The sequence below is a fragment of the Actinoallomurus purpureus genome (assembly GCF_024055795.1).
Classification (GTDB): domain Bacteria; phylum Actinomycetota; class Actinomycetes; order Streptosporangiales; family Streptosporangiaceae; genus Actinoallomurus; species Actinoallomurus purpureus.
In genome coordinates, this window is sequence record NZ_JAMXMY010000019.1 from 1 (window position 1) to 215,210 (window position 215,210).

Below are 215,210 nucleotides of genomic sequence, written 5' to 3' on the forward strand. Positions count from 1 at the left end.
GAACACCACCACACCGTCCGCTACCGCCTCCTCGAAACCATCCGCCAATACGGCCGCGAACGCCTCACCGCCTCCGGCACCCAAACCCGAACCCAACACCGCCACCGCGACTACTACCGGGACCTCGCCGCGGACGCCCGGCGGCGGCTCTTCGGACCCGACCAGGTCGCCCTGTTCAGCCGGCTACGGATCGAACACCCCAACCTGCGCGTGGCCCTGGAGTACTCCTTCAGCCGGCCGGAAGAGTGCACGGCCGGCCTGGAGATGGCCTCCGACCTGCTCTATCACTGGATCACCAGCTACTACCTCGCCGAGGGCCGCCGCTGGCTCGATCGCGGGCTGGCCGCCGCCGAGGAGCCCGACGCGACGCGGGCCACCGCCCTGTGGACCAACGCCTGGCTGGCCATCATCCAGGCCGAGCCCGACCCGGCCCTGCGCATGCTCGAGGAGGCCAAGGGCATCGGGACACGCCTGAGGCTGGAGTCCGTCCACGCATACGTCGCGCTGTTCTGCGGAATGGTCGCGATGTACGAAGGGGACTCCGACTCGGCGATCCAGTACTACGAGAAGGCGGTGGCCGGCCACCGGGAGATCGGGGATCCGGTGGGCCTGGCGCTGGGCCTGGTCCGGCTCTCCCTGGCCTATTCCTTCCGGGGGGACTCCGCGTCCGCCATCGCGTACGGGGAGGAGGGCCTGGCCGTCTGCGACGCCCACGGCGAGCGCTGGCACAAGGCGTACACGACGATGGCGCTCGGCGTGGAGGTCTGGCGGCAGGGTGATGCGCGACGCGCGGCCCAGTTGGAGGAGGAGAGCCTGCGGTTCAACCGGGAGCTCGACGACCAGCTGGGGATCGGCGTCAATCTCGAGGCCCTCGCCTGGATCGCCGCCACCGAGGAGCAGTACCCGCGGGCGGCCCGGTTGCTCGGCATCCTGCAGACGATCTGGCGGATGATCGGTGCCCCGCTCTCGGGATACGGACATCTGGCGCACTACCACGAGGAATGCGAGGCCCGCACACGGGCGGCCATGGGCGAGCAGGCCTTCGTGGCGGCCTGTGCCGAGGGTGCCGCGATGCCGTTCGACCAGGCGCTCGCCTACGCACTGGGCGAGCACCGGCCTTCGGCCGCCGATCCCGACCGGTCGCCGCTCACCCGCCGTGAGATGGAGATCGCCCACCTCGTCGCGGAGGGCATGAGCAACAAGGAGATCGCGGCGACGCTCGTGATCGCCCAGCGGACCGCCGAGGGCCACGTCGAGCACATCCTCAACAAACTGGGCTTCAACTCCCGTGCGCAGATCGCGGCATGGATCGGGGAGCAGAAACGGAACGCCCGTGGAGACGCCGGGACGGGTGATGATCACCATGGTGCATGAACCGCTTGCGGGGAACGCGTCCCGCGCCGACGAGTCGCCCTTCGTCGGGCGTCGGCACGAGCTCGCCGAGATCAGGCGACTCCTGACGCGGACCCGGCTGCTGACGCTGACCGGCGCGGGCGGTGTCGGCAAGTCACGGCTGGCGCGGCAGGCCGCCGAGACCCTGCGGGCGGGCTACCCCGACGGGGCGGAGGTGGTCGAGCTGGCCGGTCTGGAGGACGCCGACCTGCTCGAATCCGCGGTCGCCGGAGCCCTCGGACTCCGGGAGACGCTCCGTCCCACCGGTCCCGTACTGCTGGATCATCTGAGGGACAAACGGATGCTCCTCGTGCTGGACAACTGCGAGCACCTGCTGACGGCGAGCGCCACTCTGATCGACCGGCTGCTGCGGGGCACGTCGCGGCTGCGGATCCTCACCACCAGCCGGCAGACGATCGGGGTCTACGGCGAGCAGCTGCTGCGAGTGCCGTCCCTGACGATCCCCGCCTCCGACGAGCCGCCACGGAAGATCGCGCGGCGGGAGGCGGTGCGGCTGTTCGCCGACCGGGCCGCCACCGTACGCCCCGGATTCTCCATCACCGCCGACAACGCCACCACCATCGCCCGCATCTCCCAACGCCTCGACGGCATCCCCCTCGCCATCGAACTCGCCGCCGCCCGCCTCCGCACCACCCCCACCGACCAACTCCTCCGCGAACTCGACGACCGCTTCACCACCCTCACAGGCGGCAACACCACCGCACCACCCCGCCACCAAACCCTCCGCGCCACCATGGACTGGAGCCACAGCCTCTGCTCCCCCGCCGAACAACACCTCTGGGCCCGCCTCGCCACCTTCCCCGGCGGCGTCGACCTCGACACCGCCGAAAAAATCTGCACCGGCAACGGCATCGAACGCGACGACATCATCGACCTCATCGCCGGACTCGTCGACAAGTCGATCCTCACCACCCACCAAACCGGCCCCACCACCCGATACCGCATGCTCGAGAGCATCCGCGCCTACGGCCGCGACCACCTCTCGCCCTCGGAGGAGACCACACTCCGCTGCGCGTACTGCGCCCACTACAGGTCGCTGGCCGAGGCCAACCGCATCGACCAGATCGTGCCCGACCAGGTGGGCCGGTTCTGGACGCTGCAGGCCGAGATCGCCAACCTCCGGGTCGCCCTCGATTCATGCTTCACCCTCATGCACGACCCCACGGCCGGTCTGGAGATCGCCTCCGCGATGTGGTCGTACTGGGTGATCACCGGCACTCTCACCGAGGGGCGGCACTGGCTGGACCACGGTCTCGCCATCGCCTCCGGCAGCGATCCGGCGCGGCTCCACGCCCTGTGGGTCAACGCCCTACTCGCCCTCTACCAGGGTGATCCCACGAGCGCCCGGACGGCGATCAAGGAGTGCCGCGCACTCGCGGAGCGGGCGGGCGACGAGTCAGCCCTGGCGTTCGCCCTGCAGATCGCCGGAGTGGCCGAGTGCGACGCCGGTGACCCCACGAAGGGGTACGCGCTGCTGGAAGAGGCGCGGAGCCACCACCGCACCCTCGGCGACGTCGACGCCGTGGGCCTCAACCTCTACCTCGCCTCGGTGTACTACTCGGCCACGATCCCCGACAAGGCGGCCGTCCTGGGCGAGGAGCTCATCGCCCTGTGCAATGCCCGCAACGCCCCGCTGTTCCGGGCGTACGCGCAGTTCGGCGTGGCCATCGCGGCCTGGGTCCAGGGGGACTGGCGCTGGACCGAGGCGATGATGCGTCAGGTGGCCATCCCGTGGGCGGTCATCGACGACCGCTGGGGGCTGGCGCAGTTCCTGGAGGTGATGGCGTGGACCGCCGACGCGCGCGGCGACGATGTGCGCGCCGCCCGCCTGCTCGGCGCCGCCGACGCGGTGTGGCGGGCCATCCACGCCTCCCCGATCACGGTGCGCTACAGCGAGGAGTCTCATCGACGCTGTGCCGCGCACAGCCGCCGGATGCTGGGCAACCGGGCGTACAACGAGGCCTTCCGGTACGGTGCGCGGCTGGGACTCGACCGCGCGATCGCCGTCGCGCTGGAGGACGAGCGGGCCCTCGCGGCGACGGCCCACTGAGCGTCCGCGAGCGGATGACGTCGCGTCGTCACTCCGAGACGCCGAGACCGGCATACGGGCGAGATGCCGGTCTCGGCGTCCCTGGGAGGGGACTTTGCGGGAGCCTCGGTCCGGCTCTCCGGGGGGCATCGGGGGGAAGATCGTGTGTTCGGCGTCGAGGGGGGCGGGTCCGGGGGCGGGTAGCGTCCTGGCGAGGGGGCCCGCCTCCGGCCCCCGGACCCTTTGCGAGGCATCAAACGGGTATCGCTCTCGGTTGTGTGTGCTCACCTCCCTCACGTTGTGGTTTCGTTGTCCTGAGGCGGCCTGCGCGTCTGGAGTTCGAACCAGACGATCTTTCCGGTCGCCGTGGGGGTGACTCCCCAGCGGCTGGACAGCAGGCCTACCAGGTGTAGTCCGCGGCCACCCTCGTCGTTGTCGCCGGCCGGTCGGATCTTGGGGACCGACCCGGGAGCCTCGTCATCGACCTCGAATCGAAGCCTGTCGTCCTGCGCGCACATGGTCAGATGGATCTGACCGTCGCCGTGGCGCACGGCGTTGGTGACGAGCTCACTGACGAGAAGTTCGGCGGTGTCACGATGATGGCCGAAGCCCCAGTGCTCCAGCTGTTCGCCGGCGAGCCGGCGGGCCGGTCGCACCGAGGAGGTCAATGGGGGGAGCGGCCAGGAGGCGGTGTCCTGACCACTCCCCGCCCCAGTGGGAGAGGTGGCGAGCTCGCCGGAGCGGACGGCGGCATTATGCCCGTGCCGTGAACGCACGATGCCACTCCCAGGGGCTAGCGCGACCGCGGACGCCGGGGGCTTCCGACGCCGCTGCGCGCTCATGGAGGTGCTGGTGTAGAGCCGATTCACGCCGTCCACGGCTTGCGGAGCGGTCCCCACCGGGTGGGGGCTCACGAGGCAGGTCGCGTCGTGGTCCGCGGGCGGACACGTGGGCTGGTGCTGACACATCGTCTCGTACCTTCGGTCGTCGCCGTGGTTCGAAATCGGCTTACGACCACGAGCATGCCGCCGGAGACCCCTCCTTGGGGACGGGGAAAATCCCCGTTTAAGTACGTATTCCGCCTAGGTAGTCGATACGTAGGTATGACCGGCGGGCGGCCGGCGCGTGATGCCGGCGCGGCGGGCCGTCGCGAGGATTCCGGTGACATCGGCGTCCGGGCGGCCGATCCGGTCCGCGAACCCGCGGACGACCTCGGCGGTCACCGTGCGGCGTTCGGCGTGCACCAGGAGGCGCTCGCAGGCGGCGTGGGCCGGCCGGTCGACGTGCAGCCGATGCTCCATCTCCAGGGCGGCGGCCGTGCGGATGAGGAAGCCGCCGATCGCGGCGGTGAGGCCGTCGTCGAGGTCGCCGGGGTACGGCGTCCGATGCCAGTTCGTGTTCTCGTACCAGTAGACGAAGCCGAGCTCGCCGCCCTCGAGGTGGTCCTCCAACTGCTCGTACGGCAGCCAGTCCGGCGCACCGGCGAGCGCGTCGATCGGCGGCTCGTACCACTTCGCCGCGCCGGCCTTGTCGTCACCGAACAGCACGGCCCGCCCCTCGCCGGCCCAGGCCATCGCCGCCCATGAGTCACCGGGCGTACCGAGGTGGAGGCCGTCGTCGTCCAGCCACACCCCGGACGACGACAGTGGGGAGAGCACGGCGGCCAGCGCCGCCCACCGGGCCCAGATCACCTCCGCGGGCGGGAGATCTTCTGGACGTCCCCTGTGTACGGCCATCCCGGCTCCTCGGCTCGGCGGCGTTCTCTGTGGACCGAGTTGGACGCCGCGCCCCGTTGATCAGTTCCGCGTCCGGGCGGCCTCCTCTCAGCGGGACGGCCGGGGTAGCCGGAGACGACCCGCGCGGTCTCCGAATCCAAGAGCGGGTAAACGGTGGTCGACCGATCGACGAGGGCGGCTCGTCGGTCATCGAAGCCGAACCACCGTCTGTGGTGTCAATGGCGGGATGTCATCGCTCACTCTCCCGCGGCGCCGAGGGATCCTCAGCGCCGTCACGGGCGCGCTGTTCCCGCTGGCGGTCCTCACGCCCCCGTTCGGGGTCGCTCCGGCCGCGAACGCCGCCACGGCCGGAGCCGATCCGAGGTTCTCGGCGCCGGTCGTCCGCGCGTGCGGGAGCCCCTCCACCGACCGCCGCGTGACGTGCCTGGCGCTCGTACGCACCGATGTGGCCCCGCAGCGCGGCCTGCTCAGCTCCGCCCCGCCCGGCCTCGGCCCCGCCGACCTGCAGCGCGCGTACGCGCTGCCCGCGACGGCAGGAGGGACCGGGCAGACGGTGGCCGTCGTCGACGCGTACGACAACCCCCGCGCGGAGGCGGACCTCGCCACGTACCGGGCCCAGTACCGGTTGCCGCCCTGCACGATCGCGAACGGCTGCCTGCGGAAGGTCGACGAGAACGGCGGGGCCCGGCTGCCGCCCCCCGACGCCGGCTGGGGTCAGGAAGAGGCCCTGGACCTGGACATGATCTCCGCGGCCTGCCCGAACTGCCGGATCCTCCTCGTGGAGGCGAGCCGGCCGACCATCGAGGCGCTGGGCGCCGGCGTGAACACGGCCGTACGTCTGGGCGCCCGCTACGTCTCCAACAGCTACGGCGGCCCGGAGGACTCCTCGGCCGCTCGCTCCGACGCGTCCTACTTCACGCACCCCGGCGTGGCGATCACCGTGGCCTCGGGGGACAGCGGGTACGGCACCCTGTATCCGGCGACCTCACGGCAGGTGACCACGGTCGGCGGGACGGCCCTGCGCCCGTCGGGCGGCTCGCGCGGGTGGACCGAGTACGCCTGGAGCGGCGCGGGTTCGGGCTGTTCGGCGTTGACCGCGAAGCCGCGCTGGCAGCGCGACACCGGCTGCGCGCGGCGGACCATCGCCGACGTGTCCGCGGTCGCCGACCCGGCCACGGGCGTGGCGGTCTACGACACGTACGGCGTCGGCGGCTGGCTCGTCGTGGGCGGCACGAGCGCGTCGGCGCCGATGATCGCCGCGGCGTACGCGCTGGCCGGTACGCCTCCGGCGGGCAGTCTCCCGGCGTCCTTCCCGTACGCGCACGCCGACGCGCTCCACGACGTGACGTCCGGGAGCAACGGCTCGTGCGCCCCTGCGTACCTGTGCACCGCCGGCAGCGGCTACGACGGTCCGACCGGGCTGGGCACCCCGAACGGCGTTACCGCCTTCCGGGCCGACTGACCGAGGGCCGCCGACCGGGTCGGCGGCCCCAGGTCTCACCGGCGTGGTCTCACCGGCGCGTGCTCTCCTCAGTCACCGACGTTCCCGCTGCCCTCGATCGTGCTGCCGGACACGCCGCCGGTCGCGCGCTCGCTGCCGGTGATGTTGCCGACGCCGCCGACGCTCGACACGCGGCCCTCGCCGCGGGAGCGCTCCACCGCGCCGCGTCGGACGTTGCCGCTGCCGATCACTTCACTGCCCGTGACGCCGCCCCGGGCGCGCTCACTGCCGGTGATGTTGCCGACACCGCCGACGCTCGTGACGTTCGTGTTGCGGTTGCTGATGTTGGAGCCGCCCCGCCCGGTCCGCGCCAAGGGCTCACCCCGACCGTGGTGGCGGCCGTGGTGCCGGACGTGGTGCCGGTGGTGCCGGACGTGGTGCCGGAGGTGGTGACGATGGTGCCGGACGTGGTGGCGGCGATGGTGGTCGGACGCGAGCACGTTGCCGACGTTGCCCTGAGCCATGGCCACGATCTGGCTGTGGGCGGATGCCACTGTGGCGCTCTGCGCCGTCGCCGGGGACGACAGCATGAGCGCGCTCGCCGTAGCGGCGGTGGCGAGGCCGGAAGCGACCCAAGCTTTCCTCAACACGTTGAGCCTCCTTTTTACCAAAGCGCATGACGTTGATGCTCTTGGTCGCATCGCGGGAGGCCTACACGTGCCATTATTGCTGGATAAGCCGGAGATAACACAATAATCATGTAAGGTGATTCTAAACGATGCGAATGCCGAGGGCGCAGGCATGGCCTGCGCCCTCGGATCCAGTGCGCCGGAGGCCTCCGTCGGCCTCCGACGATCACTCACTCCTCGACGTTTCCACTGCTCTCGATCCTGCTGCCGGACACGCCGCCGGTCGCGCCTTCACTGCCGGTGACGTTGCCGACGCCACCCACGCTCGACACGCCGCTCTCGCCGCGGGAGCGCTCCATCGCGCCGCCTCGGACGTTGCCGCTGCCGATCACTTCGCTGCCCGTCACGCCGCCCCGGGCGCGCTCACTGCCGGTGATGTTGCCGACACCGCCGACACTGCTGATCTCCCCCCGCTCGCGGGGGAAGGTCCGGGTGCGCTGCTCCATCCGCGGGTACAGCGGCTGTTCCATCCTCCCGCGCCGCGCTCGAGTGACGTTGCCGCTTTCCCTGACGGTGCTCTCCCGCACGCCGCCACGGGCGCGCTCGCTGCCGGTGATGTTGCCGACGCCGCCGACGCTGCTGATCTCCCCCCGCTCGAGACGACGGACGCGCTGCTCCAACCCGGGGCGCATACGCTCCCTCGTCCCGCGCTCCCTGACGTTGCCGCTGCCGATCACTTCGCTGCCCCTCACGCCGCCACGGGCGCGCTCGCTGCCGGTGATGTTGCCGACGCCACCGACGCTGCTCACGCGCCCGCGACGGCGCCGGTCGCCGTCGGAGGCGGCCAGGGAGCCGATGTTCCCCGCGGCGCCGGCAAGGATCTGGCCGGCGGGCGGTGTCGTGGTCCGGGTCTGGGCGTGTACAGGCGAGGCCAGGAGGAGACCGCTCGCCACTGCCGCGGCCGCGAGGCCGCAAACGGACGCTTTCCTCACCACAGCTGAGCCTCCTTTGTATCGGAATGGCATAGAGCCCTGAACATGGCAGCCCTGAATTCGTTGCATCGGGGTCACCAATGGCCATCATCCCTCGCCAATCCGCTTACAACACTACAAAAGAGGTAATACATGGCAAAACTAGGCGGCTATAGGATCGTTCTATCAGACGGCTCGGGGAACCACGCGACCTCCGGAAAACCCCGCCCTGACCGGGGCTGTGACGCCCACCCCCGAAAACCGCCAATGGGCAAAATTCTCGGATCAGGAGAAGGAAGATGTCGATCGGCGGGAGCTAACCGAGCTGGATCGAGCGCTTGGCCATCCCGAGCCAGAAGCCGTCGATGACGCTGCGTTGGGTGTCCAGCTCGGCCTCCCCGGCGCCGAGGGTGACGAACAGGGGTGCGAAGTGCTCCGTCCGGGGGTGGGCGACCCGGCCGGCCGGTGCCCGGTGCTCGAAGTCCAGCAGCGCGTCGAGGTCACCGGCGGCGAGCGTCTCCCGCCCCCAGTGGTCGAACTCTTTGGACCAGCCGGGCGCGCTGTCGGTGTCCGGGTTCATGGTGAGACCGCTCAGGTTGTGGGTGAAGAAGCCGCTGCCGACGATCAGCACGCCCTCGTCGCGCAGCGGCGCGAGGCGGCGACCCAGGGCCAGCAGCCGCTCCGGGTCCAGGGTCGGCATGGAGATCTGCAGGACCGGGATGTCGGCGTCGGGGTACATCTCGACCAGCGGCACGTACGCCCCGTGGTCCAGGCCGCGCTCGGGGTCGTCGTGGACCGTGCCGCCCACGAGCTTGCGGACCTTGTCCGCGAGCTGTGGCGCGCCCGGTGCCGGGTAGGTGACCTGGTAGTAGTGCTCGGGGAAGCCCCAGAAGTCGTACGTCAGCGGGACCGTGCGGGTGGCGCCGATGGCGAGCGGGGACGCCTCCCAGTGGGCCGAGACGACGAGGACGGCCTCCGGGCGGGGCAGGCCGGCCGACCAGGCGGCGAGCTGGCCGGGCCAGATCGCGTCGTCCGCCAGGGGCGGTGCCCCGTGGCTGAGGTAGATCACCGGCATCCGTCCGGCCATGGCGACCCTCCAGGTGGTTGAATGCTCAACTTACCGCCTCAGACTACGCCATTTATTTGAACTCTCAAATACCTTTGTCCAAGTGATGGTGAAGAACCCGACAGGGACGGAGCCGCTTCGTCACCCGGTCGGCAGACTTCGCTACCGTCGCGTCATGCGAGTCTTGGTGATCGGTGCCGGAGTCGTGGGCGCCGCCGTCGCCGCCGGGCTGACCCGCCGTGGCGCGCGGGTGACCGTTCTGGAAGAGCGCTTCCCCGGCGCCGGCACGACCGGCACCTCCTTCGCGTGGGTCAACGCCAACGACAAGGATCCCGGAGAGTACTTCGCGCTGAACCACACGGCCGTGCACGCGTACCACGCGCTCGGCGGTGACGGCTTCGTCCCCACCGGGCACATCGAGTGGGCGAACGGCGAGACGCGCCGCGTCGAGCTCAGCGCCCGCGTGGAGCGCCTGCGGGACCGCGAGTACGCCGTCGAGCGGCTCACCGCCGGCCGGGCCGCCGAGCTCGAACCCGACCTGGCCGCCCAGCCCGACGGCACCGACTACGTCCTCTTCCCGGAGGAAGGCCACGTGATCCCGGCGGTGCTCCTCGCCCGGCTCCTCGGCGAGGCGCGGGACCGTGGCGCCCGCGTGGAGACCGGCGCGGCCGTACGGGAGATCAAGTCAGGAGGCGGCAGCGTGAGCGTGACGCTCGCCGACGGCGGCGTCCGCGCCGCCGACGTCCTGGTGAGCTGCGCCGGCCGGTGGACGGGCGGGCTCGTCGACGTCCCCGTCCTCGATCCGCGCGTGTCGGGGACGGTCACCAACGGCTTCCTCGTCACGACCACCCCGGTCCCCGCCCGGCTCGCGCGCGTCCTGACCGGCGACCGCCTGAACGTACGCCCCGACGGCGGCGGCCGCCTCATGCTCCAGGCGCTCGACCTCGACGACGCCGCCGACCCCGAGACGCCGCCGCCGGACGACGTCGGGGCCGAGATGCTCGCCCGGCTGCCCGAGGTCCTGTCCGCCACCGACGGCGCACGGGTCGAACGCACCCGCGTCGGGCAGCGGGCCATGCCCGCCGACCGCCTCACCGTCGCCGGCTTCACCGACCCGGCGGCACGCGTCTACGCGGTCGTGACGCACAGCGGGATCACGCTCGCGCCTCTCCTCGGCGACCTGGTCGCCGGCGAGGTGTACGGCAAGGAGTCGGCGCTGCTCCGGCCGTTCCGCCCCACACGGTTCGCCGAAGCGCCGGCCGCCCCGGCTCCGGCGGCCGAATGCCCGCCGCGAGAGCGGGGATAGCAGGACGTATGGGGCAGGCCCTCCTCGACTTCGCGACCGAGCTGCGCTTCTTCCTCCCCGTCGCCGCCCGGAACGGCGCGGTGCCCGCCCGGCTCGACGGGACGTCCACGCTCGGGCACATCGTCGAGTCCCTCGGCGTTCCGCTGCCCGAGGTGGGCGAGCTCGTCACCGGCGGCCGGGCGGTCACGCCGTCATACCGCCCGGAGGACGGCGACCGGATTCGCGTGCTCGCCGTACGACGCCCGCAGCCCGTGCCCGTCGCCCCGCCCCGCTTCACGCTCGACGTGCACCTCGGGACGCTGGCCCGGCGGTTGCGGCTCGTGGGCGTCGACACGGACTACCACAACGACATCGACGACGACGCGCTGATCGAACTGGCCAACGACGGCGGGCGGGTCCTGCTGACGCAGGACCGCGGCCTGCTCCGCCGCCGGAGCCTGTGGTTCGGCGCGTACGTCCGCGGCGCGCGCCCGGAGGAACAGTTCCGCGACGTCCTCGACCGGTTCGCGCCGCCGCTCGCCCCGTGGACCCGGTGCACGGCCTGCAACGGCGTGCTGGCCCCGGTCGGCAAGGAGACGATCGAGCACCTGCTCCAGCCCGGCACCCGCCGCAGCTACGACAGCTACGCCCGGTGCGGGAGCTGCGGCCGGCTCTACTGGAAGGGCGCCCACCACCGCCGGTTGCAGGGCCTCGTGGACGCCGCCCTCGGGGCGTAGGGGCCGGAGCCACGCTGTCCGGCGGCGCGGCGCCCAGACCACCGCTCAGCCGATGTCGCGGCGGCGGAAGCCGGCGAGGCCCACGGCGGCGACCGCGACGGCGACGGCGGTCAGCGCCGCGATGGGCGTGACGGTCAGGTCGGCGCCGGGCAGCTTGGGCACGTGCGTGAACGGCGACAGGTCCATCACCGCCTGGCTCAGCTTCAGCACCGGGCCGAGCTGCCCCAGCAGCAGGAAGGCGCCCAGCACTCCCCAGGCCGCCGGCGCGAGCCGGGGCACGACGCCGAACAGCAGCAGCGCGACCGCCGCCGTCACCCACGCCGCGGGCGCCTGCACCAGCGCGGCTCCGAGGAGGCGGGGTACCTGCGTGCCCAGGTCGTGGACCCGCAGCCCGTGGGCCACCCCCGCCGCCACGCCGGCGGCACCGAGCAGCACGACCGGCCCGGCCGCCGCGAACAGCAGGTGCCCGATCGACCACCGCACCCGGCGGACCCGTGTCGCCAGGAGCGGTTCGAGACGCTGTGCCGTCTCCTCGGTGCGCAGCCGCAGCACCACCTGAACGGCGTACACCGCGGCGATCAATCCGAGCACGCCCATGACGGTGCCGACGTAGGAGTCCTCCAGGCTCCGCTGGCCGCCCATCCTGCTGAGCAGGTCCCGCGTGCTGGAGCTGCCCTTGACGAGATCTCCGATGCCCTTGAGCACGCCGCCGATCGCCGCGCCGTACACGGCGAAGCCGGACAGCCAGGCCAGCAGCGCGCCCCGCTGCAGCCGCCACGCCAGGGCGAGCGGGCTGCGCAGGGACGGCGCCGCCTCCGCCGGACCCGGGCGTACGGGCAGCAGGCCCGCGCCGAGGTCCCTGCGCTCGACCAGCGCGTACGCCGCGCCGGTCAGGGCGACCGCGACGACCACCCCGAGCCCGACGACCCACCAACGCTCCGCGCCGTACGCCCGGACCTGCTGGGACCAGCCGATCGGCGAGAGCCAGGGCAGCCAGGAGACGCGGGCGGCGTCCCCGGCCGCGCGCAGCAGGTAGGCGACGCCGACGACGGCGAGCGCGATGCCGCGGGCCGCCTGTGCCGTCTCGGCGAGCTGCGCCGTGACGCCCGCGACCGCGGTGAAGCAGAGGCCCGGGATCGCCCACGCCAGTCCGACCGCGAGCGAGCCCACCGCCGGCAGGCCACAGGCGATCAGCACGATCATGGTCACGAGCGCGAGCGCGAGGTTGGCGACGACCCCGACGAGCAGGCCGGCGGTCAGCGGCGCCCGGCGGCCGACGACGCCCGCGCCGACCAGCTCCAGACGGCCCGCCTCCTCGTCGCCCCGCGTATGCCGGATCACCAGCAGGATGCTCATCACGGCGACGAGCACACCGCCGATGGCGCCCAGCCGCCAGGCCGTGACGCCGCCGACCGAGCCGGGGACGAGGATGCGGCCGTACAGGGCGACCGTCGCGCCGTTCCCGTTGATGCCGGAGACGAAGTCGTGCAGCGACTCCTGCGAGTCATACAGTTTCGTGAAGCCGTACCCGGTGCTCGCCGCGTACGCCGCGAGCGCGTACACCCAGACCGCGAGCATGATGCGGCTGCGCCGCAGCCCGAGTTTGAGGAGTTGCCCGGTACCGGCGAGGACGCTCATCGTGGCATCCCCGCCGGGGCCTCGTCCTCGTAGTGGCGGAGGAAGAGCTCCTCCAGCGTGGGCGGGGTGCTCGTCAGGCTCCGGACGCCGGCCTGGGTGAGATGCTTCAGCACCTCGTCGAGCTTGTCGGTGTCGACCTCCAGCTTGACGCGGGTGCCCTGGACGTCGGGGTCGTGCACGCCGGGCAGGCTCATCAGCCCGTCGGGCGGGCTCGCCAGCTCGGCCGTGATCGAGGTGCGGGTCAGGTGCCGCAGCTCGGAGAGCGTGCCGGTCTCCACGGTGCGGCCCTTGCGGATGATGCTCACCCGGTCGCAGAGCGCCTCGACCTCGGACAGGATGTGGCTGGACAGCAGCACCGTGCGACCGCGCTCGCGCTCCTCCTCGACGCACCGCTGGAAGACCTCCTCCATGAGCGGGTCGAGGCCGGAGGTCGGCTCGTCGAGGATGAGCAGCTCGACGTCCGAGGCGAACGCCGCGACCAGGGCGACCTTCTGCCGGTTGCCCTTGGAGTACGCCCGGCCCTTCTTCTTCGGGTCCAGCTCGAACCGTTCGAGCAGTTCGGCCTTGCGCCCCGGATCGTGGCCGCCGCGCAGCCGGCCGAGCAGGTCGATGACCTCGCCGCCGGTGAGGTTCGGCCACAGGACGACGTCGCCCGGGACGTACGCGAGGCGCCGGTGCAGGGTGGTGACGTCGCGCCACGGGTCACCGCCCAGCAGCCGCGCCGTCCCCGCGTCGGCCCGCAGCAGGCCGAGCAGGATGCGGATGGTCGTGGACTTCCCGGCGCCGTTGGGGCCCAGGAAGCCGTGGACCTCACCGGATCGGACGGTCAGGTCCAGACCGTCGAGCGCACGCGTACGGCCGAACGTCTTCACCAGGCCGGACACGGATATCGCGTCTGTCATGCTTCTGAAGCTACATTAGTTTCACAAGTTCGTGAAGACAGTGAACTTCGATACGCTGGTTCCGGACAAGGAGTGTGATCGCGTGGCCGAGCGGGACCCGGAGGCCGTACGACGGTTCGTCGAGCGGTTCGCCTCGGACATGGTCGAGGCGGGGATGCCGCGCATGCCCTCCCGAGCCTTCGCCGCGCTGATCGGCTCCGACACCGGCCACCTCACCGCCGCGGAGCTGTCGGAGCTCCTTCAAGCGAGCCCCGCGGCGATCTCCGGCGCGGTGCGCTACCTCACCCACGTGCACATGGTCCGGCGGGAGCGCGAGCCGGGCTCCCGCCGCGACCACTACGTCGTCGACAGTGACATCTGGTACGAGACGCTGCTCGACCGCGACCGGATCGTCGGACGCTGGCAGCAGAGCCTCCGCGAGGGCATCGAGGCGGTCGGCCTCGACACCCCGGCGGGCGAGCGCCTGGCCCTCACCCTCGCGTTCTTCGACTTCGTCGGCGAGGAGATGGAGGGGTTCCGCGCCCGGTGGCGGGAGCGCAAGGCCGAGCTGATCGCCGCCCGCCGGAGCTGAGCCCGGCTCAGCAGTTCGGATGTTCAGCCGCCCACACGGACGGCTCCGGCGTAGTCGCCGCCCAGGCGGACCGGGGCCACCCGCACGTGCGTGCCGGACTGGAAGGCCTCCACCATCTGGCCGGCCCCTAGGTAGAGGGCGACGTGGTGAATGTGCCCGCGCCCCCAGAACAGCAGGTCGCCGGGGAGCAGGGGCCCGGTGCCCTGCGCCGGAGAGAATCGCGCGACGGCCTGTCCCGTATGGAATTGATTGCCGGAGGTGCCGTTGATAATATCGCGGCCGGTCGCCCGATAATAGGCGTATCGCACCAACCCGGAACAGTCGAATCCCAGCCGTTGCCCGTCGTTCTTGCTAGCCGGATCCTGACCGTCGTAATGGCCGTACGTCGGGCCGGGAACGGGCCCGTGGCCCCCGCCCCAGCTGTACCACATTCCGAGCTTCTCGCACGCCGCCCGTACCGCCTGCTGCGCCACCGGGGACGCGCCCGGCTGCAGCACGCCGCACCCGGCGACGGCGGCACGGGCGGGCGTACCGGCCGCCTGCCCGGCGGTCGCCGCCGTGGCCGCTCCGACGACGAGTCCCGCCGCACCGACAAGACCGGCGATATTCCGAACGGACATGAATGCCCCCGCTTTCCCGTCACTGATCCCACGGATCTCCCGGTCGCGCTCATTCCCCCGAATTCGGGGACCGAATCCCGGCCGGCGAAACGCCATCGCCGGATATGAAACGCGATGAGCCGGCGGGGCCGGTGATGACCCCCGAATGAATCGCCCATTTGGGAGGCACACCCATGTATTGGGCGCCGACGGCACGCCACTGCGTCAGCCGCCGTCCGCTGAGACGATAATTTTCCCGCCTGAGTAGAAACCGTGGAAAGACATGGGTGCCCCCCCACGGCAACGGCGTAGTGGACTTCCGCCGGCCTCCTCCCGCCTGAAAGTGCCACCGATTGGACGTTGAAGATCGGGGCGGCGCTTCTCGGCGGATTTCACGGTGTCTAGCCGCTGGCCGCGGCGGCGTGCTTCTGCCGTACGGCCTTCTCCAGGGCGCGGGCGACCGGCCAGACCGTGTCGGACAGTTCCTCGATCCTGCGTGCGTGCTCGCGGCGCCCGCGGCGGTTCAGCACCGTCGGCAGCTCGCCGCGGGCGGCCAGCACGAGCGCGGCCTCGGTGCGGGGATCGGCGTCCGCGGCGGGCCGGAGGGCGGCCTTGACCTCTGTCGCGTACCGCTTCACCTGGCGGCGCTCGCGAAGGGTGACCCGGTCGGGGAGGATCCTGCGCGGCTTCACTTCGATCCACCGGTCCTGCTCCAGCTGATCGCGGACCTCGCGGACGATGCGGCGGTCGTCGGCGTTCACCCAGCGCCGCCAGGACCGGGGCTTGGCCTCGGCGATCCGGCGTAGCACGGCGTCGAGGACCGGGTCGCCGGTCGGCTTCGCGGCGATGACCTTGACCTTGCCGTCGTCGTCGGTCAGCCGCTGGTCGAGGTAGAGGTCGGCCAGCGCGGCGGCGCGCAGGACCAGGCCGAGCTGCGTGCGCGCGGTGAGGCGCTCCTTCTCTACGTCGTAGGCCAGCAGGTAGAGCCGCGCCGGGAGCGATCGGGGCAGGTTCATTCGGGATCCTCCTTCGGAGGTCGTCCGGGGTCCTCTCGTGGAGGCCGTCCGGGTCTGCGCATGCGGGAGGCCTCGCGCGGCATCCGCCCCGCGTCGGCCAGCGCGCGGCGCAGCAGGAACTCGATCTGCGCGTTGGTGCTGCGCAGCTCGTCGGCCGCCCATCGGGCCAGGGCCTCGTGGACGGCCGGATCGAGCCGCAACAGGACCTTCTTGCGCTCCGTCACTGGTACAGGGAGCCCGTGTTGACGACGGGCTGGGCGTCGCGGTCGCCGCAGAGGACGACGAGCAGGTTGCTGACCATCGCGGCCTTGCGCTCCTCGTCGAGGTCGACGACGTCGTGCTCGGCCAGCTGGGTCAGGGCGGCCTCGACCATGCCGACCGCGCCGTCGACGATGCGCTGCCGGGCGGCGACGATGGCTCCGGCCTGCTGGCGGCGCAGCATCGCCTGGGCGATCTCGGGGGCGTACGACAGGCGGGTGATGCGCGACTCGATGACCTTGACGCCCGCCGACGCGACCCGCGCCGCGATCTCCTCGGACAACCTGCCGGTGATCTCGTCGGCGCTCTCGCGGAGGGAGAGCCGCTCGTCGCCGTGCGCGTCGTACGGGTAGATCCCGGCGATGTGCCGGACGGCGGTCTCGGTCTGGATGGCGACGAACTCGACGAAGTCGTCCACCTCGAACACGGCCTTGGCGGTGTCCTCGACCTGCCAGACGACGACGGCGGAGATCTCGATCGGGTTGCCCTCCGCGTCGTTGACCTTGGTGCGCTCGGTCTCGTGGTTGCGGATCCGGGTGGAGATCTTGCGCCGGGTCGTCAGCGGGTTGACCCAGCGCAGCCCGTCCGTGCGGATCGTCCCGACGTACCGGCCGAGCAGCTGGACCACGCGCGCCTCGCCCGGCGCCACGGCGGTCAGCCCGATGGCCACGACGGCGGCGCCGACGATGAGGAGGATCGCGAGAACGATGAGCGCGGCCTCTCTCGTGAAGAACAGGGCGACGCCGGCGGCCAGTGCCACGACGATCGCCGCCAGCATCGGCCAGCCGGACACCCCGGCGGCGGTCCGCTCGCCGACCTTGGGCGTCGGCATCTCGATCTCGGCCACGACTCCTCCTAGATGCTTATCGCGTGCCATCAAAGTGATATCACTTTAAGTCGGCGATGCCCCCGGGCGCAAGGCGCGGTCACGTGATTTGGCGGCGGCGGGCAGTATTGACTCGTGCGCCTCATCGATCGTCTGCCCAAGGGATCCGACCCCGACGCCGTGTTCGAAGCCTTCAGCGAGTGGGTCACCGAGCGCGGGATCACGCTCTACCCCGCTCAGGAGGAGGCGCTCATCGAGATCGTCTCGGGCGCGAACGTCATCCTCAACACGCCGACCGGCTCGGGCAAGAGCCTGGTCGCGGCCGGGGCGCACTTCGCCGCGCTCGCCCGCGACGAGGTCACGTTCTACACCGCGCCGATCAAGGCCCTGGTGTCGGAGAAGTTCTTCGACCTGATCGAGATGTTCGGCAGCGAGAACGTCGGGATGATGACGGGCGACGCGAGCGTCAACGCCGACGCCCCCATCGTCTGCTGCACGGCCGAGGTGCTGGCCAGCATCGCGCTGCGCGACGGCGCCGGCGCCGACATCGGCCAGGTCGTCATGGACGAGTTCCACTTCTACGCCGAGCCGGACCGCGGCTGGGCGTGGCAGGTGCCGCTGCTGGAGCTGCCGCAGGCGCAGTTCCTGCTGATGTCGGCGACGCTCGGCGACGTCACGCGGTTCGAGGAGGACCTCATCCGGCGCACCGGCCGCCCCACGGCCGTCGTCTCCTCCGCCGAACGGCCCGTGCCGCTCAAGTACGAGTACCGCCTGACGCCGCTGCACGAGACGATCGAGGAGCTCCTGGAGGACCAGAAGGCACCGGTCTACGTCGTGCACTTCACCCAGGCCGCCGCCGCCGAGCGCGCCCAGGCGCTGATGAGCATCAACGTCTCCACCAAGTCCGAGAAGGAGGAGATCGCCAAGCTGATCGGCGACTTCCGCTTCACGACGAAGTTCGGCCAGACGCTCTCGCGGCTCGTACGCCACGGGATCGGCATCCACCACGCCGGGATGCTGCCGAAGTACCGCCGCCTGGTCGAGCGCCTGGCGCAGGCCGGCCTGCTCAAGGTCATCTGCGGCACCGACACGCTCGGCGTCGGGGTGAACGTCCCGATCCGCACGGTCCTGTTCACGGCGCTGAGCAAGTACGACGGCAGCCGCGTGCGGCGGCTGCGCGCGCGGGAGTTCCACCAGATCGCCGGCCGGGCCGGCCGCGCCGGGTTCGACGTCGTCGGCTACGTCGTCGCCCAGGCCCCCGAGCACGTCGTGGAGAACGAGAAGGCCCTCGCCAAGGCCGGCGACGACCCGAAGAAACGCCGCAAGGTCGTGCGCAAGAAGGCGCCCGAGGGCTTCGTCGGCTGGGACGAGGAGGTCTTCAACAAGCTCATCGCCGCCGACCCGGAGCCGCTGCAGTCGCGGTTCCAGGTCAGCCACGCGATGCTGCTGAGCGTCATCGGCCGGCCCGGCAACGCGTTCCAGGCGATGAAGAAGCTGCTCACCGACAACCACGAGGACCGCGCGCGGCAGCGCCGCCACATCTCGAAGGCGATCGCGATCTACCGCAGCCTGCTGGCCGGCGGCGTCGTCGAGCAGTTGGCGGAGCCGGACGAGGAGGGCCGCTACGCCCGCCTCACCGTCGACCTGCAGGAGGACTTCGCCCTCAACCAGCCGCTGTCGACGTTCGCGCTGGCCGCGATGGAGCTGCTCGACCCGTCCTCGCCGTCGTACGCCCTCGACGTGCTCTCGGTGATCGAGTCGGTCCTGGAGGACCCACGCCAGATCCTCGCCGCCCAGGAGAACAAGGCGAAGGGCGTGGCCGTCGCGCAGATGAAGGCGGACGGCGTCGAGTACGAGGAGCGTATGGAGCTCCTCCAGGACATCACCTATCCGAAGCCCCTGGAGGAGACGCTGGGCGGAGCGTACGAGATCTACCGGCGCGGGCACCCGTGGGTGGCCGACTACCCCGTCCAGCCCAAGTCGATCGTGCGCGACATGTACGAGCAGGCGATGACGTTCACCGAGTACGTCGCGTACTACCAGCTCGCCCGCGTCGAGGGCATCGTGCTGCGCTACCTCGCGAGCGCGTACAAGGCCCTCCAGCAGACCGTGCCGGACTCGGTGAAGACCGAGGACCTGCAGGACCTGATCGAGTGGCTCGGCGAGCTGGTCCGGCAGGTCGACTCCAGCCTCCTCGACGAGTGGGAGCAGCTGCAGCACCCCGAGACGGCCGAACAGCACACCGCGATCGAGGAGAAGCCGGCCGTCGTCACCGCGAACGAGCGGGCGTTCCGGGTGCTGGTCCGCAACGCGATGTTCCGCCGCGTCGAGCTGGCCGCCCTGGAGCGGTACCACGAGCTCGGCACACTGGACGCGGAGGACGGCTGGGATGCCGACCGCTGGGCCGACGCTCTGGACTCCTATTTCGAGGAGCACGACGAGATCCGGACCGGGCCGGACTCGCGGGGACCCAAGCTGCTGCAGATCGAGCGGGAGACGGACCTGTGGCGGGTCCGGCAGGTCTTCGACGACCCGGCCGGCCACCACGACTGGGGCATCAGGGCCGAGGTCGACCTGCGCGCCTCCGACGAGGCCGGCCGCGCCGTCGTCCACGTCACCGCCGTCGACCGCCTCTGAGCGAACGCCACGGCTGTGGCAGAGTGATCAGGTGTTCGAACAGATATGTGAAGACCTGGCGGGTGCCGCGCTCGCCGGTGACCAGCAGACTTTCGGCCCTCTCCTCCCCGCGGTGCAGGAGCAGGCCGCCGGCCTGCCGGCGGACCGGCTGACCGCCGGGGCGCGGGCGATGGCGCGGGCGGTCGCGGAGGCGCCGCCGCACCTGGGCGGCTGGGTGGCCGTGCTGACGGGCGCCCTGGTGGAGAACGGCAGCGACGCCGGGGCGGCCGGTCCGGCGGTCGTCGACCGGCTGGTCGAGGTGGCGGCCGCGGCCCTGGCCTTCGGCGACGCGTGGGAGAAGGCGACCGGCGGCGCGCCGCCGGACCCGATGGAGCACCAGCCCTCCCGCGAGGCGTGGGAGACGGTGAGCCCGGCGCTCGGCGACGGCGCGGGCGTCGCGATGGAGTCCTGGTGGGCCCTGCCGCAGTTCGCGATGGCGGCCTCCACCACGCTGGCGCGAGGCCAGGCCGTACGCGCCTCCGTGGCCGAACGCGACCTGAAGATCTCGGTCGTGGAGCAGGCCGCCCGTCACTGCGGGCAGCTGGAGTACGTCCGCGACCTGCTGAAGGTCCTCGACGGCGAGCGCCTGCTCGTGCTGGACCGGGCGACCGGTCGCGGCTGGACCGTCGTGATCGGCGGCATCGGCGACAACTTCCAGCTGCACACGCTCCTCGCGCACGCGCTGATCCGGCCGGGCGGCATACCCGGGCAGGCGCCCGACCCGCGCTGGGTGGCATCGTCGACGGACCAGGACGTGGAGCCGGGGACTCCCGCGGTCGCCGGAGCGTGGAACCTCGTCGACGCGCACGGGGCGTGGATCTGGAACGAGGGCGTCCCCGCCGACATCCCGGCGGTCGGTGGCACGCGGATCGTGGTGCTCGACCCGCCGGCGTACGAGCGGACGTGGAGCCCGGGACGCCGGTTCCCGCTCATGCCCGGCTCGCTGACGGTCGAGGGCGTGCACGAGCCCGGCGAGCTGCGGGACTGGTGGCAGCACGTCAAACCCGCCGTGCCCCCGGCGAGCGGCTGACGCCCGGGGGGACGCGTCGGCCAGATTGATCCTCTGGTCCCTGGCCGTCGGCGATCAAGATCACCATACTGGCGCGTACGTTCCCCGCAGAGGAGTCAGGTTGAATCTCGCACAGCGCATGATCACCGGCACGGTCGCGTCCGCGGCGGTGCTCGGCACCGTGGCGGCGATCGCCCCGGCCGCCGGCGCCGCCACCACGGCCGCGCTGAAGTGCCGGACCGAGACCAAGACGGTTCCGGTGCCCAAGTACAAGGACCCCACGTGGGACGTCAAGGTCTGCCTGGGCACGGTGAAGAACACGCAGACGAAGAAGACGGACGTCGTCGCCTGGATCAAGCCGACGATGCACGCGAACGGCACGAGCACGAAGGGGTTCGACTTCAAGTACCCCACGAACCACGCCGTCATCAAGATCACGCTTAAGCTCAACGGCAAGACCCAGGTCGTCGAGCACCGGGGCGTCGGCCAGTACGTCAAGCGGTACCTGTGGACCGCCGGCCCCAAGCAGCCGCTCCAGCTCGTCGGGATCCCGGCCTACGCCGCCAAGAAGGCCGGCACCTGGCAGGCGGTCGCCGAGCTCGACTACGACGTGTCGAACGACAAGCGCGGCGCCTACGCGTACACGGTGAAGTCCGGCACCCTCAAGTAGCACCGCGGAGGCCGTGCCCGCCGGTCAGCCGGTGGGCACCGCCTCGTCGGCGGGCCGCTCCGGCGCGTACGGGCCCTCCAGGGCCTGCAGGAAGTCGCGGGCCCAGCGGTCGACGTCGTGCTCGATGACCCGCTTGCGCAGCGACCGCATCCGGCGGTTCTGGTCGGCCGGATCGGCCTGCATCGCCCGCAGCATCATCTGCTTCATGCCGTCGATGTCGTACGGGTTGACGAGGAAGGCGCGCTTCAGCTCCTCCGCCGCGCCGGCGAACTCGCTGAGCAGCAGGCTGCCGCGCAGGTCCGCCCGGCAGGCGACGTACTCCTTGGCGACGAGGTTCATCCCGTCCCGCAGCGGCGTCACCACCATCACGTCGGCGGCGAGGAAGAGCGCGGCCAGTTCGTCGCGCGTGTACGAGGTGTGCAGGTAGTTGATGAGCGGTGCGCCGAGCTCGGAGTACATCCCGTTGGCCCGGCCGACCTGCAGCTCGATGTCGTCGCGCAGGATCCGGTACTGCTCGACGCGTTCGCGGCTCGGCGTGGCGATCTGCACGAACACCGCGTCGCCGCTCTTGAGCATGCCGTCGCGGAACAGCTCACTGAACGCCTGCAGCCGCTGGCTGATGCCCTTGGTGTAGTCGAGGCGGTCGACGCCGAGCAGGATCGTTGCCGGGTTGCCGAGGTCCTCGCGGATCTGCGCGGCCCGCTGCCGGACGTCGGGCCGGCCGATGAGGTCGATCAGCTCCTTGACGTCCACCGAGATCGGGAACGCCTCCGCCCGAACGATCCGGTCCTCGACGAGCACCTCGCCCCGCTGGGTCTTCACGCCGACCAGGCGGCGGCAGAGCCGTACGAAGTTCGCCGCGGCGTCGGCGCTCTGGAACCCGACCAGATCCGCGCCGAGCAGGCCCTCGAGGATCTGCGTCCGCCACGGCAGCTGGGCGAACAGCTCCATCGGGGGGAACGGGATGTGCAGGAAGAAGCCGATGCGCAGGTCGGGGCGGAGCTCACGGAGCATCTTCGGGACGAGCTGGAGCTGGTAGTCCTGCACCCAGACGACCGCGCCCTCGGCGGCCACCTCGGCGGCCGCCTCCGCGAACCGCCGGTTGACCCGGACGTACGCCTCCCAGAGCGTCCGCTTGTACACCGGCGGGACGATCACGTCGTGGTACAGCGGCCAGAGAGTGGCGTTGGAGAACCCTTCGTAGTACCGCTCGACGTCCTGCGCGGACAGGCGGATGGGGACGAGGTCCATGCCCTCGGTCGTGAAGGGCTCCAGGTCCTCGTCCGGCGCGCCGACCCAGCCGACCCACGCACCGGCACGGCGCTGCATGACCGGAACGATCGCGGTGACCAACCCGCCCGGACTTCGCCGCCAGGACGCTTCGCCGTCCTCATCGACCGCACGGTCGACCGGCAGCCGGTTGGCGACGACAACGAACTCACTCTTAGTAGACGCTCCCACACCCTCTTCCTCCCCAAATCTAATTATTTGATCCCACTTGGGGGACTTTCGCGATCATCGTCACATCGGCGGGTGATCTCCCGAGGGTCCGCTCCACCTTCCGATGGAGCCAGAATCAGCCTCCGGTGTGAGGACGACGGGCCGTACTCCGGTGATGATTACGGCAAGGGTCACGCGAGACTCCCGAATCGGGATCCCCCTCCACGAGGAAATGGTGTGAGCATCGCCACCGGTCTTCTCCCCGGCCACCCCGCCGGGCGCCTTCGGCCTGCCTGGATCATGGGCATCCTGGCGGAGGCGCACCGGCTGACCTCCGAACCGCTGGCCCGCCTGCGGCGCGGCCGGCTGCCCCTGGCGTTCGGCTCGTCCGCCGCCGTGCTCATCCTGTGGTCGCTGCACTTCTCCTCGCTGGGCACCTACGTCGTCCGCCTGATCAGCGACGTCTCGGCCTCGACCCCGTTCTTCCTCGCCGTGGTCCGGCTGCCCGCGTCGATGTACGCGCCGGCGCCGAACCTCCCGGTGTGGGGCTCACTGCTGCAGGTGTTCGTCGTGTTCGGCATCGCCGAGGCGTGCATCGGCTGGCGCCGCACGCTCACGGTCGCGCTGACGGCGACCTTCCTGTGCACGCTCAGCGGCCGGATCATGTGCAGCCTCGGGCCGGGCTCGGTGATCGGCCTGCCGTGGATCTCCCGGTACGTCTCCGACACCGGCCCGTCGGCGGCCGTGGTCGCGCTCGTGGCGTACCTGTGCTGCGTGCGCCGCGCGCCGCGGACGTTGACTGTCCTGCTCACCGCGATGGTCCTCGAGGTCACCCTGCTGCCCAACCTGGCGGGCCGTGAACACGTCGTCGCGATCGCCCTCGGCGTCCTGGCCGCCCTGATGGTCCCCGCCGTCGGCCGCCTCCGCCGGGCGTCGCGGAACGCCCTGTCGACGGACGCCGGGGCTCGTCACGGTTGATCACGCTGCCCTACGATGAGGCGCGGTTCGGCGTCCGTTATGGGGGGTTTGTGTGCGTGTCCACCACTTGAACTGCGGCACGATGCGGCCCTTCGGCGGACGCCTCCTGAACGAGAGCGGTGACCGCCGCGCGTCGGCGCGGCTGGTCTGCCACTGCCTGCTGATCGAGACCGACGAGGGCCTGATCCTGGTCGACACGGGGATCGGCACGCAGGCCGTCGCCCGGCCGAAGGACATCCTGGGCCGCTCCTTCGTCGCCCTGACCCGGCCGCGGCTCGACCTGGGCGAGACCGCCGTCCGCCAGATCGCGGCGCTGGGCCACACGGCCGACGACGTACGCCACATCGTGCTCACCCACCTCGATGTCGACCACGCCGGCGGCCTGACCGACTTCCCCGAGGCCCAGGTGCACGTGCACGTCACCGAACTCGAGGCCGCCCGGCGGCCCGTGACGCTCACCGAGCGGGAGCGCTACCGCACGGCGGTGTGGTCGCACCGCCCGCGCTGGGTCGAGCACCACGCCGGCGGCGAGCGCTGGCACGGCTTCGAGGCCGTGCGCGGCCTTCCCGGCGGGCTGCTGCTCGTCCCGCTGGCCGGGCACACCCGCGGCCACGCCGGGGTCGCGGTGGACACCGGCGACGGCTGGCTCCTGCACGCCGGGGACGCCTACTACCACCACCGCCAGGTCGAGTCGGGCGGCTGCCCGGTGGCCCTGTGCGCCTTCCAGTCCGTCATGCAGGCCGACCGCACGACCCGGCTGCACAACGTCGACCGGCTCCGGGAACTGGCCCGGGCCGACGACGTCACGGTGTTCTCCGCGCACGACCCGGTGGAGCTCGAACGACGGAGGACGACGGTTCAGGAGCCGTCGCGCAGATCCAGCAGGCGCCTCGGCTCATAGGCGATGGCGTCGAAGGTCGCGGTGCAGCCGTCCCCGGTGGGCGACTGCGCCGCGAAACCGTACGACGCGGTCTCCGAGGCGTAGAGCGCGAAGTGGCGGATGAGCCGCCAGTACACCCCGTCGGTCGAGGCGTGGAAGGCGTACGCCGTGCCGATCCGCGCCACCCGCAGCCAGACCCGGCCGCCGTCCACGACGAAGGCGTTGCAGTCGTCGGACGTGCCGCGCGTCACCACGGACACCACCATGGGCTCGCGCTGCGGGGACAGCTCGAAGGCGAGCTTGGCCCAGGCGCGGTCGCCCAGCCACACGAGCAGCGCGCCCGCGTCGAACGTGGACCGGAAGTCCACCTGGACCCGCGCGCTGAGCAGGAAGTCGCCCTCCGCGCAGGCGAGCAGGTGCGGCGCGTTCAACGTCACGGCCGTACGCCCCGGGTCGATGAACAGGTCCGTGCCCGGACCGGCGGAGATCTCGAAACCGTCCTCTGTCATCCCGTACGAACTCGCCGGCTCTCCATCCCACCGCAACGACACGGGGATGCGGGGGATGCCTAGCTGCCCGACTGCACGCGCCACACCGTCTCCTTCAGGCTCGAGAACCCTGTTTTGGAGCGCTCCCAAAGAGAAGGTAGGCCGCGCCCAGCGGGTTCGTACAGAGTGCGCCGGGCGCTCATTTCTTCAGCGTGTACCGGCACTGGGCGACCTCGCCGGTCTTCTTGACGACGACCGACCCGTCGACCGTGATGCTGCAGGTCACCTTCTGCTGCGACGGCGCGCTGGCGAGCACGGCCAGCAGCCGGCCGCTCGGCACCTGATCGGTCTTCTTCCACGGCAGCTTGACGTTCGTGGCGCTGCCGTTGCTCTTGGCGTTGTAGAAGATTCCGGGCAGTTCCCCGGAGCCGAGCACCTCCAGGACGACCTTGTGAGCCCCGCCGGCGGGCTTGGACTTCGATCCTCCGGACTTCTTCGCGGTGCCGCCGGACCCGGCCTTCTCGCTCGGGGAGGCGCTCTCGCCCTTCGCGTCGTCCTTGGGACCACCGCCTCCGCAGGCGGTGGCCGACGCGAGCATCCCGGCAACGGTGCAGATCATCAGTATTCGCCGCATCCGCCGAAGATTAGTGGCAGCGGCGAGTTAAAAGATCTTTACCCGCAGGCGTCGGCCGCCCGCGACCGGGGGGCCTTCGCAGCGTTCTCGGTCAGGACGTTGAAGCGTGACAGCATCGTGGCCAGGACGCGGACGTCCTCTTGCGGCCAGGCGGCGAGCAACTGGTGGAAGCGCTGCTGGCGGGCGGCGCTGACGGCGTCCATCCGGCAGCGCCCCTCGGTGGTGAGGTCGAACCGGTGGGCGCGCCGGTCGTCCGGGTCGGGGCGCCGCTCGATCAGGCCGAGCCCTTCGAGCACCTTCAGCTGACGGCTCATGGTGGCCTTGCCGACCCCGAAGTACTCCGCGAGATCGCTGGGGCGGGCCGGAGCGCACCCGTGCAGCCCGACGAGCAGCCCGTACGCGCCGGGGTCCAGGTCGGGATGCACCTCGCGCATCATCCCGGTGGACAGCGCCCGCGCGCGGCGCAGCAGGACGCCGAGCTCGTGTTCGAGGGCGTGGTACGCCTCGTCCTTACCGGCGCCGGTCAAGACTGGTGCTTCGGCCATCGCTCGCTTCCCTTGTGCCCTGAGCCGAGGATCCACCCGCGTGTACCCGCTCATCGAGCCCTCTCCTCCAGGGTGACACCGATCGGCGGACTCCGCCCAGGACACGGCCCGGCCCGTCATGGGCCGGGCCGAGCCTGGGCGACCGGGCCGGGGCGGGCCGGCCCGGTCGTACCGGTCACTCCGTGGAGTGGCCGAGCCATACGTCGTGCGCGTCCTCGTCCTTCTCGGTCAGGCTGACCGCGCTCGCCACGGGCGGATACCCGGTGGCGGTGACGGTGTACTGCCCGCCGGTCAGGTCGGCGAAGGAGTACCGCCCGTCCGGGCCGGTGAGGGTGGCGCCGGCGACGTTCCCGGCCGCGTCCAGCAGCGTGACGCGCGCGTCGGGGAGCGGGCCGTGCCCGTGCGCCCGGACCGTTCCGGCGACGCGGATGCCGGGCCGCAGCTCGATGTCCTGCCGGGTCATCCCGGCGCCTCGCGCGGCGCTCTCGTCGCCGACCTCGACCGGCAGGGCGGCCGGGCGGTGCCCGTCGGCGCTGACCGCGATCGTGTACGTTCCGGCGACCACCTGGGTGAAGATGTAGCGGCCCTGGGCGTCGGTCAGCCCACTGGCGACGACCTCGCCGCGCACATCGGTCACGACGATCACGGCGCTCCCGACGGGTGCGCCGTGCGTGTCGCGCACCGTTCCGGTCAGCCCGCCGTTGCCGGTGAGGGTCAGGTCGAAGTCGAGCGGCCGGTCGCCGGTCACGAGGGTCGCGGCCTGCGGGTCGTGGTCACCGGCCGCCGCGATCAGGACGTACGTCCCGCTGCCCGGCGTCGCGACCTCGTAGCCGCCGTCCGGCCGCGTCGTCGCACGCCCGATCTGGCGACCGCGAACGTCGATCAGCGTGATCGCCGCGTGCGGCACGGGGATCCCGTCGGCACCGCGGATGAAGCCGCGGATCACGCCGCCGTACCGGCCCTCCGGGGCGGGAGCCGATTCCGGGCCGGCGGTCCGTACGGGCGAGGTGGTGGACCGGGCCATGACGTCCGGCAGGGTATGGGCGGCGACGGCGACGAGTTCCGGCTCGGCGCGCCGGGCGTGCTGGCCGTGGGGCGATGCCTCGGCCGGTACGGCCTGCTGCTCGAGGTTGGCGGTGCGCAGCGGCACCTCCTTGAGGAAGACGACCGCGATCAGCGCGAGGAGCGCGCACGGCGCCGCGTACATGAACACGTCACCGATGCCGTGGCCGAACGCGTCCTCGACGACCGCGCGCACGGGGGCGGGCAGCGCCGACAGCTTGGGGATCGAGTCGCCGCCACCGGCGCCGTGTACGCCGAGGCGCGCGAGGCCGTCCGCGGTGTAGTGGGTGACCCGGTTGGCCAGGACCGCGCCGAGCGCCGAGACGCCCAACGCCCCGCCGAGCGTACGGAAGAAGGCCACGGACGAGCTGGCCGCTCCCAACTCGTGCGTCTGCACCTGGTTCTGCACGGCCAGCACGAGGTTCTGCAGGGTCATGCCGAGCCCCGCCCCGATCGCGAGCATGAAGATCGAAGCCTGCCAGTACGCGGTGTCGTGGCGCAGCACGCTCATCATGCCGTAGCCGGCGGTGAGGAGCAGACCACCGATGACCAGGAATGCCTTCCAGCGGCCGGTGCGGGTGATGATCCGGCCGACGACGGTCGACGACAGGGCCAGCCCGGCGATCATCGGCAGCGTCATGATGCCGGCCTTCGTCGGCGAGTCGCCGCGGGCGAGCTGGAAGTACTGGCTGAGGAAGGTGGTCGCGCCGAACAGCGCGACGCCGACGAAGAGGCTCGCCACCACGGCCAGGGCCATGGTCCGGTTGCGGAACAGGCGAAGCGGCACGATCGGCTCGGCGGCCTGGGTCTCGACGACCACGAACACCACGGCGAGGAGGAGCGCGCCGCCGATCATCACGGCGGTCTGCCAGGACAGCCAGTCGTACCTCTGACCGGCGAACGAGACCCAGACCAGCAGCAGGGACACCGCCGCGGTGATCAGCGTGGCGCCGATCCAGTCGATCTTGACCTTCCGCCGGCGGACCGGCAGGTGCAGGGTCCTCTGCAGGACCAGCAGCGCGATCAGGGCGAACGGCACGCCGACGTAGAAGCACCAGCGCCAGCCGAGCCAGGAGGTGTCGACGATGACACCGCCGATCAGCGGGCCGCCGATGGTGGCCAGCGCGAAGACCGCGCCGATGTAGCCGGAGTACCGGCCGCGCTCACGCGGCGAGATCATCACCGCCATGATCACCTGGACGAGGGCGGTGAGCCCGCCGGCGCCCAGACCCTGGATCACCCGGGCGGAGATGAGCATCGCGGGGTTCTGCGCGACGCCGGCGAAGGCCGAGCCGGCGACGTAGATGATCAGGCCCAGCTGGACGAGGAGCTTCTTGCTCACCAGATCCGCGAGCTTGCCCCAGATGGGCGTGGAGACCGTGGTCGCGAGGAGGGTGGCGGTGATCACCCAGGTATAGGTCGTCTGGCTCGCGTGCAGGTCGGCGATGATCGTGGGCAGGGCGTTCGACACGACGGTCGACGACAGGATCGCCACGAACAGGCCCAGCAACAGGCCGGACAGTGCTTCCAGGATCTGCCGGTGCGACATCGGGGCGTCCGTGCCGTGGTCGGTCGCCCGTACCTCGGCCGGTGCTGCGGTCGTCATCTATCTCCTTTCGCTCCCATGGACGCACGGGAGGGCCGTCACGCGCTCTCCGCGGTGCGGGCCGGTGGGAGCCGGACGAGGGCCGGGAACAGGGCCACGCCTCGCCGGTCGGGGGACGCTCGGCGTGGCCGTGACCGGGCCACGCCGATGATTACTTGCCTAAAGCAACTGTACGGCCGTTGGTTGCCCTAAGCAACTTGATCTCCCGCGCGACGCTCCGGCGGCGAATCCATGGGGAAAGAAGAAGGGCCGACCGGGCGTACGCCCGGTCGACCCGTTCTGGTCGTGAACCTGGAGGTCAGCCGCAGGTCGGCGTGGAGGTGTAGCTGAACGCGCCGTACGTGCCGCTGTAGACCATGCAGGCACCCTGCGGGTCGGCCTTCAGCGGCCCGGCGTAGTACTTGAAGGCCGCGGGACCATCGACCTGGGTGGACCCGCCCGTGATCTTCAGCCCAGCCGAGATCTTGACGGAGTTCCCGACGTACGCGCCCTGCTTGAGCGTCACGATGCAGTTGGTGGGACCGTTGTTGAGGAAGTAGACCCGCGCCTCACCGGCGTTGCCCAGCGGCTGCGACTCCACCACCTGGAAGCCGGATCCACAGATCTGCTCCGGGGTGTAGGAGATGCTCGCCTGCGCCGCACCCGCCGTGAGCACCGACGCCGTCAGCGCCACTCCCGCACCCAGCGCCGCCGCCGCGATCCTCTTCGTCCTGTCCATGCCTCTACCGCCTCATCATTATCGGAGGGCCGGATTCCCCGACCCAATGTGATCAACGATAGGCGTTATGGATCATGATGCGCGAGGGCCGGACCGCCCCTGGCGGGCAGTCTCCGGCGACCCGTCGCCGCGCCCGCGGAGCCGTCCGGGAGATCGGTGACGTCAGAGGGGCTCGCCGGTGAGGCCGGCGTGGGAGAGCCGCTGGGTGAGCCAGAGATGGAAGGACCCGGCCAGGCCGAGCCAGACGGTCGTCGACGCGGCGAACTGCTCGCGGGTCACGCCACCGTCGATGCGCATCATCGCCTCACTGACGACGAGGACGCTGCCGTCGTCGTCGGTGGCGGTGTAGCCCTTCAACCCGGTGGTGTCGCGGTTCCACTCGTCGAGGACCGTGCAGAGCACCGGCTTGTCGTCCACGCTGAAGCAGTGGTCATAGATCGTACGGGCCGAGAAGACCTCCTCTTCGTCGCTGAGGGTGAAGAAGAGGCTGAAGCAGGGCCAGCGTGTGCCGAGGCGGCCGCGCGAATCCCGGAACGAGCTGATCTCCAGCTGGTCGAGCACCTGTTCCAGGAGCTCGAGGTCGGGCCTGACCACACAGGGGTGGGAACCGCTGGAGGACGGGGTACTCGGAGGTTCGGCTTCCATGCGTGACTTCCTTCTCGCGGACAGTAATCAGATTGTGCCTCACCAACGCCATTGGGGACGCGTTACCGGAACTTTCCCTTGGAACCCTCGCCGTCTCCTGACCGAAGAAACACTTCGACCGCCGACGAAGAGCCGGCCGAGGGTGTTCAGTGCCGGCTCGGAGTTGCCTAAGGTCGGGATCATGGCCAGTGCTCAGTCCCCCATGTCCGGTGACCGCCGCCGCGCCGAGTTGCGGGAGTTCCTGCGCAGCCGTCGGGCGGGGATCTCGCCCGCCGATGTCGGCATCCCGGACGGTGGTCGCCGTCGCACGCCGGGGTTGCGGCGCGAGGAGGTCGCGGTGCTGGCCGGAGTCGGGGTGTCCTGGTACACGTGGCTGGAGCAGGGGCGCGACATCAAGGTCTCCGAACAGGTCCTCGACGCGCTCGCCCGTGTGCTGTCGCTGGATACCGCCGAGCGCGCGCACCTGTACCGGCTGGCCGGGCTCAACCCGCCGCAGGCCCGGTCCACGCCTTCCGTGCCCGCCTCGCCGGAGGTGCAACGGCTGCTGGACGCCTGGTCGCCGCGGCCCGGCTACATCCGCGACCGCCACTGGAATTTCACCGCCATCAACGACGCCGCGCGGGTGGTGTTCGGCTACGGCGAGACCGATCACAACTGCCTGGTCTCCTTCTTCACCAACGTCCGCTATCGGGTGCTGCACCGGCAATGGGCCGAGACCGCGCTTGACGTGGCCGCCGGTTTCCGCGCCGACGCGGCGCGCTACCCGGATGATCCGGAGTTCGACCGCATCGCCACCGATCTCGCCGCGGTCAGTCAGGAGTTCGCCGAACTGTGGGCGCGCCACGACGTGGCCGAGCACACCAGCGCGGTGAAAGCGGTCGATCACCCCGAGGCCGGGACGCTGACATTCGACGCCACACTGCTGCCCCTGCCCGAGCACCCCGGACACCACCTGATCCTCCACAACCCCCGTCCAGGCACCGACACCCAGGAGCGGCTGGAGAAGCTGATGCGGGACCGCAGCCTGGTGGTGGCACACCCAGGATGAGCTGACACTGCCGGCGCGCGTGCCACCGCAGCAGGATCATCGCCATGAACAGCAGCAACGCGCAGATGAAGGCAGTGACCATTCCCGAGTTCGGCGACGCCGAGGTCCTCCGCGTCGACACCATGCCGATCCCCGAGCCCGGGCCGGGCCAGGTCACCATCGACGTGGCCTACGCGGGCGCCAACTTCGCCGAGGTCCTGTACCGGCGCGGCGTGGTCGACGTGCCGCTCCCCTTCGTACCCGGCATCGAGGTCGCGGGCCGGATCCGTGCCGTCGGTGCGGGCGTCGAGGACCTGACGGCCGGTCAGCCGGTGGCCGCGCTCACCATCGTCGACAGCGGCGGCTACGCCGAGGTCGCGGTCACCTCCGCGGATCTGGTCGCCCCGCTGGACGGCCTCGGCATCGAGATGGGCGTGGCCGCGGCGCTGCCGTCCAACAGCACCACCGCATTCCTCGTGCTCGATCGGGTGGCCCGCATCGAGCCCGGGGAGAGCGTCCTGGTCCATGCCGCGGCCGGCGGGGTGGGCAGCCAGTTGGGCCAGGCCGCCCGGCTGCTGGGTGCGGGCCGGGTGGTCGGCACAGTCGGCAGCGAAGCCAAGATCGAGACCGCCAAGAGGTTCGGCTACGACGAGGTGATCGTGCGTGACCGGCTCGCCGATGCGGGTGAGTTCGACATCGTCGTCGACATGGTCGGCGGCCCCGCTCGGCGTGCCGGCCTGGACCGGCTGGGCCCGATGGGACGCCTGGTCGTGATGGGCAACGCATCGGGCGCCGAAGACGTCGCCATCCCGGCCAACGAACTGTGGTTCACCAACAAGACGGTCTCCGGCTTCAACCTGGCCGCCTTCTCCGCCGCCTTCCCGAAGGCGGCGGGCCGTACGCTACGCCGCGCGGTGGAGGCCGCGGCGAAGGGGGACCTGCGCGTGCAGGTCGAGACGCTGCCGCTGGAGCAGGCCGCCCAGGCCCACCGCCGCATCGAGGCGGGGGCGACCACCGGCAAGCTGGTGCTCGACGTCGCGTCGTGACGTGGGTCCGCCCCATACCTTGCTCCTGGGGCCGTCGTCCCGGAGAGGACAGCCCCAGCCCCACGGGGACCGGCCGCTGCTCAAGCCCCGAATCAGGCCCGGGGTCCCGGCGGGGACACTCGTTTCGCGCCGAGCACCGAAAGCCCCGGCCCAGGCGCGTTCAGCATGATCTAGCGAGGAACCCCTTCACTTCAGTTCAGCTTCAGGGGTGGGAGGAATCGCTCTACGGCACACCCGGCTGTGAACCGGCGTCGCGGCATCCTTGGCGGAAACCCTGAATTCCGGGCGAATCGCGCGAGGGAGGCGTGGGTGTCTTCTCTGAGGTTTCTACTGAGGCGAGATATTTATCGCCTCAGTAGAAACGCCGGAACGAGACGGCCGAGGCGTGGCTGTGATGGGCCGCACCGGCTCCCATTGGTACCCAAAGCACCGCCTACCGACACCGAGAATCCCTTGGAATCAATCGGATTAGACCGGTCGTTTCTGGTTTTCGGTGTAGTCGTTGATGACCTTGAGGGGAACTCCTGGCGCAGACGGATGGCGGGCACGCCCTTACGCGAGGGAACTGGTAGGGGCAAGCGCATTGGGATGAACGTAGGACCGCGTCTTATGGCCACCTCGGCGGAGCCGGGTGACCGCAGACGCATGTCCCAATAGCGGCGGTTCTAGCGGAGCTGGCGAGTTCGACCGCCGCTTAGTTAGTGCTGGTTCGGCGCGAGGCAGAGGACGTAGCCGTCGTCGCCGTCCTCTTTTCCGCGCCAGTAGCGCACGGTCGCCGAGGGGTAGGGGCTGCAGACGCCCTTGCCGCCGGGGAGGGTCTCGTTGATGCTGACGCTGATCCGCGAGACGTGCTCCACCTTGCCGACGACCTTGTAGCCGGCCGTCGCGTCCGTGCAGGCGACGACCTTCATGTTGTCGCCGCTGATCCGCCTGCCGCTGTCGGTCGTCTTGGCGGTCGACCTCTTGACGCAGTCACCGACGGCCGCCTCGTCCTTACCGGACGAGGCCCGGTTCGTTACGACGACGAAGACGATCATGGCGATGAGCGCGAGCGGCAGGATGATCAGCAGGCGCTTCCGGCGCTGGGCGGGCGTCAGTCGCCCGGGCAGCATCGGCGGAGGCGGGCCCCCGGGACCGTACGGTCCGGGCGGCATGCCGGGGCCGGGAGGCATGCCGGCACCAGGCGCGCCGGGAGGCGGCGGCTGCATCCCGTACGGCACGCCCGGGGCCGGTGGCCCGGAGGGCGGCATCGGGTTGGGCTGCTGCCAGTTGGGCGGCTGCCCGTCGGGCAAGGGCTGCGGGCCGTACGGCGCGGACATCGATGCTCCCGGTCGATGGGGCGGAGAGGGGCGGGTCGCCTCCCCGAGGGGGACGTCCCGGCCGCCCGTACCGGATCGATCGGAAAAGCCGGGACCGTCCGGATTCTCGCACGGCCCTGCCCGGCTCCGCTTGCTCACCGCCGCGACGCTCACGCGCCGTCGCCCGTATCGAACAGAGGCTCGGGCCTCCACCCGGCCGGCTCGACGAACGACCCTCGGAATCTCCGTCTCCGGCTGGGTCACCGCCGACCGCGCCGTCGGCGGTAACCCCCGTGAGACGGTGGGCTACTTCTTGTAGCGGACCACGACGTTGCCGCCGCCGATGTACTGGAGGTCGGCGACGAACCCGCCTTCAGCGCGGAACTTCGTCTTGTTCGCGAGGTGCGCGGCCGGGGTCGACACCGACTTCGTCGTTGTCTTGTCGTTTGACACGAGCTTCGGCTTGCCCGTCTTCCGGTCGGTCCACTCGATGTCGACCCCGGTCTCCAGCTTCCTCTTGGTGTACGCGGGACTCTTCTTGACCACCGTGGCCCACACGGTCTTGCAGGCGTCCGAACGGTAGACGTCGAGGTGACCGCCGACCTTGACCGGCTTGCCGGTGTTCTCGGCGCGACCCCAGATGGTGAAACTCTTCGTCAGCTTGCCGTGATACTTGCCGGCCGCCTTGGCGCACTTCACCGCGGTCTTCGAGTTCGTCTCGGCGAAGGCGCTCCCGGCCGTGGCGGCGGCGAGGCCGCCGGCGAGCGCGGTGGCGGCGAGCAGCGCCGGGACCCTACGGCTGAGGTTCAGGTTCATCGTCTCCCCTTCTTCGGACGGCCGCCCTCGCGGCGCGTCCGTGGGGTTGAGACATCGGGCGTACGCGATCGGTTCGCCGACCAAGATCACGAAACGATCACGCGGCCACTCGGTGATCGGTGGCTGTGCGAGAGGCCGTCGATGTCCTGCGCGTAGGTGAGACGTACGGCGACGAAAGCGGACCGGTGACCCTGAACGAATTGGCCAAACCTGGTCAGAGTTTGATTTACCCGGATTATCAGAATCTAAGATGATCACGGCAGATGACCGAGCCAACGTCAACGGGGGTCCGATGGTACGTCATCGTTTGTTGCATGCTGCCGCCACACCGATCCTGGGAATTGCACTTATCGGCCCACCGGCGGCCGCCGCCGCCGAACCGGTCTCCCATTCTACCGAAACGACGGCCGACCCGGTATGTAAGCCGTTTCCGAGCCTGTGGACGTATCCGATCGACGGCGCCGGAAGAAGGGCGGCCCGCGCCACGAAGTCCACCGGAACGGTACGCGTATTCGGCAGCGAGGACGCACCGATGAAGGTGACCGTCCCGCCCCATGGTTTCGACCCTCGAACGGCGACCGACAAACAGCTTCGCCTGTACGGTTTTCCTCCGCGACCGGCGTCCGGTCCCGCTCGCAGAGCGTGGGAGCAACGGTACCCTCCGGCGATATCGACTACGTGGTCCCGACGATGTGCTCCATGGAAGGTGTCCAGCACCTCCCATCACAGCCGCTGACGACATCCACCGCGAAAGCCGGTGTGAGCTACGGCCACAACTGGTCCGGAGGCCTCGTCCAGAAGACTTCGAATGAGCCGAGCTTCACCGCCGCCCATGTGACCTGGGTCGAGCCGAAGTTCACCGCGAGCTGCGCAGGCAAGTCTGGTTACAGCATCTGGTCGGGGATCGGCGGCTACAACACCGGCGCCCGGAAGAAGTGGGGCCTCCTCCAGGCGGGCGTTGATAACTTCGGCGGCAAGGGACCGAACCAGGACTACGTGTTCTGGGAGGCGCTGAACCAGAGCAAGTCGGCGACCTTCGGCGAAATGAAGGTCAGCAACATGAAGGTGACCGCGGGCGACAAGACCACCGCGACGACCTACTACAACACCGCGGACAAGACGGTCGCCTTCCAGATCAACAACCTGACCCGCAAGAAGGTCGTCACCCTCGGCCCTTGGATCAAACTGAAGAAGAATCCCGGATGGTACCACAAGGTCTCGGGCTACTACGACGGCCTCTATGCGGAGGCGGTCGCCGAACGCCCGACGTACGACAAGAAGTATGTCAACCTGAGGAAGCCCGTGACGGGCTCATCGATATTCACCGCTGCAGCGTTCTCCAACAGCAATGATGGCGGCGACTTCCCGGGCTATCAGTACAAGGGCTGGACGAAGCTGATAATGAACAACGACAACAGCATCCCGCTGTCGACACCGGCCAAGTTCCCGGAGAGCAAGAAGGCCAAGTCGACCGGCTGGACCAATTCCTGGAAGCGCTGTTCCTAACCTGTCACGGTCACCGTGAGCGTACGACAGATCGGCTCGTTCGCTGCGGGAGATCCCGGTGCCGTCGGGCTGAGCGACGGCACCGGGAGCGACGCCCCATCGGCGCAGGCGCGCGTGGTGATGTTGAGGCTGGTCGTTCCCGTGCCCACCGCCGTGAAGACCCGCCGGCGACCGACTCCCGTCCCGTCTGGCCGGAGCACTGCGGCGTTCCCGCTCACCGGCAACCGCACATCGGACACCGAGAACGCACGGGGGATCTTCGCGGTGATCCGGTCCCCCAGCTTGACCTTGACCGGGCCCAGATCGGCGTACTGGCCCGCGCAGTCCTGCTCTGTGAGCGTCCGGCCATGAACGGTGAACAGCAAGAACGGCCCTGAGCAGCTCGAAGCATGCTGCGACTCGCACGCGGCGACCAGCGCCCCCGGCGACGCGACCGCGACACTCACCGCGATCAGGCGGAACGCGGCGGCTCTGGTGGCGGAACGGCGCGGCGCGGAACGAACACCACTCCTGTCGCCCACGGACTCACGCCCCTCCCGCACTGATCGAGATCCCACGCTAACCGCTCGATCAGGGGGCTGCCAGCCCCGATCTCAACCTCGAACGGATCGACGCGACCCTGGAGCCGTACGGCGGGCGCTTCCTGATCCACGGCGCCAAGGCCGACGTGCGGGAGGGCACCTGGTCGGGCGACCTGATCGCCATCGAGTTCCCCGACCTCGACACGGCGCGGGCCTGGTCCGGCTCCCCCGCCTACCGCGAGATCATCCCGCTGCGCGCGGACCACTCCCGTGGCGCCATCCTGCTCACCGACGGAGCGGGCGACGACCATCGCGCCACCGACGTCCTGGCCTGAGCGCGTGCCCGAGATGACCTTTCGCGCCCGGCCCGTGCGGGGAGCTCCCCGGGCCGGGCGCGGGGTCAGGCTCCGACGCGTCGCGCCCGGTGCAGCAGGTACGCCGCCGATGCGAGGGAGCCGACGAGGGCGACCAGGGTGAACGTCGCGGCGGCGCCGGCCGAGGTGCCGGTCGACTCGCAGTCGGCCGGCCCGCTGCAGACACTGCTCGCGCTCCAGAAGAAGAGGTAGTAGGCCGGGATGGCCAGCCCGCCGGGGAACACGAGTGTGCCGATGAGCTTGTCGCGGAGCGTCCAGCGACCAGACGCCCAGAGCAGCACCGCCCCGACGATCCAGCCGATCACGGGCAGGACGACGCCCCCGATCAGCAGCAGGATCACCGCCGCGATCTCCAGGGCGCCCACCCGCGCTCGCGGTGGCGCCTGCTCGGGCGTCGCCGCCCACTCACGCGCGGGTGACGCCTCCGGCAGGCCGACGCCGGCCTCATGGACGATCTCGTCCGGGCTGCCGAGACGGTCGAGAACCGTCCGTACGGTGGCCTCGTCCCGGTCGGCACTCTGGGCCAGGACGGTATCGATGTGCTCCCTGATCTCCGCGAGCAGCTCCGCCCGGCGATCCGGTGGCAGGGCCCGTGCCGCCGTCTCCAGGCGGCCGAGGTACTCCTCGATCAGCGTATCCGTCACCGTCATCGCCCTCACGTCCCTTTCCCGATGAAATGCTCGACCGCGCCGCTGAACCGCTCCCACTCCGTGGTGAAGGCCTCCAGCGCCTGGTGCCCGGCAGAGGTGAGCCGGTAGTAGCGGCGCGGCGGGCCGGCGGTGGACTCCTGCCACACCGTCTCGACCAGCCCCTGGCGCCGCAGCCGGGACAGCAGGGGGTAGATGGTCCCCTCACTGATGACCATGCCGTCGACCTCGCCCAGCAATCGCACGATCTCGACGCCGTAGCGCTGCTCGTGACGCAGCAGCGCCAGCACGCAGTACGGCAGCGCCCCCCTCCGCATCTGCGTCAGAAGGTTCGATGCGTCACCCGGTTCCATGCGTCGCATAGTACCTACCGCGACATGACCTGTCGAGGAGACCGGACGCGCCTTCGGACTCCAAACCGTTCCGAGATGGTCAGGAAGAGGCTCGGGTGTCGATCTTCGCCTTGGCAACCCGCCTGGCCACCGCGACACCCGCTGCACCCAGCAGCGCTCCCGCCACGACCGCGTAAAACGTTCGCCTTTCGGGCGCTATCTCCACCGCAGACGCGTTTCCTATTTCTTCCCTCGGCGGCGGCACGGGCGCCTTGCGATACTCCTCGTCGAGGATTTGGTTGAACCTACGTTCACGTTTACTGCCGGCGCTGGCCATTCGGAGCCCTCACCCACCGCGCCGCGATCCGGCGCGCCATGACCCGTACCGTCGAGGTCGCGGACCCGTCCACCCACTTCACCGGCGACAGCCGACCGGTGACCACCTCGGACCGGCACGGCGGCGATCTCACCGCCGTCGTCGGCCAGCGCATCCCGACCGCCGACGGCAAGGGCCAGCTGGTCTTCTTCTGGCACGGAACGACGTTCATCGGCTGGGACGCCGTCACGGAGACCGACTCCATCCGCCGCATCACCGCCGGTCCCGGCTACTTCACGGTGACGTACACGCACTACGCGGCCAAGGACCCGATGTGCTGCGCCTCCCTGCCGCCCGTGACCATCACGTACGCCTGGCAGGACAGCGGACGCTTCGTCCCGTCCGGCGAAATCCCCCACCACGGCGACCCGATCCGCGTGAAGCTCCTGTCCTGATCAGACCACGCGCCGAGAACCGAAAGATCATCAATGGCATGGTCTGGTCCGTGCGGATCGGCTGCCATCGTCCGCGCCCGCAGAGCGCGGAACGCTGACGGTCACGTGGCCCGTTGCCCCTATTGCCGGCGTCCAGTGACTCCTGGGCACCGTCCATCCGAAAGGACCTTCACCCCTCAAGCCATGCCCATGGCGACTGGCCAAGCGACGGTGCCTCGGCAAAGATGCGGACATGCATGAGTTGTCGGCCGCAGAGTTCGCTCGCGACCAGACGACCCGTGTCCGTGATGATCCGGCTGCGCGCCTTGCTCTCATGCTCCGGCTCTATGAGGAGCCGAACGGGAAGCGGAGCCGGCACCTTCCTTACCGGCGAGCTGCCAAGACGTTCATGGACTGGCAGATCCGCCGAGGTCTGCTGGGCTCACCCGAGGGCGGTTCTCCCGGTAGTCCGTGGTGGCGCGCAGTCAACGAACGACTGCTGCGCGATGGCTGGGAGGCACGAGGTCTGACCACCGGCAGGGCCGGATCCGCGACCTCGCCGAGTGTGGCCGCCACCGTCACCTTCATCCGCCGCCCCAGCGCCCGTAACTGGTATCGAGCGCACAATCTCAGCATCGTGTCCGCCTACCTGGAACACACCGACCTCGCACAGGCCGAGAGCCGGACCGAGCGGTTCTTCATGAACCTCGTCCTGGTGCGGGTGCTGTACACGCATGCCCTCGTTTCCTTTCCGCGCCTTGCCCTTGGCCGCCTGGCTCCGCTGGCTCCGCTGCTCGGCGATCCCCGCTTGGGCATGACCGGCGTCTTCTTGTCCCTTCCGCGGATCCTGCCGAACCGCTATCCGCTAGGCGACAACGTGGAGACGTACGTCAATAACGAGCACAACTTCGGCCGCATCATCGATCGGGGCGTCATCGCGCCACGGCTCAGCTGTTTGTACTCCTGGTCCGCCGAGCTGCTTGAGGAACCCGGCCTGAAAGGCCTTCTCACCGCCGGTGTGCCGACGTACGCCTGGTCCAGTCACGATGCGGCCCCCTGGCAGTCTCCGCCGTCCCCTCTGGTCCATGCGGTCAGAAGGTGGCTGCCTCCCCCACGGTGGCACCGCGACGATGCGGCCGCAGCACTGTGCGGGTGCGCTCAGCCCGGATACGGTGGACGTTGAGCTCCATACGGGGAGCTGTTCGAGCAGGTCGCCACTGAAGTGGCCGACGGCGATCTTCTCCGGCGGGGATTCCGATTGACGCCGTAGCGCGCGGTGCGCTTGTCTGTGCCGGTGTCCGACCTTCGCATCGAACGGGTGGACGGCGACGCCGGCCTCGAAGACTGGCAGTACGCCCACAACCTGATCATCCCCACGCACACGCTGTCTCTCGACGATGTCCGTGAGCGGTCCCAGCGCAACCTGCTGGAGGTCGCGTACGCCGACGACGTTCTCGTGGGCTGCACGACGGTACGCCCTCCGACGAGCGACAACGGATCGACGGCCACGGTGAACGCCCGGGTCCTCCCCGAGCACCGTCGCCAGGGGTACGGGGAGGCGCTGTACGAGCGAGGGCTGGCACAGGCACGAGAGCTCAACGCCGAGGTGATCGAAACGGTCGTCTGGGCATCGAACGTCGACGGCGTACGGTTCGCGGAGAAACACGGCTTCGTCGAGTTCGATCGGTACCTGCTGCCAGGCGACGACGTCTACTGGATCGACTTGCGGCTGACCTGAGCCTCCCGGCGAGCGCCTAGGCGATCATCTCCCGACCGCATCCGTAGCGAACGACAGCAACGCTGGGGCCGCCCACCGACCCAAAGCCGCGTGATCAAACCCGGCGAACGTTCGTGATCACCGCGCTGGGGCGTCCGCTAGTGCATTTCTTTGCAGCTCTAAAAGATCGTTTTGGCTCGGCCTCGGGCACATCCGTGACCGCACGACCTCGTAGATCGTTCGTGCGTCACGCGCCAGTTGGCCGGAAGGCCGACCGGACCGGCGAGAGCTTTGGCGTGCCCCCGGCCGGCGGCGCACCCCGATGCCGGCCTTCATGAAAGGAAGCCCATGGCGACAAGAGGTCTCACAGGCGCCATCCGCAGGCTCACCTCACCACCCCGACTGGCACGCACCCTGGCTCTGGCCTGTGCGACCAGTGTCCTGATCGGCGTGGCCGGGTCCGCGAGCGCGAGCGCGGCCACGCCGCCCGTACCACTGGGTGCTGCCGCCAACTTCGCGGTTCTCGCCGGGTCGACGGTCACCAACACCGGCCCCACCACGATCAATGGCGATCTCGGGCTGAGCCCGGGCACCTCGGTGACCGGCTTTCCTCCCGGGCAGGTGAGCGGAGCCCAACACGTGGCCGATGCTGTCGCGTTGCAGGCCAAGAACGACCTTGCCACCGCATACGATGACGCCGCGGCACGCCCGACCACCGCCACCGTCCCCGTAGAACTCGGCGGCACCACCAAGACACCCGGCGTGTACGACTCTCCTGCGGGCACGTTCGGGATCACCGGAACGCTGACCCTCGACGCCCAGGGCGACCCGAACGCCGTTTTCATCTTCAAAGCCGCATCCACGCTAATCACGGCGTCGGCGAGCAGCGTGAACCTCGTCAATGGTGCTCAGGCATGCAACGTGTTCTGGCTGGTCGGCAGCTCCGCGACGCTCGGAACCAATTCCACCCTGCGAGGGAACATCATGGCGCAGGCCTCGATCACCGTCACGACGGGCGTCATCGTGGACGGCCGGGCGCTGGCACGCAGCGCCGCGGTCACACTGGACACCGACACGATCACCCGCCCGAGCTGTGGCGCATCGGCCACCAGCACCACTACAACGCTGACACCTTCGGCAAACCCCACACCGGTGGGCCAACGCGTCAGTTTCATCGCCACAGTGAAAGCCACCACTGGTACCGACATCCCGACGGGCCTGGTGGTGTTCACGGACGGCCGAAGGATCATCCTCGGCGCCGTCGCTCTCGACAGCACGGGGCACGCGGTATTCACCACCCCCGCGCTTCTAGCCGGGATCCATCGGATCAGAGCCGTCTATATCGGCACAACCGCGTTCGCCGGCAGCACTTCACCGGAAATCGTGGAGTACGTCCTACCCAGCTGACCCTGATGACCTCCCACGCCGGCGAATCCTTCCCGGCGTGGGATCGCCTCTACAAGCTGGTCGCCGCACTGTCCCGTGACTGATCGGTCCGACGGCGAGACCAGGACGTTCCTCACCAGGCGAGGAGGCCCCAGTAGACCGCCCACGGGATGAAGATCGCTCCTGCCGCCACCACCGCGGCGACGCGGACGCGACCGCCGGTCGCCGGCGTACGCCGGTTCCGCCAGGCGGAGGTCGCGGTCACGACCGTGGCGACGGCGACGATGACGGCGAGGAACTGGAGGATCAGCCACGAGAGCGGGCGACCGGCGACGACCGGGTCGCCCAGCCGCCCGCCTGCCGCGAAGACCGCGACCGTGGACAGCAGCGTTCCGGCGACGGCCGCCGACGAGGTGGTCCTTCCCCACGTCGAGCGCCAACTCGCTGAACCACTCACCACGAAAGCGCCCTGACCTGTGAGCATTCACGCTGTCCCGTCCGTGCTGTTCGTCTGCGTGCACAACGCCGGCCGATCGCAGATGGCCGTCGCTGGCCCTCCGGCAGGACGCTGCGGCGTCCGCTGGATCGGCATCGTCAAATGGCCGCTGATGCTCCTGGCGGTCAGCTTGGCACCGATCCGGATCAGCGCCGGGTCACGCTCCTCCGGGTGATCGATCGTCATGCATGCCTTAGCTCGCCCGCGTACACCACCCCACTACGCAGGGTTTCACCCCGAACGGCCGGGTAGGGCCGGGTTTAGCAGTGGATCCGTCCGGATCGGACCTCATGACGGCGACCCGCTGCGGTCGCCCGGTCAGCGCTGGAACGGTTCCGTTGGCCTTGGACGGGGGAATTGATCATGAACGGCATCGTCATCGGCGTGGCCGTTGGTGTGGGTTATCTCCTGGGCCGGACGCGGAAGTTGAAGCTGGTGATGACCCTGGCCGCTGCCAGAGCGTCCGGCCGGCTCGGCAAGAACCCCGCCGGGCTGGTGAAGCAGGGCACCAAACTGCTCGGCTCCTCACCCGAACTCAAGACGCTCACCGACACCGTACGCGGACGGCTCCTTGAGGCGGGCAAGACGGCGGCGGTGGCGGCGGCCAGCAGCCAGATCGATGCGTTGAGCGACCGGCTCCAGGAACGCACCCGGTCGCTGAGCCGGCCGTCCATGCCCACCAGAGACGCGGACCAAGGGGACGAAGGAGCCGAAGAGGGCCGCTCAGGTCGGGTCGAGGCCGACGACGAGGAAGAAGGCTATGACGAGGAGCCGGTGGAGGGTGAGCGGGAGGAACGGCCGAGGCGGCGTCCGGCGTCCGCGCGCGAGCGGCCGCGCCCGCAGCACCGTGGGCAAGAGACCGAACCCGAAGACGAAGAAGGAGCGGAGCGGCCCCGGCGGACCAGGCCGGCGGGCGGGCCGCCCGTACGACGGACCCGGAGGTGAGACCTGTGACCGACCGACTCCAAGACACCGCCCACAGCGTCGCGGGCAAGGCACCAGGCGGGAACCTCATGCAGGACCTGCACACCGACCGTCTGACCGGCGAACTGCAGAAACTCCTGACGGCCGTGGCGATGCGGGGTACCACCTCACTGCTCGGCAAGGTCGAGGGCACCGCCGGACGGCTCACCGACTACTCCGAAAAGGGCGGCTCAGGGCTGTTTTCGGCGCTGACCGGAAACCCCGGGGGCGCAGGCCTGCTGTCGGCGCTCACCGGCGGGGGAGGCGACGGCGGTTCGTCGCTGAAGGACCGGCTGGCACCGGGCTTCAACGCGCTCAAGGCGTACGCCAAGACGAAACTCCAGCAGAAGCTGGGCAAGGGAGGCGGCGGTAAGGGCAAGAAGTTCAAGGTCATCAACATCGTCGAGACCCTCGACGTCGGCGTTCCGTTGCGCCTGGCCTATAACCAGTGGACCCAGTTCGAAGATTTCCCCAGCTTTATGAAGAAGGTGGAGAGCGTCGAGCAGGCGGCCGACGAGAAGCTCAACTGGAAAGCGCAGGTTTTTTGGTCGCACCGGACCTGGGAGTCGACCATCCTCGAGCAGGTCCCCGACAAGCGCATCGTGTGGCGCTCCAAGGGACCCAAAGGCTCGGTGGACGGCGCCGTCACCTTCCACGAGCTCGCGCCGGAGCTCACCCGCATCGCGCTGGTCCTCGAATACCACCCGCAGGGGCTCTTTGAGAAGACCGGCAACCTCTGGCGCGCTCAGGGCCGCCGGGCCCGGCTGGAGTTCAAGCACTTCCGCCGCCACGTCATGACACAGGCGATTCTGCGCCCGGACGAGATCGAGGGCTGGCGCGGTGAGATTCGCGACAGCCAGGTCGTCAAGGACCACCAGACCGCCCTGCGCGAGGAGAAGGCATCACCTGAAGAGCTCGAAGGACGCGAAGAGCCCGAAGGGTACGGCGAGTACGAGGGTGAGGGCGAACAGGTCGAGGAGCCGGAATACGCGGGCGAACAAGGCGAGGAGCACCAGGGCGAGGAGGAAGAAGATCGCGAACCCAAAGGCGCCGGCAAAGAAGAAGCGGTGCGAGCGCGGCGGGGAGGATGAGCCGCACCGATCGATGAGGGAGCCACACGCGACGGCCGTGCACCCGGCGCGCGGGCTTGGCAGGCCTCGCCCCCGGGCGGCGGGGCTCGCCGACGTCATCGACACGGCCCTGGGCCTGATTACCGCTGGCCCGACGCTGACATCGAGCGAATCCGCATGGCCTCCTCGACGCCTTGATTCACTACGTTCCGGATCTGACAGGGAGCGCCGAGCAGGTAACGGCTGAGGGTGGCCGGCTGCTGCCCGCGCCCCGCACGATGAGCGGCAGGTTGTCCCGGTTCGTCAGCTGGCCACGGGAAAAGGGCCAGCGTGCCGGGGTGGGTCGTGGTCGCGATGCCGGGTACCACGCCCTTATGGGGGCGGGTCCGATCGACGGGTGGGACCGGGCGGTGGACGTCCTGGTCGCGGAGGCTTCGCATGGCCGTTTTTGGGCGGCATCCGGCGCCGCGGTCGAGTCGGCTGTCCTCGGGGGCCTGGTGGGTGCCGTGCGGTGGCTGACCACGCCGCTATTTCCGGAGGACTATCTCTCGCTGGTGAACCCGCTTTGGTGCGGCCGGGAGCTGCGCGGCCGGATCGAGGCGATACACGCGGAGACCGCCGACGCGGCGACGCTGGTCATCCGTCCCGGCCGCGGCTGGATTCCACACAAGCCAGGGCAATGGGTGCGAATCGGTGTCGATATCGAGGGGGCACGTCACTGGCGGACCTATTCGCTGTCCGGCCCGCCGGGACGCCCGGACGGATGTATCACGATCACCGTCAAGGCGGTCCCGGACGGGCTGGTCTCGCGCCATCTGGTACGGCAGGCAGCGCCTGGCACGATCGTTGAGCTGGCCGGGCCGGACGGGAGTTTCGTCCTCCCGGAGCCGCCACCGCGGCGTCTGCTGTTCCTGACGGCCGGCAGCGGCATCACACCCGTTCGGGCGATGCTGCACGGCCTCTTGACCCCCGCGGCCGCGAGGGGCGGCGCGAAGCCCAGAGTCGCCGATGTGGTCTTGCTGCACTCGGCGCCCACGTCGGCAGATGTCATCTTCGGCGCGGAGCTGCGGGCCTTGACCGCGCGGTTTCCGAATCTGCGGCTGTATGAGCGGCACACGCGAACCGAGGGGCGGCTCAGGCCGGGCGACCTGCCGGACCTGTGCCCGGACTGGGCCGAACGCACGGCGTGGGTCTGCGGGCCGGCCGGAATGCTCCAAGAGGCCGAGGAGCACTGGGCCGGATCGCTTGATCGGCTACATGTCGAGCACTTCCGCCCGGTGCTGCCGAGGGCCGGGGGCGAGGGCGGCCGGGTCCGGTTCACCAAGAGCGGCCGGGAGACCGACGCCGAGGGCGGTACGCCGCTGCTGATCGCCGGGGAGGACGCGGGTGTCCTCATGCCGAGCGGCTGCCGGATGGGGATCTGCCACAGCTGCGTGGGGCGGCTCACCTCGGGGCAGGTACGTGACCTGCGCACCGGTCAGATCCACGGCGAGGCCGGCGACCTTGTCCAGACCTGTGTGTCGGCCGCCGTCGGCCCGGTCGAGATAGAGCTTTGACAAAGGAGGATCATGGCGACCACGGCCCGTCTCAGCCACGCTGACGTCGAGGAGTTCGGACGTGAGCTGGACAGAATCCGCGACGAGATCCTCGCAAGCCTCGGAAAGAAGGACGCACAGTACATCCGCGGCGTCATCGCGGCTCAGCGCAAGCTGGAGCTGGGCGGCCGCGTCCTACTGTTCGCCTCATGGCTGCCGCCCGCCTGGGTGGCCGGGACCGCGGCGCTGGCCACCGCGAAGATCTTGGAGAACATGGAGATCGGCCACAACGTCCTGCACGGGCAGTGGGACTGGATGCGCGACCCGAAGATCCACTCCACGACATGGGAGTCGGACATCGTGTCCCCGTCCGCCCAGTGGAAGCACTCCCATAACGTCGTCCACCACACCTGGACGAATGTGCTCGGCAAGGACCGCGACCTCGGCTACACGCTCTTGCGGGTCAGCCCGGGGCAACGCTGGCATCCGGTCTACCTGCTCCAGCCGATCTACAACGTGCTCCTCGCGCTGGTCTTCGAGTACGGCATCGCGCTGTATGACCTGGAGGTCGAACGCATACCGGCCGGGGACAAGAGCCTGAAAGAGACCTCGACCCAGCTGCGCGCCATCGCGGGCAAAGTACGGCGTCAGATCGTCAAGGACTATCTCGCGTTCCCGCTGCTGGCCGGCCCCGGCTTCGTGCCCGTCCTGCTCGCCAACCTCACGGCGAACCTGACCCGCAACGTATGGGCGCACACCATCATCTTCTGCGGCCACTTCCCCGAAGGCGCCGAAGTCTTCACCGAAGAACAGCTCGAAGGCGAGACACGCGGCGAGTGGTACGTCCGCCAGCTGCTCGGCTCCTGCAACATCGACGGCGGCCGCCTCCTCCACCTCATGAGCGGCAATCTGAGCCACCAGATCGAACACCACCTGTTCCCCGACATGCCGAGCAACCGGTACGCCGAGATCGCGCCACGAATCCGTGCCCTGTGCGAACGATTCGGACTCTCGTACACCTCCGGCTCACTGGCCCGGCAGACAGGCTCGGTCTACAAGCGCATCCTGCGACTCGCCTTCCCAGGACCCCGGCAGCACGCCGAACCGGCAGCGCCACCAGCCCCAGATCTCCAGGCGGTCATCTGAAGCACACCCATGCCATGCATCCTGGCCTGACCGGCTTCGGCGTACGTCACCAACATCGGCCACATGTGGGGCATCGCCGGCTCCGGCCACCCTCAGTGGCTCGTTCATGCTGCTCCGATCGCGTAGTTCGGCGCCACCGGGCGAGCGCGGCCAGCCCGAGTTTGATCTTCTGCGGCGCGGCCCCGTCCCGGGTCTTCAACAGGGCTCGGCCACGCCGGTCACCTCGGCGATCCGGCGGACAAGCGGCTGCATCGTGCCCTGTAGCCGTACCGATCCGCCGCGGGCTTCGGCGTAGACGCTGGCCGCCCGGACGGTGGCCAGCCCGGCGCAGTCGATGAAATCCAGCGCGGTGATGTCAATGAGCACCTCAGTGCGGCCATCACCGAGGTGAGCGAAGAGCGCGGTGCGCAGCCGGCCGGCGTTGGACGCGTCGACCTCACCGGTGAGGCTGATGATCACCTGATCGCCGGTGGCGGTGCTGGTGATCACCACGGTGGTGCGGTTGCAGCCCCCGCTCAGCGGGGACCGAGGCTCAGGGTGCTCCGACACATCCTGAGCATGGGCGCGCCCACCATAATTGTCAAAGCTTTCATGAAACAATATTCTGTAATCAGATATCAGACGACGCCGGTCGGGGCACCGGGCGGCACCGCCGGCGAATGAGGAGAGCATGTGAGCCATGCCGGCGGCACACCCGATGGCAAGCCCTGGACGTTCTTGACCAACCACGCCCGGGTGCTGACCAACATCACCCGTAACCCCAGCACGCGGCTGCGTGACATCGCCGCTGCGATCGGCATCACCGAGCGCGCCGCCCAGACGATCGTCAACGACCTGGAAGAGGCCGGCTACATCACCCGAACCAAGGTCGGGCGCCGCAACCACTACAGCGTCGATCCCAGCCGTCCGTTCCGGCACCCGGCCGACGCCGACCACCGCATCGAAGGACTCCTGGCCCTGTTCACCGATCACGACCACGACACGGCTACGGCGTCCCCCGCGCCACAGGACACCGAGTAGGAGGGGCAGTGGTGAGTATCCCGCCGCGACCCGGACATGCTGCTGTGCGAGATCGCCGCCGAACTTGGCATCACCGAGCGCGCCGCCCAAGGCATCTTCACCGACCTGGAAACCGGCGGCTACCTCACCCGCACCCGTACCCGCATCGGCCGCCGCAACCACTACATCCTCAACCCGCACGCCCCGCCGGCGACCGCATCGCCGAAGGACTCCTCACCCTGTTCGCCGGCCGAGAGAGGGGAGGGAACTGAGGCAGTCTGAAGGTCTGGAGAGAAGCACTGCCCCAGGGTCACTCCACCGTCGTAGGCGGCGACCACCTCACGTGCCGCCTCGACAACCTCGGCCCACCGGCGCGGCGTCAGCTACGACCTTGTACTTGGGTGCGGCTTCCGCTTAGCGACTGAGCCGCAGGTCAGCGCGCCACGATCACCGCTCGGGCCGCCCTGGGGGCCCCGGACTTGTAGCAACCGCCGAAAGTCCAACGACCTTCTCCGGCACCGCCACCACCCAGGCCGAGGCACTCCCACCAGACATCCTCGCCGATCTCGTACGCACCGCGATCGAGGCCCACCGCGACCCCGTCCTCCATCAACAGATGCTCGCCCGCGAAGACGCCGAGCGCCACGCGTTTCACGACCAGCTAAGCCGATGGGCGAACCACGGCTGGCCGCCCGCCGAGTGAGTACGTCCGCTGACCGGCCCGATCACAAGCCGCTGCTTGACTGATTCCTTCACCCGCTTATCATCACGGTATGGCGATTGATTCTGATTTTGGAATGAATTCGTTGGATGGGCTGGCGCCGGCGGCGGCGCTGTTCCACTCCCTCGCCGACCCGGTGCGATTGTCGATCGTGCAGCGGCTGGCGCGCGGCGAGGCCCGGGTGGTGGACCTGACCCGGGAGCTGGGGCTGGCCCAGTCGACGGTGTCAAAGCATCTGGGATGCCTGCGCGGGTGCAAGCTGGTGGACTACCGGGCCGAAGGCCGCCAGTCGTTCTACTTCATCGCCACGCCGGAACTGCTGGATCTGCTGCGCGCGGCCGAGCACCTGCTGAGTGCGACCGACCGGTCCGTCGCACTGTGCCCCACCTACGGCACCACCGCCACCGAGACGACCGGGGCGGTGAGACCGTGACCGCACTGACGCTCGGCCCGTCCCCGCAGCGCCGCGACGTGCTGGCCCGGCAGGTGCGCCTGCTGGTGGCCGCCACCATCACCTACAACGTCGTCGAGGCGATCGTCGCAATCACCGCCGGGACGTTGGCCTCATCCGGAGCGCTGCTGGCGTTCGGCCTGGACTCGGTCATCGAGGTCGCCTCGGCCGCCGCGGTCGCGTGGCAGTTCTCCGCCCGCGACCACCAGGCCGTCGAGCGGCGGGAAAGGACCGCACTGCGCATCACCGCCGTCTCCTTCTTCGCCCTGGCCGTCTACGTCACCGTCGACGCGGTCCGCGCCCTGCTCGGCGGCGGTGAGGCCCACCACTCGGTACCCGGGCTGGTCCTGGCCGCCCTCAGCCTGGTGATCATGCCGGGCCTGTCCTACGCCCAGCGCCGCGCCGGCCGAGAGCTCGGTTCGGCCAGCGCGGTCGCCGACTCCAAGCAGACCCTGCTGTGCACCTACCTGTCCGCGGTGCTCCTGGCGGGCCTAGCCCTCAACGCCGCGTTCGGATGGGCGTGGGCCGACCCCATCGCCGCCCTGGTCATCGCCGCGGTCGCGGTCAAGGAAGGCCGCGAAGCATGGCGCGGGGACGACTGCTGCGCCCTGCCCACCGCCGTCACCACCGCACCAGCCGAGGCCGGCGCGCCCGCCGGGTGCGCCGATGACTGCTGCGGCCACCAGACCGACAAGGAGGAATGATGATCGGCTTTCTCACCGCACCGATGCCGATCCCTGCAGACCCGGCGTGCTGGCGCTGGCCGCGCCCGCCGCGCACGCCGCGGAGTGGCACCGGGTCAGCACCTCCCAGACCTTGGCCGGCTGCAATCTGACCTTCATCGCCCTGGGCTACGGCGGCTGGCCCACCGACCGGCTCAAGTGCGAACTCGACGGGCCCTGGTCCCCGTGGCAGACCTACGGCGGCTACGTCTACTACTGATCCGCCCGCCCCGGCGGCGCATGACCGGGCGGCGGCCCAGATGAGCAGGTGCGGCCACCGCCCACGCCCCGGACGCGCTCGCCCTCCGGACACCACCACGCGCAGCCACATGGCTGCTGGGGCCGCGTAGCGGCCTCCCGCCGAGCGACCGGCCATCCCTTGGGGCCCCCGGTAGTACCGGCGGGCGAAATTTCCAACGGATACAGCTCCGAGCTGCGAAGACCTGGAGTGATGCCTATTCGCACACATTGTCAACACTGAGTAATGTAACTTACACTCTCGGTAATCATGCCGGCCGACAGACCCCGCAAGGAGCCCCCCATGCGTCGTGCCACCATCCCCATCGCCACCGCCCTGGCCATCAGCGGAGCCACCGCCTGCTGGCTCACTCCGCTCGCAACGGCCGCGACCAGCGCACCGGACCCCTCTGGTGGGATCCCCGCACCGGGCACCGAGGTCAGGCTCACCGAGAAGGCCACCGGCGTGGACCTGGTCTGCGCAGGCGCACATCACACCGTCGACCTGACGGGCCGCGCCAAGGTCCTGATCGGCTCCACGCACACCGCCAAAGGCCATCCGGTAGTCGAGGTAAAGACCGAAAGCGAGGACCTGACCGGCTCAAGCCCGCATCTGGGCGCCGTCACCGTCACCGAGACCGTCCCCGCCGAGGGCGCCATCATCGAGCACAGCGCCGCCCATCCCTTCCCCGCCACCGAGATTCTGGCGCTCCAGCTGAAGATCACCCTCGGCAAGAACCCGTGCGCCTCCCCGACCGGCCGCGTTGCCTACGAACCACTGATCCTCACGACCAGGGACCCGGCCAAGCTGATCGGAACCCTCACCCAGTTCCCACCCAAGGGCGACCTCTACCAGCTCCAAAACCCCGTCGACCTCATCGACCTGGAAAACCCCGACACCACCGTCGCCACGATCCAGAAGTTCCCGGTCAAGGTCGGCGGACTGTGACCAGGGGCGATCAGCCCGGTCTGAGGTAGCCGTCCCGCATGACAGACCGGCCCGGTGCCCCCTGCCTCCCGCAGGGGGCACCAGTCGCCGGCGACCGGCGAAACCGCCAACTTCGCCGCCGACATCATCGCCTGGAACGCCCGCCGCCCCGACCACGACGAGTCCCAAAGCCAAGCGACTCCCCTGATGACCTCCCACGCCGGCGAGTCCTTCCCGGCGTGGGGTCGCCTCTACAAGCTGGTCGCCGCACTGTCCCGCGACTGATCGGTCCGACGGCGCGACCAGGACGTTCTTCACCAGGCGAGGAGGCCCCAGTAGACCGCCCACGGGATGAAGATCGCTCCTGCCGCCACCACTGCGGCGACGCGGACGCGACCGCCGGTCGCCGGCGTACGCCGGTTCCGCCAGGTGGAGGTCGCGGTCACGACCGTGGCGACGGTGACGATGACGGCGAGGAGCTGGAGGATCAGCCACGAGAGCGGGCGACCGGCGACGACCGGGTCGCCCAGCCGCCCGCCTGCCGCAAAGACCGCGACCGTGGACAGCAGTGTTCCGGCGACGGTCACCAGACCCGTCGCCGCAAGCAGGCGGGCCGGGCGGCGGGCCGGGGCCGCTTCGGAGCGCCCGATGATCCGGCGCACGATCCCGGTGACCGGGTATCCGGCGAACACCAGCAAAAAGAACGCGATCGCCGCCCACTGAAGGCCGTTGGCCTCGTACCAGGCGCCGTTCGACGCGGCACGGCTGGTGAGCGCCTGCCGTGGGGGTGCGGCGGCGCTGGACAGCGGCGGATGGCCGGCGGCGACCTGGTGGATCCACGACGTCATCGTGTCCGCATAGCCGGGGGCGAGGGCACCCAGCGGATGACCGCCCAGCAGCGGACCGCCGAGATTGTCGAACCCGTCGGTCGTACGGTGGCCGTTGTGGCCTGCGCCGGCGACGAACCGAATGGTCACGTGGTCGTTCCCCGCGCGGGCGAGGACGCGTTCGAAGATCTGCGCGCTCTCTCGCGGCGGCACCTGGGTGTCGTGCTCGCCCCACAACGCGAGAACCGGCTGCCGCAGGCGCTGGAGTACGGGCACCGGGTCGTACCCGGCCTCTGGGAACAGACCCGCGCCGTCGACGAGGTGCGCCGCCGGGCCCATGATCGTGTCGAGAAGTGATCCGGAGACGTGCTCATGCCGTAGATGCACGGCAAGGTTCCAGGTCTGCGTGCGCAGCGGCGTACGGCCGGGGCCGCCAAGCGTGATCACGAACGCGACGTCCGAGGACCGCGACGCGGCCAGCGGCGCGACCCAGCCACCCTCGCTGAAACCCCACAACCCGACCTTCGCAGGGTCGACGCCGGGACGGGCCCGGAGGGTCCGCACGCCGGCGAGCGCGTCGGCGGCCAGGAGGGAGAAGTCGCGGTGCATCTTCGAGTAGCCGGTGGTCCGCTTGTCGTAGACCAGCGTGGCGATCCCGCCACGGGCGAACGCCTCGGCTTCCTGCGTGTATTCCTGCCGGGGCCCCGGACCCGAGCCGCCCACCAGAACGATGCCCGGAACGCGGCCCGTGATCCTGCTCGGTGCGACGACGATCCCGTGCAGGATCACGCCGTCGCCTCCGCGGAAGGAGACATCGGTACGGTTCAGGCCATCGCGGACAGAACGCGGACCGGCGGCGGCGTACGCGGCGCGAGTCGCCGTCACCGGTGACAGCAGGAGCATCAGAAGCGGCGACACCAGCAGGCCGATCGCCCACCTGACCGCGCGGACGCGGCGGGATTTGAACGAGAGCAGCACGACGTGCTCTCCTTTCTCTGGGATTCGTGTACGCGAAGACACGCCGCATGGGCGTGGTGACACGGACTCCGCTCACCGGGTCGCCGAGTGCCAGCTCGGCGACCCGGGTCATTCCTCGGAGTCCGCCGCGGGTTCGGAGGCGGCCGCCTCGGGGATGCCGAGCAGCCGGACATGCATCCGGCGTGCGCCGGGAGGCGTCTCCTCCGTCGATCGTGAGAAGCGGTAGATCAGCGCGATGTACTCCTCGAAGAACTCCTTCGTCTCATCGAGCGTGAGACGAAGGGTGGCGCGGGAGAACAAGAACGCGTCCGCCCACTCACCCAGCGCCTCAGGACTCGCCGCGAAGCGAGAGAAGAGCTCGAAGAGTTCGGCGAAGTTGTGCTGGACCATCTCCGAGAGCGCCTCGCGCACCTCCGGCGTCTGACGGCTGTAGGGCGGGAACCGCCGATCGCCGGGCACGGCGCGCCACCAGCGTTCCCGTCCCTTGGACAGCTCTGGAACCTCCTCGACGAAGCCGTACTTGGCGAGCTGCCTCAGGTGGTAGCTCGTCGACCCGGTGCTCTCGCCGAGCACCCGAGCGAGGGTCGCGGAGTTGACCGGCCCGTCGCGCAGACACTCCTCGATCTTGCGCCGTAGTGGGTGCACGAGCAGCCGGAGCGCCGCAACGTCGGTGATCTCCTTAGCCGGAGGGCGATCTGCCACTCGCAGATCATAAGCCCTTGCAAAGAGTCTTTGCAAAGACTCTTTGCAACTCCACAAGCGGCCGGCTCTGCCTCCGTTGCCGCCGTAGCTGCTCTCCCGCGACTGCCCCGCCTGAGCGGCCGCGGCGTACCGCGTCACGCGGTCGGAGCTCGATCGTCTCCGGTGATGCGGGTGCCGATGTCCTCCCCTTTGCAAATCGCGCTCATCGCGCCCACCGCAGCGACGTCGAAGACATGCATGAGCAGGCCCTGCTCATTGGCGAGGACGAAGGCACTCTCGTCCATGACCTTGACCCCGACGGTCAGCGCCTCCCGGTATGTGAGGTGGGTGAAGCGCCTGGCGTCGGGATCGATGTTCGGGTCGCGGTCATAAACCCCATCGACCCCCCGCTTGGCCACCAGGAGCGCGTCTGCCTCCAACTCCAACGCTCGCTGGACCGCCGGGTAGTCGGTGGTGACATACGGTTGCCCGATCCCGCCCGCCAGCAGCACGATCAGGCCCCGGCGCAGATGCCGGTCCGCGCGCAGCCGGATGAAAGGCTCGGCCACGCTCTGCATGGGGACCGCCGTCATCACCCGCACGTCCTCCTCGGACCGCGCCGTCAGCACCCCACGCAGCATCAGCGCGTTCATCACCGTGCCGAGCATCCCGATGTTGTCGGCCTCGGCCCGGCCGATGCCCCACCCATCGGCCATCCGACCCCGAAAGTAGTTGCCACCCCCGATGACCACGGCGAGCTCGATCCCGAGCTCATGCACCGATAGCAGCTCATCGGCCAACTGCGTCAGACTCGCCGGATCCGTTCCCCACCCCGACGGTCCCGCCAGAGCCTCACCGCTGAGCTTGACCACCACACGCGAATAGCGACGCACGACCAACGCCCTCTCCCAACGGGCCGCACGATCGGCGACCCGGCCCAGCCTACGAGAGCCGGGCCCTTTTCCACGGCGCCGCGCTGGCCTCCGCCACCCTCACCGACACCTGGACCGGCAAGAAAGTCACCGACCGCATGCGGCCGCATCTTCGTCCACCGGGTCGAAGCCGGACTGATCGCCCTTCGACCGTCCGGGCGACGCGACGCGCTCATCGCCGTTGCCATTCGTTGTTGTAGACAGCTCCGTTGCGCCCTGCTTGTCTTGTTTCCGACATGGTCAGGTTTTCGGTCAAGACAGCGACACCAGCGCCCGGGGATGGCGACGTGACGACCAGCGAGGCGACGGATGGCCATTGACCGCGTCAGCACCGGTTCTGACGCAGGGGCCGAGAAAATCGAGGAGAACCCTCCGACCGCACGGCGCCTGCCCCCACCCGATCGCCCTGGTCAGGAACCCGAAGGCGTGCCGTCCCGTCTGGAATCCCGCAGGGCGGTGGCCGCCCTGAACGAGCAGGCGGCCGAGAGACCGTCCGAAACCACCGACGCGGACGTGCCCGAGGCGACGAGTGAGCAGGGCTCCGCGGTCGCCGATCGGAACCCAGAATCACCTGTCACGCCGCAGTCGGCCGAAACGAGCGAGACCAAGGACAAGAGCCCTTCGGCCTCCGGACCATACGATGCGGATCGCGACCAGCCCCGCGTTGCGGATCCATCCTCGGCAGCCGACACGAGCGTCGACCAACACACGCCCGACGGAGCGGTTCCCACACGCGAGGTGGACGACGGCTCCGCGTCACAGGCCACGGACAAGTTCGTATCCCCACCAGAGGAAGCTCCCGGCGAGCGTAGGGGCGGTGTTCACGACGATCCCATTGGCGCGAGCGCCGAAGACGAGACAGAAGAGGACGACCGTCGAACAGCCAGTACGCCGGACGCCGCAGCTGAACAGCAACCCCTTGAGCGCACCGACAAACCGCATGAGGTGAAGCCTCCGGAGATCGTCGGCGACTACTACACGAACATCCCGCCGACCGCACAAGATCGATACCTTGTCCGCGACCAGGCCAACCCGGTGCCTGTCTTCGACGGCTCCCCGACTCGCGACCAAGCCGCCCAGGGCACGGTCGGCGACTGCGGCATTGTCGCCACCCTTGGCGCGGTGGCCGAGCACCGCCCCGACGCGATCAAGGACGCCATCAAGCAGGTCGGCGACGGTGAATACGAAATCGCCCTGCATGACATCACCGAAGCCACCCCCGCCGCCCCAGTCGCCCGGCCCACCGGAGATATAACGACTTATCGGTTGAATGACGAACTCCCCGTCAGGACTGACACCCCAACGCAGCCACCTGCCGGCATTCAGGCGGAATCATGCGGATGGCCTGCCCTCATCGAGAAGGCGATCGCCGCTGAGGATCAGACCTGGGATGCAGCCACGAAAGCCGGCTGGGAGCAAGCATGGACCACCTGGCACAAACCCGCAGTCGATCAAGACCGTGCGAACGCCGGGCTTGGGGCCTCCCCCGACGACCCGCCGATGGGCTACAACCGTCTCGACCTCGGTTCCACCGCGTACCAGCGGGCCGACCTACTCGCCAAGCTGACCGGCGAAGAGGCAGAGGTACGTCGCATCCCCGGCGAGCGGCAGGGCGAACAAGCGCTACTCGACGGCTTCCGAGACCAACTAAGCGCGGGCAAACCTGTGCTCGTCGGTACCCGCGGCCTCCGGGTGACCAATGAGCGACTCCCGGATGGGATTTATGCTGGGCATGCGTACGAAGTGACGAAGGTAGAAAACGACAAGATCCATATCCGCAACCCGTGGGGATATGATCATCCGGACCCAATGGATGCAAAGACCTTCTGGGAGTACTACCGCCGGTACAACCAGGACGGCACCCGCGGCGGCTACTACACAACGCTGAAGTGAGGCATGATGACTAGCGACCTCCCGGGCACGATCGAGCTGCACCAGAGCATCCCGCACCCTCTCGAGGGCGGAACAGTTATTGGCGGGAGCAGCTACCTTGATGATCAGGGTCGCTTGGAGGTCCGCCTGGCCATCAAGGACGACGCCGGCGAGCGCAGGATCCGGCACCACGAAGGGGATACCTTCGAATTCGCGGGTGCTACCTGGCGGGTGACCAAGGTGTTCGAGGCATATCCGGGTGGGCGGCCACGTGTCGCAACCCTCTCGAAGATCGAGTAGCCATCTTTGAGGCGCTAACCCTCACCTCGGTGTCCTATGAGGACGCTCGGTCATTATCCGCGACCGTCGGGGTCAGTCTCGCCACCTCGACACAGTTGCCTCCTTGCCCGCTCCGTATGCTCCGGCGCCAGGCGACGGAGACCTCAACGCAGTTACCCCCGTGACCGCTACGACGGCTCTTGCGCCAGACGTCGTAGGCAAGGCCCAGCCTCGTCATCACACGGGTCCTCTCTGGTCAGCTCACCTGCCTGCGCACCTCTTCGATCAGCGCCGCGGAGTCGCCAGTGTTCAAGGCCGACGTACGGAGGTGATCGAATACCACGCTACCTCGCGCCGTCTCGCCCGGCTTCTCCAAATACACGCAGCCCATGAGGTGCTCGATGTAGAGCACCTCCGGGTAGCCGTCGAACGCGAGAAGTACGAAAGGCCCATCGATCGCAGCGTGTACTCCCGCTCGATAGGGCAGGACCTGGATGCTTACGTTCGCGAGCCGACCGAGTTCGACGAGCCGGCCGAGTTGCTCGTGCATGATCTTGCTGCTGCCGACGATCCGCCGAAGGGCCGACTCCTCGACAATGGCCCATACATGCAGCGGCCGCGTCGACGTGGCGAGACGCTCTTGCCTGGCCAGACGCGCCTCCACTCCACGCTCGATGTCCTCCTCGTTGGATGACCAGGTACGGAAGATCGCACGCGCGTATTCCTCTGTCTGGAACAGACCGGGTACGAGCTGCGCCTCGTAGCCTCGGTAGGTGGCGGCTTCGGCCTCGAAGGCCAGGTAGTCGATGAACCCCTTCTTGACGTAGTCGCCGTACTCGTGCCACCAGCCCTTCTTACGGGCCTCCCTTGCCAGCTGGATGAGTTGGGTGCGCTTCTCGCCGGTGATGCCGTACGCCTCGCAAATCTCCATCACCTCGCCCGCGGTGATCCGCATCTTGGCGTTCTCCGTCCGACTGACCTTCGACTGTTCCCAGGCCAGCGCCCGAGCCGCCTGCTCTCCGGTCATCTTGGCCTCTTCCCGCAGGCGACGGAGCTCTCGAGCCAGCTGGCGACCACCGATCGTGGGCGTGTACGACATCTCGTCCTCACATATTGTTCCGAAGCGCTTGCGCTCAGTCATGATCTGGGTCACTGTAACCATACGACTACGGAGCGCTTCGTAGGACGGCTTCGAGGGAATCGCCGGCCGAACAAGCGCACCGGTCGTGCCGTGTGGCGGCGCGCTTGGACCAGCGCCGATTGCACAGCGGCGGAGCGGGCACCCAGGACCGCCCCGCCAAGCCGCGGCCCTGGGTTCGCGTGGGGCGAGGGACACCCCAGGGCCGCGGTCTCATCCGTCGCGAACAGGAGGGCTCGCCATGGACGTCTACCCCAACGGCCACGAACTGGTCTGGCGACGGGCATTCCCGGGCCTGGCCGAGTACGCCCACTCGGCCCGCGAGTTCGTCGCCTTCCTCCTCGCCGACCTGCCCGCCCTGAACGACGCAGTCCTCGTGACCGGCGAGTTGGTCGCGAACGCCCTGCGCCATACAGCCTCAGCCGAACCAGGCGGTCAGTTCGTCGTAGAGGTACGCCGTCACCTTAGCGGAGCGACCATCGCGTTAATTGATCAGGGCAGCCCCAAGGATCCCACAATCCCCGACGTCGACGACATGTCCGAGTGCGGCCGCGGCCTCTATATAGCCCAGGCGCTCGCGAGCGAACTGACATGGTCCGGGAGCCAGGCTGGCCATATATTCACTGCCACCTTCGAGAATTTCCACGATCGTCAGCCCTGGACCGACGCATCCGCGCAGAACCGCTGACCTCGCCTAAAGGCTTAAAACTCCTCCAGGAAACCCTCTGACGGGGTTGTCCTGATCAGCTGACGGATGGACGGCGGCTGATCAGGTAGCACGGTGCATATGCCAGTGTTTGGTTAGCCAGTTGATGTGCTCACCTGTAGCAGTGACCGCAAGGGACTTGCCGTGAAGCTGGGCGTACAAGGGATAGGCGGCAAGGCCGGGCGCGACGTCGATGGTCTTCGTGGTGGGGTTAAAGGCGATCAGACCAAGGTCGAACAGGCGGTGGACATCGCGGCGCAACAGGAGGCCAGCGCCTTTGTGGTGCTTGCCTGTCGCGGCGTAACTGTACAAGTGGGCGGCTTCTAGGGCTTGGACGGGCGTGGGTCCAGTGAAGGCGCAGACCTCGCCGAAGGTCGCGAGCATGGCTTCGCGGAAGGCAGGCTGCCCCACGCGCACGCGCACTGCGGCCTTCCGATGTCCGCCAGCGATGACCTCGCGGGTTCTGTCCAGGATGTCGAGCGGCATGTGGTTCTTGCCCGTCTCAATCCGTTTTCTGAAGGCGTCCCAACGCAGCCGACGCAAGCTCAACTGCGAGCTGGGCTTCTCACACAGCTGGCGTAGTTCGGCGCCGGAGACGCTGCCGTGCAGGTCAATCCAACCGGCTTCATGACGACTGCGATACGTCTTGACCGGAACCCGCCGCGTAGCCGGCTGGTCGAACTCGGTCCCACACTTCCAACACTTGTACTCGGGCGTCATCGTCTTACGTGAGGCGACGTCGGCCCTGCCGCAGGACGGGCAGGCTCGCAACTCCTTCTCTCCTGCGCCAACCTCGATCGCCTCGATGACCGACAGGCCGAGGAGGGTCTTGGTGTCCCACAAGGCGATCACATCACCGACGGCAACCGCAGCAGCGTTCGCCACGCGCTCGTCCCAGCTGTAGTGGCGGGAAGGATCGTCGTCGTACCCGTCACCCGCGCGCTTCCGATCCTCCACCGCGATCATCAACCAGGCCGCCACGCCCCGCCTCTCCCTGCAGATGACACTGCCTTACGATCAAGGTAGTCGAAGCCTCACGATTCATCAGAACCAGGGCTTACACGATGTCCTAGGTATATCACCTATAACGGACACGGTCATGCATGATGCGGGAGAGTTACGGTTTAGGTCAGCCGATTAATGTCGAGGCGCGGATGTGTAGCGATTTCATTCGCTGGCTCAGATCAGCCATGGCGGCTACGACGACACCAACTACACGCCGTTAGTCATCCTCGACGCGTCCACCGACGTCCAGGGGCACCGGGACAGCTGGATGCCAGCGCGCCAGCGTGCTGTATTTCGATGCCGTACGGAAGTTGGCAGCATCTGAAGCGAGCTCCGCGCTTTCAAGACAAGCCGATCCGGAGTACAGGGGCCGAACACAGCCCGCAAGCCTTGGCCTCAGTGCGACGCCGCTAACTCGCGGCCATGGGGGGACGACAGGATCGTCCTGCGCCGTTTGGATGACGCTGTCAATAACCTGATCAGTGGTCGCACGCTGTAGCGACGAGGTACGCCGAGCCGCGCTTTCGCCGGACGGCGTTCTCGATTCGAGTCGCTGCCTGAGCGAGGTCGTCATGCTCCCAAACGCGGATGACTGTCCAGCCAGCCGCCGCCAGCGTGTCGTTGGTCTCCGTGTCCCTTGCCCTGTTGTCGTCGATCTTATCCCGCCAGAAGTCCGCGTTCTTCGTGGCAGGCCGGTAGTGGTCCGGGCAGCCGTGCCAGAAGCAGCCGTCCACGAATACCGCGATGCGGGCGCCAGGGAAGACAAGGTCGGCTCTCCACCGGACATCGGCGATTGGCCGGGTGTCGACCCGGTAGCGCATGCCGCGGCGATGCAGCAGGCTGCGGAGCAGCAGTTCCGGTCTGGTGTTCTTGCCACGATTGCCGCGCATCGAGGCCCGCACCTCGAGCGACGACGCGGTCGACTCGGGTGGCAGCGTTTCTTCCGCCAGGAAACCCTTCGCTCGTGCCTGTCGCCATGCCTCAGCTAGATTTTGCCTGCGTGAGTCGAACTCGGCCTCGCAGACGTACTTCTCCTGGGTCTTGCCATCCTGCGACCAGCGCAGATAGGCGCGGATCCGCCGGGTGCGCCGGTACAAGCGGAGCGTGATCGAGGCGCGTGCGAGGCACCCATTGCCCAGGTCGACGCTGCGCCGACCGCGGCCGCCAGCGGCACGGTCTTGCTCCACTGCTGGCGCAACCGCGCCAGCTCGCCGCTTGTACGCGCGCTCGGGGGGCATCCGCTCTTTCCAGTGTCCCTGAGCCCCTATCTGCGGCATGGCTCTAGTGTCCCTCCGCAGCTAGGGCGTCGGCGACCGCCCTAGCGAAGAACTCACCGAGGACGACCGGAACCGCGTTGCCCAACTGTCGCATCTGCTCGCCGCGGGGGCCCGAACCGAGCCATTCGTCCGGGAAAGTCATCACGCGTGCGGTCTCTCGCACAGTCATGTAGCGGTGCAGATAGGTCCAGCCTTCCCGCGACGAGGCATCGCGGATCCGTTCGTCCAGCAGCATTACGGACTCGCCGCCCGGCACGCCGTGAACGCCCGCCTTGACCGTCTTCGCTGGACGGTCCAATTCGTTGGGGGTATGTCCCTTGTAGATTCGCGCTCCAGGCCATCCGATGTGATCGACGACGCCGATCTTTCGGCCGAAGTCGAATTTCTCGTGGAGGCGGTTCAGATCGACAGAGGGTAGCGCTGGGAGCTCCACGTCTGTGCCATAGCCCTGGATGGCGTCGCGAAGCGTGCGCCACGGCCGGCAGTCGTCTTCCTTGATCACCTTGGGAATACGCGCCCGTACTCGGTCACGAACGTGGTCGGGCACGTCCCAGTGACGCTGCCAGTAGGGTCCATCCTCGTCCCGCATGGATCGGAGCAGGGCCGACTCGGAGAACCTCCCTGTCCTGACGTACTTCTCGAAGGCTTCGACGTCCACGCCGAGGTCGGCCCGGAACGCCACGATAACGATGCGGTTACGTACTTGTGGGACGCCATAGTCGGCGGCGTTGACGGGGACCATCACGACTTTGTAGTGGTCTGGATCTCTGTCTTCATCAGACAACCGCGTGAGGATGCCCGTCAGGTGGGCATTGTGGTCCTGCCACCGGACCTCATCGTCGCGCTTCTCAAATGGAAGGCGCAACTCGTTCTGGATGTATTGGAAGTACTCGGCGAACGACGGCCGCAGTAGCCCTCTGACGTTTTCACAGATGACCACCTTGGGTCGCATCTCTCGCACGGCCTTGAACATGGCCGGGAACATGTTGCGCTTGTCCTCGTCGCCCTTCGCGACCCCACCGGCGCTGAACGGCTGGCACGGAGGGCCTCCGGCGAGGACGTCCACTTTACCCTTGAAGGCGCTCAGGCGCAGGTCACGTACGTCACCGGGGAAGAGGGGAGCTGGCTGCCCCGGCTGCGGCGGCTTCGGCCTCTCCTCCTCGCTGCGCTGCAGACCGTCGACGCCAAGGGTCTTCCGCGCGCTCGCGATGAGTGTCTCGCAGGCGCGGTTGTTGAACTCGTTGAACAGCAGCGGGCGGAAGCCCGCCTGGTGGACCGCCATGGCAAGGCCGCCGCCACCCGCGAACAGTTCAACGCTGGTCCGCGGCTTCTTTGCTTCTTCAGGCAGGTCAACCATGCGGAAACCATACCGCGGAGTTGGTGATCACGGCGAGCTTTCACTCGAATGAGTCGCCTATAAGTGAGCAAGACCATAGGGTTCGTGGTGATCAACGCGGCAGAAGGAGTCCAAGAGAATGGCGCAGGCGGCCAGGTCGGTCGGCCGTGGCACCTACCACGATGATTTCCGGCTGAGCATCACCAAGGCCCTTGGTGACCAGCTGGCCCAGGCGCTGACGCACCTCGGTCGCGCCCCGCTCGCCGAGCAGTACCTCGCCAGTCTCGCCGAGCGGCCCGGCGTCTACCAGCTCTACCTTCACGGTGACTTCGTCTACGTGGGCAAGGCTGATGAGTCCCTGCCCGGTCGACTGGCAGACCACCTACAGAAGCTCGCAGGCCGGCGCAACATCGACCTCCGCGACGTTACGTTCTCCTGCTTGTACGTCGATGAGGACTTCTCGGCCCTGGCGCCCGAGCGGCTACTCATAAGCCACCACAAGGAAATAGGCAACATACCGTGGAACAACAACGGCTTCGGCAATAAGGACCCAGGGCGTCAGCGCGACAGCACGGTCCTTAAGAAAAATCACTTCGACGTCGTCTACCCGATCGACCTGGACCGTCCCGTCGAGGACCTAAAGCCCGGACAGATCGCGCTGAGCGCCATCCTCAAGGCGCTCAAGAACGGACTCCCCTACAACTTCCGGTACGCCGAGCCGCCGCGCTCGAAGTCGACCTTCTTGACTGTGCCGCAGGCCGGTCTGTCTGCCGACGAGGCGTTTCAATTGGTATCCGAGACGCTTCCAGAGACATGGCAGATCGCCGCCCTCATGGGGTACGTGATCATGTACCCGGACTCTCCGAACGAGTACAAGAGCGCCTGGCGGTACTACCGGTCTGGCAGAGTGGCCGAGACCGAGCCCGAGGCGTCGCCCGGGGAGATCACCCAAGATGATCTCTTCGATGCTGGTGAGTGACCAGAAAACGCAGTAGTCGAACATAGCCCGCCCCGCGAGACCTCCCCGCAGACGGGTCGATCACCGATCAGGGAGCCATGCCCACCGAGTAGACTCCCGCGTCGTTCGACCCTCCCCTTCTGCTGCCGCTCTCGGAAGCTGACCTGGTACGTCCCGCCGTGGACAGTGAGCAGCGGCCTCGGCAGCCTGCGCTTCTTCGACACCGTGATCTCGCCATGGCGAGCGAGGGCGTGCTCAGCGAGGAGCCGGAGCAGCGAGAGGATCCGGGGGAGGACCTCCTCCGAGACCTCGAAGGCGCTGTGGTCCGCGGTGACGACGCCGCGTCAGACGTTCACCGTCGGCGGCGCAACGGGCCACGCTCGCCGCGCCGGGCAGGTGTCCGGCGCGCAGCCGTGGCCGACGCGCGCGGTGTCGTCGTCGAGGCGGAGGAGGACCGCGAGCACGCAGCCGTTGACGACCTCGAGTTCGAGCGCGTGGCGACGCAGGCTGGAGAACTGGGCGCTGCTGGTGCCGCGGCGGACGACGAGCGGCGAGTGGTCGCCGGGCGTCGTGAATGTGCGGCTCATCGGGGCCCGGCGCAGCTCGAGCCGCCAGGTCAGCCAGGTGTGCACGTTGACGCTGCTGCCGCGCAGGATGTCCCGGTTCACGGGGATCCGTACGCCGAGGACCTCGCCTTCAACGGCCATCGCGTCCGGCCGGACCGGTTCCTCCTCTTCGAAGGGGCGGGCGCCGCGGGAGACAAGGTCGACAAGGCCCTCGGGGGTCTCGCCGAGCTGGTCACTGAGCAGGCATTGCTTCAGACGCCACGGGGTGACCGGGTACAGCTCCGTCACCCTAGCGAAGAGCCGCGCCCGGGATAGGGGGCCCGACTCGGTGACCACCGCGACCATCGCCTCCACGGCGGTGGCGTACGTGGACGCACGAAGGTGCGTCCACTCGGCCAGGGCCCAGGTGCCCTCTGGGCGGATCTGCCGGAACCGGTCGTCGCGGCGCAGTGCCTCCCGCACGGCCGCGACGGTCGTCGCGGCCATCGGGGCGAGCAGCTCGTTGGCCCGGCATGGGCGCCCGGACTCCAGCAGCCACAGGTACGCGGCGTCGCGCCCCCGCGCCTTGCGGCGGACCCAGTGCCCGTCTGGGCTCAGGGCGAGCCGTGACTCGGAGTGGCTCAGGAGCGAGGCCAGAGGGAGACCCGAGGGCAGTCCGGCCTCGGAGGCCGCTCGGCTGAGGTCGTCGCCGCAGAAGGGCGCGGCGTCGACGAGACGGCGCAGGACGCCGCCCAGTGCACCGGGGTCGGCACTCCACCAGCCGCGGAGGGGTCCCGCCCACGTCCGCGGCGCGTCCAGTCCCGTTTCGGTCAGGAGCTCCTCCAGTGCCACGTGGTCGACGATCCCGAGCGCGGCGGCAAAGGCTTCTCGCGGGGCGGCCGGGCCCGCGCCTGCGGCGCGGGCCGTCTCCCGCCAGCCGTCCTGGACGATGTCCGCCATCTCCACGAGCCGTTTCCGCGCCCGATTCTGGATCTGGCGCGCGCGCTCGCGGCTCAGCCCGAGCGCCGCCCCGACTTCGTCCAACGTCCGACCCTCGGCCCGGCCCGTGACGACGGCACGCTCACGCTCGTCGAGGACCCCGGTCTCCCACGCCCTGGCCAGCCACTCGCCCATCGACCACTCGTCCTCCATCGGTTCCCTACATCTCGTTGAAATAGACGACCCGCACGCCGAGGAACTCGGCCAGGCGCCGGTGCTCCTCTTTCTTCTCGGGCGACACGGGGGCACGGAACGGGTCGACGACGCAGATCATCCAGGGCCAGGTCTCCCCGGTGGACCGGTCGAGGATGGCCGGCCACACGAGGTGCTTGAGGTTCGCCGCCGTGCCGGCCACGAAGTGTTGCTCCTCGTCCTCAGTCCCGACCTCGCGGATTCTCGCGCGCATCGGCTTCTGCTGGGTGGTCTCCGGGATGACCTCCCAGTCGGTGCCGAGCGTCGCCGCGACCATCTGCTCGAGCGTCGCGGCCGGCCGCGTCACGTACTTGGCGTACTTGCCCTCCCCTCGCCGTGCCCGCTCGTACTCCTTCATGGGGCAGTCCTTCAGCCACGGGCGGATGTTCGCCCGCTGCTCCACGAAACCGAGGAGGCGGCCGCCGATCTCTGGGTCCTCCGTCCACTCCCGGTACAGGCGGGTGCGGTCCGCGTCCTGGAGGTGCGGCCACTGGGCCTCGTCGGCCTGGGCGTAGATCCGCGTGACCACGGCCTTCTCGATGGCGGGCGGGATCTTGTAGTCGGTCACAGGATTCCTTTCGGCAGGGGGAACTGGAGGCGGACCTCGTCCGCCGCAGTCTCGAGGTCGGCGGCGTCCTGGATCCACATGTCCATCAGGGAGCCGACCGTCTCGTCCTGGAACTCGATCCGGGAGACGTGCGGGAGTTCCAGGTGCTCGGTCTCCTCGGCCTCGAGCGTCCGGCGCAGGTTCAGCACCGCCGCGGCGCGACGGATGTCGGTCACGAAGTCGAGGACCTTCAGAGCCTTCTTGCCGGGGCTCAGACGCAGCCCCCGGCCGAGCTGCTGCACGAAGATCCTTCGGCTGTGGGTGACACGCAGGAAGGCGATCAGGTTCACGTCGGGCACGTCGACACCTTCGTTAAACACGTCAACGCAGGTAATCACCGGGACACGGCCGAGACGGAACTCGTTGAGCAGGACGTCACGGTGACGCTTCGGCAGACCGCTGTGCAGGTGGGAGGCGTTGGCCCACGCCGGGTCCGAGACGGCGAGGAGGTCCGCCATATGCTCGGCGTGCTCGATGGTCTGGCAGAACACGATGGCACGGGGCTCGGAGGTCTCCCGCCAGGCCGTCCGCAGGTGCTCGACGATCTCCTCGTCCCGCTGGGGGAGGAACAGGCGCCGGTTCAGATCTTTGATGGAGTAGCCGTGACGGCTGATGTCCTGGACGGCGTCCCAGTCGACGCCGTCCGCGTAAAGCCTGTAGTCAACGGCCGACAGGTAGCCCGCCGCCATGCCCTCGGCGATGCCCATCTTGAAGCTGGGGTGGCCGAAGCGAACCGTGATATCGAACTTGTCGCCACGCCAAGGGGTGGCGGTGACTCCGAATCGTCCCGCAGTCCCACACAGATCGAGGAGTTCCGCAAACCTGCCGGTCTCGGCCACGTGATGGGTCTCGTCAATCATGACGAGGTCGGGTTCGTAACCCGCGCGCACGGCGGACAACGCCGACTCGACCGTCGCGACGACGACGCCGTCGAGGGCCCGGGGCTTACTCTCGCCGGTCAGGAGGCGGGTGGGCGCGCTCTTCGGGAGGTGCCGCCACAGCGCCTTCTCCAGCTGTCCAACCAAGTCGCGCATGTGGGCGACGACCAGGACGCGCGCGTCCGGCCGCGACGCCAGCAGGTTCCCGATGACCTCGCCGCCGACAACCGTCTTTCCCAGCCCTGTCGCCAGGATCAGCAACGCCGTCCCCTCGGTGTCGAGGTCTCGCTCGATCGCGGCCACGGCCTGTTCCTGGTACGGCCGCAGGGAGTAGCGGGCGGGCACGCGATCGGGCATCCTCTGACCGATCGCCTCCAGGGTTGCCCCATGCCACAGGGCGATGTCGACGCCGATCCCGGCCAGCGCTTGGCGCCGCGCCTCGGCCGTCGCGGTGATGTCCGTGTTGGTCACCAGCACGGCCTTGTCGGCCCGGTAGTGGGTGCGCGCGCGTTCGAGGTCATCGACGCCCGCGTGGTCGGCCGTGCCGTGCGCCTTCCACTTGCTCTGGAACACCCACTGCTCGCGGGCGCGGATCGCGAGCAGGTCGGCGCCGTGGTCGTGAGCGCCGTCGATGACGCGGACGTCCTGGAACCCCAGGTGCCACAGGGTCCGTTCGAGCGCCTTGGTCAGTCCCTCCGGGCCGCCGTCGCACAGTTCGGCGGCCCTCAGGAATACGGCGCTCACCCCTCGCCAGCCAGCTCGTCGCGCAGCAAGGCGATACTCAGGCGGGCTCGCCGCAGCTGCTGGGTGGTCGCCCCACCCACGAACGTGCCGAGTGTCGCCACGTCCGCGAGGCAACCCGTGACCCGGGCAAGGCTCAGCGCCTTCCCGGACGGCGACGACACCCCGGCGTACGGGCCACGAAAGACGCCACCGTCCATGAACGACTTCGGCATCGCCTGGACGAGCCGGACCAGGGCCAGTGCGGGCATGTGGTGGACGAAACCGGCGTCCTGGCCGAGGCTGCCGACGAGGCCGACACGTCCGGCGGCGATCATCGCCTCCTCGGTCGCGATCTTCTCCTCGTCGGAGAGGTGACCGTAGGCGGTGGTGCAGCCGCCGCTCCGGTCGAGGACCTCGGCCACACGCTCGCGGATCTCCGCGAGGAGGTCGCGGGCCTCCGCGCCGACGGTGGTGCCGTCGAGCACGCTGTCCTGCAGGGACTCGGCGTGGATCGCGGCAACGAGCTGGGACGGGCTCCAGTCGGAGCGCGCCCGGACCTTTAGGACGGCGGCCAGTTCGACCAAGAGGAGATCAGCGTAGTCCGCGCCGAACCGTCGGAACGCGGAGTGCTCGGGGTCGACGAGGGCGGTGACCTCGTTGCCGGACCGCTGGTCGAGGAGGACTGGGACGGGTAGTCCGTGGTCGTCGAGGAGCGGCTCGCCCGGCTTCAGCAGCAGGGTCCGGACCTTCACGTGGCCGAGTTCGGGGTGGCCGAACGGCCGACTCAGGTAGGCGTGCGGCGTCGCCGCACTCTCATAACGGGCCAGGCGCTCGCTGCGGGTCTCCTTCTTCTCCTTCACCGCCACGGCGGCCGGGGCGGAGGCGGTTGACGCGCCCTCCGGCCGGGTCGTGCCGGAGGTAAGCATGTCGATCGGGAAGTCAAGCGCGTCCTTGACGGCCTGCTCGTCGGGCTGGGCCGGCACACTGGCCGCCGTCTTGGCCTCCTTGCCCCGCTTCTTGATTTCCTCGTGCCGCAGGACCGCCTGCCACCAGTGCTCGTCGGTCTGGAACTCGGCGTCGCCAGCCTGAAACTTCCGGCCCCAAGCCCGGCTGTCCGCGTGGACGGGCTTATGGCCATCGCCGGGGACCAGATAGCGCAGGCCCGCGTCGTTGCGACGGAACCCCTTGAACAGCAGTGCCAGCGGGCTGTCGTTCTCGGGGTAGTTGAGCTTGCTGGCACGCTGAGGCAGGAGGGGTGCCACGCCGCGCAGCAGCTCCACGGCGCTGAGCCAGCTGCGGTCCCCGTACTCGAAGGCGTCCTTCTGATAGGTGACGGGGACGTGGTCGAGGTGGATCTCGCCGATGAGGCGGCCGCCCTGGTGGGCGAGCTCGACCGGGTACTCGGGCTCCTCGTTCCCCGCGATCCCGTCGGGGTTGATCCAGGTGAAGAGCTGCTTATCCCAGCGCAGGATCTTCCGGCCATTGCGCAGGAAGTCGATCCCGTACTCGGTCTTGTCGAGGTAGCGCTGGACGCCGAGCCAGCCGTGGATCCGGCGCTCGCGCACAGCCAGGTTCCCGCCGCTGCAGACGGAGCAGACCTTCCCCGAACCGATCTGCCACTCCCCGCAGTCCCCGCAGGCGATCCCGTCCTGGAGCTTTTCGTCGATCCGGATGTAGGCGGGGATCTGCTCGTTGCCGTTGTAGAGCACGTAGCGGTCGTCGCCCCAGCGGCAGTGGCGGACCGGCTTGACCCGGGTCCCACCGACGTAGAGGTCGAAGGGGTGCTCGGTGAGGATCCACGAGTACACCGAGCCGAGGGTGTTGCGGAGCGCCGAACCGTTGCGGCGCAGCCACTCGGCACGCGTCCGGTGCAGGCGGTCGACGATGATCCGCGTGCCGTGCTGGGACTGGTCGCTCTTCGGCTCGGTGATGTCCTTCGCCTCGAAATCGTCCTTGATCTGGTCAAGGTCGATTTCGACGCCGAGCCACTCCGTGTCGCCCACGCGGGTCGTCAGGACGCGGGTGCGCCGACCGAGGCGGGCGGTCGAGATGTTGAAGCCCATGCCGAACAGGCCAAGCTTGTCGTGCATGTCGTTCCCGGACCAGCCGGCCCGCACCGCGCGCGCCAGCCGGTCGTACGACATGCCCTGCCCGGTGTCGCGGACCTCCAGGACTCCCTGCGGGGACGACGGCAGGGTCACGCTGACCGTGAAGCCGTCGGGCCACTCCGTTCCCGAACGGAGGGTGTCGAGGAAGTCGTCGAAGGGGTTGTCGACGAGTTCGGCCACGCACTGCCACTCGTCGAAATCGATCTCGCCCAGCATGCTCAGCACGCGGGCGGAAGGGGTGATCTTCACTCCTGCGGAACCCTCCTGGCGGATCGTGACGCTGTCACGGCGGCCGCGGCGTGCGTGGACACGGCGAAGCCGCCCAACTCTCATGAGCCGAGCATTCGATCCCGAGGGTAGAGGGGACCGCCGACAATCCGGCCGGAGTTTGCGAAACCCCGGCGAATCGTGTGGCTACGAGGACGGGGACGAATATGTTGAATCCTCGCGAACAGGGATGATCTGGTCACGGATGGTGAGGGGAGCGGGTGACCACGCCCACGATCCGGCTGGCAGCGGTCGCTCTTCCACGGCCCCTAACACTGGTCCGCGGCTTCTTCATTTCTTCAGGCAGGTCAACCATGCGGGAGCCATACTGCGGAGTCGATGGTCACGGCGGTCTTTCGCTCGAAGGGGTCGCCCGTAAGTGAGCAAGACCATAGGGTTCGTGGTGGTCAACGCGGTAGAAGGAGCCCGAGGGAATGGCGCAAACGGCCAGGTCAGATGGCTGTCGCACGAAGTCAATCGTCCTTGACGGTGCTGCGGGCTGGGCTGTCGGCCAACGAAGCGTTCCATTTGGCGCCCGAAGCGCTTCCCAAGGCCTGGCCGATCACCGCGCCCTCATGGGTACGCGATCATGTACCCGGCCTCCCGGACGAGTGCAGAGTGCCTGGCGGTACCACTCGGTCCGGGAAGGTAATCGAAGCAGAACCTGAGTAGATCACCCCAGGATGATCTACTCGACACTGATGAGTGACCAGGAAACGCAGTAGTCGAACATAGCCCATCCCCAGCCGGACCTCCCCCTGCGGGCAGGCCGGTGAACGAGCAGGAAGCCATGACCGCCGAGTACACCCCCGCATCGTTCGACCCTCTGTCGACCGTGCAGATCGCAAACACCATCTGTGAGACCTTTGAGCGGCAACCCCTGGTCTCCATGGCCTACGAAATCCCAAGATTCGAGGGCTCCGGCCTTTACGCCTTGTACTACCGCGGCCATAGCGTGGACTTGTACCTGCCGCTCGCCAGTCTTCAAATTCCGGTATACGCGGGGCAGGCCCTTTCCAGTAACAGCGCCACTGGGGAGAGAGTTCGGGAGCGCTACCCCCTCCATAGCAGGCTCAAGCAACACCGTCTGTCGATCTTGGAAGGCGGCCTGCCGATCACCGAGTTTCGGTTCCGGGCTCTTCTTCTGCCTGACGTGCACGCCGATCTGGGTGAGAACGCGCTACGCGTCGGGTACCAGCCGGTCTGGAACAGCAAACTTAAGGGCTTCGGCAGCAAAGAGCAGGGGTCAACGACCCGTCAGAGCAAGAAGAGCAAGTGGGACACGGTGCATGACGGGCGCCGGCGGACTCACGGTGGCGTCATCCATGACGTTGAGAAGCTGAAGGAGCAAGTCAGGGCTCACATCGCGCAGCAAGTCAGCGACTACGACGAACGTGCATGGCCGCACCCCAGCGCCGACAAGTACCTGGACCTTGACGTCCCGTGAGCCTGCCGATCACGCCGGCCGGCCGGCGTGATGCCGGTGCCCGACGGCTCGGGCTCCGGCTGCGTACTGGTGCGCCGCCCAGCAGAGCGTGGAATCGATGTTGACCGGCCAACAGATCGACCGAGACCGACACGAGCAGTCAGGTCGCCGAGACCGTCGTACGCCCATCGGACATCCCACCCGGCCACGTAAGCGCGGGCAGGCCCACGAGGGCACGCCTGGTCGGCATCTCCATCATCAGGCCGTCACCGAAGAAGATGAGCCGCTGGACGCGGTGGTCGACAAGAACGCTTCCATGGGCGAAGACGTCGCTCAGCCACGCGTCTTCCGCGCACCGGCGCTGAGCGGTGATGAACCGGGTCGCTGCCTCAGGGCCGGCGATCAGCGCCGAGCAGATCTGGTTGGCGGCCCAGTGGCTGTAATACAGCTGCCAGCCGGCGTCGTCGACCAGGACGAAGTTCGCGGGGCCCCAAACGCCTTGATCCTCTCGCTCAGCGCTGGGATGTCTGGCTTGCAACGCGGGCGGGATTCCCGCGAGACGGTAGTCAGTTACTGGATGTTCAGCCGGATCGGGTGAGAGAGATCCGTCGGGCAGGTGAAGATGCGGAGTTCGCCGAAGCGGCCGACGACGATGTCCGGGCCGTCGTTGCTGCTCTCCATGGTCAGGAACAGCCGCATGCGCGCGCCGCAGGAGCAGTCGATGGGGATCAAGTCGGTGAGGTGCCAGCTGGGCCAGCCTCCGACTTTCCAGCCAGAGCGGCAAGCCAGGGCGCGGTGGTACTCGATGCCGCGTGCGTCCGCCCAGCGGCAGCCCTCGTCGTAGAGATCTTCGGGCAGTTCGTCCCTCTCCGGTAGATCGACGATCTCCACCGGGTCGACGGCACAAGGTTGAGGGAGGTAGCCCTCGTCGGCTCGGTCCGGCCGGGGAGGGTTCAACACCGTCTCCACCGCGGACGATGACCGATACCGCAGTTCGACTGTGGGTCCGGAGTAGTACGGCTGGCCCGGGAGTTCGCTGTGGTCGTTCGGGCACCACAGCACCTGCAGAACATCCATCCCGGCCGGCCAGTGCTCTCCCGGTACGTTCCGGGAGTACAGCTGGACAACGGGGACCATCGGCACGCCTGGGCCCGAAGTGTCCCCCACCCAGCGACACCTCTCCCAGGTGATCTTGTCGAGCATCGACGCGCCCGCCATGATCTGGTGTTGAATCCGGGCCTCCTCAGCCGTGACCTCGTACCCCCGGCCCGGATTCCGGCGGTGCCGCTCCTCCATGTCGCTGTCGATCCGCTGCCAGGTTTCGCGCTCCTCGTCCGAGAGCTTCTCGCGTACCTCCATCAGGTGCGGCGCGCGGCATACCGGCCACGGCTCGTCCGCCGGCCACAGCAGTGGCCCGCCGATGGAGCTGTCCCGGACACCGGGTGTGCTCGCCGTCGGCCTCAGCAGGGTCGCCGGGCGGGCGTGGGGTGCGAACGCGGGAATGTCGGCGATCAGGGACTCAGCGGATGCCGACAAGATCGCAAACCTCTCGATGGATTCCAGGCGGGTCCTGATCATGGCAGATGGCACAAGGACCGGGGACCAGGAGGTCTCCACGGCACCCGCGCGGTCAGGTCGGCCGGGGGACCTGGTTGAGCAGCGGCTCTCCGGCGGCGAACCTGCGCAGCTGCTCGGCGATCAGCCGTTCGGCGCGCGGATAGAACGTCGCGGAGCCGCCGCCCACGTGCGGGGTGATCAGTACGTTCGGCGCCGACCACAGGGGGTGGCCGGGCGGCGGCGGTTCGGGGTCCATGACGTCGAGGGCGGCGCGGAGCCGGCCCGACCCGGTCTCGGCCAGTAGGGCGGCCGTGTCGATGGTGCCGCCGCGGCCGACGTTCACCACGAGTGCGTCGTCGGGCAGGGTGGCGAGCAGGCGGGCGTCGAGGAGTCCGGCGGTCGCGGCGGTCAGCGGCAGGGTGGACACGACGATGTCCGCGTGCGGGAGCAGGTCCGGCAGCTCGTCGACGCCGTGCACCGACTCGGCCGGGCGGGCGCGGCGGGCCACGCGCCGTATCTCCGTCTCGAAGGGGAGCAGCCGGGCCTCGACGGCGGCGGCGATCGAGCCGTACCCGAGCAGGAGCACCCGTGAGCCGGCGAGCGAGCGGGTGAAGTGCGGCTGCCAGCGCTCCTCGTCCTGGTCACGGACCCAGCGGGGCAGTTCGCGCTGGGCGGCCAGGATCAGGCCGAGCACGTGCTCGGCGACGCTGGCGTCGTGCAGACCCCGGCCGTTGCACAAGGTGACGCCCGGCGGTACGTGCGGCAGCAGGTTGTCGACGCCGGCGCTGAGGCTCTGTACGGCCTCCAGTTTCGGCATGCGGCCCAGCGGTTCGAACGTCGCGGGCCCCTTCGCGTAGGGCACCACGTAGAACCGCACTTCGGACAGGTCCGCCCGGGCCGGGCCTGTACCGTCGTAGATCTCGACGGTCAGGGAGTCCGGCCAGCCGCCCATCAGGTCGGCGACGTGCGGCCAGGGTACGAGCGCGTCGGGCGGGACACTCACGCGGTCACCTCCCGGCCGGGCGTGGCACGGACCGTAGCGTCATGCGGCCAGCCTACGACGTACGTCCTGGCGAACCCGCCCACCGGCGCAACGGCCGGTGGACCGGTTCGTACTTCGCGCGCTCAGCGGACCGTCCACGGTCGGATGGTGGCGTGGTGACCATTTCCCTCCGTGTACTGGCGGGCGGCAGCCGACAAACCGGACAGGAAAGGTTGATCTGGCGCGGCCGAAAGTGGGGCAAATGGGGTTTGGATAATCGGCCGTCGGACCATTTCGGGATGGCGTAGCGTGCGGGGTGGAGGTGGGTGCGGTGGGCGAATCGGTGTCCTCAGTGGGGGTCTCGATCGATCTTCGGAACGTTGACGACGAGGGGACGCTCCGGGAGTTCTACCAGGCGCTGCTGGAGCCCAATTTCGCGCCGGACGAGCTGTACTCGGTCGACGAGCTGCTCGACGGCGTCCGTCGCGGGAGCGTGCGCGTCCTCGCCGGCGTGACAGGTGACGGCGATCTGGTGGCCGGGGCCGTCGGTGAGTGGTTCGCGGGCAGCCGCGTGCAGTTGCTCTCGTACCTCGTCGTCAGCCCCGAGGCACGCGGCCTGGGAGCCGGGTCTCGGGTGTTGCGGGCGGCGCTCGAGCAGTGGACGGCCGAGCTGCGGCCGCTGCTGGTCGTCGGTGAGGTCGAGGATCCGCGCTACTTCGAGGACGTCGGTCTCGGCGATCCGCACGCTCGGGTGCGGCTGTACGAGCGGCTGGGGGTCCGGTCGTTGCCCGTGCCGTACGCGCAGCCGGCGTTGAGCGCCGATTCCAAGCGCGTTCCGCATCTCATCCTCATGGTCTTCGCGGCGGACGAGGCGGCGCGGGTCACCGAGGGGACGGTCGACGGCGCGATCGTCGAGCGGTTCCTCGTCGAGTACTTCGAGTCCGCCGAGGGCCCGCTGCGCGCCGACGACGCGGAGGTGCGGGCCATGCTCGCCTCCTGCAGGACACCGAATGGTATTCCATTGCTTCACGCCCACGAGCTGCCGGAATACTGATCAATTACAGTAATTGATCATCGATCAATGACAGAATTCACACACGACCCCCTGTTCCTCGTTCTACGCTGACCTGAACGAAAGGGGCGGGAGCGTAGATGTCATCGCGAATTGCCAAGTACCAGCTCGATGATTCCACGGTCGTGTACTACGAGATCGATCCGCCGGACGGATTCCAGCCCGCCCGCGCCGACATGGTGATCGGCAAGGTGAAAGACGCGGTTCGGCCGGCTTTCGAGGCGGCGAAGGTCGTGGTCGAGAAGGCTCGGGAGTGCGGGCCCGACGAGGTCGAGGTGACCTTCGGCGTCAAGGTGAGCGGCACGGTGGACTGGCTGATCGCCAAATCGGCCGGGGAGTCCAATTTCCAGATCAAGATGACCTGGAGCCGGGGCAAGGACGCGCGACCTGACGAGGGCACTTCGCCATGACCGACGGCGGCGGCCGGTATCCCCCTCGGCAGACCTGGATCGCCGCGGTCCTCGACTCCGATCGCGACGGTCGAGACGATCGAGACGATCGCGCCGTCCTGGGTTCGGCGGTTCTCATCGACGAGCGGCGGCTGCTCACCTGCGCCCATGTCGTCGCGGAGGACGCCGGCGGGCTGTGGGTGGAGTTTCCGAAGGCCGCCGGCGTGCCCAGGCGCCGGGTGGCCGAGGTCCGGCGGTCCGCCGCGACGTACGACCTGGCCGTCCTGTCGCTCGACGAGCCTGTGCCGCCCGAGGTGATGGCGGCGCCGCTGGACTTCACCGAGCCGGACGGGTTGTACGGGAAGAGCTGGGGGGCGTTCGGGTTCTCCGACGGCGATCCGCTCGGCGACTACGCCGACGGGATGATCGGGGCCGCGCTGGGGTTCGGCTTCGTCAGGCTGGACGCGGAGTCGCGCTACCGGCTGCGGCCCGGCTTCAGCGGCGGGGGGCTGTGGTCCGCCGAGCGCGACGCCGTGGTGGCGATCATCGTCAAGGCCTCGCGCGACGGTGACGGGCAGGCGGTCACGCTGCACCAGGCGGACCTGTGCCTTCCCGGGGAAAAGCTCCGTGCGCTCGCCGGCGACGCCCCCGTGTCCGCCGCGGGGTGGAGCCTCGGGGACGATCCCGAGAGCACCGCGCACTGGCGGCCCCGCGGTCGCGGGGTCATGGTCGACGACGACCGCGCCCACCGGTTCCGGGGCCGTACGGCGGCGCTGCGGGAGATCGTCGCCTGGCTGGACCGCGACCGTACGGACCACCGGGTGCTGGTGGTCACCGGGACGCCGGGGGTGGGGAAGTCCGCCGTGCTCGGCCGGATCGTCACCACGGCGGACCCGGCGGCGCGGGCGCTGCTGCCCGCGGGTGACGGCGCGGTGCGGGCCACGGTGGGGTCGGTCGCGTGCGCCGTGCACGCCAAGGGCAAGACCGCGCTGGAGGTGGCCGTCGAGATCGCCCAGGCGGCGTCGGCGGAGCCGCCCGGGCAGGTGCACGACCTGGTTCCCGCGATCCGCGAGGCGCGGGCCGGTGAGCGCGCCGGTCGCTTCAACGTGATCCTCGACGCGGTCGATGAGGCGACCAGCCCGGTGGAGGCCAAGGCGATCATTCAGCAGATCGTGCTGCCGCTGCTGCGGCACTGCGCGGGGTCGGGCGTCCAGGTGATCCTCGGCTCGCGCCGCCGGGTCGGCGACGTGGACCTGCCGTACCTGCTCGGCGACGCGGTGACCCTGATCGACCTGGACGACGCGGCGTACTTCGCGCCGGAGGACCTGGAGGAGTACGCCCTCGCGACGCTGCGGCTGCTGGGCTCCGACGACCGCCCGGACAACCCGTACCGCGACGAGCGGGTGGCCCGCCCGGTCGCCGCCCGCATCGCCGAGCTGTCCGGGCAAAACTTCCTCATCGCCGGCATGACGGCCGTCAGCCACGGGCTGTACGACCGGTCCCCCGTCGACCCGGCGGCGCTGACCTACACCCGTACGGTCGCCGAGGCGCTGCACGCCTATCTGGAGCCGCTGCCGGGGGCGGGCGGGGCGACGGCCGCGCAGATTCTGACGGCGCTGGCGTTCGCGGAGAGCCCCGGTCTTCCCCTGGACCTGTGGAGCGTGGCCGTGGAGGTGCTGTTCGGCGTACGGCCGACGGTGCGGGAGCTGGCCGGGTTCGTCGCGCGGTCCGCCGCCGACTTCCTGATCGAGTCCGGGGACCAGGACTCCGGGCGCGTCTTCCAGCTCTTCCACGAGGCGCTCAACAACGCCTTACAAGAGGAACGGTCGCAGGCCGTCCCGGGCGTCGAGGACCAGCGGGAGCTGACGCGGGCGTTCCTCGCGCACGGGCGCCGGATCGGCTGGGCCTCGGCGCCGCCGTACCTGCTGCGTTCGCTGTCCCACCACGCGGAGCAGGCGAGGATGGCCGACGCGCTGCTCACCGACGACGAGTATCTGCTGCACGCGGATCTGCGGCGGCTGACGCCGCTCGCCGACCAGGTCCGTACACCGGCCGGGCGGGGCCGCGCGCGGCTGCTGGCCCGCACGCCGTACGCGACGTCCGCCCCTGCGCCCGTCCGTACGGCGATGTTCAGCGTCACGGAGGCGCTGGAGAAGCTCGGCCACGGCTACCGTTCCGGCCCGGCACCGTATCTCGCCCGGTGGGCGTCCACGCTCACCCATCGGGAACGGGCCGCTCGCGAGGGGCACACCGGCGGGGTCTGGGCGGTGCACGTCCTGACCCTGGCCGGCCGGACCCTGCTGGCCTCGGCCGGCGAGGACGAGGTGATCCGGATCTGGGACCCCGCCCACGGCCGGCAGGTCCGGGTGCTGGACGGCCATCCCGGATGCGTCTTCGGGCTGTCGATGTTCACGGCGGCGGACGGCCGGACCCTGCTGGCCTCGGGCGGGGCCGACGCGATGGTGCGCATATGGGACCCGGCCACCGGCCGTCAGGAGCTCATCCTCGAAGGACACGCGGGCCCGGTGTACGAGGTGTGCGCGTACGCAGGGGAGGACGGCCGGACCCTGCTGGCCTCCGCCGGGGCCGACGCGACGGTACGCGTCTGGGACCCCGCGACCGGCGACCAGGAGCGCGTCCTGGAAGGGCACACCGGGCCGGTCCATGACGTCTGCGCGTACACGATCGCGGGCCGGACCCTGCTCGCCTCCTGTGGCCCGGACGGCCTCCGGACCTGGGAACCCGCCACCGGACGGTCCCACCTCGCCATGGACGACGACGCGGTGGACGGCTGGTCGGTGACCGCCTTCACCGGAGCCGACGGCCGTACGATGCTCGCCGCCACGGGCGAGAACGCGATCCGGCTCTGGGACGCCGACAGCGGACGCCTGCTGCGCGTGCTGGAGGGACACGTCGGAGTCATGTGGTCGTCGTGCGTCTTCACCACCGCCGACGGCTCCACCCTGCTGGTGTCCTCGGGCGACGATGAGACCATACGGATCTGGGACCCGGAGACCGGGCGCCAGCTCCGGGTGGTCGACGGCGACAACGGCGGCGGCTACACCGTCTGCGCCTTCACCCTCGGCGGCCGGACCCTGCTCGCCTGCGCGGGCGCCGCCGCGCTGCAGGTGCTCGACCCCGCCACCGGAGAGCCGCAGCCGGCCCTGCCCGTCGGCACCAACACCGCGTGGTCGATGAGCACGTTCACCGCCCCCGACGGCCGTACGCTGCTGGCCTCCTCCGGAGGGGCCGGGGCCATGACCGAGGTCTGGGACCCGCTGACCGGCAACCGGCTGCGGACGCTCGAGACGCGCACCGGGCCGGTGTGGTCGGTCTGCGCGTTCACCGCCGAGGACGGGCGCGCGCTCCTGGCCTCCGCCGGGGCGCGGGCGAGCGTGCAGATCTGGGACCCGGCCACCGGAGAGCGGATCCGCGAGCTGCGGAGCGGCACGGGCACGCTCTGGGCGACGTGCGCGCTGACCGTCGACGGACACGCGGTGCTCGCCGTCGGCGGGAACGACGGGATGATCCGGCTCTGGGACGCGGAGACGGGATCGCCGCTCCGCTCCCTGCACGGCCACAGGAGCACGGTGTGGTGGCTGTGCGGGTTCACGCGGGACGACCGGACGATGCTGGCCTCGGCGAGCAACGACGGGTCGCTCATGCTGTGGGATCCCCGCACCGGGGACCGTGACCGGGTGCTGCCTGGGCACCGGGGCGGCGCCTGGTCGGTGTGCGCCCTCCACGTGAACGGCCGTCCGGTGGTGGTGTCCGGCGGCGCGGACGCCGCGGTCCGCCTCTGGGATCCGGCGACCGGCGCGGTGGTCCGGACTCTGTTCGGTCACACCGGCGGGGTCTGGTCGGTGCGTGAGTTCGCCTCCCCCGGCGGAACTCCTCTGCTCGTGTCGTCTGGTGACGACGCGATGATCCGGGTGTGGGACCCGGCGACCGGGGAGCCGATCCACGTGATCCCGGTGCACCAGCTGCCCATCGTCGTCACGGAGGCCGCCGGGGTGCTGGTGGCGGGTCTGTCCGCCGGGCTGCTCGCCATCGACCTCGCCGGGTCGCTCGACGGGGAGGTCGGGGTCAGGACCGGCCGCCGATGACCCGACCGTCATGTCCGCCCAACGCCGGCCCCTCGGCGCCCACCCTGCGCGTCCACCGCACGACCTGATCCAGTTCGCCGCGCACGTCGACGGCGAGATCGCCATCAACCACCAGCAGGCTCGCGTCAACCGATCTGTTCAGCCAGGGCGACGATGATGCCCGCGGGGCCGCGGAGGTAGCAGAGCCGGAAGATGCTCTCGTACTGCGCCACCTCGCCGAGGAGTTCGGCGCCGTGGGGGCGCAGGCGGGCGACGGTGTCGTCGATGTCGTCGACGGCAAACATGACGCGATGCAGGCCCAGCGTGTTCGGCGGCGGGTTCTCCGGCTCGGCGCCGACCGCCGCGGGGGTGTGGTACTTCGTCAGCTCCAGCTTGCTGTGGCCGTCCGGGGTCCGCATCATCGCGATGTCGCTCCGGACGCCGTCGAGTCCGACGGTACGGTCCGCAAAAAGGCCTTCGATCTGCCCCTTGCCTTCCAGCTCCATGCCGAGTTCGGTGAAGAACGCGACAGCCGCGTCCAGGTCGTCGACGACGACGGCGACGTTGTCCATCCGCTGAATGGTCATGTTCCCGAGCATAAACAGCGGCGAGCCGCCGGTCTGGCCATGACGGTTCGAGTTGGGTTCTCACGCCCGTCGGGCTATCGGGATAAGGCCTACGGCTCAGCTCCAGCCGGTCCCGGACCGGGAGCGAGACCCGGCATAACGCCTGAATGTCGCCGATGGGCGACAGCCCTTGTTCTGCGGTTTCCCCTCAGGCGGGAAAATTCCTGTGTGGCGGGACAGCGCAGAACGAGGGCCCTCGCCCCGGATGGAAAAGAGTCCTGTAATCCGCTCCGGTGAGGCCTTCGAGGTCCGCCCCACCAACCAGCCTCCGAGAACGCGCTCGGAAGCAGCGATCTTGGACGCGGCACTAGCCCCATCAAGTTGATCATTGCCGTCGGCGACGAGTTCGCGGACGATCTGCCACATGGAGCGGCGGCTGCCCGCCCAGGGCGCAGAACGAGTCGATCGGCGCGACGGCCGCTTGACGCAAGATCGTTTCCTGCGCTTGGCTGCCTCGTCCCCCCTCCACTGGAAGAGGTAGCAGTGAAGAAGACGCACATCGTTCTCGGCGCCGCCGGTCTGCTGGCGCTGTCGGCCTGTGGGGCGAGCCCGGCGGCGGGCAGGACCGCGCAGGCGGCTCCGGTCGCGCGGACCGTCCAGGTCACGGCGGGCGACACGTACCGGAACTACGCCGACCTGGCGCGGCATGAGAAGGAGGGCCGGGACTACACGCGCGTGCAGCGGGCGCCGCGCGGCGCGAAGGTGGCGCAGATCGCGATCCACGGCGGCCTGATCGAGCCGCCGACCTCGCAGCTCGCCGACTACGCCGCGAGCTACGGGCACGACGCCTACTACTCGTTCATGGGCCTCAAGAAGTCCGGCAACCAGAAGCTGCACATCACCTCGACCCACTTCGACGAGCCACGGGCGCTCAAGCTCGTGAAGGCGGCGAAGTACACCGTCTCCTGGCACGCCGCCAAGGGAGACCGGGCGGTGACGTACGTGGGCGGCCGGGACACCGCGCTGGTCAAGAAGATCATCAAGGCGCTGAACGCCAAGGGGTTCAAGACGGCGGTGCCGGCGTCGAAGATCGAGGGCCAGGACCCGAAGAACATCTGCAACCGGAACCAGCGCGGCAAGGGCGTGCAGCTGGAGATCAGCACGGCGCAGCGGAAGGCGTTCTTCGCGGGCGGGCGGCTGGACCGGGACTGGATCGCGAACCCCGCCCACCGGACGAAGGCGTTCTACGCCTACGCCAAGGCGGTCGACAGCGTCCTGGCCGGGCTCTGACCGTAACGGAGACCACTGTTCTGTCAGCCCCTCAGACCAGGATCGGCTGCATGGGCTTCTTCGATGATCTGATCGTGCCGGACCCGCCGGAAGAGCCCCAGCCGGAGTTCATCGAGCTGGGTCCGCACGCACCGGGAGAGACGTCGGACGGACCACCGGTGGACTGGTTCCTTCCGGCCACGGTGCCGGTGGCGCGCGAGGTCGGTGCCGGGCCGTACGTCCGGGTGATGCTCGACGGGTTCTCGGTGTGGCCCGCGTCGGTCACCGTGCACCTGTCGGTGTTCGCCCGGCGGATCCGGACCGGGGGCCATCACGGCTTCCCCGGCCACGGCCGTCCCGGGGCGGGCGAGCTCCACGTCGGCCTGCTGCTCGGCGACGGGCGGCGGGTGACCACGCTCGACGGCGACCCGTACCCGTACCCGTACGGCACGGCCGAGCGTCTCACGCTGCGGCCGATGTTCGGCGGATCGGGGGGCGGCTTCCACCACACCGTCGATCTGCTGCTCGGCGGGCTGCCGCCGGCGGGGCCGACGGTGCTGGTCGTCGAGTGGCCGGACGAGGACGTCCCGGAGACGCGGACCGCGATCGACGCCGGCGAGATCATCGAGGCCGCCGGGCGCGCGGTCGAGATCTGGCCGAATCTGGAGGCGCCCGAGCCTCGCGGCGGTTCTCAGGGCTTCATGATGATCACTTCCGGGCCCGTCGGGGGGATGATGGGCATGGCGCTGCGCGGCGTCCCGTCCGAGCACGGGCCCGGTGCGGAGCAGCCGGACGATGAGGACCGGTACGAGCCGCGGCCCGAATGGCCGGTGGCGGACGGCGACTGGGAGGACCTCCGGCTCATCAGGGCACGGCTGGCCGGGGGCGCCGATCCGGAGGCGATGATCGGCTGGCAGGGCACGGCCCTGCACACGGCCGCCGCTCAGGGAACCGCGGAGGTCGTCGCCGAGCTCGTCCGTCACGTCACGGACGTCGACCTTCCCGATGAGGACGGCTTTCCCCCGCTGTACGCGGCGGTCCGCTGGGGCAAGGGGGCCAACGCCGCCGTCCTGCTCGGGGCGGGCGCGGATCCGACGCGGAGCCTGGGAACCGGGGGCAGCGTCGGCCGGCTGGCCCTCGTGACCTCACTGGCGCCCCTCTTCGAACGGCAGGCGGGCGTCGAGCCGCTGACCGAGGCCGAGCGCGCCGGCCAGGAGGAGGCGGACCGGCTGATCGCGGTGTTCGACGACGTCGATACGGAGGGGATGGGCGTCGCCTTCGTCGGCGGCCTGGACGAGGAGGAGGTCATCCGGCGGCTCGGCGCGGATCCGGAGCAGTGCCCCGTGCTGGACCTGGAGAACGAGCCCGGCCCGTACGGCACGGGCCCGGGCGGCTTCGACCCCGGCGACTTCGACGACGCGCTGCACTACGTGGGGGTCACGGCGGTGCCCGGCGGTTGCGTGGTCAGCCAGCCGATGGGCTATCTCCCCGGAAACGACGAGGTGCTGCTCCCCTTGTCAGCGGGCACGGTGGCCTGCGGCATCTACTTCAATCCCAAGGGGAGCAGGTACGGCAGCGTCGTCCGTGACGGTCACGTCGAATTCGATGACGAGCTGGGTTTCGACCCCGATCGGGACTCGCCGGCCGGGCACTGGCTGTACCGGTTCTGGCAGTGGGGTGAGGACGGTCTGCGCAACGGATGTGAGCTGGCCTTCCTCGCGGCGACGGCGGGCGTACGGCCCGACGACGCCGGCCCGCTGACCGAGGCGCCCCGGCGCTGGGTCCGCGTGCCCGGGGACCACTGACGGTCCGGGCGTACGGTGTCCCGTACGGGGGCAGAGGCGATTCGCGGGGATATGCGGTTCATCGGTTGTTCCGTCGGGGAATCATCCGTGCTGTGTCTCCGCCCGCTCGGGCGGGTCTCAGGAAGGGAATGTCGTGCTCGAGGTGATCGGGGCCGGGTTCGGACGGACCGGCACGCTGTCGTTGAAGCTGGCGCTGGAGCGGCTCGGGTTCGGGCCGTGCCATCACATGATCGAGCTCATCGACGACGACCAGCAGCTGGACCTGTGGTCGCGGGTGGCCGAGGACGGCGGAGCCGCGGACTGGGACATGGTCTACCGCGACTTCCGGGCGACGGTCGACTGGCCGGGGGCGGCGTACTGGCGCTCGCTCGTCCAGCACTACCCCGACGCCAAGGTGATCCTCACCGTCCGCGATCCGCGGAAGTGGTACGAGAGCGCCTACGCGAGCATCTACCGCGCCAGGTCGTTCGTGGAGGACGCTCCGCTCGGCGAGCGGCGGCGGGATCTCGTCGGCCGGCTGGTGTGGGACGGGGAGTTCGGCGGCCGGTTCGAGGACGCCGAGCACGCGATGGCGGTGTTCGCCGAGCACAACGACGCGGTCCGGAGGGAGGTCCCGGCCGACCGGCTGCTGGAGTTCGAGGTGCGTCAGGGCTGGAGGCCGCTGTGCGACTTCCTCGGCGTGCCCGCCCCCGGCGAGCCGTTCCCCCGCAGCAACGACCGCCAGGAGTTCGCCGACCGGATCGCCGAGCGCCTGCGCAAGGAGTAGGACGGCGATCCGCCCGCAGGTCGGTCAGTGTGTCACGGCCACCGACCGACCTCACTCAACCCGAAATGCGATCAGGCCCCGGAGATGACGCTGTTGATCCAGTCCCGGTGGGAGCCGATGCCGGTGTAGATGTCAGGGGCTCCTCCGCAGGTGTCGCTCACCCCGCGGCTGTCGACGCCCTGGAGGATCCAGCGCTGGTCGACGAGCGACAGCAGCGGCGAGCCGGAGTCACCCGCACACGGGCCACGGACGCCCTCCGGGTTGTCCGCGCAGGTGTCACCGGTGTGGATGCCGTACGCGTCGCTTCCGTTCTCATCGACGTGGCACTTGGTGGTGTCGTCGGTGAGGATCGTGGTGTCCAGCTGCTGAAGGATCGCGGGCAGCTGGCTCGGGTCGGTGGCCTCGTTGGAGGTGTATCCCCAGCCGATCTCCCGGACCTTGAGTCCCGGTGTGGGGAGGGCGGTGGCCATCGGGACGGTCTTCTCGCTGACCTTGGTGGTCAGGTGCACGAGCGCGATGTCATCGCCGAGGACCTTGTCCGGGTAGTTGACCCATCCCGGGTTAAGGACGATCTTGTCGATCTGCGCGATCGTACCGCCCGTGGTCCGGTCCTTCGAGCCGATCCGGACGTGGAGGAGGGACGGGTCCCAGGGCTGGGTCGGGGTGGTGTCCGTGGCCGTCGTGGACACACAGTGGCCCGCGAGGACGACCCAGTCGGAACGGATCAGGGCGCCGCCGCACCGGTGGGAGTCCGGGTTCCCGTTGCGCAGGTACTCCAGCGAGACCATGAACGAGTACGTCTGGTCGGCGGGCTGCCCGCCGACGATCTTGGGCGAGGGGTCGCCGCCCGTGGAGGCGGCCTGCGCGGCGCCGGCGGTCGTCAGCGCGCCGGCGAGAACCGCCGTCGTCGCCATCACGCGCGCGAACAGCCGTCGCCGGCCGCCCGAGGAGGCATTCGAAGCCGAGGTCATGTGGATTTGACTCCTGTCCCTTTTGTCCGCTTAGCAATGACCCGGCCAATGGCATCCCGGTCCATCGCCTACTCCGGCAGCACAAGTCATTAACAGCCGGTAGTCAGGCGATATGTGGAGACAATTGACATTGGCCGTCGGCGCCGGACGTTACCGTTTTCGGGCAGGCGGTATTCGATCTTCGGACACTTGTGATCTTGATCTCAGGCGCGCAGGTACGCCAGCTCGGGGAAGTGCGCCTCGTACCGCTCCAGGAGGCGGCGGGCGACGGTGACCGAGTCGACGAGCGGATGCGTCGCCAGGGCGCGCAGCGCGGCCGGTCGGGAGCCGGTGGTCGCGGCCTCCAGCACCGCGCGTTCGACCGCCTTGATCGTGGTGACGAGGGCGAGCTGGTGGTCGGCGAGGGGGTCGCAGGCGACGGGGCGGGCGCCGTTGGCGTCGACGAGGCAGGGCACCTCGACGACGGCGTCGCCGTCCAGGCCGGGCAGGGCGCCCCGGTTGCGGACGTTGAGGATCAGGGTGGTGCGCTCGTCGTGGGCGATCGCGCGCATGAGCGCGAGGGCGACGTTCTCGTATCCGCCGGAATCCAGGTCGTGGGACGCGCGCTCGCCGGCGTCGGCGGCCTCGCGGTTCTCCGCCATGTAGGTGGTCTCGCGGGCCCTACGGGTCGCCTCCCAGGCATCCAGCGCGGAACCGGCGGAGTCGGGCGTACGGGCGTAGAAGTCGCGCTGCTGGTCCAGGACGAGGGCGCCCCGGGTGTGCTCGGCGTTCCCGGCAGCGGTGACCGCGTCGCGGTTGAAGTAGTAGTAGTGCAGGTACTCGTTGGGGACGGCGCCGATGGCCCGCAGCCACTCGCCGCCGAACAACCGGCCCTCCTCGAACGACGCGAGCGCGGCGTCGTCGGCCAGCAGGCTCGGGAGCACGTCGCGGCCATCGACGCGGACGGCGCGCAGCCAGCCCAGGTGGTTCAGCCCGGCGTAGTCGAACCAGGCGGCGTCCGCGTCGACGCCGAGTGCGGCGGCGACGCGGCGGCCCATGCCGATCGGCGAGTCACAGATGCCGATGACGCGGTCGCCGAGGTGGCGGGACATGGCCTCGGTGACGGTGCCCGCCGGGTTGGTGAAGTTGATGACCCAGGCGTCCGGGGCCAGCACGGCGACCCGGCGGGCGATGTCGACGGCGACCGGGATCGTGCGCAGGCCGTACGCGATGCCGCCCGCGCCGACGGTCTCCTGGCCGAGCACGCCCTCGTCGAGGGCCAGCCGCTCGTCGGCGGCGCGGCCGCCGAGCCCGCCGACGCGGATGGCCGAGAACACGAAGTCGGTGCCGGTGAGCGCCTCGTCGAGGTCGCTGGTGGCGGTGACCGCCGGGGCGTCCGGATGACCGGCGGCCTGCTCGGCGAGGACCTGACGGATCACGGCCGTACGGGCGGGGTCGAGGTCGTACAGGACGACGTCGGTGACGCGGCCCTTGCCCCGGTCGGCCAAGAGCGCGCGGTACACCAGCGGCACCCGGAACCCGCCACCGCCGAGAATCGTCAGTCTCATGATCCCGAGGCTAGTCCCGAGGCTACGGGCGGGATCCAGCAGGTTCGCCGCGTAGGGCTGTCACAAATGGGGAGACCGTCTTGTCCTTCTACGGACAGTCCCTGTTTGGAGGAATACATGAGCACTGAGCACGCACACCTGCCCCCAGGCGTTGACGTGATCGCGACCCTGCCGGAGGCGGCGGCCCGGATCCCGGCCGGCGCCGAGGCCAGGACCGTCCGGGTCACCCTGTCGCCCGGTGACCCCGGCGCGCCGCCGCACCGGCACCCCGGGCCGATCTTCGGCTACGTGACCCAGGGCGAGGTCCTCTTCGAGCTGGAGGGGCAACCGCCCCGGGTGCTCAAGGCCGGTGAGGCCCTGTTCGAGCCCGGCGGCGAGGTGATCCACTACCAGGGCGCCAACAACCTTCCGGACGCGCAGTCGGAGATGGTGGTGACCATGTTCGCACTGCCGGGTACCCCGATTCTGACCGTGGTCAGCGCGGAGGAACTGGACGAACGACGACACCTGCGGTTCACCCAGCCAAGCTAGCAGCGGGCACCGGCGGGCACGGTCCTGACGTGAGACAGCGGCAGGACCGTGTTCCCGGCTGGTGATGGTGGGTCCGGGTCGGCGGTCACTGACCCGTGTAGGTGACGTGCGGGTCGAGGACGGCGTGGGTGTCGGTGACGCCGCCGACCGCGCCGGTGAAGCCGACCAGCACCTTGGGCGGCAGCGTCACGGCGACGTCCAGGACCTGCGTGCCGTCGATCCGGACGACCATGTGGCTCGCCGTCGTGACCCGGACGTCGACCGCGTGCGTGCCGGTGCGCAGCGGCGGGATGGCGGTCGTCGTCTTCAGGAAGGTCAGCGTCCCGGAGCCCGCGCTCGCCGTGCCGACGCCCGCGAAATTGTGGCTCTTGACGCCCCCGCTGCCGTACGTGTCGAGCGCGGCGAACACCGCGGGCAGGCCGGCGACGCCCAGGCCCGCGCCCGCCGCGCCGATCGAGGCCGACGTGGCGGCGCTCGCGTCGAGCAGGGCGACGGTCAGGCCGTCGGCGCCGGTGTCGTGCGCGCCGCCGATCTGGGCGGTGAACGTGACGTGCAGGCCGCGAGGACGGACGGCGATCGCGTTGATGAGCGTCCCCGCGCCCGACTTCTGGCCGTCCCGGGTGAGGGTGACAGTGCTGCCCGCGACGCTGGTGAAGCCGCTGTACCCCCAGGTCGAGGTGGTCAGGTCCGGCAGTTCGTCGTCGCCGGTGCCGGTGAGCGGCACGACCGTACGGCCGCTGGTGGTGGTGACGCCAAGGCTCCCCGTGACGGTGCCGCCGATGGCGGGCCTGAACGTCACCGGCACGCTCACCGAGGCGCCCGGGGCGACCGTGGTGCCCGCCGAGGGGAGGGACACGGTGTACGGGACGTCGGGCGCCGCGACGGCCGACACGGTCTCGGGCTGACCGCCGTGGTTGGTGAGCGTGACCTTCGCCGTGCCGGTTCCGCCGACCTGCACCTCGCCGAAGTCGAGGGACGCGGGGCTCGCGGTGAGCGGCGCGCCCTTGGCCGCGACGGTGGTGATCGTGACGCCGCGTACGGTGTGGGCGTCGGCGCGGGTGCCCGTTCCGGCGGTGAAGCCGGGCAGGGCGGTGGCCGGGAGCGATCCGGCGGGGGCTGCGACGTCGAGAAGTCTCCGGCCGTCGACCGCGACCTTGAGGCGGCCGCCGGTCACGGTGACGTCGACGGCGTGGGTGCCGCTGCGCAGCGAGCGGGACACCTTCGCGGTGGCCCGGTAGGTGAGCGTCGTACCGCCGGGACCGGCCGCGACGCCGGTGAAGTTGGCCGACTTCGCCTGGGTGTTCTTGGTGGTCACGAGGGTGACGGCGACACCCCGCAGGCCGAGGAAGCCGACGCCCGCGCCGGTCCGGCCGACGGACGCGGGGGTCTGCGTGCGGGGGTCGAGGAGGGCGAAGGCGAGCCCGTCGCCGCCGGTCCCCGGGCCGAGTTCGGCGGTGAAGCGGGCGTGCAGGCCCTCGGTCGGCACCGCGCGGCGGTAGAACGCCGAACCGGCCTTCCGCGTGGCCGCTGGGTTGAGGAGCAGGTCCGTGCCGGTGACCTTGGCCGCCCCGTTGACCGACCAGGTGACGGCGTCCGGCGCCGGGAGCGTTCCCGTGCCGGTGCCGGTCAGCTTCACCGACATGAGCCCCTGTCCGGCGTCGCCGGTCAGGTCGTACGTCGCCGTCTGCGCGCCGGGCCGCGTGGGCGTGAACGTGACCGACTGGTGGACGACGTCGCCGGGGCTGATGACGGTGCCCTCCGCAAGGGGCGCGATGCTGGTGAAGTCGCCGATCGGCGCCTTGGCCTTGGGAACCGTGACCGGCAGATTGCCCGCGTTGGTGATGTCGAAGCTCAGGGAGCGCGACGATCCGGTGGCCAGCGAGCCGAAGTCGACGGCGCCCGGGGTGATGACCAGCCTGCCCGCGCCGGTCACCGCCGTACCGGTGACGGGGACGGTGAGGGTTCCGGACGTCGAGGTGACGGTGACGGAGGTGCCGTCCGAACCGGGTGCGGCCGGCGCGTACGTCACCGCGACGACGAACGACCCGCCCGGCTTGACCACGGTGTCCGCCGCGGGCAGGCCGGAGACCGTGAACGGTCCGGTCGCGCCCGTCACCGAGGTGATCGTCTCGTCGGCGGTTCCGGTGTTGGTCACCTGGACGTTGACGGTGGCGGTGGAGCCGACGGGCTGCTCGTTGAAGGTCGCGGCGGCGGGCGTTGAGGTCAGCCCCGCCTTGGTGCCGAGGCCGTTCAGGGCGAAGCCGACCGTGCCGGCGTCCGTGGTGGCCCACAGGATGTCGCCCGCCGCGCCCGGACCCGCCGGCGTGAACGACACGGGCAGGTCGACGGTCGCGTCCTTGGCCAGGGACAGCGGCAACGCGGGCGCGGTGACGCCGAACGGCGCGGAGGTGGACAGCGCCGTGATGGTCAGGTCGCGGGTCGCCGTCAGCGTGAGCGTGCGCGTCCCGGCGCCGCCCACGTCGGTGCCGCCGAAGTCGACCGGGCTGCCGGTGAGCACGGAGGCGGCCGGCCGGCCGAAGCCGATGACCTTCCCGTCGCGGGTGCCGACGAACACCCGGCCGCCGTCGGTGGCCGGGACCGTGAACTTGACCGCGGTGCCGATCGGCGTGGACCACAGAAGCCTGAGCCGGCCCTGCCCGTCGGGGAGGGCGGAGTACGCCCGCAGCTGGGCGTTGCCGCCCTTCGGGCCGTCGGCCCACACCGCCCAGACGACCGCGCTCTCCGCCTTGCCGCCGTCCGAGGTGATCACCGGCGAGCCCGAGGTGTACGGGAAGATCTCCGCGCTGGCGCCGACCTGCGTGAGGGCGGGCAGGCTGTCACTCGCCCCGGCCCTGAGCGCGCGGAGCGGGCCGCCGTTGCCGATCAGGTAGACGTAGCCGCCGTCGCCGCCGCTCCACGCGGCCGGGTGTCCCCACTGGCCCTGGTACGGGCCGACCACGCCGAGGACGGCGTCGGTGCCGCCCGCGCCCTGCGACCGGCCGCCCAGGGCGTCGCGGTCCAGGAGGAAGACCCGGCCGTCCTTGCCCTGCTCGACGAGGACGTGGGGGTGCGCGCTCGTGCCGAAGGAGTCCGGGAGGGCGATCGGGCCGCCGGCGCCGAGGTCCGTGTCGTTCGTGTCGAGCTTGGGGGCGTTCGCCGGGCTGAAGAAGTCGCCGGCCGACAGGGTGCCGTCGGCGCCCACGTCGAGGCGGACCACCGACTCCGAGAGGGTTCCCGGCGGTTTGTTCCCCGGCCCGGCCGGGGCCATCACGCCGTTGCCGGTGCTGAGGAAGACGCGCCCGGAACCATCAGAGACCAGGCCGCCGCCGGACTGCCAGATGCCCGCGCCCTTGGACGAGGACGTGACCTCACTGGCCCACATCGAGGTGACCTTGGCGGCCGTGGTGCTGACCCCGACGACGTAGCCGCGGTACTCCCCGTGGTCGCAGTGCGCGCCGAACCCGGCGTAGACCGCGCCGTCCAGCAGCAACAGCCCCGGCCGCTGCATCTCGACCATCGGGTCGAACGCCACGGTCGGGTCGTTGGTCGCCGTGCCGGCGATCGTCACGGGCCAGCCCGGCCGTTCGTCCCCGGTGGCGGGATCGAGCGCGTGCATGTACCAGTGCGGGTGCTGGACGTCGGCGCCGTCGTTGACCTTCGTCGTGAGGTACACGGCCTTGGACGCGGGGTCGTAGACCGGCGCGGACGTGCTGCCGAGGTCGGGGGCGAGGTCACCGCAGGTGATGGCCGACGCCGGCCAGGACGGGCCGAGGGCGCGCTGCCACGTGATCGCGCCGGTGGCCGGGTCCAGGCCGTAGACGTTGTTGTGCTCGGTGGTCGCGATCAGCGTGCCGTCGACCGACAGCGGCTGGGCGTACACCTGGCCGTCGAGCTGCGTCGCGAACAGCTGCCCGAAGTCGGACGAGCCGACGGCGGCCGGGCCGAGGCCGGGTTCGTCCCGGTCCCACCCGGTGCGCAGCGGGTCGCGGGAGACGGTGGTCACGTCGCCGGCCGCGGGCACCGCCGTTCCCGTCGCGACGGCCACGGCCGTCCCCGCCAGGACGGCGAGCAGCGCACGCCCCACCCTCGAACGCGTCGCGAGCCGCATCCCGAACCCCATCCCCCGAGGCGACACCACGCTGGCTCGCTCATTTGCCCATAAATGTGACAAAAAGTGTTCGATGCGAACGTAACCGGTGTTACGGGTCGATACAGCGACAATCGGCCGAATGCGTGCGGCAATCGTCACCGGACACGCCGAGCAGCGCGTTCACCAGTTCGGATAGCCTCTATAACGATCAGGTCACGGCCAGGCCTGGTCGGAGGGCCAAGCCTGGAGGCGTTCCCAGGGTCCTCACAGCAACAACCCAGGATGCGGCGAGTTTCGGGAGTTATCCCTAGGAAAGAACCCGGCAGGGGGGTGCGATGCGTAGATTGTTGTGGTTGGTGATGTCGACGGTGCTGCTGGCAGGCTGCGCCGCAGCTCACGGGACGACGAGGCCCCACGTCACGCCTGACTCCTCGGCCGGGCACCCGTACCCGACGACCAGCGCTCCACCGCCCCCCCTGCCGAGCGGCACGCCGACCGCGCAGACCGCGGTGTACGGCCGCCGGGTCGGGGCCCTCTTCTCCCACGACACCTCGGGCACCCACTTCTGCACCGCCAGCACGGTCGCCAGTCCCAACCGCAACCTGATCATCACCGCCGCGCACTGCCTGCACGGCGGCAAGGACAGCGAGTACGTCGACGACCTGGTGTTCGTGCCCGGCTACCGCGACGGCAAGGCCCCGTACGGCGTCTGGAAGGTCCGCACGAAGCTCGTCGACACCCGCTGGACGCACGACTCGGACGAGGACCTCGACGTCGGCTTCGCGGTGGTCGAGCCGCTGAACGGCCAGAACGTCGCCGACGTCGTCGGCGCCAACACGCTCGCCATCGACCCCGGCTTCCGCAACGTCGTACGGGTCACCGGCTACCCGATTCGGTCCGACAAGCCGATCACCTGCCGGAACGCCACGACCAAGGAGGACACTTTCCAGCTGCGGTTCGCGTGCAACGGGTACTTCCCGGGCACCAGCGGCAGCCCGTGGCTCGCCGACTACGACCCGAACACCCGCACCGGCCGCATCGTCGGTGTGATCGGCGGACGCGACGAGGGCGGCGACGAAGACGACGTCTCCTACAGCTCCTACTTCGACGAGGACGTCAAGCGCCTCTACGACGAGGCGGTGCGGGAGAGCGCCCCGCAGTAGGCGAGGATGACGTCATGGACGTCGACGTCATCGTGATCGGGCTCGGCCCGGGTGGAGAAGAGGTCGCGGGAAGCCTCGCCGCGGCCGGGCTCGCGGTCGTGGGCATCGAGGACCGCCTCGTGGGCGGCGAGTGCCCCTACTGGGGCTGCATCCCCAGCAAGATGATGATCCGCGCGGCGGATCTGATCGCCGAGGGCCACCGCATCCCCGGGATGGCCGGAGAGGCGGACGTGCGGCCCTCCTGGGCGCCGGTCGCGCGCCGGGTGCGCGAGGCCACCGACGGCTGGGACGACAAGGTGGCGGCCGACCGGTTCACCGGCAAGGGCGGCACGCTGGTGCGCGGCAAGGGCCGGATCACCGGCCCGGGCGAGGTCACCGTCGAAGGCCAGGTGTTCCGCGCCCGCAAGGGCATCGTCATCTCCAATGGCACGGCGCCGTCCGTACCCCCGATCGAGGGCCTGCGCGACACGCCGTACTGGACCAACCGGGAGGCCATCGAGACCACCGAGGTCCCCGAGTCGCTGATCGTGCTGGGCGGCGGGGCGATCGGCTCGGAGCTCGCCCAGGTGTTCGCCCGGTTCGGCAGCCGGGTGACGGTGGTCGAGGCCCTGCCCCGGCTGCTCGCCCTGGAGGAGCCCGAGTCCAGTGAGCTGCTGCGGAAGGTCTTCGAGAACGAGGGCATCGCCGTACGCACCGGGGCGAAGGTGGAGCGGGTCCGTCACGACGGCGACGGGTTCGTCCTGAACGACGACCTGCGGGCCGAACGGCTCCTCGTCGCCACCGGGCGCCGTACGGACCTGAAGGCGCTGGGCGTCGCGGCGGCCGGCCTGGACGAGAACGCGCGGTTCGTCGACGTCGACGAGCGGATGCGCGCCGCCGACGGGATCTGGGCGGTCGGCGACGTCACCGGCAAGGGCGCGTTCACGCACGTCTCGGTGTACCAGGCGCGGATCGTCGTACGGGAGATCCTCGGCCAGGACGGCCCGCCCGCCGACTACCGGGCGCTGCCGCGCGTGACGTTCACCGACCCGGAGATCGGCGCGGTCGGCCTGACCGAGCAGCAGGCCCGCGACCAGGGGCTGGACGTGCGCGTCCACCACACCGACATCTCCGTGTCCGCGCGGGGCTGGATCCACAAGGCCGAGGGTTTCCTCAAGCTCATCGAGCACGACGGCGTGCTGATCGGCGCGACGTCGGCCGGGCCGGTCGGCGGCGAGGTCCTCAGCGCGCTCGCGGTCGCGATCCACGGCGAGGTCCCGGTCGAGCGCCTCCGGAACATGATCTACGCGTACCCGACCTTCCACCGCGCCATCGAGGCCGCCCTGCTCTGAGCCCGGCTCCTCACCCGCCGGAGCCCGTGAGCCGACGAAAGAGTCGTCCTGGTACGTCGGCGGGTTCTCAAGCAGTGGCCATATCGAGGACCCCGGGCACTCCTGAGCCATTCGGTAAGCCTGAAAGGGGTGTCCAGTTAACCGCTGCCGCCAAGAAGGGCGATTTCAAAGTCGGCGAAGACGACCACCAGGCATACATCGGCAACGGCCCTGGGGGGATCCGTGTGTTTCCACAGCTTCTACTCAGGCGAGAAAATTCTCGTCTCAGTGGACGGCGGCTGAGGCGGTGACGTGCCGTCGGTGCCCGTTACATGGGCATGTATCACGCAGAGAACTCTTCGCCAGCGGCACCGCCGACGCCTCGTCGTGGCTACGGTTTCTCGGGACGGACAGCTACGTCACCGCCTGCGTGAAGACGCGGTCAGGCGGGCTGCCACAGCTCGACCCGATTGCCCTCAGGATCGGTGACCCAGCCGAATCGACCGACACCCTCCATGTCCTGCGTTTCTTTGGCCACGTCCGCTCCCTTGGCGCGCAATTGCGCGAGCATCGCATCCAGGTCGCGGACCCGGAAGTTGAGCATGGTTTGCCGGGTGCGGGACCCGAAGTAGTCGGTCTCGGACTCGAACGTCGCGAACACCGTCAGCCCGGCTCCCTGACGCCACAGGCCGTTCTCATCGGCGTCCAGGCCTAGGCAATCGCGATACCACGCGCTCAGGGCCGCCGGGTCGGCGGCCCGCATGAAGTATCCACCGATTCCAAGCACACGTTCCATGCCACTATCTTGCCAGGACGGCGATCGGATCTCGCGATTCGCCCGAAATGCAGAGTTTCCGGCGAGGATGCCGCGACGCCGGTTCACAGCCGGGTGAGCCACACGCCCAGGCGTGGGCCGCGCTGCTCTGACCGGGTCAGCCGCTCCGGCCGGTCAGACGGCGGAAGAGCCGTTTGACGGCCTTCTGGTCGAAGCCGCCGCTGATCTCGAGGCTGCCGCCGGTGATGGTCTGGGCGACCGTCGGTGCGGAGACGACCTCGCCGCCGACCACGATGGCGATCTTGTTGCCGGGCTGCTGCGGTCCCACCGCGGCGGCCCGGGCGCTCAGCCCCGCGAAGGCCTGGGCGTCCGCGGTCTCCAGGTTCAGGCGGAGCGCCCACGACGTCTGGCCGTGAGCGCCGTCCGGGGGCTGCACCGTGATTTCCTTGACCCGGGTCACCGTCATTCCGCCGTCGGCGGTGAGCCGGTAGCACGTCCGCCCGTCCGCGTCCGGAGTGCCGCCGCCCGAGCACGGCCCCGGGGTCTCCGCGGTCACCTGCTGGAACCGGATCGGCGTCTTCAGCGGGCCCGAGGCGCGGGTCGAGTCGCCGTTCCGGGTGAGGAGCAGTATCGCCGTCGCCGCACCGGCCAGCAGCAACACCACCACGACGGCGACGATCACGATGAGCGGAGCCCTGCCGCGCCGGGGCGGGCCCGGCGCCAAGCCCTGGCCCGGGTCATAGGCGTACGGCGGCGGATCGTAGGGCGGTGGGCCTGGAGCTCCCGGTGGCGGAGCATAGGGCGGCGGGCCCGAAGGTCCCGGTGGCGGAGCGTAGGGCGGTGGGCCCGAAGATCCCGGCGGCCCGTACGGTCCCCAGCCCGGAGGTTCCGGAGGTCCGTACGGCTGCGAACCCGGCTGCTCGGCCAATGCTTCCTCCGGATACGGGTGCGATCTCGCCCTTGTCCTACACCACGGAGCGCCGCGGGTCGAGGTCGCCGATCCCGGCGGTGCGATGGGAACCCCCCTGAGCGGGCACGCGTCTGATGTGATCATGGAGGGCACTCCGGACGGCGAGCGGGAACTCATCAACGGGCGGTACCGCCTGCTCGAGGTCATCGGCCAGGGCGGCATGGGCACCGTGTGGCGCGGCCACGACGAGATGCTCGACCGCGAGGTCGCCATCAAGCGGGTGCTCTTCCCGCCCGACGTGGACGACGACGAACGCGCCGAACTGACCACCCTGGCGTTGCGCGAGGCCCGCGCCACCGCACGGCTGAACCACCCGGGCGTCGTGACCATCTACGACGTCATCGACGACGGCTCCCCCGTCATCGTCATGGAGTTCATCGAGGGCCGTTCGCTCGCCGACATCCTCCGGGAGGAGGTGCGCCTGCCGTACCGGCGGGTCGCCGAGATCGGCGCGGCCGTGCTCGACGCGCTGCGGGAGGCCCACGCCGCCGGCATCGTGCACCGTGATCTCAAGCCCGCCAACATCCTGATCACCGACCGGCGGATCGTGCTCACCGACTTCGGCGTCGCCCAGCGGGTCGGTGAACGCGCCGAGGACTTCGACGACGTCCTCGGCACCCCGGCGTTCATGGCACCCGAGCAGGCGGAGAACGCCGCCGCCAGCCCCGCCGCGGACCTGTGGTCGCTCGGCGCCGTCATGTTCAACGCCGTCGAGGGCAGGCCACCGTTCCAGGGCCCCGACCATGCCACCGTCCTGCTCACCCTCCTCACCCAGGACGCGCCCGCCCTGGTCAACGGGGGGCCGCTCAAACCCCTGATCGCCTCGCTCCTGGTCAAAGACCCGGAGCGCCGCCCGACCGCCGAGGAGACAGCCGAACGGCTGAAGGCGGTCCTGCGCCAGGACGACGACAGCACGTCACCGGCGCAGGGAAGGCCGGCCATCGCCGCGCCGGACGCGGGGAAGGGCGTCGGCAGGCCGGATCCCGGAAGATCGGCCTCACCGCCGCCGTCTGCGGCCAAGCCGACGTCCCCGGGACCCGGCGCGCCCGCGTCCGGCCCGAAGCCCGCCGCCGGTCCCGTGTCCCTTCCGCCGCGCCCCCACCGCGTACGCCCCGCCGGTCCCAACCCGCACCATCTGCCCGCCCCGAGGTCTTCGTCGGAGGCCCAGCGGTTCAAAGCGACCGTGGCCGGACCGGTCGTCGCCGTGGTCTTCCTCCTGGGCCTGTACCTCTTCACGCACATCTCTTCGGGTGGCTCGGCTTCGAGCGGCGTCAACCCGAGCCCTTCCGATCCGTTCGACGGCCTCCCGGGCCTCCCGTCCTCCGCCCCGAGCGCGAGCACCCCGCCCGAAGCCTCACCGAGCCCGGACTCCTCGGGCTTCGAGGTGACGGCGGTCAGCCCCGATGGGAAGCGCGTCGCCTTCGGCGGTGAATCAGGGGTGGTCTGGGTGTACGACACGGCGTCTCATAAGCTGCTCAGCACCTTCGACGCGACCCCGGATGACATTCAGGTGACCACGGCGCTGGCCTTCAGCCCCGACGGCCGGACCATCGCCGTCGCCGCCGGCGGACCCACCGTCATCTGGGACATCGCCAAGCGCAAGAGGCACGAGCTTCCCGACTTTCGCGACGTGGTCTCCACGCTGCGGTTCAACACCGACGGCCGGACCCTCACCGCTGTCGGCGCGGGAGGCACCACCGGGGTCTGGACCGTCCGTACCGGCGAACACGTCTTCAAGACCATCCCGCTCCCCAAGGACACTCTGTGCCTGGCCACGTCGCTGAGCGTCGATGGGCGCGATGTCGCCTGCGGTTACTACGGGGGCGGCAACGATCAAGGCGGTGTCATCGTCTGGGACGTCGCGAACAACCGGCAGGCCGCCGCGTGGCCGGGCGTCCACTCGATCGATGCCCTGGCGATCAGCCCGGATGGCAGGACCATCGCCTTCGCCGACAGCGACAACCTGCTTCAGGTGTGGGACGTCGCCGCGCATCGCCAGATCCATACTTTGGGCGTCAAGGTGGACTCGGTCGACAACGCCCTGGTCTTCGGCTCCGACGGGAAGACGCTCGCCGTTCCCTCAACCGATACGGGCACCCTGCAGGACACCATCGAGATCTGGGATGTCTCCCGTGAGCAGAAGATGGTGACGCTTTCCGACGTCAACGGCCCGCGCGGGGCCGCGATGGGCCCGAAGGGCACCGTGCTGGCCACCGCGGAGGACAGCGACGGTGGCACGCTCTGGAGCGTGCGGTCCGGCAAGAGGCTCGCGTCCTGGCGCCCGTGACCTCCTGCGGGGCTCAGTCCGGGCGTCCGGCTCTCTCCTCCTCGGCCGGCCGTGTCGCCGCGCGGTCGCCGTTGCCGGAAGTGACGGCGAGGTGTTCCTCGTGGCCGTCGTCCGCGCGGACCCGCGCGGTGTGCGGCAGGTCGACGACGTCGCGGTAGACGTGGTTGAGCTTGACCTTGAGCCGGGCGGTGGGGCGGCGCGCCGGCTTGGACAGCACGCCGTTCCGGTCGGGCTCCAGTTCGGGCAGCGGCCGGGCCGGGGGCACGCGGCGGGCGAGGACCACGGCGGCGTCCTCCTCGTCGACAGGTGCCTCTACCTCGACGTACGCGCCGTTGGGGAGCCGTTTGATGATGCCTGTCTCCAGGCCGTGCTCCAGCATGTTCCGCTCGCGGCGCTGCAGGCCGAGCGCCATCCTCCGCGCGACGGCGAACGCGAGCACCGGCCCGAGGATCACCGCGAACCGGAAGATCCAGGTGGTCGTGAAGAGCGGGATGTCGAACGTCTTGGCGATGATGTCGTTGCCGCCGGCCAGCCACAGCACGGCGTAGAAGACGATGCCGGCCATGCCGATGCCGACGCGCGCCGGCACGTCGCGCGGCCGGTCGAGGAGATTGTGGACCTCGTGGTCGCCGGTCACCCAGCGTTCGAGGAAGGGATAGAGCGCCAGGCCGGTGAACAGCACGCCCGGCACGACGAGCGCGGGGACGATGACGCTCATCGGCAGCGTGTGCCCGAACGCGTTGATCTCCCAGGCCGGCATGATCCGCAGTGAGCCCTCGAGGAACCCCATGTACCAGTCGGGCTGGGAGCCGGCGCTGATGCTGCCCGGGTCGTACGGGCCGAACAGCCAGATCGGGTTGATCTGGAAGAACGTCGACAGCAGCGTGATCGCCCCGAAGACCCACATGAAGAACGCCGTGGTCTTGAGGATGAAGACCGGGAAGAACGGCTTGCCCTCGACGGTCCGGTCGGCGCGGCCCTTGGCGGGGAACTGCGTGTGCGTCTGCCGCCAGGTCAGGACCACCGCGTGCAGCGGGAGCAGGGCCATCAGGATGCCCGGGATCAGCAGGACGTGGATCGTGAACAGCCTGGGGATGATCACGTTGCCCGGGAACTCCCCGCCGAACAGGAACATCGACAGGTACGTGCCGACGAGCGGCAGGGACAGCAGGACGCCTTCGAGGATGCGGATGCCGGTGCCGGACAGCAGGTCGTCCGGCAGGGAGTAGCCGAACAGGCCGTTCAGGATGACGAGGATGAACAGCGTCACGCCGATCAGCCAGTTGACCTCGCGCGGCTTACGGAAAGCGCCGGTGAAGAAGTTACGCAGCATGTGCGCGACGATTCCCGCGAGGAACACGATCGTCGCCCAGTGGTGGATCTGCCGCATCAGGAGCCCGCCGCGCACGTCGAAACTGATGCGGAGGGTCGACTCGTACGCCTCGCTCATCGTGACGCCGCGCAGCGGCGTGTACTGCCCGTTGTAGACGACGTCGTGCATGCTGGGCTTGAAGAAGAAGGTCAGGAAGACGCCGGTCGCGATGATGATGAAGAAGGAGTACATCGCGATCTCGCCGAGCAGGAAGGTCCAGTGATCAGGGAAGACCTTCTTCATGGCCTTGGAGAAGAAGCCCGCACCTCCGAACCGCTCGTCGAGCGCTCGGCCGGCACTGGACAGTGGTCTGGACGCATTCGCCATCGCCGCACTCCGCTCTGGCGGCCCCCGACCGCCACGGCTATCGGTCCTCTACCACTTGTAGTACTTCCCCGCCCGTAACGCAACGGAGTTGGGTTGGCCACTTTTGGCACAATTAGTGCAAATCGTCACTTGCGACGGTAACTTTCGATCTCAGCCATGGGCTTGGGGGGAGGTTCCGTGTGACGAACGAGGGGCGGCCGTGGGCGTACATTCCACCCGAACTCGCCGTCAAGGTCAGACGAGGGCTGGCCGAAGAGATGACCGACGAGATCCACCGCCGGATCCCCGAATACGCCCGCCGCTGGGATGACGCCTTCGCCGCGGTCATCCGATCAGCCGTCGACCGGGTCATCGACGAGGTCTTAATACGTGTCGCCGACGCCGGCGAGGGCGAGCGCCCCATCGGCGCGCCGACCGAGCCGGTCGCCGACTTCTTCCGGGCGGTCGGCCGCAGCGTGGCCCATGAAGGGCGCGGCCTCGACACCCTCCAGACGGCGATCCGCGTCGCCGGCCTGGCCGTGTGGCGCCGGATCTCCGCCGACGCCGAACCGCTCCGGCTCTCCCCCAAGCTGCTCTGTGTCCTCGGGGAGACGGTGCTGCTGATCCAGGACGAGGTCGCCGCCGCGGTCGCCGAGGGGTACGCCCAGGCCGATGCCGCCGTCGCCGGTGAGCTCACCCGCCGCCGCAACCAGCTCGTCAACCTGCTCCTCGCCCGGCCGCCCGCCCCCGCCGAGGACATCATCGAGCTCGCCCGCGTCGCCCGCTGGCCGGTCCCCCGCACCCTCGCCGCCGTCGCCCTCTACGAACGCCGCCAGGGTGTCGGCCGGCCCGCCCTGCCTCCCGACATCCTCGCCGACCTCAGCCGCTCCAAGCCCTGCCTGATCGTGCCCGACCCGGACGGACCCGGCCGCGCCCGCCTGCTCGACGCGGCCCTGACCGACTGGGTCGCCGTCGTCGGCCCCACCGTACGGCTGTCGGAGGTGTCCCGGTCGATGCGCTGGGCCCGCCACGGTCTCGACCTCGTACGCCGGGGCCTCATCCCCGATGACAGCGTCGTACGGTGCGCCGAGCACATGTCCACGCTGATCCTCTTCCAGGACGAGGACCTGCTCGCCGCCCTGTCGGTGCGGCAGCTCGCGCCACTGGCCCACCTGCGGCCGAACCAGCAGGACCGGCTCGCCGAGACGCTCCTGGCGTGGCTGCAGGCGGGACGTAACGCCAACGAGGTCGCCATCCGGCTGCACGTCCACCCGCAGACGGTGCGGTACCGGCTACGCCAGCTCGACGACCTGTTCGGCGAGCAGTTGCAGGACCCCGACCTGCGGTTCGAGCTGGAGATCGTCCTGCGCGCCCGTGCCCTGCTGTCGGGCGGCGCCCGTACGAAGGAGACGGCCGAAGGCCAGGTGATCACCCTGCGCCGCTGACCCCGTCACACGGGGCGGGGCAGTGCGCGCAGAGCCAGGACGACGCACAGGGCGGCCAGCGGGACCTCCAGGAGGACCGCCATCGCCACCGCCGTGACCTGGTCCGCACCGGGCGCGGCGGTGGACACGTCGAACCACGCGTCCACGGCCAGCAGCGTCGCGGTCACCATCGCGGTCAGGCACCGGCGAGGGTCGTGCCGGGTGACGAGCACACCCGTCGTGACCAGGGCGAGCGCCTCCAGGGTGTCCAGTCCGACCCAGGCGGCCGGCCAGTGCGCGGCGGTCGCCGTCGCCGGCAGGCTCGACGCCAGCACGAACAGCCAGGGCACCAGCGCCAGGCCGGCGCCGATCAACACGAGCCCCACCCGGCTCGGCCACCGCGAGCGGGTGCGGACCGGCCGCTCCATGTGGGAGACGGGCCGGGGACGGGTGCGGGCCGCCGGGGCGAAGGCGGGGGTGGTGGTGACCATGCTCAAAATCATCGCGATCCCCGGCGTCACCGTCAGTCACGCCGTTATCCGACTTCAGGGTGGTACTGGCTTCACCCCCGATCGGGAGTCTGCTTCATGGCGTGCCGGAAACAGCCTTGAATAGGGTCCTCTCATGACATATGCGGTCGCACAACGCCGCGCCTCCCCTCGATGGACCGACTACCTTCCGTTGTCGCGTGGCGCGTGGCGGAACACGGCCTTCGTCACGGCCGGCGTTCCCGTCCACTTCGTGGCGCTCTCGATGGTCGTGGCGTCCTGGACGGTAATGGGCGACGTCGTGTCGGTGGGAGACATCCTGCTCGCCCTCGTGATCTCCTTCCTGCTGCCGCTCGCCCTGCTGCGGCCGTTGACCGCGGTCCAGCGGAGCCGGTTCTGGGGTCTGCTCGGCGTCGACGTCCCCGCCCTCCCCGGCGGCCGGCGCAGCATCCGGGCGTTCCTGCGGTCTCCGGTGACATGGCGGCAGCTGGCCTACCACCTGGTGGTGGGCCCCGTCCTCGCCACGGGCGGGTTGCTGGTCATCACGATGTGGGCGGCCGGCTTCGGGCTGGCTCTGCTCTACGCGTACGCGTGGGCGCTGCCGCGGTACAGCCCGCTCGCGCTCACCGGGCACGTGCATCTCCTCAACGTCCTGACCCTGTGCGGCGTCGTCCTCCTGCTCGCCGCGCCCGCCGTGGCCGCGTGGGTCGCGCGGCTGGACGCCCGTGCCGCCCTGGCCCTGCTGGGGCCGAGCCGTACTGCGGAGCTCGAACGCCGGGTCGAGGACCTCGCCGAGAAGCGGGCCGGCGTCGTCGACGCCGCCGACGCCGAGCGCCGCCGCATCGAGCGCGACCTGCACGACGGCGTCCAGCAGCGGCTCGTCTCGCTCGCGATGAACCTCGGGCTGGCGAGGGAGACGCTCACCGACGTACCGGACGACGCCATGCAAGTGATCGCCGAGGCGCACACGGAGGCCAAGGAGGCCCTCACCGAGCTGCGGAACGTCGTGCGGGGCCTGCACCCGGCCGTCCTCGACGACCGGGGCCTGGACGCCGCGCTGTCGGGCATCGCCGCCCGCGCGCCCCTCCCCGTCAAGCTCCTGGTCGACGTGCCGGAACGCCCCGCGCCCACCATCGAGGCCGTCGCGTACTTCGTGGTCTCCGAGGCCATCACCAACGTCGCAAAGCATGCCCGCGCCTCCCACCTGGAGATCCTCGTGCGCGGGCGGGGCGACGTGCTGCGGATGACCATCACCGACGACGGGATCGGCGGCGCCGATCCGTCAGGAGGCACGGGCCTGACCGGGCTCCGGCAACGCGTCGGCTCGGTCGACGGTACGTTCCGGATCACCAGTCCGGTCGGCGGGCCGACCGTCATCACCGTGGAGTTGCCGTGCGCATTGTGATCGCCGAGGATTCCGTCCTGCTCCGGGTCGGATTGATCAAGCTTCTCGAGACGTCGGGGTTCGAGGTGGTCGACGCCGCAGGCGACGCCGACGGCCTGCTCGCCGCGGTCGAGAAGCACCGGCCCGACGCGGTCATCACGGACGTCCGGATGCCCCCCGGATACACCGACGAAGGGGTACGGGCGGCACTGGTCATCCGCCGCCAGTGGCCGGACGTCGCGGTGCTGCTGCTGTCGCAGTACGTCGAGGAGCGGTACGCCGCGGACCTCCTGTCGGCCAACACCAGCGGCATCGGCTACCTGCTGAAGGACCGGGTCGCCGACGTCTCCTCCTTCCTCGACGCCCTGCGCCGCGTCGCGTCCGGCGGCACCGCCCTCGACCCGGAGGTCGTCGCCCAGTTGCTCCTCCGCCGGCAGAGCGATCCGCTCGAGGGCCTCACCCCACGTGAGCGCGATGTGCTGGCGCTGATGGCCGAAGGGCGCTCGAACAGCGGCATCGCCGACGCCCTGGTCGTCAGCGAGAGCGCCGTCGCCAAACACATCAACAACATCTTCGCCAAGCTCGGCCTGGTGGGCGGCGCGAATGCCGACCACCGCCGCGTCCTCGCCGTACTCCGGTTCCTCGAGGGAGGATCGTGAACGCATCGCCCGGTCTCGCGCAGACCCCGACCCGGGAACCCGCCGCCGAGGCGGTCCCGCAGCGCCCGCGCCGCAAGGGCATCTGGATGACCGTCGCGGCGCTGACCGCGTTCGTGGCGGTCGTGCCGGTCGGCGTGCAGATCTGGGGGCGGCTCATCCGCCATACCCAGCACAGCCGGATCATGTCCGGCCCGCATCCGATCACGGCGCTGGAGGTAGAGATGGGTGCCGGCGAGGTCGAGGTCACCGCCGGGCCCGCCGGCCAGGTGACCGTGGACCAGACGCTGAAGTGGGCGCTGAACAAGTCGCACGTCGAGCGGTCGTGGGACGGCACCACCCTCCACCTCAAGGCCGTGTGCGGGCCGGGAAGCGTCCTGTTCAGCAGTCTGGAGTGCGGCGTCGGGCTTCGCATTCAGGTCCCGGCCGAGGTCGCGCTACAGGCGAAGACCTCGTCCGGAACGGTCGCAGCCGAGGGGCTCACAGGCACCGTGCGGCTGCAGACCAGCTCCGGCGTCGTGTCGATGGAGCGGTTGGCGGGGCCCGTGTGGGCACGCGCCAGCTCGGGTGTGATCAACGGAACGGACCTCGGCTCCTCCCGGGTGGACGTCGGGCTGTCGTCCGGAGCCACGACGCTGGAGTTCCGGACCGCGCCGCGGGACGTCACGGCGCGGACGAGCTCCGGCTCCATCTCGATCGGCGTGCCGCCCGGACAGCGCTACCGGGTGGAGGGCGGGTCGTCGTTCACCAAGCCGGACATCGCCGCAGGTCTGCAGGACGACACCTCCGACCGCCGCATCGAGGTCCACACCTCCTCGGGATCGGTCAAAGTGCGCTACGCGCCCCACTGAACGGCTGGAAAGCGTTCACCTCGGACAGAACGTGGCCGATAGCCTACGCAGCGTGAAGTACTTCAACACCACGGGGCCGTGTCTGGCCGATCGGCACTACCTGCTGCCGCCGCAGCCGCGATTGCCGCAGGCTCGGCCGCTCATCGACGAGGGCCGGTTCTTCGTGGTGCACGCACCCCGTCAGACGGGGAAGACGACCACTCTCGCGGCGCTCGCCGGTCAGCTCACCCTGGAGGGTCGTCACCTCGCGGTGCGCTTCTCGTGCGAGCGGGCCAGAGCGGCGGGCGACGACTACGCGGCGGCCGAGCAGATGGTGCTGCAGGCGATCCGGGAAGGTGTGATCGCCGGCAACGTGCCGGCGGACCAGATGCCGCCGGATCCGTGGCCGGAGACCTCCCCGGGATCGATGCTGCGGCGCGGCCTGACCGCCTGGGCCAGCCGGTGCCCGCTTCCGCTGGTGCTGTTCTTCGATGAGATCGACGCGCTCCGGGGCGACAGCCTGATCAGCGTGCTGAGCCAGCTGCGCGACGGCTACACCGCCCGGCCCGCTCCCTTCCCGCATTCGGTCGTGCTGTGCGGGTTGCGGGACGTACGCGACTACAAGGCGGCCTCGGGCGGAGACCCGGAGCGGCTGGGCACCTCGAGCCCGTTCAACATCAAGGCCGCCTCCCTGCGCATCGACGACTTCACCGTCGACGAAGTGGCCGAGCTCTACGGACAGCACACGTCGGCCACCGGACAGAAGTTCACCTCGTCCGCGGTGCAGCGCGCGTTCGAGGCGAGCCAGGGCCAGCCGTGGCTGGTGAACGCTCTGGCCTACGAGACGACACGGGCGATGGGGATCGCGCCGCCGGAACCGATCACCGATGCGCACATGGACCAGGCGGTCGAGCGACTGATCGTCACCAGGGCCACGCACCTGGACTCACTGGTGGCCCGACTACACGAGCCGCGCATACAGCGCATCGTCGAACCCCTCATCGCAGGCGAGCTGCCTGACCAGGACGCCACGTACGACGAGGATCTGTCCTACGCGCGAGATCTCGGCCTCACCTCACAGGCTCAACCCGTGCAGGTGGCCAATCCCATCTACCAGGAAGTGATCCTCCGGGTTCTGGCCGGGGGCACCGAATCGGTCGTCACCGCCGAACCTCGCAGCTTCGTCACCCGCGGGGGCCGCCTGGACTTCCGCAGGCTCTTGGACGAGTTCGTGGTCTTCTGGAAGCTGCACGGAGAGATCCTGTCCAGCCGGGAGACCTACCACGAGGCCGCCTGCCAGCTGGTCTTCCTGGGCTTCCTCCACCGCGTCGTGAACGGCGGCGGCCGCATCGACCGCGAGTACGGCGTCGGACGCGGCCGTATCGACGTCGTCGTCCGCTGGCCCTGCGTCGACGCGAACGAAGAACCCACATCGCAGTGGGAGGCCGTCGAGCTGAAGGTCCATCACCCCGGCCGCCCCGACCCGCTACCCGAGGGCTTGACCCAACTGGACGGCTACCTCGACCGCCTGGGTCTCGACACCGGCACCCTCATCATCTTCGATCGCCGACCGAACACCCCGTCCCTGCCAGATCGCACCGCCCTCAGCACCGCCCGCACTCCGACAGGACGTCACATAACCCTCCTTCGTGCCTAAGTGAGCCAGGGTGCGGGCGGCGTCAGGTATCTGGTTGAGAGTTGTCATTCATTTACTTGATTGGCTATCGTCCCGATCATGCCGACACGGAGGGCGCCGCGGCCGGAGGATCGCGGCAAGGCCGCCGAGCAGACCCGCGAGCGGATCCTCGACGCCGCCGTGGCCGAGTTCGGGGCCAAGGGCTACGCGGGCGCACGTACCGCCGGGATCGCCGCGCGGGCGGGCGTCAACCAGCAGCTGATCTCGTACTACTTCGGCGGTAAGCAGGGCCTGCTGGAGGAGTTGCGCCGCCGGTGGCAGCGGGTCGAGTCCTCGATCGCGGCCCCCGACGCGTCCTTCGAAGAGTCGATCGCCGCGTACCTGGACGCGACGCTCGACCATCCCGACTGGGCCCGGCTGGCGATCTGGCAGGCGCTGGGCGACTGCCCGTTCACCGACGCCGAGGAGGGCGAACGCTACGCGGAGGCCCAGCGGTCCAGGCTGACCGAGGCGGTGGAGAAGATCCGTCTGCGCCAGGAGGCCGGCGAGGTCACCGACGCGATCGAGCCGGAGTTCGCGCTCCTGGTCGCCTACGCCCTGGTCTTCGCGCCGATCGCGATGCCGCAGTTCGTCCGGGACATCCTGGGCGACGATCCGCTGGCGCCCGAGACCCGGCGCAGGCTCCACCGTCAGCTCATCAAGCTCCTCGGCGAAGCCGAGGATTAGGAGGGTTCTCGCAATGGTCGCGGTCGTCTTCGGTGCCCGGGGAAACGTTGGCCGTCACGTCGCCGACGGGCTGCTCGCGGCCGGCGAGCAGGTCCGGGCGACGAGCCGGACCCCCGACGTCGCTGGCCTGCCGTCGCAGATGAAGGTGGTGGCGGCCGACCTCGAGCGGCCCGAGACGCTGCCCGCCGCGCTCGAGGGCGCGGACAAGGTCTTCCTCTACGCCAAACCGGACGGTGTCGAGGGGTTCGTCGAGGCCGCCGGGTCCGCGGGCGTCCGGCACGTGGTGCTGCTGTCGTCAGCGGCGGTTGTGGTTCCGGGCGCCGAGCAGAATCCGATCGCCCGGCAGCACCAGGCCGTCGAGGCCGCCATCGAGCGGTCCGGCATCGACTGGACGTTCATCCGCCCGGGGATGTTCGCCACCAACACCCTGTGGTGGTGGCAGCGATCGATCCGGGCCGAGAGCGTCGTCCGCACGCCGTACCCGGACGCGCAGACCGCCCCCGTCCACGAGAAGGACATGGCCGCGCTCGCGGTGACCGCGCTGACCGAGTCCGGCCACCGGCAGCGGGCCTACACCGTCTACGGGCCGGAGTCTCTCACCCTGCGGCGGCAGGTCGAGCACATCGGCGATGCGATCGGCAGGAACGTCCGCCTGGAGGTCATCTCCGTCGAGGAGGCGCGGGCGGAGATGGGCAGGACCATGCCCGCGATCGGTGTCGAGACGTTCCTGCGCCAGTGGGCGGCCCGCAACGGCACACCGGCCCAGGTCTCGGCGACTGTCGAGGAGATCACCGGCCACCCCGCGCAGACCTTCGCTCAATGGGCCCGCGACCACGCCGACGACTTCCGCTCGTGACGCGCGCGGGTCGCCGCTGAACCCGCGCGGCGAAGCCCGTACGAAAGACTCGGCGAGGGCGCCCCCATAGGGCGCGGAAGCCAACGAATCATCGCCCGCCGGGCGCGTTCGCCGAGCGTTTCGCACGCGAACGCCCGCGGTGGGCCAGGCCGGCGCGGTAGGCGGTCTGGAGGGGTCGGCATTCACCACGCGGCCCCCTGACCGGCTCGACACGCCGAGGAGGTCACCGCCCGGGCCGTGCCGGATCGTCACTCGGGTGATTCCGGCGGGCTGCCCGGGGCGGTCGCGATGAGGCCACTGATCAGGGCGTCCAAGGCGCGGTCGAAGTCGGTTTCCGGATCGGTGTCGGGCATGCTCTGGATCAGGCGGCTGAAGTGGGGGAGCCGGGCCGGGTCCAGATGCCTGACGAACACGTCGAGCTGCTGCTCTCCGGTTTGGGCGCGGAAGTCCTCGACCGTGAACCCGGCGGTGGACAGCAGCAGCGACCCGAAGATCAGGCTGTTGACGGCGGTGAGCATGCGGCGCGCGTCGGCGTCGGAGAATCCGGCCTCGAACAGCGCGCCGACCAGGGCGTCGAGCGGACGCAGCGCCGTCACCGACGTCGGGTTCGCCTGGTCGGTGACCAGCGCCAGCGGAACGACGGGGTGTCGGCTGAGCGCGCGGTGCATGCTGGACGCGATGGCGCGCACCCGGTCCGGCCACGGCAGGGCGGGGTCGGGGCAGTCGACCTCGGCGAACGCCCGTTCGGCGAGGCCGTCGAGGATGTCGGCCTTGTTGGCGACGTGGTTGTAGAGCGACATCGCCTCGACGCCGAGCGACTTGGCCAGCTTGCGCATGGACAACCCGTCCAGCCCCTCCTCGCCGGCCAGGGCGAGGGCGGCGTCCAGAATCTTCTCCCGGCTGAGTGGTTCGCGGTGTGCCATCCCGTGGGACTCCTCCTTGTTCGACTTGACGAAACTTACACTGTATGTGCTCTACTTATGGCGTAAGCATACGACGTAAGTTCGGAGGGGTCGTCATGACCGATGTCCTGGTGGTCGGAGGCGGGCCTGTCGGCCTGCTGCTGGCAGCCGAGCTGAAACGGGCGGGTGCCGATCCGCTGGTCCTGGAAGCGGCGGACGGGATCGAGCGGCGGACCCGCAGCCTGGGTCTGCGTTCGCTCAACACCCGCAGCAACCAGACCCTGGCGCTGCGCGGGCTGCTCGAACCATTGCTGGACGCCCAGTGGGCGATGTTCGACCAGATCGCGGCCGACAGCGCCCCCGACCGCGCCGATCAGGTCGCGCTTCTGGTGAGCGCCGTCCGGCAGGGGCTCGCGCGGGGCCACTTCAGCGGGCTGCCGCTGCTGGAGGACGCCGGGAAGCAGGGCGCGGCCGCCGACTACATCCTGCTCAAGCAGCACCTCATCGAGCGGATCCTCGCCGAGCACGCGACCGCGCTCGGCGTGCCGATCCGATCGGGCCGGCAGGTGATCGACGTCGTGGACGAAGGCACCGGCGTTCGGGCCGTGCTGGCGGACGGGACCTCGCTTCACGCGGCCTACCTGGTCGGGTGCGACGGCGGCCGCAGCACGGTGCGGAAACAGTCCGGCATCGACTTTCCGGGCACGCCTCCCACGGCGACCGGGCGTACGGCCGTGGCCGAGCTCGCCGACCCCGACGCCGTCACCTCCTCGCTCCGCAGCCCGGGCGGTCTCCTGGATCTGTCGCTGGTGCCAGGGGAGATCGCCACCATGGAGTTCGACGGTGGACCGACCGACCGCGACTCGTCCCTGACGGCCGAGGAGATGGAGGCCAGCATCCGTCGGGTGAGCGGCCAGAAGCCGACCGTCACCCGTCTGGAGGCGGGGATCCGCTACAGCGACAACACCCGCCTCGCCGAGACCTACCGGCGTGGTCGCGTCCTGCTCGCCGGGGACGCCGCGCACGTCCATTCCCCGATGGGCGGGCAGGGGCTCAACCTCGGCCTGCAGGACGCGGCCAACCTCGGCTGGAAGCTCGCCTTGGTCGTCCGTGGCCGCGCGCCGGAGCGACTGCTGGACACCTACACCGCCGAGCGGCACCCGGTCGCGGCGCGCGTGCTGCGCAACACCCGCGCCCAGACGGCCCTGATGCGCCCCGGCCCGCAGGTGGACGCGCTGCGCGAGGTCATCTCTGAGGTGCTGGAGATCCCCGACGTCAAACAGCGCTTCATCGACATGGCCAACGGGCTGGACGTCGACTACGCGCCGCAGTCGACGTATCCGCTGGTCGGCCGGTTCATGCCCGCCCTTGAGACCGACGTTCGGAACGAGACCAGCGCGGCGCTGTGCCAGGGACGGGGCGTTCTGCTCGATCTGAAGGGCTCGACATGGGTCCATGCGGCGGCGGACGGGTTCGCCGACCGTGTCCAGGTGGTCAGCCCGCGCGGGGGCGCCCCCGGGTTCGCCGCCGTGCTCATTCGTCCTGACGGCTACGTCGCCTGGGCGTCTCCCGACAACGGGTCGGCAGATCCCGCGGGCTTGGCCGACGCGCTCGCCGACTGGTTCGGCCCGACGGCATCATGACCGCCTGGTGTGTCGCAGGGATCGGGTCGCCGGCATCTCTAGTTCGACCAGCTACAACAGCAAGGAGCGCACAATGAATGCTCGATTGAACCTCTTCGGCGACCCGACCGCGACCGCAGCCAAGGCCGCGAGGCACTTCGGCTCGGCGAGCAAGACGATCCTCCAGGAGTCGACGCTGCCGGCCGCGACCCAGAAGCTGGTGGTGCTGCGCGCGAGTCAGATCAACGGCTGCGGTTACGCCACCGATGTGTGGAGCAAGAACGCCGCGCACGCCGGGGAGACCTCCACCCGCATCAACCTGGTCGCGGCCTGGCGGGAGTCCACGGTGTTCACCGACGCCGAGCGCGCTGCCCTGGAGTTGACCGAGCAGGGCACCCGTATCGCCGATGCGGCCGGTGGCGTCACCGACGAGGCCTGGGCGAACGCCGCCAAGCACTACGACGAGGACCAGCTCTCCGATCTCGTGATGCTCATCGCCCTCATCAACGCCACCAACCGCATGGGCGTCATCGTCCGGCAGCGCGGCGGCGACTACCAGCCCGGCCAACTCGGATAACCAGAAGCAGCCGACGTCTCCAGTTCGTAAGACACCGCGCGAACGATCCGCGCGGTGCACAACTTCAACGAGTGAGGACGAAGTCATGGAACCCCGTTTCGACCTGATGGCCAACGAGCTCGGCGCCAAGATCGCCAAGCGGATCTACAATGTCGCCCTGGCGATCGTCCAGTCGCCGCTGCCCCAGACCACCCAGGACCTGGTGATGCTGCGCGCCAGCCAGATCAACGGCTGCGGCTTCTGCGTCGACTACCACACCAAGGATGCCGCGGCCGCCGGCGAAACCGCGGTCCGCGTCAACCTGGTCGCCGCCTGGCGCGAGTCCACCGTGTTCACCGAGGCCGAGCGGGCCGCGCTGGCGCTGGCCGAGGAGGGCACCCGGATCGCCGACGCCCACCAGGGCGTGTCCGACCAGACCTGGGCGCAGGTGCGCGAGCACTACGATGACGACCAGATCGTCGCGCTGGTCTCCCTGGTCGCCATGATCAACGCGAACAACCGACTCAACGTGATCGTGCGCAAGCCCGGGGGGTCCTACCAGCCCGGCATGTTCGCCGACATGGCGAACTGACCAGCAGCCGAATCGCGGCCCGGCCCAGGATCATTCGATCCGGCCGGGCACGCGCACCTCACACAGCGAGGGCCATGCGCGGATCAACGGCCCGCTGCTCTTGGCCGACCAGTGGATGCGGGTTCCCGCAGGCAGGCTGCAGCTGCTCGATATCGGCATCGGTTAGCGGCTGCCAGTCTCCGTACGGGACGATCGCGCCGTCGTCGTAGCCCGGATCGCCGCGCGTCAGCCGCACCGCGGCGAAAGCGCAGCGGCGGCGGATGCCGTCGGGTCTTCGAATACCAGGCATGGGCCCATGGCGGTCCTCCCAGCGGCGAGCGGATCAGAACTCGTCGACGTCCTCGCCGTAGGTGACGTCCAGGTCTGCGGCGAGCGCTTCAGCGAGCTGCTGTGTCTGCGGCCGGTCGATGATGACCTGCCTGAGCGAGCCGACGCCGCGCAGCCTCGACAGGTCGTTGCCGCGCAGATCCAGGTCGCGGTACTGGCCGCCCGAGAACTCGGCCCCCGTCAGGTCGCAGCCGTCGAACAGGACGGCGCTGAAGTCGACGGAGGCGAACTCGGTCTCCCGCAGGGAGCACTTGGACAAGATCACCGGGCCGGTGGCTCGCACATGCGTGAAGGTCGCGTAGTCCAGTCGGCAGTTCTCCAGCAGGACGTTGTCCAGGGTGAGGTCTGTGAGGGCCGCGCCCATCAGCTTGCAGCCGGTGAAGACCACACGGGAGACCTTGCTGTCCGTCCAGCGTAGATCCGAAAGGTCACAGCCGGAGAAGGTCACCGAATCGACGCGCAGCTCCTCGAACCGGGTGCGTTGGGCTACAGCCTCGGTGATGCGGCCGCCCAGCAGGTGAACGCCGGTCAGTGCGAGCTCCCGCAGCTGCACGTCGGCATAGGTGAAGTCCGCGATGCGGTCCTGGCGGGGGTCCAGCGAGGCGACGACGGACAGGTCGTCCTCGTGCAAGGCGGGCAGGGTGACGCTCGTACGGCGGATCGTGCGGGTCTCCATCACAGTGCCTTCCACGGCCGGTGCCAGTTGCCCGCGGCGGACGCACAGCCAGCGACGCCGGTCCATCTCCCCCAGCCGGCTTCCACTCCGCCCGGCAGCCTGCCCGTCTGCGTGGGTATCCAACTCACCACGGTACGACGTGGCGGTTCGCCAGGTGTACGAAAGGCTCGCTAATGGCGCACCCATAGGATGCAAGAGCTAACGAATCACCACACGCGGTGGACGTTAGCCGAGCGTTCCGCGCAGCGGATTCGGCCGATCGCGGTAGCATCGGTGATTGATCTCGTGAGCGGCCTCCAACCTGTGGTGCTTACGGACGGCACCCGTTGATCAGACCCGCAATGCGCGGGTGTGGGCGCTTCACGCCATAATCCAACCGATGTCCACGATTTCCTTTCTTTCTCGGAGAGTCTGGAGAGGCACCCCACCTGGGCGCGGATTTTCGAAGGTGTGAGCAACGGAAGCCTACCCAAGCGGGGGAGTTCAAGGACCGAACCGAGCCCAGACGACCTTCCCCCTATGCGGGGACGACTGCCAGCCGAGTCGTCCGTTCGTCAGCTCCCGGACCAGGAACAGTCCACGGCCGGTCTCGCCGGCCTTCTCCGGATCGATGATTCGCGGCATCGTCGCGTTGTCAGGGTCCCAGACCCCGACCTCCATTACCGGATGCGCTGGACAGGCGACCCACACGTTGATCAGGGCCCCCGGGTACTGACGGGCCGCGTTCGTGGCCAGTTCGGTCAGGATCAGCCGCCCAAGATCCCGCAGGTCCGCTAGACCCCACGTTTCGACGGCTTGGTCAACCAGGTTTCGGACCAAGTAGACGTTTTCCGGGCAAGCGTGCATTTCGAGTGTGAACCGGTCCGGGGGTGTCCATTCATCTACCTGTAGAGCCGTCATAACCGTGCCTCTTCTTTCGCTGGAGACCTCACCGTCGGCTGTGGATTGCGGACTGGTCCCATCGTCCACGAACGTGGATACTTACGGTGACCACTAGCGACTCAGTGGCACCGCGATGGCGTGCCGGGATTTGGCCGGTGGTTGAGCAGTGGTCGCTAGTGGTTATTCGCAACCTCGATGACGTACGGAGTGGTCGTGGCAGTGAAAAGGCACCATCGACCTCATCCCCTTCGGGCATTCGGAAATGAGGTCAGGCGATACCGGGAGCGAGCCGACATATCCCAGGCCCAGCTCGCGGACAAGATCCACATCAGCAGCTCACACATCGGCAAGATCGAGCGCGGTGAAACACGGTGTGACCGCTCACTGGCCGTGGCAATGGACGAGGTGCTCGACACCAGAGAGGCCCTGCCGTCCCTCTGGGACGAACTGGTGAAGGACGCGGCCTTCCCTACGTGGTTCGACTGGCCAGAGGTCGAGGCGAACCCGGACACGATCGTCCTGGAGTCCTACGAGAACTGCGTTGTGTACGGACTCCTACAAACCGCCGACTACGCCGGGGCCCTGCTTCGTGGAGACGAGGTGACCGTCTCGGCTCGCATGAGTCGGCAAGAGATCCTCACTCTGGAGGACCCGCCTCCACCGCGGCTATGTGTACTCCTCGCCGAGAACGTTCTGACGAATGAGGTCGGGGACAAGAAGATCATGCGTGAGCAGCTAGAACACCTACTCATGATGTCCTCGGACAGGATTCAGATCCACGTCGTACCGAACCCGATGCCCACGACTGGAACGGATGGCTCGTTCTCCATCGCTACTCTGGCTGATCGCAGCGAGCTCGCGTTCGTTGAGACCGCCGCTCGCGGGTTCACCCTCAGCGAGCGGGAGGATATACAGACGGTCTCGGAGAAGTTCGCGGACATCAGGGCCCGCGCCTTGCCGCTGGACTTGTCGAGAGACTTCATCCGCAGGGTCATGGAGGAGCGATGGGCCTAAACAGCGTCGACTGGCGCAAGAGCAGCCGTAGCGGTGGCGGCGGCGGCAACTGCGTCGAACTGGCCGTCATCCAGAAGGGTTCCAGCCAGGGGTAGTCCGGCCTCGGCCGGCCAGGCGGGCCCCTCTCACCGAAGTGCGGGGGGCTTCGCCATGTATTACCCGGCAAAAGGCCTGTTCGTGCTGGCTATGACTATGGCAGTCGTGGTGTGGGTGGTGCTCCGGCCCCGCCGCCCGGCCGGCTTCGTCTCATGCTGGGGCCGTCGGGACGGCTGTCTCTCCGTGATCTGAACTCGGCTTGGCGGTGCCGGCTGAGGTCGCTTCGGTGGCGGTGTAAAGGACCTCGCGGGCCTGCTCCGCGGCGCGGATGAGGCTCTCGCCGACGAAGTCGAGGAAGCGGGCGGCGTTCTCCAGGCGGGCGGCGGCCGGGGTTCCGGGACCGAGGATGCCGACGCCCTGCCGCGCGGCCTCGACGAACTCGTCGTTGGATCGGGCGCTGCGGATCATCGACTGGTACCAGAGGTCGTCGTCGACGACGTAGCGCTCGCGGCGGCGTTCGTCGCGTTCCCGGCGGACGAGGCTCTGGCTCTCGAGGAACGTGATCGCTTTGGAGATGGACGCCGGGCTGACCTGGAGGCGCTGGACGAGTTCGGACGCGGTGAGGCTGCCGGAGTCAGTGGTGTAGAGGCAGGCCAGCACCCGGGCCATCATCTTGTTGGACAGGCCCGATTGCATGAAGACGGTGGTGAGGGTCTCCTCGTACTCACGCACAACCTCGGCGTCGCGTCCGTTGAGCTGCGGAGTCGCCTCCGGCCCCCGCGGCGCGGCCTGCCTGCGCCGGTGGGTGCGCTGCTGGGTGGCGCGGTGGGCCAGGTCGGCGCGGTAGCCGGTGGGGCCGCCGTTCCGCATCACCTCACGCGTGATCGTGGAGGTCGGACGATCGAGGCGTCGGGCGATCTCGGCGTAGGGGAGGCTGTCGGCCAGCCCCACCGCGATCTGCTGGCGTTCGGACTGGGTGAGCCTGCCTCCCGGCATCACGACCCCCTTCATGCGCCACGGGGGCTCCATGGCGCTCCTCGGTGTTCCTTGACGCCTCCACCATAGCGTTCATCTTCAATACATTGCAACGGTCGACCACTCCATCGTTGCGTTAAACGAGAGACCGTTGCAATGATTATTGCACTCCCACCTGCATAGATGCTGCTCCTAAGCAAAGATCTTGTTGTGTAGATCTGGAAAGCAACGTAGCGTTTCCATTGTTCGAAACAACGAGCCGCAAGCGCAAGGAGAGCACGATGCAGAAGTTCGACACCCCCGCCCCGATCTCCGCCGTCCTGGACATCCCCGCCGGACGCGTCACCTTCATCGCCGCCGACCGGGCCGACACCACGGTCGAGGTCCTGCCCGCGAACGCCGCAAAGAGCCGCGACGTGAAGGCGGCGGAGCAGACCACGGTCGAATACGCCGACGGCGTCCTGCGGATCGAGGCTGCGGCGGCGAAGAACCAGTACTTCGGCCCGTCGGGATCCATCGAGGTGACAGTCAAGCTGCCCGCCGGTTCCCGGGTCGAGGCCCAGGCCGCCAGCACCGAACTCCGGGCCGTCGGCCGCCTCGGCGACGTCGCCTTCGAAGGCGCGTACCGCCAGATCAAGATCGACGAGGCCGCGAGCGTCCGCCTCACCGCGACCGACGGCGACGTCGAGGTCGGCCGGCTGGGCGGCCCCGCGGAGATCAGCACCCAAAGGGGCGACATCCGGATCGCCGAGGCCACGGGCGGCAAGGTCGTGCTCCGCACCCAGTCCGGCGACATCTCGGTCGGCGCCGCCGCCGGCGTCTCGGCCGCCCTGGACGCCGGCACCTCCTACGGCCGCGTCACCAACGCCCTCAAGAACGATGGCGCCGCCGAACTCGACATCCACGCCACCACCTCCCACGGCGACATCGCCGCCCGCAGCCTCTGACCCGCAGCCTCCAAAGGAGCACCATCATGACCAACCTGGCCATCGCGGCGAACGGGCTGCGCAAGTCCTACCGCGACAAGGACGGCGACAAGGTCGTCCTGGACGGCATCGACCTGGCCGTCCCCGAAGGAACGATCTTCTCCCTGCTCGGCCCGAACGGCGCCGGCAAGACCACCACCGTGCAGATCCTGTCCACGCTGATCCGCGCTGACGGCGGCCAGGTTCAGGTCGCGGGATACGACCTGAACCGTCAGGCCGACGATGTGCGCGGCGCGATCGGGGTGACCGGGCAGTACTCGGCGGTCGACAAGCTGCTGACCGGCGAGGAGAACCTGCTGCTCATGGCCGACCTGAAGCACTTGCCGAAGCGCGAGGGCAAGCAGAAGGCCAAGGAGCTGCTTGAGCAGTTCGACCTGGTCGACGCGGCCGGCAAGCCCGCCGCCACCTACTCCGGCGGCATGCAGCGCCGGCTCGACCTGGCGATGACCCTGGTCGGCGACCCGCGCCTGATCTTCCTGGACGAGCCCACCACCGGCCTCGACCCGCGCAGCCGCCGCGCCATGTGGGGCATCGTCCGCGACCTCGTCAAGAACGGCGTCACCATCTTCCTGACCACGCAGTACCTGGAGGAGGCCGACGAGCTCGCCGACCGCATCGCCCTCCTCGACCACGGGCGGCTGATCGCCGAAGGCACCGCCGAGGAGCTCAAGCGACTCATCCCCGGCGGCCACGTCCTGCTGAAGTTCGCCGACCCGAGCCGTCTCGACGCGGCCCGGCCGATCCTCGGCGTCGGCACCCCCGACCACGACGCGCTCACCCTGCAGGTGCCCAGCGATGGCAGCGTCCGCGCGATCCGCGAGCTGCTCACCCTCCTGGACGAACGCTCGATCGACGTCGCCGAGATGAGCGTCCACACCCCCGACCTCGACGACGTCTTCCTCACCCTCACCGGCCAGCAGACCGACCAGAACAAGGAGGCCCTCCGATGAGCGCCCTCACCCTCGCCACGCGCGACTCCTCCACCATGGTCCGGCGCCAGCTCAAGCGCCTGCTCCGCTACCCGTCCATGACCGTGCAGCTCATCATCACGCCCGTCATCATCCTGCTGCTGTTCGTCTACGTCTTCGGCGGCACCCTCGGCACCGGCCTCGGCGGCGGCCGCCACACCTACATCAACTACGTCGTCCCCGGCATCCTGCTCATGGCGGCCGCCACGGCCGCGACCGGAACCGCCGTCATGGTCGCCACCGACATGACCGAAGGCATCATCGCCCGCTTCCGCACCATGCGGATCTCCCGCGCCTCCGTCCTCACCGGCCACGTCGTCGCCAGCGTCATCCAGCAGCTCCTCGGCATGGCCGTCGTCATCGGCATCGCCCTGGCCATCGGCTTCCGCCCCAACGCGACCCCCGTCGAATGGCTGGCCGCCGCCGGCCTGCTCACCCTGTTCGTCGTGGCCATCACCTGGCTCGCGGTCGCCCTCGGCCTGAAGTCCCCCACCCCCGAGGCCGCCAGCAACGCCCCGATGCCCCTGGTCTTCCTGCCCTTCCTCGGCAGCGGCTTCGTCCCCACCGACTCCATGCCCACCGTCCTGCGCTGGTTCGCCGAATACCAGCCCTTCACCCCGATCATGCAAACCGTCCGCGGCCTCCTCCTCGGCACCCCGATCGGCGACAACGCCGCCATCGCCACCGCCTGGTGCACCGGCATCGCCGCCGTCTCCTACCTCTGGGCCAAGAAGACCTACAACAAGGCCTGACCATGAGCCGGCCGAACAGGGCCGTCAGACCAACAGGTCTGACGGCCCTGAGCCTTTTCACCGCGGGCCCTGCGCGGTTTCGCGCGCGGCGGGGCGGGTCAGCGGCGGTAGAGCGTCAGCTTGTCCTCGCCGACGCGCTCGCGCATCGCCGGGTCCTCGACGCCGAGGCCCTCCTTCTCCGCGCCGACGAGCAGGCCGACCTTGCCGACATGCTGGTTGGTCTGCACCGCGCGGGTCGCCTCGGCGGCCTCGTCCAGGGTGTAGACCATGGACAGCGTCGGGTGGATCATGCCGAGGCCGATCAGGCGGTTGGTCTCGACGGCCTCGTGGTAGTTGAAGCCGTGGCTGCCGACGATGCTCTTGATGTTCATCCACAGGAACCGGTTGTCGTACTCGTGCCGGTAGCCCGTCGACGAGCCGCAGGTGACGATCTTGCCGGCGCGCCGGGTGACGTACACCGACGCCCCGAACGTCTCCGCGCCGAGGTACTCGAAGACGATGTGCGGGTCCTCGCCCGTGAGGGCACGGATGCGCTCGCCGAGCCGCCGCCACGCCTTCGGGCTGCGCAGCCCCTCCTCCCCCACCTCCAGCTCGGTGCGGTTGATGACGTGCTCGCAGCCCTGCCGCCGGACCAGGTCGGCCTTCTCCTCGGAGCTGACCACCGCGACCGGGATGCCGCCGCCGTTCTTGACGATCTGCACGGCGTACGAGCCGAGGCCGCCCGTGCCGCCCCAGACCAGGACGACGTCGCCCTGCCTCATCCGGGCACCGTGCGCGCCGACCAGCATGCGGTACGCCGTGGCCGCGCAGAGCGTGTTGGCCGCCGCCTCCTCCCACGTGAGGTGCGCGGGCTTGCGGATGAGCTGGCTGGCCTTGACGACAGTGAACTCGCCGAACGCGCCGAAGTTGTTCTCGAATCCCCAGGCGAGGCCGCCGCTGGCCACGGCGTCCTCCTGGCTCGCCGGCAGCTGGTCGTCGATCACGCCGGCGTGGATGACGACCCGGTCGCCGACCGCGAAGTTGCGCACGCCGTCGCCGACGCGGACGACGATGCCTGCGGCGTCCGAGCCGAGCACGTGGAACGGCCGGTCGTGCCGGGCCCCCCACGGGCCCGTACGGCCGAGCTTCTCCAGGAACGCGAACGTCGGGATCGGCTCGAAGGTCGCCGACCAGACCGTGTTGTAGTTGATCGCCGCGGCCATCACCGCGACGACGGCCTCGTCCGGTGCCGGTTCGGGCATCTCGACCTCACCGACGTGGATCGAGCGCCGGACGTCCTTGTCCGTCTCACCGTCGAAGATGCCCACCTCGTCCTTGAGCGTGTGCGCGGCGCGGAACCGCGTCGGCAGCTCGCAGGCGAGCAGGTCGGCCGGCCCGGCGCCCGCACGGACCGCTTCGAGTAGATCGGACATGAAACCTCCTAGATCAGCAGCGCGCCCAGATGTCCGGCGAGGGCGTGCACGGCGGGCGGGTCGAGCAGGTTGAGGTGGTGCGCGCCCCGGATCGGGACGACCTCCAGGCGCGGGCACAGATCGCCGAAGCCGTTGGTCTCGTCGAGCTCGTAGCGGGCGTCCCGTACGGTCCACGGCGTCGGCTCGGTCGCCCGGTACAGGACCACGCGCCCGTCGTACGGTTCGGGCCGGTACGCCTCCAGGGACCGCGTGTCCTCGTGCGAGGTGAGCTGGTGGTGCAGGATCGCGGGCGGCAGCGTCTCCATGAGCGGCGCGGCGCGCTCCATCACCAGGGCGAGCTGCGCGTCCTCGTCGAGTGGGCGCAGTTCCTCGACGTCGAGCACGATGCCCAGGTCGTACGTCTCGTTGAGGTAGGCCACGAAGTCGGCGTACCGGCGGGCGGCGGCCTCCGCCGTGTCGTCGACGCGCCGGGGGATCCCCGCGTCGATCAGGGCGAGGAGCTCGACGTCGCCGAGGATCCGGGCGGTCTCGTAGGCCACCACGCCGCCGAACGACCAGCCGCCGAGCCGGTACGGGCCCTCGGGCTGCGCCTCCCGGATCAGCGCGGCGTAGCGCGCGGCGCGCTCCTCGACGCTCGGCGCGTCCGCGAACCGCTCCAGCCCGAAGAACGGGCCGCCGACGAGTGTGGCCAGCTGCTGGTAGACGCCGGTCGTCCCGCCCGCCGGATGAGCGCAGAAGAACGGCCGGCCGCGCGTCGCCGGGCTGAGCGGCCGGACGATGCGGCGCGCGGCCTCCTCCTCGCCCTTACGGATGACCGAGGCGAGGTGCTCGACGGTCGGGTGGGCGAACAGTTCCGCGTCGTCGATCGGGCGGCCGAGCTCCAGTTCGAGGATCTCCAGGACGGTACGAGCCTGGTCCTCGCGCCCGCCAAGAGCGAAGAAGTCGTCGGTGGCCGAGACGCCGTCGACGCCGAGGACGCGTTCGAAGACGCCCGCGACGAGTCGCTCGGAGGCGTCCCGGGCATCGACGAACACCCGTCCGCGCGCCTCCGGGGCGAACCGGCGCCCCGGAGCCTCCGACCCAGGGCCCGCCTCCACCGCGATACGGCGACCCGTGGCCTCCGACGCAGGGCGGCCCGCCTCCGCGGCGATACGGCGGACCTCCGAGGAGGGGCGGCCTCGCGCGCCCGAGGCGGGTCGCGGCTCGGATGCCGGGTCGGCGAGGGCCAGTTCGGTGAGCACCCAGGCGGTCAGCACCTCGACGCTGCCGCCCTGCAGCAGCACCGTGGGGGGCACGGTCAGCTCGAAGTCGTATTCCAGCGCGCTCTTGATGCGGACCGCCACGAGGGAGTCCAGGCCCAGGTCGGTCAGGGCCTGCGCCGGATCCGGGCTGAACCCGAGAACGGTGGAGACCCGCTCGGCGATCCGCTCGCGGACCATCGCGCGGGCGGCGGCGGGCTCGGCGGCGCGCAGCGCCTCCGCTCCGGGCCAGTCGTCCGCGGTCTCCGGGAGCGCGCTCACCAGCGCGGAGAAGTACGGCATCCGGCCGAGCTCGGGGAACGCGGCGACGGCCTGCTCCGGGTCGAAGCGCAGCACCCCGGTGGCCGCCCGGTCGTGGGCGAGCAGCGCCTCGAACGCGTCCGCGCCCTCCTCGGGGGTGATCGGGTCGATGCCGCTCGCGGGGCCGCCGCTCAGGTTCGCCGCGCCGCCGACCTGGGACCAGGTGCCCCAGTTGATCGTGAAGGCGGGCACGCCCCGCTCCCGGAGCGCGCCGGTGAAGGCGTCGACCGCGGCGTTCGCGGCGGCGTACGCGCCCTGGCCCGGCGAGCCGAGCAGGGCGGCGGCCGAGGAGTACACGACCCACCAGTCGAGGTCGCGCCCTCGCACTGCCTCGTACAGCCGATGCGCGCCGTCGACCTTCGGCGACCAGACCCGGTGCAGGTCGGCGGGCTCGATGTCGGTGAAGATCCGGTCGGCGAGCCCGCCGGCGGCGTGCACGACGCCGCGCAGCCGGTCCCCGGCGGCGGCGACCATCCGCTCGGCGACACCGGGCGCGGCGACGTCGCCGAGGACGACGTCGACCTCGACGCCGCTCTCGCGCAGCTCGCTGATCGCCTTCTCCGCCTCGGGCGGCGGTCCGCCGCGGCCGGACAGCACGATCCGTCCGGCGCCGCGCTCGGCCAGCAGCCGGGCGGTGACCAGGCCCAGGCCGCCGTAGCCGCCGCTGATCACGTACGCGGCCCCGCGCCGTACGACCGGGCGCGGGCGCCCGTCGCCGAGGCGTGCCCCGGCCAGCCGGGCGACGTACCGTACTCCGCCGCGCCAGGCGATCTCGGTGTCGGCGGGGCGGGCGTGCAGCTCGGCGGCGATCAGGGCGGCGGCCGGTCCACCGAGGTCGAGGTCGAGGTGGGTGGCGCGCAGGGCCGGCGTCTCGAACCCGAGCACCCGGACCATCGCACCGGCGAACGCCTGCCCCGGCCCGCCCTCGCCCGCTCCGGTCGGGCGGAGCGCACCCCGCGTGACCAGCCACAGGCGCGGCGTCGCCGACCCGCTCGTCAGGCCCCGGACCAGGCCGGAGACGGTGAGCACGAGCCGCTCGTCGGCCAGGTCGGCGGGCAGCAGAACCACGACGTGCGCCGGGGTGCTCGCGGTCACCAGGTCCCCGGCCCACCGCTCGGCGGCGGTCCAGTCGTCGATCTCGTGGACCGCGGGCAGTCGCCCGGCCAGTGGGTCGCCGGGTGCGGCCAGCACGACCGCGTCCGCGAACGGGTCGCCGTCGGCCGCCGGAGACGCCTCCGGACGCGCCGGGCCGGCGTCTCCGCCCGCAGGCGGACCCGATCGCCCCGTGCGTGCGGGCGCCGGGGCCTCGGCCGGTTCCCAGACGATCTCGGCCAGCTTCGTGCTCAGCGGCACCGGCAGTTCGGTGCGCTCGTGGGAGCGCATCCGGATGTCCGTGGCCTCGAGCAGGGTCCGTCCCGCCTCGCCGACCAGGCGCAGGTCTGCGGTGTGACCGTCGTCCGCCGGGCTGAGGCGGATCAGGCAGCGGCCTCCGTGCCGCGTCGGCCCGTGCACCCGCACGGCGCCGATCGACTCCGGCAACCAGACGGTCCGCGCCGGGTCCCCGGCGATCAGGTCGGCGACGGCGGCCAGGCACCGGCCGAACACCCCGGGATGGAGCCGGAAGTGACGGTTGCCCTCCTCGGCCGGTTCGATGGCGACCTCGGCGTCCGCGCCGGTGCCGTCGGCCGGATGGGCGCCGCCGGTCCAGACCGTGGCGGACGCCACCGGGGTCCAGGTGCCGGCGGCGGTGCGCGCGTGCATCTCGACGGTCGCCTCGTCGTCACCGGCCAGGGTGACGGAGGTGGTGACGGTCGTGTGCTCCTCCAGCGGCAGGAACCGGTCCAGGCGCAGCCCGGAGACGGTGACGTCCGGTCCGAGGAGCTCCGCGCCGGCGGCCAGCGCGATCTCGGCGTAGGCGGCGGCGGGCAGAAGGGGCTGCCCGAACGGCCGGTCCGCCCACGGGGACGCCGCCGCCCCGACGTCGGCGCTCCAGACGTGCCGGTCCTCGCCGGGCAGCTCGACGTGCGCGCCGAGCAGCGGATGGAGCCCGGCCGGGCCGCGCGGTGCCGCCGCGATCCAGTGGTGCCGGTGCTCCCACGCCGGGGCGGGCACGTCGACGACGCGTCCCGGCGGCGTGGGCGCGGGCAGGTACCCGTGGACGGTCAGCGTGGCCAGGGCCTCGTGGAAGGTGACGGTGTCGTCGGCCTGCGGCGGCTCGCCCTGACCGGAGCGCCGGGGCGGGCGGCGCAGCGTCGGGACGACGAGCGCGCCCTCGGCGGTCTCGCCGATCGCCTGTGCGAGCAGAGGATGGGCGTTGACCTCGACGAACGCCGTGAACCCGTCCTCGGCGGCGGCGGCGACCGCGTCGGCGAGGCGTACGGTGCGGCGCGCGTTGGCGGCCCAGTAGTCGCCGTCGAAGGCCGGGGCCTCGCGCGGGTCCTCCAGCACGGTGGAGTAGAAGGGCACGTCGGCGGGGCCGCCGCGGACCTGCGCGAGTTCGGCGCGGAGCGGGTCGAGGATGGGGTCGACGGCGGGCGAGTGGCCGGCGCCCTCCGCCTGGACGAGGCGGGCGAGCAGGCCGTCGTCGCCGGCCCGGGCCGCCACGCGGGCGAGCTCCTCGGCGTCCCCGGTGAGGACGGTCTGCCCGAGTGAGGACCGGACCGCCACGTGCACGTCGGCGCCGCTCCGCACGTAGCCGAGGGCGTCGTCTGCGCCGCAGCCCAGGACGAGCATCGCGCCGCCGCCCGCCTCGGCGAGGCCGTCGAGCAGGCGCGCCCGGGTGGTGATGACCTGGACGCCGTCGGCGAGGGACAGCGCGCCGGCGGTGACGGCCGCGGCCACCTCGCCCATCGAGTGGCCGATCACCGCGCCGGGTTCGGCGCCGTACGAGCGCAGCAGTGCGGCCAGCCCGACCTGCAGACCGAAGAGAGTGGTCATCGTGCGGTACACGCCCGTGACCCGCTCGCCGCTCTCCAGGACGTCCCACAGCGAGAACCCCGCCTGCGCGGCGAACGGCCCGTCGAGCGCGTCGACGGCGGCGGCGAACGCCGGTTCCTCGGACAGGAGGCGCCGGCCCATGCCGGGCCGCTGCGCGCCGTACCCGGAGAACACCCAGACCGGCGGGGCGTCCCGGCCGATCGTGACGCCGGTGATGCGGGGCGCGCGGAGGGCCTCGGCGAGCGCCGCGCGGTCGCGGCCGACGACGGCGGCGGCCGCCCGGCCGCGCCCGAAACGGCGGCTCAGCGTGCGGGCGACGTCCGGCAGCGCCGTGTCGGGCGCGGCCTCCAGCCAGTCGGCGAGGTCGGCGGCGTACGGCCCGATCCGGCCGGCCTCGACGTCAGAGAGCAGAAGGGTGTGGACGGCCGGCCCTCGGCGGCGGCGCGGCCGTTCCTCCTCGGCGGGCGCCTGTTCGAGGACGACGTGCGCGTTCGTGCCGCCGAAGCCGAACCCCGAGATCCCGGCGAGGGCGGGACGGCCGGTCTCGGGCCAGGGCGTCTCCTCGGCGGCCACGGCCAGCCCGAGCCCGGGGAAGTCGATGTGCGGGTTCGGCTCGCGGTAGTGGAGGCTCGGCGGGATCCGCCGGTGGGCCAGCGCGAGGACGACCTTGATCAGCCCGGCGACGCCGGCGGCGGCCTCCAGGTGCCCGAGGTTGGACTTGACCGACCCGATCAGGACGGGCCGGCCGTCCGCGTCCGGCCCGCCCAGGGCGGTGCCGAGGGACCGGCGGTCCCCATCCGGCCCGCCGAGGGCGGTGCCGAGAGCGGTGCCGAGGGCGCGGGCCTCGATCGGGTCGCCGAGGAGGGTGCCGGTGCCGTGCGCCTCCACGTAGTCGGGCCTGCGGAGACCGGTGTACGCCGAGCGGACGACCGCGACCTGGGCCTCGGCGTTCGGCGCGACCAGGCCGTTGGAGCGGCCGTCGGAGTTGACCGCCGAGCCGCGGATCACCGCCAGCACGCGGTCACCGTCGCGCCGCGCGTCCGACAGCCGCTTGAGGACGATGGCACCACAGCCCTCGGCGCGGACCATGCCGTCCCCGGACGCGTCGAAGGGCTTGCAGCGGCCGTCCGAAGCGGTGGCGCCGCCCAGGTCGAACGTCTTGGTGATCAGCGGCGACAGCAGGACGTTGACGCCGCCGGCGACGGCCAGGTCGCTCTCGCCCTCACGCAGGGACCGTACGGCCAGGTGCGTCGCCACGAGCGACGACGAGCAGGCCGTGTCCACGATCATCGAGGGGCCGCGAAGGTCGAGGAGGTAGGACAGCCGGTTCGCGACGATGCTCAGCGCGGCGCCGGTGGCGGTCCAGGGCCGCAGCGGCGCGGTCCCGGTGACGTAGCCGTACTCGGGGGCGGAGACGCCCACGAACACGCCGGTGCGGCTGCCGCGCAGGCTCGGGGGCGCGACGCCGGCGTGCTGGAACGCCTCCCACGCGACCTCGAGCATGAGCCGCTGCTGCGGGTCCATGACCTCGGCCTCGTCGGGCGTGATGCCGAAGAACCGGGAGTCGAAACCGGCGATGTCGTCGAGGAACCCGCCGAGGCGGGTGACGTCCTCGAGCGTGCCGTCGTCGAAGGCGTCCCACCGGCCGTCGGGGACCTCGCGGACGGCGTCACCGCGGTCCAGGAGAAAACGCCAGTACGCCTCGGGCCCGAACACGCCGCCGGGAAAACGGCAGCCGATTCCGATCACCGCAATAGGTTCGGTGGAATCCACCGTGGCCGATTCCGGCCGATTCACAAAATCACCGTCCGGAGCGGAGAATTCACCGTGGGCGATGGCGTCGACGAGCCGGGCGATGGTCGGGTGCTCGTATACGAGGGTGGCGGGCAGTCGCATGCCGACGAGGCGTTCGAGCTCGCCGGCGATCGCGACCGCATCGCGCGAAGTCAGGCCGAATTCATCCAGCGGCCGGTCAGGGGCGACCTCGGCGGGGGGCATCCGGCAGCGGCTCGCCACGGCGTCGATGAGAAAGCGGCGAATCGCCGGCTTTCCGGGTCGGCGAGGGCCGGCTTCGCCGGGCTCGGTAGCCGCCATTTGTGCTACCCCCATTACACACGGTCACATGGGAAAAGAAGGCAGAAGAAGTGAACACAGTGTCTTATCCGGCATGAGTCTCGATGCGCACATAGGCCACTTTTCTCTCAGGCGCCTTGTCACGGCGATGACAAGACTCGCGGTGGCGAATATGGCGTTATAGGTCGAATGACCCGCGCGCGACATGGATGGACGCTCACTGTGATCGCGGTCGCCGGGTTCATGACCACGCTGGACAACACGGTCGTGAACGTCGCGCTGCCGTCGATCCAGCGTGACCTGCACATCTCCCTGTCCACGCTGGAATGGGTCGCCACCTCGTACATCCTGATCTTCGCCAGTCTGATGCTCGCCGGCGGCCGGATGGCGGACGTGTACGGCCGCAAGAAGATCTTCCTGATCGGCCTGGCGATCTTCACGGCGGCGTCGGGCCTCGCCGGGCTGGCGCAGACCGCCGAGACGCTCATCGCGGCCCGGGTCGTCCAGGGCGCCGGCGGCGCGCTCGTCATCCCGGCCGGGCTGGCGCTCGTCACCGTCGGCCGCACCGAACGGGAGCAGGCGACCGGCACCGTCGTCTGGGTCGGCTCCGCCGCCCTGGCCCTGGCCCTCGGCCCGCTGACGGGCGGCTACATCGCCCAGCACTGGGCCTGGAACTGGATCTTCCTCATCAACCTCGCGCCCGGCGTCCTCGTCGTCATCCTGGGCCTCCTCGTGATCCCGGAGTCGCGGGACACCACCGCCGACGGCGTCGACCTGCCCGGCATGCTCGCCTCCGGCACCACGCTGTTCGCCGTCACGTACGCGCTCAGCGAGGTCTCCGCGCACGGGTGGGGCAGCGCCGTGGTCCTCGGGGCGTTCGCGCTGGCCGCCGTGGGGCTCGTGGCGCTGATCACGGTCGAGCGGTGGGCGAGCACACCGATGATCGACCTGGTGTTCTTCCGCAGCCGGGCGTTCGCGGGCGGGGTCGCGGTGCAGATCCTGTGGGGCGTCGGCTTCAACGGCGTGCTGTTCTACGCCTCGCTGTTCCTGCAGCAGGTGCTGCGGTTCTCCCCGACCAGGACCGGCTCGGTGTTCCTGCCGCCGGCCGTGGTCATCGCCGTCCTGACCCCCGTGTCGTTCTGGGTGGGCAAGAAGATCGGCGCCCGGTCCACGATCGCCTGGGGCCTGGTGCTCATGGCCGCCGGGATGACGGCCTTCGCGCTGCTGCGCCCCGGTGACGGCTACGTCGACCTGCTGCCCGGCGTCGCGCTCATCGGCGTGGGCTCGGCGCTGAACATGCCGCTGACCGCGTACGTCCTGGGCTCCGTTCCCGACGAGCGATCCGGCGTCGCGGGCGGGATCCTCAGCGTCGCGCGGGAGGTCTCCGGGGCCTTCGGCATCGCCGTCATCGGCCTGATCATCGCCGCCCGACAGAGGTCCGAGGTGGCCTCCGGGGTGCGCCACGCCGCCGCGTTCGAACACGCCACCTCGATCGGGCTGCTGTGCGGCGCCGGTCTGGTCTGCCTCGGCGCGCTGATCGCCGTCGTCTCGTTGCCGGCCCGCAAACGCCGGGCGCGGCACGCCCTGCCCTACAGCCCCGCCCGGGGCGAGGCCGCCGACCACCCCGCCGTGCGGCCCGAGGACCGCCCGCCCCTCCTGACCTGGTCACCCCCTGCCGAGAGCACCCGGTGACCGCGGTGGCGCGCACCATCGTCATCATGGCGGCCGGCTCACGCGGCGACATCCAGCCCTGCGTCGCGCTCGGCCGGGGACTGGCCGCGCGCGGAAACGGCGTACGCCTGATCGTCGCCGCCGGCCACGAGCCGCTCGCCGCCGGGCTGGACACCGCCGTCCTGTCCGTCGACCCGGCCCGGCTCCTGGAGACCGACGAGGTCCGCGAGTGGCTGCTGAACGGCCGCGACCCCGTGCGCTTCATCTCGGGGTTCAAACGGCTGATCCGGCCCATGGCCGAGATGCTGCTCGAGGAGGTCCTGTCCGCCTGCAAGGACGCCGACCTGCTGCTGTTCCCGACGCTGGGATTCATCGGTCACCACCTCGCCGAGTACCTGGGCGTCGACGAGGCACTGATCCACTTTCAGCCCAGCCACCCGACGAGCGCCTTCCCGCACCCGCTCGTGCCCCGGGCGTTCGGGGCCGAACGGCTGAGCTTCCACCTGGTGGACCAGATCGCCTGGCAGCTCGGCCGTCCGATCCTCAACCCCTGGCGCCGCGACGCGCTCGGCCTGCCCGGGCTCTCCCTGCGCGGCCCGATGCGCGGCGTCCGGGACGTCCCGGTGCTGGCCTGCTTCAGCGAGGCCGTCGTGCCGCGCCCGCCGGACTGGCCTGGGCACGTCCACACCACCGGCTACTGGTTCCTCGACGAGCCCGCCTGGACGCCCGGCCCACGGCTCGCGGACTTCCTCGCCTCCGGTCCGCCCCCGGTGTACGTCGGGTTCGGCAGCATGAAGCCCCGCGACCCGGAGGCGACGTTCCGGATGGTACGGGCGGCGCTGCGCGGCGCGGGCGTGCGCGGGATCGTCGCCCTCGGGGAGGGCCAAGAGGCCGACGACGACCTCTTCGTGGTCGGGGACGTGCCGCACTCGTGGCTGTTCCCCCGGACGCTCGCGGCCGTCCACCACGGCGGCGCGGGCACCACCGCCGCCGCGCTGCGCGCCGGGATCCCCGCCGTCGTCTGCCCGTTCTTCGGCGACCAGCCGTTCTGGGGCGCACGGGTGGCGGCGATCGGCGCCGGCCCGCCCCCGCTGCCGATCAAGCGACTGGGGCCGGGGGCTCTCGCCGAACGGATCACCAGGACCGTACGCGACGAGGCGATGCGTCACAGGGCGGCGCGGATCGGCCGCCGGATCGCGGCGGAGGACGGCGTCGGCCGCGCCTGCGCCGCGCTGGAGGCGGCCCGAAAGGGGCGGGGGCGGCCATGAACCATCACAGGAACGGGGACGGTCGATGACGAGCTTCGTGCACCACCTGCGCGCCCAGGTCGCGCGATTCGGAGACGACCGCTGGTACGCGCTGGCCGACGACCGCGACGGCGAGCTCGTCGAGCTGGAGCGGGCGACGTTCGCGGACCTGGACCGGCGCGCGCGGTCGGCGGGCGCCTGGCTCGCCCGCCAGGGGATGGCCGAGGAGGCGGCCCTGCTGCTCTACCCGGCAGGGTTGGAGTTCCTCCGCGTGTTCCTCGGCTGCCTGTACTCCCAGGTCATCGCGGTGCCGTCCCCGTTGCCGTCGACCGATCCACGCGCGCTGGAACGCGCGGAGGGCATCATCAAGGACGCCGACATCCGGATGGTGCTCACGGACGCGGCGAACGCGCCGCTGCTCACCTCGTGGCTGCGCGAGAGCGGACTGGACGGCCGGGTCGCGTGCGTGGCCACCGACATCACCGCGCTCCCCGACCCCGCCACGTGGGAGATGCCCGACCTGGGGCCGGACACGCCCGCGTACCTGCAGTACACCTCCGGCTCCACCAGCGAGCCGCGCGGCGTGCTGCTCTCCCACGGCAACCTGCTGCACAACTCGGCGCAGATCTACACGGTCCTCGGGCGTCCCGAGGAGGGGATCGGCGCGGGCTGGCTGCCGCACTACCACGACATGGGGCTGATCGGCCTGCTGCTCCAGCCGCTGTACGCGGGCGGCAGCCTGGTCTTCTCCTCACCCGTGTCGTTCGTGATGAAGCCGGTGCTGTGGCCGCGGATGATCAGCCGATACCGGGCCGGGTACACCGTCGCGCCGAACTTCGCCTACGAGTGGCTGGTGCGCGGGGTCAAGGACGACCAGCTCGCCGACCTGGACCTGTCCTCGCTCGCGTGGGCCCTCAACGGCGCCGAGCCGGTCCGCACCGCGACGCTGGAGAAGGTCGTACGGCGGTTCGGCCCCGTGGGGTTCCGCCGCGAGGCCTGGGCGCCGGGCTACGGCATGGCCGAGGCGACGCTCCTCGTCACCGGCACCGAGCGCGGCCACGGCCCGGTCGTCGGCCGGTTCGACGCCGCCGCCCTGGAACAGGGCCGCGCCGAGCCGTCGGCGCCGGGAGGTCGGTCGGGGCCGGTTGGTCGGGAAGGAAACAGCGTGGAGCTGGTCGCCTGCGGCCGGCCGATCGACCTAACCGTACGGATCGTCCGCCCGGAGTCGGCCGAGCCGCTGCCGGACGGCCGGATCGGCGAGATCTGGGTCGCCGGCGGCAGCGTCGCCCTCGGGTACTGGCAGCGCGCCGAGCCGAGCGAGGAGACCTTCCGGGCGCGCCTGTCCACCGGGGAGGGGCCGTTCCTGCGCACCGGCGACCTCGGCTTCCTGCGTGACAGCGAGCTGTACGTCACCGGCCGGCTCAAGGATCTGATCATCGTCAACGGCCGGAACATCTATCCACAGGATGTGGAGGAGGCGAGCCGGGGCGTCCACCCCGCGGCCCGCGCCGCCGCCGCGTTCGGCGTGGAGAGCGGGCGCGAGCACGTCGTGCTCGTCCAGGAGGTACGCCCCAAGGACCTGGGCGACCTCACGTACGAAGGCCTCGCCAGGAAGATCAAGGGTGAGCTGGCGCGGGCGTTCGGCCTGCCCTCGATGAACGTCGTCCTCGTCCAGCGGGGCGGCGTCGGCAAGACCACCAGCGGCAAGATCCAGCGCCGGCGGATGCGTGCGGCGTTCCTGGCGGGCGAGATCAGTCCCTTGCACGCCGAGCTCGAACCCGAGCTCCGAGCCCTCACCGGCGGATAGACCGGGCTCCCCCCTCACCCGGTGCACAACCCCTGACGGAGGCCCCCTCCATGCCCAGTGAAACCCTGATCCGCGACTGGCTCACCCAGCGCGTCGCCGAGTACCTCGAACGGTCCCCCGCGGACATCGACCCGTCGGCGATGCTCGCCGAGTACGGCATGGACTCGGTGTACTCGATGAGCCTGTGCGGCGACATCGAGGCGGAGTACGGACTGGACGTCGAGCCGACCCTCGCCTGGACCCACCCGACCATCGACGCCCTCGCCGCCCACCTCGGCGAACGCGTCGGTGACCGGCCCGCCACCGACCCGGCCTGACCTTCCGTGTCCACCTCCTGGCCACTGTCGGCGGCGCAACGCGGCGTCTGGTACGCCCAACTGCTGAATCCGGACGCCCCCGTCCAGGTCGCGCAGTACGTCGAGATCGACGGGCCGGTCGACTCCGGCGTCTTCACCGCCGCCGTGCGCGCCTGCGCGCACGAGATCGAGGCGGTGCACGTCCGCCTCGTCGAGTCCCCGGCCCCGTCCGCGGGCCCGCCGGAGCAGGTCCTCGACCTCGCGCCGGTCGAGGTGCCCGTCGTCGACCTGAGCGGCGAGGCCGACCCCCGGGCCGCCGCCCGCGCGTGGATGCGCGCGGACTCCTCCGCCCCGGTCGACCTGATGGCCGGACGGCTGTTCTTCAACGCGCTCCTGCGCCTCGGCGACGACCGTCACCTGTGGTACCTGCGCTGCCACCACCTCGCCGTCGACGGCTACAGCGGCCCGCTGATCACGCGGCGGCTCGCCGAGGTCTACACCGCGATGGTCGACGGGCGGCCGTACGGCGCGGGGACCCTCGGCTCGCTGGAGGTCCTGCTCACCGAGGACGAGGAGTACCGCGCGTCCCGCCGCTTCGAGCGCGACCGCGCCTACTGGCTCGAGCGGTTCGCCGGTCTTCCCGACGCCCCGACGCTGCCCGGCGCCCCGTCCCTGCCCGACGCCCCGTCGCTGTCCGTTCGCCCCGCCCACGGCACGCGGCCGTCCGCGCGGTTCATCCGCGAGTCCGGCCGGCTGAGCCCGGCCGAGGCCGACGCGCTGACGTCCGCGGCGCGGGTGCTGGACACCACCCTTACCGGGCTGACGATCGCGGCCGCCGCGGCGTACACCGCCCGGCTGTGCGGCGTCTCCGACGTCGTCCTCGGTCTCGCGGTCACCGCGCGGACCACCCCGGCGGCACGCCGCACGCCCGGGATGCTGTCGAACGTCCTGCCGCTCCGGCTGACCGTACGGCCCGCCGACTCGGTCCGCGACCTGACCCGGCAGGTGACCGAGCGGGTCGGGCGGCTGCTGCGGCACCAGCGGTACCGCCTGGAGGACCTGCGCCGCGACCTCGGCCTCCTCGGCGACGCGCGCCCCCTCTACGGTCCGCTGATCAACATCATGGGGTTCGAGCACGACCTGGACTTCGCCGGTCACCGGGGCGTCCCCCACGTGCTGACCACCGGCCCGGTCGAGGACCTCGCCGTCAACGTGTACGAGGGCGCCACGGGCGAGGGCACCCGGATCGACATCGACGCCCACCCCGAGCGGTACACCCCGGCGGAGGTCGCCGCCCACCACGCCCGCTTCCTGGACTTCCTGCGCACCCTCGGGACCGCCGCTCCGGACCGCCCGATCGGCGTACTCGACGTCGCACTCCCGGAAGAGCGGGCCGCGGCCCTCGAGCAGCAGCCCGTGGTACAGGAGCCGTCCGGGTCCCCGCAGAGCGGCCGCGCGATGCTCGCGGAGCCGTTCGCGTCACCGCGCGCCCGCCGGGCGACGATCCCGGAGCTGTTCGCCGCGCGCGCGGCGCACCGGCCGGACGCCGTCGCGGTCACCCACGCCGACATCTCCCTCACGTACGGGGACCTGAACGCGCGGGCGAACCGGCTGGCCCACCGCCTCATCGCCCTCGGCGCCGGGCCCGAACGGCTCGTCGCCCTGGCCCTTCCGCGCTCCGCCGACCTCGTCGTCGCGATCCTCGCCGTGCTCAAGTCCGGCGCCGCGTACGTCCCGATCGACCCGGACTACCCGGCGAACCGCGTCGCGGCCATGCTGGAGGACGCCGACCCCGCGCTCGTGCTCACGACCGCGACGGCGGACCTGCCCGCGGAGGTCGAACGGGTGACGCTCGACGACGCCGCCCTCGCCGGGTACCCGGGCGACGATCCCGTCGTGCCGCTGCGGTCCGAGCACCCCGCGTACGTCATCTACACGTCCGGATCGACCGGACGGCCCAAGGGCGTCGTCGTCCCCCACGAGAACGTCGTACGGCTTCTCGACGCCACCGACCACTGGTTCGGGTTCGGGCCGTCGGACGTGTGGACGCTCTTCCACTCCTGCGCCTTCGACTTCTCGGTGTGGGAGCTGTGGGGCGCCCTGCTGTACGGCGGCCGCCTCGTCGTCGTCCCGTACGACGTCAGCCGCTCCCCTGAGGACCTCCTCCGCCTGCTCGACGACGAGCGCGTCACCGTGCTCAACCAGACGCCGTCGGCGTGGGGCCAGCTCATGCGCGCCGACCGGGACAAGACCCGCGACCTGGCGCTGCGGTATGTGATCTTCGGTGGTGAGGCGCTCGACCCGTCGCGGCTCGCCGACTGGTACTCCCGGCACGCCGACGACGCGCCCGTCCTCGTCAACATGTACGGCATCACCGAGACCACGGTGCACGTCACGTACGCGCCGCTGGACTCCGCGAGCACCGCCGCCGGGCCGGCCGGCATGATCGGCGTCGGCATCCCCGACCTGCGGGTGTACGTCCTGGACGCGGCGCTGCGGCCCATGCCGCCCGGCGTGACCGGTGAACTGTACGTCGCGGGTGCCGGTCTGGCGCGCGGCTACCTCGGCCGTCCGGACCTGACCGCCGAGCGGTTCGTCGCCGATCCGTACGGCCCCGGCCGCATGTACCGCACCGGCGACCTGGCCCGCCGGCACGCCGACGGCCGCCTGGAGTACGTCGGCCGGGCCGACCACCAGGTGCAGCTGCGCGGCTTCCGGATCGAGCTCGGTGAGATCGAGGCCGTCCTCGCCGCCCACCCGTCCGTCGACGACGTCGCGGCGGTCCTGCGCGAGGACGGACCGGAGGACGACCGGCACCGCCGCGTCGTCGCGTACGTCACGGGCCCCGACGCCGATCCGGCCGCGCTCCGCGACCTGACGCGGCGGAACCTCCCCGGTCACATGGTGCCGTCGGCGGTGGTGGTCCTGGACGCGCTGCCGCTGACGCCGAACGGCAAGGTGAACCGCCGCGCCCTGCCCGCCCCCGAGGTCGAGGCGTCCTCACGCGGCCCGCGCACACCGGTGGAGAAGGTGCTGTGCGAAATCTTCGCCGAAGTGCTCGGCGTCCCCTCCGTCGGAATCGATGACGGCTTCTTCGACCTGGGCGGGGACTCACTCCTGGCCACCCGCGTCACCGCCCGCACCCGGTCGGTCCTCGGCATCGAACTCCCCGTCCGCGCCCTGTTCGAGAACCCCACCGTCACCGGCCTCGCCGCCACGCTGGACGCCACCGGGCCGGCCCGGCCCGCGCTCGTCGCCACCGGGCGGCGACCGGAACCGGTCCCGCTGTCGTACGCGCAGCGGCGGCTGTGGTTCCTGAACCGGCTGGACGGCCACGCGGCGACCTACACGCTGCCCGTCGCCCTCCGGCTGACCGGTGACCTGGACGCCGACGCGCTGCGGGCGGCCCTGACCGACCTCGTCGCGCGGCACGAGGTGCTGCGGACGGTCTATCCGCAGCAGGGCGACGGCGAGCCCTGTCAGGTGGTGCTGGACGGCGTACGGCCCGAGCTGCCCGTGACGCGGACCGGTGACCTGGAGTCCGCGCTCGCGGAGGACGCCGCGCGGGGGTTCGACCTGTCGGGCGAGATCCCGCTGCGCGCCCGGCTGTACGCGGTCGGGCCGGGTGAACATGTGCTGCTGGTGGTGCTGCACCACATCGCCGCCGACGGCTGGTCGTTCGCGCCGTTGGCCCGCGACCTGATCGGCGCGTACGCCGAGCGGGCGGCGGGCCGGGAGCCGTCCTGGGAACCCTTGCTGGTGCAGTACGCCGACTACGCCCTCTGGCAGCGGGAGCTGCTCGGATCGGAGGACGACCCCGGCAGTCTCATCTCCCGGCAGGTCGCCTACTGGCGCGAGGCCCTGGCCGGCCTGCCCGACCAGCTGGACCTCCCCGCCGACCGGCCCCGTCCCGCTCAGAGGTCCTATGCGGGCGGGCGGGTTCCGGTGCGGCTGGACCCGGCGCGGCTGGCCGCGCTCGCGCGCGAGACCGACGCGAGCGTGTTCATGGTGGTGCAGGCGGCGCTGGCGGCGCTGCTGACCCGGCTCGGGGCAGGGACCGATGTTCCGATCGGCACGCCCATCGCCGGACGCACGGACCAGGCCCTGGACGACCTCGTGGGCATGTTCGTCAACACGCTCGTCCTGCGCACCGACGTCTCCGGGGATCCGACATTCCGGGAGCTGGTCGATCGGGTCCGGGACGGCGACCTGGCCGCCTACCAGCACCAGGACCTCCCCTTCGAACACCTCGTGGAAATCCTCAACCCACCCCGCAGCATGGCCCGACACCCCCTCTTCCAGGTCATGCTCGCCTTCCAGAACACCGGTCAGGTCGACCTGAACCTTCCGGGCCTGACGGCCGGCGTCCGGCCGATCGACACGGGGAGCGCGAAGTTCGACCTGCTGCTCGACCTGGACGGAGGCGGGTCGGGTGCGCTGGAGTACGCGGCGGACCTGTTCGATCGCTCGACCGCCGAGGCGATCGCCGCGCGACTCGACCGCCTGCTCACCGCGGTCGCCGCCGACCCGGACGCGCGGATCGGCGCCGTCGACCTCCTCGACGAACACGAGCGCCACCGGATCCTCGACGAGTTCAACGACACCGCCCGGCACGTCCCGCCCGCGACGCTGGGCGAGCTGTTCGACGAGCAGGTCGCCCGCACGCCGGGTGCCGTCGCGGTGGTCGATCCGGCGAACTCCGTGACGCTGACGTACGCGGAGCTGGGCGCACGGGCGGACCGGCTGGCTGGCGTGCTGGCCGCGCGCGGCATCGGCCCGGAGGACTTCGTGGCCGTCGCGCTGCCGCGCTCGGCGGAGCTGATCGTGGCGCTGTGGGGGGTGCTCAAGGCGGGCGCCGCATACGTCCCCATCGACCTGAGCCACCCGGCCGAGCGCGTCGCGCTGCTGCTCGACGACGCCGCGCCCGCCTGCGTCATCGCCCATGACGACACCGTGCTCCCTCGCGACGTGCCCCGCGTTCCCTCGCCGCTTCCGGACGGAACCGAGACTGCACCGGTCGCGGGTGGGCGGCGGGCGCGGCCCGGCAACGCCGCGTACCTGATCTACACCTCCGGGTCGACGGGACGGCCGAAGGGCGTCGTCGTCCCGCACCGGGGCGTCGTCGACCTGGTCGACTGGGCCGTACGCGACTTCGGGCGGGAACGGCTGTCGCGGGTGCTGGCCGCGACGTCGCTCAACTTCGACGTCTCGGTGTTCGACACGTTCGTCCCGCTGCTGGCCGGCGGCTCCATCGAGATCGTCCCCGACCTGCTCGCCCTCCTCGACGGGCCGGTCGACGTCGACCTGGTCTGCGCGGTGCCCTCGGCGCTGGCCGCCGTCCTCGCGCGGGGAGTGCGGCCGAGGACGGGCACGCTCGCGCTGGCCGGCGAGGCGCTGACGCCGCAGCTGCTCCGGGAGGCGCGGGCCGCGCTGCCCGAGACCCGCATCGCGAACGTCTACGGTCCCACCGAGGTCACGGTGTACGCCCTGGCCTGGGAGGACGACGGCGATCCGGACGGACGGGTCCCGATCGGCAGGCCGCTGACCAACACCGGCGCCCACATCCTCGACGCCTGGCTGAACCCCGTCCCGGTCGGCGTGCCCGGCGAGCTGTACCTGACCGGCAGCGGCCTGGCCCGCGGGTACCACGACCGGCCGGACCTGACGGCCGAGCGGTTCGTCGCGAACCCGTTCGGCCCCGGCCGCATGTACCGGACCGGCGACCTGGCCCGCTGGACCGCCGACGGCCAGGTCGAGTACCTGGGCCGTACCGACCACCAGCTCAAGATCCGTGGTTTCCGGGTCGAACCCGGCGAGATCGAGGCCGTCCTCACCGCGCACGAGGCGGTCGGCCAGGCCGTCGTCCTCCTGCGGGAGGACCGTCCTGGCGACCGGCGCCTGGTCGCGTACGTCACCGGCGGCGTCGACCCGGTCGAGCTGCGCGGGTTCGCCGCCCACCGGCTGCCCGCCCCCATGGTGCCGTCCGCCGTCGTCGTCCTCGACGCCCTTCCGCTCACGCCGAGCGGGAAGCTCGATCGTGCGGCGCTGCCCACCCCGGACGTGTCCGCCACGGTGCCGTCGCGGACGCCGCGGACCCCGGCGGAGGAGATCGTCTGCGGGATCTTCGCCGACGTGCTGGGCGTGGAGCGGGCCGACGCCGACGACGACTTCTTCGACCTGGGCGGCGACTCGCTGCTCGCCACCCGTGTGCTCAGCAGGATCCGGTCGGCGTTCGGGGTCGAGCCGACGATCCGGGCGCTGTTCGAGGCGCCGACACCGGCCGGTGTCGTGCGGGCGCTCGACACGGCGGGGACCGCCCGGCCGCCCCTGCGGCCCGTGGAGCACCCGCCGATCGTCCCCCTGTCGTACGCGCAGCAGCGGCTCTGGTTCCTCGACAGCCTGGAGGACGAACCCTCGGGCACGTACAACATCCCCATCGCGCTGCGGCTGACCGGAAAGCTCGACGAGGCCGCCCTGCGGATCGCGCTGTGCGACCTCGCCGAGCGGCACGAGCCGCTGCGGACCGTCTTCCCGGTCTCCGGTGGCACGCCGTACCAGCTGGTCGTCGACGGGATCGCCCCGGAGCTGACGGTCGTCGACGTCGCCGCGACGCCGGTGCCGGGGCTCGACGCGCGCGTACGGGCGGACGCCGCGCGGGGCTTCGACCTCTCGGTCGAGCCGCCGCTGCGGGCGCACCTGTACGCGCTCGGGGCGGACGAGCACCTGCTGCTCATCGTCGTGCACCACATCGCCTGCGACGGCTGGTCACTCGCCCCGCTGGCCCGCGACCTGATCACCGCGTACGCCGCGCGGACGAACGGCGAGACGCCCGCGTGGAGTCCGCTGCCGGTGCGGTACGCCGACTACGCGCTCTGGCAGCGCGCCCTGCTGGAGGACGGCGAACCCTCCGGCCCGATCGGGCGGCAGATCGCGTACTGGCGCGAGACGCTCGCGGGCCTGCCCGACCGGCTCGCCCTGCCCGCCGACCGGCCGCGCCCGGCCCGGGCGTCGTACCGAGGCGCGACCGTCGCCTTCGACGTCGACGCCGCGCTGCACGCCCGGCTCGAGGCGCTGGCGCGCGAGAACGGCGCGACCGTGTTCATGGTCGCGCAGGCGGCGCTCGCCGCGCTCCTGACCCGGCTCGGCGCGGGAACCGACATCCCGATCGGCTCGCCCATCGCGGGACGCGCCGACGAGGCGCTGGACGACCTCGTCGGCATGTTCGTGAACACGCTGGTGCTGCGGGTGAACACGGGCGGCGACCCGTCCTTCGGCGAGCTCCTGGCCCGGGTCCGCGAGACGGACCTGGGCGCCTACCAGCATCAGGACCTGCCGTTCGAGCGGCTGGTGGAGCTCGTCGCACCGGAACGGTCGATGGCCCGGCACCCGCTGTTCCAGGTCATGCTCGCCTTCCAGAACACCGAACGCGCGGTCGTGGACCTGCCCGGCCTGCGGGCGGCCGTCGAACCGGTGCACGCGGGAGTGGCCAAGTTCGACCTGCACCTGATGTTGGAGGAGCAGCGGGCATCCGACGGCGGCCCGGCCGGGCTCGCCGGGACCCTGGAGTACGCCCTCGACCTGTTCCACGCCGGGACCGCCGAGCGGATCGCGGCCCGTTTCGTCCGGCTGCTGGAGACGGTCGCCGCCGACCCGGACGTCCCGATCGGCGCGATCGACCTGCTCGACGACGCCGAACGGCGCCAGGTCCTCGACGCCTGGAACGCCACCGAGCACCCGGTCCCGGCGGTGACGCTGGCGGACCTGTTCGAGGCGCAGGTGGCCCGCACCCCGGACGCGGTCGCGCTGGTGCATGAGGGCGTCGAGCTGACGTACGCGGAGTTCGACGCGCGCGTTAACCGGCTGGCGCACTACCTGGCCGCGTGCGGGATCGGCCCGGGGCGGTTCGTGGCGCTGGCGCTGCCACGCTCGGTCGAGCTGCTGGTCGCGATGTACGCGGTGATCAAGGCGGGGGCCGCCTATGTGCCGGTCGACCCGGACCATCCCGCCGACCGTGTCGCGTACGTGCTCGCCGACACCCGGCCCGCCGTGATCATCACCACCGCCGAGGTCGCGACCCGGCTGCCCGCCGGCGCCCCTCTACTGATCGTCGACGACCCGGGCGTGCGCGAGGAGCTGGCCGCGTTCCCCGCCACCGCCCCGACTCGGGTCGTCTCGCCGGGCGACGCCGCGTACGTCCTCTACACCTCCGGGTCGACGGGGCGGCCGAAGGGGGTGGTGGTCCCGCACGCCGGGATCGTGAACCGGCTGCTGTGGATGCAGGACGAATACCGGCTCGGACCCGATGACCGGGTGGTGCAGAAGACCCCCGCAACGTTCGACGTGTCGGTCTGGGAGTTCTTCTGGCCCCTGCAGACCGGCGCCACGCTCGTCATCGCCCGGCCCGACGGGCACCGCGATCCGGGCTACCTGGCCGAGCTGATCCGGGAGCAACGCGTGACGACGGCGCACTTCGTGCCGTCGATGCTCGCGGTCTTCCTGACCGAGTCCGAGGCGGCGGGTTGTTCTGTTCTACGGCGGGTGCTGTGCAGTGGGGAGGCGCTGTCACCCGAACTGGCCGCGCGGTTCCATGACCTGTTTCCGGGCGTCGAGCTGCACAACCTGTACGGGCCCACCGAGGCGTCCGTCGACGTCACCTCCTGGTTCTGCCGGCCGGGTGCGGCGAGCGTACCGATCGGACGGCCGGTCTGGAACACACGGGTATACGTGCTGGACGCCGCTCTGCGGCCCGTGCCGCCCGGTGTGCCAGGCGAGCTGTACCTCGCCGGGACCCAGCTCGCCCGCGGTTACCACGACCGGCCCGATCTCACGGCTGAGCGGTTCGTCGCGAACCGGTACGGGCCGGGGCGCCTGTACCGGACCGGTGACCTCGCGCGCTGGAACGGCCACGGCGAACTCGAATACCTCGGCCGCCTCGACCACCAGGTCAAGATCCGCGGCGTCCGCATCGAACTCGGCGAGATCGAGACGGTGCTCGCCGGGCAGGAGGGCGTGACCTCGGTCGTGGTGCTGGCGCGAGAGGACCGGCCGGGCGATCGGCGCCTCGTCGCCTACGTCACGGGTGACGCCGACCCGGCCGAGCTGAGGCGGGCCGCGACTCGGGTCCTGCCGGAGTCCCTGGTCCCGGCGGCCGTGGTCGCGCTCGACGCGCTGCCGCTGACCCCGAGCGGCAAGGTGGACCGCGCGGCGCTGCCCGCCCCCGTGTTCGGTGCCTCGGCCGGGTCCCGTGCTCCGGGCACTCCGGCCGAGCGGCTGCTCTGCGAGATCTTCGCCGAGGTGCTGGGCCTGGATCCGGCCGGCGACGAGGCGGCATCGTGCCCGGTCGGGGCCGACGACGGGTTCTTCGATCTCGGCGGCGACAGCATCCTCGCGATCCAGCTGGTTTCGAGGGCACGGGCGGCCGGGCTGGTGATCAGCGCGCGGGAGGTGTTCGAGCACCGGACCCCGGCCGCCCTCGCCGCGGTCGCCCGGGCGGCCTCCGACGTGACGGCGCGGACCGAACCGCCCGGCGCGGGCGTCGGCCCGGTACCGCGCACGCCGATCGTGTCGTGGCTGGCCGAACGCGGCGGCCCGTTCGACGGCTTCAGCCAGGCGATGCTCCTGACCGTGCCGCCGGCCCTGGGCGTGGACCGTCTCACGACGGCGCTGCGGACGCTCCTCGACCACCACGACGTGCTGCGGACACGGCTTCGCCGGACGGACGTGGATTCGTGGCTGCTGGAGACGGCGCCGCCGGGCGCGGTGGACGCGGCGGCGTGCGTCACCCGCGTCGAGGGCTACGACCGCGACGCGATCGCGGCACGGGCCGAGGCCGCCCGCCGGAGCCTCGACCCGGAGGCGGGGGCGATGGTCCGGGTCGTCTGGTTCGACGCCGGCGACGCGCCGGGCCGGTTGCTCCTGGTCCTGCACCACCTGGTCGTCGACGGCGTCTCGTGGCGGATCCTGCTGCCCGATCTCGTGCTGGCGCTGGAGGGCGTGGCACTCGACCCGGTGCCGACGTCGTACCGCAGGTGGGCGCAGCGGCTGGCGACCGGCGCGAACCATCCACAGGTTGTGGACGACCTCCCGCGCTGGATCGAGATCCTCGACGTCGCCGATCCGCCCCTCGGCGGCAGTGGGTCGCGGGACGTCGCCGCGTACACCGGAACGGACCTGCGGCGATTCACCGTGACCCTGCCGCGCGAGCGGGCCGAACCACTCCTGACGACCGTCCCCGCCGCCTTCCACTGCGGCGTGAACGACGTCCTGCTCACCGCCCTCGCCCTCGCCGTCACGGCCTGGCGACGCGACCACGGGCAGGACGCCGAGGGCGGCGTACTGGTCGATCTGGAGGGGCACGGACGCGAGGACCTCGACGGCCTGGGCGGCGACCATGACGCTCCCCGCGGCGTCGACCTGACGCGCACGGTCGGCTGGTTCACGAGCCTCCACCCGGTACGGCTGGATCCGGGCACGGACGACGCCGGACAGGCGCTGAAGCGGGTGAAGGAGCGGTTGCGGGCGGCCCCGGCGGGCCTCGGGTACGGGCTGCTGCGCCACCTCAACCCGCGGGCCCGCGACCGGCTGGCCGCCCTGCCCACGCCGCAGATCGTCTTCAACTACCTCGGCAGGGTCGACACCGGGGACGGCGACTGGAGCCTGGCCCCGGAGTCGGACGTGCTCGGCACCGGCCACGACCCGGACCTGCCGCTCGCCCACGGCCTGGAGATCGACGCCGTGACGCGGGACGGCGACCTGCGCGCGACGTGGGTCTGGCCCGACGGGTGGCTCCCCGAGGACGAGGTACGCGACCTGGCCGACCGGTGGTTCGCGGCCCTGCGGGAGCTGGCCGCCGCGGACGGCGGCGGGCACACGCCCTCCGACCTGACCCTCGTCGAGCTGGACCAGGACGAGATCGACGCCCTGGAAGACCTATGGGAGCAGGGTTGAACCGGTCACAGATCGAGGACGTCTGGCCGCTGTCGCCGCTGCAGCACGGCCTGCTGTTCCATGCCCTCCTCGACGAGCGGGACGTCTACGCGGCCCAGGTGGTGCTCGACGTCGAGGGCACCGTCGACGCGGACGCACTGCGGAAGGCGGGCCAGGACCTGCTGCGCCGCCACCCGAACCTGCGCGCCGCCTTCCCGCACGACCGGGTCAGGAAGCCCGTGCAGGTCGTTCCGCGCACGGTGGAGCTGCCGTTCCGGGAGGTCGAGGCGGCCGACGAGGCCGAGGCCGACCGGATCGCCGACGCCGAACGCGTCGCGCCCTTCGACCTGACCCGCCCGCCGCTCATCCGCCTCACGCTCGTACGGATCGGGCCGGCCCGCGCCCGGATCGTCCTCACCAACCACCACATCCTGCTCGACGGCTGGTCGACTCCCCTCCTGGTCACCGAACTCCTGACCCGCTACGCCGGTGCCGCGCCCGCGGCCGCCACTCCTTACAAGGAGTACCTCGCCTGGCTGAAGCGGCAGGACCACGCCGCCGCGGCCGCCGCTTGGACCGCCGCCCTCGACGGCGTCGAGGAGCCCACACTGCTGGTGCCCGAGGCCGCCGGGCGGCCTCCGGTGCTGCCGTCGGCGGTGTCGGAGGAGTTGCCGGAGGAGCTCACCGGCCGGCTCCGCCTGCACGCCCGCCGGCACGGCGTCACGCTCAACACCCTCGTCCAGACCGCCTGGGGACTGCTGCTGGCGCGGCTGACCGGCCGGTCCGACGTGGTGTTCGGCCAGGTCGTCTCCGGCCGCCCGCCGGAGCTGCCGGGCGCCGAGCAGATGATCGGCCTGTTCGTGAACACCGTCCCCGTACGACTCCGCGTCCGGGACGACGAGACGCTCGCGCAGTTGCTCCGACGGCTCCAGGGCGAACAGGCCGCGCTGCTCGGCCACCAGCACCTGGGCCTCGCGGAGATCACCGGCCTGCTCGGCGGGACGACGGCCGGGGCGGGACTGTTCGACACGCTCACCGTGTTCGAGAACTACCCCTTCGACCCGTCGGCCATGGGCGAGCCGGTCGCGGGTCTCCGGCTGACCGGCGCGGCGCAACGCGACGCCACGCACTACCCCCTGACCCTGTACGTCGTCCCCGGCGACCGGCTGACGGTCCGCCTCGATCACCGGCCCGACGTTGTCGACGGGGACGCCGCCGCGACGCTGCTCTCCCGGTTCCTGACGCTGCTGAACACGATCGCCGACACCCCGGACCTGCCGGTCGGCGCCGTGGACGTTCTGCTGCCCGGCGAACGAGCGCGCGTGCTGGAGGAGTGGAACGACACCGAGCGCCCGGTGCCGGCGGTGACGCTGGCGGACCTGTTCGAGGCGCAGGTGGCGCGCACCCCGGACGCGGTCGCGCTGGTCTACGAGGACACCGAGCTGACCTACGCGGAGTTCGACGTCCGGGTCAACCGGCTCGCGCACTACCTGGCCGAATGCGGCATCGGCCCGGAAAGCCGCGTCGTCCTGGCCCTGCCGCGCTCGGTCGACCTGCTGGTCGCGATGTACGCCGTCGTCAAGGTGGGGGGCGCCTACGTGCCGGTGGACCCGGACCACCCCGCCGACCGCGTCGCCTCCATGCTCGCCGACACCCACCCCGCGCTGCTCATCACCACGGCCGGGGCCCGGGTTCCCCGTGACACGCCCGCGCTGATCGTCGACGACCCGGGCGTGCGCGAGGAACTGGCGGGATTCCCCGCCACCGCCCCGACTCGAGTCGTCTCGCCGGGCAACGCCGCGTACGTCCTCTACACCTCCGGCTCCACCGGCCGCCCCAAGGGCGTCGTCATCCCGCACGCCGGGATCGTGAACCGGCTGCTGTGGATGCAGGACGAATACCGCCTCCAGGTCGGCGACCGGGTGGTGCAGAAGACGCCGACGACGTTCGACGTGTCGGTCTGGGAGCTCTTCTGGCCCCTGCAGACCGGCGCGACCCTCGTCATCGCCCGGCCCGACGGCCACCGCGACCCCCGGTACCTCGCCCGGCTGATCCGCGACAAACAGGTCACGACCGCGCATTTCGTGCCGTCGATGCTGGCGGCGTTCCTGACCGAGCCGGAGGCGGCGGGTTGTTCCGGCCTGCGGCGGGTGCTGTGCAGCGGGGAGGCGCTGTCACCCGAACTGGCCGCGCGGTTCCATGACCTGCTGCCGGGTACCGAGCTGAACAACCTGTACGGACCCACCGAGGCGTCCGTCGACGTCACCTCCTGGCTCTGCCGGCCGGGTTCGGTGAGCGTGCCGATCGGACGGCCGGTCTGGAACACACGGGTATACGTGCTGGACGCCGCCCTGCGGCCCGTGCCGCCCGGCGTGCCAGGCGAGCTCTACCTCGCCGGGACTCAACTCGCCCGCGGCTACCATGACCGGCCCGACCTCACGGCTGAGCGGTTCGTCGCCAACCCCTACGGACCCGGACGCCTCTACCGGACCGGTGACCTCGCCCGCTGGAACGGCCACGGCGAACTCGAATACCTCGGCCGCCTCGACCACCAGGTCAAGATCCGCGGCGTCCGCATCGAACTCGGCGAGATCGAAGCCGTCCTGTCCGGACACGATGACGTCGCCCACTGCACCGTCGTCGCCCTGCCGTACGGCACGGACGGGGTCCGGCTGGTGGGCTACGTGGTCGCCGGTGCCACCGATGCCGACCGCATCCGGCTGGCCGCGGACCTGCGTGCGCTCGCCGCCCGCGTGCTTCCGGAGTCCATGGTCCCGGCGGCCGTCGTGATTCTTGACGAGGTACCGCTGACTCCCAGCGGCAAGCTGGACCGCCGCGCCCTGCCCGAGCCGGAGTTCGCCGCCTCCTCATCACGAGGTCCCCGTACACCGACCGAGGAGATCCTGTGCGGGCTGTTCGCGGAGCTGCTCGCGGTGGAGGGGGTCGGCCCGGACGATGACTTCTTCGCTCTCGGCGGCGACTCTCTCCTGGCGATCCGCGTGGTCGGCCGGATCCGCGCGGAACTCGACGTCGAAATCGGCGTCCGTGTCCTCTTCGACGCCCCGACCGTCGCCGCCCTGGCCGAGCACCTCGACGGCGCACGTCACCCCGGCCGGCCGAGGCTCGGACCCGCGCCCCGCCCGGATCGGGTCCCGCTGTCGTACGCGCAGCGGCGGCTGTGGTTCCTCGATCAGCTCGAGGGCGGCACCGCCACGTACACGATGCCGCTCGCGCTCCGGCTCACCGGTGATCTCGACGCCGAGGCTCTGCGGGCGGCGCTGGCCGACGTCGCCGCGCGGCACGAGGTACTGCGGACCATCTATCCCCAGGTCGACGGCGAGCCGTATCAGGTGGTCCTGGACGACGTACGGCCCGAGGTCCGGACCACCGAGGCCGACGACCTGGCGGCGGCGCTCGCCCACGACGCGTCGGACGGTTTCGATCTGGCGGCGGAGATCCCGGTCCGCGCGCACCTGTACGGGGTCGGGCCCGGCAAGCACGTGCTGCTGGTCGTGCTGCACCACATCGCCGCCGACGGCTGGTCGTTCGCGCCGTTGGCCCGCGACCTGATCACCGCGTACGCCGCCCGCGCCGAGGGACGTTCGCCCACGTGGCGGTCGCTGCCGGTCCAGTACACCGACTACACCCTCTGGCAGCGGGAGCTGCTGGGATCGGAGGACAACCCGGACAGCGTCATCTCCCGGCAGGTCGCCTACTGGCGCGACGCCCTCGACGGCCTACCCGATCAGCTCGACCTGCCCACCGACCGGCCACGACCGGCGCAAGCCTCCTACGAGGGCGGGAGGGTTCCGCTGGACATCGACCCGGAGCTCCGGGCCGGGGTTGCCGGGCTCGCCCGGAGCACGCGGTCGAGCGTGTTCATGGTGGTGCAGGCGGCGCTGGCGGCGCTGCTCGCGAAACTGGGCGCGGGCACCGACATCCCGATCGGCACGCCCATCGCCGGACGCACCGACCAGGCCCTGGACGACCTCGTCGGCATGTTCGTCAACACCCTCGTCCTACGCACCGACGCCTCCGGCGACCCCACCTTCGGGGAACTCGTCGGCCGCGTCCGGGACACCGACCTGGCCGCCTACCAGCACCAGGACCTCCCCTTCGAACACCTCGTGGAAATCCTCAACCCACCCCGCAGCATGGCCCGACACCCCCTCTTCCAGGTCATGCTCGCCTTCCAGAACAACCCCCGCGCACAGCTCCACCTCCCCGACCTCACCGCCGAACCCCTCGCCCTCCACGCAGGAACCGCCAAGTTCGACCTGCATTTCGTGCTGGAGGACGGTGACGGGCTGAGCGGAGTGCTGGAGTACGCGACCGACCTGTTCGACAGCGCGACCGCCGAGGCGATCGTGACGCGGTTCGTTCGCCTGCTCCGCGCGGTCGTCGCGAACCCGGACGTCGCGTTGGGCGACATCGACGTCCTCGACGAGCGGGAACGCCATCGGGTCCTGGAAGAGTGGAACGCCACGGTGCGCCCGGTCCCCGAGGCGACACCCGTCGAGCTCTTCGAGGCGCAGGCCGCCCGGACACCGGACGCGCCGGCGCTCGTGGCGGGCACGCTCGAGGATCCGGCGACCCCCGTGACGTTCACGTACGCCCGGCTGGGCGACGAGGCGGACCGGCTGGCCCGCCACCTCATCGACGAGCACGGCGCCGGTCCCGAACGGCTCGTCGCGCTCGCCCTTCCGCGTACCGCCGAACTGGTCGTCGCGATGCTCGCCGTGCACAAGGCGGGGGCGGCCTACCTGCCGATCGACACGCGATTCCCCGCCGACCGCATCGCCATGATGATCGAGGACGCCCGGCCGATCGCGGCGGTGACCTGCGAGACGACCGCGCACGTGCTCCCCGGTGGCCTGCCCCTCGTACGGCTGCCCCTGCATCCCGGCGAGCCCTCGGAGTTCGATGCCCCCCGCGACTCGCGTCCGGGCCACCCCGCCTACGTCATCTACACGTCCGGGTCCACCGGGCGGCCGAAGGGCGTCGTCGTCCCGCACGGGACCGTCACCAACCTCCTCGACGCGATGGCCGAGCGGGTTCCCCTCACGTCCGACGACACGCTCGTCGCGGTCACCACGGTCGGCTTCGACATCTCGGTACTGGAGATCTACCTCCCGCTGCTGGCCGGAGCACGGATCCGGCTGGCGCGCGAAGAGGAGATCGCCGATCCGGCGCGGCTCGGCCGGCTCATCGCGGACGCGACCGTCATGCAGGCCACCCCCACCCTGTGGCAGGAGCTCGTCGACCTTCCGGGCCTCGACGGCCTCCGGGTGCTGGTGGGCGGGGAGGCGCTGCCCGCCGGGCTCGCCCGGGCCCTGGTGGACCGCGGATGCCCGGTCCTCAACCTGTACGGTCCGACCGAGACGACGATCTGGTCCACGAGCGGGGCGATCGACGACACCACGGCCGCCCGGCCCCCGATCGGACGCCCCATCGGCAACACCCGCGTCTACATCCTGGACGCCGCGCTGCGGCCCGTGCCTCCGGGCGTCCCCGGTGAGCTGTACGTCGCGGGTTCCGGTCTGGCGCGCGGCTACCTCGGCCGTCCGGACCTGACCGCCGAGCGTTTCGTCGCCGATCCGTACGGCCCCGGCCGCATGTACCGCACCGGCGACCTGGCGAGACATCGCCCCGACGGGTCGATCGAGTACCTCGGCCGGGTGGACCAGCAGGTGAAGGTCCGGGGGTTCCGCATCGAGCTGGGCGAGATCGAGGCCGTGCTCACCGCCCACGACTCCGTCTCCCAGGCCGTCGCCGTGGTGCGGGAGGACCGGCCCGGCGACCGGCGCGTCACCGCGTACGTCGTCGGGGCGGTGGACACGGCGGAGCTGCGCAAGTTCGCCGGGCAGAGCCTGCCGGAGTACATGCTGCCGTCGGCGGTGGTGGTCCTGGACGTGCTGCCGCTGACGCCGAACGGCAAGGTGGACCGCCGTGCCCTGCCCGCCCCGGAGATCGAGGCGTCTGCGCGTGGCCCGCGCACACCGGTGGAAGAGATGCTGCGGGAGATCTTCGCCGAAGTGCTCGGCGTCCCCTCCGTCGGAATCGATGACGGCTTCTTCGACCTGGGCGGGGACTCACTCCTGGCCACCCGCGTCACCGCCCGCACCCGGACGATCCTCGGCGTCGAACTCCCCGTCCGCGCCCTGTTCGAGAACCCCACCGTCGCCGGCCTCGCCGAGATCGCCGAAGGGGCGGACACCGCCCGCCCTCCGCTGACGCCACGCCCTCGTGCCGTCGCGCCGCCGCTGTCGTACGCGCAGCGGCGCCTGTGGTACCTCGCCCGGCTGGAGGGCCACTCCGCCACGTACGCCATGCCGCTCGCCCTGCGGCTGACCGGTGACCTGGACGCCGACGTGCTGGGGGCGGCCCTGACCGACGTCGTCGCGCGGCACGAAACGCTGCGCACGATCTTCCCCGAGTCGGACGGCACGCCGTACCAGGTGATCCTGGAGGACCCGCGTCCCGAGCTCCGGGTCACCGCCGCCGATGACGTGGCGGCGGCCCTGGCGCGGGATGCGGCGGACGGTTTCGATCTGGCGGCGGAGATCCCGGTCCGCGCGCACCTGTACGCGACCGGGCCCGGCGAGCACGTCCTCCTGGTCGTGCTGCACCACATCGCCGCCGACGGCTGGTCGTTCGCGCCGTTGGCCCGCGACCTGATCACCGCCTACGCGTCACGCGCCGAGGGACGGTCGCCGGCCTGGGAACCGCTCCCCGTCCAGTACGCCGACTACGCCCTCTGGCAGCGGGAGCTGCTCGGACCCGAGGACGATCCCGACAGTCTCATCTCCCGGCAGGTCGCCTACTGGCGCGGGGCCCTCGACGGCCTGCCCGACCGGCTCGACCTGCCTGCCGACCGACCCCGCCCCGCCCAGGCCTCCTACCGGGGCGGGCAGGTGCCCGTGCGGCTCGACGCCGAACGTGTCAGGGCGCTGGCGCGGCAGACGAACGCCAGCGTGTTCATGGTGGTGCAGGCGGCGCTGGCGGCGCTGCTCGCGAAACTGGGCGCGGGCACCGACATCCCGATCGGCACGCCCATCGCCGGACGCACCGACCAGGCCTTGGACGACCTCATCGGCATGTTCGTCAACACCCTCGTCCTGCGCACCGATGCCTCCGGCGACCCCACCTTCCGGGAACTCGTCGGCCGCGTCCGGGACACCGACCTGGCCGCCTACCAGCACCAGGACCTCCCCTTCGAACACCTCGTGGAAATCCTCAACCCACCCCGCAGCATGGCCCGACACCCCCTCTTCCAGGTCATGCTCGCCTTCCAGAACAACCCCCGCGCACAGCTCCACCTCCCCGACCTCACCGCCGAACCCCTCGCCCTCCACGCAGGAACCGCCAAGTTCGACCTGACGCTGAGCCTGGAGGAGAGTCTCGAGGGCGTCCTGGAGTACGCGACGGACCTGTTCGACCACGCGACCGTCGAGGCGATCGCCGCGCGACTCGACCTCCTGCTCACCGCCGTCGCCGCCGACCCCGACACCCGCATCCGCGCCATCGACCTCCTCGACGAACACGAACGTCACCGGATCCTCGACGACTTCAACAACACCGCGCGGCACGTCCCGCCCGCCACGCTGGCCGAGCTGTTCGCGGCTCAGACGGCCGCGACCCCGGATGCGACGGCGGTCGTCTTCGAGGACGACGAGCTGACCTACGCCGCGTTGGAGGCACGCGCCGGCGCCCTCGCGGACACGCTCGCCGGGCTGGGCGCCGGGCCGGAGCGGATCGTGGCGATCGCTCTTCCCCGGTCCGTCGACCTGGTGGTCGCGATGCTGGCCGTGGCCATGACCGGCGCGGCGTACCTGCCGATCGACGTCACGTACCCGCCGGACCGCGTGGCGTACGTGCTGGGGGACGCGCGTCCCGTCTGCGTGGTCACCGAGGAGGGCGTCGAGCTGCCCGGCGACCCGCCCCGCCTGGACCTCTCCGGGGCCGGACCCTCCGCGTTGATCTCGGGAGTATCGCCCTTCGACGGCAGGGAGAAAGGGCGACACTCCCAAAGTCAACGGGATGGTGCGGCGTATGTGATCTATACGTCGGGGTCGACAGGGCGGCCGAAGGGGGTCGTCGTCACGCATCGGGGGATCGCGAGCCTGGCCGTGACGCAGCGCGAACGCCTGGGGATCGGTCCGGGGAGCCGAGTGCTGCAGTTCGCGTCGCCGGGCTTCGACGCGGCGTTCTGGGAACTCGTCGCGCTGCTGTCGGGGGCGACGCTGGTGCTCGCACCGGACGACCGCCTCGTACCGGGCGCGCCGCTGGCCGAGCTGGCCGCCGAGCGGCGGATCACGCATGCGACCCTCCCACCTGCCGCGCTGCACACCCTGGAGGGACTGCCGCCGGGGCTGACCCTCGTCGTGGCCGGTGAGGCGTGCCCGCCCGAACTCGTGGAGCGCTGGTCGCGGGGCCACCGGATGATCAACGCGTACGGGCCGACGGAGACGACCGTGGCCACCACCGTGAGCGCGCCGCTGTCCGGCCGGATCGTCCCGCCCATGGGAACGCCCGTCGCGAACACCCGTGTGTACGTGCTGGACGAGTACCTGCGGCCGGTGCCGCCCGGCGTCCCCGGCGAGCTGTACGCGGCCGGTCTCAGCCTGGCCCGCGGTTACCTGGGCCGCCCGGACCTCACGGCCGAGCGTTTCGTCGCCGACCCGTACGGCGCCCCGGGTGAGCGGATGTACCGCACCGGCGACCTCGTCCGCCACCGTGCCGACGGCCGGCTGGAGTACCTCGGCCGTACCGACCACCAGATCAAGGTCCGCGGGTTCCGGGTGGAGCCGGGCGAGATCGAGGCGGTGCTGACCGGGCACGCGGCCGTCTCCCGGGCGGCCGTGATCGTGCAGGAGGACTCTCCGGGCGGCAGGCGTCTCGTCGCGTACGTCGTGGGCGAGGCCGACCCGGCCGGGCTGCGGGCGTTCGTTCGCGATCGGTTGCCGGAGTACATGGTCCCGGCGGCCGTCGTCCCCCTGCCCGAGCTGCCGCTGACCGCGAACGGCAAGCTCGACCGCGCGGCGCTGCCCGCGCCCGAGTACCGGGCGTCGGGCCGGGCGCCGCGCACGCCGGAGGAGGAGGTGATGTGCCGGCTGTTCGCCGAGGTGCTCGGCCTGGACGGACCGGCCGGCGCCGACGACGGCTTCTTCGACCTGGGCGGGGACAGCATCGTCGCGATCCAGCTGATCGCGCGGGCCCGGCGGGAGGGCCTCGTGTTCACGGCGCGGGAGGTGTTCCGGCACCGTACGCCGGGGGCGCTGGCGGCGGTCGCGCGGCCGGTCGGCGAGGACCGCGCGGAGCCGGAACCGGAGGGCGCGGGCGTCGGGCCGGTGCCGCTCACGCCGATCATGAGCTGGTTCGCCGGGCTCGGCGGCCCGCTGCACCAGTCGGCGCTGCTGACCGTGCCGCCCGGTCTCGGCCTGGACCGGCTCACGCGGGCGGTCGAGACGCTCGTCGACCACCACGACGCGCTCCGCCTGCGGTTCGACGGCCGGCACGCCGAGATCACACCGCCCGGGACCGTACGGCCGCACGTCGCCCGGGTCGAGGGGATCGGGGACATCGCGGAACACGCGGACGCGGCGCAGCGCTCCCTGGACCCGGCCACCGGCGCGATGGTGCGGGTGGTGTGGTTCGACGCGGGCGACGCGCCGGGCCGGCTGCTGCTGACGCTGCACCACCTCGTCGTCGACGGCGTCTCGTGGCGCATCCTGCTCCCCGACCTGGTCCTCGCGCTGGACGGCCATCCGCTCGACCCGGTCCCGGCGTCGTTCCGCGGCTGGGCGCGGCGGCTCACCGCCGCCGCGAACGATCCACAGCGTGTGGACGAACTCGCGCACTGGGCCGCCCTCGACGACGATCCGCCGCTGGCCGGCCGGGCGCTGGACCCGGCGAAGGACACCGCCGAGACCGTACGGCACCTGCACGCGGCCCTTCCCCCGGAGGTCACCGAGCCTCTGCTGACGACCGTCCCGGCGGCCTTCCACGGCGCCGTGAACGACGTCCTGCTCACCGCGCTCGCCCTGGCCATGCGCCGCCGGCGAGGACGCGACAGCGTGCTCGTCGACCTGGAGGGTCACGGCCGTACCGACCTGGGAGTGGACCTGTCCCGCACGGTCGGGTGGTTCACCAGCCTGTATCCGGTACGGCTGACCCCCGGCACCAACGAACCGGGCCCCGCCCTCAAGCGGATCAAGGAACAGCTGCGCGCCGTCCCCGGTGAGGGCATCGGGTACGGGCTGCTGCGGTACCTCAACCCGGCGACGCGCGGCCGGCTCACGGTGACACCGCAGCTCGGCTTCAACTACCAGGGGCGGGTGAACCCGGGGCAGGGCGACTGGTCCACCGCGCCGGAGTCCGGCCTGCTCGGCATGGGCCACGGCGCGGGCACTCCGCTGCCGCACGGCATCGACGTGAACGCGGTGACCCACGACCTGCCCGACGGCCCGCACCTGAAGGTCACCTGGTCGTATGCGTCCGGCCTGTACGACGAGGACGACGTGCGGGAACTCGCCGAGGCCTGGTCGGCGGCGCTGCGAGAGCTGGCCGCCACGGAGGACGGCGGCCACACGCCGTCCGACATCTCCCTCATCGACCTCGGCCAGGACGAGATCGACGAGTTCGAGGCCGAGCTGGAGGATCTGTGAACACCCGACGCGGGCGGCTGGAGGACATCCTGCCGCTGTCCCCCCTCCAGCAGGGGCTGTACTTCCACGCCGCGCTGGACGACCGGGACCTGTACGCGACGCAGCTGGTGCTCGACCTGACGGGCTCCCTGGACGTCGCGGCGCTGAAACGGGCCGCGTCGGCGCTGCTGGCCCGGCACGCGAACCTGCGGTGCGGCTTCCGGCAGCGCAAGAACGGCGAGCCGGTCCAGCTCGTGCACCGGGAGGTCGCCCTGCCGTGGGAGGAGACCGCCGGTGACCCCGACGCCATCGCCGAGCGGGAACGGACCCGCCCGTTCGACCTGACCCGGCCGCCGCTGCTCCGGTTCACGCTCGTCCCCGAAGGACCGGACCGGCACCGGCTCATCGTCACCGGCCACCACATCCTCCTGGACGGCTGGTCGATGCCGGTCCTGGCGGAGGAGTTCTTCACCCTCTGTCTCGGCGGCGAGCCCGCCCCCGTCACTCCGTACAAGCGGTACCTGGAATGGCTCGCCGCGCGGGACCGCACGGCGGCGCGCGAGGCGTGGGCGAAGGCCCTGGACGGGGTGGAGGAGCCCACGATGGTCGCCCCGGCGACCCTGACCGGGCCACCGCAGCCGCCGCGGCGGGTCACCACGGAGGTCTCCCTGGACCTGGCCGCCGTCCGGCGGCACGGACTGACGGCGAACACGCTCGTCCAGGGCGCGTGGGGACTGCTGCTGTCCCGGCTGACCGGCCGCGACGACGTCGTCTTCGGGGCGGCGGTGTCGGGCCGTCCGCCGGAGATCCCCGGCGTGGAGCGGATGGTCGGGCTGTTCATCAACACCGTCCCGGTGCGAGTGCGGATCGACGAGGAGCTGTCCGTCGCCGCCCTGCTGATGCGCCTGCAGGACGAGCAGGCCGAGCTGTTCCCGCACCAGCACGCCGGGCTGACCGAGATCAGCCGGACGCCGCTGTTCGACACGATGACCGCGTTCGAGAACTATCCACAGCCTGGGGACATCGCGCTCGGCGACGTACGGCTGACGCGCGTGGATCTGTTCGACGCGACGCACTACCCGCTGGCCCTGGTCGCCGCTCCGCGGGGCGGCGACCGGCTGTGGCTGCGGCTCGACCACCGGCCGGACGCCTACGACGACGCGGAGGCGGAGCTGCTCCTGTCCCGCGTCGAGCGGCTGATGCGCACCATGGCCGCGCGGCCGGACACCCCCGTCGCGGACCTGGACGTCCTGCTGCCGGGCGAGCGCGACCGGATCCTGGGCGACTGGGCGGCGGGCCTGCCCGCCGCACCGCCCCGCACCCTGCCGGAGCTGGTCGGCGCGTGGGCCGAGCGCACCCCCGACGCCCTCGCCGTCACGGACCTGCCGTCCTCGGGACCGGTCGAGGCCACCGCCACGACGTCCCCGGCACCACCCAGCCCCGAGCACGGCACCCCGCCGCCCCTCAAGCCGGTCGGGGCCGGAACCCGAGGCGCCCACGCCGCTACGACGCCTCCGCCTCCAGAACCGGTCGAGGGCACCGCCTCGACGCTCCCGACACCACCGAGCCCCGAGCCGATCGCGGCCGAGACCCGGAACACGCGTGGCACCCCGCCGTCCCGTGAGCCGGTCGCGGCGGGGAGCCGCGACGCCCTCGATGTCCCGCTGTCGCCGGAGACGGTCGCGGCGGGGAGCCGAGACGCCCCTGACACCCCGGCCGCCACGACGCTTCCGTTCCCGGGTCCGGTCGAGGGCACCGCCGGGAGGTCCCGGGGGCTCACCTATGCGGAGTTGTGGACGCGGGCCGGGGAACTCGCCGGCGAGCTGACCCGGCTGGGCGTCGGGCCGGAGACGATCGTGGCGATCGCCCTGCCCCGATCCGTGGAGTTCCTCGTCTCCGCCCTGGCCGTGAGCCGGGCGGGCGGCGCGTACCTGCCCATCGACCCCGGCTATCCCCCGGACCGGATCGCGTACATGCTCGACGACGCGCGGCCCGCCTGCGTGATCGCCCAGGTCGGCGCCCCGCTCCCGTACGACGGCCCGCGCCTGCCCCCACCCTCGTTGACCTAGGGAGCGGCCGCGAATGGGCGATACGCCCAAGGTCAACGGGTGCGGGCGGAGAACGCGGCGTACGTCATCTACACCTCGGGGTCGACCGGGCGGCCGAAGGGCGTCGTCGTCACGCACGCGGGCCTGGCGAGCCTCGCCGCGACCGAGATCGAGGGGTTCGGCATCGCCCCGGGCGACCGGACGCTGCACTTCTCCTCGCCGAGCTTTGACGCGTCGGTGTTCGAGCTGCTGATGGGGCTCGCCTCGGGCGGGACGGTGACGATCGTGCCCCCGGACGTGTACGGCGGCGAGCCGCTCAGGGACGCGCTGCGCCAGGTGACGCACGGCTTCGTCTCCCCGGCCGTACTGGCGGGCGTGGACCCGGACAGCCTGACGAACCCGCGCACCCTCGTCGTCGGCGGCGAGGCGTGCCCGCCCGGCCTCGTCGAACGCTGGGCGCCCGGCCGCCGGATGATCAACGCGTACGGGCCGACGGAGACGACCGTCGCGGCGACGATGAGCGCGCCGCTGACTCGCGACGCGTCGACGATCGGCGGGCCGATCACGGGCGCGCGGGTGTACGTGCTGGACGGCCGGTTGCGACCGGTGCCCCCGGGTGTGCCCGGTGAGCTGTACGTCGCGGGGATCGGCCTGGCGCGCGGCTACCTGAATCGCCCCGCCCTGACCGCCGAGCGGTTCGTGGCCGACCCCTTCGCGCCGGGCCGCATGTACCGGACCGGGGACCTCGTCCGCCGCCGGGCCGACGGCCGCCTGGAGTACCTCGGCCGCACGGATGCGCAGGTCAAGGTCCGCGGTTTCCGGATCGAGCCGGGTGAGATCGAGGCGGTGCTCGCCGGGTACGAGGGCGTTGCGCACGCCGCCGTCGTCGTCCGCGAAGACCGCGCGGGCGACCGGCGGCTCGTCGCGTACGTCACCGGCGACGCCGACCCGGCCGAGCTGCGGCGGGCGGCCGCGCGCGCCCTCCCCGGCCACATGGTGCCGTCCGCCGTCGTCGTCCTGGACGCCCTCCCGCTCAGCCCGAGCGGCAAGCTCGACCGCGCGGCGCTGCCCGCGCCGGAGCTCTCGTCGGTCTCCCGGCCGCCGCTCGGGCCGCTGGAGGAGATCCTGTGCGGCCTGTTCGCGGACGTCCTGGGCCTCGACCGGGTCGGTGTCGAGGACGGGTTCTTCGAGCTCGGCGGTGACTCCCTGCTCGCGACCCGCCTGACCGGCCGGATCCGCACCGAGTTGGGGGTCGCCACGCCGGTCCGCACGCTGTTCGAGGCACCGACGGTCGCCGCGCTGGCCCGGCGGCTCGCCGCGGCGAACTCCGGCGGTACGACGGGCTCCAGCGATGTGCCGGGCTCCAGCGGCGCGGCGGACGCCGACGGTGCGACCGGCTCCAGCAGCGCGGCCGGCTCCGGCAGCGCGGTGGACGCCGGTGGCGCGGTGGACCCAAGCGGGGCGGTGGGCTCCGGTGGGGCGGTGGGCTCCGGTGGGATGGCACCGCTCGACGTGCTGCTGCCGCTGCGCAGACGGGGTGACCGGCCGCCGCTGTTCTGCGTGCATCCCGCGGTCGGGGTCGCGTGGTCGTACGCGGGCCTGCTCCCGCACCTGCCGGACCGGCCCGTGTACGGCCTGCAGGCGCGCGGCATCGCCCGCGACGAGGAGCTGCCCGGGTCGATGGAGGAGATGGCCGCCGACTACGTCGCCCTGATCCGCACGGTCCAGCCGACCGGGCCGTACCACCTGCTGGGCTGGTCGCTCGGCGGCCTGATCGCGCACGCCATGGCCGTACGGCTGCGGGCCGAGGGCGAGCGGGTGGCAATGCTCGCGCTCATGGACGCCTATCCCCTCGACGGGGACTCCGGCGCCGACGTCCCCCTCCCCGACCTGCTCCGCGACCTGGGGTTCGACGTGTCCGACGACGTCACGACCGACGACGTCGCCGCCCTCCTGGAGGGCAGCGCCCTCGGCGGGATCGACGGCCGCCGGCTGGAGGGCATCTACCGCGCCTACCTGAACGCCCTGCGCAACGGGGGGAGGTTCGTCCCCGGGCGGTTCGACGGGGACCTTCTGCTGTTCACCGCCGCGCGCAATGAGGAGAGACCGCCCGCCGACGTCTGGCGGCCGTACGCCGCCCGGGTCGAGGAGCACACCGTCGACTGCGCGCACACCGAGATAGCCGATCCCGGCCCGCTGGCCAGGATCGCCGTGAGATTGAAGGAGAGTCTGGAGCCATGACCAACCCGTTCGAGGACCCCGACGGCCGTTACCTCGTGCTCGTGAACGACGAGGGGCAGCACTCCCTGTGGCCGGCGTTCATCGACGTGCCCGCCGGATGGACGGTCGCGCACGGCGAGGACACCCGGCAGGATTGCCTCGACTACGTCAACGAGCACTGGACCGACATGCGGCCGAAAAGCCTCATCGCGGCCATGGGCCGGAAGGAGAAGAGCTGACGTTGCCGGGCTGGCTCCGATGCTTCGACGCGCGGCCGTTCGCGTCCATGCGGCTGATCTGCTTCCCGCACGCCGGCGGGTCCGCCGTGTTCTTCCGTTCCTGGGCCAAGGCGGTACCGCCCGGACTCGAGCTCCACGCCGTGCAGTACCCCGGTCGCGCGGACCGGCTGAACGAGCCGCTCATCGACGACGCCCGCCTGCTCGCCATGGCCGTGACGGACGCGCTCGCGCCGCTGCCGCCCCGGCCGGTCGCGCTGTTCGGCCACAGCATGGGCGCGACCATCGCGTACGAGACGGCACGGCTGCTGACCGCCCGCGGCGCACCGCCGGCGCACCTGTTCGTGTCCGCCGCCCACGCGCTGCCCGCGGGCGCCCGTCTCCGGGAGCGGACGTATCACGACAAGGACGACGACACGTTCGTGGCCGCGCTGTCCCGGTTGGGCGGCACCGACGTGCGGCTGCTCACCGATCCGCAGATCCGCGAGATCGTCCTGCCGTACGTGCGGAACGACTTCCGCCTCGCCGAGACCTACCGGCACGAGCGCGGCCCGCTCCTCGACTGCCCGGTCACGGCGTTCGCCGGAGACGCCGATCCGGCCGTCGAGTCGGCGGACATGACGGCGTGGGCGGGGACGACCAGCGGCGACTTCACGCTCCAGGTCCTGCCCGGCGACCACTTCTACCTGCTCCCGCAGACCGCCGCCGTGCTGGAAGAGATCCGCCGCCGCCTCGGCCCGATCACCTGACGGGGAGAGACCCGGACCTACTTGCAGCTGATCCGCGGGCTCCAGTACGGGTTCCCCGAGGCGGAGGATATCCACCACGTCGCCGCCGTGGTGTAGCCCCTGGGGCACTTGTAGAGGACCGACGAATAACCGGACCGCGCGGCGAGCTTGCCCTCCTTCCTCAGGCTCTTGACCCACTGCTCCCCGTTGGGCTTCGAGAAGGTGACACCGAGTTCGCCCTTGATGGCCTTACTTGTCGGGTTCTTGACCTGGCTGCTCAGGTAGCCGCCGGAACGCTGGATGCACCGAATGATCGTCTTACCCTTGCAGTGCCAGTTGTAGGCGCTGGTCGTCACGCCCTGAGCCGCCATCGAAGCACCCTGCGAGGTCCCGGCCGTCGTGGCGAAGGAACTCGGAGCGGCGAGTCCAATGATCGATGCGGTCGCCCCCAGGGCGATGGCCAGCCGAACCCGTGACTTCACGTGGTACCTGTCTTTCCTCACCGCCCGACGCAGGGATAAAACGCCCCAAACGGACGGAATGATCATGAATGACCTCGTACTGTAATGACGTGTGTTCAGTTAGACAACAGAGGCGAGGATTCGGACCCCTTCCAGGCCGGTGACCTCAGACACACCTGGCGCCGACGGCCGCCGGGCGAGAACCGCCCGGCGGCCGGTACGGGAGACCAGCGGGTCACACGCGCCCAGCCGCAGCCCGCCCGTGGACGACGGCGCGGCACGGTGATCGGTCGCGTGCATCTTTGGGGTGAGGCGGCCAGTGGCTCTCGTGGGTGACGCGCGTCGAACACCGTGATCGTTAGCGTGATGGCTCTCACGATCAAGGGAGCACACGTGATCAAGCATCAGCGTGCGTTGAGCGGCGTACTTGTCCTGGCGGTGGCGGTTGCGGGCGCGCTCGCAGCCGGACCGGCCGTGACGGCCTCCACCGGCACCGCAGACCACGACCGGCTGCACGAGGTCATGCATCGGCTGACCACAGTCGATGGCGGGCCCGGAGCGCTGATCCGGGTACGCGACCGGCGCGGCGATGCGGTGCTGACCAGCGGCGTCGCGGACGTGACGAGCCGCGCGCCGATGCGTGGTGACAGCAGCTTCCGGATCGGCAGCATGACCAAGATGTTCGTGGCGACGACCGTGCTCCAGCTGGTGGGAAAGCGCCGCGTCGTCCTGGACGCACCAGTGGAGCGCTACCTGCCCGGCGTCGTTCGTGGGCACGGCAACGACGGCCGGGCGATCACCGTCCGCCAGTTGCTCCAGCACACCAGCGGCATCCCCGACTACCTCAACTACCTCAGCCTGCAGAAAGTCCTCAAGGATCCGCTCGCCCACCATGACCCCCACGACCTGGTGAACATGGCGCTCGCCCACCCCCCGACCTTCAAACCGGGCACCGGCTGGAGCTACTCCAACACCGGTTACCTGCTGGCCGGAATGCTCATCGAGAAGGTGACCGGCCACACCTACGGCCAGGAGATCCGCCGGCGCATTATCAAGCCGCTCAGGCTGCGCCAGACGTACGTGCCGGGTGACGCCTCGGCGATCCCCGGACCGCACCCGCGCGGGTATGCACGGCCGGGCCAGGACGCGCCGCTCATGGACATCACCGCGATCAACCCCTCGGTCGCGGGCCCGTCCGGCTCGATGATCTCCAGCGGCACCGATCTCAACCGGTTCCTTGGCGCGCTCGTACGCGGCAGGCTGCTGCGCCCGGCCCAACTACGGGAGATGATGAGGACCCGGCCGACCGGCAGCCCCGACGGCAGCGCCTACGGCCTCGGCCTGGAGAGCGACCCGCTGCCCTGCGGCGGCCTGTACTGGGGGCATGACGGCGGCATCCTCGGATACCAGACGCTTGGCGGCGCGACGGTCGACGGCAGGCAGGCGACGGTCATGGTGAACCTCTACCCGGGCGAGTCGGACGCGCAGGACCACGACACGAAGACCGCCGTCCAGACGGCGCTCTGCGAGGACCGACCCTCGCTCTAGTGTTCAGCTACCCACCCCACCTCGACAGCGATCACGTTGCCATCGAGAGTGAGGCCACTTGACACATGCGCGGCGGACGTCGATCGGCGTGTCACCACCCGGTGAACGTATGTGGTCAGCGCACTGGATCGGCCAGGCCGATCTCGCCGTCGGACAGTTGCTGGATGTCCGGGCGGGCACGCAGGCCGTCGAGCATGAGCCCAGGTAGCGGTCCACGCTGCGGTGGACGCGCCCGTCGGCCTGGACTCCCGAACATCTGGTGCCGAGACTTGCGAAGAAAGCCCGACGCAGCGGTCTTCCGGAACGGATGATCGACACATGGGTGATCAGGTGAGGCTGCGTCCGGTCGAGGAAGACGACGTCCAGCTCCTGGAGGACCTGACACAGGACCCGGAGAAGGCGGGAGTGTTCGCGCGGTTCGGGTGGTTCGACCCGGGCCGCTACCGGCGGCGGTGGGCCGAGAACCGTCTGATCGGTGAGGACTGCGGCACACTCGTGGTGATCCGCAGCGACGAGCGGCTCGGATTCGTGACCTGGCGGCGCCGGCAGACCACGCCGGCGGCCTACTGCTGGAGCATGGGCATCGGGCTGCTCCCGGAGGCTCGCGGCCGGGGGTACGGCACCGAGGCGCACCGGCTGCTCGCGCGCTACCTGTTCGCGCACACCACCGTGCACCGGATCGAGGCCGACACCGAGGTCGAGAACATCGCCGAGCAGCGCGCCCTGGAGAAGGCGGGCTTCACCCGCGAAGGCGTGATGCGCGGCTGCGGGTGGCGCGACGGCGCCTGGCGGGACGGCGTGACCTACAGCCTCCTGCGCACCGACCCACCGGTCTGACCGCCAAAGGCCCTTTCGCCCGAACAAAGCCACGTTCGAAACAAGACGCTTTAAGCTCGACGCATGATTGACTTCGCACAGGTTTCTACGGCGGCAGACAGCCGCGAGACGGCGCTCAGCCTGTTGAATTCCGCGGTCAAGGCGAGACTTGCTGCGTCCGGCCACGTGTTCGGCCCAGTGCCCACGGCGTTCTGGCACCTGGGCGAGTTCGGCGCTGGCGAGGAATGGAGAGTCGTGCTCAACACGACCATGGAACGCTATGAGGAGTTGGAGGAGCACCTCATCGCCGCGCATCCGTGGGACGCCCCCGAAGTCTCCTTCACCTGCCTGGGAGGCTCGAGGGCGTACATGGAATGGGTGAGCCGGACGACGTCCTGAGGAGCCATTCGGTCCTCGTCGGGTCCTTCGAGAAACCCTGAGCCGCGGCGAGCAACTCGAGCTGAAGGCTGGCCGTTGAGCGTCGACAGCCACACGGCCGCTGCGATTCGGTCAGTGAATGGCCGTTCATCGCGATATCTACAAACGGTCGTGCGCTGCACCGTAGCCTGAAGTTGTCGACGCTCAGGAGGTGCGGGGCCTGTGCCGGAATCCCACGTGGACCCTGTCGGGCCAGAACTCACAGTCGGGCAGCGGGTCAAGCTGCTGCGAACCCGTCGCGGACTCACCCGCGAGGTCCTCGGAGCCCTCGTCGGCAAGTCCGGAAGTTGGGTCAAGGCCATCGAGGCCGGGCGCCTTCAACAGCCGAAACTCCCCGTGCTGCTACGGCTCGCCGAGGCGCTTCGCGTACGGGACCTCGCCGAACTGACCGGCGACCAATCGATGCCCGTTCACCTGTTCACCGGCCCGGGACATCCCGCCCTGCCCGCCGTGCGTGAAGCGATCAATAGCCTCGTCATCAGTGACGAACCGCCTCCCCCGCTTGACCATCTGCAAGCACGCATTGATGCCGCATGGCGAGCCAGGCACGCAGCCCCCGATCACCGAACAGTCCTCGGCGGCCTACTGCTGGAGCATGGGCATCGGGCTGCTGCCGGAGGCACGCGGCCGGGGGTACGGCACCGAGGCGCACCAGCTACTGGCGCGCTACCTGTTCGCGCACACCACCGTGCACCGGATCGAGGCCGACACCGAGGTCGAGAACATCGCCGAGCAGCGCGCCCTGGAGAAGGCGGGCTTCACCCGCGAAGGCGTGATGCGCGGCTGCGGGTGGCGCGACGGCGCCTGGCGGGACGGCGTGACCTACAGCCTCCTGCGCACCGACCCCCCGGCCTGACAAGCGCCGCTTGACCGCCCGCCGGCCCAGTGGCCACCGCGTTCGGGCACCTGGGCGAGTTCGGCAATGGCGAGGAATGGAGGTTCGTCCTCAATACGACCTTGGAACGCTATGAGGAGCTGGAGGCGCACCTCATCGCCGCGCATGCTCTGGCAGATAGCACCACCTCCACCATGTTCATCGACAGATCCGGCTAATGGGATGACTCGATACGGGCCGGTGTGAATCTCGGTGAACTCTCAACCGTCCACTGTGCTCGGGTGGGCATGATTGCGGCACCATGCCTTCATCGCCATCTTCTTCCGCTCAGGCAGCACGAGAGCTCTTGGGCGGCAAGCTGCGCGATTTGCGGGAGACCCGCAAGATCTCGGGTCGGACGTTCGCGTCTTTGGCGGGCTGGAAGTCCGCATCGCAGGTTTCCATGATCGAGAACGGGCAGAGGACGATCTCGGCTCGGCATGTCCGGCTGTGGTGTTCGATCTGCGGCGCGCCCAAGCGCCGGATGGAAGAGCTGCTCCAAGAGCAGGCGGCCGTCGCAAGAATGTGGGTCCCCTATGAGCAGCTGAACAGGGGCGGCCTTGAGGCGGCGCAGAAGTCGATCCGGCAGCAGTACGAGGAGCTGGCTCTGGCGCGGTCGTATCAGCCGAAGGTGTTTCCCGGCATGGTGCAGACCGAGGCCTACACGCGTGCGGCGTTGACCGGGGTGATCGTCGAGCAGGCGGTGGAGACGGACGATCCGGACGGTGAGGTCGCGCGTGCGGTGGCCGAACGGATGGACCGTCAGAGGTTGCTCAGCCGGTCGGATGCCCGCTGGTTCTTCCTCCTTGAGGAGCCGGTGTTGTGGTATCGGCCGTATTCGCGGGATGTGCACCGTGAGCAGCTGCGGTATTTGCTGCGGGTCCGGCGGCGGCCGAACGTGTTCTCGGGGATCATTCCGGTCGAGGCTGACCGGCGGGCGGTGCATCCGGAGGAGGCGTTCGACATCACGGACGGCCATCTGGTGACCGTGGAGCTGGTGTCGGGCTATTTGTCGGTGACTCAGCCCGCCGAGGTCGCGCTGTATGTCGCGGCGTGGAATCGGTTGTGGTCGCTTGCGGAGACCGGTGAGGCGGCGACGAGGCGGATCCGCGCCGCCCTTGCCCGGTTGGACGGTCAGGATGGCGTGTAGTCGGCGTGTGGGATGGCGCGTTCCCAGAGCATCTCGTACATGCCGACGATGGGCAGGATCTTGCGGGGGTCGGCCACGTACTCCATGCGGCCGGTGTCGGTGCCGTCGCCAGCGGTGAAGTTGTAGGCGATGAGGCGGTGGTCGTACATGAAGAAGTCGGCGACGGGGTGCGGCAGGTCGTAGGCGAGGTGGCGGGGCAGCCATCGCAGTTCCTCGCCCGCTTTGAGGTTGCCGTAGCTGATGGCGTGTTCCCAGCGGATGTAGTCGCTGATCGGCTCGGAGACGATTCTCAGGCGGCGGAAGCGGACGCCGCGGGCCACGGTGCCGCCGACCAGGTCGATCCAGGCGTCCCACGGATAGGTGGTGTCGCCGTCCTGCTGCCATTGCACGAACGCTGGGTCGGTGGCGTCGTAGGTGTCGCGGGCCTCCAGGTGGACGACGGACCGTTCGGTTGCGGCCAGCAGGTCTTCGAAGGCCGGTTCGCCCGGTCCGGTCTGGCCGGGTTCATAGGCTCCGGTGAGAGCCTCCAGCAGGCTTGGCTTCAGGTTCGCCGGGGTCCAGATCGCGACCTCGTCATCGGCGATCGAGGTATGCCGGGCAAGCTGGGCGAGGGTGCCGGGGTCGGTGACCCGCCGGCCGACCTGCAGGATGTCACCAGTGCCGGGGACCACCAGGACGGCTGGGCATTTGTTGGCAGGTGAACCATCGTCGACCCCGACGAAGTCGACGTCCCCTTGAGCAGCACTGTTGGGTGCTTCGGGATTTTCCGACATGAGGGCTCCTGACCGAGACCGTTGTCGAGCGCGAACCATTCGACCTTGACGGCCGCCCCGGCTGGCGGTCAAGGAACGGGGGCGGTCGGTGTGAATATCTGTGAACTTCCTGGCGGCTGGCGGCGCTAAGCGCGTATGCCTTTTGCGTAGCCCGACAGTAGGCGGGGAAAGGAGAATCGGTGAGCACCGGACGGTCGTCTCCCGACGGGTCGGTCAGGTCGCCGAATGAAGCGTCGCCTTTGAGGGATGACCGACCGGCTTTGACCGGTCCCTACCTTGTCCTTACCCTCGCCGTGGCTCCGGGAGTCCCGGGGCTATCCGGCGGGCTCGTCGCCGGGGGCGAGTTCGTTCACCCATGCCTGGGCAGTCGCCAGGTCGGGCGCGGTTCCGACCGGCGCGTAGGTGAAGCCGTCCCACTCCTCGAGGACACGGTGTTCGTCAGGGCGGAGGTGATTGGCACCGCCGTGGACCGGGCGGTGGCGCCGGTATTGGTCGACGGGCGGGCGGCGTCGTTTCTCGTACGGCGCGAGCGGGTCGGCGGGGTCCACGCGCGGTGTGGCGCGCGACGGCTGATTCGGTGGTCCCGGTCGGCGGTGCTTTCCCATGACCTCGATGGTGTCGGCTTTCAGCGGCAGGAGGGGGCGTTTCCCGCCGCGGTCCATGACGGCCGGGAGCCCGTGAGTACCGGCTGTATGCCCCGCCCTCGCGGCCTCAACGGTACTTGCTGGAGCCGGAGAGAAGTACGGATTCTGCTCGCGGGAGCCGACCGGCTCCTCGCTCCGTCCTGAGAAGGAGAGGGTCAACACATGGAGACGTTCGCACCGGGTGAGCCGTGGGCGATGCGGCTGGTCACCGACCGGCTGCCGCTGGGTCCGCCGGCGTACGCGACGGTGAGCCTGGACCCGCCGACGCAGACCGGCCGGTACTTCGACCCGATCGGGCAGCCGATCGAGATGGGCAGGCACGGCACATCGAAGACCAGAGGGACCGCGTCGATGTCCGGCGGCGGTGACGGCAAGGACCCCCAGCCCCAGACGCAGGACGACAACACCACCGACTACGAATCGGACTGAGGCGCTGGTGGACGGTCTGGTGCTGGTCCTCACGGCCCTGGAGGACGTCACCGCAGACATGGTCATTACTGCGCTGAACGAACTCGGCGCGCCGGTTGCTCGCGTCGACCCGGCCGACCTCGGAAACGGCTTGCTGTTCGGTGCCCGCATCGGTGCCGGACCATCGGCGTGGAGGGGCCGGCTGCGGACGCCCAGCCGCGAGATCGAACTGGAAGAGGTGGCGGCGGTGTATTACCGCCGCCCCACCCCCTACGCGACACGGTTCGCTCACCTGCCCGCGCAGCAGCGGGACTTCGCAGCCGCCGAAGCACGGCATGGGCTCGGCGGAATCGTGAACAACCTGACCGCCCTGTACGTCAACCACCCGGCGGCGGTGACCCGCGCGGACTTCAAACCAGCCCAGCTGCAGCGCTTCGCCGAGCTCGGGCTGCGGATCCCGCCGACGCTGGTCACCAACGACGTTGATCAGGCGCGCGCGTTCGCCGGCGAGCACGGCCCGATCATCTATAAAACCTTCCGCGGCCTGCCGCCCGCACCGGACGGGCGCGCAGGTGCGATCTGGGCCCAGCGCGTCGACCTCGGTACTTTCGATGACTCCCTCGCGGTGACCGCGCACCTGTTCCAAGCCGAAGTGCCCAAGACCGGTGACGTGCGCGTGACCATAGTCGGCGACCAGGTGTTCGCTCAGCAAATCACCACCCCGGACGGCGCGCTGGACTGGCGGCGAGGGGACTGGGAAGACCTCCTCCACACCCCCATCACCGTCCCCGGCCCCATCGCAATCGCCCTGCACCGCTATCTGGCCTCGTTTGAGCTGGTGTTCGGCTGCTTCGACTTCGCCCTCACCGGCCCGCCACACGAGCCTGAGCAGTGGGTCGCGATCGAGTGCAACCCGAACGGCCAATGGGGCTGGCTTCCCGACGCCCCCGCGATCGCCGATGCGCTCGCCCGTGTCCTGAACAGGAAGGAGGCAGCACTCCATGGCGACACCACCCAACGAGGCTGAGGCGACCCGCCTCCTCCGCAAAGCCCTCGCCGAGTCACTCGCTGCCGAGGCGGTACTGCCCGATGCCGGCTGGCGGTCCGCGGTAGAGAAGGTTCCCCGGCACGCGTTCGTACCCGGCTTCTACCTGCCTGCCGACCAACTAGACGAGAACGGCCTGATGGTGTGGGAGCCGGTCACCGCAGAACTCGACCACGCCCGGTGGCTGCATGCGGCCTATTCCGACACCACGCTGATCACGCAGTTCGACGGCGACGAACCCGACTGGAAGCAACCCGCCACCCGGAACGGCGGCACACCGACTTCCTCCTCCACCCTCCCGTCTTTGGTGATGCGCATGTGGGCCGATGCCGACGTCCAAGACGGGCACACGGTCCTGGAGATCGGCACCGGCACCGGCTACTCCACTGCGCTCGTCTGCGAACGCCTCGGCTCGACCGCAGTCACCTCCATCGAAGTCGACAGCCAGCGCCTGGACCAAGCCGCAGCCGCGCTGTACGAGTGCGGCTACACCCCCACCCTCGCGGTCGCCGACGGCCTGTACGGGTACTGGCCCGAGGCACCCGTCGACCGGATCGTCGGCGCCTGCTCCTTCCGCGCAGTCCCACCCGCGCTGGTGGCGCAGGCCCGGCCGGGCGGGAAAATCCTGCTCACCCTCAGCGGTTGGCTCTACGGGTACGCCCGCGTCCTACTGACCGTCACCGACCAGCACACCGCAGAGGGGCCGCTGCTGCCCGGCACCATCTCGTTCATGGCGGCGCGCACCCACGCCGCCCCAGCGTTCGGCAACCCCGCCCATTGGGCCGCCGATCTGCCCGAGCGTTCACGGGCGGCCCGGCACAACCCGGAGCGAATCACCGAACCCACCGAGCAAGCGTTCCATCTGCGGTTCCTCGCACAATGCGCTGTGCCGAACTCCCAGATGACCGGCGTCGGTGACGTCTTGCACCTGGTCGACGTCGTCACCGGTTCTGCCGCCACCCTCACCCCTGCTGGGGGCAGCTGGCAGGTCCGCGAGGGCGGCCCCATAAAACTGTGGGAGCGGGTCGAAGCGGTCCTAGACGCCTACGACACAGCAGGCCAGCCGGCACCAGAGACCTTCTGCCTTCAGGTCACCGGGGAACACCAACGCCTGCGGCACCCGCAGATGCCGGACCTGCCGCTACCGAGACCCTGATGCTCCTTCCATCCGGCGCCGGGCAGAACCAACGTCGAGCCGGTGACCGCCCACACCCTGTCATCGCAGTCCCCTGATCGCCTGCGCGCTGACATGGTCGCCACGCTGGGGGAGCGCGGTTCGATCAGCTCGGCGGCGGTTGCCACGGCGTTCGCGAAGGTCCCGCGCGAAAAGTTCGGCCACCGACCCCCGGTCTAACTGGCCGACGCGGTGCCGGTGCACGCGGGGATCAGAGTAGAGCGTCGAGTAGCTCGGTGACGGCTGGATCGGTCGGCCACCTGCTGCACATCTGGCGGCAGATGTCCCGCAACCTCCTCAACAACGACTCAGAGGACGTCGCACGAGCGATCCCCGCTGCTTCGAACACAGCCGCGCATGCGGCCTCAGTCTCCGACGCCTGAAGATGCGCGACGGCCTGGTGAGCGATGTACTCACCCGCCCACTCGGCGCGGCGCATTGCAGCGGGCAACTCGGCGAGGCCGGCCGCCAAGTGCTCGACGGCCCGAGCGTTCCGTCCCGGATCGTCCCGCCCGAGATAGACGTTCGTAACCCCTGCCTCAAGGGCAAAGAATCCGGGCTCCAGGTAGTAGTACTCCCACGGCCGAGCACTGGCGGGGTCGGCGTTGGCTACGGCCGCTTGCGCCTTGCCAAGAAGCCGCTCCGCCTCGCCTGGTTCACCAGCCAGGGCGTGCCCGCGTGCTTCGAGAAAAAGGTCATAGGCATGGCCAGGACCGATGCGATTGCGCTGTGCCGCTTGCGCCATTCCGACCATCGGGCCGACCTGCCCGATGCGTTCGGCGAGATATGCCTTCCACGACAGCACCGTCCCGACCATGGAGGCGTCGCCGATCTCCTCGGCGTGCTCGGCCGCGCGGTCGAGCGACATGCGGGCTGCGGGCGCGTCCCCTACGGCGATGTTCAACCAGCCGGAGAACTGCGCCCACTGAGCCGCGACGTCGACCATCTTCGGGCGGACCGGGCCGCGAGCCTCGGTGACGAGCTGCTGCACCATCGGAAGCTGCGCCCGGACGGACTGCAGGATCGGTGCTGAACCCACAGCGTCCTCCAGGCGGCGCTGCTCGGCCAGGATGGCCGCCAAGCACTCCACGACGTGCGAGTCGGGTCGTATGGCGCGCCTGGTGGCCAGCATGAGCTGGTCCTCGTCCTCGGGTGTGAACCGATCGTTCAGTTCGGCGCCGGGGACGCACCATGGTGACACCGGAGCGACCCTGTCGTCACCGAAAAGGTCGTCTTCCGTTGTCTCGAACACGGCCGCATACAGCATCCGGTAGCGGGGACCGGGCGGGTGTTCGCCGGCTTCGTGGCCGCGGATAGTGCGACATAGGTCCTTGATCTTGGGGAGGCGTTGGCGGTCGCGTTCGGTGGCGTGGTCGCGGAAGGCTTCGGCGAGCGCCTCGACGGTCATTCGCCGGGCTTTGCGTTCAGTGCGCAGGCGAGCACCAATACGGGCGTTATCGGCTGACATGTTGCGTGCACCTCGGCCGAGTGGGGGTCACGGATGCAGGGACTCATATCCGCGCTTGTCTCCCAGTATCACGGTGACGTCACCGGATCCGCAGGACTTCACTATCAGTGATGTATTCACTACGAACACCGGGAGACCAGGTGTACGCACACACCACCCCTCCGCCGCCGATCGACGTCGTCAAGACGGCGACTCTACGACTCGCACCCCTGCTCATCCGCCAGGGCCTGAACATCACCATCAGCCGAGAGGGAACCGTCGAAGTAAGAAACCCCCGCGACTCACGGATGCGTCAGTTTCTCGTCCTCCGCGAGCACCAAGGCGCCTTGGTCTGGCACTGGGTCTGGTCCGGGCCGAGCCGTGACGCGCCACCCGAACTCGAACCGATGGTGGCCGCCGATGACGTTGAGGAGGCCGCCCGTCGGATCATCACCGTCCTCAGCATCGTCGAACCGACCGGAGCCGAACAGTGATCGGCGGAGGCCGTCGGCTACTGCGGCCGAGCCATCGAATCGGCGGCCGCCTGAGTCGTAAGCCACCGCACCCCCGCAGACGTCCCGGCCCCGAGCCGCCCTGAGCCGGGCCGGGACACAGCCGCCGGGTCCGTTTGAGGGGACGGGCTCGGCGGCCCAGAACGGCGATCGTCGAGAGGGGCCTTGACGTTGCGACCTCTCGATGGCCCGCCCCCAGGCCGTCCTATCTCCGGCTTGGTTCTGGGCGGTTAGAGCAGCCGTCTTTGCACGACGTCGGCGATGACCGTGGTCACGACCTTGTCGACGGCTTCGGCGTCCGGTGGGGTGCCCTTCCGGCCGGCGAAGAGCATGTGCCCGCCGCCGATCAGCGAGAGGGCGAGCGAGTCGACGTCGGCGTCGGCCGCGATGCGGCCCAGTGCGCACTCCTCCGTGAGGTAGGAGGTGATCATGGCGCTGGCCTCCGCCATGATCGGGATGCCAGGGGCCAGCCCGGCTTGGCGCAGCCGGGCGCGCAGCTCGTCCCGGAAGATGACGAGCCCGACGATCCCGACGGCGACCGGGTCGAACAGCTCGATCAGCGCGTCGGTGAGATTGCCGGCGACGGTGCCGGTGCCGGCGGACTGGCGCAGAGCGGCGGCCTGGTCCTCGACGCGGGCGATGCGGTCGTGCACGAGCTCGGCGAGGAAGGCATCGAAGTCGGCGAAGTGCCGATGCAGGACTCCCTTGGCGACGCCCGCCTCGGTGGTGATCGCCCGGCTGGTCAGCGCGCTCGGCCCGTCCCGGAGCAGGACGCGCTCGGCGGCGTCGAACAGTTGCTGACGCGCGTCGCGGATGTGCACCCCGGTCGGCATCGCGCATCCCTCCGTACCTCGAATGGGCCTCACTCGTTGCCCAAGTGGGCATGCGCCCACTATAGTGGGCGCATGCCCACTATACCGCAAGAGCAGCCACGCCCTTCCGAACGCGCACCTCGTGAGGCGCATCGAGCCCGCGAGATGGCGGAGTCGTTCGGGGTGGACCCCGAACGCTACGACCGGGCCCGCCCCCGCTATCCCGACGCCCTGGTGGAACGGATCGTCGCCGCCAGCCCCGGCCGCGACGTCCTCGACGTCGGCTGCGGCACCGGCATCGAGGCCCGGCAGTTCCAGGCGGCCGGCTGCACGGTGCTCGGCGTCGACCCCGACGCGCGGATGGCCGAGTTCGCCCGGCGGACCGGGATCGACGTCGAAGTGGCGACCTTCGAGGCGTGGGACCCCGCCGGCCGGGTGTTCGACGCGGTCATCGCCGGGCAGGCCTGGCACTGGGTCGACCCGGTCGCGGGCGTGGCCAAGGCGGCGCAGGTCCTGCGGCCCGGCAGCCGGCTGGCGGTGTTCGGGCACGTGTTCGACGCCCCGCCCGCGGCGAGGGAAGCCCTCGCCTCGGCACTCCGGCGGGTGGTGCCCGACTCGCCGGTGAACCTCCCGTCGGCGGGCGGCGACCGGCCGACCAGGACGGCCATGGACATCTACCAGGCGATGTTCGCCGCCGCCGCCGACGGGATCCGGCAGGCGGGCGGGTTCGGCGAACCTGAGCAGTGGCGGTTCGACTGGGAGCAGTCCTACACCCGGGACGAGTGGCTGGACCTGCTGCCCACCACCGGCGCCCTCACCCAGCTCCCGCCGGACAAGCTGGCGGAGGTGCTGGAAGACGTCGGGGCCGCCATCGACAAGATCGGGGGCGGATTCACGATGCCGTACATCACACTGGCGGCCACCGCTGCGCGAACCGGAGCCGCCTGACCCGGCTCGCCGACCACGCCGGGTCTGCCGTCCCCGGATGACCGCCGACGCGCCGGTCGCCCCGTTTCAGGCGGAGAGCGCTGAGTCCAAGCGGCACACGGTGGCGATCTCCGGTCTCCGTGAGAGCACTGGCGGCCGAGAAGGGTGGCGACGAGGGCGGCGTCGCCGGAGGCGCCACCTCGTCAGGTCGGTGCCGGGTTCAGACGCGCTTGGCGCCGATGGCGGCCATGATCTTGGGCCAGGCGTTGTGCATCTCGCGCGTCCACGCGGGCCACGCGTGCCGGCCGTTGCCGTAGATGTGCGAGGTGACCGGGATGCCGAGCTGCTGGGCCTTCTGAAGGAAGGTCACGTTCGTGGCACCTACGACCCGTTCGCTGAGCAGGCCGATGTCCCACGGCGCGGTCTTGGGGTTGTCGCCGGGGCCGGGCTTTCCGGAAGTGCCTGCCGAGATGTAGACGCCCGTGCCCTTGAGCCGCTGAATGAGGTACAGCGGGTCGTGCTGGCGCCAGTTGACATCGTCGGCGCCCGGCACGCCCCAGATGCGGAACGGGTCCGTGCCGTCGCCCGCGCCGACGATCGTGAACATCAGCAGCGCCGGCACGCCCACCGACCGGATCGACAGCAGCCCGCTGTACGCGGCGGCGTACCGGTACAGGCCCGGGTACCGCTCCGCGTAGGTGATCGCGCCCTGCCCGCCGGAGGAGATGCCCATGACGGCCCGCGAGGTTCCGGCGTGGTACGCCCGCTCGACGATCTCCCGGACCTCGAAGTTGTGGAAGTTCTCCCACTGGGGGCTGCCGTACTTGCCGTAGTTGTACCAGTTTGTATATGAGCCGTTCACGCCGCCTTCCGGCATGACGACCATGACGTTGTAGCGATACGCGTAGGTCTCGATGTCGGTGCTGCGGGTCCACGACGTGTAGTGGTCACGGCCGCCGTGCAGCGCGTACAGCACGGGGAACCGCTTGGTCGTCGAGGTCTTCCATGCCTTCGGCACCAGGATCCGCACCTTGACCGTCTGGCCGAGCGCCACCGACTTGACCGTCAGATCGACCTCGTGGTTGGTCACCCATGCCTGCTTGGTGACGCGCGCCCCGTCGCCGGCCTTGGCGGTCTTCGGGACCTTCGAACTCGGCTTGCTCGCCGCCTCGGCGGGCGACACCCCCGCCATGGCTACGGCCAGGGCTGCGCCCAGGGTAGACGCGATGACGCGGCGCAGCGGACTACCTGGCATGCTCAATCCTCCGGTGTCTTCCAGTGCCACCCGGGTCCATCCGGGTTGGGAACGATCTCTCGCTGGGGGCGGGGAGCGCTGCGGCCGGGTGCCGCCTCGCGCGTCTCCCGGAACACCGGGGTGCGGCCGTTGACGGCCGCGACCCGGCGCAGGATCTCGTCGGCGAGCGTCGACTCGCCCGTGGTGTCATCCGTGCTCTCGGCGGTGGCCGGGCGCTCCGGGACTGTCCTGAGGGCCCTCCGCTCGGCCCGGAGCTCGGCCAGCCGCTCCGCCTGCCGTCGCACCCTCGGCGCAGGTACGCCGCCCGGAACGAGGGCCGGGACGAGGACCGGGGCGGTCGCCCTCACCTGGGTGCTCTCCACCGCCGGGTTTCTCTCCGGTCCCGGGGTTCTCTCCGCGGCCGGGGTGCCCCCGGTTGGCTCCGTCGGCTCGGCGGCAGGCGGCTCGTCGTGTTCGCCGAGGTCGACGCGGGTGTGGAGGGCGCGCAGCGGGCGGGGCAGCCACCAGTTCGCCGGGCCGAGGAAGCGCATCGTCGCCGGAACGAGCAGCATCCGGACCAGCGAGGCGTCGACGACGATCGCCACGAACATGCCGACGCCGATGAGCTTGACCAGCGTGATGTCGGCCGTGGAGAACACCGCGATCACCACGAGGAACAGCAGCGCCGCGCTGGAGATGATGCCGCCGGTACGCTGCAGGCCGATGGCGACGGACCGCGTGTTGTCCCGCGTCCGGTCCCACTCCTCACGGACCCGGCTGAGCAGGAAGACCTCGTAGTCCATGGACAGCCCGAAGACGGTGAGCAGGACGAGGATCAGGGTCGTCGGCTCGGTGGTGCCGGTCGAGGTGAAGCGCAGCAGGCCCGCGAGGTGGCCGTCCTGGAACCCCCACACGATCGCGCCGAACGACGCGCCGAGGGACAGCAGGTTCATGGCGACGGCCTTGAGCGGCAGCACGATCGATCCGAACGCCATGAACAGCAGCAGGAAGGTGACCAGGCCGATCACCGCGCCGACGGTGGGCAGGCCGCGCCGCAGGCTGTCCATCAGGTCCATCTGTGCGGCCGTGCCGCCGCCGACGTCGGCGTACAGCGCCGCCCGGTTCAGCGGCACCGCGCGGACGCGGCGTACGAGGTCCTTGGCGTCGTCGGTCATCGCCCCGTACTGGTGCCGCACCGAGATCCGCACCGCGGCGTACTTCTCGGCGTACCCGCTGATCTCCACGCTGGTGACGCCGGGCAGGTGCCGCAGCCGGTCCTCGTAGTCGGTGATGAACGACGGCACCGGCTTCTTCTTCGTCGGCACGAAGTTCTTCGGGACGAGGTCGCCGGACAGAACGACGTCGATCGGGTCCTTGGAGCCGGTCGGGAACTCCCGCTGGAACGCCTCGTACAGCTGGCGGTTCGGGCTGCTCGTCGGCAGCACGCGCACGTCGGTGCTGCCGAACCGCACGTGGAGGAACGGCGTGGTCGACGCGCCTAGGATCGCCATGACGCCGACGAAGTACAGGATCGGGTGGCGCATCACGCTCGTCGCCAGGCGGTACCACGGCCCGCTCGTACGCTGGGCCTCCGGTGTCCGGAGCGACCGCGCGGCGGCGCGCCGCCGCCACGGCATCCGGCCGAACTCCACGCGGGGGCCCAGCAGGGCGAGCAGCGCGGGCAGCAGGAACAGCGCGCCGACGATCGCGACGGCGACGACCGCCATGCCGCCGATGCCGACCGAGCGCAGGAACATCTGCGGAAACAGCAGCAGGCCGGCGAGCGCGGTCGTCACCGTGATGCCGGAGAAGGCGATGGTGCGGCCGGCGGTCGCCATCGTGTTCGCCAGGGCCGTCGGCCGGTCGGCGCCGCGCCCCAGCTCCTCACGGAACCGGTTGACGATGAACAGCGAGTAGTCGATCGCCAGGCCGAGCCCCATCATCGTGATGACCTCGGCGCTGAAGGAGGAGATGGCGGTGACCATCGTCAGCACCCGCAGGACGGTGAGCGCGCCGACGATGGAGAAGACGCCGACGACCAGCGGCAGCCAGAAGGACCCGAGGCTGCCGAACACGAAGAGCATCAGGACGAGCAGCACCGGAAAGGAGATCATCTCGGCGCGTGCCAGGTCGCTCTGCGTCTGGGTGTTGAACTCCTTGGCGAGCGGCACGCCGCCGCCGACCCGTACGTTCAGGCCGGGCGCGCCGAACATGCCCTCGATGGCGTCGTACGCCCTGGTCTTCGCGGTGTCGTCGCCGGCCAGTTGCACGGCGGCGAACGTCGCGTGCCGGTCCTTGGAAGCGAGTTCGGCGATCCGGGGCGTCTGGCTCCAGTACGTCAGGACGCCCCGGATCTTGTCCTTGGGAAGGCGGGCGAGCGCCGTGGTGACCGAGCCGCGGAAGCGGGGATCGTCGACGGTCAGCCGGTCGCTGCGGTAAATGACGAAGACGTCCGGCGTGGAGTTGCTGAAGTACTGCGCGGACAGCTTGGCCACGAGCGAGGACGAGGAGTGCGGGTCGTCGAAGCCGCCGCTCTTCAGCCGCGCGACCGCGCCCGATCCCCACATGCCGGACACGACCATGAACGCCAGGCACAGCGCGAGACAGCTCAGCCGTCGTCGATGGACGAGACGTCCCAGACCGGCGAACATCACTGCCCTTCGTTACCGGATGACGGGCAGCGTCCCTGCCAGGTACCGCTCCCGGCAGGCACTCCGCGCGATCTTGCCGCTGGACGTACGCGGGACCCCGCCCGGCTCGACGAGCAGGAAGTCGTCCACCCGGAGCTCGTGGGTGGCGCTCACGGCGCTCCGTACCGCACGCGCGACCTCCTCGGCGGGGACGCCCTTCCCGCGCCGGCCGCGCTCGGCGACGATCACGACCCGATCGCCGTCCTCGCCGGAGACGGCGAACGCCGCCACGTGGTCGCGTCTGATCCCCTCGTGCGCCTGCTGCGCGCTGACCTCCACATCCTGTGGATAGTGATTGCGGCCGTCGACGATGATGAGGTCCTTGATCCGGCCGGTGACGTACAGCTCGCCCTCGTGAACGACGCCGAGGTCGCCGGTGCGCAGCCAGCCCTCGGCGGGCAACCCGTCGGCCGGGTCCTCCAGCACGGCACCGAACACCTCGGCGGTCTTGTCCGGATTGCGCCAGTACCCGGGAGAGACGTTCGGCCCGTTGACCCAGATCTCGCCGACCCGCCCGTCCGGCAGTTCGACCCGTGTCGCGGGCTCGACGATGGCGACGAACTGGCCGGTCGGCGCGCCGCAGGAGACCAGGACGGCGTCCGTACCCGGCCGCGCCGCGCCCTCGGCCAGCGCCGCCCGGTCGAAGGCGGTGAACCTCGGCTCGCCCCGCGTCTTGCTGGCGACGTAGACCGTGGCCTCGGCCAGGCCGTACGCGGGGGACTGCGCATCGGAGCGCAGCCCGGCCCCGCCGAACGCGTCGGCGAAGCCCTTGACGGTGTCCGGCCGGATCGGCTCCGCGCCGTTCAGCGCGACCCGCACGCCGCCGAGCCGCAGGTCGGCCTTCTCCTCCTCGGTGACCCGGGAGGCGCAGTACTCGTACGCGAAGTTCGGCCCCGCGGTGATCACGTCGTCGTGCTCGGACAACAGCTCCAGCCAGCGCAGCGGCTCCATCACGAACGCCACCGGGTCGGTGAGGACCAGGTGGTTGCCGTGCACCACCGGAAGGGCCAGCGCCAGGATCAGGCCCATGTCGTGGAACAGCGGCAGCCAGCTGACGCCGACGGTCTCGCGTGGCCGCACCTCGTAGCCGTTCCACACCTGCAGCGCGTTCGCGGTGATGTTCCGGTGGGTGATCTGCACGCCGGCCGGCGCACGGGTCGACCCCGAGGTGTACTGCAGGTACGCGACGTCGTCCGGAGCGATCTCCTCGGCCGTCCACGCGGCGGCGAGCGAGACGTCGACGGCGTCGGCGAGGACGACCTCTTTCGGACGCGGCGCGCTCTGCTCGTCGATGAACCGTTCCACCTGCGGCAGCGCGGCGGTCGTGGTCACGGCCACGGACGGGTCCGCGTCACCGTACGCGCGGATCAGCCGGTCGGCGTGGCCCGGCAGGTCCGGGGAGAACAGCGGAACGGCGATGAGCCGGGCGTACATCGCGCCGATCATCGTCGTCAGATACTCGAGGCTCTGCGGCATGAGCAGCGCGACGCGCTCCCCGGGTTCGGCGACCTCGCGCAGCCGGGCGGCGACGGCCCGCGCCCGCCGGTGCACCTGCCCCCAGGTGAGTTCCTGCCGTTCGCCCGCCGGGTCGGCGGTGTAGTCGACGAATGTGAAGGCCGGCACGGACGGCGTCTCGGCCGCCCGGCGGGCCACCGACGCGATGAGCGGTTCGTCGAGAGATCTGGGCTCGAGACGGCGACCGTTCAGTGCCATGCCCGCACTCCCTGCCTCGCCACGGCCGCCAAGGCCGACACCACCCGTGATCATCGTGACCGCGTGAAGCTATCGCAGGGCGTGAAGCCGCTACTTGCCTCGCACACCACATTCGCCGGAGCGTCGTTGTCACCGGAGTGACAACCGGGCGGCTGGACTACGGTGCGAGACGTGACAAAGCCCCGGCTGCCCAGCGGGCAACGCGCCGACATCCTGCTCGCCGCGATCGTCGGCGTGATCGTGGCGGTCAGCACGATCTGGAGCGCCGGGGGCCTTCACTTCGTGCACGTCCGGGCGTTCCTGATGATGGCCGTCGGCCTCGTCGCGCTGGCCTTTCGCCGACGGGCCCCCGTCCTCGCGACCACGGTCGCCGGCGTCTCGACCGCCTATTACTACATCGGCCCGTTCCCGGACGGCATGGAGATGCTGACGTTCGCGGTCGCCTCCTACCTGGCCGCCGCACAGGGCCAACGGGTCGCCGCGTACGTCGGCACGGCGGCGGGGCTGTCGGTCTTCGCCGGGGCCGAGTTCCTCATCGGGCCGCCAAACGTCTTCCGCTTCCTCGGCGTGCTGGCGTGGGCGCTGGTCGTCGTCATCGCCGGCGAGGTCACGCGCTACCACCGCGCCTACCTCGACGAGGCCCGGCGGCGGGTCGCCGAGGCGGAACGCACCCGTGAGGAGGAGGCCCTGCGGCGGGCCACCGAGGAGCGGCTGCGCATCGCCCGCGAGCTGCACGACGTCCTCGCGCACAAGATCTCACTCATCAACGTGCAGGCCGGAGCGGCCCTGCACCGCCGCGACCCCGACCAGGCGTACGCCGCGCTCAGCGCGATCAAGGACGCGAGCAAGGAGACGCTGCGGGAACTGCGCACGACGCTCGGCGTGCTCCGCCAGGTCGACGAGGCCCAGCCGCTCGCGCCCGCGCCGTCACTCGACCACCTGGACGAGCTGATCTCCCACACGAAGAGCGCCGGGCTTCCCGTCGACCTCACGATCTCCGGCGACCGCGTGCCGCTGCCGTCGCCGGTCGACCTGACCGCCTACCGCATCATCCAGGAGGCGCTCACCAACGCCGTACGGCACGCGGGCTCGGCGACCGCCACCGTGCTCGTGAGGTACGACCCGGATCGCGTCGCGGTGGAGATCGCCGACGACGGCCGCGGCCACGCCGCCGCCGAGGGCAACGGCATCCGCGGCATGCGCGAGCGCGCCGCCACCGTCGGCGGCGCCCTCACCGCCGCCAACCGCCCCGGCGGCGGCTTCCTCGTCCACGCCTCCCTCCCCCTCGCCCCCGCCGACCCACCGTCTCCGCCGGACCGATGAATGGACGGAGTTTTCCTGGGCACAACTGTAGTTGTACAGTACGCAACATGCCGGCCAAAGAAATCCTCGCGGCAATCCGCGACTTAGAGGCTGCTGGATGGCGCATCGTCATTGCTTCCGGGCATGCCCACACCTACGCGAAGGCCTTCTGCCCAGGAGGGCAGGATGGCTGTGCGCCCCTCATGATCTACGGTACGCCGAAGGTCCCGGAGCATGAGGCCAAGAAGATCCAGCGGATTTTGACGCGGTGTCCGCACACCTGCTCCGGCAGTGAGGAGGACAAGTGAACGTGTACTGGTTCGACGTCAATGTGGCCGGTCCTGTCACCGACGAACATGCCGAGGCCCTGGGAGAGATGCTGGCGGCCGCCGACCGCATCGACGCCACGATCCAGGCCGGAGAGGACGGTGGCGCGATCATGTTCTCTCGAGAGGCCGACGACGCGGTGCAAGCGATCATCTCCGCGGTCATGGACGTTGAGAAGGCCGGGATGACGGCGATCGGTGTCACCGAGGATCTGGTGACGGCCGAGGACATCGCCGAGCGCGCGAAGGTCACCGCTGCCTCGGCCCGGTACTGGATAACGGGTGATCGCGGACCGGGCGGGTTTCCCTCTCCCCGCGTCGCACGGCCGAAGGCCAGCCTCTACTCATGGGCGGACGTGTCCGCGTGGCTTCATGAGGCGAAACTCGGTGAAGTCGACCATGTCGCCGTTGAGACGGCCCGTGTCTGCGTACTCATCTCCGCCGCTCTCATCGTCCGTCGGGGCATGGCCGACCTGCCGAAGCACGAACGTCCGTTGGTGGCACGACTCGTCGCCTGAGCGGCGGTCCCTTCGCTCGCCGAGCGCGACGGCTACCCGGTGATGGGGCCCGTGATGTGATGATTAGGGGGTGCATTTCCCCATCAGGGTCGTGCTGGCCGACGACCAGACGCTCGTACGGGCCGGGTTCCGCTCGATCCTCGACAACGAGGACGACATCAGCGTGATCGCCGAGGCCGGCGACGGGTCCGAGGCCGTGCGCCTCGCGGCGGCCGAGCGGCCCGACGTCGTCCTGATGGACATCCGGATGCCCGTGCTGGATGGGCTGGAGGCCACCCGGCGGATCGTCGCCGACGAACGGCTCCGCGACGTCAAGGTCGTGATCCTGACGACGTTCGACCTGGACGACTACGTCTACAGCGCGCTGAAGGCCGGTGCCAGCGGATTCATGGTGAAGGACACCGAGCCGCTCGAGCTGATCCACGCCGTCCGCGTCGCGGCGCGGGGCGACGCCCTGCTCGCGCCGTCGGTGACCCGCCGGCTGATCAGCGAGTTCGCCGCGAGGATCAAGGAACCGCCGCCGTCCGTCGAGCTGAACGCCCTCACCGACCGCGAGCGCGAGGTTCTCGAACTCGTCGCCGCGGGACTGTCCAACGACGAGATCGCCACGAGGCTCGTCGTCAGCCCGGCGACGGCGAAGACGCACGTGAGCCGGGTGCTCACGAAACTGCGCGCCCGCGACCGCGCACAGCTCGTCGTCCTGGCGTACGAATCCGGGCTGGTCCGGCCCGGCTGGCTCGGCTGATCCCCGGGGCCGGATCGTCCAGCGTGGCACCCGCCGGAACCTCATCGAGCGACCCGGCCCCTATCGCGACCTCTGGGAGGCCGAACGCCTCCCGAGCGCCGACCGCGCTATTCGGCGGGCGTGAACATCTGATGCATGATCCCCCGACGATGGCGGCCGTGGTAGGACGCGTCGGCGTCATCGGCGGTCGGATCGAACTTGGCCAGGTAGTCACTCTCGGCGTCGATCAAACGCTCCAGCTCCCCACGATCCAGGAAGACGCCGTGGCAGCCGACGCATTCCTCGATCATCACTCCATTACGTGTCCGAACGTCCCACTCCGCGGAACACTTCGGACACGTCATCCCCGTCGCAGCCATTGCGGCTCCCCTGTGAACGAATTCGACGATCAGGCAAGACTAATAACCATCACCGTGAGAGGGAACGTTTTTCGGGTGGCGCCCGGGTGATCACGAAAAGCTCGGAAGGTCCCGTCCGACGGGACGGATACGGCGTGGCCCGATCCACGCCGTGAACCGCCGACAGAATAGTGACCTTCGGCACGCGGCGGCGGCGAATCGTTCGGTCAGCGGGTCGGCTCGGGAGCCTTCGGCCCGGCCGCCCGTCCCCGCCTTCCGAACGGCAGCGTGACGTGGTTCCGCCGCACGATGATCAGGCCGGCGAGCCACAGCAGGAGCGCCTCGGCGACCACCGCGATGCCGAGCGCGGTCGTCCAGGATCGATGTCCATCCCGGAGCGTGTCGGCCGGCGCGACGGCCGTCAGCTCGGAAAGACCGTCTGGCCGGGACGCCACCGGGGTCTGATCCGGGGCGACACTCGGCAGCAGCGGCATCGCGGCCGGCGTGGACGGCCGTCCCGGCGCACTCGCCGGCGGAGCGCCCCCGTCCGCACCGGTCCCGAGGGCGGCGCCGGCCCCGGCGGCGCCGACCGGCCCGACGGGTTCGGCCGGTGGCACCGGCGCGACCGGCTGCGCGTGCTTCGGCGATCTGAGGGACTCGGCGGCCCGCGCGGCCTTCACCCGGGACCGTGCCGCTCCAGGCGCGGACGGCGCGCCCAGAGCCTGAGCCGGGACGGAAACCGGGGCGTGGGCCGAGGCCGGAGCCAGGGCCTGGCCGTGAGCCGATGCCGGATCCGACACCCGTGGCGAGACCGCGCCCGATGTTCGAGGCGACGCCGCGCCCGGCGCCGCGACCGCGGGCCGAGCGGGATCCGCCGCCTGGACCCGGGCGCCGGCCGAGGCCGAGCCTGGGGCCGCGGCCAGGGAACGAGCCGAGCCGGGAGCCTGGACCCCGGTGCGAGCGGGCGCTGAGCCCGGTGCCGCGACCGAGGACCGTGCCTGAGCGGGGGGCACAGCCGCGGCGGAGCTCGCTTCGGCGGCGCGCGTTCCGGCCGCCGGCCGGGATCCGCTCCTGCCGCTTCGCGCCGGGAGGCGCGGCGCCCGGCGTGGCACCGCCTTCGGAGCCCTGCTCCGCGTCCCCGCGTCACCGGATGGCCCGGCGCTCGCCGGGTCTCCGTAGCCGGACGCCGATCCGGGACGTTCGGCGGTCGGTTGGGTGGACGCCGACGCCTCCGGCGAGGCCGGTGCGGGCGCGACGCTCCCCGACATGCCCTGCGCCAGCGGCGACCACAGGCCGGGCATCTCCGGCGACGTGCTCTCCTGAGGTGACGCCTCGGGAGATCCCCCGATCGCGGAGCCGTCGGTCGGCGCGGCCGCGGGGATGTTCGGCGCGGCGGACGCGTACGGGCTCGGTTCGGGGGCCACGGAGGCCGACACCGCAGGATCCGAGACCGGCCGGGTGACCGGAGCCGCGGAGACCGGAGGCCGGGCGGCCCGCAACGCCACCACGGAGCCGTGGGAGGCGTTGGCCGCGCGCGCCTCCACGGTGACGGGCGGCTCCATCGGGAGGGACTCGCCGGTACGCACCCGAACGCGCAGCGTACGCGCCGTGGTCAGGTCGCCGAGGTCGCAGCGCAGCACGGGCGCCGACGGGGTGTCCGCGCAGGCCGTCGCGGGACGATCCCAGGCCGCCGGCCGTACGGTCGTCAGGATCAGGCGCACGCCGATCGCCGTACCGCCGACCGGCCGCACCGTCACCGCGTACTCCACCGCTCCGGGCGTCACCGAGACGACCCGGACCGAGGCGTCGACGCGCACATCGCGGACGGGCGCCACCGGCACGGTCAACGCGGAGGCGGACAGGGCCGACCCCGGCAGCGGAACCTCCCCCGCGACCGCCGGAACGGTCATCGCGGCCGTACCGATGGCGGTCAGAATGGTCCTGGATACCGCCTTCATACCGCTGTCTCCCCACACAGATGCCTGTCGGCCTCCGGGGGGACGGGCCGGGAGCCCGTGAGGTGATCGCTCCCCACTACTACCGCACGATCGCCGAGCGTAACCACGGCCGGACGAGCGTTTCGGGGAAGCTGAACATTCTTTCTACACTTCCGACAGGCGTCGAGAGGAGTTCGCGTGGCGACCGAGGAGCCGGTAATGCCTTCCGAGGGGGGACCGGCCCGTCCATCCCCCGAGGAGAAGCCGTTCCTCTCCGCCGAGGGAGGGCCGGCTCACCCGCCGGCCGTGCTCCCGGCCGTGCTCCCGGCCGAGGGAGAGCCGCCCGCCGCGCTCCCCGAGGCGCCGGCGGCACGGGTGGAGCGGTCGGCGTCGAGCGTGCGCTCGCTGGAACGCGCCTTCGAACTGCTCGACCACCTGGCCGACGCGGGCGGTCAGCTGGCCCTCACCGAACTCGCCGAGGTGTCCGGGCTGCCCATGCCCACCATCTACCGGCTGATGCGGACACTGGTGAACCGGGGCTACGTCCGCCAGGAGCCGTCCAAGCGGTACGCGCTCGGTCCCCGGCTGATCCGGCTCGGGGAGACCGCGGAACGCCTGCTCGGCTCGTGGGCGCGGCCGGTGCTCGCCCAGCTGGTCGACGAGGTCGGTGAGACGGCCAACATGGCGCTGCTGGAGGGCGACGAGGCGGTGTACGTCGCGCAGGTGCCCTCACGGCACTCGATGCGCATGTTCACCGAGGTCGGCCGGCGCGTCCTGCCGCACTGCACGGGCGTGGGCAAGGCCCTCCTGGCGCAGCTGCCGGAGCCGACGGTGCGGGAGATCATCGCCCGTACCGGCATGCCCGCGTACACGCCGCACACCATCACGGACCCCGCCGTGCTGATGGAGGAGCTGGCGCGCATCCGGCAGCGCGGCTACGCCCTCGACGAGCAGGAGCAGGAGGTCGGGGTGCGGTGCGTCGCCGTCCCGGTGATCGACACACCCACGCCGGCCGCCATCTCGGTGTCCGGGCCGCACGGCCGCCTCACCCACGAGGTGATCGAGGAGGTCGTGCCCATCATGCGCCGGACCGCCGGGCAGCTCGCCCGACGCCTCTCGGCTTGAAACTCCGAAACGGGAAATAACGGTCTAACCCGGATCGATGCCTCGCGGCCTGGGTAGAGGAGACGCCATGGACGAGCTCACCGTCGCCGTACTCGGAACCGGGATCATGGGCGAGCCGATCGCCCGCAACCTGCTGCGCGCCGGTCTCGCGGTACGCGTGTGGAACCGCACCCGGGCGAAGGCGGAGCCTCTCGCGGCGGACGGCGCACGCGTGTGCGACGAGCCCGCTGAGGCCGCCGACGGCGCGAATGTCGTCGTCACGATGCTCCACGACGGCGAGACCGTCGAGAACGTGATGGCCGGCGTGCTCCCGGCCATGGAGGAGGACGCGGTCTGGGCACAGATGAGCACGGTCGGCGCCGAGGCGGTGGACCGTCTCGCGGAACTGGCCCGCAAGCGCGACGTCACCTTCATCGACTGTCCGGTCCTCGGCACCCGCAAGCCCGCCGAGGACGGGGCCCTCGTCGTCCTCGCCGCCGGCCCCCACGACGAGCGCGCGGAGCGGGTCTTCGACGTGATCGGTTCCCGGACGGTATGGCTGGGCGACGGCACCGAGGCGTCCCGGTTGAAGCTCGTCCTGAACAGCTGGGTCCTCGCGCTGACCACGGCCACCGGTGAGGCGATCGCCCTGGCGGAGGCCTTCGGACTGGACCCCCGGCTCTTCCTGGAGACGATCGCGGGCGGAGGTCTCGACTCGCAGTACGCCCAGATGAAGGGCAAGGCGATCATCGCCGGGGAGCTCGCGCCGAGCTTCAAGACGGTCAGCGCCGCCAAGGACGCCGCCCTGGTCGCCTCGGACGGGCGGTCCGCCGGGGCGGCACCTCGGGTCGCCGAGGCCGTACGCGACCAGATGCGCCGTGCCGTCGAGCTCGGCCACGGCGACGAGGACATGGCCGCCGTCTACCACGCCGCCCGCCACCCCTGACCCCGCCCGCGCCTGACCCCGCCCGCGTCCGACCCCCCCCGTGTCTGACCCGCCCGCGTCCGACCCGGCGCGCGTCTGACCCGGCGCGCGTCTGACCCGGCGCGCGTCTGACCCGGCTCAAGCCCCGCCGTCGACTCTCAGCCCCCGTGTCCAGCCCCCGCCGCCTCGCGGCACCGGGCACCGCCCGGGAACCGTGAGGCTCGCCGACCCCGCCATCTCCTGCGTTGACTTTGGGAAAAACGCCGTTTCGGCGGTCCACGGAAGGGCGACTTTCCCAAAGTCAACGAGAGCGAGGAGCGCCCGGTGGGCGGACGATCCGGAGATTCGTTACAGTCCGCGCTCGCGCCCCGACTGAGTGCGATCCCCCCGCATCTGCGGAACGGCCCCTTCCGCCGCGCGGAAGCCAATATCACGAAGACCTCGGACGAGATGATCAATTCGCCGTCGCCGGGTGGATCCATTTGAAGTACGACGCAAAGACACTTTTCCGGCGACCGGAATCGATCATCGACGACGTCCGCACCGCCCTCTGGCAGCGCGGCCACCGTTGACCTTGGGAAAATCGCCGTTCTGAAGGAGCTTGGATGGGCGATTATCCCAAACTCAACGGAGGGGTGGGGAAGGCAGGCCCCGGCGGAAGCCGCAGCTCGGCGGCGGGGGCTCGGGGTTGTCTGTGGCGGGCGTACGGGGCGGCGCGGCGGGTGCGCGGGTTCGGGGCGGCGGGTGCCCGGGGGCCGGACTCGTCGCCGGTGGGCGTACGGGGTGACGGGTGCCCGGGTTCGGGGGGAATGTTCGGCGGACGGCCTTGGCGGGGGCTGCTTTACGTGCTACGAACAAATGTAAAGCCGATCCCCCAGGAGGCCTCGATGACGATGCGCGACCGCTACACCATGCCCGTCCCCGACGGCACCTGGGACGTGCCCGCCGCGGGCGCCGCGCGGTTCACCTGGGAGTACGACGACGGCCGTGACCGTCTGCTGTCCCTGTACCAGAAGGGCAAGGACAAGCAGTGGGACGCCCAGAAGCGCATCGACTGGGATGTTCCGGTCGACGTGAACAACGTCGCCGGGCTGCCGGACGAGTTCAACCCGCTCGTCGGCTCCGACGTCTGGGAGCGCATGCCGCAGGAGGGACGCGACGAGTTCGGCCGGCATCAGGGCGCCTGGCTGTTCAGCCAGTTCCTGCACGGCGAGCAGGGCGCGCTGACCGTGTCCGCGCGGATCGTCGAGTCGGTGCCCGACCTCGACTCGAAGTTCTACGCCGCGACCCAGGTCATGGACGAGGCCCGGCACGTCGAGCTGTACAAGAAGTTCGTCGACGAGAAGCTCGGCCTGTACTACCCGATCAACGAGGACCTGGCGAAGCTGCTGGAGGAGTCGCTCACCGACGGCCGCTGGGACCTGCCGTACCTCGGCATGCAGGTGCTCATCGAGGGCCTGGCCCTGGCATCCTTCGGCCTCTACCGCGACATGTCGACCAACCCGCTGGTCAAGCAGCTCCTCGCGTACGTCATGCAGGACGAGGCGCGGCACGTCGCGTTCGGGCGGCTGGCGCTGAAGGACTACTACGCCGAGCTCACGGAAAAGGAGCGGGCGGATCGCGAGGAGTTCGTCGTCGAGGGCTGCTACCTGATGCGCGACCGGTTCAAGGGCAAGGAAATCTTCGAGAACCTCGGCATGCCGGTCAAGGAGTGCATGGAGTACGTCGACAACGGGCCGGTCTACACGCTGTACCAGTCACTGCTGTTCAGCCGGATCGTCCCGTGCGTCCGCGACATCGGCCTGTGGGGCGACAAGGTGCAGAAGGCGTACGCAGACATGGGCGTGCTCGACGCCGCGAAGGGCGACCTCGTCCAGCTGATGAGGCAGGACGAGGAGATCGCCGAGGAGGTCGACCGGGCCCGGCACGAACGCGAACTGGCGGAACGCCACGCGGAGGTCCGCGCGGCGATCGCGGACGGCGGCGCCGAGTAGGAGTCACCTCACCCCGGATCCGTTCGGTGGGACACCCATCGAAAACGGCGAGTTACCCGCGATCACGGTGCGTGGCCGCCTATCGTCGGGGACTCGTGCGTGGGATCTCCGGGTTCCGCGCCGTTCGAGCTCCGGGCCGTCTTCCGGCCGGAGCTCGATGTCCTGTCCCCTACCGAAGGACGGTCCGTGGGTACTGCCGGCCGACATCGCCAGGTTCCCCGATCCACGCGCCTCTGCTCCGGCCTCCTCGCGGTCGCCGGGTTGGCCGCCGCCACGCTCGCCGCGACCGTCGCGACGCTGATCGGATCCGGCCGGTCCGCGCCTCGGGCGGACGTCGGGGCGGCCGCCGTTCCCGCGGCCCCGCCTGCGATCCCCGGGCGGGCGAGCCGGGCATCCCGCCGCAGTCCGGTCCGGGCTCGGGCGGCGCGGCACCGGGCGGCACGGAAGAGGACGCGCCGGACGCCGAGAAAGAGGGTCGTGGCCGGCGGGAACTGTGAGGCGTCGTACTACGGCGCGAGCACGGCGACCGCGAGCGGCGCGCCGTTCGATCCGGAGGCGCTCACGGCGGCCCACCGTACGCTGCCGATGGGGTCGCGGGTCCGCGTCATCAACATGAGCAATGCTCGATCCGTCGTCGTACGGATCAACGACCGGGGGCCGTTCGTCCCGGGCCGGTGCCTGGACCTGTCCACCGCGGCGATGCGGGCGGTCGGCGGGGTGCTGTCCGGAGTGATCCCGGTGCGGTACGAGGTTCTCGCGGGCGTCTGAGCGCCCCGCTGCGGACTCCGGCCCGAAAAGGAGTGAACGCCCGCGGGTAGGCCCCTTCCCCCAAAGAAGCTCGACCCGCGGACGTTCACCTTCCTGCGGCTTGGACGGGTACAGATCCAAGCCTGCGGATCCGGCCGTCGCGTCGCGTCCCCCGTTGAATCCCCCAATTCATCGCGACGCGTCAGCCGTATATGGTGGTCCGTGTTCTTGCAGTAGCTACGTTATGTGAGACGGAGACGGCATTCCGTCCACCCTGGGTTGACACTTCCCCGTACACCCCCGGTTGACCTGCGGCTTTGCCCTTTTTTGGGGTTGACAAGGCAAGTATCGACCGATGATCGGAATGTGGCTGTGAGGAGGCCGGCACTGAGGGCCGGGGGGCCCGTGAGTCCGGCCGACATCATTCTGTCGGCCGGAGTGTTCGCCGCCTTCATTCCCTACATTCACAGGAGTGGCAATATGCCACTCGCGATCGGTCTCGGCACACTGAACGCCACCCTGCTGCTGGCGAAGAAACGCTTCCCCAGGGTGACGCTCGCCGGTTGTCTTCTGTTGACAGCGGTGCTGGCGGTGCTCACGAGGCGTTCCTACCCCGTGACGCCGGCGACCCTCGTCGCACTCTATGCGGTGGGCCGCTACTGCACCCGCGGCATGGCGCTGGCTGCGGCGGTCCTGACGATCCTGGCCGGGTTCTTCGCCGCCCAGGTGTCCGAGCGCATCCCGTCGTACACCCTGAAGAACGTCCAGGTACTCGGCTGGGTGGTGCTCGCGGTCCTCGCCGGCGCGTGGGTTCGGACGCAGAGGGCGCGCGTCCGGTATGTCGAGGAACGCGCCGAACGCGCCGAACGCGGACGCGAGGAGGAGGCGCGGCGCAGGGTCGCGGAGGAGCGGGTGCGCATCGCCCGGGAACTGCACGACATCGTCGGCCACGCACTCATGTCGATCAGCGTGTTGTCGTCGGTCACCTCCCGGATCATCGAGCGTGACCCGGCGGCGGGACGGGACGCGCTGCGGACGATCAGCGGGGTGAGCAACTCGGCGCTGCGGGAGATCCGCAGCACACTGAGCCTGCTACGGGAGGGCACCGAACCGCTCAAGGCCCCGGAACGCGGCCTCGACGACCTCTGCACGCTCATCGAGCAGGCCCGCATGAGCGGCCTGCCGATCACGATGAAACATGACGTGATCAGGCGGGAGATCCCGGCGATCATCGGCTTCACGGTCTACCGGATCGTCCAGGAGAGCCTGACCAACATCACCCGGCACGCGGAGGGCGTCACCAAGGTGATCGTCGCCGTCATCTGCGCAAACGATTACCTGGATGTCACCGTCGTGAACGACGGCGCTGACGCCACCTTCAGCGAAGGTGACGGCATCGGCATCCAGGGCATGCGCGAACGCGTCACCGCCACCGGCGGCCGCCTGGACACCACGGCGCTGCCCGGCGGCGGATTCCGCGTACACGCGCGTCTGCCGCTGAAGGAGGCATCCCGATGACGATTCGTGTCCTGCTGGCCGATGACCAGACGACCGTACGGGCGGGGTTCCGGATGCTCATCGACTCCACCGAGGACATGCACGTGGTGGCCGAGGCGGCCGACGGCACCCGCGCCGTCGAGATGGCCCGGGCCACGATCCCGGACGTCGTCCTCATGGACATCCGGATGCCCGGCATGGACGGCATCGAGGCCACCCGCCGGATCACGTCCGACCCGGCGCTGTCCGACGTGCACATCCTGATCCTCACGACGTTCGAGCACGACGAGTACATCTTCGGCGCCCTCCGGGCGGGAGCCGGCGGGTTCCTGCTCAAGGACACCGATCCGGACGATCTCCTGGACGCGATCCGGGTGGTCGCCTCCGGGGAGGCGCTGCTGGGCCGGGGGCTGACCCGGCGGGTGCTCAAGGAGTTCGCCGCTCAGCCGCAGCAGCCGGAGGCCGGCGGCAAGGACCTCGACGTGCTGAGCGACCGGGAGCGGGAGGTACTGGTGCAGATCGCCATCGGCCTCACGAACGAGGAGATCGCCGCCAAGCTGCACCTCAGCCCCGCCACCGCCAAGACGTACGTGCATCGGATCATGACGAAGCTGCACGCCCGCGACCGGGTGCAGTTGGTGATCTTCGCCTACGACAAGGGACTCGTACGACCTCGGTCATCGGACCGGCGATGACAAATGTCATCGCGAAGCGAGGATCGAGCACACTAGGGCGCTGACCGGCGCGAATCTAACGTTCTGGGCATGAACGCAATCGCCTTCACCGGGGTGTCCAAGAGCTACGGGCCGGTCCGCGCCGTCGAGGGGCTGGACCTCACGATCGACGCCGGCAGCACCGTCGCGCTGCTCGGCCCGAACGGAGCCGGGAAGTCCACCTCCATCGGAATGCTGCTCGGTCTCGTACGGCCGTCGGCGGGCGAGATCCGCGTCTTCGGCGACAGCCCCGACACCGCCGTCAAACAGGGCCGGGTCGGCGCGATGCTGCAGGACGGCACGCTCGTCCCCGGGCTGACCGTCCGCGAGGTCGTCTCCTTCATCCGTGGCCTGTACCCCGACCCGATGCCGCTGGAGGAGATCCTCGCCCTGGCGGGCCTCACCGACCTCGCCGGGCGCCGGGCCGACCGGCTCTCCGGCGGGCAGGCGCAGCGGGTACGGTTCGCGATCGCGATCGCCGGGGCTCCCCGCCTGCTCGTGCTGGACGAACCCACCGCGGCGATGGACGTCGAGTCCCGCCGGTCGTTCTGGGGGAGCATGCGCGAGTACGCGGCGACCGGCCGCACGATCCTGTTCGCCACCCACTACCTGGAGGAGGCGGACGAGAACGCCGACCGGGTCATCGTCGTCGCCCGGGGCCGGGTCGTCGCGGACGGCACCCCGAACGAGATCAAGGCGGCGGTCGGGACCGGCACCGTCCGGTTCACGATCGGCGACCAGCCCACGGCCGGGCTCGACGCCCTGCCCGGCGTGACCGGCGTTGAGATCCGCGGCTCGGTCGCGCAGTTGCGGACGACGTCCCCGGACGCGACGGTCCAGGCGCTGTACGCCACGGGCCTTCGCGTCACCGACCTCGAGGTCAGGGGCGCCGACCTGGAAGAGGCGTTCCTGTCCCTCACCCACGACAACTGACCTGGAAGGACCGCGATGCTTCGCTACCTGGGCGTGGAGATCCGGCGCACGTTCCGCGACCGGCGCTTCGTCTTCTTCACCATGGCCGTCCCGGTCGTGTTCTACCTGCTGTGGGCGAACGTCTTCGGCAAGGCCGACGGCACGGTCGGCGGCACGGGTCTGAACACCCGGACCTATCTGATGGTGTCGATGGCCTCGTACGGCGCCCTCGGGGCGGCCCTGACGACGACCGGCAGCCGGCTCGCGGCAGAGCGGCAGAGCGGCTGGCTGCGGCAGTTGCAGATCACTCCGCTCCGCCCCTGGGCGGTGATCACGGTAAAGATCATCGCGTCGATGTGCCTCGCGCTGCCGTCGGTCATCGTGGTCGGTCTCGCCGCGGTGCTGACGCAGCACGTGCACCTGTCACCCGCCGAGTGGGGCGGGATGATCGCTCTGATGTGGCTCGGGACGCTGCCGTTCGCGGCCCTCGGCACGCTGGTCGGCTCGCTCGTCGGCCCGGACGCCGCGCAGCCGGTGACCCTGATCTGCTACTTCGGGCTGTCGATCCTCGGCGGCCTCTGGATGCCGGTGCAGACTCTCCCCGCGACTCTGCGCCACGTCGCCCATTGGCTGCCGTCCAACCGGTTCGCCGGACTCGGCTGGAGCGTCGTCGGCGGTCATGTGCCGCCCGCTTCGGACGGCCTCGTGCTCGCCGGCTGGGCGATCGTGCTCGGCGCACTGGCCATCGGGGCCTACCGCCGCGCTACTGTTCGTGGCTGAGATGAATCTCCTGGCCCCGCAGGACGCCGATCGGACGACGGACCAACCCCGCTGGCGCCGGTTGATGTGGATGTCCCTCGGCCTGGTCTACCTCCTCATCTGGCCGCTGGGCGACATCCTCCGGCACGGCGGGTCCGCGGCCCGTATCTCGGGCCTGCTCGCCGCCCTGCTGTCCTTCGTGGTGGTCTTCATCGCGCTCGCGGCCAGCAACCACCCCGCGACCGACGACATCACCGCGCGCGCGTCGGTGCTGCTGGCCATCGCCACCGCGATGGCGATCGGCTACCCGGTGCTGTTCGGCTCGCAGTGGATCGGGCTCTGCATCTACCTGGGCGTCGGCTACGCGATGGTGCTTCCGTCCCGGTGGGCGGTGCGCGGCGTGGTGGCCGCCACCGCGCTGACCGCGGTGCTGTGCATGGTGGGGCACGCGCCCGGCGCCACCCTGGCCCTTCTGACGTTCGAGACGCTGACCATCGGCCTGATGATGCTGGGCTTCCGGGCCAGCCGGATGCTGATCGCGCAACTGCAGGAGGCACGCGGCGAGGTGGCCCGGCTGGCCGCGAACGAGGAGCGGCTGCGCATCGCGCGCGACCTGCACGACCTGCTCGGCCACACGCTGTCGCTGATCGTGCTGAAGAGCGAGGTGGCGGTGCGCATCGCCGACCGCGACCCCGCCAAGAGCCTCGGCGAGATGAGGGACATCGAGACGGTGGCCCGGCAGGCGCTGACGGACGTCCGCGCGGCGGTGAGCGGCTACCGGCGGCGCAGCCTCGCCGAAGAACTCGACAACGCCCGCGGTGTGCTGGCCGCCGCCGACATCGAGCCGTCCATCACCACGTCCGGGACGCCCCTTACGGAAGGGCTCGACGAACTGTTCGCCTGGGCGGTCCGCGAAGGGGTCACCAACGTCGTCCGTCACTCCCGCGCCCGTACCGCCGGCATCTCCGTCACCCGGCGGGGCGCCGACGCCGTCCTGCAGATCACCGACGACGGGTCGGGACCCGCCGCCGGTGACGATGCGGCGGGCGGCTGCGGGAACGGGCTGGCCGGGCTCGGCGAGCGCGTGGCCCGGGCCGGCGGGTCGATCGAGTCCGGGCCCACGCCGCACGGTGGTTTCCGGCTGATCGTGCGCGCTCCTCTCGACGCGCCGCCGCCGTCTGCGTGAGAAGGTCATCGGGTGCTCAAAGGGGTCGTGGGATGATTCGCGTACTGCTGGCCGAGGATCAGGGCATGGTCCGGGGCGCGCTCGCCACCCTGCTGAACCTCGAGGACGACATCGAGGTGGTCGGCGAGGCCGCCGACGGCGACGAGGCCCTGACCGTCGCCGCACGAACGCGACCCGACGTGGCACTGCTCGACATCGAGATGCCCGGCCGGAACGGCATCGACACGGCCGGCGCGCTGCGCACGGCACTGCCGGAGTGCCGAGTGATCATCTTGACGACGTTCGGCCGTCCGGGCTACCTGCGCAGCGCCATGGAGGCGGGTGCGTCGGCCTTCCTGGTCAAGGACAGTCCGGCGCGGGAGCTGGCGTCCGCGATCCGGCGGGTGCTGGCCGGCGAGCGCGTGATCGACCCGGCGCTCGCTGCCGCCGCGCTGAGCGCCGGCCCGAATCCTCTGTCCCCCCGCGAACGCGAGGCGCTGGCCGCGGCGGCCGACGGCTCCACCATCGGTGACGTGGCGCGGAAGCTGCACCTGTCGGAGGGCACGGTCCGCAACTACCTGTCCGCGGCGATTCGCAAGACCGGGGCTCGGAACCGCATCGAAGCCGTACGCGCGGCGCAGCGCCAGGGCTGGCTCTGACCTTCAGCGGTCCGCGACGAGGCGCCGACCACGAGGGCTTACAAAGCGGGGGTGCCATCTTTTGGCGGAGCCGCCGCCCGCCCACAGCGGCTCCCGGAAGGGACAATGAGCGCTATAACCCTCGAAAGGGAGGTTCGACGTGTCCAACACGCAGGCTGTGGCAACCCGTCCGGCCGTTCTCGGCGACCTGGTGCCGGGCCGGCTGGTCCGTGACATCGCGCTCGTCGTCGGAGCGGCGGTGTTCGTCGGGATCGCCGCGCAGGTGAGCGTGCCCATCCCCGGAACCCCCGTGCCGGTGAGCGGCCAGACGTTCGCCGTGCTGCTGTCCGGGGCGGCGCTCGGCCTCGGTCGCGGTGCCGCCTCCATGGTGCTGTACGCGCTCGCCGGAATGGTCGGCGTGCCGTGGTTCGCCCAGGGTGCCTCCGGCTGGCACATGGCGTCGTTCGGGTACATCCTCGGTTTCGTGCTGGCGGGGGCCGTCGTGGGCGCCCTGGCCGCGCGCGGCGGCGACCGGTCGCCGCTGCGGACCGTGGGCACGATGGCGGTCGGCCTCGCCGTGATCTACGCGGTCGGGGTGCCCTGGCTGATGGCCTGGACCCACAGCGACCTGGGCGGGGCGCTCTCGATGGGCGTCCGGCCGTTCCTCATCGGCGACGCGATCAAGGTGGCCCTCGCCGCCGGGCTGCTGCCCGGCGCCTGGCGGCTCCTCCGCCGCTGACGCGACGTCCCGGCCCGGGTCGCTGACGCCACGGCCCGGGCCGGGCGCCGTGGTCGGCACACGCGCCCGGGAGCGTACGACCGATGAGGTCACGTCCCGGCCTCGTGACCACGGCTCAGGCGTCGCGCGGGCCCGGCCTCGTCCGTCGAGGCCGGGCCCGCGTCGTCATCGATCGCCGAGATGGTCCGCCAGGTATCCGTGGATCAGGCGCTCCACCTCGGCCAGCAGTGCCGGGTCCCCGTCGGGGTCGTGGCGGAACGCCAGTTTGAGGACGGCGTCCGCCGCCTCGACGGAGACGGCCAGGGCGCGGGCGAAGTCCCCGTTGTCCGGGAGGTCGAACGCCCTGACGAGCAGCGCCTTCAGCCGATTCGCGACGACGGCGTTGTTCTCGGCCGCGACGTCGAGCAGGTGGACGTCGGCGATGTCTCCGAAGCGCAGCACGCGAAAGCCCGGGACCGTACGGTGCATGTCGACGAAGATCTCGATCACCGTGCCGACGGCGTCGTACCAGTGCGTGTACCGATCCCCGGCGAGCGCCTCCGCCACCCGGTCGCCGAAGATGTCCAGGTTGCGCAGCGCGAGCTCCTGCGCGATCGCCTTCTTGTCGGGGAAGAACTGGTAGACGGAGCCGATCGCGACGTCCGCGCGTTGGGCGATCTTGGTAGTGGACAGGCCGTCGTACCCGGACTCGTCGAGGATCTCCGCACAGGCGTCCAGCATGCGCTGGACGCGTTCGGCACTCCGTCGTTGCGCAGGTCGGCGGCGCAGCGCCGAGCTATCCGTCGTCACACGTCCAATCATGCCTTTTACGACGGGGATACCGGCGCGTAGGATCCGAGATCCGTTCACGTTCAGCGGAGGCCGCCCGTGTTCCCCTCTGACTTCCAATGGGGCGTCTCGACGTCGGCGTACCAGATCGAGGGTGCGACGGCGGAGGACGGCCGGGGCCCGTCCACGTGGGACACCTTCTGCCGGGAGCCCGGCCGCGTCCGCGACGGGCACACCGGCGACGTCGCGTGCGACCACTACCACCGCTGGGCCGAGGACCTCGACCTGGTCGCCGGGCTGGGCGCGCGGGCGTACCGCTTCTCCATCGCCTGGCCCCGCGTCCAGCCAACCGGCAGCGGTGCGGCCAACCCCAAGGGCCTGGACTTCTACGACCGGCTCGTCGACGGCCTCGCCGAACGCGGGGTGGCGGCCGTGCCCACGCTGTACCACTGGGACCTTCCCCAGCCGCTGGAGGACACCGGCGGCTGGATGAACCGCGACACCGCCCACCGCTTCGCCGAGTACGCCGCGATCGTCGCCGAGCGGCTGGCCGACCGCGTCGACCTGTGGATCACGCTCAACGAGCCGATGGTCGTCATGGCGTACGGCTACGCCTTCGGGATCTACGCGCCGGGACAGGCGCTCATGCTCGACGCGCTGCCCACCGCCCACCACCAGCTCCTCGGCCACGGCCTCGCCGCCACCGCCCTGCGCGACGCCGGAGCGGACCGGATCGGGATCGCCAACCACTACACCCCGGCCTGGCCGGTGAGCGACTCTCCGGACGACGCCGGGGCTGCGGTGGCCTTCGACAACCTGCTGAACTGGCAGTTCACCGACCCGATCCTGCTCGGCCGCCACCCCGACCTCGGGCTGGACCTGTCCCACGTCCGCGACGGCGACCTGGAGGTCATCGCGACGCCCATCGACGCGCTGGGCGTGAACTACTACAACCCGACCGGGATCGCCGCCTCGGAGGACGACGCGCTGCCGTTCGCGATGCGCGACCTGACCGGCTTCCCGACGACCGGCATGGGCTGGCCGGTCGTCCCGGACGGGCTGCACCGGCTGCTGGTCGACCTCCGGGACCGCTACGGCTCCGCGCTACCGCCGGTGTACATCACCGAGAGCGGCTGCTCCTACGACGAGTCGCTGGACGACACCGCCCGCATCGGCTTCCTGAACGCCCACGTCGGGGCCGTACGGGCGGCGATGAGCGACGGCATCGACGTGCGGGGGTACTACGTGTGGTCGCTGCTGGACAACTTCGAGTGGGCCGAGGGCTACCATCCGCGGTTCGGCCTGGTGCACGTCGACTACGCCACCCAGCGACGCACCCCGCGCGCTTCCTACGCGTGGTACCGCGACCTCATCGCCGGCTCCTCCTGATCAGGGTGCGGCGGCGAGCCCGCTGCAGCGGCGCAGCCCCTCCCACTTGGTGTGCGACCGGGTCGCCGCCCTGCCGCCGAGCAGCCGCGGCACGCCCTTGGTGATGAACACCGGCTTCCATTCGGCCCCCAGCACCTTCCGCTTGCGCAGGGTCAGCTCGAGGATGCCGGAGTCGGGGTCGTTGCGGTCGGGAGCGGTGAAGAAGAAGTTGCCGAGACCGTAGTCGACGTACCGGCCCTTCATGAACCCGCCGCCGAGCGGGATGTGGGCGTGCCCGCCGACGACCACGTCGGCGCCCGCCCGGACGAGTGCGCGGGCCAGCGTCCGCTGCTGGGGCAGCGGGCAGGGCTTCTTCTCCTGGCCCCAGTGCAGGTAGACGATGACGGTGTCGGCCGCGCGGCGCGCCGCGCGTACCTCCTTGACGAGGCGCGGGACGTTCTTGGCCGAGGCCAGGCCGCCCTTCTTCGTGGTCGCCGTCCAGGCGGTGACCAGGTTGTCGTCGAGGACCTGGGTGGCGCCGAGCACCGCGATCCGGTCGCCCTTCACCGTCACGTAGTAGGGCCGGTACGCCTGGGCGGCGTTCGCGCCGATGCCGACCGTGGGGAATCCGGTCTTCTTGATGGCGGCGAGGGAGTCGTGCAGGCCGACCGTTCCGTAGTCCATGGCGTGGTTGTTGGCCATGGTCACCACGTCGATGCCGGCGGACCGCAGCGCGCCGAACGCGCTCGCCGGGGCCCGGAACGTGAACTCCTTCGGCGCCTTCTTCCCCCGCGTGGTGATGGCGGTCTCCAGGTTGACCATCGCGAGGTCCGCGCGCGTCAGCTCGGGGATCGTGGGCCCGAGGGCGGTGGCCGGATCGGCCAGGCGTGCGGCGAGCCGCCCATTGAAGTGGACGTCCCCGGCGAACGCCACCGTGATCGGCCCGTCCTTCGCGCCGCCCGCCGCCGCCCGGCCGGACGAGGAGGAGGAGGAGGAGGCGTGCGGCGGGCTCTTCGCCCCACCGCCACCGCCGCAGGCCGCCGCCGCACCCGCGACACCGGCCAGCGCGAACATCAGCACCGTTCGCCGCATCACGCCCACCATCTCCGGGAAAGGATCACCAGGATGGCACATTTCTCTCATTTCGGATAAATGGAGTGGCCTTGCTCGACATCGCGGGTATTCGCGCCGAGACCCCCGGGTGCGCGGAGGTCGTGCACCTCAACAACGCCGGAGCGGCGCTGCCCCCACGGACCGTACTCGACACGATGCACGACCACCTCGACCTCGAGGCGCGCATCGGCGGGTACGAGGCGGCCGACGCCGTCGCGACGCGGATCACCGGAACGTACGACTCCCTCGCCCGCCTCATCGGCGCGCACCCCGACGAGATCGCCTACGCCGAGAACGCCACACGCGCCTGGGACATGGCGTTCTACGGCATCCCCTTCCGCCCCGGCGACCGCATTCTCACCACCGCGAGCGAGTACTCCAGTAACACGATCGCCTTCATCCACGCGGCCCGCCGACACGGCGTGAAGGTCGAGGTCGTCCCCGACGACGAGTACGGCCAGATCTCGCTCGACGCCCTGGAGGCCGCGCTCGACGACGACGTACGGCTCGTGGCGATCAACCATGTGCCGACCCACGACGGCCTGATCAACCCGGTGGCCGAGGTCGGCCGCCTGACCCGCGCCGCCGGCGCCCTCTACCTCCTCGACGCCTGCCAGTCCGTCGGCCAGCTCGTCGTGGACGTCGAGGAGATCGGTTGCGACGTGCTGTCGGCCACGGGCCGCAAGTTCCTGCGCGGCCCGCGCGGCACCGGCTTCCTCTACGTACGCCGGTCGGTACTGGACCGCCTCGAGCCGCCGTTCCTCGACCTGCGGGCCGCGGACTGGACGGGACCGGAGTCGTACGAACTGCGCGGCGACACCCGCCGGTTCGAGTCGTGGGAACGCTCCGTGGCCGGGCAGCTCGGCCTGGGCGCCGCCGCGGACTACGCCATGGCCGTCGGACCGGCCGCCATCGAACGCCGTGTCCTCGAGCTCGGCGCGCTGCTGCGGGCGGCCCTCGCGGAGATCCCGGCCGTCACCGTACGGGACCGGGGCCTGCACCGATCGGGCATCGTGACGTTCACGCACCGCGACCGGGAGCCCGCCGAGATCGTCGCGTCGCTCGCCGAAAGCCGGATCAACGTGCGGGTCTCCCAGCAGACCTACCGGTACGACGAGGGCGCGCGGCCGGCGCCCCGGGTACGCGCGTCCGTGCACTACTACACCACCGAGGACGAGATCCGCCGCCTCATCACCGCGCTCTGAGGCCCCGTGCGGCCCACAACGTACGCGAGCCCCTTCGTTCACTTTGGGAAAATCGCCGTTCCCGGGGGCCGCGAAAGGGCGACACGCCGAAAGTCAACGAGAGGGGCGCGCGTCGGCGGCGCTCGGGCTACCGAACCGGGCCGCGTTTTCATGTGCGTTTCCAGCTCTACGCGCAGGTGTCGGGGGGTGTCCTGCCCGCGAAGCGGTCGGCCAGGAAGGACAGCGCGTCGTCACCTCGGACGAGGGCCTCCACCGCGTGTTCGCCGATGAGGTCCCGGACGATCTGCACGGTGGCACCCTTGGCGCACCAGGCCCTGGTCAGCACGTTGGCCTGGGCGACGGGCACGATCTCGTCGGTGTTCGCGTGGTAGTCGTAGATCGGTGTCGCCGGGGCGGCGGCGCCCATGGTGTTCTTCTTGAGCATCGCGGCGACGGAGGGGACCGACAGCGGGTCGGGCACGGTGGTGTAGTCCGCGAGCCTCTTGAAGGCGAAGCCGGTCAACAGGTCGGTCAGGCACTTGCCGCGTGCCTGCTGCAACGCCTCCTTGCCCTGGGCGGTGGTCAGGTCATCGATGCCGGCCTCGGGGTACTCCGCCGCCAGGCTGACGGTGCCGGCGGCCTCGAAACCGGAGAAGGCACCGCCGTCCAGCGACCGCGCCACTGCGGCCGGGTCGGCCGGGGTGCCGCCCAGGGCCGCGCCCGCGAGTCGCACGTCCGGTGCGTAGGAGGGCTGGAGTTCGGCGGCCCAGCCGGTCGCCTGGGCGCCGCCGGAGTAGCCGTCGAGCGCCCAGGGGTTGCTCGTACCGATGCCGCCGGTGCCGAGGCTCTTCACCGCCCGGATGCCGTCGAGGACGGCGTGGCCGGCCTGCGGGCCGCCCATGAACACCGACTTCGGCCCTTCGAAGTCGGGCATCGCCACGGCCCAGCCCTTCGCCAGCACGGACGCGGCGAACAGCGCGGACGACGCGCCGTAGCCCTGGCCGGAGGAGATGCCGTAGGAGGGCGCGCACTGGGTGCCGGTGGAGTCCTCGGCCGCCTGCACCGAGACCACGGGACGAGGGCCACCGCCCGTCCACGCCTTCTTCGGGACGAGCAGCGTGGTCACCGCCAGCTCGGGGTGGTCGTGCGAGTCGTTGGTGCGGTAGGAGATCTGCCAGGCGTCGGTCGTGTCGGCCATGTCACCCGTCTTGGGGGTGATCTTCCGGTCGTCGACGACCTGGCCCGGCCGGTAGGAGCCGATGTCGGACGGCGCGCTGTAGAAGGGGTCCTGGTCCGGGGGCACCGAGCCGGCGGGCGGCGGGTCGGCGGCCGACGCGGTACCGGCCGCGAGGACCAGGGCGGCAGCGGCGATCGGCAGCGCCAGGGCGGTTCGGGCGACGACCAGGACGCGGGGGACGGTCGGTCTCATCGGTCACTCCAGCGAGGCGGGCACCGGACCTTCTCGATGCGGGGCCTGGACTATCTCCCTTCCGCCGCCCCGGAGATAGGGCCATCGCCATCAATTGGCGCCCCCGCTTTGCCACGAACGTGATAAATCACCACTTACTCGAGACCTGCACCGGAGCGTCCGCCTCCTCTCCGCGGATGCGCGCCGTCCGTTGTACAACTGGACGATGACGTCGATCGGGCTGGTCCAGGGGGACATCACCGAGCAAGAGGTCGACGCGGTCGTCAACGCCGCCAACTCGTCGCTCCTGGGCGGGGGCGGCGTGGACGGCGCCATCCACCGCCGGGGCGGGCCGGAGATCCTGGCCGCGTGCCGAGAGCTGCGGGCGTCCCGGTACGGGAAAGGCCTGCCGACCGGGCAAGCGGTGGCCACCACCGCGGGGCGGCTGCCCGCACGCTGGGTGATCCACACGGTCGGGCCGGTGTACTCCCGGTCCGAGGACCGGTCCGAGCTGCTCGCCTCCTGCTATCGGGAGTCGCTGCGGGTCGCCGACGAGCTGGGCGCCGCGACGGTCGCCTTCCCGGCCGTGTCCGCCGGCATCTACGGCTGGCCGGTGGACGACGCCGCACGCATCGCGGTGAGTACGGTGCGGGCGACGCCGAGCCGAGTGGACGAGGTGCGATTCGTGCTGTTCACCGCCGACGTCCACGACGCCTTCGCGCGTGCGCTGGCGGACTGAGCAGGTGCCGGGAAGGCGTCGATCCGATCGTCGCCTCATCCGCGCCGAGCCCCCTGTTCGCCAGGGTCCGGCTACGTCATCATCCTGAGCGGCTGCGAACCCCCAGGTTGTCGACGGTCGGCGAGAGCGGACGGTCTCCTTTGCCTACGGCAACGGCCGCAGGTCCGATAGCAGAACAAAGGAGAACTGCGATGGGCGTACGGGGCGAAGTCGTGGCGAGGGCCCGCGCAAGGGGGTAATCGCACGACGAGGTCGATCAGATCGTTAAGGCGGGCAATGCGGCGGGCACGCAGGCCCGTATCAACGGCGCGGACGGGGAGACTGCGTCCTTCCTCGCCGCCTCGGACAAGGCGGCCAAGCTGAGGAACTCGTCGGGTTAACCAAGGCTGGACGGCCTCACTGAACGCGGCCGGCCCCCTCTCCGGGCGCCGCTTCTTCGTCAGGCACTCCCAGAACCGCGGTCCGCACTATGGCGGAGGCTCGGGCGACCGGCGTGATCACTCCGTGGTGGCCTCCATCCGGCCTGGGGCGAGTTCGAACGGGGGCGTGTGCTCCCCCTGCAGGGCCGCCTGTTCGTCCGGGCTGTCAATGGCCCCTGGCCGGGGTTCCGGCACGTGCCGGGCCCGCTCCCGTTCCTTCTTCGCCGCGGGTCGTCCGCCTTCCTCGGTCTCCTCGGTCCGGCCGCCGAACGCCGCGCGGACCGACCGCAGCGCGGAGGTGACCTCGCTGGGGATGACCCAGAAGGTGTTCCCCTCCCCCGAGGCGAGCTTCGGCAGCGTCTGGAGGTACTGGTAGGCGAGCAGCTTCGGATCGGGGTCGTTCTCGTGGATCGAGGTGAAGACCTGCTCGATGGCCTTCGCCTCGCCCTCGGCCTTGAGGATCGCGGCCTGCCGCGCACCCTCCGCCTGCAGGATCGCCCCCTGCTTCTCCCCTTCGGCCGTCAGGATCCTGGACTGGCGTATGCCTTCGGCCTGCAGGATGGTGGCCCGCTTCTCGCGCTCGGCCCGCATCTGCTTCTCCATCGCGTCCTTGATGGACTGCGGCGGCTCGATCGCCTTGATCTCCACGCGGGTCACCCGGATGCCCCACTTGCCGGACGCGTCGTCCAGCACGCCGCGCAGCGCGGTGTTGATCCGGTCACGGGACGACAGCGACGCCTCCAAGTCGAGCGTGCCGATGACGTTCCGCAACTGGGTCGCGGTGAGCTGCTCGATCGCCTTGATGTAGTCGACGATCTCGTAGTCGGCGGCCCGGGGATCGGTGACCTGGAAGAACAGCACCGTGTCGATGTGCACGACGACGTTGTCCTCGGTGATGACCGGCTGCCCCTGGAACGCCACAACCTGCTCACGCAGGTCGATCAGCGGCTTCACCCGGTCCACGAACGGCACGATGAAGTTGAGGCCCGGCTGCAGGGTCTTACGGTAGCGCCCGAAGCGCTCGATGTTCCGCGCGCGGGCCTGGGGCACGATCCACACGGACCGCATCACCACGGTCGCTACCAAGAGCAGCGCGATGACCAGCGCGATGATGCCCGTCAGGGCGAGGTCGGCCATGGGTCCTCCTGGGGATGAACGAGGGCGGTGACGCCTTCGATGGCGAGGACGTCCACGGCCGCCCCCTCAGGAATGACGACTCCGGGGTCGTACGGGCGCGCGGTCCATTCCTCGCCGCCGATGCGCACCCGGCCCGCGTAGCGGGAGACCTCGGTGAGGGCGAGCGCCTCGCGTCCCACGAGCGCCGCGGTACCGCTCCGCAACAGCGGCGGCTGCCGGACGTGCCGGAGCGCGATCGGGCGTACCGCGGCCAGCCCAGCGGCGGAGGTCGCCCCGAACGCGATCATCTGGACCACCACGGGAAGCCCTGCCGACGCGGCCACGGCGGCGACGAGCGCGCCGATCGCCATCAGCCCGAGCGCGAATGTCAGCGTGGTCACCTCGGCGATTCCGAGAACTGCGGCCACGACCAGCCAGACCACCCACGCCGGCATCGGGAACTCCTTCAGTGACGCACGGCCCTGAATCCACGGTAACTCCGCACGCGCCGTTTGCCGCCGCCCGAAGGCGCGATACTTCGGGGAATCGCGCCGGGCCCCCGATGTGCCGGAGGAAATCGTTACGGGTAGGACCCCCGGTGATGGGGACGGAGGACGGCAGACTAGTGTCCGAAAAGCGAAGCCATCCGAGGAGGTGCGGTGAACCGCGAACGGGTGAGCAGGATTTCCCGGTCGCTGGTGCGGCCCCGTCCCTTGAAGGTCGCCGAGGATCTCGAGCACGCCGATGTCCTCGACGGGTCCGCCCGGCTGATCACCAAGGTCGTACGGCGGTTGCTGCCCCCAGGACCCGTCAAGGATCTGCTGCACGGAGTTCCGGTGGGCCATCCCGCCCATCCGCCATTGACCGATATCCCGATCGGCTGCTTCATGTCGGCCGCCGTGCTCGACCTGCTGCCCGGCACCGAGCAGGCGGCCGAAGTGCTCGTGGCCGCCGGATTGGCGGCCTCGGTGCCGACCGTGCTCACGGGGGTGGCGGACTGGTCGGCCCTGCACAGGGAACAGCAGCGGGTCGGTCTGGTCCACGCGCTGAGCAACGCGACGGCGAGCACCTTCTATACCGCCTCGCTCGTCGCCCGCAGGCGCGGCCTGTACGGCACCGGCAAGGCGCTGTCCTTCACGGGCCTGACCGCACTGGTCGTCGGCGCGTACCTCGGCGGGCACCTGGCGTTCCGGCAGGCGGCCGGGCCGAGCCACGCCGAGTCCATCACACACCTCGGCCCGCTCGGCTGGCATGACCTGTGCCCGATGGACGAGCTGCCCGACGGCTGGCCAGTCCACCGGAACCTCGGGTACATCAGCCTGTTCGTGCTGCGGGAGGACGAGGACGTCCACGTTCTCGCGGACCGCTGCTCCCACCTCGACGGACCGCTGCACCAGGGCCGCATGATCGAGATCGACGAGGACACCTGCGTCGTGTGCCCCTGGCACGGCAGCACGTTCCGGGTCAGCGACGGCACCGTCGTCCACGGCCCCGCCACCGGCCGCCAGCCCGCCTTCGAGACGCGGGTGGGCGACAACGGCATGATCCAGGTGCGCCCCGCCCGATAGGACCGTTCCAACCTGCCCGCCGTGACGGGGGGGTTCCACCAGCCCGCCCGGCCCCCCGTCATCGGCCGTTCCGAACGCTCGGCGATCGGGCGTACAGAACGGTGCGAGCCCCCTCAGGCCGCCGCCCACTCGCGGCCTTGACCGAGCCTTCCGCTCGGGCCGTCGGCCTTCGGCGGCTACTCCTCAGTCGTCCGCGGCTTCGGCCCGCTGCTCTCCACGGTCGTTCACGGGGTGCTCGACCAGTGCGAGGATGCGGCTCGCCATGAAACGGGCGGTCCGCACGGGTGTTCCGGTGCGGGTGACCTCGATGACCTCCACGACGCCCCGGCGCGTGACGACCTCGACCCGGCGTCCCGCGCGCGTCGCCACGACCTCGTAGGTGCGGATCGCCTCTCCGGCATCGATCACGATCTCAACCCGGTCACCCTTCACACCACACCCCTTTCGAACGCATATTCGATTACTACCCGCCGCGCCGACCGCTCAACCGGACCAGCAGCGAGGTGTCACCAAATACGACGATCACAGTGCGTGTTCAATCGAACACCAATACGATCCTCCGGTGGCCATCCATGCCTTCGTCGACGAGTCCGCCCGCCGCGACCGATACATCCTGTGCGCCGCGACTGTGGAGACCTCGCGCCTGGACGAGGTGCGGCTACGCCCACCTGCGGCCACATGAAGAACCCGGGTTGTGGCTGCCGGACGCGCTCGCCTGGGCCGTTGGCGCGGGCGGTGACTGGCAACGACGAGTGCAGCCGATCATCGAGCTCACGAGGAATGTCGGTCGCGTTGACGGAGCATGAACCTGGAAGTGTCCCGAAAAGCGCGAAACCCGACTGCTGACCGTCCGGACAGGAGTCGGGCTCACTTCCTCCGGCTAGTGCCAGAGGCTGGGACCATTGTGCATCAGACGCTCAGAGTAATCAAGTGGTAACAGGATCCGGGCTACCTCGGCGGGGCATGGGGGGGCGATGGGGATGCGCCAGCCCGGTGGTGGCGTGTAGAGGCGGCGGGTCGAACGCCACAGGCCCACGAGCCAGGCGATGCCGATGACGGAGACGACGGCGGGTCCCGCCCACAACAGGACCGCGAACTGGTCACGAGCGTCGGGAATGTCCCCTGAAAGCGCGAAACCCGACTGCTGACCGTCCGGACAGGAGTCGGGCTCACTTCCTCGAGCTCAGCGCTCGAGGCTGGCCTAACAGCGCAAAACCCGACCCATCACCGTCCGGAGAAGAGCCGGGCTCACTTCCTCCGGCTAGAGCCAGAGGCTGGGAACATTGTGCATCAGACGCTCAGCGTAATCAATTGGTAACGCGATCCAGGGCCATCTCGGTGGGAGTCGTACGGCCGTCGCGCGTCGGAACGGGGGGCCGGCCGGCGCCGCTCAGCGGACGAGCAGGAACGCCACCGTCGCGGCCACCGCGCCAACCGGGGCGCCGGCGATGACCTGGGCGGGCGTGTGATGGGCAAGGCGTACCCGGGACCAGCCGATCAGCACGACGACCGGGAGAGTGAGCAGGAGCCACGGCCCGTACACGACGGTGAGGATGGCGGTGGTCGCGGCGGCCACACCGGTGTGAAAACTGATCTTCCACACGCGGGTGATCGGGATGGTGACGAGCAGGCCGGCCAGCATCGCGGCCTCGACGGCGACGACGTCCCGCGGGGCGCCCGCGGCCGCCAGCGCGGCGATCCCGGCCGTCACGAGGACCAGCGCGATGATCAGGGGGACCTTCCGGTCCTCGTGGGCCGTCAGGTGATGGTCGCTGAAGCGGCGGCGGATCACGCCGGTGACGATGACGGCCATCGGCGCGAGGCTCGCGCAGACAGCTCCCGCGAACGCCCAGGCCAGGCCCCGCAGGTGGTCGGCGTGCAGGCCGACCAGCAGGAACAGCACGATGATGAGGAGCCAGGGGGCGAACGCCTCGGTGACGATCCGGGCGGCGCGCGTCCATCGGCCGGTCGGCGTGGTGGCCGGCCGGTCGGCGGTGACCGTCACGTGCACTCCTCCGTCTCCGACGCGCTCAGTCGCGCGGGGCCACCGCGCGGGCGTGCCAGCGGCCGTCCTCACGCTCGATCTTCAGGGGCAGGCCGAAGCACTCGGACAGCAGCTCGCCCGTGAAGACCTCATCGACCTTCCCGGTGGCGATGACCGAGCCCCGGCGCAGCAGCATCGCGTGCGTGAACCCCTCGGGCACCTCCTCGACGTGGTGGGTGACGAGGGCCATCGTCGGCGCGAGACGGTCGGTGGCCAGGGCCGTGAGGCGGGCGACCAGGTCCTCCCGGCCGCCGAGGTCGAGGCCGGCGGCCGGCTCGTCGAGGAGCAGCAGCTCGGGGTCGGGCATGAGCGCGCGGGCGATCGACACCCGCTTGCGCTCGCCCTCGGACAGGGTGGAGAACCGGCGGCGGATCAGGTGCGCGCAGCCGAGCGCGTCGAGGAGCTCGACCGCACGGGTGACGTCCGTGGAGTCATATTCCTCTTTCCATCGGCCGATGATGGCGTACGACGCCGTCAGGACGATGTCGATGACCTTCTCGTCGGCCGGGATCTTGTCGGCGATCGCCGCGCTCGCCAGGCCGATGCGGGGCCGCAGCTCGAAGACGTCAGTCTTGCCGAGAGGCTCGCCCAGCAACTCGACGCTGCCCTCGGTGGGGAACAACATCGCGGCCGCGACCTGCAGCAACGTCGTCTTGCCCGCGCCGTTCGGGCCGACGATGACCCAGCGCTCGTCTTCCTGGACCGTCCAGTCGACGTCGCGCAGCAGCGACGCGCCTTCGCGCCGGACCTCGACGCCCTTGAGTCGTAGTACCTCGCCGGCCATCGCATCCTTCCCCTAGAGCGCGGAGCGGCCGGCGGGGTGCCCGCCGGTCGCCGTCCGAGTCTCGGAACGAACCTACGGCATTATGAACGGCTTATGGTGGTCGGCATGCGCCTCACTCACCCATCCACGGGGCTTGTCGCCTGGGGCAACGCCTGGCTGACCGGCCATGTGGGGCTCGACGAGGCCGCCGATGCCGTCGAGCGCCAGGGCGGCCCGCACGTGATCGCTGGAGTACCCGGCGAGGACGGCGAACTTCCGTTGCGGCGAGGGCTCGGCGCGCTCCGGGTGGCGGGGCTCACCGCGCTGCGCCTCGCGCTGCCCGCACCGGGCGACCCCCTGGGGCTGACCGGGCCTCCGGACTTCAACTCCGCGGCCATCGACGTGGGAGAGGCCGTCCTCGCCGCGGCCGGCGAGCGGTCGCTCGGCCTGATCCCGGCGGAGGACCGCCGAGGCTCGTCGTACGTCGGCACCCGCTGGGAGGTGCGCGCGACGCGCCACGGTACCCCGGACGCGCCCCTGCTGCCGGAGGCCGACCACCAGCTGACGCTGGCGGTCCGGGAGGCCACCGAGGCGCTGCTGGCCGTCGAGGGCGGGCAGGAGTGGCGGCCGGAGATCGCCGAGGCGCTCGGCGCGCTGCGCGAGTCGCACCGGCACGAGCAGGTCGGTGGCCTCGCGCCGGGGTACGCCGCACGCGCGCACCGGGTCGCGGCGCTCGCGAGCCGGCTGGCCGTCGTGGTCGACCTGGCACGTTCCACCGAGACCGTGGGCCTGTCCGCCGCGCACCTTCAGCGTCGCACCGAGGCTCTGCGCACGCTCGACCGGGCGGTGCGCCGGGCCCGGGTGGCCGCCTGCAACAGCGTCCTCGACCCCGTCCACTGATCAGCGCGGCGTCCCGGACGGCCGCCTGCAACAGCGTTCCCGACCCCAGCCGGTGATCCGCGCGACGCTCCGTACGCGAAACGCCCCGGCGACCGCTTCCGCGGTCCCCGAGGCGCCGGCGTGGTCTTGTCCTCAGGCCTGGACGACGATGGTCGTGCAGACCTTGTCGGCGAACGTCTGGCTCTTGTCGTCCCACAGCGGCCAGAGGTAGCCGATGTAGCAGGCGAGGCCGTCCAGGATGTGGGCGAAGAAGCGCCCGACGGCCAGGCCGAAGCCGACCGGCTGACCGGTGTCCTCCTTGATGAGCTTGATACCGAGGAGTTTCTTGCCCGGCGTCTGACCCGTCGTGCCCTCTTGGTACTTCATCCAGAGAATCAGACCGAGGTAGACCAGGAACCCGAGGAAGATGACCAGTCCGCCGACGCCGCCGCCGATCGCGCCGCCGATGGCGTAGAGGATGCCGTAGGGGACGAGCGCGATGAGCAGGTCGATGATGAATCCGCCGACCCGGTAGATCCAGCTGGCGTACTGGCCCTGGTTGTAACCGGTGCCGTAGCCCTGCTGCGGGTACTGCTGGCCGTACGCGGGCTGCTGCTGGCCGTATCCAGGCTGCTGACCGTAGTCCTGCTGCCCGTAGCCGGGCTGCTGGCCGTACCCCTGCTGCTGGCCGTAGTCCTGACCGTAGCCGGGCTGCTGCTGCTGGCCATAGCCCGGCTGCTGCTGTCCGTAACCGGGCTGCTGCTGACCGTAGCCCGGCTGCTGCTGCTGGCCATATCCGGGCTGCTGCTGCCCGTAACCGGGCTGCTGCTGGCCATAGCCCGGCTGCTGCTGCCCGTAGCCCGGCTGCTGCTGGCCATAGCCCGGCTGCTGCTGACCCTGGCCGTACGGGTCGTAGGGGGTGCTCACGCTGTTACTCCTTCATCGAATGACGCCCGTCTGCCAAGCCGGGCCCGCGATCGCCGTGACGAGACATGAAATTCACCACTGCAGGAGCCCGAACCGGGCAAGCTGCCAAAGCCAGGACAGTGCCGCCACGACGCCGAGCAGGCAGGCCCGGGTCCGCGGCTCGATCGCCCACCATCGGCGACCCAGCCCCAGGGGTGCCGTGGCCAGACCGACCGCTCCTGCGAGAGCGACCGGGTTCGCGAGGACTGCCCTGACCGGATGGGCGGCCCCCAGCTCCATGAAGACGGTCGTACCGCCGCACAGAGGGCAAGGGACTCCGGTAAGAGCCCGAATCGGACACAGTATGCCGGGATCATGGACATGGTGCACAAACGCCGCGACAACGGCCGCGACGGCCATGCTCCCCGTGCGAATCACCACGCCCCGTAGACCGTCACCTGCGGCGGCGGTGAGACGAACGATCGTCCGCGCCGGAGCGGTCGGCGCACCAGGGGTGACCCCAGTCCCCCGTGCGACGTCCAAACTCGCCCTCCAACCGGTGCCGTTATACGCCTGTGGACCCTATATCGCAGCACGGCGGGCAGCGGTCAAGTCGAAGAACCCTCCGGGCTCAGAACGTGACCACACGGAGACATTTGCGGCGAGTCGGCGTCAGTGCCGGGCGGCACCCACGACGACCGGGGGCTGCGCCTCCACTCCCTCCGCGACGACGTCCACCACGATGACAGTGATGTTGTCCGGTCCGCCACCCTGATTGGCCAGATCGATGAGCGTTCGAACGGCGGCCTCGGGCTCCGGTCGACTCGTCAGGACCTGATGCAGCGCCTCGGCGTTGACCGGGCCGGTCAGGCCGTCGGAGCACAGCAGGTAGCGATCGCCCGGCAGTGCCTCGCGTAGGGACAGGTCCGGCTTGCGGTCGGGCTTGCCGTCGAGGACCCGGACGAGGCGGTTCGCCAGGTGGGGCGCCGCGCCGTCCTCGCCGGTGAGCATCTTCTCCAGCGTGTGGTCCTCCGTGATCTGGTAAAGGATGCTGTCACGCAGCATGTACGCGCGGGAGTCCCCGATGTGCGCGAGGGCCAGGTGCGTGCCCGACCACAGCATGGCCGTGCAGGTGGTGCCCATGGACTGCAGGGCAGGCTCCTGCTCGACCCGCTGGGCGATCGCCTGGTTGGCCGACAGCACGGCGCGTTCCAGAGTCTCCACCAGGGCGGCCTGGGAGACCTCGGTGTCGATCGGCGTGAGGGTCTGGACGGCGAGAGAGCTTGCGATCTCCCCGCCGACGTGGCCCCCCATGCCGTCGGCGACAGCGAGCAGCCATGGGCCCGCGTACGCCGAATCCTCGTTGTTCTCGCGGGCACGACCGACATCCGAACCCGCGGCGTAGCGAATGGCGACTCTCATGTGAATTCCGATGACGTCCTCGGCGATGGGGTTCACTCAGCCGACTACTGAGGTTCATCAAGATATTCGACCGGCGCGCCTTACGCCTCCCCGATCTCACGCGAATACTCGCGAGTCACTGCTCGGCGAGGCCGTGACGTACGGCGTACAGGGCCGCCTGCGTGCGATCTTGTAGCCCGAGCTTCAGCAAGATGTTCGAAACGTGCGTCTTGACGGTCTTCTCGGAAACGACCAGTGCGCGGGCGATCTCGCGGTTGGACCGCCCCTGCGCGATGTGGGCGAGGACCTCGCGCTCGCGTTCGGTGAGCGCCCCGGCACCCGGGTCGGTCGGCGCGGGCGCCAGCATCGCCTCCGTCGCCTCCGGCGCGAACAGCATGTGTCCGTCGTGGACGGCGCGGATCGCCTGCACCAGGGCCTGCGGATCGACGTCCTTGTAGAGGTACCCGGACGCGCCGGCGCGTACGACCGGCAGGACCTGGTTCCGCTCGCCGACGCTGGTCAGCACGATGACACGGGACTCGATCCCACGCTCGCGGAGCTCCCGCAGCGCGGTCGGACCGTCGGCTCCGGGCATCTTCAGGTCGAGGAGGATGACGTCGGGACGCAGCGCCTCCGCCTGGGAGACCGCCTCCACCCCGTCGGCCGCCTCGCCCACGACCTCGATGTCGCCCTGGACCCCGAGGAACGTGCGCAGCCCCTGGCGCACGACCGGGTGGTCATCGGCGATCAGCACCCGGATCACGCCGGCACCTCCAGGCGTACGACCGTGCCGGTGGGGGACGACTCGATCGTCAGGTGCCCGCCGACCGACTCGGCGCGTTCGCGCATGGAGGCGAGTCCCAGACCGTCGCGGGAGCCCGCTCCGGCGTCGAAGCCGCTGCCGTCGTCGCGGACCTCCAGCGCGCCGGGCCCGAGGCGCACCATCACCTCGCCGGGGTCGCCGTGGCGCAGCGCGTTGTAGAGCGCCTCCTGGGCGACGCGGTACACCACCGCCTCGACGTCGGACGGCAGCGTGACGTCGTCGCCCTCGAAGCGCACTTTCGGCCGGTGCCCGCGCCCCGAGCTCCAGGCGCGGTCCAGGACGCGCACGTGCTTGCGCAGCGACTCCGCGAGCCCGTCGCCCGCCAGTTCCGCCGGCCGCAGTTCGAAGATGACCTCGCGCAGTTCGGCCAGGGCCTCCTTCGCGAGCGTCTGGACGCGTTCGAGCTCCGCCCGGGGATCGGCCGCGGACAGCGCGGCCGCGGCGGTCAGCCGGAGCGAGAAGAGCTTCTGCGCCACCGCGTCGTGCAGTTCGCGCGCGAGCCGGGCGCGTTCCTCGATCACCGTCAGCTCGTGGTTCCGCTCGTACAGCCGCGCGTTCGTCATCGCGATCGCGGCGTGCGCCGCGAACAGGATGAGCAGCTCCTCGTCGGCGGCGGTGAAGCCGCCCGGCGCGCGCCGGTTGGCGAGGAAGATGATGCCGAGGGTCTCGGTGCCGTCCTTGATCGGAACGCCGAGGAAGTCCTTGAGGACGGGGTGCGCCGACGGCCAGCCCTCGAACGCCGGGTCCCGGCGCACGTCCGCCAGCCGCTGCACGCGGTCGTCGCGGAGCATCAGGGCGAGCAGCCCGTGCTGCCGGGGCAGTGGGCCGATGCGCTTCCACTCCTCGTCCGAGACGCCCTCCACGACGAACTCGGCGAACGACCCCTCGTCGTCGGGCACGCCGAGCGCGGCGTACCGGGCGTCGATGAGCTGCGCGGCGGCCCGGACGATCACTTGCAGGACCTCGTGCACGGACAGGTGCCGCGTCACCGCGAGCACCGCCGTGCTGACGGCGTGGAGCGTGGCGTCGCGATCGGTTTCCACGGCTCCGACCGTACCGCCGCCGGGTTCCCGACCCCTCGGTCGGGAACCCCGGCGGTCGGTCAGGTGCCGCTCTGCAGCCGGACGATGGTGCCCAGCACGCCGAGGATCAGCGCGACGATGCCGCCGATCCAGGCGACCTTCGCGAGGGTGTCGGGGCGCCCCTGGGCGCGGAACTGGTTCTGGGCGACGATCCCGAGCACGATGGCCGCCGGAGAGCAGCAGAACCAGCACACGATCCCGATGATCGACAGCACCTGAGGGGTGCTCGACTGGGGCTGGGGCTGGGGCTGCGATCCGTAACCGCCGCCGTAGCCGGGGGGCGGCGGTCCCTGCGGCGGGTAGCCACCGCCATAGCCCGGAGGTTGGTCCTGAGGCGGGTATCCCACGGTTCCTCCCGTCAGATGATGCCGAAGCGGGCGAGCTGCCAGACTTCCGAAATGATCAGGGGTGCGACGATAGCGATCACTGGCGCTACCTGTCGCTTTCTGTGGGACATCTCACGCCACTGCGTCATCAAACGGGAACGCCGGGTGACCGGCACGAGAACGAACCCGACACACGTGGCAACGGCCAGGGGTGAGGCGCCGAGCGCTCCCATGATGTCGGCGTGGCCGAGGTGGACCGCCGCCGTCGTGAACCCGCACAACGGGCAGGGCACGCCCGTCACCTGCCGCAACAGGCACAACGTCGGCGGGCGCGAAATCCGCAGGGCGGCGAGACCGACGACACCGGCCACCAGCAACATCACCCGCGTGGGCACGCCCCACGGCCGCCGCATCGCCATCCGCCCGGAACTCATATGTCCCAGTCTCCCCCGGAGGGCGTAGGACCATCCGCCCGGACGGTCCCCGTCCTGCGGCCGATATCGGCCGCGCGGGCCCGCGCCTAACGTCGAGGACATGAAGGCACTGATCACCGGAGCGTCCCGCGGACTCGGCCTGGCGCTGGCCCGCTCGCTCGCGCAGGACGGCTGGACCCTGGTCCTCGACGCCAGAGGGGCGACGGACCTGGAGAAGATCGCCGCCGACCTGGACGCCACCGCCATCGCCGGCGACATCGCCGACCCGGCCCACCGCGACGTGCTCGTACGCGCGTCGGACGGGCTCGACCTCCTCGTCAACAACGCGAGCACGCTCGGCGCCGTCCCGCTGCCCCCGCTGGCCGGCCACCCGCTGGACGCGCTGGAGCGCGCGTTCGACGTCAACGTGCTCGGGCCGCTCGGCCTCATTCAGGGCCTGCTGCCCGCCCTCCGCGAACACCGGGGCGCGATCGTCAACGTCACCTCGGACGCCGCCCGAGAGCCGTACGAGGGCTGGGGCGGGTACGGCGCGACGAAGGCCGCGCTCGACCAGCTGTCCAACGTGCTGGCCGCCGAGGAGCCGGACGTCGCCGTCTGGTGGGTGGATCCCGGCGAGATGCGCACGCGGATGCTCGCCGACGCCGGCGAGGACGCGGACGCCGCGCCCCGGCCGGAGGACGTCGCCGTACCCGCCCTGCGCAGGCTGATCGCCGAACGCCCGGCGAGCGGCCGGTACGCGGTGAGCGACCTGTGAGCACCGCGGCGGAGACCGTCGGCCCGGCCCGCGCGGTCCGGCGGACCGGGCTGCTGTCCGGCCCGTACCGCACGGCCACGATCGGCATCCTGCTCGTCGTCACACTGCTGGCGTTCGAGCAGATGGCCGTCGGCACGGCGATGCCGGCGGCGGCCCGCGAGCTGCGCGGCCTGTCGATGTACGCCTGGGGCTTCAGCGCGGTGTTCATCAGCGGCCTGGTCGCCACCGTGCTGGCCGGCGGCTGGGCGGACGCGCGCGGCCCGGCCGTGCCGCTGTTCACCGGACTGACGATCTTCGTGACCGGGCTCGTCATCGCGGGGACCGCCCCGGCGATGGCCTGGTTCGTCGCCGGACGCGCCGTCCAGGGCTTCGGCTCCGGTCTGGCGGTCGTTCCGCTGTACGTCATCGTGGCGGGCGTCTACCCGGAGGAGTCCCGGCCGAAGGTCTTCGCCGCGATGTCGGCCGCATGGGTCGTGCCGTCGCTGGTCGGCCCGTCCGTCGGCGGGCTCGTCGCCGAGCACCTGGGCTGGCGCTGGGTCTTCCTCGGGCTGGTCCCCCTGGTCCTGCCCGCCGCGGTCATGCTGGCACCCGTCCTGCGCGGCTCGCGGACGGAGGGCACCCTGCCCCGCGGCCGTACGCTCGCCGCCGTCGCGCTCGCCGCCGGCGCCGCCCTCCTGTTGTGGGGCATCGACCACCGCTCACCGCTCGCGCTCCCCGGTCTGGCCGGGCTCGCGTACGGCCTGCGGGTGCTGCTGCCGCGCGGCACGCTGCGCCTCGGCCGGGGGCTGCCGACCGCGATCGCCATGCGCGGGCTCCTCATGGGCACGATGGTCGGCACGGAGGCGTTCATCCCGCTCGCGCTGGTCACGCGGCACGGTTTCACCCCCACGGCCGCCGGGATCGTGCTCACCGCCGGAGCCCTCGGATGGAGCGCCGGGTCCTGGTGGCAGGGCAGATCCACCGCCGTCTCGCGGGCGCGGTTCGCGGTGCTGGGCGCCGCCCTGGTCGCCACCGGAGTGGCCGGGATCGCGCTCGCCCTCTACACCTCCGGCTGGGCGGCCGTCCCCGCCTGGATCGTCGGCGGCCTCGGGATGGGCATGACCTTCCCCACCCTCAGCGTGCAGGTGCTCAACCTGTCCGCACCGTCCGAGCAGGGCGCCAACTCCTCGGCCCTGCAGATCAGCGACACGCTCGGCTCATCGCTCGCCGTCGGCGTCGCCGGCGCCCTGGTCAACGCCGCGGGCCTGGGTGCCGGGCTCGTCTGGACCCTCGTCACCGCCCTCGTCGCGGCCCTGGCCGCCCATCGCGTGGAGGATTCCCATGCTTGACTTCGCCCTTCCCCCGGCCTTGGAGGCGCACGAACCCCCGCCGCGCCGCGACGACGTCCGCCTGCTCGCGGCCACCCGGGACGGCGTGACGCACCACGCGTTCACCGACCTGCCGGACCTGCTCCTGCCGGGCGACCTGCTCGTCGTGAACACCTCGGCCACCCTGCCCGCCGCCGTGCGACTCGACCGTCTGGCCGTGCACTTCTCCGGTCCGCTGCCCTCGCGAGCGGCCGACGGGTCCTGGCTCGTCGAGCTACGGCTGCGGACCGGGCCGGTGACCGAGCCGTACGCGGGCGGGTGCCCCGGCGAGTGGTTCCCCCTGCCCGGCGGTGCGACGCTCACCCTCCTGGAGCGGTACACGCCGCGGCTGTGGCGTGCGCGCCTCGACACCGACGTCGAGCCGTACCTGCGTCGACACGGCGTGCCGATCCGGTACGGCTACGTCCGCCGTGACCAGCCGGCGGCGGCGTACCAGACCGTCTTCGCCGAGGCGGTGGCCCGGGACGACGGCTCCGGCAGCGCCGAGATGCCCAGCGCCGCGCGCCCCTTCACCGCCGAGCTGGTGACCCGGCTGGTGTCGCGCGGCGTGCTCCTCGCGCCGCTGACCCTGCACACGGGGGTCGCGTCGCCGGAGAAGGACGAGCCGCCGTACCCGGAGCGGTACGACGTGCCGGCCGCGACGGCCGCGCTGGTGAACCATGTGCGCTGGGAAGGTGGCCGGGTGATCGCCGTGGGCACGACCGTCGTGCGCGCCCTGGAGACCGCCGTCGCCGGCGACGGGTTCGTCCGGGCCTCCTCCGGCTGGACCTCGCACGTGGTCGGCCCCGAGGGGGGAGTGCGGGTGGTGGACGGCCTGCTCACCGGGCTGCACGAGCCGCGCTCCTCGCACCTGCGGATGCTGACCGCGATCGCCGGAGAGGAACTGCTCGAACGCGCCTACGCCGAGGCCCTGGCGGAGAGCTACCGCTGGCACGAGTTCGGCGACGCGAACCTTCTTCTTCCCCACTAGCAGCACGCACGGCGGCCCCATGTCGGCACGGTGTTGAGGACGTCCTCAAGCTCTTGTACGGCCGCCTTGATCGGGTCCGGCTTGGTCATCGCGCGTCGCCTCCGTTCCGAGACCGTAGACGCTCGCGCGTGTAACGGTGGTGTCGCGCCCACTCGCGATCTTGCCTTTCCGTCTCTCGGATGCACGCGGCTTCGTCGGGGCCGTACGCCGTGCGTTCCAGTGGCCCGGCGTCGTCCTGGACCCGTAGCTGTGCCCGCCAGTACGTCCCATCCGGGCTCCGCTCCGGTTGGGTCCACCGTGGCGAGACGGTGACCGTAGGCTCGTAGTCCATCGGATCGGCCTCCTATTCAGCGACCGGCGACCCATCATCGTCAGTGGCCTTTGCTGGGGGTCAAAATTCTTCACTGCCACTGAAGCGCCGGAAACAAGAGGCCCTGTCCTGAGGCGCCGTGTGATCAGTCCTGCTCGATCGCCCGCTGTGGACCGGCTCATCGGCCTCGTGAACCTTCTACTGCCCTGACCTGCTCGAACACCAGGTGAACCCCCGGCGGGCACCCGGCGTCCACGTGGCGAATCCGCGAGGAAGCTCCGGTGTCCGCATGGTGGACCGGCGTACGCGGTGTGATCAGGGCCAAGTACCGTGGTGAGCAGCATGAATGCCAAGACGCGCACACTGCTCATCACGCTGACCGGCCGTGACCGCCCCGGAGTCACGTCCCGCCTGTTCAGCACCCTCGCCGCCTTCCCGGTCACCGTCGCCGACGTCGAACAGGTCGTCATCCGCGGCCGCCTCGTCCTCGGCGTGCTCGTGTCGTACGGCGCCGACACCGACATCGGGCGGGTCTGGGCCGCCGCCGAGAAGATCGCCGCCGATCTCGGCATGGAGATCGAGCTGGCCGCCGGCAGCGGGAACGGCGGTCCGCGGCGGCGCGGCCGACTGCACGTCACCATCCTCGGCAGCCCCCTGACGCCCGCCGCGATGGCCGGGATCGCCGGGCGCGTCGCGGCGCACGGCGCCAACATCGACCGCATCGAGCGGCTCGCCCACCACCCGGTCACGTGCATCGAGATGGACGTCTCCGGCGCCGATCCGGACGGCCTGCGCGTCGCGCTCGCCGCCGAGGCGGCCGAGCAGCACGTCGACGTCGCCGTCCAGCGCGGCGGCCTGGCGCGGCGGGCCAAACGCCTCATCGTCATGGACGTCGACTCCACCCTCATCCAGGGTGAGGTCATCGAGTTCATCGCCGAGCACGCCGGCCTGGCCGGCAAGGTCGCTGAGATCACCGAGGCGGCCATGCGCGGCGAACTCGACTTCGAAGGGGCCCTGCGCGAACGCGTCGCGATGCTCGCCGGGCTCGACGAGAGCGTCCTCGCGAAGGTCCGCGACCGCATCGAGTTCTCCCCGGGCGTCCGCACCCTCGTGCGCACGCTCAAGCGCCTCGACTACAAGTTCGCCATCGTCAGCGGCGGATTCACGCAGATCACCGACGCGCTCGCCGCGGACCTCGGCATCGACTACACGGCCGCGAACGTCCTGGAGGTCGATGACGGCAGGCTCACCGGCCGCCTCGTCGGCCCCATCATCGACCGGGCCGGCAAGGCGGCGGCGCTCCGGCGCTTCGCGGCGGACGCCGGAGTGCCGGTCAGCCAGACCGTGGCGATCGGCGACGGCGCCAACGACCTCGACATGCTCGCCGCCGCCGGGCTCGGCATCGCCTACAACGCCAAGCCGGTCGTCCGCGAGGCCGCCGACACGGCCGTCAACGTGCCGTACATGGACACCATCGCGTTCCTGCTCGGCATCTCCCGCGACGAGATCGACGCCGCCGACGCCGAGGACGCCGCCGCACCGAGCTGACCCTTCGCTTCGGCGGCCGGAACGGCGCTCACGCACTGCGTTCCGTCCATGCCGTACGGCGCGTCCGGCCTGCTCTGATCGCGCGATCAGAGCAGGCC

General features: G+C 70.6%; 186 protein-coding genes and 1 pseudogene. 106 read left to right on the plus strand and 81 right to left on the minus strand.

Annotation, left to right across the window (positions count from 1 at the left end; translation table 11 throughout):
• Both NE236_RS29925 and NE236_RS29930 read left to right on the plus strand, forming a co-directional pair.
• Window positions 1-1,374: LuxR C-terminal-related transcriptional regulator (locus NE236_RS29925; protein WP_252845536.1), on the plus strand; the 1,374-nt coding region annotated here is incomplete at its 5' end.
• Complete coding sequence (locus tag NE236_RS29930; protein ID WP_252845537.1) at window positions 1,364-3,463, plus strand: ATP-binding protein; 2,100 nt, start codon at window positions 1,364-1,366, stop codon at window positions 3,461-3,463. The genes NE236_RS29925 and NE236_RS29930, both read left to right, overlap by 11 nt.
• A 272-nt stretch (window positions 3,464-3,735) precedes the next feature.
• Here NE236_RS29930 and NE236_RS29935 read toward each other — a convergent pair whose 3' ends face one another.
• The gene (locus NE236_RS29935) at window positions 3,736-4,218 is read right to left on the minus strand and encodes an ATP-binding protein (protein ID WP_252845538.1); all 483 of its coding nucleotides are present in this window, start codon (window positions 4,216-4,218) and stop codon (window positions 3,736-3,738) included.
• Between the two features lie 306 nt (window positions 4,219-4,524).
• Window positions 4,525-5,178 (minus strand): hypothetical protein, encoded by a 654-nt coding sequence (locus NE236_RS29940; RefSeq protein WP_252845539.1) that lies wholly within the window; start codon window positions 5,176-5,178, stop codon window positions 4,525-4,527.
• Window positions 5,179-5,404: 226 nt separating this feature from the next.
• Between NE236_RS29940 and NE236_RS29945 the strand changes: the two genes are divergently transcribed.
• The gene (locus NE236_RS29945) at window positions 5,405-6,640 is read left to right on the plus strand and encodes a S53 family peptidase (protein WP_252845540.1); all 1,236 of its coding nucleotides are present in this window, start codon (window positions 5,405-5,407) and stop codon (window positions 6,638-6,640) included.
• A 68-nt stretch (window positions 6,641-6,708) separates the two neighbouring features.
• On the opposite strand, the gene NE236_RS29950 is transcribed toward NE236_RS29945, so the two are convergent.
• The 3 genes from NE236_RS29950 to NE236_RS29960 form a co-directional block, all read right to left on the minus strand.
• Window positions 6,709-7,269, minus strand: a complete 561-nt coding sequence (locus NE236_RS29950; RefSeq protein WP_252845541.1) for a hypothetical protein — start codon at window positions 7,267-7,269, stop codon at window positions 6,709-6,711.
• 209 nt (window positions 7,270-7,478) lie between these two features.
• On the minus strand, window positions 7,479-8,240 hold the full coding sequence (locus NE236_RS29955) for a hypothetical protein (protein WP_252845542.1): 762 nt from the start codon (window positions 8,238-8,240) through the stop codon (window positions 7,479-7,481).
• A gap of 295 nt (window positions 8,241-8,535) precedes the next feature.
• Complete coding sequence (locus tag NE236_RS29960) at window positions 8,536-9,306, minus strand: dioxygenase family protein (protein WP_252845543.1); 771 nt, start codon at window positions 9,304-9,306, stop codon at window positions 8,536-8,538.
• Between the two features lie 154 nt (window positions 9,307-9,460).
• On the opposite strand from NE236_RS29960, the gene NE236_RS29965 reads away from it, so the two are divergent.
• Complete coding sequence (locus NE236_RS29965) at window positions 9,461-10,591, plus strand: NAD(P)/FAD-dependent oxidoreductase (protein WP_252845544.1); 1,131 nt, start codon at window positions 9,461-9,463, stop codon at window positions 10,589-10,591.
• Between the two features lie 8 nt (window positions 10,592-10,599).
• Window positions 10,600-11,307 (plus strand): Mut7-C RNAse domain-containing protein, encoded by a 708-nt coding sequence (locus tag NE236_RS29970; protein WP_252845545.1) that lies wholly within the window; start codon window positions 10,600-10,602, stop codon window positions 11,305-11,307.
• Window positions 11,308-11,352: 45 nt separating this feature from the next.
• Here the strand turns inward: NE236_RS29970 and NE236_RS29975 are convergent, their stop codons facing one another.
• Together NE236_RS29975 and NE236_RS29980 are read right to left on the minus strand one after the other, a co-directional pair.
• Complete coding sequence (locus tag NE236_RS29975) at window positions 11,353-12,945, minus strand: ABC transporter permease (protein ID WP_252845546.1); 1,593 nt, start codon at window positions 12,943-12,945, stop codon at window positions 11,353-11,355.
• Window positions 12,942-13,847 carry an ABC transporter ATP-binding protein gene (locus NE236_RS29980; protein WP_252845547.1) on the minus strand — a complete coding sequence of 302 codons (906 nt, stop codon included), beginning with the start codon at window positions 13,845-13,847 and terminating at the stop codon, window positions 12,942-12,944. The genes NE236_RS29975 and NE236_RS29980 overlap by 4 nt, the downstream gene beginning before the upstream one ends.
• Window positions 13,848-13,929: 82 nt before the next feature.
• On the opposite strand from NE236_RS29980, the gene NE236_RS29985 reads away from it, so the two are divergent.
• Entirely contained in the window at window positions 13,930-14,418 is a 489-nt protein-coding gene (locus NE236_RS29985) for a GbsR/MarR family transcriptional regulator (protein WP_252845548.1), read from the plus strand.
• Window positions 14,419-14,441: 23 nt separating this feature from the next.
• On the opposite strand, the gene NE236_RS29990 is transcribed toward NE236_RS29985, so the two are convergent.
• The 4 genes from NE236_RS29990 to NE236_RS30005 form a co-directional block, all read right to left on the minus strand.
• Window positions 14,442-15,038: a C40 family peptidase gene (locus tag NE236_RS29990; protein WP_252845549.1), complete on the minus strand. Its 597-nt coding sequence runs from the start codon at window positions 15,036-15,038 to the stop codon at window positions 14,442-14,444.
• A 380-nt stretch (window positions 15,039-15,418) separates the two neighbouring features.
• Complete coding sequence (locus NE236_RS29995; RefSeq protein WP_252845550.1) at window positions 15,419-16,033, minus strand: GOLPH3/VPS74 family protein; 615 nt, start codon at window positions 16,031-16,033, stop codon at window positions 15,419-15,421.
• A complete protein-coding gene (locus NE236_RS30000; RefSeq protein WP_252845551.1) occupies window positions 16,030-16,257 on the minus strand; it encodes a type II toxin-antitoxin system antitoxin in 228 nt (75 codons plus the stop codon). The genes NE236_RS29995 and NE236_RS30000 overlap by 4 nt, the downstream gene beginning before the upstream one ends.
• Window positions 16,254-17,123: an SPFH domain-containing protein gene (locus tag NE236_RS30005; protein WP_252845715.1), complete on the minus strand. Its 870-nt coding sequence runs from the start codon at window positions 17,121-17,123 to the stop codon at window positions 16,254-16,256. Before NE236_RS30005 ends, NE236_RS30000 begins: the two co-directional genes overlap by 4 nt.
• 129 nt (window positions 17,124-17,252) lie before the next feature.
• On the opposite strand from NE236_RS30005, the gene NE236_RS30010 reads away from it, so the two are divergent.
• The 3 genes from NE236_RS30010 to NE236_RS30020 all read left to right on the plus strand — a co-directional run bounded on the left by NE236_RS30010 (window position 17,253) and on the right by NE236_RS30020 (window position 21,472).
• Window positions 17,253-19,754: a DEAD/DEAH box helicase gene (locus tag NE236_RS30010; protein WP_252845552.1), complete on the plus strand. Its 2,502-nt coding sequence runs from the start codon at window positions 17,253-17,255 to the stop codon at window positions 19,752-19,754.
• 31 nt (window positions 19,755-19,785) lie between these two features.
• Window positions 19,786-20,823, plus strand: coding sequence for a hypothetical protein (locus tag NE236_RS30015; RefSeq protein WP_252845553.1), 1,038 nt, complete (start codon window positions 19,786-19,788; stop codon window positions 20,821-20,823).
• A 100-nt stretch (window positions 20,824-20,923) separates the two neighbouring features.
• Window positions 20,924-21,472 (plus strand): hypothetical protein, encoded by a 549-nt coding sequence (locus tag NE236_RS30020; RefSeq protein WP_252845554.1) that lies wholly within the window; start codon window positions 20,924-20,926, stop codon window positions 21,470-21,472.
• A gap of 24 nt (window positions 21,473-21,496) precedes the next feature.
• On the opposite strand, the gene NE236_RS30025 is transcribed toward NE236_RS30020, so the two are convergent.
• On the minus strand, window positions 21,497-22,933 hold the full coding sequence (locus tag NE236_RS30025) for an alpha,alpha-trehalose-phosphate synthase (UDP-forming) (protein ID WP_252845555.1): 1,437 nt from the start codon (window positions 22,931-22,933) through the stop codon (window positions 21,497-21,499).
• Window positions 22,934-23,149: 216 nt separating this feature from the next.
• Between NE236_RS30025 and NE236_RS30030 the strand changes: the two genes are divergently transcribed.
• The gene (locus NE236_RS30030; protein WP_252845556.1) at window positions 23,150-23,890 is read left to right on the plus strand and encodes a hypothetical protein; all 741 of its coding nucleotides are present in this window, start codon (window positions 23,150-23,152) and stop codon (window positions 23,888-23,890) included.
• A gap of 52 nt (window positions 23,891-23,942) precedes the next feature.
• Entirely contained in the window at window positions 23,943-24,791 is an 849-nt protein-coding gene (locus NE236_RS30035; protein WP_252845557.1) for an MBL fold metallo-hydrolase, read from the plus strand.
• Here NE236_RS30035 and NE236_RS30040 read toward each other — a convergent pair.
• From NE236_RS30040 to NE236_RS30065, 6 genes are all read right to left on the minus strand, one after another.
• Window positions 24,749-25,363, minus strand: coding sequence for a DUF1349 domain-containing protein (locus NE236_RS30040; RefSeq protein WP_252845558.1), 615 nt, complete (start codon window positions 25,361-25,363; stop codon window positions 24,749-24,751). The genes NE236_RS30035 and NE236_RS30040 overlap by 43 nt on opposite strands.
• 94 nt (window positions 25,364-25,457) lie before the next feature.
• The gene (locus NE236_RS30045) at window positions 25,458-25,892 is read right to left on the minus strand and encodes a hypothetical protein (protein ID WP_252845559.1); all 435 of its coding nucleotides are present in this window, start codon (window positions 25,890-25,892) and stop codon (window positions 25,458-25,460) included.
• Between the two features lie 38 nt (window positions 25,893-25,930).
• Window positions 25,931-26,437, minus strand: coding sequence for a MarR family winged helix-turn-helix transcriptional regulator (locus tag NE236_RS30050; RefSeq protein WP_252845560.1), 507 nt, complete (start codon window positions 26,435-26,437; stop codon window positions 25,931-25,933).
• A 175-nt stretch (window positions 26,438-26,612) separates the two neighbouring features.
• Complete coding sequence (locus tag NE236_RS30055; protein ID WP_252845561.1) at window positions 26,613-29,105, minus strand: MFS transporter; 2,493 nt, start codon at window positions 29,103-29,105, stop codon at window positions 26,613-26,615.
• Between the two features lie 298 nt (window positions 29,106-29,403).
• A complete protein-coding gene (locus NE236_RS30060; RefSeq protein ID WP_252845562.1) occupies window positions 29,404-29,823 on the minus strand; it encodes a hypothetical protein in 420 nt (139 codons plus the stop codon).
• 162 nt (window positions 29,824-29,985) lie between these two features.
• A complete protein-coding gene (locus tag NE236_RS30065) occupies window positions 29,986-30,468 on the minus strand; it encodes a YbjN domain-containing protein (protein ID WP_252845563.1) in 483 nt (160 codons plus the stop codon).
• A gap of 181 nt (window positions 30,469-30,649) precedes the next feature.
• Between NE236_RS30065 and NE236_RS30070 the strand changes: the two genes are divergently transcribed.
• On the plus strand, window positions 30,650-31,516 hold the full coding sequence (locus NE236_RS30070) for a helix-turn-helix transcriptional regulator (protein WP_252845564.1): 867 nt from the start codon (window positions 30,650-30,652) through the stop codon (window positions 31,514-31,516).
• 44 nt (window positions 31,517-31,560) lie between these two features.
• Entirely contained in the window at window positions 31,561-32,541 is a 981-nt protein-coding gene (locus NE236_RS30075; protein WP_252845565.1) for a quinone oxidoreductase family protein, read from the plus strand.
• A gap of 698 nt (window positions 32,542-33,239) precedes the next feature.
• Here NE236_RS30075 and NE236_RS30080 read toward each other — a convergent pair.
• Together NE236_RS30080 and NE236_RS30085 are read right to left on the minus strand one after the other, a co-directional pair.
• Window positions 33,240-33,860, minus strand: coding sequence for an LppU/SCO3897 family protein (locus tag NE236_RS30080; protein WP_252845566.1), 621 nt, complete (start codon window positions 33,858-33,860; stop codon window positions 33,240-33,242).
• A gap of 285 nt (window positions 33,861-34,145) precedes the next feature.
• Window positions 34,146-34,655, minus strand: a complete 510-nt coding sequence (locus NE236_RS30085) for a hypothetical protein (RefSeq protein ID WP_252845567.1) — start codon at window positions 34,653-34,655, stop codon at window positions 34,146-34,148.
• 699 nt (window positions 34,656-35,354) lie between these two features.
• On the opposite strand from NE236_RS30085, the gene NE236_RS30090 reads away from it, so the two are divergent.
• Complete coding sequence (locus NE236_RS30090; protein ID WP_252845568.1) at window positions 35,355-36,161, plus strand: G1 family glutamic endopeptidase; 807 nt, start codon at window positions 35,355-35,357, stop codon at window positions 36,159-36,161.
• On the opposite strand, the gene NE236_RS30095 is transcribed toward NE236_RS30090, so the two are convergent.
• Window positions 36,158-36,682 carry a hypothetical protein gene (locus NE236_RS30095; protein WP_252845569.1) on the minus strand — a complete coding sequence of 175 codons (525 nt, stop codon included), beginning with the start codon at window positions 36,680-36,682 and terminating at the stop codon, window positions 36,158-36,160. The genes NE236_RS30090 and NE236_RS30095 overlap by 4 nt on opposite strands.
• Window positions 36,683-36,768: 86 nt before the next feature.
• On the opposite strand from NE236_RS30095, the gene NE236_RS30100 reads away from it, so the two are divergent.
• Window positions 36,769-37,017, plus strand: a complete 249-nt coding sequence (locus NE236_RS30100) for a DUF1330 domain-containing protein (RefSeq protein ID WP_308209175.1) — start codon at window positions 36,769-36,771, stop codon at window positions 37,015-37,017.
• Window positions 37,018-37,082: 65 nt separating this feature from the next.
• Here the strand turns inward: NE236_RS30100 and NE236_RS30105 are convergent, their stop codons facing one another.
• Both NE236_RS30105 and NE236_RS30110 read right to left on the minus strand, forming a co-directional pair.
• Entirely contained in the window at window positions 37,083-37,706 is a 624-nt protein-coding gene (locus NE236_RS30105; protein ID WP_252845570.1) for an HAAS signaling domain-containing protein, read from the minus strand.
• A 5-nt stretch (window positions 37,707-37,711) separates the two neighbouring features.
• Window positions 37,712-38,056 carry a PadR family transcriptional regulator gene (locus NE236_RS30110; RefSeq protein WP_252845571.1) on the minus strand — a complete coding sequence of 115 codons (345 nt, stop codon included), beginning with the start codon at window positions 38,054-38,056 and terminating at the stop codon, window positions 37,712-37,714.
• Between the two features lie 354 nt (window positions 38,057-38,410).
• Between NE236_RS30110 and NE236_RS30115 the strand changes: the two genes are divergently transcribed.
• The 4 genes from NE236_RS30115 to NE236_RS30130 all read left to right on the plus strand — a co-directional run bounded on the left by NE236_RS30115 (window position 38,411) and on the right by NE236_RS30130 (window position 41,909).
• Window positions 38,411-38,806 carry an LppP/LprE family lipoprotein gene (locus NE236_RS30115; RefSeq protein ID WP_252845572.1) on the plus strand — a complete coding sequence of 132 codons (396 nt, stop codon included), beginning with the start codon at window positions 38,411-38,413 and terminating at the stop codon, window positions 38,804-38,806.
• Window positions 38,807-39,038: 232 nt separating this feature from the next.
• Window positions 39,039-39,968, plus strand: coding sequence for a hypothetical protein (locus NE236_RS30120; protein WP_252845573.1), 930 nt, complete (start codon window positions 39,039-39,041; stop codon window positions 39,966-39,968).
• A 111-nt stretch (window positions 39,969-40,079) separates the two neighbouring features.
• Complete coding sequence (locus NE236_RS30125; protein WP_252845574.1) at window positions 40,080-40,523, plus strand: GNAT family N-acetyltransferase; 444 nt, start codon at window positions 40,080-40,082, stop codon at window positions 40,521-40,523.
• Window positions 40,524-40,850: 327 nt separating this feature from the next.
• Complete coding sequence (locus NE236_RS30130; RefSeq protein WP_252845575.1) at window positions 40,851-41,909, plus strand: ice-binding family protein; 1,059 nt, start codon at window positions 40,851-40,853, stop codon at window positions 41,907-41,909.
• 112 nt (window positions 41,910-42,021) lie between these two features.
• Here NE236_RS30130 and NE236_RS30135 read toward each other — a convergent pair whose 3' ends face one another.
• Window positions 42,022-42,348, minus strand: a complete 327-nt coding sequence (locus NE236_RS30135; RefSeq protein WP_252845576.1) for a hypothetical protein — start codon at window positions 42,346-42,348, stop codon at window positions 42,022-42,024.
• Window positions 42,349-42,747: 399 nt separating this feature from the next.
• On the opposite strand from NE236_RS30135, the gene NE236_RS30140 reads away from it, so the two are divergent.
• From NE236_RS30140 to NE236_RS30155, 4 genes are all read left to right on the plus strand, one after another.
• Complete coding sequence (locus NE236_RS30140; protein ID WP_252845577.1) at window positions 42,748-43,329, plus strand: hypothetical protein; 582 nt, start codon at window positions 42,748-42,750, stop codon at window positions 43,327-43,329.
• Between the two features lie 68 nt (window positions 43,330-43,397).
• Entirely contained in the window at window positions 43,398-44,438 is a 1,041-nt protein-coding gene (locus NE236_RS30145) for an SRPBCC family protein (protein WP_252845578.1), read from the plus strand.
• 353 nt (window positions 44,439-44,791) lie between these two features.
• Window positions 44,792-45,973: a ferredoxin reductase gene (locus NE236_RS30150; RefSeq protein WP_252845579.1), complete on the plus strand. Its 1,182-nt coding sequence runs from the start codon at window positions 44,792-44,794 to the stop codon at window positions 45,971-45,973.
• Window positions 45,974-45,985: 12 nt separating this feature from the next.
• On the plus strand, window positions 45,986-47,098 hold the full coding sequence (locus NE236_RS30155) for a fatty acid desaturase family protein (protein WP_252845580.1): 1,113 nt from the start codon (window positions 45,986-45,988) through the stop codon (window positions 47,096-47,098).
• 195 nt (window positions 47,099-47,293) lie between these two features.
• Here the strand turns inward: NE236_RS30155 and NE236_RS30160 are convergent, their stop codons facing one another.
• Entirely contained in the window at window positions 47,294-47,647 is a 354-nt protein-coding gene (locus NE236_RS30160; RefSeq protein WP_252845581.1) for an STAS domain-containing protein, read from the minus strand.
• A 123-nt stretch (window positions 47,648-47,770) separates the two neighbouring features.
• On the opposite strand from NE236_RS30160, the gene NE236_RS30165 reads away from it, so the two are divergent.
• The gene (locus NE236_RS30165; RefSeq protein WP_252845582.1) at window positions 47,771-48,118 is read left to right on the plus strand and encodes a helix-turn-helix transcriptional regulator; all 348 of its coding nucleotides are present in this window, start codon (window positions 47,771-47,773) and stop codon (window positions 48,116-48,118) included.
• Window positions 48,119-48,154: 36 nt separating this feature from the next.
• Window positions 48,155-48,379, plus strand: a complete 225-nt coding sequence (locus NE236_RS30170) for a hypothetical protein (protein ID WP_252845583.1) — start codon at window positions 48,155-48,157, stop codon at window positions 48,377-48,379.
• A 151-nt stretch (window positions 48,380-48,530) separates the two neighbouring features.
• Here NE236_RS30170 and NE236_RS30175 read toward each other — a convergent pair whose 3' ends face one another.
• Entirely contained in the window at window positions 48,531-48,752 is a 222-nt protein-coding gene (locus NE236_RS30175) for a hypothetical protein (protein WP_252845584.1), read from the minus strand.
• 142 nt (window positions 48,753-48,894) lie between these two features.
• Between NE236_RS30175 and NE236_RS30180 the strand changes: the two genes are divergently transcribed.
• From NE236_RS30180 to NE236_RS30200, 5 genes are all read left to right on the plus strand, one after another.
• A complete protein-coding gene (locus NE236_RS30180) occupies window positions 48,895-49,251 on the plus strand; it encodes an ArsR/SmtB family transcription factor (RefSeq protein WP_252845585.1) in 357 nt (118 codons plus the stop codon).
• Complete coding sequence (locus NE236_RS30185) at window positions 49,248-49,973, plus strand: cation efflux transmembrane domain-containing protein (protein ID WP_252845586.1); 726 nt, start codon at window positions 49,248-49,250, stop codon at window positions 49,971-49,973. Before NE236_RS30180 ends, NE236_RS30185 begins: the two co-directional genes overlap by 4 nt.
• 46 nt (window positions 49,974-50,019) lie before the next feature.
• Window positions 50,020-50,211 (plus strand): hypothetical protein, encoded by a 192-nt coding sequence (locus NE236_RS30190; protein ID WP_252845587.1) that lies wholly within the window; start codon window positions 50,020-50,022, stop codon window positions 50,209-50,211.
• A 321-nt stretch (window positions 50,212-50,532) separates the two neighbouring features.
• On the plus strand, window positions 50,533-51,177 hold the full coding sequence (locus NE236_RS30195) for a hypothetical protein (protein ID WP_252845588.1): 645 nt from the start codon (window positions 50,533-50,535) through the stop codon (window positions 51,175-51,177).
• 54 nt (window positions 51,178-51,231) lie between these two features.
• A complete protein-coding gene (locus NE236_RS30200) occupies window positions 51,232-51,441 on the plus strand; it encodes a hypothetical protein (RefSeq protein WP_252845589.1) in 210 nt (69 codons plus the stop codon).
• 29 nt (window positions 51,442-51,470) lie between these two features.
• Here the strand turns inward: NE236_RS30200 and NE236_RS30205 are convergent, their stop codons facing one another.
• The 3 genes from NE236_RS30205 to pyrH form a co-directional block, all read right to left on the minus strand.
• On the minus strand, window positions 51,471-52,961 hold the full coding sequence (locus NE236_RS30205; protein WP_252845590.1) for an alpha/beta hydrolase family protein: 1,491 nt from the start codon (window positions 52,959-52,961) through the stop codon (window positions 51,471-51,473).
• Window positions 52,962-53,069: 108 nt separating this feature from the next.
• Window positions 53,070-53,663, minus strand: coding sequence for an ArsR/SmtB family transcription factor (locus NE236_RS30210; protein WP_252845591.1), 594 nt, complete (start codon window positions 53,661-53,663; stop codon window positions 53,070-53,072).
• Between the two features lie 134 nt (window positions 53,664-53,797).
• Entirely contained in the window at window positions 53,798-54,535 is a 738-nt protein-coding gene (gene pyrH / locus NE236_RS30215; RefSeq protein ID WP_252845592.1) for a UMP kinase, read from the minus strand.
• Between the two features lie 348 nt (window positions 54,536-54,883).
• Here pyrH and NE236_RS30220 point away from each other — a divergent pair, with 348 nt between their 5' ends.
• Both NE236_RS30220 and NE236_RS30225 read left to right on the plus strand, forming a co-directional pair.
• The gene (locus NE236_RS30220; protein ID WP_252845593.1) at window positions 54,884-56,467 is read left to right on the plus strand and encodes a hypothetical protein; all 1,584 of its coding nucleotides are present in this window, start codon (window positions 54,884-54,886) and stop codon (window positions 56,465-56,467) included.
• A 6-nt stretch (window positions 56,468-56,473) separates the two neighbouring features.
• Entirely contained in the window at window positions 56,474-56,746 is a 273-nt protein-coding gene (locus NE236_RS30225) for a DUF6406 domain-containing protein (RefSeq protein WP_252845594.1), read from the plus strand.
• Window positions 56,747-56,780: 34 nt separating this feature from the next.
• Here the strand turns inward: NE236_RS30225 and NE236_RS30230 are convergent, their stop codons facing one another.
• Entirely contained in the window at window positions 56,781-56,963 is a 183-nt protein-coding gene (locus NE236_RS30230; RefSeq protein WP_252845595.1) for a DUF397 domain-containing protein, read from the minus strand.
• A gap of 18 nt (window positions 56,964-56,981) precedes the next feature.
• Window positions 56,982-57,878 (minus strand): helix-turn-helix domain-containing protein, encoded by an 897-nt coding sequence (locus tag NE236_RS30235; protein WP_252845596.1) that lies wholly within the window; start codon window positions 57,876-57,878, stop codon window positions 56,982-56,984.
• A gap of 226 nt (window positions 57,879-58,104) precedes the next feature.
• On the opposite strand from NE236_RS30235, the gene NE236_RS30240 reads away from it, so the two are divergent.
• Entirely contained in the window at window positions 58,105-58,551 is a 447-nt protein-coding gene (locus NE236_RS30240) for an ATP-binding protein (RefSeq protein WP_252845597.1), read from the plus strand.
• An 81-nt stretch (window positions 58,552-58,632) separates the two neighbouring features.
• Here NE236_RS30240 and NE236_RS44735 read toward each other — a convergent pair whose 3' ends face one another.
• The 3 genes from NE236_RS44735 to NE236_RS30255 form a co-directional block, all read right to left on the minus strand.
• A complete protein-coding gene (locus NE236_RS44735) occupies window positions 58,633-59,550 on the minus strand; it encodes an HNH endonuclease (RefSeq protein WP_252845598.1) in 918 nt (305 codons plus the stop codon).
• Between the two features lie 503 nt (window positions 59,551-60,053).
• Window positions 60,054-60,671 (minus strand): very short patch repair endonuclease, encoded by a 618-nt coding sequence (locus NE236_RS30250; protein ID WP_252845599.1) that lies wholly within the window; start codon window positions 60,669-60,671, stop codon window positions 60,054-60,056.
• Window positions 60,672-60,855: 184 nt separating this feature from the next.
• Complete coding sequence (locus tag NE236_RS30255; protein ID WP_252845600.1) at window positions 60,856-62,208, minus strand: DNA cytosine methyltransferase; 1,353 nt, start codon at window positions 62,206-62,208, stop codon at window positions 60,856-60,858.
• A gap of 118 nt (window positions 62,209-62,326) precedes the next feature.
• Here NE236_RS30255 and NE236_RS30260 point away from each other — a divergent pair, with 118 nt between their 5' ends.
• On the plus strand, window positions 62,327-63,166 hold the full coding sequence (locus tag NE236_RS30260; RefSeq protein WP_252845601.1) for an Eco29kI family restriction endonuclease: 840 nt from the start codon (window positions 62,327-62,329) through the stop codon (window positions 63,164-63,166).
• Between the two features lie 323 nt (window positions 63,167-63,489).
• Here NE236_RS30260 and NE236_RS30265 read toward each other — a convergent pair whose 3' ends face one another.
• Genes NE236_RS30265 through NE236_RS30280 form a run of 4 tightly spaced genes read right to left on the minus strand, consistent with a single transcriptional unit; the run spans window position 63,490 to window position 69,446 of the window.
• Entirely contained in the window at window positions 63,490-64,842 is a 1,353-nt protein-coding gene (locus NE236_RS30265; RefSeq protein ID WP_252845602.1) for a sigma factor-like helix-turn-helix DNA-binding protein, read from the minus strand.
• A 7-nt stretch (window positions 64,843-64,849) separates the two neighbouring features.
• Window positions 64,850-65,449 (minus strand): hypothetical protein, encoded by a 600-nt coding sequence (locus tag NE236_RS30270; RefSeq protein WP_252845603.1) that lies wholly within the window; start codon window positions 65,447-65,449, stop codon window positions 64,850-64,852.
• On the minus strand, window positions 65,446-67,110 hold the full coding sequence (locus tag NE236_RS30275; RefSeq protein ID WP_252845604.1) for a DEAD/DEAH box helicase family protein: 1,665 nt from the start codon (window positions 67,108-67,110) through the stop codon (window positions 65,446-65,448). Before NE236_RS30275 ends, NE236_RS30270 begins: the two co-directional genes overlap by 4 nt.
• A complete protein-coding gene (locus NE236_RS30280; protein WP_252845605.1) occupies window positions 67,107-69,446 on the minus strand; it encodes an ATP-binding protein in 2,340 nt (779 codons plus the stop codon). The genes NE236_RS30275 and NE236_RS30280 overlap by 4 nt, the downstream gene beginning before the upstream one ends.
• 790 nt (window positions 69,447-70,236) lie before the next feature.
• On the opposite strand from NE236_RS30280, the gene NE236_RS30285 reads away from it, so the two are divergent.
• Entirely contained in the window at window positions 70,237-70,911 is a 675-nt protein-coding gene (locus tag NE236_RS30285; protein ID WP_252845606.1) for an Eco29kI family restriction endonuclease, read from the plus strand.
• Window positions 70,912-71,050: 139 nt separating this feature from the next.
• Here the strand turns inward: NE236_RS30285 and NE236_RS30290 are convergent, their stop codons facing one another.
• The 3 genes from NE236_RS30290 to NE236_RS30300 form a co-directional block, all read right to left on the minus strand.
• On the minus strand, window positions 71,051-71,428 hold the full coding sequence (locus NE236_RS30290; RefSeq protein ID WP_252845607.1) for a hypothetical protein: 378 nt from the start codon (window positions 71,426-71,428) through the stop codon (window positions 71,051-71,053).
• A 32-nt stretch (window positions 71,429-71,460) separates the two neighbouring features.
• Window positions 71,461-72,426 (minus strand): hypothetical protein, encoded by a 966-nt coding sequence (locus NE236_RS30295; protein ID WP_252845608.1) that lies wholly within the window; start codon window positions 72,424-72,426, stop codon window positions 71,461-71,463.
• A 94-nt stretch (window positions 72,427-72,520) separates the two neighbouring features.
• Window positions 72,521-73,399, minus strand: coding sequence for a 2-hydroxyacid dehydrogenase (locus tag NE236_RS30300; protein ID WP_252845717.1), 879 nt, complete (start codon window positions 73,397-73,399; stop codon window positions 72,521-72,523).
• A gap of 361 nt (window positions 73,400-73,760) precedes the next feature.
• Here NE236_RS30300 and NE236_RS30305 point away from each other — a divergent pair, with 361 nt between their 5' ends.
• The 3 genes from NE236_RS30305 (at window position 73,761) to NE236_RS30315 (ending at window position 78,996) form a co-directional block, all read left to right on the plus strand.
• Entirely contained in the window at window positions 73,761-74,483 is a 723-nt protein-coding gene (locus NE236_RS30305) for a GNAT family N-acetyltransferase (RefSeq protein WP_252845609.1), read from the plus strand.
• 143 nt (window positions 74,484-74,626) lie between these two features.
• On the plus strand, window positions 74,627-74,911 hold the full coding sequence (locus NE236_RS30310; protein ID WP_252845610.1) for a CU044_2847 family protein: 285 nt from the start codon (window positions 74,627-74,629) through the stop codon (window positions 74,909-74,911).
• A complete protein-coding gene (locus tag NE236_RS30315; RefSeq protein ID WP_252845611.1) occupies window positions 74,908-78,996 on the plus strand; it encodes a trypsin-like peptidase domain-containing protein in 4,089 nt (1,362 codons plus the stop codon). Before NE236_RS30310 ends, NE236_RS30315 begins: the two co-directional genes overlap by 4 nt.
• Before the next feature lie 125 nt (window positions 78,997-79,121).
• Here the strand turns inward: NE236_RS30315 and NE236_RS30320 are convergent, their stop codons facing one another.
• The gene (locus NE236_RS30320; protein ID WP_252845718.1) at window positions 79,122-79,547 is read right to left on the minus strand and encodes a VOC family protein; all 426 of its coding nucleotides are present in this window, start codon (window positions 79,545-79,547) and stop codon (window positions 79,122-79,124) included.
• Between the two features lie 537 nt (window positions 79,548-80,084).
• Between NE236_RS30320 and NE236_RS30325 the strand changes: the two genes are divergently transcribed.
• From NE236_RS30325 to NE236_RS30335, 3 genes are all read left to right on the plus strand, one after another.
• Window positions 80,085-80,831, plus strand: a complete 747-nt coding sequence (locus NE236_RS30325) for a poly-gamma-glutamate hydrolase family protein (RefSeq protein WP_252845612.1) — start codon at window positions 80,085-80,087, stop codon at window positions 80,829-80,831.
• A gap of 50 nt (window positions 80,832-80,881) precedes the next feature.
• Entirely contained in the window at window positions 80,882-82,615 is a 1,734-nt protein-coding gene (locus tag NE236_RS30330) for an ankyrin repeat domain-containing protein (protein ID WP_252845613.1), read from the plus strand.
• A gap of 133 nt (window positions 82,616-82,748) precedes the next feature.
• A complete protein-coding gene (locus NE236_RS30335; protein WP_252845614.1) occupies window positions 82,749-83,381 on the plus strand; it encodes a sulfotransferase family protein in 633 nt (210 codons plus the stop codon).
• A gap of 71 nt (window positions 83,382-83,452) precedes the next feature.
• Here the strand turns inward: NE236_RS30335 and NE236_RS30340 are convergent, their stop codons facing one another.
• Together NE236_RS30340 and NE236_RS30345 are read right to left on the minus strand one after the other, a co-directional pair.
• Window positions 83,453-84,352: a S1 family peptidase gene (locus NE236_RS30340; RefSeq protein WP_252845615.1), complete on the minus strand. Its 900-nt coding sequence runs from the start codon at window positions 84,350-84,352 to the stop codon at window positions 83,453-83,455.
• A 203-nt stretch (window positions 84,353-84,555) separates the two neighbouring features.
• The gene (locus NE236_RS30345; protein ID WP_252845616.1) at window positions 84,556-85,899 is read right to left on the minus strand and encodes a 6-phospho-beta-glucosidase; all 1,344 of its coding nucleotides are present in this window, start codon (window positions 85,897-85,899) and stop codon (window positions 84,556-84,558) included.
• Window positions 85,900-86,016: 117 nt separating this feature from the next.
• On the opposite strand from NE236_RS30345, the gene NE236_RS30350 reads away from it, so the two are divergent.
• The gene (locus NE236_RS30350) at window positions 86,017-86,430 is read left to right on the plus strand and encodes a cupin domain-containing protein (protein WP_252845617.1); all 414 of its coding nucleotides are present in this window, start codon (window positions 86,017-86,019) and stop codon (window positions 86,428-86,430) included.
• A gap of 85 nt (window positions 86,431-86,515) precedes the next feature.
• Here the strand turns inward: NE236_RS30350 and NE236_RS30355 are convergent, their stop codons facing one another.
• The gene (locus NE236_RS30355; protein ID WP_252845618.1) at window positions 86,516-90,550 is read right to left on the minus strand and encodes a choice-of-anchor D domain-containing protein; all 4,035 of its coding nucleotides are present in this window, start codon (window positions 90,548-90,550) and stop codon (window positions 86,516-86,518) included.
• A 305-nt stretch (window positions 90,551-90,855) separates the two neighbouring features.
• Here NE236_RS30355 and NE236_RS30360 point away from each other — a divergent pair, with 305 nt between their 5' ends.
• On the plus strand, window positions 90,856-91,683 hold the full coding sequence (locus NE236_RS30360) for a trypsin-like serine peptidase (RefSeq protein WP_252845619.1): 828 nt from the start codon (window positions 90,856-90,858) through the stop codon (window positions 91,681-91,683).
• A gap of 14 nt (window positions 91,684-91,697) precedes the next feature.
• Complete coding sequence (locus NE236_RS30365) at window positions 91,698-93,014, plus strand: dihydrolipoyl dehydrogenase family protein (RefSeq protein ID WP_252845620.1); 1,317 nt, start codon at window positions 91,698-91,700, stop codon at window positions 93,012-93,014.
• 421 nt (window positions 93,015-93,435) lie between these two features.
• Here NE236_RS30365 and NE236_RS30370 read toward each other — a convergent pair whose 3' ends face one another.
• Window positions 93,436-93,789 carry a VOC family protein gene (locus tag NE236_RS30370; protein WP_252845621.1) on the minus strand — a complete coding sequence of 118 codons (354 nt, stop codon included), beginning with the start codon at window positions 93,787-93,789 and terminating at the stop codon, window positions 93,436-93,438.
• A 136-nt stretch (window positions 93,790-93,925) separates the two neighbouring features.
• Window positions 93,926-94,450 (minus strand): SecDF P1 head subdomain-containing protein, encoded by a 525-nt coding sequence (locus NE236_RS30375; protein ID WP_252845622.1) that lies wholly within the window; start codon window positions 94,448-94,450, stop codon window positions 93,926-93,928.
• 370 nt (window positions 94,451-94,820) lie between these two features.
• Between NE236_RS30375 and NE236_RS30380 the strand changes: the two genes are divergently transcribed.
• Window positions 94,821-97,025, plus strand: a complete 2,205-nt coding sequence (locus tag NE236_RS30380; protein ID WP_252845623.1) for a WD40 repeat domain-containing serine/threonine protein kinase — start codon at window positions 94,821-94,823, stop codon at window positions 97,023-97,025.
• A gap of 13 nt (window positions 97,026-97,038) precedes the next feature.
• On the opposite strand, the gene qcrB is transcribed toward NE236_RS30380, so the two are convergent.
• Window positions 97,039-98,724: a cytochrome bc1 complex cytochrome b subunit gene (qcrB, locus tag NE236_RS30385; RefSeq protein WP_252845624.1), complete on the minus strand. Its 1,686-nt coding sequence runs from the start codon at window positions 98,722-98,724 to the stop codon at window positions 97,039-97,041.
• 179 nt (window positions 98,725-98,903) lie between these two features.
• Between qcrB and NE236_RS30390 the strand changes: the two genes are divergently transcribed.
• Window positions 98,904-100,148, plus strand: coding sequence for a PucR family transcriptional regulator (locus NE236_RS30390; protein ID WP_252845625.1), 1,245 nt, complete (start codon window positions 98,904-98,906; stop codon window positions 100,146-100,148).
• 5 nt (window positions 100,149-100,153) lie between these two features.
• Here the strand turns inward: NE236_RS30390 and NE236_RS30395 are convergent, their stop codons facing one another.
• Entirely contained in the window at window positions 100,154-100,618 is a 465-nt protein-coding gene (locus NE236_RS30395; protein ID WP_252845626.1) for a hypothetical protein, read from the minus strand.
• A gap of 133 nt (window positions 100,619-100,751) precedes the next feature.
• Here NE236_RS30395 and NE236_RS30400 point away from each other — a divergent pair, with 133 nt between their 5' ends.
• The 6 genes from NE236_RS30400 to NE236_RS30425 all read left to right on the plus strand — a co-directional run bounded on the left by NE236_RS30400 (window position 100,752) and on the right by NE236_RS30425 (window position 106,703).
• Entirely contained in the window at window positions 100,752-102,020 is a 1,269-nt protein-coding gene (locus tag NE236_RS30400; protein WP_252845627.1) for a sensor histidine kinase, read from the plus strand.
• Window positions 102,008-102,658, plus strand: coding sequence for a response regulator (locus NE236_RS30405; protein ID WP_252845628.1), 651 nt, complete (start codon window positions 102,008-102,010; stop codon window positions 102,656-102,658). Before NE236_RS30400 ends, NE236_RS30405 begins: the two co-directional genes overlap by 13 nt.
• Window positions 102,655-103,506, plus strand: coding sequence for a DUF4097 family beta strand repeat-containing protein (locus tag NE236_RS30410; RefSeq protein ID WP_252845629.1), 852 nt, complete (start codon window positions 102,655-102,657; stop codon window positions 103,504-103,506). Before NE236_RS30405 ends, NE236_RS30410 begins: the two co-directional genes overlap by 4 nt.
• Before the next feature lie 52 nt (window positions 103,507-103,558).
• Complete coding sequence (locus NE236_RS30415) at window positions 103,559-105,142, plus strand: AAA family ATPase (protein WP_252845630.1); 1,584 nt, start codon at window positions 103,559-103,561, stop codon at window positions 105,140-105,142.
• A gap of 78 nt (window positions 105,143-105,220) precedes the next feature.
• Window positions 105,221-105,847, plus strand: coding sequence for a TetR/AcrR family transcriptional regulator (locus tag NE236_RS30420; protein WP_252845631.1), 627 nt, complete (start codon window positions 105,221-105,223; stop codon window positions 105,845-105,847).
• A gap of 13 nt (window positions 105,848-105,860) precedes the next feature.
• On the plus strand, window positions 105,861-106,703 hold the full coding sequence (locus NE236_RS30425) for an NAD(P)H-binding protein (protein WP_252845632.1): 843 nt from the start codon (window positions 105,861-105,863) through the stop codon (window positions 106,701-106,703).
• A 248-nt stretch (window positions 106,704-106,951) separates the two neighbouring features.
• On the opposite strand, the gene NE236_RS30430 is transcribed toward NE236_RS30425, so the two are convergent.
• The gene (locus NE236_RS30430; protein ID WP_252845633.1) at window positions 106,952-107,626 is read right to left on the minus strand and encodes a TetR/AcrR family transcriptional regulator C-terminal domain-containing protein; all 675 of its coding nucleotides are present in this window, start codon (window positions 107,624-107,626) and stop codon (window positions 106,952-106,954) included.
• Window positions 107,627-107,721: 95 nt separating this feature from the next.
• On the opposite strand from NE236_RS30430, the gene NE236_RS30435 reads away from it, so the two are divergent.
• The 3 genes from NE236_RS30435 to NE236_RS30445 all read left to right on the plus strand — a co-directional run bounded on the left by NE236_RS30435 (window position 107,722) and on the right by NE236_RS30445 (window position 110,375).
• On the plus strand, window positions 107,722-109,248 hold the full coding sequence (locus NE236_RS30435) for an FAD-dependent monooxygenase (protein ID WP_252845634.1): 1,527 nt from the start codon (window positions 107,722-107,724) through the stop codon (window positions 109,246-109,248).
• A 73-nt stretch (window positions 109,249-109,321) separates the two neighbouring features.
• Window positions 109,322-109,804 (plus strand): carboxymuconolactone decarboxylase family protein, encoded by a 483-nt coding sequence (locus NE236_RS30440; protein WP_252845635.1) that lies wholly within the window; start codon window positions 109,322-109,324, stop codon window positions 109,802-109,804.
• An 85-nt stretch (window positions 109,805-109,889) separates the two neighbouring features.
• Window positions 109,890-110,375: a carboxymuconolactone decarboxylase family protein gene (locus NE236_RS30445; protein ID WP_252845636.1), complete on the plus strand. Its 486-nt coding sequence runs from the start codon at window positions 109,890-109,892 to the stop codon at window positions 110,373-110,375.
• 58 nt (window positions 110,376-110,433) lie between these two features.
• On the opposite strand, the gene NE236_RS30450 is transcribed toward NE236_RS30445, so the two are convergent.
• The 3 genes from NE236_RS30450 to NE236_RS30460 all read right to left on the minus strand — a co-directional run bounded on the left by NE236_RS30450 (window position 110,434) and on the right by NE236_RS30460 (window position 112,347).
• Window positions 110,434-110,664, minus strand: coding sequence for a hypothetical protein (locus NE236_RS30450; protein ID WP_252845637.1), 231 nt, complete (start codon window positions 110,662-110,664; stop codon window positions 110,434-110,436).
• Window positions 110,665-110,697: 33 nt separating this feature from the next.
• Window positions 110,698-111,501 carry a pentapeptide repeat-containing protein gene (locus NE236_RS30455; RefSeq protein WP_252845638.1) on the minus strand — a complete coding sequence of 268 codons (804 nt, stop codon included), beginning with the start codon at window positions 111,499-111,501 and terminating at the stop codon, window positions 110,698-110,700.
• Between the two features lie 360 nt (window positions 111,502-111,861).
• On the minus strand, window positions 111,862-112,347 hold the full coding sequence (locus tag NE236_RS30460) for an ATP-binding protein (protein ID WP_252845639.1): 486 nt from the start codon (window positions 112,345-112,347) through the stop codon (window positions 111,862-111,864).
• Window positions 112,348-112,455: 108 nt separating this feature from the next.
• On the opposite strand from NE236_RS30460, the gene NE236_RS30465 reads away from it, so the two are divergent.
• A complete protein-coding gene (locus tag NE236_RS30465) occupies window positions 112,456-113,274 on the plus strand; it encodes a helix-turn-helix domain-containing protein (protein WP_252845640.1) in 819 nt (272 codons plus the stop codon).
• Window positions 113,265-113,369 (plus strand): DUF397 domain-containing protein, encoded by a 105-nt coding sequence (locus NE236_RS30470; RefSeq protein ID WP_252845641.1) that lies wholly within the window; start codon window positions 113,265-113,267, stop codon window positions 113,367-113,369. The genes NE236_RS30465 and NE236_RS30470 overlap by 10 nt, the downstream gene beginning before the upstream one ends.
• A gap of 151 nt (window positions 113,370-113,520) precedes the next feature.
• Here the strand turns inward: NE236_RS30470 and NE236_RS30475 are convergent, their stop codons facing one another.
• Entirely contained in the window at window positions 113,521-114,306 is a 786-nt protein-coding gene (locus tag NE236_RS30475; RefSeq protein WP_252845719.1) for a helix-turn-helix domain-containing protein, read from the minus strand.
• Window positions 114,307-114,566: 260 nt separating this feature from the next.
• Here NE236_RS30475 and NE236_RS30480 point away from each other — a divergent pair, with 260 nt between their 5' ends.
• Genes NE236_RS30480 through NE236_RS30490 form a run of 3 tightly spaced genes read left to right on the plus strand, consistent with a single transcriptional unit; the run spans window position 114,567 to window position 116,991 of the window.
• A complete protein-coding gene (locus NE236_RS30480; protein ID WP_252845642.1) occupies window positions 114,567-115,232 on the plus strand; it encodes a DUF4097 family beta strand repeat-containing protein in 666 nt (221 codons plus the stop codon).
• 26 nt (window positions 115,233-115,258) lie between these two features.
• Complete coding sequence (locus NE236_RS30485) at window positions 115,259-116,221, plus strand: ATP-binding cassette domain-containing protein (protein WP_252845643.1); 963 nt, start codon at window positions 115,259-115,261, stop codon at window positions 116,219-116,221.
• Window positions 116,218-116,991: an ABC transporter permease gene (locus NE236_RS30490; protein ID WP_252845644.1), complete on the plus strand. Its 774-nt coding sequence runs from the start codon at window positions 116,218-116,220 to the stop codon at window positions 116,989-116,991. Before NE236_RS30485 ends, NE236_RS30490 begins: the two co-directional genes overlap by 4 nt.
• Window positions 116,992-117,089: 98 nt before the next feature.
• Here NE236_RS30490 and ccrA read toward each other — a convergent pair whose 3' ends face one another.
• Both ccrA and NE236_RS30500 read right to left on the minus strand, forming a co-directional pair.
• Window positions 117,090-118,403, minus strand: coding sequence for a crotonyl-CoA carboxylase/reductase (gene ccrA, locus NE236_RS30495; RefSeq protein WP_252845645.1), 1,314 nt, complete (start codon window positions 118,401-118,403; stop codon window positions 117,090-117,092).
• 8 nt (window positions 118,404-118,411) lie between these two features.
• On the minus strand, window positions 118,412-125,008 hold the full coding sequence (locus NE236_RS30500) for an SDR family NAD(P)-dependent oxidoreductase (RefSeq protein ID WP_308209173.1): 6,597 nt from the start codon (window positions 125,006-125,008) through the stop codon (window positions 118,412-118,414).
• Between the two features lie 186 nt (window positions 125,009-125,194).
• Here NE236_RS30500 and NE236_RS30505 point away from each other — a divergent pair, with 186 nt between their 5' ends.
• From NE236_RS30505 to NE236_RS30550, 10 genes are read left to right on the plus strand one after another with little or no spacing between them, the layout of a single operon-like run.
• Window positions 125,195-126,664 carry an MFS transporter gene (locus NE236_RS30505; RefSeq protein ID WP_252845647.1) on the plus strand — a complete coding sequence of 490 codons (1,470 nt, stop codon included), beginning with the start codon at window positions 125,195-125,197 and terminating at the stop codon, window positions 126,662-126,664.
• 5 nt (window positions 126,665-126,669) lie between these two features.
• Window positions 126,670-127,911 (plus strand): glycosyltransferase, encoded by a 1,242-nt coding sequence (locus NE236_RS30510; protein WP_252845648.1) that lies wholly within the window; start codon window positions 126,670-126,672, stop codon window positions 127,909-127,911.
• Window positions 127,912-127,936: 25 nt separating this feature from the next.
• The gene (locus NE236_RS30515) at window positions 127,937-129,697 is read left to right on the plus strand and encodes a fatty acyl-AMP ligase (protein ID WP_252845649.1); all 1,761 of its coding nucleotides are present in this window, start codon (window positions 127,937-127,939) and stop codon (window positions 129,695-129,697) included.
• Window positions 129,698-129,747: 50 nt separating this feature from the next.
• Window positions 129,748-130,014 carry an acyl carrier protein gene (locus NE236_RS30520; RefSeq protein WP_252845650.1) on the plus strand — a complete coding sequence of 89 codons (267 nt, stop codon included), beginning with the start codon at window positions 129,748-129,750 and terminating at the stop codon, window positions 130,012-130,014.
• 6 nt (window positions 130,015-130,020) lie between these two features.
• Complete coding sequence (locus NE236_RS30525) at window positions 130,021-140,940, plus strand: non-ribosomal peptide synthetase (protein WP_252845651.1); 10,920 nt, start codon at window positions 130,021-130,023, stop codon at window positions 140,938-140,940.
• Entirely contained in the window at window positions 140,937-151,586 is a 10,650-nt protein-coding gene (locus tag NE236_RS30530; protein WP_252845652.1) for a non-ribosomal peptide synthetase, read from the plus strand. Before NE236_RS30525 ends, NE236_RS30530 begins: the two co-directional genes overlap by 4 nt.
• The gene (locus tag NE236_RS30535) at window positions 151,583-153,634 is read left to right on the plus strand and encodes a condensation domain-containing protein (RefSeq protein WP_252845653.1); all 2,052 of its coding nucleotides are present in this window, start codon (window positions 151,583-151,585) and stop codon (window positions 153,632-153,634) included. The genes NE236_RS30530 and NE236_RS30535 overlap by 4 nt, the downstream gene beginning before the upstream one ends.
• Before the next feature lie 39 nt (window positions 153,635-153,673).
• A complete protein-coding gene (locus tag NE236_RS44740; protein ID WP_252845654.1) occupies window positions 153,674-155,854 on the plus strand; it encodes an amino acid adenylation domain-containing protein in 2,181 nt (726 codons plus the stop codon).
• Complete coding sequence (locus NE236_RS30545) at window positions 155,851-156,072, plus strand: MbtH family protein (protein WP_252845655.1); 222 nt, start codon at window positions 155,851-155,853, stop codon at window positions 156,070-156,072. Before NE236_RS44740 ends, NE236_RS30545 begins: the two co-directional genes overlap by 4 nt.
• Window positions 156,073-156,074: 2 nt before the next feature.
• Complete coding sequence (locus NE236_RS30550; RefSeq protein WP_252845656.1) at window positions 156,075-156,818, plus strand: thioesterase II family protein; 744 nt, start codon at window positions 156,075-156,077, stop codon at window positions 156,816-156,818.
• 17 nt (window positions 156,819-156,835) lie between these two features.
• Here the strand turns inward: NE236_RS30550 and NE236_RS30555 are convergent, their stop codons facing one another.
• Complete coding sequence (locus NE236_RS30555; protein WP_252845657.1) at window positions 156,836-157,279, minus strand: hypothetical protein; 444 nt, start codon at window positions 157,277-157,279, stop codon at window positions 156,836-156,838.
• Window positions 157,280-157,651: 372 nt separating this feature from the next.
• On the opposite strand from NE236_RS30555, the gene NE236_RS30560 reads away from it, so the two are divergent.
• The 7 genes and pseudogenes from NE236_RS30560 to NE236_RS30590 all read left to right on the plus strand — a co-directional run bounded on the left by NE236_RS30560 (window position 157,652) and on the right by NE236_RS30590 (window position 162,084).
• On the plus strand, window positions 157,652-158,806 hold the full coding sequence (locus NE236_RS30560; RefSeq protein WP_252845658.1) for a serine hydrolase domain-containing protein: 1,155 nt from the start codon (window positions 157,652-157,654) through the stop codon (window positions 158,804-158,806).
• A gap of 318 nt (window positions 158,807-159,124) precedes the next feature.
• Window positions 159,125-159,643 (plus strand): GNAT family N-acetyltransferase, encoded by a 519-nt coding sequence (locus NE236_RS30565; protein ID WP_252845659.1) that lies wholly within the window; start codon window positions 159,125-159,127, stop codon window positions 159,641-159,643.
• A gap of 63 nt (window positions 159,644-159,706) precedes the next feature.
• Window positions 159,707-160,021 (plus strand): divalent-cation tolerance protein CutA, encoded by a 315-nt coding sequence (gene cutA, locus NE236_RS30570; protein WP_252845660.1) that lies wholly within the window; start codon window positions 159,707-159,709, stop codon window positions 160,019-160,021.
• A gap of 216 nt (window positions 160,022-160,237) precedes the next feature.
• Window positions 160,238-160,432: pseudogene (locus NE236_RS30575) on the plus strand (helix-turn-helix domain-containing protein); the annotation flags it as partial.
• A gap of 109 nt (window positions 160,433-160,541) precedes the next feature.
• Window positions 160,542-160,916 carry a GNAT family N-acetyltransferase gene (locus NE236_RS30580; RefSeq protein ID WP_252845661.1) on the plus strand — a complete coding sequence of 125 codons (375 nt, stop codon included), beginning with the start codon at window positions 160,542-160,544 and terminating at the stop codon, window positions 160,914-160,916.
• Window positions 160,917-160,945: 29 nt separating this feature from the next.
• A complete protein-coding gene (locus tag NE236_RS30585; protein ID WP_252845662.1) occupies window positions 160,946-161,113 on the plus strand; it encodes a hypothetical protein in 168 nt (55 codons plus the stop codon).
• 128 nt (window positions 161,114-161,241) lie between these two features.
• Entirely contained in the window at window positions 161,242-162,084 is an 843-nt protein-coding gene (locus NE236_RS30590; protein WP_252845663.1) for a helix-turn-helix domain-containing protein, read from the plus strand.
• Here the strand turns inward: NE236_RS30590 and NE236_RS30595 are convergent.
• Together NE236_RS30595 and NE236_RS30600 are read right to left on the minus strand one after the other, a co-directional pair.
• Window positions 162,069-162,857, minus strand: coding sequence for a DUF6879 family protein (locus NE236_RS30595; protein WP_252845664.1), 789 nt, complete (start codon window positions 162,855-162,857; stop codon window positions 162,069-162,071). The two genes, NE236_RS30590 and NE236_RS30595, sit on opposite strands and share 16 nt — an antisense overlap.
• Before the next feature lie 314 nt (window positions 162,858-163,171).
• Window positions 163,172-163,462 carry a DUF6087 family protein gene (locus tag NE236_RS30600; RefSeq protein ID WP_252845665.1) on the minus strand — a complete coding sequence of 97 codons (291 nt, stop codon included), beginning with the start codon at window positions 163,460-163,462 and terminating at the stop codon, window positions 163,172-163,174.
• Window positions 163,463-163,663: 201 nt separating this feature from the next.
• Between NE236_RS30600 and NE236_RS30605 the strand changes: the two genes are divergently transcribed.
• The 3 genes from NE236_RS30605 to tgmC are packed head-to-tail and all read left to right on the plus strand — an operon-like array spanning window position 163,664 to window position 166,110.
• Window positions 163,664-163,930 (plus strand): putative ATP-grasp-modified RiPP, encoded by a 267-nt coding sequence (locus NE236_RS30605; protein WP_252845666.1) that lies wholly within the window; start codon window positions 163,664-163,666, stop codon window positions 163,928-163,930.
• Window positions 163,931-163,937: 7 nt separating this feature from the next.
• On the plus strand, window positions 163,938-164,936 hold the full coding sequence (gene tgmB / locus NE236_RS30610; protein WP_252845667.1) for an ATP-grasp ribosomal peptide maturase: 999 nt from the start codon (window positions 163,938-163,940) through the stop codon (window positions 164,934-164,936).
• The gene (gene tgmC, locus NE236_RS30615; protein ID WP_252845668.1) at window positions 164,911-166,110 is read left to right on the plus strand and encodes an ATP-grasp peptide maturase system methyltransferase; all 1,200 of its coding nucleotides are present in this window, start codon (window positions 164,911-164,913) and stop codon (window positions 166,108-166,110) included. Before tgmB ends, tgmC begins: the two co-directional genes overlap by 26 nt.
• A gap of 229 nt (window positions 166,111-166,339) precedes the next feature.
• Here the strand turns inward: tgmC and NE236_RS30620 are convergent, their stop codons facing one another.
• On the minus strand, window positions 166,340-167,596 hold the full coding sequence (locus tag NE236_RS30620) for a helix-turn-helix domain-containing protein (RefSeq protein WP_252845669.1): 1,257 nt from the start codon (window positions 167,594-167,596) through the stop codon (window positions 166,340-166,342).
• A gap of 140 nt (window positions 167,597-167,736) precedes the next feature.
• On the opposite strand from NE236_RS30620, the gene NE236_RS30625 reads away from it, so the two are divergent.
• Complete coding sequence (locus NE236_RS30625; protein WP_252845670.1) at window positions 167,737-168,069, plus strand: hypothetical protein; 333 nt, start codon at window positions 167,737-167,739, stop codon at window positions 168,067-168,069.
• Window positions 168,070-168,317: 248 nt separating this feature from the next.
• Here the strand turns inward: NE236_RS30625 and NE236_RS30630 are convergent, their stop codons facing one another.
• Window positions 168,318-168,920 carry a TetR/AcrR family transcriptional regulator gene (locus NE236_RS30630; RefSeq protein WP_252845671.1) on the minus strand — a complete coding sequence of 201 codons (603 nt, stop codon included), beginning with the start codon at window positions 168,918-168,920 and terminating at the stop codon, window positions 168,318-168,320.
• Window positions 168,921-168,992: 72 nt separating this feature from the next.
• Here NE236_RS30630 and NE236_RS30635 point away from each other — a divergent pair, with 72 nt between their 5' ends.
• Window positions 168,993-169,847: a class I SAM-dependent methyltransferase gene (locus tag NE236_RS30635; protein WP_252845672.1), complete on the plus strand. Its 855-nt coding sequence runs from the start codon at window positions 168,993-168,995 to the stop codon at window positions 169,845-169,847.
• Between the two features lie 199 nt (window positions 169,848-170,046).
• Here NE236_RS30635 and NE236_RS30640 read toward each other — a convergent pair whose 3' ends face one another.
• The 3 genes from NE236_RS30640 to NE236_RS30650 are packed head-to-tail and all read right to left on the minus strand — an operon-like array spanning window position 170,047 to window position 175,463.
• Window positions 170,047-171,081 (minus strand): alpha/beta hydrolase, encoded by a 1,035-nt coding sequence (locus tag NE236_RS30640; protein ID WP_252845673.1) that lies wholly within the window; start codon window positions 171,079-171,081, stop codon window positions 170,047-170,049.
• 2 nt (window positions 171,082-171,083) lie between these two features.
• The gene (locus NE236_RS30645) at window positions 171,084-173,711 is read right to left on the minus strand and encodes an MMPL family transporter (RefSeq protein WP_252845674.1); all 2,628 of its coding nucleotides are present in this window, start codon (window positions 173,709-173,711) and stop codon (window positions 171,084-171,086) included.
• Between the two features lie 12 nt (window positions 173,712-173,723).
• Window positions 173,724-175,463 carry a fatty acyl-AMP ligase gene (locus NE236_RS30650; protein ID WP_252845675.1) on the minus strand — a complete coding sequence of 580 codons (1,740 nt, stop codon included), beginning with the start codon at window positions 175,461-175,463 and terminating at the stop codon, window positions 173,724-173,726.
• Between the two features lie 171 nt (window positions 175,464-175,634).
• Between NE236_RS30650 and NE236_RS30655 the strand changes: the two genes are divergently transcribed.
• The 4 genes from NE236_RS30655 to NE236_RS30670 all read left to right on the plus strand — a co-directional run bounded on the left by NE236_RS30655 (window position 175,635) and on the right by NE236_RS30670 (window position 178,354).
• Window positions 175,635-176,786, plus strand: coding sequence for a sensor histidine kinase (locus NE236_RS30655; RefSeq protein WP_252845676.1), 1,152 nt, complete (start codon window positions 175,635-175,637; stop codon window positions 176,784-176,786).
• A gap of 47 nt (window positions 176,787-176,833) precedes the next feature.
• Entirely contained in the window at window positions 176,834-177,073 is a 240-nt protein-coding gene (locus tag NE236_RS30660; protein WP_252845677.1) for a hypothetical protein, read from the plus strand.
• The gene (locus tag NE236_RS30665) at window positions 177,070-177,609 is read left to right on the plus strand and encodes a hypothetical protein (RefSeq protein WP_252845678.1); all 540 of its coding nucleotides are present in this window, start codon (window positions 177,070-177,072) and stop codon (window positions 177,607-177,609) included. The genes NE236_RS30660 and NE236_RS30665 overlap by 4 nt, the downstream gene beginning before the upstream one ends.
• Window positions 177,610-177,679: 70 nt before the next feature.
• Window positions 177,680-178,354 carry a response regulator gene (locus NE236_RS30670; protein ID WP_252845679.1) on the plus strand — a complete coding sequence of 225 codons (675 nt, stop codon included), beginning with the start codon at window positions 177,680-177,682 and terminating at the stop codon, window positions 178,352-178,354.
• A gap of 107 nt (window positions 178,355-178,461) precedes the next feature.
• Here the strand turns inward: NE236_RS30670 and NE236_RS30675 are convergent, their stop codons facing one another.
• Together NE236_RS30675 and NE236_RS30680 are read right to left on the minus strand one after the other, a co-directional pair.
• A complete protein-coding gene (locus NE236_RS30675) occupies window positions 178,462-178,713 on the minus strand; it encodes a TFIIB-type zinc ribbon-containing protein (protein ID WP_308209174.1) in 252 nt (83 codons plus the stop codon).
• A gap of 206 nt (window positions 178,714-178,919) precedes the next feature.
• Complete coding sequence (locus NE236_RS30680) at window positions 178,920-180,650, minus strand: hypothetical protein (protein WP_252845681.1); 1,731 nt, start codon at window positions 180,648-180,650, stop codon at window positions 178,920-178,922.
• Window positions 180,651-181,025: 375 nt separating this feature from the next.
• Between NE236_RS30680 and NE236_RS30685 the strand changes: the two genes are divergently transcribed.
• The 11 genes from NE236_RS30685 to NE236_RS30735 all read left to right on the plus strand — a co-directional run bounded on the left by NE236_RS30685 (window position 181,026) and on the right by NE236_RS30735 (window position 191,822).
• Window positions 181,026-181,754, plus strand: a complete 729-nt coding sequence (locus NE236_RS30685; RefSeq protein WP_252845720.1) for an IclR family transcriptional regulator — start codon at window positions 181,026-181,028, stop codon at window positions 181,752-181,754.
• Window positions 181,755-181,821: 67 nt separating this feature from the next.
• Window positions 181,822-182,679, plus strand: coding sequence for an NAD(P)-dependent oxidoreductase (locus NE236_RS30690; protein WP_252845682.1), 858 nt, complete (start codon window positions 181,822-181,824; stop codon window positions 182,677-182,679).
• Between the two features lie 866 nt (window positions 182,680-183,545).
• Window positions 183,546-184,652 carry a ferritin-like domain-containing protein gene (locus NE236_RS30695; protein ID WP_252845683.1) on the plus strand — a complete coding sequence of 369 codons (1,107 nt, stop codon included), beginning with the start codon at window positions 183,546-183,548 and terminating at the stop codon, window positions 184,650-184,652.
• A 477-nt stretch (window positions 184,653-185,129) separates the two neighbouring features.
• Entirely contained in the window at window positions 185,130-185,420 is a 291-nt protein-coding gene (locus NE236_RS44745) for a septal ring lytic transglycosylase RlpA family protein (protein ID WP_252845684.1), read from the plus strand.
• 459 nt (window positions 185,421-185,879) lie between these two features.
• On the plus strand, window positions 185,880-186,917 hold the full coding sequence (locus NE236_RS30705; protein ID WP_252845685.1) for a sensor histidine kinase: 1,038 nt from the start codon (window positions 185,880-185,882) through the stop codon (window positions 186,915-186,917).
• Complete coding sequence (locus NE236_RS30710; protein ID WP_252845686.1) at window positions 186,914-187,591, plus strand: response regulator transcription factor; 678 nt, start codon at window positions 186,914-186,916, stop codon at window positions 187,589-187,591. Before NE236_RS30705 ends, NE236_RS30710 begins: the two co-directional genes overlap by 4 nt.
• A gap of 69 nt (window positions 187,592-187,660) precedes the next feature.
• Window positions 187,661-188,542, plus strand: a complete 882-nt coding sequence (locus tag NE236_RS30715; protein WP_252845687.1) for an ABC transporter ATP-binding protein — start codon at window positions 187,661-187,663, stop codon at window positions 188,540-188,542.
• Window positions 188,543-188,557: 15 nt separating this feature from the next.
• On the plus strand, window positions 188,558-189,301 hold the full coding sequence (locus tag NE236_RS30720; protein ID WP_252845688.1) for an ABC transporter permease: 744 nt from the start codon (window positions 188,558-188,560) through the stop codon (window positions 189,299-189,301).
• 1 nt (window position 189,302) lies between these two features.
• Window positions 189,303-190,466: a sensor histidine kinase gene (locus NE236_RS30725; RefSeq protein ID WP_252845721.1), complete on the plus strand. Its 1,164-nt coding sequence runs from the start codon at window positions 189,303-189,305 to the stop codon at window positions 190,464-190,466.
• 32 nt (window positions 190,467-190,498) lie between these two features.
• On the plus strand, window positions 190,499-191,104 hold the full coding sequence (locus NE236_RS30730) for a response regulator transcription factor (RefSeq protein WP_252845689.1): 606 nt from the start codon (window positions 190,499-190,501) through the stop codon (window positions 191,102-191,104).
• Window positions 191,105-191,243: 139 nt separating this feature from the next.
• Window positions 191,244-191,822: a biotin transporter BioY gene (locus tag NE236_RS30735; RefSeq protein ID WP_252845690.1), complete on the plus strand. Its 579-nt coding sequence runs from the start codon at window positions 191,244-191,246 to the stop codon at window positions 191,820-191,822.
• A gap of 165 nt (window positions 191,823-191,987) precedes the next feature.
• Here the strand turns inward: NE236_RS30735 and NE236_RS30740 are convergent, their stop codons facing one another.
• Window positions 191,988-192,611: a TetR/AcrR family transcriptional regulator gene (locus tag NE236_RS30740; RefSeq protein WP_252845691.1), complete on the minus strand. Its 624-nt coding sequence runs from the start codon at window positions 192,609-192,611 to the stop codon at window positions 191,988-191,990.
• 78 nt (window positions 192,612-192,689) lie between these two features.
• Here NE236_RS30740 and NE236_RS30745 point away from each other — a divergent pair, with 78 nt between their 5' ends.
• Window positions 192,690-193,979, plus strand: coding sequence for a GH1 family beta-glucosidase (locus tag NE236_RS30745; protein WP_252845692.1), 1,290 nt, complete (start codon window positions 192,690-192,692; stop codon window positions 193,977-193,979).
• Here the strand turns inward: NE236_RS30745 and NE236_RS30750 are convergent, their stop codons facing one another.
• Window positions 193,980-195,050, minus strand: a complete 1,071-nt coding sequence (locus tag NE236_RS30750) for a CapA family protein (RefSeq protein ID WP_252845693.1) — start codon at window positions 195,048-195,050, stop codon at window positions 193,980-193,982.
• Between the two features lie 71 nt (window positions 195,051-195,121).
• On the opposite strand from NE236_RS30750, the gene NE236_RS30755 reads away from it, so the two are divergent.
• Window positions 195,122-196,276 (plus strand): aminotransferase class V-fold PLP-dependent enzyme, encoded by a 1,155-nt coding sequence (locus tag NE236_RS30755; protein WP_252845694.1) that lies wholly within the window; start codon window positions 195,122-195,124, stop codon window positions 196,274-196,276.
• 166 nt (window positions 196,277-196,442) lie between these two features.
• On the opposite strand, the gene NE236_RS30760 is transcribed toward NE236_RS30755, so the two are convergent.
• Window positions 196,443-197,684, minus strand: a complete 1,242-nt coding sequence (locus NE236_RS30760) for a lipase family protein (RefSeq protein ID WP_252845695.1) — start codon at window positions 197,682-197,684, stop codon at window positions 196,443-196,445.
• Between the two features lie 205 nt (window positions 197,685-197,889).
• On the opposite strand from NE236_RS30760, the gene NE236_RS30765 reads away from it, so the two are divergent.
• Window positions 197,890-198,402: an O-acetyl-ADP-ribose deacetylase gene (locus tag NE236_RS30765; RefSeq protein WP_252845696.1), complete on the plus strand. Its 513-nt coding sequence runs from the start codon at window positions 197,890-197,892 to the stop codon at window positions 198,400-198,402.
• Window positions 198,403-198,899: 497 nt separating this feature from the next.
• Here the strand turns inward: NE236_RS30765 and NE236_RS30770 are convergent, their stop codons facing one another.
• Window positions 198,900-199,958 carry an SPFH domain-containing protein gene (locus NE236_RS30770; protein WP_252845697.1) on the minus strand — a complete coding sequence of 353 codons (1,059 nt, stop codon included), beginning with the start codon at window positions 199,956-199,958 and terminating at the stop codon, window positions 198,900-198,902.
• Window positions 199,940-200,392 (minus strand): NfeD family protein, encoded by a 453-nt coding sequence (locus NE236_RS30775; protein WP_252845698.1) that lies wholly within the window; start codon window positions 200,390-200,392, stop codon window positions 199,940-199,942. Before NE236_RS30775 ends, NE236_RS30770 begins: the two co-directional genes overlap by 19 nt.
• A 204-nt stretch (window positions 200,393-200,596) precedes the next feature.
• Here NE236_RS30775 and NE236_RS30780 point away from each other — a divergent pair, with 204 nt between their 5' ends.
• Window positions 200,597-201,505, plus strand: a complete 909-nt coding sequence (locus NE236_RS30780) for a Rieske (2Fe-2S) protein (RefSeq protein ID WP_252845699.1) — start codon at window positions 200,597-200,599, stop codon at window positions 201,503-201,505.
• Between the two features lie 183 nt (window positions 201,506-201,688).
• Here NE236_RS30780 and NE236_RS30785 read toward each other — a convergent pair whose 3' ends face one another.
• The 3 genes from NE236_RS30785 to NE236_RS30795 form a co-directional block, all read right to left on the minus strand.
• A complete protein-coding gene (locus NE236_RS30785) occupies window positions 201,689-201,937 on the minus strand; it encodes a DUF8836 family protein (protein ID WP_252845700.1) in 249 nt (82 codons plus the stop codon).
• A 958-nt stretch (window positions 201,938-202,895) separates the two neighbouring features.
• Complete coding sequence (locus NE236_RS30790) at window positions 202,896-203,510, minus strand: hypothetical protein (protein WP_252845701.1); 615 nt, start codon at window positions 203,508-203,510, stop codon at window positions 202,896-202,898.
• Window positions 203,511-203,535: 25 nt separating this feature from the next.
• Entirely contained in the window at window positions 203,536-204,333 is a 798-nt protein-coding gene (locus tag NE236_RS30795; RefSeq protein WP_252845702.1) for an ABC transporter ATP-binding protein, read from the minus strand.
• Between the two features lie 105 nt (window positions 204,334-204,438).
• On the opposite strand from NE236_RS30795, the gene NE236_RS30800 reads away from it, so the two are divergent.
• Window positions 204,439-205,212, plus strand: coding sequence for an Rv1486c family protein (locus tag NE236_RS30800; RefSeq protein ID WP_252845703.1), 774 nt, complete (start codon window positions 204,439-204,441; stop codon window positions 205,210-205,212).
• 132 nt (window positions 205,213-205,344) lie between these two features.
• Here the strand turns inward: NE236_RS30800 and NE236_RS44750 are convergent, their stop codons facing one another.
• From NE236_RS44750 to NE236_RS30835, 7 genes are all read right to left on the minus strand, one after another.
• Window positions 205,345-206,118, minus strand: coding sequence for an RDD family protein (locus tag NE236_RS44750; RefSeq protein ID WP_252845704.1), 774 nt, complete (start codon window positions 206,116-206,118; stop codon window positions 205,345-205,347).
• Between the two features lie 72 nt (window positions 206,119-206,190).
• Entirely contained in the window at window positions 206,191-206,517 is a 327-nt protein-coding gene (locus tag NE236_RS43940; RefSeq protein ID WP_289851099.1) for a DUF2752 domain-containing protein, read from the minus strand.
• A gap of 252 nt (window positions 206,518-206,769) precedes the next feature.
• Window positions 206,770-207,519 carry a PP2C family protein-serine/threonine phosphatase gene (locus NE236_RS30815; protein ID WP_252845706.1) on the minus strand — a complete coding sequence of 250 codons (750 nt, stop codon included), beginning with the start codon at window positions 207,517-207,519 and terminating at the stop codon, window positions 206,770-206,772.
• Between the two features lie 115 nt (window positions 207,520-207,634).
• Window positions 207,635-208,261, minus strand: coding sequence for a response regulator (locus tag NE236_RS30820; RefSeq protein WP_252845707.1), 627 nt, complete (start codon window positions 208,259-208,261; stop codon window positions 207,635-207,637).
• Entirely contained in the window at window positions 208,258-209,364 is a 1,107-nt protein-coding gene (locus NE236_RS30825) for a GAF domain-containing sensor histidine kinase (protein ID WP_252845708.1), read from the minus strand. Before NE236_RS30825 ends, NE236_RS30820 begins: the two co-directional genes overlap by 4 nt.
• 59 nt (window positions 209,365-209,423) lie before the next feature.
• Window positions 209,424-209,750, minus strand: a complete 327-nt coding sequence (locus NE236_RS30830; RefSeq protein ID WP_252845709.1) for a DUF4190 domain-containing protein — start codon at window positions 209,748-209,750, stop codon at window positions 209,424-209,426.
• An 11-nt stretch (window positions 209,751-209,761) separates the two neighbouring features.
• Window positions 209,762-210,163, minus strand: a complete 402-nt coding sequence (locus tag NE236_RS30835; RefSeq protein ID WP_252845710.1) for a DUF2752 domain-containing protein — start codon at window positions 210,161-210,163, stop codon at window positions 209,762-209,764.
• A 100-nt stretch (window positions 210,164-210,263) separates the two neighbouring features.
• Between NE236_RS30835 and NE236_RS30840 the strand changes: the two genes are divergently transcribed.
• The 4 genes from NE236_RS30840 (at window position 210,264) to serB (ending at window position 215,112) form a co-directional block, all read left to right on the plus strand.
• Complete coding sequence (locus NE236_RS30840) at window positions 210,264-210,917, plus strand: SDR family NAD(P)-dependent oxidoreductase (protein WP_252845711.1); 654 nt, start codon at window positions 210,264-210,266, stop codon at window positions 210,915-210,917.
• Complete coding sequence (locus tag NE236_RS30845; RefSeq protein ID WP_252845712.1) at window positions 210,914-212,245, plus strand: MFS transporter; 1,332 nt, start codon at window positions 210,914-210,916, stop codon at window positions 212,243-212,245. Before NE236_RS30840 ends, NE236_RS30845 begins: the two co-directional genes overlap by 4 nt.
• Window positions 212,238-213,254, plus strand: coding sequence for an S-adenosylmethionine:tRNA ribosyltransferase-isomerase (locus NE236_RS30850; RefSeq protein ID WP_252845713.1), 1,017 nt, complete (start codon window positions 212,238-212,240; stop codon window positions 213,252-213,254). The genes NE236_RS30845 and NE236_RS30850 overlap by 8 nt, the downstream gene beginning before the upstream one ends.
• A gap of 652 nt (window positions 213,255-213,906) precedes the next feature.
• The gene (serB, locus tag NE236_RS30855; protein ID WP_252845714.1) at window positions 213,907-215,112 is read left to right on the plus strand and encodes a phosphoserine phosphatase SerB; all 1,206 of its coding nucleotides are present in this window, start codon (window positions 213,907-213,909) and stop codon (window positions 215,110-215,112) included.
• Window positions 215,113-215,210: the final 98 nt, after the last annotated feature.

What these genes read in the sequence shown, in the direction of transcription:
- NE236_RS30600 (WP_252845665.1), bottom strand. Translation starts at nt 163,462, where the DNA reads ATGGGAAAGCACCGCCGACCGGGACCACCGAATCAGCCGTCGCGCGCC.
- NE236_RS30770 (WP_252845697.1), bottom strand. Translation starts at nt 199,958, where the DNA reads ATGGCCGACCTCGCCCTGACGGGCATCATCGCGCTGGTCATCGCGCTG.
- NE236_RS43940 (WP_289851099.1), bottom strand. Translation starts at nt 206,517, where the DNA reads ATGGCCGTCGCGGCCGTTGTCGCGGCGTTTGTGCACCATGTCCATGAT.
- NE236_RS30440 (WP_252845635.1), top strand. Translation starts at nt 109,322, where the DNA reads ATGAATGCTCGATTGAACCTCTTCGGCGACCCGACCGCGACCGCAGCC.
- NE236_RS30380 (WP_252845623.1), top strand. Translation starts at nt 94,821, where the DNA reads ATGGAGGGCACTCCGGACGGCGAGCGGGAACTCATCAACGGGCGGTAC.
- NE236_RS29945 (WP_252845540.1), top strand. Translation starts at nt 5,405, where the DNA reads ATGTCATCGCTCACTCTCCCGCGGCGCCGAGGGATCCTCAGCGCCGTC.
- NE236_RS30765 (WP_252845696.1), top strand. Translation starts at nt 197,890, where the DNA reads ATGACGTCGATCGGGCTGGTCCAGGGGGACATCACCGAGCAAGAGGTC.
- NE236_RS30140 (WP_252845577.1), top strand. Translation starts at nt 42,748, where the DNA reads ATGAACGGCATCGTCATCGGCGTGGCCGTTGGTGTGGGTTATCTCCTG.
- NE236_RS30500 (WP_308209173.1), bottom strand. Translation starts at nt 125,008, where the DNA reads ATGGGGGTAGCACAAATGGCGGCTACCGAGCCCGGCGAAGCCGGCCCT.
- NE236_RS30720 (WP_252845688.1), top strand. Translation starts at nt 188,558, where the DNA reads ATGCTTCGCTACCTGGGCGTGGAGATCCGGCGCACGTTCCGCGACCGG.
- NE236_RS30365 (WP_252845620.1), top strand. Translation starts at nt 91,698, where the DNA reads ATGGACGTCGACGTCATCGTGATCGGGCTCGGCCCGGGTGGAGAAGAG.
- NE236_RS30435 (WP_252845634.1), top strand. Translation starts at nt 107,722, where the DNA reads ATGACCGATGTCCTGGTGGTCGGAGGCGGGCCTGTCGGCCTGCTGCTG.
- NE236_RS29975 (WP_252845546.1), bottom strand. Translation starts at nt 12,945, where the DNA reads ATGAGCGTCCTCGCCGGTACCGGGCAACTCCTCAAACTCGGGCTGCGG.
- NE236_RS30430 (WP_252845633.1), bottom strand. Translation starts at nt 107,626, where the DNA reads ATGGCACACCGCGAACCACTCAGCCGGGAGAAGATTCTGGACGCCGCC.
- NE236_RS30725 (WP_252845721.1), top strand. Translation starts at nt 189,303, where the DNA reads ATGAATCTCCTGGCCCCGCAGGACGCCGATCGGACGACGGACCAACCC.
- NE236_RS30710 (WP_252845686.1), top strand. Translation starts at nt 186,914, where the DNA reads ATGACGATTCGTGTCCTGCTGGCCGATGACCAGACGACCGTACGGGCG.
- qcrB (WP_252845624.1), bottom strand. Translation starts at nt 98,724, where the DNA reads ATGGCGAATGCGTCCAGACCACTGTCCAGTGCCGGCCGAGCGCTCGAC.
- NE236_RS30155 (WP_252845580.1), top strand. Translation starts at nt 45,986, where the DNA reads ATGGCGACCACGGCCCGTCTCAGCCACGCTGACGTCGAGGAGTTCGGA.
- NE236_RS30065 (WP_252845563.1), bottom strand. Translation starts at nt 30,468, where the DNA reads ATGGAAGCCGAACCTCCGAGTACCCCGTCCTCCAGCGGTTCCCACCCC.
- NE236_RS29930 (WP_252845537.1), top strand. Translation starts at nt 1,364, where the DNA reads ATGGTGCATGAACCGCTTGCGGGGAACGCGTCCCGCGCCGACGAGTCG.
- NE236_RS30080 (WP_252845566.1), bottom strand. Translation starts at nt 33,860, where the DNA reads ATGTCCGCGCCGTACGGCCCGCAGCCCTTGCCCGACGGGCAGCCGCCC.
- NE236_RS30145 (WP_252845578.1), top strand. Translation starts at nt 43,398, where the DNA reads ATGCAGGACCTGCACACCGACCGTCTGACCGGCGAACTGCAGAAACTC.
- NE236_RS30515 (WP_252845649.1), top strand. Translation starts at nt 127,937, where the DNA reads ATGACGAGCTTCGTGCACCACCTGCGCGCCCAGGTCGCGCGATTCGGA.
- NE236_RS30260 (WP_252845601.1), top strand. Translation starts at nt 62,327, where the DNA reads ATGGCGCAGGCGGCCAGGTCGGTCGGCCGTGGCACCTACCACGATGAT.
- NE236_RS30425 (WP_252845632.1), top strand. Translation starts at nt 105,861, where the DNA reads ATGGTCGCGGTCGTCTTCGGTGCCCGGGGAAACGTTGGCCGTCACGTC.
- NE236_RS30545 (WP_252845655.1), top strand. Translation starts at nt 155,851, where the DNA reads ATGACCAACCCGTTCGAGGACCCCGACGGCCGTTACCTCGTGCTCGTG.
- cutA (WP_252845660.1), top strand. Translation starts at nt 159,707, where the DNA reads ATGATTGACTTCGCACAGGTTTCTACGGCGGCAGACAGCCGCGAGACG.
- NE236_RS30490 (WP_252845644.1), top strand. Translation starts at nt 116,218, where the DNA reads ATGAGCGCCCTCACCCTCGCCACGCGCGACTCCTCCACCATGGTCCGG.
- NE236_RS30230 (WP_252845595.1), bottom strand. Translation starts at nt 56,963, where the DNA reads ATGACGAGGCTGGGCCTTGCCTACGACGTCTGGCGCAAGAGCCGTCGT.
- NE236_RS30520 (WP_252845650.1), top strand. Translation starts at nt 129,748, where the DNA reads ATGCCCAGTGAAACCCTGATCCGCGACTGGCTCACCCAGCGCGTCGCC.
- NE236_RS29960 (WP_252845543.1), bottom strand. Translation starts at nt 9,306, where the DNA reads ATGGCCGGACGGATGCCGGTGATCTACCTCAGCCACGGGGCACCGCCC.
- NE236_RS30675 (WP_308209174.1), bottom strand. Translation starts at nt 178,713, where the DNA reads ATGGCTGCGACGGGGATGACGTGTCCGAAGTGTTCCGCGGAGTGGGAC.
- NE236_RS30795 (WP_252845702.1), bottom strand. Translation starts at nt 204,333, where the DNA reads ATGGCCGGCGAGGTACTACGACTCAAGGGCGTCGAGGTCCGGCGCGAA.
- NE236_RS30005 (WP_252845715.1), bottom strand. Translation starts at nt 17,123, where the DNA reads ATGCCGACGCCCAAGGTCGGCGAGCGGACCGCCGCCGGGGTGTCCGGC.
- NE236_RS30370 (WP_252845621.1), bottom strand. Translation starts at nt 93,789, where the DNA reads ATGGAACGTGTGCTTGGAATCGGTGGATACTTCATGCGGGCCGCCGAC.
- NE236_RS30195 (WP_252845588.1), top strand. Translation starts at nt 50,533, where the DNA reads ATGCGTCGTGCCACCATCCCCATCGCCACCGCCCTGGCCATCAGCGGA.
- NE236_RS30470 (WP_252845641.1), top strand. Translation starts at nt 113,265, where the DNA reads ATGGGCCTAAACAGCGTCGACTGGCGCAAGAGCAGCCGTAGCGGTGGC.
- NE236_RS30850 (WP_252845713.1), top strand. Translation starts at nt 212,238, where the DNA reads ATGCTTGACTTCGCCCTTCCCCCGGCCTTGGAGGCGCACGAACCCCCG.
- NE236_RS30760 (WP_252845695.1), bottom strand. Translation starts at nt 197,684, where the DNA reads ATGAGACCGACCGTCCCCCGCGTCCTGGTCGTCGCCCGAACCGCCCTG.
- NE236_RS30750 (WP_252845693.1), bottom strand. Translation starts at nt 195,050, where the DNA reads ATGCGGCGAACGGTGCTGATGTTCGCGCTGGCCGGTGTCGCGGGTGCG.
- NE236_RS30645 (WP_252845674.1), bottom strand. Translation starts at nt 173,711, where the DNA reads ATGTTCGCCGGTCTGGGACGTCTCGTCCATCGACGACGGCTGAGCTGT.
- NE236_RS30420 (WP_252845631.1), top strand. Translation starts at nt 105,221, where the DNA reads ATGCCGACACGGAGGGCGCCGCGGCCGGAGGATCGCGGCAAGGCCGCC.
- NE236_RS30300 (WP_252845717.1), bottom strand. Translation starts at nt 73,399, where the DNA reads ATGGGCGGCTGGCCGGACTCCCTGACCGTCGAGATCTACGACGGTACA.
- NE236_RS30395 (WP_252845626.1), bottom strand. Translation starts at nt 100,618, where the DNA reads ATGGTCACCACCACCCCCGCCTTCGCCCCGGCGGCCCGCACCCGTCCC.
- NE236_RS30775 (WP_252845698.1), bottom strand. Translation starts at nt 200,392, where the DNA reads ATGCCGGCGTGGGTGGTCTGGCTGGTCGTGGCCGCAGTTCTCGGAATC.
- NE236_RS30085 (WP_252845567.1), bottom strand. Translation starts at nt 34,655, where the DNA reads ATGAACCTGAACCTCAGCCGTAGGGTCCCGGCGCTGCTCGCCGCCACC.
- NE236_RS30660 (WP_252845677.1), top strand. Translation starts at nt 176,834, where the DNA reads ATGCCGGCCAAAGAAATCCTCGCGGCAATCCGCGACTTAGAGGCTGCT.
- NE236_RS30220 (WP_252845593.1), top strand. Translation starts at nt 54,884, where the DNA reads ATGGCCATTGACCGCGTCAGCACCGGTTCTGACGCAGGGGCCGAGAAA.
- NE236_RS30445 (WP_252845636.1), top strand. Translation starts at nt 109,890, where the DNA reads ATGGAACCCCGTTTCGACCTGATGGCCAACGAGCTCGGCGCCAAGATC.
- NE236_RS30640 (WP_252845673.1), bottom strand. Translation starts at nt 171,081, where the DNA reads ATGCCAGGTAGTCCGCTGCGCCGCGTCATCGCGTCTACCCTGGGCGCA.
- NE236_RS30225 (WP_252845594.1), top strand. Translation starts at nt 56,474, where the DNA reads ATGACTAGCGACCTCCCGGGCACGATCGAGCTGCACCAGAGCATCCCG.
- NE236_RS30695 (WP_252845683.1), top strand. Translation starts at nt 183,546, where the DNA reads ATGACGATGCGCGACCGCTACACCATGCCCGTCCCCGACGGCACCTGG.
- NE236_RS30730 (WP_252845689.1), top strand. Translation starts at nt 190,499, where the DNA reads ATGATTCGCGTACTGCTGGCCGAGGATCAGGGCATGGTCCGGGGCGCG.
- NE236_RS30465 (WP_252845640.1), top strand. Translation starts at nt 112,456, where the DNA reads ATGACGTACGGAGTGGTCGTGGCAGTGAAAAGGCACCATCGACCTCAT.
- NE236_RS30815 (WP_252845706.1), bottom strand. Translation starts at nt 207,519, where the DNA reads ATGAGAGTCGCCATTCGCTACGCCGCGGGTTCGGATGTCGGTCGTGCC.
- NE236_RS30170 (WP_252845583.1), top strand. Translation starts at nt 48,155, where the DNA reads ATGCTGCTGTGCGAGATCGCCGCCGAACTTGGCATCACCGAGCGCGCC.
- NE236_RS30050 (WP_252845560.1), bottom strand. Translation starts at nt 26,437, where the DNA reads ATGGCCGAAGCACCAGTCTTGACCGGCGCCGGTAAGGACGAGGCGTAC.
- NE236_RS30060 (WP_252845562.1), bottom strand. Translation starts at nt 29,823, where the DNA reads ATGGACAGGACGAAGAGGATCGCGGCGGCGGCGCTGGGTGCGGGAGTG.
- NE236_RS30605 (WP_252845666.1), top strand. Translation starts at nt 163,664, where the DNA reads ATGGAGACGTTCGCACCGGGTGAGCCGTGGGCGATGCGGCTGGTCACC.
- NE236_RS30360 (WP_252845619.1), top strand. Translation starts at nt 90,856, where the DNA reads ATGCGTAGATTGTTGTGGTTGGTGATGTCGACGGTGCTGCTGGCAGGC.
- NE236_RS30110 (WP_252845571.1), bottom strand. Translation starts at nt 38,056, where the DNA reads ATGGAACCGGGTGACGCATCGAACCTTCTGACGCAGATGCGGAGGGGG.
- NE236_RS30240 (WP_252845597.1), top strand. Translation starts at nt 58,105, where the DNA reads ATGGACGTCTACCCCAACGGCCACGAACTGGTCTGGCGACGGGCATTC.
- NE236_RS30350 (WP_252845617.1), top strand. Translation starts at nt 86,017, where the DNA reads ATGAGCACTGAGCACGCACACCTGCCCCCAGGCGTTGACGTGATCGCG.
- NE236_RS29995 (WP_252845550.1), bottom strand. Translation starts at nt 16,033, where the DNA reads ATGAACCTGCCCCGATCGCTCCCGGCGCGGCTCTACCTGCTGGCCTAC.
- NE236_RS30450 (WP_252845637.1), bottom strand. Translation starts at nt 110,664, where the DNA reads ATGCCTGGTATTCGAAGACCCGACGGCATCCGCCGCCGCTGCGCTTTC.
- NE236_RS30650 (WP_252845675.1), bottom strand. Translation starts at nt 175,463, where the DNA reads ATGGCACTGAACGGTCGCCGTCTCGAGCCCAGATCTCTCGACGAACCG.
- NE236_RS30680 (WP_252845681.1), bottom strand. Translation starts at nt 180,650, where the DNA reads ATGAAGGCGGTATCCAGGACCATTCTGACCGCCATCGGTACGGCCGCG.
- NE236_RS30320 (WP_252845718.1), bottom strand. Translation starts at nt 79,547, where the DNA reads ATGGACAACGTCGCCGTCGTCGTCGACGACCTGGACGCGGCTGTCGCG.
- NE236_RS30055 (WP_252845561.1), bottom strand. Translation starts at nt 29,105, where the DNA reads ATGACGACCGCAGCACCGGCCGAGGTACGGGCGACCGACCACGGCACG.
- NE236_RS29980 (WP_252845547.1), bottom strand. Translation starts at nt 13,847, where the DNA reads ATGACAGACGCGATATCCGTGTCCGGCCTGGTGAAGACGTTCGGCCGT.
- NE236_RS30075 (WP_252845565.1), top strand. Translation starts at nt 31,561, where the DNA reads ATGAACAGCAGCAACGCGCAGATGAAGGCAGTGACCATTCCCGAGTTC.
- NE236_RS30315 (WP_252845611.1), top strand. Translation starts at nt 74,908, where the DNA reads ATGACCGACGGCGGCGGCCGGTATCCCCCTCGGCAGACCTGGATCGCC.
- NE236_RS30400 (WP_252845627.1), top strand. Translation starts at nt 100,752, where the DNA reads ATGACATATGCGGTCGCACAACGCCGCGCCTCCCCTCGATGGACCGAC.
- NE236_RS30355 (WP_252845618.1), bottom strand. Translation starts at nt 90,550, where the DNA reads ATGGGGTTCGGGATGCGGCTCGCGACGCGTTCGAGGGTGGGGCGTGCG.
- ccrA (WP_252845645.1), bottom strand. Translation starts at nt 118,403, where the DNA reads ATGTCCGATCTACTCGAAGCGGTCCGTGCGGGCGCCGGGCCGGCCGAC.
- serB (WP_252845714.1), top strand. Translation starts at nt 213,907, where the DNA reads ATGAATGCCAAGACGCGCACACTGCTCATCACGCTGACCGGCCGTGAC.
- NE236_RS30265 (WP_252845602.1), bottom strand. Translation starts at nt 64,842, where the DNA reads ATGGAGGACGAGTGGTCGATGGGCGAGTGGCTGGCCAGGGCGTGGGAG.
- NE236_RS30595 (WP_252845664.1), bottom strand. Translation starts at nt 162,857, where the DNA reads ATGTCGGAAAATCCCGAAGCACCCAACAGTGCTGCTCAAGGGGACGTC.
- NE236_RS30090 (WP_252845568.1), top strand. Translation starts at nt 35,355, where the DNA reads ATGGAAGGTGTCCAGCACCTCCCATCACAGCCGCTGACGACATCCACC.
- NE236_RS30630 (WP_252845671.1), bottom strand. Translation starts at nt 168,920, where the DNA reads ATGCCGACCGGGGTGCACATCCGCGACGCGCGTCAGCAACTGTTCGAC.
- NE236_RS30180 (WP_252845585.1), top strand. Translation starts at nt 48,895, where the DNA reads ATGAATTCGTTGGATGGGCTGGCGCCGGCGGCGGCGCTGTTCCACTCC.
- NE236_RS29965 (WP_252845544.1), top strand. Translation starts at nt 9,461, where the DNA reads ATGCGAGTCTTGGTGATCGGTGCCGGAGTCGTGGGCGCCGCCGTCGCC.
- NE236_RS30690 (WP_252845682.1), top strand. Translation starts at nt 181,822, where the DNA reads ATGGACGAGCTCACCGTCGCCGTACTCGGAACCGGGATCATGGGCGAG.
- NE236_RS30475 (WP_252845719.1), bottom strand. Translation starts at nt 114,306, where the DNA reads ATGCCGGGAGGCAGGCTCACCCAGTCCGAACGCCAGCAGATCGCGGTG.
- NE236_RS30150 (WP_252845579.1), top strand. Translation starts at nt 44,792, where the DNA reads ATGGGGGCGGGTCCGATCGACGGGTGGGACCGGGCGGTGGACGTCCTG.
- NE236_RS30045 (WP_252845559.1), bottom strand. Translation starts at nt 25,892, where the DNA reads ATGCGGCGAATACTGATGATCTGCACCGTTGCCGGGATGCTCGCGTCG.
- NE236_RS30715 (WP_252845687.1), top strand. Translation starts at nt 187,661, where the DNA reads ATGAACGCAATCGCCTTCACCGGGGTGTCCAAGAGCTACGGGCCGGTC.
- NE236_RS29940 (WP_252845539.1), bottom strand. Translation starts at nt 5,178, where the DNA reads ATGGCCGTACACAGGGGACGTCCAGAAGATCTCCCGCCCGCGGAGGTG.
- NE236_RS30480 (WP_252845642.1), top strand. Translation starts at nt 114,567, where the DNA reads ATGCAGAAGTTCGACACCCCCGCCCCGATCTCCGCCGTCCTGGACATC.
- NE236_RS30840 (WP_252845711.1), top strand. Translation starts at nt 210,264, where the DNA reads ATGAAGGCACTGATCACCGGAGCGTCCCGCGGACTCGGCCTGGCGCTG.
- NE236_RS30485 (WP_252845643.1), top strand. Translation starts at nt 115,259, where the DNA reads ATGACCAACCTGGCCATCGCGGCGAACGGGCTGCGCAAGTCCTACCGC.
- NE236_RS30105 (WP_252845570.1), bottom strand. Translation starts at nt 37,706, where the DNA reads ATGACGGTGACGGATACGCTGATCGAGGAGTACCTCGGCCGCCTGGAG.
- NE236_RS30120 (WP_252845573.1), top strand. Translation starts at nt 39,039, where the DNA reads ATGCATGAGTTGTCGGCCGCAGAGTTCGCTCGCGACCAGACGACCCGT.
- NE236_RS30255 (WP_252845600.1), bottom strand. Translation starts at nt 62,208, where the DNA reads ATGGTTGACCTGCCTGAAGAAGCAAAGAAGCCGCGGACCAGCGTTGAA.
- NE236_RS30070 (WP_252845564.1), top strand. Translation starts at nt 30,650, where the DNA reads ATGGCCAGTGCTCAGTCCCCCATGTCCGGTGACCGCCGCCGCGCCGAG.
- NE236_RS30115 (WP_252845572.1), top strand. Translation starts at nt 38,411, where the DNA reads ATGACCCGTACCGTCGAGGTCGCGGACCCGTCCACCCACTTCACCGGC.
- NE236_RS29970 (WP_252845545.1), top strand. Translation starts at nt 10,600, where the DNA reads ATGGGGCAGGCCCTCCTCGACTTCGCGACCGAGCTGCGCTTCTTCCTC.
- tgmC (WP_252845668.1), top strand. Translation starts at nt 164,911, where the DNA reads ATGGCGACACCACCCAACGAGGCTGAGGCGACCCGCCTCCTCCGCAAA.
- NE236_RS30620 (WP_252845669.1), bottom strand. Translation starts at nt 167,596, where the DNA reads ATGTCAGCCGATAACGCCCGTATTGGTGCTCGCCTGCGCACTGAACGC.
- NE236_RS30340 (WP_252845615.1), bottom strand. Translation starts at nt 84,352, where the DNA reads ATGACCTCGGCTTCGAATGCCTCCTCGGGCGGCCGGCGACGGCTGTTC.
- NE236_RS30330 (WP_252845613.1), top strand. Translation starts at nt 80,882, where the DNA reads ATGGGCTTCTTCGATGATCTGATCGTGCCGGACCCGCCGGAAGAGCCC.
- NE236_RS30705 (WP_252845685.1), top strand. Translation starts at nt 185,880, where the DNA reads ATGCCACTCGCGATCGGTCTCGGCACACTGAACGCCACCCTGCTGCTG.
- NE236_RS30635 (WP_252845672.1), top strand. Translation starts at nt 168,993, where the DNA reads ATGCCCACTATACCGCAAGAGCAGCCACGCCCTTCCGAACGCGCACCT.
- NE236_RS30565 (WP_252845659.1), top strand. Translation starts at nt 159,125, where the DNA reads ATGGGTGATCAGGTGAGGCTGCGTCCGGTCGAGGAAGACGACGTCCAG.
- NE236_RS30835 (WP_252845710.1), bottom strand. Translation starts at nt 210,163, where the DNA reads ATGAGTTCCGGGCGGATGGCGATGCGGCGGCCGTGGGGCGTGCCCACG.
- NE236_RS30800 (WP_252845703.1), top strand. Translation starts at nt 204,439, where the DNA reads ATGCGCCTCACTCACCCATCCACGGGGCTTGTCGCCTGGGGCAACGCC.
- NE236_RS30345 (WP_252845616.1), bottom strand. Translation starts at nt 85,899, where the DNA reads ATGAGACTGACGATTCTCGGCGGTGGCGGGTTCCGGGTGCCGCTGGTG.
- NE236_RS29990 (WP_252845549.1), bottom strand. Translation starts at nt 15,038, where the DNA reads ATGTCCGTTCGGAATATCGCCGGTCTTGTCGGTGCGGCGGGACTCGTC.
- NE236_RS30130 (WP_252845575.1), top strand. Translation starts at nt 40,851, where the DNA reads ATGGCGACAAGAGGTCTCACAGGCGCCATCCGCAGGCTCACCTCACCA.